We start from the raw sequence: 161,689 nt of genomic DNA, 5'->3' as shown, positions 1-161,689 counted from the left end.
CTGTCAAGTGATTATTTTCAGAAGTTTTCGAAGATTTCTTCAACAACTTCAACCACTTGCGCTTCCGATCTCTCGTTAGCGGGAGGCGAATTCTACAGCGTTACACGCTGCTGTCAACACCTCTTTTCCCCCGCTTTCGATCGAGAAGACCGAACCATTGAAAGCACCAGACAAACCGGCATTTCCAACGCCTTCCAGGCTTCGATGAACTGAAGCTATCCGCTATCGAAACTTACATAACTCATTGAATCTCAAAGAGTTTTCCGTTTCGACTGCGCCGGAAGTGGGGCGAATTATAGAGACTCAGAATCTGCCGTCAACCCTTAATTTCGCTTTTCTTGCAAAACCTGCCTTTTGCCCAGCAACCGCGGGATACGACGAGCCACCAAAGGTACACGCAGTATTAAAAGCGCTACACCTATAAAGGCATAGATCGCCCACTCCTTAAGGTCTGCCCGCACTATCCACAGCATATGCAGCAATCCAAGGCCAAGTATCACATACGCCAGGCGATGCAATTTCTTCCAGCGCGCACCCAAACGACGCTGACTATAACGATTGGACGTCACCGCTAGTGCCAGCAACCCCAGAAACCCGAGCGTGCCGACAATAATGTACGGACGTTTGCGCAGCTCTACACCCAGTTGCGACCAGTCGAAACCCAGGATGAATGCCATATAGCTGCATAAATGCAAAACCACATACGCAAAACACCAGAGCCCCAACTGCCGGCGCACGGCGATCCACCCCGCCCACCCCGTAAGCTTCTGCAGCGGCGTCATGCTCAAAGTAATCAACAGCAATACCAGTGTCCCAAGCCCAAGCCGATCGACCAGCACTTTTCCGGGATCCGGCCCGAGCAGATCCTCAAAGGCCTGATAGAACCACCACAACGGCCAGATAGCCGCCGCAATAAAAACGCCCACACGCCAGAACGGATATCGCATCAGTAATTCTTCCGCAGATCGAGCCCTGTATATAAAGAAGCGACTTCGTTCGAGTAGCCGTTGAACATCTGCGTATCACGCACATTCGGCTTGAACAGACTATTGGGAAGGCGTCGCTCCCGAGCCTGGGTCCAGCGAGGGTGATCAACCGTCGGGTTCACATTCGCATAGAAACCGTATTCATCCGCCGCAATGCTTTGCCATGTCGTTTTCGGCTGTTCACTGACAAGACTGATCCGCACGATGGATTTGACACTCTTGAAGCCGTACTTCCATGGCACCACCAGACGCAACGGCGCGCCGTTCTGATTTGGCAACTCTCGTCCGTACATACCCACAGCCAGAATCGCCAACGGGTTCATCGCCTCATCCAGACGCAGGCCTTCTACATAAGGCCAGTCGATCAGGGCAAATCCCGACCGCTGTCCCGGCATGCTCTTGGGATCCTGCAAGGTTTCAAAACGGATGTATTTGGCGTTGGACGTTGGCTCGACCTGCTTGAGCAGCGCCGAAATGGGGAAGCCGATCCAGGGAATCACCATTGACCAGGCCTCGACACAACGCAGGCGATAGATGCGCTCCTCCAACTGGTAAGGTTTCATGAAGTCTTCCAGCGCATAACGCCCCGGCTTCCCCACTTCCCCGTCTACCACCACACTCCACGGTTCGGTCTTCAGCGATCCGGCATTCGCCGCCGGGTCACCCTTGTCGGTGCCGAACTCATAGAAGTTGTTGTAGTGGGTCGCGTCCTTATAGGGCGTGATCGCCTCATCCTTGACGTTCACGGCCCCCCATTTAATAGAAGGCTGCTTCTCGGCAAACCAGACGGGTGCATGTCCGGGCTCGACATCGGCATAACGGGCCGCCTCTTCAGCACTGGCCCAACGCGGCAGACTGCTCACAGCCAGACCGGCCGCCGTAGCACCGAGCAATTGTCGGCGAGAGAGATAAATGGATTCAGGCGTGACGTCCGACTCGTGGCAGTCGGACGCTTTGGGGAATTTGATCAGCATGACAACTCCGCAGCTTTGGAGGACAGATGCACCCATAGACTGCGGAGTATGAGGGAAATTACATCACTCGACGTTTTTGTGGCGACGAAGATGCAACAGGTATTGCACTGGGCCCGAGGCTGCATAGGCAAGGAACACCAACAGCAGAATCCGCGGAGGATCACTGAACACCACGGCGAATACCAGCACCACCGCCAGAATCGCAACAAATGGCACGCGCCCTTTCAGATCCAGCTCCTTGAAGCTGTTGTACTTGATGTTGCTGACCATCAGCATGCCGGCAGCCGCTACCATCAATGCAACCAGGAACGACATCTTCGAACCCTGGATTCCGTAGTCGCTGAATGCCCAGACAATCCCCGCCACCACACCGGCAGCTGCCGGGCTGGCCAGGCCGATGAAGTAGCGCTTGTCGGCAGTGCCGACCTGAGTGTTGAAGCGAGCCAGACGCAACGCCGCACCCGCCACATAGATGAAGGCGACCATCCAGCCGACCTTGCCCATGTCACCCAGGGCCCAGCCGAATGCCAGCAATGCCGGCGCGACGCCAAAGGCAACCATGTCCGACAGCGAGTCGTACTCGGCACCGAATGCACTTTGTGTATTGGTCATGCGTGCCACGCGGCCGTCGAGACCATCGAGCACCATGGCGACGAAGATCGCGATGGCCGCGAAGGCGAAGTACTTGCTCGCATTCGCCGAATCCCCGGCGCTCAAGGCGGCCTGGGCACTCATCGAATTGATGATGGAATAAAACCCCGCGAACAGGTTCGCAGTGGTGAACAGGTTCGGCAGCAGATAGATACCACGATGCCGGACTTTACGACCTTCTGCGTCATGCCCTTCTTCGACATGTTCATCGATGGGCAGCAGGCTTTCGGCGTCTGAAGCCTGGTTCGGCTCTTCGGGACGTTCGCTCATGGACGTTACCTTGCAACGGATTGGACATTTTCGACAGGTGTCTGGGACGACGGTTCGGCCACAAACGATGCAGCTTTATACCAGAACCGCCCGCCCATACGAAAAAACGCGGCCGAGGCCGCGTTTTTTTCTTACAAGGGTCGAAGACTTAGTTTTTGGCTTTGTCGACGATCTTGTTGGCACCGATCCACGGCATCATGGAGCGCAGTTGCTCGCCGATGATTTCGATACCGTGAGCGGCGTTGTTACGACGCTTGGCGGTCATCGAAGGGTAGCCGGTTGCGCCTTCGCTGATGAACATTTTGGCGTATTCGCCATCCTGAATACGTTTCAGGGCGTTGCGCATGGCCTGACGGGATTCGGCGTTGATCACTTCCGGACCAGTCACGTACTCGCCGTATTCAGCATTGTTGGAGATCGAGTAGTTCATGTTGGCGATACCGCCTTCGTACATGAGGTCAACGATCAGTTTCAGTTCGTGCAGGCACTCGAAGTAGGCCATTTCCGGCGCGTAGCCAGCTTCAACCAGAGTTTCGAAACCGGCTTTTACCAGTTCAACGGTACCGCCGCACAGAACGGCTTGTTCGCCGAACAGGTCGGTTTCGGTCTCGTCCTTGAAGGTGGTTTCGATGATGCCGGTACGACCGCCACCCACGCCGGCGGCGTAGGACAGCGCAACGTTCTTGGCGTTGCCCGAAGCGTCCTGATAGATCGCGATCAGGTCAGGGATACCGCCGCCTTTCACGAATTCGGAACGTACGGTGTGGCCCGGGGCTTTCGGCGCGATCATGATAACGTCGAGGTCAGCACGCGGAACAACCTGGTTGTAGTGGATCGCGAAGCCGTGGGAGAAGGCCAGGGTGGCGCCTTTCTTGATGTTCGGCTCGATTTCGTTCTTGTACAGCTGGGACTGGAACTCGTCCGGGGTCAGGATCATGACCAGGTCGGCGCCGGCAACAGCGGCAGCCACGTCGGTCACTTTCAGGCCGTGGGCTTCTGCCTTGGCAACGGTGGCCGAACCTTTACGCAGACCGACGGTAACGTCGACACCGGAGTCTTTCAGGTTGCACGCTTGAGCGTGGCCCTGGGAGCCGTAACCGATGATGGCAACTTTCTTGCCCTGGATGATCGACAGGTCGCAGTCTTTATCGTAGAAAACTTTCATGAATTTCCCCTTTATATCCAGGCCGTTCAGGCCATTCGCTAATTTGGTTTAGATGCTGAGTACTTTGTCGCCGCGGGCAATACCGGTGACGCCACTACGGACGGTTTCCAGAATCGATGCGGTGCCGATGGACTGAATGAAGCTGTCGAGCTTGTCGCTGGTACCGGTCAGTTGAACGGTATACACGCTGGCGCTGACGTCGACGATCTGTCCACGGTAGATATCGGTGGTGCGTTTGATCTCGGCGCGCTGGGCGCCAGTGGCCTTGACCTTGACCAGCATCAGCTCGCGCTCGATGTGAGCACTTTCCGACAGGTCCACCAGCTTGACCACTTCGATCAGCTTGTTCAGGTTTTTGGTGATCTGCTCGATGATTTCATCGTGGCCGACAGTGGTCAGCGTCAGACGCGACAGGGTCGGGTCTTCGGTTGGCGCCACGGTCAGGCTTTCGATGTTGTAGTTGCGCTGCGAGAACAGGCCGACTACGCGAGACAAAGCACCGGGTTCGTTTTCCAGAAGCAAGGAAATAATGTGCCGCATGATTAGGTACGCTCCGTCTTGCTCAGCCACATATCGCGCATCGAGCCGTCTTTGATCTGCATCGGGTAGACGTGCTCGCTGGTGTCGACCGAAATGTCGATCACGACCAGGCGATCCTTCAGGGCGAACGCTTCTTCCATCTTCGACTTCAAATCTTTCGATTCGGTGATGCGCACGCCGACGTGACCATAGGCTTCGGCCAGCTTGACGAAATCAGGCAGCGACTCCATGTACGAATGCGAGTGACGGCTGCCGTAGCTCATGTCCTGCCACTGACGCACCATGCCCAGAACACCGTTGTTCAAGATCACGATCTTGACCGGCAAACCGTATTGCAGGCAGGTCGACAGCTCCTGGATGTTCATCTGGATGCTGCCTTCACCGGTGACGCAGGCAACGTCAGACTCAGGGAAGCTCAAGGCGATACCCATTGCGGCCGGCAGACCAAAGCCCATCGTGCCCAGGCCACCGGAGTTGATCCAGCGGTTCGGCTTGTTGAACTTGTAGTACTGCGCAGCAAACATCTGGTGCTGGCCCACGTCGGAGGTCACAAAGGCGTCGCCCTTGGTCACTTCGCACAGGGTTTCGATCACGGTCTGTGGCTTGATCTTGCTGCCGTCACCCTTGTCGTAAGGGAACAGGCCACGATCACCGCGCCATTCATCAACCTGCTTCCACCAGCTGGTCACCGCTTCCTTGTTCGGGGTTTCGCCGATTTCCTTGAGGATTGCGACCATTTCTGTCAGGACGCTCTCCACCGGGCCAACGATTGGCACGTCGGCCTTGATGGTCTTGGAAATCGAAGCCGGGTCGATGTCGATGTGAATGATCTTGGCGTTCGGGCAGAACTTCGGCGCGCCGTTGATCACGCGATCATCGAAACGCGCACCGACAGCCAGGATCACGTCGGCATGGTGCATCGCCAGGTTGGCGGTGTAGCTGCCGTGCATGCCGAGCATGCCGATGAACTGACGGTCAGTGCCAGGGTAGCCACCCAGGCCCATCAAGGTATTGGTAACCGGCAGATTGAGCATTTGCGCCAGTTCGGTCAGCGGCGCGGAGCCGTTGCCCAGAATCACGCCACCGCCGGAGTACAGCACGGGACGCTTGGCCGCCAGGAGCATTTCTGCCGCCTTGCGGATTTGCCCGGAGTGACCGCGAACGGCCGGGCTGTAGGAACGCAGCTTGGCTTTCTTCGGGAAGATGTATTCGAACTTCTCGGCCGGGTTGGTCATGTCTTTCGGGATATCGACCACGACCGGGCCCGGACGACCGGATTGCGCCAGGTAGAAGGCTTTCTTCATGACTTCCGGGATTTCGGACGCGTGCTTGATCATGAAGCTGTGCTTCACGATCGGCCGGGAGATACCGATCATGTCGGTTTCCTGGAACGCGTCGGTGCCGACCATGGTGCTTGGCACCTGACCGGAAATGATCACCATCGGAATCGAGTCCATGTAGGCCGTGGCAATACCGGTGATGGCGTTTGTGGCGCCTGGACCGGAAGTCACCAATACCACGCCGGCTTTACCGGTGGCACGGGCGTAGCCGTCAGCCATATGGGTAGCCGCTTGTTCGTGACGAACCAGGATGTGGGTCACTTCCGGTTCTTTGAACAGGGCATCGTAAACATGAAGGAGAGCACCACCCGGGTACCCGTAGATATATTTGACGCCTTCGTCACGCAAGAAGCGGACGAGCATCTCACCGCCAGATAAAAGCTCCACGTTGTTCACCTCTAAAACGCCAGAATACCGTCCACAAAAAGGCGAACGGGTCTTAATAGGTTTACTTCTCGGCAGAGCATGAGCGACGGTGGTCGCCGACTACGTCAGCACTGACTGAGCAAGTATTGGGATCGTCCCAAGTGTTGCGGGCCTTTCCCACCCAGCGCGAGGTAACGCGTTGCGGGTGTAACAGGTCGACGCGGATATGCGCCTCATGATCTGCCGAGAGGGTCTGCTTCTGGCAGTCCCTGTACAGCGGACTTTGGATTCTTCTGTTTCGCCCTCTCCAAGTCAAGCCGTCAATGTGCTTAATTGTGGGTAAGCACATGAGAACGCAAGAAAAAACCTGAAAAGCGCTACTCTGTTAGCGTCAATTGCGCAATTTTGCCAAGGAATCAGCATGCGAACGCTCCTCGTCATACTGCTGATCGGCCTCAGCCCCTGGTGCATGGCCGGTCAGATCTACAAATGGGTCGATGCCCAAGGTGTCACGCACTTCGATGCGCAGCCGCCGCAGGGGCAATCGGCGACCACTATGCAAACGCCGCCCTCGCCCGCTCCGCGCCCCGCCGCAATACCCGGCAGCGGCCCACTGGGCGATCAGAAAGCCATCGACGACAAGGTCAAGAAACAGGTCGCCGAGCAACAGGCTCAGCTCAAGTCCTTCTGTGAACAGGCGCGCACGAACCTGGCGCAGTTGCAGAACAATCCGCGCCTGAGGGAAGAAACCGAGGGAGAGTTCCGTCGGCTGAGCGATACACAACGTCAGGAGCGTATCGCAGAGACGCAAAAACAGATCGCCGAAAACTGCCAGTGATCACTGGCAGCCGGCCGTTCAGCGCGAAGCAGTGATCAGCAGGTCGAACTCTTTGAGCAACACCTGTAACTGACGGTCCTTGCCCTGCAGATTACGTTGGGCGAAGACCATTTCAGCCATTTCCTGAATGCCCGAGGCATTGGGCAATGGCAGGTTCTGTTCGAGGATCATCTTCATCCGCGGCAGGAAGATCCATTGCAGCCACTGCTCGAAATCGAGGGTGTCGACCGAGAACGGTTCGACACTGCTCAAGGCTTCGACCGAAGGCTGGACATCATCCCACCAGCCCTGGGCACGCAGTTCGCGCTCGATCAACAACAGTTGATCGGCGACTTTCGAAAAGCGAGCGTCCATCACAGCGAAACCTTGGCCTTCTGACGGGCCAGTGCGGCGCCGGCGGAATCACCTTGTTTCTCACGGGCCTGAGCGATCAGTTCCCACAGGCTGGCCTGCAAGTCCGGACGACCATTGGCCATGGTCAGCGCACGGCGAGCGGTTTGCTCGGCTTGCGGGGCATCGCCTTGCGCCATGCGCACTTGTGCCAGGCGGTAAAGCACTTGCGGCTCACGCGGAGCTACGCGTTGGGCGCGCTCAAGGCTGGAGGACGCGCCGTTGAGGTCGCCGCCGGCCTGCTGTTGCTGCGCCGTGCTCAGCAAGGCGAGCACAGGACCGTCCAGTTGCTCGTCGGCAGACAGACCGCCGCCGCTGCTGCTGGCCGAAGGAATGCCGCTCGGCGTCGAAGGCATGCTGTAGCTGCCGGAGCTGATCGGTGCCGATTCGACCGGCGAAGGGTTGTATGGCCCCGATGTGATACCGCCGGACGCCGGGCCGGGAACGATCGGCGAGCTGCTGATCGGTGCCGAAGCCGCAGCGCCACCAGGAACCATGACCACCACACCGGTATCGCCTTGCGGGATGGCCTGCGATTGCGCCTGACCCTGCACAGGTCGTTTCACCGTCGTCTTGCGGAAGCCGCCATTGGCCGAAAGACGCTCGCTGTTGGACACGGTAGTGCCGGAATCCACAACCGGAATCGAACCACGCTGTACGGTGGAGCAGCCGCTGAGCAACGCCACGGCGGTCACCGCTGGAATCAACCACTTGTTCACTTGAAACCCTCTTCGCTTAATTCATCCAGCCCTTGACCCAATCCATCACCGACTCACTCGAGGCCGGGCTTTCGCCCGCGCAGGAGGCGCCGGGTGGCGGTTCGCTGCCGCGAATATACGGCATCTGCACGGCGCCCGGACAGTTGGCATCGGAGCCCTGACCAGTGCGCGAATCAACCCACGCCTGCACCACGTTGTCCGGCTGCGGCATGTCCAGTGGCAGCGGATCGGCCTTGCGCATGAAACTGGTCCAGACCTGCAACGCACCGGTGGCACCGGTGAACGGCGTCTTGCCGTTATCGTCGCGGCCGAGCCAGACCACTGCCAGCAGATCCTGGCTGAAACCGGCGAACCAGCTATCCCGCGAATCGTTACTGGTACCGGTCTTGCCGGCCAGTGTCAGGGTCTTGGGCAATACGTTGTAAACCGAGCTGCCGGTACCTTCACGCATCACGCGTTGCATGGCGTTCTGGATCAGGTAGATCGACGCCGGATCGAAACGTTGCTCGATCTGGAACGGATAACGCTTGAGCGGCTCGCCCTCGGCAGTCAGCACACTGCGAATCCCGCGCATCGGCGTATTGAAGCCACCGTTGGCGAGGGTCTGGTACATCGTCGCCACTTCGATCGGCGTCATGCCACCGGCACCCAGCAACATCGACGGGAACGCCGGGAACTCACGGGTCACACCCAGGCGTCCGATGGTCTTGAGGACATTCGGAACACCCACCGCCAGCCCGAGACGCGAGGTCGACAGGTTGTAGGAGTGCGCCAGCCCTTGATAGAGGAACACCGTACCGTGGGAGCGACGATCATAGTTCTGCGGTTTCCAGACCTGGCCGTCTGCACCCTTGATGGAAAGCGGATCATCCGACAGCCAACTGGTCAGCGTGTACTGGCTCGGTTTTTCCAGTGCGGTCAGATAAACCGCAGGCTTGACCAGAGAACCAATCGGTCGCACCGCATCCAGTGCCCGGTTGAACCCGGCATAACTGGCCTGACGGCTGCCAATCATCGCCTGGACTTCACCGGTTTCCGGATTGGTCACGACCATCGCTGCTTCCACATCGTCGGCCCCCTTGCGCCCGGACAGTCGCTTGAAGGTGTCATTCACCGAAGCTTCGGCTTTCATCTGCAGGATCGGATCGAAACTGGTGAAGATCCGCAGACCTTCCTCGGTCAAGTCTTCGTCGCGATAGTCTTCGCGCAACTGGCGTTTGACCAGGTCGATGAAGCCCGGGAACGAGCTGTCGGCCAGCTTGCCGCGCGAGGTCACGCCCAGCGGCATTTTCTTCGCGGCTTCGACCTGCTCGGCGGTGGCGACACCCTGTTGCTCAAGCACGTCGAGCACCAGGTTACGTCGCTCCAGCGCCCGCTCCGGGTTGCGGCGCGGGTTGTAATAGGAAGGGCCCTTGACCATGCCGACCAGCAGCGCGACCTGATGCAGTTTCAGCTCGGACAATGGCTGGCCGAAGAAGAACTGGCTGGCCAGACCGAAACCGTGCACCGCACGCTGGCCATCCTGACCGACGAAGACTTCGTTGAGATAAGCCTCAAGAATTTCCTTCTTGTCGTAATGCAGCTCAAGCAGCATCGCCATCATCGCTTCGGTGAGCTTGCGGGTCAGGCTGCGTTCGTTGGTGAGGTAGAAGTTCTTGACCAGTTGCTGGGTCAGCGTACTGCCGCCCTGGGTCATCTTGCCGCCGGAGGTGTTGACCCAAATGGCCCGGGCAATCGACTTCGGCGACACGCCCCAGTGACTGTAGTAATCCCGGTCTTCCACAGCGACCAAGGTTTCCAGCAGGTACGGCGGCACCTGATCGAGCTTGATCAGAATCCGGTCTTCTAGGTTTTTCGGGTAGATCCCGCCGATCAGCAGCGGCTCCAGACGCACCACCGACAGCTTCGAACCGTTCGTCGCCGAGAGCTCGGCCACGTAGTCGCCGGAGAACCGCACGCGCACCGGCTGCGGTTTCTCCAGGCCTTCGTAGAACTGGAAACCACGGGTGTTCAGATCGACGGTATTACCGTTGACCGCCGCCGCGCCGGGGCCGTTGCTCACGGCTTCGCGGCGATAGCCCAGGGCATCGAGTTCAGTGAGGAAATCGTCCTTGCTCAGTTTCTGTCCGACGAACAGCTCGAGCGGCCGCGCGTATACCTTGGCCGGGATGGTCCAGCGCTTGCCGGAGAACTTCTCCTGCACCACGGCATCGAGGTAAACGGCGAAGCCGGCCAGCACCACAAGGCCGACCAGACTGAGTTTAAGGGCCCAGCCCAACCATGGGCGCAGGCCCCGGGAAGGTGGTTTTTTAGGAGTGCGGGGGGATCGAGTACGAGTCATGGCGGCGGATTATACGCACTTTATTCATACTCAACAGGAGCGCTCCGAGGTTTGCGTCGGGCTGGCGAGCAGCCATAATGGCGGCCTCGAATTCCCCCAGTCTCTGAAGGATCGCCTGTGAGCCAGTCCCTGATCGCCGCCCTGCAAAACCCTGCCCTGTTTGCGCACCCTGTCGAAGGGTTTCAGGTCATCGAAACCCATATCTCGTGGGTCCTGCTCACTGGTCCTTACGCTTATAAAGTGAAGAAACCGGTGAACTTCGGCTTTCTCGACTTCACCAGCCTCGAATCCCGCGAGCACTTCTGCGGCGAAGAGCTACGCCTCAACCAGCGCCTGACCGACGATTTGTATCTGGAAGTGATTCCAGTCACCGGCACTGCCGAAGCCCCGCAACTGGGCGGCGAAGGCCCGGCCATCGAATACGTGCTGAAAATGCGCCAGTTCCCGCAGACCGGCCTGCTGAGCACCCTGCAAGCCAATGGCGAGCTGACCACAACGCACATCGACGAAATGGCCGAGCAGATTGCTCGTTTCCACCTCAGCGCGCCGAAAGTCCCGGCCGAGCATGATGCCGGTACTCCGGAAAGCGTGATGGCGCCGGTTCGCCAGAACTTCGAACAAATCCTGCCATTCCTCAGCGACAAAGCCGATCTGCTGCAACTGGATGCCCTGCAAGCCTGGGCCGAAAGCAGCTTCGAACGCTTGAAGCCGCTGTTCGCCCAGCGCAAGGCACAAGGTTTCACCCGCGAATGCCACGGTGACATTCACCTGGGCAACGCCACGCTGATCGACGGCAAAGTGGTGATCTTCGACTGCATCGAATTCAACGAGCCGTTCCGCTTCACCGACGTCTGGGCCGACACCGGTTTCCTGGCGATGGACCTGGAAGACCGCGGCCTGAAATCCCTGGCCCGTCGCTTCATCAGCCAATACCTGGAACTGACCGGCGACTACCAGGGCCTGGAAGTGTTGAACTTCTACAAGGCTTACCGTGCATTGGTGCGTGCGAAAGTTGCGCTGTTCAGCATGCCTGCCGACGCGACGCCGGTGCAGCGCGCCACCACCCTGCGCCAGTACCGCAACTACGCCAACCTGGCGGAAAGCTACAGCACCATTCCTTCGCGCTTCATGGCGATCACCCACGGCGTATCGGCTGTAGGCAAAAGCCACGTGGCCATGCGTCTGGTCGAGGCGCTGGGCGCAATTCGCCTGCGTTCCGATGTAGAGCGCAAGCGTCTGTTCGGTGAGCAAACCGTCACCAATGATGTTCAGGCCGGTATTTACAGCGCCGATGCCAGCACCGCGACCTATGCTCGTCTGCATGAAATCGCCGAAGTGATCCTGCACGCCGGCTTCCCGGTGGTGATCGATGCCACTTACCTCAAGCGCGAACAACGTGACAGCGCAGCCAAGGTTGCAGAAGCCACCGGCACGCCGTTCCTGATCCTCGACTGCAATGCACCACAAGCGGTGATCGAGAGCTGGTTGGCGATTCGTCAGGCAGACAAGAAGGATCCGTCCGACGCCACACTGGCCGTGATCGAAGCCCAGCAGGCCAATCGTGAAGCCCTGACCCCGGATGAAATCCTGCGCAGCAAACGCGTGCAGACCAACGAATCCGGTACCCTGGATACCGTCGTGGCGCAAATCCGCCAGCGCCTGCCAGGTCTGTAAGAAACTATTTCGGCCGTGAAGCCCTCGCTCGCTTCACGGCCGTCAAATAGTGGCACTATACTGGCGTCATAAAACCAACAGGTGATCTGACATGAGCCAGCCGAAACTTCTCGACACCCCGCTTTATGCCTTGCTGCACAAAGACGACATAACCGGTTTCAACAAAGAACGTCCGAAAGACGGCCCGATCGACATGGTCGGCGGTGATTTTCGTGGCCTCGACCTGCGTGAACTGAACGCTGATGGCGTGGATTTCCGGGACGCCTACTTCCGTTCCGCTGATCTGCGCGGCATCGACTTTCGCAACGCCTCCCTGGAAGGCGCAAGCCTGGCCCACGCGCAGATTTCCGGTGCTTACTTCCCGCCGGAGCTGAGTGCAGACGAAATTCTGATGTCGATGAATTTCGGCACCCGCCTGCGCTATCGCACCCGCTAATCCTGCGAAAGGCTAACCCGTCCAGTGCCCCCGCTTTGCACTGGACTGCGTGCTATTTGTGCTTTCCCGCGTCCTCCATATCCTGATCCTTCAGTGAAAACCTGACGTTTCTTAGAAGCTTTTGCGTCGAATCCGACCAAACAACCACGCTTTTCCTACTGATGGCTACACTCCTGAGATGATCGCCCACGCACCATTCGGCCGTCGCAAGGAGGCTTGATGAATGATGAACTGCAACACCTGAAGAATCTTGGCAAGACGTCGGCGCAATGGCTGCATGCCGTGGGCATCCACAGCGCCTCGGATCTGCGTCGCCTGGGCGCCGTGGATGCCTATCGGGCCGTGCGCACGCGCGGGTTCCGGGCGTCGAAGGTGTTGTTATATGCGATCGAAGGGGCGCTGATGGATGTGCACTGGAACGACATCCCCGCCGAACGCAAGGACGCTCTGAACAAACAGCTCGAAGCCATTTCCTCTCGCCACAAGAACTGACGGGCACCCACCTTCATGTATCTGCTCGGGGAACAATCGGCGCCGGCCGAAGCAATGATCAACCGTTTGCAGAACCTGCCCGGTCAATTTCTACGGGACCTTGCACCGTGCGGGCCCGTGCTGGAGCTGGAAGCCACGGATGATCTGATGGCACGGTTGCCGGGCGATCAACTGTTCCTGCTGATGGATGGCGTCATCAATGGCCGCTTCCGAGGCCGAGCGCTGTTCTATTGGCAAGAAGGTGATCTGGTTGGCCTGCAGCAAGGTCCTGACTGGGCGGATTGCATGCTTTGCTCCGACGGCCCGTTGAGTTTACTGCCCTTCCGTCGACGTGATTTGTTCCAGCATGTGTATTCAGAACCTGCGCGCTCGGAGCAGTTTCTGCACTATCTGTTGGGCCAGATGGCGCTGCTGGCCCATGCGATTGGCGAGCTGAAGCCACGGGAGTTTCGCAGCACCAATGGCTTTAAACGGGTCGAGGCCGGAGAAGTGTTGATCCGCGAAGGCGATCCCGCCGATCACGTGTTCGTGATCATCGAGGGTCACGCGCAAGCGTTCGTCGACGGGCACAAGGTTGGCGAAGTGCCCAGGGACGAGATTTTCGGCGCCATGGCGATATTCACCGGTGAGCCCCGCAACGCAACCGTCGTTACCTGCGAACCGAGCACCGTGATGCTGATTCCAGGCGATCAGTTTCTGAGCATGACCCGCAGCAATCCGAAAATCGCCCACAGCCTGATCGAAAGCATGGCGCGGCGCATCGACCAGCTCAACAAGCAGCTCACGGCAATTGTCCGTCCAAGCTGAAGCCCAGTGTTTTCAGGGCTTTTCAGCCATTCCCCAAACAAAACCGAAGAAATGGAAAAACACTCGTTGACTTGTTAATGAGAATCGCTATGATTATCACAACTGGTCGCGAGATCAGTCGATATTCTGAAAAGCCCTTGGTTCGGACTCTCAGATTATCTCCTCATCAGGCTAATCACGGTTATTTGACCCGGTTTTTCCGGGTCTTTTTTTGCCCGCAAGAAAGTCATTGGCCGAACTGTTTGCGCATCTCGGCACAGTAATCCGGTTTCGGCGTAGCCGGTGTGAACCAGACATAATCGGCCATGGCCGCCGTGACCTCGCTGCCCTGCTCCGCCAGCATCAATACCACCGGTGCTTCGGGCGCGCCCAGATCCGCCACATGCAGCGGCACACCCACATCCTTGCGCGCATGGAACGCACCAGCGAACAACAACGCCGGCGCAGGCGCTGCCAACAATCTTGTCGCCATCCGCCGATCCCGTTGCTGCTGTACCGCCAGCATCGCCGGCATCTGCGACTGAGGTAGCAAGCCACAGTGAGAATCGCTGATCTGCCCGGCCAATTCGTCTTTCACCGACTCGGCGTTACTGCGTTCCCCTTGCAGGACCGGAGGCTGACGATAGAACGCACGAATTTCACTGTTATCGAGATTCGCCGCCAGCAGCGGATACGGTTGCGTGAAAGCAAACCGGACAATTGGCCCATACAGATTCCAGTCCCAACCGTCCTGCCACGCCAGCTCGACCGGAAGATCAACGGGAGGCTTTGGCGCACGCCGCACACCATCAACCCGCGATTGTTGATCGGGGGTCAGCATTTCCAGCAAGAGGCTACCCTGTGGGCGCTTTTCGCCCAGACTCTGCAGCAGCCACAATTGCACGGCATGGTGATCGGCATTGTCGTGCTGCTCACCGACGATCACCCGCGCCGGCTCGGCCAGACGCGTCAGCAACTCTCGCGGGGTAATCAGTGCTCCGCTACGCAGGTCGCGAATCTCGCCAGTGACCGGTGGCGGCGCCACATGCTGGCAGCCGCCAAGCAACAACACCGCAAACAGCAAAATCCCACGCATGCTTTCACCTCGATGACGAAATCAGCGGGCGATGATCAGCGGATGCCCGCGCTCCGGGTGTGGCTGCACCAACACCTCCAGTCCGAATACTGCCTTGAGCGACTCCGGACGCAATACCTGCTGCGGCGTGTCCAGCGCCACCGGGCGCCCACCTTCAAGCAGCAAGATGCGATCACAATAGCGCGCCGCCAGGTTCAGATCATGCAGGATCACCATCACCGCCGCGCCGCGATCGGCAAACTCGCGCACGGCTTGCAGCGTAGTGTGTTGATGCAGCGGATCAAGCATCGAAGTCGGCTCGTCCAACAACAAGGTCTGCCCGGCCTGCCCCGGCCACAACTGAGCCAGCACGCGTGCCAGGTGTACGCGCTGACGCTCGCCACCGGACAAGGCAAGATAACTGCGCCCGCTCAAATGCTCGGCATCAGCGGCCGCCAATGCGTCAGCGACGATCTCGTCATCGCGCACTCTGCCGGTCTGATAAGGTAAACGCCCCATCCCGACCACCTCTTCGACGCGAAAGGCGAAATCCAGCGTCGACACCTGGGGCAATACCGCCAGCCGCTGAGCGCGCTGACTGCCACTCCAATGACTCAAGGCTTCGCCGTCGAGAGAAACGCTGCCTTCACTGGGCGTCAGTTCCCCACACAACGCCCCGAGCAACGTGCTCTTGCCGGCACCGTTGGGGCCGAGCACGCCGAGCACCTCACCCGGCTCCAGTTGCAGGCTGACATTAGCCAATACCGTCTTGCGGCCACGACGGATGTGCAGATTGTGCGCACGCAACATCAGGCACGTCCTCGCAACAACAGATAAAGGAAGAACGGTGCGCCGATGAATGCGGTGACGATACCGATCGGCAACTCTGCCGGCGCCAGTGCCAGCCGCGCCACCAGATCCGCCAGCAACAGCAGACTGGCCCCAGCCAGCACCGACGCGGGCAACAACACCCGATGATCCGGCCCGGCGAGCAAACGCACCAGATGCGGCACCACCAGCCCGACAAAGCCGATCATCCCCGCCGCCGCCACCGCAGCACCGACACCCAGCGCCGTGCAGAACACCAATTCACGCTTGAGCCGCTCGACATCGATCCCCAGATGCCCGGCTTCCGATTCCCCAAGCAACAACGCATTCAAAGCCTTCGCCCTGCGCGGTAGCCACAACGCGACGCCGGTACTGATGATCAGCAACGGCCACAACCGCGCATAACTCGCACCGTTGAGGCTGCCAAGGTTCCAGAAAGTCAGGGTTCGCAGGGTGGCATCGTCTGCCAGATAGGTAAAAAGTCCCACTGCCGAACTGGCGAGCGCAGTAAGAGCGATGCCTGCCAGCAACATGGTCGCGACATTGGTCTGCCCGTTGCGACGACCAAGGCGATAGACCAGCGCCGTCACCCCAAGACCGCCGAGAAACGCACACACAGACAGCAGATACGGACCGAACCATTCCGGCAAGCCACCGAAAAACGAACCGCCGACAATCGCCACCGCCGCGCCTAAAGCAGCGCCACTGGATACGCCAACCAACCCGGGATCGGCCAACGGGTTGCGAAACAGGCCCTGCATCGCCACACCGGATAACGCCAGCACGCCGCCAACGGCCAGCCCGAGCAAGGTCCGCGGCAGGCGAATCTGCCCGAGAATCAGCTCAGCCTGCTCCAGCCCGTCCGGAGCAAGCGGCACGCCGATCAGGCGCAATGCCGCGCGCAAGGTATCGAACAGCGGCAGGCTGACCGGCCCCAAAGCCAGCGACAGCCAAATCGCCAACAGACACAGCAGAATCAGGCCGATAAACAAGCCACGGGGTTTGACCAGCTTGGTCATTGGCCGCTCTGGGTCGGGTAGAAACCGTCAGACAGGGTTTTCAAAGCAGCAGGCAAACGCGGCCCGAGCCCGCCGACCAGCAGTGTCGGGTCCAGCTCCAGTACCCGTCCGGATTTGGCCGCACGACTGGAATTGAGGATCGGGTTTTCCTTGAACAATGCCGCTTTCGCCGCTTCGCCGGTCAGTGCGCGGTCAGCGAACACCAGCACTTCCGGGTCGAGCCCGGCCAGGGATTCCACGGAAAATGGCTTGTAGCCGGTGTGAGTGGCCAGGTTGTGTCCGCCCGCCTGTTGCAGCATCCAGTCGGCAGCAGTGTCCTTGCCGGCAATCAATGGTTTGCCGCCGGCATGTCCGAGCAGCAACAACACACCCGGCGCTTTCTGTTTCGACTGCACCGCCACTACGCGCGCCTTCTGTGCGTCGAGTTGTTGTTGATAACTTTGCAGCAGCTGAGTCGCCTGAGTCTCGGCGCCCAGCAACCGGCCCAGATGGGTGACGTTTTTCTCTAGCGTCGGCAGGTCCGGCTGAGCGGAGAACAACTCCACCTGAACCTTGGCACCGCGAACCTGCGAGATCACCGGCGGTGGGCCCATTTCTTCGGTGCCGATCAGGATGTCCGGGCGCAGGCTGAGGATACCTTCCGCCGACAGACTGCGCTGATAACCGATGCTCGGCAGCGACTTGAGGGCCTCGGGATGTTGGCTGGTGGTGTCGACACCCACCAGTTTCGCCTCACCGCCCAACGCACTCACCCATTCCGACAACGCACCGCCGGCACTGACCCAGCGTTGCGGCAATTGGGCCGCTGCAGCCTGGTGGCTGACCAAAAGTCCGACACACAGCACGGCAACGCGGGTACTCAGGCGCATAGACAGCTTCCTTTATAGGATTTTCCCGGACATCGGGGCGGCAGGCCAAGTATCCTCGGCAGCGGCCACCGCGCGGCGGACGAAGGCGGCCATTTGATAATTGTTTGCATTTAAACGTCAAGCTCGGACATATCCGGACACGAGCTGACACTTGAGGATAGCCATGAAGTTTCTGTGCACGAGCGTCGATCTGGTCGAAGCCACCAGCCGCGGGTTCGAGATCGACGGCAACAAACTGTTCGCCGTGCGCCGGGCCGGCAAGGCGTACGTCTATTTCAACCGTTGCCCGCATCGGGGCGTCGGGCTGGAATGGCAACCCGACCAGTTTCTCGACCCGAGCAACAGCCTGATCCAGTGCGCCACACACGGCGCACTTTTCCTGATCGAGGGCGGTGAATGCGTGGCTGGCCCTTGCGCAGGGCAATCGCTGACAGCCATCGATTGCCGTGAAGATGCCCAAGGGCTGTGGGTCGACGTTTAACTGTCGAGCAACACATCCAGCCGACGATCGATCAACATTTCCTCATGGCTTAACCGCACACCATAAGCCAGCACCTCGACGCCGGACGCCACCGCCTCGCGCAAGGCATCGGCGTAGGCAGCGTCGATTTCCACGGCCGGGCGTACCGCTTCGATACCCGTCAGATTCACACAGTACAGCTGCACTGCCCGGATCCCGTCGCGCGCCAGATGCGCCAGTTCACGCAAGTGCTTGGCGCCCCGCTCGGTCACCGCATCGGGAAAGGCCGCCACCGCCGTACTGTCGAAACCCAGCGTGACACTTTTCACTTCCACGTACGCCGGCCCGGTCGGGTATTCGAGGCGGAAGTCGATGCGGCTTTTTTCCTGTCCGTAGGCCACTTCGCGTTTCAGCGCGGTAAAACCGTTCAACTCGCTGATGACACCGGCCTGCAAAGCCTCTTCGACCAGCGCATTGGCGCGCCCGGTGTTCACGCAGAAAAACCGCCCCTGCGGGGTTTCGCCGATTTCCCAGGTGCCGGGCAGCTTGCGCTTGGGGTCATTGGAGCGACTGAACCAGACCTGCCCGCCTTCGACCTGACAATTGAGCATCGAGCCAGTGTTCGGGCAATGAATAGTCAGTAACTCGCCGCCAACGGTTTCGATGTCAGCGAGAAAGCGCTTGTAACGGCGGATCAACCGGCCTTCTTCAAGAGGGGGATGAAAGCGCATCAGCCTTGCCAGCTCTTCAAGCCGCGACCAATGCGTTCCACTGCTTCCTGTAGGCGAGGGAGGTTTTGCGTGTAGGCGAAGCGCACATGATGACTGGCCTGATAGCGACCGAAATCCAGCCCCGGGGTAAACGCCACGTGCTCGGTTTCAAGGAAATGCCGGCAGAACGCGAAGGCATCACCGCCGAACTTGCTGATATCGGCATACAAGTAGAACGCACCTTCCGGTTCCACGGCGATATTGAATCCCAACTCCCGCAATGCTGGCAGCAGGAAATCGCGGCGACGGCCGAATTCGGCACGGCGCTCCTCGAGAATCGCAATGGTGTCCGGCTCGAAACAGGCCAGCGCCGCATGCTGGGCCATGCTCGGGGCGCTGATGTAAAGGTTCTGCGCGAGCTTTTCCAGCTCGCTGACCGCCGCATCCGGCGCCACCAGCCAGCCGAGACGCCAACCGGTCATGCCGAAATATTTGGAGAAACTGTTGAGGACAAACGCGCTGTCGTCGACTTCCAGCACACTGGCGGCATCGGTGCCGTAAGTCAGGCCGTGGTAGATCTCGTCCACCACCAGATGCCCGTGTCGCGCCTTGATGGCTGTGGATAACTCCGCCAGCTCATCGCGGGTCAGAATCGTGCCGGTCGGGTTGGCCGGTGAAGCGACCAGTGCGCCGACACTGTCGTGATCCCAGTGGCGCTCCACCAGATCAGGCGTCAGTTGATAGCGAACGTCCGGCCCGACAGGAACGAGCTGCGCCGCGCCTTCGACCAGTCGTAAAAAGTGCCGGTTGCAAGGATAGCCGGGGTCGGCCAGCAGCCAGTGCTTGCCCGGGTCCACCAGCAGCGCGCTGGCCAGCAGCAGCGCCCCGGAGCCACCCGGCGTGATCAGTATCCGCCGCGGATCGATATTCAGACCATAACGGGTCTGGTAGAAGCCGGAAATCGCTTCGCGCAGCTCGGGAATGCCCCGGGCGGCGGTGTAGCGGGTCTTGCCCGCCGTCAGCGCAGCCTGGCCGGCGCGGATGATCGGCTCGGCGGTCGTGAAGTCCGGTTCGCCGATTTCCAGGTGGATCACGTCATGGCCGGCGGCCTGCAATTCATTGGCCCGCGCCAGCAACGCCATCACATGGAACGGTTCGATCGCACGACTGCGCGCACTGTAGGGCTGAGCCATTGGCCTTCCTTCAACGAGTGAAAAGAAACGATTCTACCCATCTGCCGGAACGAGCGAGAACCCGCAGCGGTCACAGCCTCAAGAACGCTGGACTGTAACAAGGCAAACGTACGCTCCAGGATTGACTAAAATCAGTGATTGTCAGGTCTCCAGCACCACCAGACATGGCTTGGCAAACATTTGCAGGCACCACCGGCCGCGGGCTCGACATCCGGGAGTAGCGCGGGCCGAATTGATCTGGTAAGTTCGCCCGCTTGCAGCCGCAGGGCCGGCAGGTGTCGGTGATGGAGCAATCCTGCGCAATGGATTACAAGAGTAGAGGCGGTCCATTTCATGCCCACCCAAGCAAAGCAACAGCAGCAACAGGCGATCAGCGGTTTCGAACCTTACGTTCCGGCCGAAGGCGAAGAGTACATGGGCAAGCCCATGCGCGCGCACTTCACCAAGATCCTGACCAAGTGGAAACTGGACTTGATGCAGGAAGTCGACCGCACTGTTGATCACATGAAAGACGAAGCAGCCAACTTCCCTGATCCGGCCGACCGTGCCAGCCAGGAAGAAGAATTCGCCCTTGAGCTGCGTGCCCGCGACCGCGAGCGCAAACTGATCAAGAAGATCGACAAGACGCTGCAGTTGATCGAAGACGAAGAGTACGGCTGGTGTGATTCCTGCGGCATCGAGATCGGCGTCAAGCGCCTCGAAGCCCGTCCGACCGCCGACATGTGCGTCGACTGCAAGAACCTTGCGGAAATCAAGGAAAAGCAGGTCGGCAAGTAATCCCGACCTGAACGAGAAACGGAGCGTGCGAACGCTCCGTTTTTGTTTCTGCCGTTTTTTACTCTTCAAGTAACATCGCCCTCATGACTGCCAACACCTCCCCCGCCTACATCGGCCGCTTCGCCCCGACGCCCAGTGGACACCTGCACTTCGGCTCACTGGTGGCTGCGCTGGCTTCTTACCTGGATGCCCGCTCGGTGAATGGCCGCTGGCTGATGCGCATGGAAGATCTCGATCCGCCCCGGGAAGAGCCGGGGGCGCAGGCAGCGATTCTCAAGGCCCTGGAAAGCTACGGTTTCGAATGGGACGGCGAAATGGTCCGTCAGAGCGAGCGGCATGAGGCCTACGCCCAAGTGCTCGACAGCCTGTTCAATCACGGCCTGGCCTACGCCTGCACCTGCTCGCGCAAACAACTGGAGCCGTACCACGGCATTTATCCGGGACTGTGTCGCAATGCCGGTCATGGCCAGGAAGGCGCCGCGATCCGCCTGCGTGTGCCGGAACTGGAATATCACTTCATCGACCGGGTGCAGGGCGAGTACCGCCAGCACCTGGGCCGCGACGTGGGTGATTTCGTGATCCGCCGCCGCGATGGCCTCTACGCCTATCAACTGGCGGTGGTGCTGGACGATGCGTGGCAGGGCATCACCGACATCGTGCGCGGCGCCGATCTGCTCGACTCGACGCCGCGCCAGCTCTACCTGCAAGAACTGCTGGGCCTGCGCCAGCCGCGTTATCTGCACCTGCCGCTGATTACCCAACCGGACGGCAACAAGCTCGGCAAGTCCTACCGCTCGCCACCGCTGGAAGCCGATCAGGCCACGCCATTGTTGCTGAGAGCCTTACGTGCGCTGGGGCAAGAGCCGGGACCTGAGCTGGCCCACGCCTCGCCGCAGGAGCTGCTGAAATGGGGCAGCGCCCACTGGGATGCTTCGAAAATCCCGCGCACACTGACCCTGCCCGAAGCGCAACTGCTGTGACGACACTTGCAGTGGCGCGCCCATCCGTTACCATCGCCGCACGTTTTCGGGCACGCGCATAAAAAAGAGAGGCCGGGATGTACATCTATCGCTTGGTCCTGCTTCTGGTCGTGGGGATCTACCTGTTTTCTCCCGCCATCATGGATTGGTGGATCGACGCCACGGGCGCCTGGTATCGCCCTTATCTGCTCTGGCTGATCCTGATCGTCGTGACCTTCATCCTGCAGAGCCAAAAAGATGCCGATGAGCTTTAGCCTGACCCAGATGCTGCTGATCAGCGCCGCCTACCTGGCCGCGCTGTTCGGAGTGGCGTGGATCAGTGAACGGGGCATGATCCCGCGGGCGATCATTCGCCATCCGCTGACCTATACCCTGTCGCTGGGGGTCTACGCCAGTGCGTGGGCGTTCTACGGCACGGTCGGGCTGGCCTATCAGTACGGTTACGGTTTTCTGTCCAGTTATCTCGGGGTGTCCGGCGCGTTTCTGCTGGCGCCGGTGCTGCTGTATCCGATCCTAAAGATCACCCGCACCTATCAACTGTCGTCGCTGGCGGACTTGTTCGCCTTCCGTTTCCGCAGCACCTGGGCTGGCGCGCTGACCACGATTTTCATGCTGATCGGCGTACTGCCATTGCTGGCCCTGCAGATTCAGGCCGTGGCCGATTCCATCGGCATCCTCACCGGCGAGCCGGTGCAGAATCGCGTGGCCCTGGCGTTCTGCGCACTGATCATCCTGTTCACGATCTTCTTCGGCTCGCGCCATATCGCCACCCGTGAAAAACACGAAGGACTGGTGTTCGCGATTGCCTTCGAATCGGTCATCAAACTGGCCGCTCTCGGCGGCGTCGGCCTCTATGCCCTGTACGGTGTATTCGACGGCCCGCAACAGCTAGAACTTTGGCTATTGCAGAACCAGACCGCCCTCGCCGCCCTGCACACGCCCCTGCAGGAAGGCCCGTGGCGCACGTTGCTGCTGGTGTTCTTCGCCTCGGCGATCGTGATGCCGCACATGTATCACATGACCTTCACCGAAAACCTCAACCCGCGCTCGCTGGTCAGCGCGAGCTGGGGCCTGCCGCTGTTCCTGCTGCTGATGAGCCTGGCAGTGCCGCTGATTCTGTGGGCCGGCCTGAAACTCGGGGCCACCACCAATCCGGAATACTTCACCCTCGGCATCGGCATCGCCGCCAACAGCAAGTCGCTGGCGTTGCTGGCGTATGTCGGCGGCCTGTCGGCGGCCAGCGGTCTGATCATCGTCTCCACGCTGGCGTTGTCGGGCATGGCCCTGAATCACCTGGTGCTGCCGCTCTACCAGCCACCGGCCGAAGGCAATATCTATCGCTGGCTGAAATGGACCCGCCGCGCGTTGATCGTCGCGATCATCATGGCCGGTTTCTGCTTCTACCTGATGCTCGGCGCGGAACAGGATCTGGCCAACCTCGGCATCGTCGCCTTCGTCGCGACCCTGCAATTCCTGCCCGGCGTGCTGTCGGTACTGTACTGGCCGACCGCCAACCGTCGGGGTTTCATCGCCGGGCTGCTGGCGGGGATCCTGGTGTGGGTGGTGACCATGCTGCTGCCGCTGGTCGGCAATCTGCAGGGTTTCTACATTCCGTTGCTGAACATGATCTACGTGCTGGACGACACCAGTTGGCACATGGCGGCTATTGCGTCGCTGGCGGCCAACGTCCTGATGTTCACTTTGATTTCGCTGTTCACCAATGCCAGCCCTGAAGAGGTCAGCGCCGCCGAAGCCTGCGCGGTGGATAACGTGCGGCGCCCGCAACGCCGGGAACTGCATGCCGCCTCGCCGCAGGAATTCGCCACGCAACTGGCCAAGCCCCTCGGCGCCAAGGCTGCGCAAAAGGAAGTCGAACAGGCCCTGCGCGACCTCTATCTGCCTTTCGATGAACGCCGCCCTTACGCCTTGCGTCGCTTGCGTGACCGGATCGAAGCCAACCTGTCCGGCCTGATGGGCCCGAGCGTCGCCCAGGACATGGTGGAAACCTTCCTGCCGTACAAGGCCGGCGGCGAAAACTACGTCACCGAAGACATCCACTTCATTGAAAGCCGCCTCGAGGACTACCACTCGCGCCTCACCGGTCTGGCCGCCGAACTTGACGCCCTGCGTCGCTACCACCGCCAGACCCTGCAGGAACTGCCGATGGGCGTCTGCTCGCTGGCCAAAGATCAGGAGATCCTGATGTGGAACAAGGCCATGGAAGAGCTGACCGGGATCGCCGCGCAACGAGTCGTCGGCTCGCGCCTGAGCACCATCGCCAATCCGTGGAAAGAATTGCTGCAAGGCTTCATCAACCTGCCCGACGAACACTTGCACAAGCAGCATCTGGCACTCGACGGCCAGACCCGTTGGCTGAACCTGCACAAAGCGGCGATCGACGAGCCACTGGCACCGGGTAACAGCGGCCTCGTGCTGTTGGTGGAAGACCTGACCGAAACCCAGATGCTCGAAGACAAACTGGTGCATTCCGAGCGTCTGGCCAGCATCGGTCGACTCGCGGCCGGCGTGGCCCATGAAATCGGCAACCCGATCACCGGCATTGCCTGTCTTGCGCAAAACCTGCGCGAAGAACGCGAAGAAGATGGCGAACTGACGGAAATCAGCGGCCAGATCCTTGAGCAGACCAAACGCGTGTCACGCATCGTCCAGTCGCTGATGAGCTTCGCCCACGCCGGCAGCCATCAGCACAGCGACGAGCCCGTCTGTCTGGCGGAGGTGGCGCAGGATGCCATTGGTCTGCTGGCCCTGAACCGGCGCAATTTCGAAGTCCAGTTCTACAACCTGTGCGACCCCGATCACTGGGTCGAAGGTGACCCGCAGCGGCTCGCCCAGGTGCTGATCAATCTGCTCTCCAACGCCCGTGATGCCTCGCCTGCCGGCAGTGCGGTGCGGGTCAAGAGCGAAGCCGGCGAACACACAGTCGATCTGATCGTCGAGGACGAAGGCAGCGGCATTCCATCGAGCATCATGGACCGATTGTTCGAACCTTTCTTTACCACCAAGGATCCTGGCGAAGGCACCGGTCTGGGCCTTGCACTGGTCTATTCCATCGTTGAAGAGCATTATGGACAAATCACCATCGACAGCCCGGCTGATGTTCAGAGCCAGCGCGGCACCCGTATCCGGGTGACATTGCCGCGTCATGTCGAAGCGACGTCCGCTGTGAACTGAGACCGTCGAGAGTATCGAATCAATGCCGCACATTTTGATCGTCGAAGACGAAACCATTATCCGCTCCGCCTTGCGCCGCCTGCTGGAACGCAACCAGTACCAGGTCAGCGAAGCCGGTTCAGTGCAGGAAGCACAAGAACGCTTCAGTATTCCCACATTCGATCTGATCGTCAGCGACCTGCGTCTGCCGGGTGCTCCGGGCACCGAGCTGATCAAGCTCGGCCAGGGCACGCCGGTGCTGATCATGACCAGCTACGCCAGCCTGCGTTCGGCGGTCGACTCGATGAAGATGGGCGCGGTGGATTACATCGCCAAGCCTTTCGACCACGATGAAATGCTTCAGGCCGTCGCCCGGATCCTGCGTGATCGCCAGTCGGCGCCGGCTGCCGGCGAAGTCGTTACCGGCAAAACTGCCAACGGCAACGGCAAATCCGCCACAGACAACAGCAACGGCGAGATCGGCATCATCGGCTCCTGCCCACCGATGCAGGACCTTTACGGCAAGATCCGCAAAGTCGCCCCGACTGATTCCAATGTCCTGATCCAGGGCGAGTCCGGCACCGGTAAAGAGCTGGTGGCCCGCGCCCTGCACAATCTGTCGAAACGCGCCAAGGCACCGATGATTTCGGTGAACTGCGCCGCCATTCCGGAAAGCCTGATCGAGTCCGAGCTGTTCGGTCACGAGAAAGGTGCGTTCACCGGTGCCAGCGCAGGGCGCGCCGGTCTGGTGGAAGCGGCGGACGGCGGCACGCTGTTCCTCGACGAGATCGGCGAATTGCCACTGGAAGCACAGGCCCGTCTGTTGCGCGTACTGCAGGAAGGCGAGATTCGCCGGGTCGGTTCGGTGCAGTCGCAGAAGGTCGATGTACGGTTGATCGCCGCGACCCACCGTGACCTCAAGAGCCTGGCAAAAATCGGCCAGTTCCGTGAAGACTTGTATTACCGCCTCCATGTGATCGCGTTGAAGCTGCCGGCCCTGCGCGAGCGTGGCGCCGATGTCAACGAAATCGCCAATGCGTTCCTCGCCCGCCAGAGCGCACGCATCAACCGCACCGACCTGAAATTTGCCGCCGATGCCGAACAGGCGATCCGGCACTATTCCTGGCCGGGTAACGTGCGGGAGCTGGAAAACGCCGTCGAGCGCGCCGTCATCCTGAGCGAAAGCCCGGAAATCTCTGCCGACCTGCTGGGCATCGACATCGAGCTGGGGGATCTGGAGGACGACGAATTCGTCGGCCTGCCGGCGCAACCGGCCGGTAACGCCAGCAACAGCAGCCACGAACCGACCGAAGACCTGTCGCTGGAAGACTACTTCCAGCATTTCGTACTTGAGCACCAGGACCACATGACCGAGACCGAACTGGCGCGCAAACTGGGCGTCAGCCGCAAATGCCTGTGGGAACGCCGCCAGCGCCTGGGCATTCCACGGCGCAAGACCGGGGTCGCCAGCGAGAGCTGAACGTTACCTGTCGAGTGTGCGGGTAACCGTTGAATGTGTGAAAAAACTGTTACCTCAGTCTTTTCACGTAACAGAAGCCGGGGTTATCGGTAACGAAACCCCGGCTTTTTTTCGCCCTGCGAAAACGGTTATATCGACCTAACCCCTTGTTTTATTGGGGTTCGCAAAAGTTGGCACGCCCCCTGCTATATGTTTGGTACAAGAACAATAACAAGCAATGCACAAGACAATAAAAATAAGACGAATCGACTCACGCACAATAAAAACAAGACGGCGAGAGGCGCAGCTAACTGATTCTTTTGGAGAGGCGTTGTATTTGGGGCTTGCCCCACGACCAGGCCGAGAACAACAAAAACTGTCCTAAGACAGAGCCTGTACTGGTTGGATCGAGAGATCACTGCAATTCAGCGACCAAAGCAATCCGTTTGCTCTTGGCTCCCGATTGGGAGGGTCATGAAGGAAAAGCTTCATGGCGAGGGCACTCAACAAAAACAAGAAGCCCGAATCAATAATAAAAAGAGCACGCAACTACTTCTTGGGGAGCTTCGGCTCCCCTTGTAGTTTCTCCCTCCCGGAAAAACCTCCCCTTCTGACGCATCTTCACCCCTCTAGCCTGCGGCCTGCAGCGCAAATCGGCAGCGTCCTACACCATCCCTCGACTAAATGCTAGAATCCCCGCCCATCATGCGGTCATTCTCTGGTATGGCCGAACATTCCTTCAAACAGTGCATCCCATGCTGAAGAAGCTGTTCCAGTCATTCCGAACTCCCCTGCGTCGTACGCAACACATCCGTAGCACGCCTGAAGTCCTCAACAGCGGCCAACATTCGCTGCAGAAGGCGCAATTCAGCCGATACGCGGTCAACATCGTCGAACGTCTGCAGGGCGCCGGCTACCAGGCCTACCTGGTTGGCGGCTGCGTGCGAGACATGCTGCTGGGCATCACGCCCAAAGACTTCGACGTCGCCACCAGCGCCACCCCCGAGCAGGTTCGCGCCGAATTCCGCAATGCGCGGATCATCGGCCGCCGCTTCAAGCTGGTGCACATCCATTTCGGTCGCGAAATCATCGAGGTCGCGACCTTCCGCGCCAACCACCCGCAAAACGAAGACGACGAAGACAGCAACCAGTCCTCGCGCAACGAGAGCGGGCGCATTCTGCGCGATAACGTCTACGGCACGCTGGAAGAAGACGCGCAACGCCGCGACTTCACCATCAACGCCCTGTATTACGATCCGGTCAGTGAGCGCATCCTCGATTACGCCAACGGCGTGCACGACATCCGCAATCATTTGATCCGCCTGATCGGCGACCCGAAGCAGCGCTACCAGGAAGACCCGGTACGGATGCTGCGGGCCGTGCGCTTCGCCGCCAAGCTCAACTTCGGCATCGAGAAACACACCGTCCAGCCGATCCGCGACCTGGCACCGATGCTGCGCGAAATACCGTCGGCCCGCCTGTTCGAGGAGGTGCTCAAGCTGTTCCTCTCGGGCCATGGCGCCATCACCTTCGAGATGCTGGTCGACCTGCAACTGTTCGCGCCGTTGTTCCCGGCCAGCGCCGATGCGCTGGAATACAACCCGGAATACACCCACACACTGATCAGCGAAGCACTGACCAACACCGACCTGCGGATCAAGCAGAACAAACCGGTGACCCCGGCGTTTCTGTTTGCCGCCCTGTTGTGGCCAGCCCTGCCGGCTCGCGTGTTGCGCTTGCAGGAACGTGGCATGCCGCCGATTCCGGCGATGCAGGAAGCCGCCCACGAGCTGATCGCCGAGCAGTGCCAGCGCATTGCAATTCCAAAACGCTTCACCATGCCGATCCGCGAGATCTGGGACATGCAGGAACGCCTGCCCCGCCGCAGCGGCAAACGCGCCGACCTGTTGCTGGACAATCCGCGCTTCCGCGCCGGCTACGACTTCCTGCTGCTGCGTGAAAGCGCCGGCGAGCAGACCGATGGCCTGGGCGAATGGTGGACCGACTATCAGGACGCCAACGACAGCGAGCGTCGCGACATGATCCGCGACCTCAGCGGCAAGAAAGACGGCGCCAGCGGTGCTCCGCGCAAGCGTCGCCGCAGCAGCGGTTCCAAGCGCAAACGCGCCGGTGCACCGAGCGCTACGGGCGAATAAGGCATGGAACGCATCTACATCGGGATGGGCAGCAATCTGGCTGACCCGGCCGAACAACTGCGCAGTGCGGTCGACTCATTGTCACAGCTGCCGAGTACAGCACTGGTCGGTGTCTCTGCCTTTTTCCAGAGCGACTCGCTGCTGCCGGGTCAGCCGCGTTACACCAACGCGGTTGCGGCACTCGACAGCACACTCGCCCCGCTGGAACTGCTCGATGCCCTGCAAGCCATCGAAAACGGCCAGGGTCGCGAACGCCTGGAACGCTGGGGCCCGCGCACGCTGGACCTGGACATCCTGCTGTTCGGTGACCGTCTGATCGATGAGCCGCGCCTGAAAGTCCCGCATTACCACATGCAGGAACGCGCGTTCGTTCTGTATCCCCTGGCCGAACTGGCCCCCGAAGATCTGCGCCTGGCCGATGGCCGCACCCTTGCCGATCTTCTCGCAGCCTGCCCGTTCGTCGGCCTCGAACGCCTTCCCCACCCCTGACATCTATCCCCTGTGGGAGCGGGCTTGCTCGCGAATGCGGTGTATCAGCTCAATAAGATGCTGACTGGCACGACGCATTCGCGAGCAAGCCCGCTCCCACATCGACCTATCCAAATCCCGGTCTTTGTAGGACAAAAACTCCGCAGATCAGGCCCGCCGGCCCGCTGAATCGCATCAGTAACGCCGGTAACACTCCCGTCGTAACAATGCGGTAACACATGCAATTGACTTCCTGAGGCCTCATCACGACTATAGGCGTCCCGCTGCCGCCAACCCGGCATACAAGGGCGCAATCCAGGCCTTATAAGCACGACAAAAGAGCGTGCGCCTGAGTAGATGACGAATCACGCGCGTTACTCGCAGTAGTTTCCAGAGCGCCTGAACGAGGATTTCTTACATGCCAGCCATCACCCTGACCACGCTCCAGAGCCTCAAGCAGAAAGGTGAAAAGATCACCATGCTGACCTGCTATGACGCGACCTTCGCCCACGCCTGCAACGAGGCCGGTGTCGAAGTGCTGCTGGTGGGCGACTCCCTCGGCATGGTCCTGCAAGGTCACGACAGCACCCTGCCGGTGACCATTGCGGAAATGGCCTACCACACCGCCTGCGTCAAGCGCGGCAACACCGACGCCCTCATCCTGGCCGACCTGCCATTCATGGCCAACGCCACCCTTGAACAAACCATGACCAACAGCGCCATGCTGATGCAGGCCGGCGCGCACATGGTCAAGGTCGAAGGTGCGCTGTGGCTGGCGGAGTCGATCCGCCTGCTGGCCGAACGCGGTGTACCGGTCTGCGCCCACATGGGCCTGACCCCGCAAGCCGTGAATATTCTTGGCGGCTATAAAGTGCAGGGCCGCAACGAAAACCAGGCACGCCAGATGCGCGCCGACGCGATCTCCCTGGAGCAGGCCGGCGCGGCCATGCTGCTGCTGGAATGCGTGCCGAGCGAACTGGCGGCCGAAATCACCCAGGCGGTGAAAATCCCGGTGATCGGCATCGGCGCCGGCACCGACACCGACGGTCAGGTCCTGGTCCTGCACGACATGCTCGGCCTGTCGATCAGCGGCCGCGTACCGAAATTCGTGAAGAACTTCATGCAGGGCCAGGACAGCATTCAGTCCGCATTGAAGGCATACGTCAACGAAGTCAAAGCCGCCACTTTTCCTGGGATCGAACACGGATTCTCTGCATGAACACCGTCAAAACCGTACGTGAACTGCGCGCTGCCATGGCGCGCGCCCGCAGTGAAGGCAAGCGCATCGGCTTCGTGCCGACCATGGGCAACCTGCACAGCGGCCACATCGCGCTGATCACTAAAGCCAAGCAGCGAGTGGACTTCGTGGTCGCGAGCATTTTCGTCAACCCGCTGCAGTTCGGCGCCGGCGAAGACCTCGACAAATACCCGCGCACCCTGGCGGCAGATCAGGAAAAACTGCTGGAAGCCGGTTGCTCCCTGCTGTTCGCCCCGACCGTCGAAGAAATGTACCCCGACGGCATGGCCGGGCAGACCCGGGTCAGCGTGCCACAGCTTTCCGAAGGACTGTGCGGCGCCAGCCGTCCGGGGCATTTCGAAGGCGTGGCGACCGTGGTCAGCAAGCTGTTCAACATGGTCCAGCCGGATCTGGCGATCTTCGGTCAGAAGGACTACCAGCAACTGGCCGTGATCCGTGCGCTGGTGCACGACCTGAACATGCCGATCCAGATCATCGGCGAGCCGACCGTCCGTGCCGCCGACGGCCTGGCGCTGTCCTCGCGCAACGGTTTCCTCAGCGAGGAACAACGCGCCGTGGCGCCCGTCGTTTACCGCGCCCTGAGCAGCATTGCCGAGTCGATCAAACAGGGCGAGCGCGACTTCCCGGCCTTGATCCAGGCACAGCGGCAACAGCTGGAAGCCGCCGGCCTGCGCCCGGATTACCTGGAAATCCGCCACGCCCTGACCCTGCGTCCGGCCACGGCGGAAGATCGTGACCTGGTGATTCTGGTTGCAGCGTTCCTCGGCACCACCCGGTTGATCGACAACCTGCACCTGAACCTCGATACCCCCGCCTGAACACCGCAACAGCAGAATGAGGGAGCGAGCCTGTTCGCTCCCGCATTCGTGCCACATCCCCTTCCAGATCGTATTGCCGGGCACCTGACCATCGGGCAAACTGCCCGCCGATCCGCTGCGCGCGAAAAGCAGGGACTTGCTTGCATTACCCGCCGTCTGTCGGCGTCTGCTGTTATCGATGTTAAAAAAGTACAGGTAACAGGTCAGAAGAAGCCAAGACAGATCGCAGCGCTGGGTTTACTGTATTCGCCCTGCGCCAAAGTAATCGTGTCGACGCAGTTGCCCCCTCGCCCAAACATGGCGGGGAGGGCTTTTCAGTGTTCAAAAGGCCGTTCAAGTAAAAAGGAAAACCGCAGCGATGGCGTACTACCGCACCCCTCATGACGTTACCGCTCTGCCTGCCTGGCAGGCGTTGAAAGACCACCGCCAAGCCATGCAGGATTTCAGCATGCGCGAAGCCTTCAACGCCGATCCGCAGCGCTTCACTCAGTTCACCCTCAGCAGCTGCGGACTGTTTCTCGATTATTCGAAGAATCTGATCAACGCCGAGACCCGCAACCTGCTGGTGGGCCTGGCCAACGAAGTCGATCTCAAGGGCGCGATCAAGGCGCTGTTCGACGGCGAAATCGTCAACTCCTCCGAAGGCCGCCCGGCGCTGCATACCGCCCTGCGTCGCCCGGTGGGCGACAAGCTGTCGGTCAATGGCGTCAACGTGATGCCTGAAGTACACAAGGTGTTGAACCAGATCACCGATCTGGTCGGCAAGATCCATGACGGCCTGTGGCGCGGTTACACCGAAAAGCCGATCACTGACGTGGTCAACATCGGCATCGGTGGTTCGTTCCTCGGCCCGGAGCTGGTCTCCGAAGCCCTGCTGTCCTACGCCCAGAAAGGCGTGCGTTGCCATTACCTGGCGAACATCGACGGCAGCGAATTCCACGAACTGACGCAAAAACTGCGCGCCGAGACCACGCTGTTCATCGTATCGTCGAAATCGTTCAACACCCTCGAAACCCTGAAAAACGCCCAGGCCGCCCGCGCCTGGTATCTGGCCCAGGGCGGTTCGGAAGCCGAGCTGTATCGTCACTTCATCGCCGTATCGAGCAACAACGCGGCGGCCGTGGCGTTCGGTATCCGCGAAGAGAACATCTTCCCGATGTGGGACTGGGTCGGCGGTCGTTATTCGCTGTGGTCGGCCATCGGTCTGCCGATTGCCCTGGCCATCGGCATGTCCAACTTCAAGGAATTGCTGTCCGGTGCCTACACCATGGACCAGCATTTCCAGAGCGCGCCGTTCGAACAGAACATGCCGGTGCTGCTGGCCCTGCTCGGCGTGTGGTACGGCAACTTCTGGGGCGCGCAAAGCCACGCTATCCTGCCGTACGACCACTACCTGCGTAACATCACCAAGCACTTGCAGCAGCTGGACATGGAATCCAACGGCAAGAGCGTGCGTCAGGACGGCACCCCGGTTTCGACCGATACCGGCCCGGTAATCTGGGGCGGCGTCGGCTGCAACGGCCAGCACGCTTACCACCAGTTGCTGCACCAAGGGACCCAACTGATTCCGGCCGACTTTATTGTGCCGATCGTCAGCTTCAACCCGGTGTCCGACCACCATCAGTGGCTGTACGCCAACTGCCTGTCCCAGAGCCAGGCGCTGATGCTCGGCAAGACCCTGCCGGAAGCCGAAGCGGAACTGCGCGACAAAGGCATGAGCGAAGATCAGGTGCAGAAACTGGCACCGCACAAGGTGATCCCGGGCAACCGTCCGAGCAACACCCTGGTGGTCGAGCGCATCAGCCCGCGTCGTCTCGGCGCGCTGGTGGCGATGTACGAACACAAAGTCTTCGTGCAGAGCGTGGTCTGGGGCATCAACGCCTTCGACCAGTGGGGCGTGGAACTGGGCAAGGAACTGGGCAAGGGCGTCTACAACCGCCTGGTCGGCAGCGAAGAAACCGCCGCCGAAGATGCGTCCACTCAAGGCCTGATCAACTACTTCCGCGGCCGTCACCGCGGCTGATTTGATCGCGCTGTAGTAACCCTGTGGGAGCGAGCCTGCTCGCGATAGCAATCTGTCAGTCAGCCCAAGGGCTGACTGACATGACGCCATCGCCAACAAGCTCGCTCCCACAGTCGTTTGTGGATGACTTGAACCTCTTGGACTCTCGGCGCATCTTTATCCTTGTCGCACAACAAGAATAAGGAACCGTCATGTTCGATATCAGCACGTTCCCCAAAGCCGATGCCGTCCGCCGGGCAGCCCAGTTGAGTCAGGACGACTACCATCGCCTGTACCGCGAATCCATTGAACACCCCAGCACCTTCTGGGCCGAACAGGCCACGCGCTTCCTCGACTGGAGCACGCCGTGGCAGACCGTCCAGCGCTATGACCTGAAGACCGGCGAGGCTTCCTGGTTCGCCGGGGCGAAACTGAACGTCAGTTACAACTGCATCGATCGCCACCTGGAGAAACGCGGCGACCAGACCGCCATTGTCTGGGAAGGCGACGATCCCGCCGAATCCACGCAAATCACCTACAACAAACTCCATCACCACGTCTGCCGCCTGGCCAACGTGCTGAAAAAACGCGGCGTGAAGAAAGGCGACCGGGTGTGCATCTACATGCCGATGATCCCCGAGGCGGCTTACGCCATGCTCGCCTGCGCACGGATCGGTGCGATTCACTCGGTGGTGTTTGGCGGTTTTTCACCAGACTCGTTGCGCGACCGCATTCTCGACGCCGACTGCCGCACCGTGATCACCGCCGACGAAGGCGTGCGCGGTGGCAAGTTCGTGCCGTTGAAACAGAACGTCGACAAGGCCCTGCAAAGCTGTCCCAAGGTCAGCACTGTCGTGGTGGTTGAACACACCCAGAACAAGGTCGACTGGGTCGAAGGCCGCGACCTCTGGTATCACCAGGCCGTGCGCGACGTCAGCGACGACTGCCCGCCGGAACCGATGGACGCCGAAGACCCGCTGTTCATCCTCTACACCTCCGGCAGCACCGGCAAACCCAAGGGCGTGCTGCACACCACCGGCGGTTACCTGCTGCAAGCGGCGATGACCTTCAAGTACGTGCTCGATTACCGCGACGGCGAAGTATTCTGGTGCACCGCCGACGTCGGCTGGGTCACCGGCCACAGCTACATCGTCTACGGCCCGCTGGCCAACGGCGCAACCACGCTGATCTTCGAAGGCGTACCGAGCTACCCGAGCACTTCGCGGTTCTGGCAGGTGATCGACAAACACAAGGTCAACATCTTCTACACCGCCCCCACTGCCCTGCGCGCACTGATGCGCGAAGGTGCAGGTCCCTTGCAGGAAACTTCGCGACAAAGCCTCAGATTGCTCGGCAGCGTCGGTGAGCCGATCAACCCCGAAGCGTGGGAATGGTATTTCAACGTCGTAGGCGAACAGCGCTGCCCGATTGTCGATACCTGGTGGCAGACCGAGACCGGCGGCATCATGCTCAGCCCGCTGGTCAGCGCCCAGCGGATCAAACCGGGCTGCGCCACCCAGCCGATGTTCGGTGTGCAACCGGTGCTGCTCGACGAACACGGCAAGGAAATCAAGGGCGCCGGCAGCGGCGTGCTGGCGATCAAGTCGAGCTGGCCGGCGCAGATCCGCAGCGTCTACGGCGATCCGCAGCGCATGGTCGACACCTACTTCAAGCCCTACCCCGGCTACTACTTCACCGGCGACGGCGCCCGCCGCGACGAAGATGGCGACTACTGGATCACCGGGCGCATCGATGACGTGATCAATGTCTCCGGCCATCGCATCGGCACCGCAGAAGTCGAAAGCGCGCTGGTGCTGCACGACAGCATCGCCGAAGCCGCCGTGGTCGGTTATCCCCACGACGTCAAAGGCCAGGGCATCTATGCCTTTGTTACGCCCATGAACGGCACCGAACCCAACGACGAACTGAAGAAGGAATTGCTGGCCCACGTCAGCAAGGAGATCGGCAGCTTCGCCAAACCGGACCTGATCCAGTGGGCCCCGGCCCTGCCGAAAACCCGCTCGGGCAAGATCATGCGGCGGATCCTGCGCAAGATCGCCTGCAACGAGCTCGACAGCCTTGGCGATACCTCGACCCTGGCCGACCCGAGCGTGGTGCAGGGCTTGGTCGATAAACGCCTGAACCAGTAAGGCCGCAAATGCATCGCGAGCAGGCTCGCTCCCACAGGGACTTATGATCGTCTGTGGGAGCGAGCCTGCTCGCGATGGGAACCCCTCGTTTGCCTGCCAAACTGCTAAACTCCCGCGCCCCGATTCCCTCTAGCAAGGCGCAAGCATGTCTTCCCTGAATCAGGCGCTGCGCGCCGCCCTCGATCAACGCCAGGATCTGCTCGCCGAGCTGCACCGCCAGGGCACCGATTGCTATCGCCTGTTCCACGGCAGCCAGGAAGGCGCCGGCGGCCTGACCGTCGACCGCTACGGCCCACAACTGATGGTGCAGAGCTTCCACCACACGCTGGAACTCGCCGACCTGCTGCAACTGCACGCCACGGTGAACGAAACGCTGGGCTTGCAAACCTTGCTGGTCTACAACGACCGCTCCCGTGGCAACTCGCGCATCGATCGTGAAGACAGCGTGTACCGCGCCGAAGATGCAGCACTGGTTGATCTGGTCGGCCACGAGTGGGGCCTGAACTACCGCGTGCGCGGACGCCACGCCGGGCAGGATCCGCTGCTGTTCCTCGACCTGCGCAACACCCGCGGCTGGGTCAAGGATCACGCCAAAGGCAAAAGCGTGCTCAACCTGTTCGCCTACACCTGCGGCGTCGGTCTCAGCGCGGTCGCCGGTGGTGCGCGTGAGGTGTGTAACCTGGACTTCGCCGAAGGCAACCTGGCAGTCGGCCGTGAAAACGGTTTGCTCAATCCGCAACTGCCAACCATGGAATTCATCCAGTCCGACTACTTCCCGGCGATTCGCCAGCTGGCCGGCCTGCCGATCAGTCAGCGCCGCGGGCAGAAACTGCCGAGCTATCAACGTCTCGAACAGCGTCAGTACGATCTGGTGCTGCTCGACCCACCTGCGTGGGCCAAAAGTGCATTCGGCACCGTCGACCTGCTGCGCGATTATCAGAGCCTGCTCAAGCCCGCCCTGCTGACCACCGCCGAAAACGGCGTGCTGATTTGCTGCAACAACCTGGCAAAAGTCAGCATGGACGACTGGCGCGAACAGGTGCTGCGTTGCGCCGAGAAAGCCGGGCGCCCGGTGCGTGAATGGAGCGTGATGACCCCGGGCCGGGATTTCCCTTCACTGGACGGGCAACCGCCGCTCAAGACCCTGATTCTCCAGCTCTGAAATTTACCCCGGCAGGAGCCAACTTCGGCAGCTCCTACAGACATTGCAGACAAATCTGAACAATCCTGTCTCGCGCGATGTACTTCGGAACCGGAATCGCGTGCCATACTCCAAGGCACTCCGATTCAGACAGATGAAGCCGCACATGCCCAAAGGATTGATTCGCGCGATTGGCGCCCTGTTGACTGCTCTGGCCCTCTACAGCCTGCTGGGGTTTCTGATTTTGCCGGGCATCGCGCTCCGCGTGGCCAACCAGCAACTGGCCAACTACGCCACGGTGCCTGCGCACATCCAGCGTATCGAACTCAATCCGTTCAGCCTTGAAGTCACGCTGTGGGGCCTGGTCATCGGCGAGCCGGGCAAGGAACAGGTCGGTTTCGAACGCCTGTACGCCAACCTGCAACTCGACAGCCTGTGGACAAAAGCCCTGCACCTGTCCGACATCGAACTGGACAAACCGAAGACCGAAATCCTGTTCGCCAAGGACGGCAAACTCAATCTGCTCGGTCTGTTCAAACTGCCGGCCAGCGAACCGACACCGGCCGATCCGAATGCCAAGCCGTTTCCGCTGCGTATCGACCGGATCAAACTGGCCGGTGGCAACGTGCATTTCGAGGATGCACGCCCGAGCGAGCCGATCGAATTCCTCTACGACAAACTCGATTTCGAACTGAATAACCTCAGCACCCTGCCTGAAGACAACGCCGACATGACCCTGGTCGCCATCGGCCCGGCTGGCGGGCAGATCGACTGGAAAGGCAACTTCAGCCTGATCCCGATTGCCTCCGAAGGCACGCTCAAGGTCACCGATGGCCAGATGAAAGCGTTCTGGCCCTACGTGCGCGACGCGGTGCCACTGGTGCTGGAAAACGGCGTGGTCAGCCTCAGTACCGACTACAAGCTCAACCTGTCCAAGGAAACCGAACTGCTGCTGAGCAACGTGTCAGTCAGCGTCGCGCCGTTTGCGATCAAGGCACCGGACGGACGTCCGCTGGCAAAACTCGACCGCCTCGACGTCAGCGAAACCACCGTGGACCTGGCCAAGCAGCAGGTGGTGGTCGGCAAGATCCGCAGCCAGAAGCTCGAAACCTGGGCCGCCCTCGAAGCGGACGGGCAACTGGACTGGCAGAAACTGTTCGCCAGCCAGCCGTCCAAACCTGCCGCCAAGGCAGCGGCTGAACCGAAAAGCACTCCGGCCGCCGCCGACTCGCCGAAAACGGAACCGACCGCGCCGGGCAAGCCATGGCAAGTGCTGCTCAAGGACGTGCAACTGCGTGACTACAAAGTGCACCTGGCTGACCGCTCGGCGAAGCCCGAGGTCACGCTGGATGTCACGCCGCTGAACGTCGATCTGCAGAATTTCGACAGCCTCAACGGCTCGCCCTTCAACGTCAAACTCGACGCTGGCCTGGGCAAACAAGGCAAGATCAACGCCGACGGCGTGGTCAATCTGGCGCCGGTCACCGCCCAGCTCAACGTAAAAACCCAGGACATCGACCTGCGCGTCGCCCAGTCCTACATCAACCCGTTCATTCGTCTGGAACTGCGCAGCGGCATGCTCGGCAGCGACCTGAAAGTGAACCTGAAAAGCACCGAGCCGCTGGCACTCAGCGTCACCGGTCGCGCTCAGGTCGATCAGTTGCACACCCTCGATACCCTGAAGACCCGCGACTTCCTCAAGTGGCAGCAGGTGGTGGTCGAAGGCCTGAATTATCAGCACGGTGACAGCCTGTCGATCGACAGGATCAACCTGTTCCAGCCGTATGCGCGCTTCATGATCAATGATGACCGCACCACCAACATCGATGATTTGCTGATCCCGCAACCCGCCGATTCCGGGACGAAAAGCGCAGCGGCCAAACCCGCCGGCAACTCGAAACCGTTGGGCATTCACATCGGCGGCATCGTGATCAATGACGGCTCGGCCAACTTCGCCGACTTCAGCCTGACGCCGAACTTCGCCACCGCGATCCAGCAGCTCAACGGCCAGATCGGCACCATCGACAGTCGTCAGGCGAAACCCGCCAGCGTCGACGTCAAGGGCAAGGTCGATCGATATGCGCCGGTGACCATCAAAGGCGCGGTCAACCCGTTCGACCCGATGGCCAGCCTCGACATCGCCACCAGTTTCAAGCGGGTCGAACTGACCACCCTGACCCCCTACTCCGGCAAGTTCGCCGGTTACCGGATCCGCAAGGGCCGGCTCAATCTCGACCTGCACTACCTGATCACCAAGGGCCAGCTCAAGGCCGAGAACAAAGTGGTGGTCGAGCAACTGCAACTGGGCGAGAAGGTCGACAGCCCGGATGCCGTGAGCCTGCCGCTGAAACTGGCGATTGCGCTGCTCAAGGATGTGGACGGCAAGATTTCCATCGAGCTGCCGGTCACCGGCGACCTGAACAACCCGCAATTCAGCGTGATGCCGATTGTCTGGCAGACCCTGCGCAACCTGATCGTCAAAGCCGCCGCCGCACCGTTCAAGCTGATTGGCGGTCTGGTCAGCGGTGGCGGATCGGAAGATCTGGGCACTGTGTCCTTCGCGCCGGGCTCCAGCGAACTGAACAAGGATGCCGAAGCGGCGCTGGTCAAATTGTCCCAGGCCTTGAAGGAGCGTCCGGCCCTGCGGCTGGAAATCGAAGGCACCGCCGCACAAAGCAGCGACGGCCCGTTGCTTGCCGAACAGCGTCTGGAACGCGAATACCAGTACAACTACTACAAGATGCTCCAGCGTCGTGGCGACAAGGTGCCGGCCCAGGCCTCGCTGATCCAGGTACCGGACAATGAAAAAGGTCCGCTGCTTGAAGGCATCTACCGCACCCGTCTGAAAACCCAGCCACCGGCTGAATGGAAAGACCTGGGCAAGGAAGAACGCACGGCGAAAATGCGCGCCGAGGTGATCAAGTTCTGGAGTACCAGCGATGTGCTGCTGCGCCAGCTCGGTCAGGACCGTGCCAGCAGCATCAAGGATTACCTGGTGGACAAGGGCCAGTTGGCCGACGACCGTGTGTACTTCATCGACGCCAATCTTGGCGAAGCCGAAAGCGACGGTCGCGTGGTGACACAAATGCATCTGGACGCCGAGTGATGAACAGTCAATGGCTGGCCGCAGTGGCGCTGGCGCTCTTCGCCAGCCAGGCTTCGGCATCCGATACCCTGCGCTGTGGCAGCCAGTTGGTCAGCCTCGGTGACCGCGCCAGCGAAGTGCTACAGAAATGCGGTGAACCCGTCAGCCGCGACGTACTGGGTTACAAACGCAGTGCCAATCGCCGTGAAGAGTTTCAGGTCGAGGAATGGACCTACGGCCCGAGCAACGGCATGTATCAATACCTGCGCTTCGAAGGCAATCGCCTGCGGCAGATCAACAGCAAGCGCGGCGACTGACTTCTCTGCACTTTTCCAGCCCCTGAAATAGAACAGGCCCCGACATGAATGCCGGGGCCTGTAATGGCCACATTCCGTGTGGCCGTTCGCATGAACTCTAAAGGGCGGCAGACGTATTGCTCGGCCCGCCTGTCGCGTCTTCTCCCGGTCCAGGCGAGAAGTCTTGCCTTACTCGGCTTTCAGGCCGTCAGCGGAGACCGCTTTGACGCCTTTGATTTTCTTGGTGATGTCTACGGCCATTTTTTTCTGTGCTTCTGTCACTGCAACAGTGGAGGACAGAGACACGACGCCTTTGTTGGTTTCTACTTTGATGTCAGTGCCTGGAATGCCTTTTTCGGTCACCAGGTCGCTTTTGACTTTGGTGGTGATCCAGGTGTCGGAAGTGGCTTCTTTCGCCTTGGTCATTTCACCGGCAGCAAGAGTCATTGGAGCCTGGGTCGCCTGGGTGGATTGTGCGAATGCGCCGGTGGCCATGGTCAGGGTCAGCGCGGTAGCAGCAGCGGCAGTGATAGCGAACTTCTTCATACGAGTAACTCCTGTTTTTCTGGAAAGTCTGCTGCGTGTCTTGTCAGCAGGGTTACCGGAGATATTGCGAACGCTGTGCCAACTTTTAAAAATACAATAAATCTTTATAAATCAATAAGTTAATAATTTGGAAAATTCTTGGAATCATGCAAATTGCATGACCTCCGAATTATCTACATGCAAGTTGCGGCTTTTGGGAAAGTTCCTAACACGCTGAAAAGACTGAAGCTTTTTGTGAAGTGCCGCGCAAAAGAAAATGCCCCGCGAGGCGGGGCATTTCAGTGGGCTGCAGAGCCGATCAAGTACCGCTGCCAGGGCAACCTTTAGGGGCGTAGTCAGGGTTGACTGTCGAGGCGCAGCTCCAGACGCCCGCGGTGTTACCCGTCGCACCGCCAGAACGGGTCAGCGTGATGGTCTTGCCCAGTACCGGAGCCGGTGCGTTGGCCAGAGTGCAGACGATGGTGCCAGCTCCAGAGGACGCAGTACCCGAGGCAGTGACTGTGCCGCAGTTGGTTGTCGAATAGGATGCGTTACCGGTCACGAGCGTCAGCGTCGGGTCGGTACCTTGATTGATGGTGTCCTCGAACGGCACTTTCAGCGCGCTGATTTCCGCCAGCCCCGCCGTCACCTTGGACCGTGCCTGATACTTCGTGTATTGCGGCAGCGCAATGGTGGCCAGGATACCGATGATCGCCACGACGATCAGCAGCTCGATCAGAGTGAAACCTTGTTGTTTTTTCATAGACACGCTCCATGCATGAGTCGGAATCTCATGATCTGAACAGGTCTCAGCACAGCCCGTGCCAAGGCGCCCGTACCCGCGCAGGCTGGGCGCGATCACGCTATCGCGGTATTTCCTACAACCTGTAACCGCACTATCTGACATTTTTTGTCACCTACACCGAGGCGGTTTGGCGCTGTCACTTGACTAGGCTATAAGTCATGAACTGTCTGCATCCGGGATTCCCATGAATGACATCGCTCTGAGCGGTCTGGCCAAGCAATTGGTACAGGCCGAACTGCTCACGGAAAAAAGCGCCCAGCAAGCCTGGCAGCAAGCCCAGCGCAATCGTCTGTCGCTGGTCAGCTATCTGGTACAGAACAAACTGGTGAAGAGTTCGCAGGTTGCCGAAATCGCCTCGGAGCACTTCGGCATGGCGTTCCTCGACCTCAACTGCCTGGACAAGGAAACCCAGCCCAAGGGCCTGGTCAGCGAAAAACTGGTTCGCCAGCACCATGCCCTGCCCCTGTGGCGACGCGGCAACAAACTGTTCGTGGGGATCTCCGACCCGAGCAATCACCAGGCGATCAACGACATTCAGTTCAGCACCGGGCTGACCACCGAAGCCATCCTGGTGGAGGACGACAAGCTCACCGACGCCATCGAGAAATTCTTCGACACCCACGCCTCCGGCCTGGAAGACATGGCCGATGTCGACCTCGACGGGCTGGACGTCGAATCCGTCGATGACAGCAAGCAGGACGCCATCGGTGTGCTGGACGCCGACGATGCGCCGGTGGTGCGCTTCGTCCACAAGATGCTGCTGGATGCGATCAAGAGCGGCTCTTCCGACCTGCACTTCGAGCCTTACGAAAAAAACTACCGGGTGCGGGTGCGTACCGACGGCATCCTGCGCGAAGTGGCCAAACCGCCGATTCAACTGGCCGGACGCATCGCCGCCCGGCTGAAGGTCATGGCCAGCCTCGACATCTCGGAACGGCGCAAACCCCAGGACGGACGTCTGAAAATGCGCCTGTCGAAAACCAAGTCGATCGACTTCCGGGTCAACACCTTGCCGACCCTGTGGGGCGAGAAAGTGGTGATCCGGATCCTCGATCCGTCCAGCGCGCAGATCGGCATCGACGCCCTCGGCTACGAGCCGGAGCAGAAAGAGCTGTACCTGGCCGCCCTGAAGCAGCCGCAAGGCATGATTCTGGTCACCGGCCCCACCGGTTCCGGCAAGACCGTTTCGCTGTACACCGGGCTGAACATCCTCAATACCGTCGACATCAATATTTCCACCGCCGAAGATCCGGTGGAGATCAACATGGAAGGCATCAACCAGGTCAACGTCAATCCGAAGCAGGGGCTGGACTTCGCCCAGGCCCTGCGCTCGTTCCTGCGTCAGGACCCGGACGTGATCATGGTCGGTGAGATCCGCGACCTCGAAACAGCGGAGATTGCGATCAAGGCGGCACAGACCGGTCACCTTGTACTGTCCACGCTGCACACCAACAGCGCAGCGGAAACGCTGACCCGCTTGCACAACATGGGCATTCCCGGCTTCAACATCGCCACCTCGGTCAGCCTGATCATCGCCCAGCGTCTGGCGCGAAAACTATGCAGCCATTGCAAGAAACCCATCGAGATTCCCCGCGAAACCCTGCTCAAGGAGGGCTTCCCCGAGGAACGCATCGGCAGTTTCACGATCTATGAGCCCGTCGGTTGCGATCACTGCAACGGCGGCTACAAGGGCCGCACCGGCATCTATGAAGTGGTCAGGAACACGCCCGAACTGCAGCGGCTGATCATGGCCGAGGGCAACTCACTGGAAATCGACAGCCAGATGCGCCTGGACGGCTTCAACGACCTGCGCACTTCGGGACTGATCAAGGCCATGCAAGGCATCACCAGCCTTGAAGAAATCAACCGGGTCACCAAGGACTGAACATGGCCGTCAAGGCAGCGAAAATCAGCGTCTACGCCTGGGAAGGCACCGACAAGAAAGGCAGCCGGATCAGCGGCGAACTGAGCGGGCAAAACCCCGCCCTGATCAAGGCCCAGTTGCGCAAGCAGGGCATCAACCCCGGCAAGGTGCGCAAGAAATCTGCGTCGTTGCTGAATTTCGGCAAACGCATCAAGCCGCTGGACATCGCCCTGTTCACCCGGCAGATGGCGACCATGATGAAGGCCGGGGTGCCGTTGCTGCAGTCATTCGACATCATCGGCGAAGGCTTTGAAAACCCGGCGATGCGCAAACTGGTGGACGAGGTGAAACAGGAAGTCGCCGCCGGTAACAGCTTCGCTGCGGCCCTGCGCAAGAAACCGCAATACTTCGACGAGTTGTATTGCAACCTGGTCGATGCCGGCGAGCAATCCGGCGCCCTCGATACCCTTTTGGAACGCGTAGCGACCTACAAGGAAAAAAGCGAAAGCCTCAAGGCCAAGATCAAGAAAGCCATGACCTACCCCACCGCCGTGATTCTGGTAGCAGCGGTCGTCACCGGCATTCTGCTGGTGAAGGTGGTGCCGCAGTTCCAGTCGGTGTTTTCCGGCTTTGGTGCCGAACTGCCGGCGTTCACCCTGATGGTCATCGGCCTGTCGGAGTTCATGCAGCAATGGTGGTGGGCGATTCTGGGTGTGCTGATCGTGGCGATTTTCGGCACTCGCCACGCGCTGAGGAAATCCCAGGCCCTGCGTGACCGACGAGATGCCTGGCTGCTGAAACTGCCACTCGTAGGCACCATGATGTACAAGTCCGCCGTCGCCCGTTTTGCCCGGACCCTGTCGACCACGTTTGCCGCCGGCGTGCCGCTGGTCGAAGCACTGGACTCGGTCGCCGGAGCCACCGGCAACGTGGTGTTCAAACGCGCGGTGCTACGCATTCGTCAGGACGTGGCCACCGGCATGCAGTTGAATTTCGCAATGCGCACCAGCGGAATCTTTCCGAACATGGCCGTGCAGATGACCGCCATCGGCGAAGAATCCGGCGCCCTGGACGACATGCTCGACAAGGTGGCCGGGTTCTACGAGGAAGAAGTGGATAACATGGTCGACAACCTCACCAGCCTGATGGAGCCTTTCGTCATGGTGGTACTCGGGGTGATCGTCGGCGGGCTGGTCGTGGCCATGTACCTGCCGATCTTCCAACTCGGCTCAGCGATCTGACATGCCCATCGACGAACTCTTCGCCCTCTATCCGCTGGCCTTTGTCTTCACCGCTCTGATACTCGGGCTGGTGGTCGGCAGCTTCCTCAATGTGGTGATCTGGCGTCTGCCGAAGATGCTCGAGCGCGAATGGCGCCAGCAGGCCCACGACGTGCTCGGGCTGCCCGTCGAAACGCCGCTGCCGGTCTACAACCTGATGCTGCCGCATTCGCAGTGCCCGCATTGCGCTCACCGCATTCGTGCGTGGGAAAACATCCCGCTGCTCAGCTACCTGTTTTTGCGCGGGCGCTGCTCGTCATGCGCGGCGCCGATCAGCAAGCGTTATCCGTTGACCGAACTGGCCTGTGGACTGCTCTCGGCATTCATCGCCTGGCACTTGGGCTTCGGCTGGCCGGCATGCCTGTTGATCGTGCTGACCTGGGGCTTGCTGGCGATGAGCCTGATCGACACCGAGCATCAGCTGTTGCCCGACGTGCTGGTGCTGCCGCTGCTGTGGCTGGGGTTGATCGTCAACAGCTTCGGCCTGTTCGTCTCGCTGCACGATGCGATGTGGGGCGCGGTGGCCGGTTACATGGCGCTGTGGTCGGTGTTCTGGCTGTTCAAGCTGCTCACCGGAAAGGACGGCATCGGTCACGGCGATTTCAAGCTGCTGGCGCTGCTCGGGGCCTGGGGCGGCTGGCAGATTCTGCCGCTGACCATTCTCCTGTCGTCGCTGGTGGGGGCCGTACTGGGGGTGATTCTGCTCAAGCTGCGCGACCGGAAAACCTCGACGCCGATCCCCTTCGGGCCCTATCTGGCAATTGCCGGCTGGATTGCCTTGCTCTGGGGTGGTCAAATAACCGGCTTCTATTGGCAGTTTGTCGGTTTGAAATGAATACCCCTGTGGAAAAACCCTGGATTCTCGGCCTGACCGGCGGCATCGGCAGCGGCAAAAGCGCTGCCGCCCAGCACTTCATCGATCTTGGTGTCCATGTGGTGGACGCCGATCATGCAGCGCGCTGGGTGGTTGAACCGGGTCGCCCGGCGCTGGCGAAAATTGCCGAGCACTTCGGCCCCGATGTCCTGCAGGCCGACGGCACGCTGGATCGCGCGGCGCTCCGCAAGCTGATCTTCGAAGTGCCGGAGCAACGCCGCTGGCTCGAAGCGCTGCTGCATCCGCTGATCGCCGAGGAAATCGCCCATCACCTGGCGCTGGCAAAATCACCTTACGCGATTCTGGTTTCGCCGCTGTTGATCGAGTCCGGACAGTACGCGATGACTCAGCGAATCCTGGTGATCGATGCGCCGCAGCAACTGCAGATCGAACGCACCCTGCAGCGTGACCAGACCAGCGAACAGCAGGTCCAGGCGATCCTCAAGGCCCAATCCAGCCGCGAAGACCGCGTGAGCCGTGCCGACGATGTGGTGGTCAACGACCGCGACCTCGCCTGGCTGCACAGCGAGGTCGAGCGCCTGCATCACTTTTACCTGACTTTATCCGGAGGCCAGTCATGAGCCAGACCCCAACCGTTAATTGCCCGACCTGCGGCGCCCCGGTGGAATTCACCCCCGCAAACAAATTCCGGCCGTTCTGCTCGGACCGCTGCAAACTGATCGACCTCGGCGCCTGGGCGTCGGAAGAACACAAGATTCCGGTGGCCCCGGACGCCGAGGACGAACTGTTTTCCGGCGACTTCGACCCGCGCCACTGATCCTCTGATCAGGGCCGCATGAAGCCGTAGTCCTGATTGTCGTCGAGGTTTTCCGCCAGAAAACGCAACTCGTCGGCCAGGTCTTCGGCGTTGCGCACGGCCTTGCTCTGTTGCACCACCGCACTCAGCAAGGCCCGCAGGCTCAGGCCCGGATCGAATCCCACCTCCTGCGCCATCTCCAGACTCTGCCGGGTTTCCTGCCTCGCCCACTCGTAAACGCTCATGCCGCTGCTCCTGAAGGGATTTGGCCGAGCATGAAATGCCGCGCGCGGTGTGGATTTGATGTGGATCAAGACTTGGGATCGTCGTCCTTCCAGGGCGCCGAAAGGTAGCGGGTGCGGTTGAAGGTCTCCAGCCATTCCGGGCAGAACACCACCAGCGCGCTGATTACCATGCCGTTGATGAACGCTTCCGGAAAAATCAGCAGCCACAGATAACCGATGAAATCTTCCAGCCATTCGGGCATCGCGAACAGGCCGTCGTACCAGAGCAAGGTCAGGCTCAGAATCAGACATGACAGCGCCGACAAGGCCGCCGCGAAGAAACCTGAACAGAAGATATACACAAACGGATTACGCGGTTGCGCCCGTTCGACCAGGATCGCCACGCCCTCGGTGATCAGCACCGGCAGCAGGATCAGCAACGCACCGTTGACCCCGACCGCCACCAGATCCTGGCGTCCCAGCAGAACCAGCCCGATCTGCGCCACCAGCCCGCCGACAATCGCCAGCGGCCAGTCGAGCAGCAAGGTCACGGCGGTCATGCCGATGAAGTGATACGACACGCCCGTGTCGAAATCCCTGCGCACCATCCACAACAGAAACAGCGCGAACACAGTGCCGAACAGTAAGTGCTGACGACGGCTGTCGCTGAACAATTCGACCCACGGCGCACGGCAGATCGCCCAGAACAGCGCCGGCAGGTAAATCAGCCAGCCGAGGGTCAGACTCGTCGATGACAGCAGTTCTGCACCGATCATGATCCCATCACCTTCATTCGCACCGCAGACTCCCTTGATTGGCGCTCCTGTGTCGAAGTCTACACCGCCACCCGGGTGAATCTGCCGATGCAAAGCTTTCTGCTTGTCGCAATTGAACGCTAAGCTTGGGCCTATGGATGACTCGGATTATTTACGCCTGCTGACCATCGCGGCCGAGCAGGCCAACGCGTTCCTGTCCAATGCCCGCAAATGGGAGCGTGAGCGTTGGGTCTGCCAGCGCCTGCTGCAAGGCTTGAATATCCCCTATCGCGCCGACGAATTCGCCCCCGCAGGTGAACCGCCGGACGTGTTGTTTCGCGATGCCAACTTCGAGGTATTTTTCGTCCTCGACGAAGGCCGCCGCCTCAACGATGAATGGCGCGACGAGCTGCAACGTCGGCGCAGTGCGTTTTCCCTGAGCCAACTGGTACGCCGCGAAGCCAAGCCACGACGGATTCCGGCCAATGAATTCCTGCTGAGGCTGGCGCCGACCCTGCGCAAAAAAGCGCACAACTACAAGGAACGCGGCATGGACCTGGGCGAACTGGACATCATCGCCTTCGCCAGCCTCAAGCGCGAAGTGCTCGACCTCAACAGCCACTTTCCACCGCCCACCGAATATCTGCGTCAAGGCTGGCGCTCGCTGTCACTGGTCGGGCCGACGTTCGCCCGCGTGTTGTTCGCTCACCCCGATGCACCGGATTTCCTGCGCAGCAATCTGGGCCGCAGCATTCTGTTCGATGTCGGGATCAGCCTGTAAGCCCTAAGCAGGATGGCGCAAACACTGGCCGGATGTTACAAAAGCGCAATCATTCGCCCGGATGACATGCGCCGTTCAACGCTCGCAGACAAACCGCTGTAACGTCTGCGCATTCAGCAACGTCTATCCCTGACGAGGCCACATATGACCAGCCGCCTGAACCCCGAAGACCAGAAGCATGTCGAAGAGTACCTGCAGTTGTCCCAGCACCGTGTCGAGCGCCGGCCATTCCGGCCGTGGATGCTCCTGGTGGTGGTACTGGCAGCAACCATCGGTCTGGGCCTGTTGAGCCGATTTATCAGTTACCTGACGCTATGAGCTGCATCGCGCTCGCTTGGGTTACGACGACAACGATTTCCTTTAAAAACCTTGCGAGCTATCACCATGTCCCATCGTATTGTCATTGTCGGCGGCGGCGCCGGCGGTCTGGAGCTGGCTACCCGTCTGGGTAAGACTCTGGGCAAGCGCGGCACCGCCAGCATCATGCTGGTCGACGCGAACCTGACGCACATCTGGAAACCGCTGTTGCACGAAGTGGCCGCCGGATCGCTGAACTCTTCCGAAGACGAACTCAACTATGTCGCCCAGGCCAAATGGAACCACTTCGAGTTCCAGCTGGGGCGCATGAGCGGGCTCGATCGTGAGCAGAAGAAGATCCAGCTCGCCGCCACCTACGACGAAAACGGCGTGGAACTGGTCCCCGCGCGGGAAGTACCCTACGACTCGCTGGTGATCGCGGTCGGCAGCACCACCAACGATTTCGGCACCCAGGGCGCAGCGCAGCACTGCCTGTTCCTCGACACCCGCAAACAGGCCGAGCGTTTCCATCAGCAATTGCTCAATCACTACCTGCGTGCTCACGCCGGGCAGACCGACGTAGTTCAGCAGATCAGCGTGGCCATCGTCGGCGCCGGCGCCACGGGCGTCGAACTGGCAGCCGAGCTGCACAACGCCGCCCATGAACTGGCGGCGTATGGTCTTGACCGGATCAAACCGGAAAACATGCACATCACCCTGATCGAAGCCGGGCCACGGGTGCTGCCGGCACTGCCGGAACGCATCAGCGGGCCGGTACACAAGACCCTGGAGAAACTCGGGGTCAACGTGATGACCAACGCGTCGGTCAGCCAGGTCACCGCCGACAGCCTGATCACTGCCGATGGCAACGAGATCAAGGCCAGCCTGAAAGTCTGGGCCGCCGGGATCCGTGCGCCGGGTTTCCTCAAGGACATCGATGGCCTGGAAACCAACCGCATCAACCAGCTGCAAGTGCTGCCGACGCTGCAGACCACCCGCGACGAAAACATTTTCGCCTTCGGTGACTGCGCCGCCTGCCCGCAACCGGGCTCGGATCGCAACGTGCCGCCACGGGCCCAGGCTGCGCACCAGCAGGCGTCGCTGCTGGCCAAGTCGCTGAAACTGCGGATCGAGGGCAAGAGCCTGCCGGAGTACAAATACACCGACTACGGCTCGCTGATTTCGCTGTCGCGTTTTTCGGCTGTGGGTAACTTGATGGGCAACCTGACCGGCACCGTGATGCTCGAAGGCTGGCTGGCGCGGATGTTCTACGTTTCGTTGTACCGCATGCACCAGATGGCGCTGTACGGCCCGTTCCGCACCGCCATGCTGATGCTGGGCAGCAAGATCGGACGCGGCACCGAGCCACGCCTGAAGCTGCACTGATGTAAAAACCGTGGGGGCGGGCTGGCTCGCCCCCACGGCGTTTTGTCTTCTACTGTATCTGACCCCGCTTTCCCCACCTTCGCTTACAAACGCCCCCGCTCCTCGACACAGACGCGATACACCGCCACCGCTTAATGGCCACACCCGAGCGCACCTGCTCCGGATTGATCGCCCTTAACGTGTGGTTGCGCAGTGCAACCGAAGGAGAATGAAATGACCCGCACTTCGAAAATCGGCAAAAACTCCCTTGGCCTGGTCGGTGCCGTACTGGCTGGCGGCCTGATGCTGTCCGGCTCGGTGTTCGCCGCACAACCGCTGGCCCAGGGCTACATGGTCGCCTCGGCCGAAACCTCGGTGAAGACCCCGGAAGGCAAATGCGGTGAAGGCAAATGCGGCGATGCGTCGATGGCCAAAACCGACACCGATGGTGATGGCAAAGTCTCCCGCGCCGAATTCCTGAAGGTCGCGCCGCACTCAGACTTCGACAAGATCGACACCAACCACGATGGCTTCATCGACGAGCAAGAGGCTTACGACAACGTCAAAGCCAACTACGAAGCCAACGGCAAGAAAATGCCCAAAGGCCTGTTCGAACACCTGAAAGAGCGTGACGGTGCCTGATATTCAGTCCGTCCCGGCAAAACAGCCCCGACAAAAAAGCCGCGCTGTCTCTCACGGGAAGCGCGGCTTTTTTATGTCTGCCGGGATTACAGCTGGAAGCGCCGCACCATGCCCTGCAATGCGTTGGCGAGTTTCGACAGCTCATGGCTGGACGCGCTGGTCTGGTCGGCACCGGCCGCCGAACGTACCGACAGGTCGCGGATGTTCACCAGATTGCGATCCACTTCCCGCGCCACTTGCGCCTGCTCTTCGGCGGCGCTGGCGATGACCAGATTGCGTTCATGGATCTCATGCACCGACGCGGTGATGGTTTGCAGGGCCTCGCCGGCCCGCTCGGCCAGTACCAGCGTGGTGGACGCCCGTGAGGCACTGGCCTGCATCGACTCCAGCGCCAGGCTCGAACCGTTGCGCATGCCCTGCACCATCTGTTCGATCTCCTGAGTCGATTGCTGCGTGCGATAAGCCAGCGCCCGGACTTCGTCGGCGACCACGGCAAACCCGCGACCACTCTCCCCGGCCCGTGCAGCCTCGATGGCGGCGTTGAGCGCCAGCAGGTTGGTCTGTTCGGCAATCGCGCGGATCACGTCCAGCACCTTGCCGATGTCTTGAGATTGATTGGCCAGTGATTGCACCAGTTCGCCAGTGTGCTGCACGTCGCTGGCCAGGGCGTTGATGGCGCTGGCGGTTTCACTGACCCGCTCTTGCCCCAGATGCGCCGATTCGCTGGACTGGCGTGTCGCGTCGGAGGTCGACACCGCATTGCGTGCGACTTCCTCGACCGCCGTGGTCATCTCGTTGACGGCGGTGGCGGCCTGTTCGATTTCGTTGTTCTGTTGTTGCAAGCCCTGGGTGCTGTCGAGCGTGACCGCGTTGAGTTCGTCGGCGGCAGTCGCCAGTTGCGTGGCAGAACCGTTGATGCCTTGCAGGGTTTCGCGCAGGTTCTGTTGCATGGTCGCCAGCGCCTTGAGCAATCGGCTGACTTCGTCGTTGCCCTCTGTCTCGATCGGTCGGGTCAAATCCCCTTTCGCAACACTTTCTGCTGCGCTGACGGCGGTGCTCAATGGGCGAACGATGCTGCGGGTAAGCAACATCGCCAGAGCAACAGTCGCCAACGCCGCCAGTGCGATGAACAGGCTGACGATGGTGCGCGAGGTTTCGTAGTGGGCGGCGGAGTTACTGCTCTCTGCCGCGACCTGTTTGGCGAACAGATCCGCCAGGTCATTGAGTTGCTTGCCGGAGCCGTCGACCACGGTTTTCATGTCGACCAGCAGCAGTTTGGTCAGCTCGTCGCGTTTGCCTTGCTGGGCAAGGACGAACGATTGCGCGATGCCGGCGCGGTAAGCCGCGAAGGTTTTCTTGAACTGATCGTACAACTGCTGGCCTTCCGGAGTAGTCACCAGTCGGTCGTAGGCGGCAATCTTCTCGCTCAGCTCTTTGTCGCGGGTGTCCATCTGGCTGCGGTAAACAGCAACGTTGTTCGGATCAGGATCCAGCGCCATGCGCAGAGAAATGGTGCGGATGCGCAGCATGATCTCGCGAATCTCGTCGCCGCCACGAATGCTCGGCAGCCATTGGTTCTCCACCGCGACCTCGCTCTCGCGGATGCTCGACATCTGCCCCAGGGCAAACACGCCAAGCAACGCCACCAGCACCGCGATCAGGGCGAAGCCCAGGGCCGCACGGGGAGCAATATTCAACTGACGAAGCAACATGACGAACGCCCTTTTTCTTGTATTGGCCGGATTCAAGGGGCGATCAATGGCAGGCCCCTTTCGTTAGCGGGCTATCGGCAAGTTGTACGATGACTTGAGCAAAGGGCAAAAAAAATCCCCGTATCTTTCGATACGAGGATTTTTAATATGGTCGGGGTAAGGGGATTCGAACTCCTGACATCCTGCTCCCAAAGCAGGCGCGCTACCGGACTGCGCTATACCCCGGTAAAAAAAAGGCGACCTTTCAAAGATCGCCTTCTTCGATCAGCGCTTTTGGCCTCTGATCTTAAGATTCGATCCCAGTGTTAACTGGTTTCAAAAATGGTGGGTCGTGTGGGATTCGAACCTACGACCAATTGGTTAAAAGCCAACTGCTCTACCAACTGAGCTAACGACCCAAAAATGGTCGGGGTAAGGGGATTCGAACTCCTGACATCCTGCTCCCAAAGCAGGCGCGCTACCGGACTGCGCTATACCCCGGTTTGAAATTGGCTCCGTGACCAGGACTCGAACCTGGGACCCAATGATTAACAGTCATTTGCTCTACCGACTGAGCTATCACGGAACTACACATTTCAATTTACTACGGTGAAACTTGCAGCTTCTCGACATCGTTTTCGCATCGCTGCGTTCGTGTGTCTGAGGCGCGCTATTCTACAACCTAGAACACCTCTGTCAACCCCCTAAATTGCTTTCAAGTTAATGATTTGCAACTTATTTCAGATTTCTGCCCAGTGAGCTGAAACCGTATTGGTGACTGACTGCGGGGCGCACTTTACAAGCCTTTTCCTTTGAGTTCAACAGCCTAACGAAAAAAAAGGCCTCGCATTGCGAGGCCTTCCTTACTTCACCACCCAAAGCTGTCAGTTGAACGTGATCTCGTCGTTCTCCACGACGCCGGTCGCGGTCTCGCCCGGCAGGAAGCGTCCCGACAGGATCAACTGCGCCAACGGGTTCTCGATCCAGCGCTGGATCGCCCGTTTCAGCGGCCGTGCACCGTAGACCGGGTCGTAACCGACGGCAATCAGCTTGTCCATCGCCTCCGGACTCAGTTCCAGCTTCAGCTCGCGCTCGGCCAGACGACTGCGCAGACGGCCCAGCTGGATCTCGGTAATGCCCGCGATCTGATCCCGCGCCAGAGGCTCGAAGATCACCACTTCGTCGACCCGGTTGATGAACTCCGGACGGAAGTGGGTGGAAATCGCATCCATCACCGCCGCACGTTGTGCTTCACGGTCACCCACCAGTTCCTGGATCTGCATCGAACCGAGGTTGGAGGTCATGACGATCACGGTATTGCGGAAATCCACCGTACGACCGTGGCTGTCAGTCAGGCGACCATCCTCCAGCACTTGCAGCAGGATGTTGAACACATCCGGGTGCGCCTTCTCGACTTCGTCCAGCAGGATCACCGAGTAAGGCTTGCGCCGTACCGCTTCGGTCAGGTAACCGCCCTCTTCGTAACCGACGTAGCCTGGTGGTGCACCGATCAGCCGTGCCACGGAATGTTTCTCCATGAACTCGGACATGTCGATCCGCACCATCGCCTCTTCGGTATCAAAGAGGAATTCGGCCAGCGCCTTGCACAGCTCTGTTTTACCGACACCGGTCGGGCCGAGGAACATGAACGAGCCGCTCGGGCGATTCGGGTCGGACAACCCGGCACGGGAACGCCGCACCGCGTTGGCCACTGCGACCACTGCCTCGTCCTGGCCGATCACACGTTGGTGCAGCAGGCTTTCCATCTTCATCAGTTTGTCGCGCTCGCCTTCGAGCATTTTCGACACGGGAATGCCGGTCCACTTCGAAACGACTTCGGCGATTTCCTCTTCGGTCACCTTGCTGCGCAGCAACTGGTTCTCGCTCTTGCCGTGCTGGTCGACCATTTGCAGGCTGCGTTCCAGATCCGGGATCACCCCGTACTGCAACTCGGCCATGCGGTTCAGGTCGCCTTTGCGGCGCGCGGCTTCCAGTTCCTGACGGGACTGTTCGATCTTCTGCTGAATCTGCGCAGAACCCTGCACCTCGGCTTTTTCCGAGTTCCAGATTTCTTCCAGATCCGAATACTCACGCTCGTGGCGGTCGATTTCTTCCTGGAGTTTCTCCAGTCGCTTCTTCGCCGCGTCGTCGCTTTCTTTCTTCAGTGCCTGGGATTCCACCTTCAGCTGAATCAGGCGCCGCTCCAGACGATCCAGCACTTCCGGCTTGGAGTCGATCTCCATGCGGATGCGGCTGGCCGCTTCGTCGATCAGGTCGATCGCCTTGTCCGGCAACTGCCGGTCAGTGATGTAGCGATGGCTGAGCTTGGCTGCCGCGATGATCGCACCGTCGGTGATCGCCACTTTGTGGTGAACCTCGTAACGCTCCTTGAGGCCACGCAGGATCGCGATGGTGTCTTCTTCGCTCGGCTCGTCCACCAGCACTTTCTGGAAGCGCCGCTCGAGGGCCGCGTCCTTCTCTATATATTGGCGGTACTCATTGAGCGTGGTCGCACCGACGCAATGCAGCTCGCCACGGGCCAGGGCCGGTTTGAGCATGTTGCCGGCGTCCATCGAGCCCTCACCCTTGCCGGCGCCGACCATGGTGTGCAGTTCGTCGATGAACAGAATGATCTGCCCTTCCTGCTTCGACAGCTCGTTGAGCAGCGCTTTCAGGCGTTCTTCGAACTCGCCGCGATATTTGGCGCCGGCAATCAGCGCACCCATATCGAGGGACAGCAGGCGTTTGCCGCGCAGGCCATCCGGCACTTCACCGTTGATGATGCGCTGGGCCAGACCTTCGGCAATCGCGGTTTTACCCACACCAGGCTCACCGATCAGCACCGGATTGTTCTTGGTCCGGCGTTGCAGGACCTGAATGGTGCGACGGATTTCATCGTCACGGCCGATCACCGGATCGAGCTTGCCGTCTTCGGCACGCTTGGTCAGGTCGACGGTGTATTTATCCAGCGCCTGACGCGACTCTTCGTGGTTGGCATCGTTGACCGCCTCGCCACCGCGCAGGTTGTTGATGGCATTTTCCAGCGCCTTCTTGCTCACGCCCTGGCCGAGCAGCAACTTGCCGAGCTTGCTGTTTTCGTCCATCGCCGCGAGCAATACCAGTTCGCTGGAAATGAACTGGTCGCCCTTCTGCTGGGCCAGACGGTCGGCCTGGTTGAGCAGGCGCGCCAGATCCTGCGACATGTTCACGTCGCCGGTCGGGTTCTGGATTTTCGGTAATTGATCGAGCTCTTTGGTCAGCTCTTTGCGCAGGCTGTTGACGTCAAAGCCCACCTGCATCAACAGGGGTTTGATCGAACCACCCTGCTGTTCAAGCATGGCTTGCATCAAATGCGCCGGCTCGATGGCCGGATGATCGTGGCCGACAGCCAGGGATTGGGCATCGGACAACGCCAACTGTAATTTGCTGGTTAAACGGTCTATACGCATGGGTCACCTTCCTTTTGAGCAGGCCGGACCTAAAAAACCATCCTGAATAAAGAAACCTGCCAGATACCGCTATAGATGCGGTCGATTCTGGAAGATTCAAGCGTCAGGGAGTTGATGCAGATCAGACAAGCTTAGCGGGCGTCGGGCGACTCGAGCCAAACGAGGGAGGCGAAGCGACCGGTGCGCGATGCACGGCGATAGGAGAAGAAGCGCGGATCGGTCACGGTACAGAAACCGCCACCATAAACAGCCGTGACACCCCGGACCGCCAGACGCAGTCGCGCCAGCTTATAGATGTCAGCCATGAACTTGCCGGCATTGTGGCTCGGGACAAAGGCTGTCGCGGCTTCGGGTAATTGATTGATGAAGACTTCCCGGACTTCCGGGCCGACTTCGAAAGCTTGCGGACCGATGGCCGGGCCGAGCCAGACCAGAATGTCTTCGGCAGGCACATCCAGGCTGTCGAGGGTGGCTTCCAGCACCCCGGCCGCCAGCCCACGCCAACCGGCATGCGCCGCTGCAACGCGCGTACCGGCACGGTCGCAGAACAGCGCCGGCAGGCAATCGGCGGTCATTGCCGCACAAGCGATACCCGGTGTTACCGTCCAGCTGGCATCCGCCGTAGCTACAACCGACGGATCAGCATGCGCCACGGCAATCCCGTGCACTTGCTGCAACCAGGCAGGTTTAATAGAGAAGTGATCGGTCAGTCGCCGACGGTTTTCGGCGACGGCCTCAGGACGATCATCGACGTGATCGCCCAGATTGAGGCTGTCGAACGGCGCCTCGCTGACGCCGCCCTCACGGGTGGTGACACAGGCCTTGACGCTGGCCGGCGCGGGCCAGTCCGGCGTCAGCCAGTTCATCCGACGAATGCCTCGCGATCCTGCTTGAGCAGGGTCAGCAGCCAGACCAGATCTTCCGGCAATGGCGATTCCCAGCTCATGCGCTCACCGGTGGTCGGGTGATCCAGTTCGAGGAACCGCGCGTGCAGAGCCTGACGCGGGAAGTGTTTCAGCGACTCGACCATGGTCTGGCTCGCCGCCGGCGGGATGCGGAAACGACCGCCGTAAGCAGGGTCGCCGACCAACGGGAAGTTGATGTGCGCCATGTGTACGCGGATCTGGTGGGTACGACCGGTTTCCAGCTTCACCCGCACGTGGGTGTGGGAACGGAAACGCTCCAGCACACGATAGTGGCTGACGGCAGGCTTGCCGCCTTCCATCACCGCCATGCGCTGGCGCTGCTGGCCGTGACGACCGATCGGGGCGTTGATCTTGCCACCGGCGGTCACCACGCCGATCACGATGCATTCGTAGATCCGGCTGACACTGCGGCTTTGCAGCTGCGCGACCAGTTTGGTCTGCGCCTGAATAGTCTTGGCCACCACCATCAGACCGGTGGTGTCCTTGTCCAGACGATGCACGATGCCGGCACGCGGGACATTGATGATGTCCGGCACGTGGTGCAGCAAGGCGTTGAGCAAGGTGCCATCGGCGTGGCCGGCAGCCGGGTGCACCACCAGGCCCGCAGGCTTGTTGATCACCAGGATGTCGTCGTCTTCATAGACGATATCGAGCTCGATGTCCTGGGCGACCCATTCACCCTGGGCCTCCTGCTCGGCGGTCAGTTCAAGGACGGCACCGCCATGAACGATGTCGCGCGGGCGGATGACCGCCCCGTCCACAGTCAGGCGACCTTCTTTGATCCAGGCGGAAAGGCGCGAGCGGGAGTGCTCTGCGAAGAGTTGGGCGGCGACTTGATCGAGGCGTTGGCCGCCCAATTCGGACGGCACCTCTGCGCGAAGTTCAATTTTATCGGACATGCTCGGACTGGGCGTCGGCTACAGCCTTTGGTTTCGGCTGCGCGCTTGTGGTTAAATACGGCGTCTTTTGCCCCGGGGCTTTTCAACGGGGCGCTCATCATAACAGGACGGCCCCGCCCAAGACAGCGGCCGTCATAGGGACGCAAGCCGCCATGCAAGTGAAACACCTGCTGCTGATCGCCATCCTCGCATTGACCGCTGCTTGCTCATCGAAGGAAGTCGTAGACGAAAACCTGAGCGAAACCGAGCTGTACCAGCAGGCTCAAAAGGACCTGGACAACAACAGTTACACCAGTGCCACCGCCAAGCTGAAGGCTCTGGAGTCGCGCTATCCGTTCGGTCGCTACGCAGATCAGGCACAGCTCGAGCTGATTTATGCGAACTACAAGAACTCGGAGCCGGAAGCTGCAAAGTCCGCCGCCGAGCGCTTCATTCGTCTGCACCCACAGCACCCGAACGTCGATTACGCCTACTACCTGAAGGGCCTGACCTCGTTCGACCAGGACGTCGGCCTGCTGGCGCGCTTCCTGCCGCTGGACATGACCAAGCGTGACCCGGGCGCTGCCCGCGACTCCTACAACGAGTTCGCCCAGCTGACCAGCCGCTACCCGAACAGTCGCTACGCGCCGGACGCCAAGCAGCGCATGATTTACCTGCGCAACCTGCTGGCAGCCTACGAAATCCACGTGGCCGACTACTACCTGACCCGTCAGGCCTATGTCGCCGCCGCCAACCGTGGTCGTTATGTAGTGGAAAACTTCCAGGAAACCCCATCGGTCGGCGACGGCCTGGCGGTGATGACCGAAGCCTACCAGCGTCTGCACCTGGACGAACTGGCGGCTACCAGCCTGGAAACCCTGAAGCTCAACTACCCGAATCACCCGAGCCTGAAAGACGGTCAGTTCGTACCGTCGGTCGCCGAAGCCGACAACCGTTCGTGGCTGAGCAAGGCCACTCTGGGCCTGATCGAATCGCGTCCACCACTGCCGCCGGGAGAGACCCGCGCCAACCAGGACGTGCAGAAGCAGTTCCAGGACGCGAAAGACGCGATCCCGAACGAGCTCAAGCCTAAAGACGAAAACGGCGACGTGATCGAAGCGCCGGAACCGGAGTCCAGCAACAGCGACCGCTCCATTTTCAGCTACCTGACCTTCGGTTTGTTCGACTGATCACTTCGGTGATGCCAAAAAGGGAGATCTTCGGATCTCCCTTTTTTATTGCCGCGTTTTATTGCGCTGTGCGCCTGCCAAGACCTTGGCTAAACTGCCGGATCATCAGTCAAAAAGCCGCCCATCATGCTTCGTCTACTCTTCTGGATCGCCCTGATCGCCGCCGCCGTCTGGCTCTGGCGCAAATTCAAGGCGCCTGTCGCACCCACGCAATCCCCTCGCGAACAGGATGCCGCACCCATGGTGCGTTGCGCCCATTGCGGCGTACACCTGCCGCGCGACCGGGCGCTGAGCCTTCGTCAACAGTGGTATTGCAGCCAGGCTCACCTCGAGCAAGGCCCCGGTTCCAGTGATCGCTGAGGCGACCGACGCCACTCGCAAACAGGCCCAGCGACTGCTGCGCCTCTATCATCTCTACCGCTTAAGCGTCGGCATCACCTTGGTGCTGCTGATCTCCAGCAACATGGACAACCGCCTGCTGACGTCGGCCGACGACGAACTGCTGCGCAACGGCAGCTGGTTGTACCTGGTACTGAACATACTGCTGGTGGTGTTCCTGGAGAACATCCGCCGTCCAGCCCAGCTGTTCGGCCTGGCCCTGGTCGACATCCTGCTGCTGTGCGGCTTGTTCTACGCCGCCGGTGGCGTGGCCAGCCCGGTCGGCAATCTGCTGATCGTCTCGATAGCCATCAGCAACACGCTGCTGAGACGCCGTATCGGCCTGCTGATCGCGGCCATCGGCGCACTCGGCATTGTCGGTCTCAGCTTCCTGCTGAGCTTCAGTCATCCCCTGAGCGCCAACGAATACCTGCAGGCGGGCACCCTCGGCGCGCTGTGTTTTGCCGGAGCGTTGTTGGTGCAAGGCCTGATCCGCCGCCTCGAAGTCAGCGAGACCCTCGCCGAACAACGGGCCAGCGAGGTGGTCAGCCTCGAAGCACTCAACGCCTTGATCCTGCAACGCATGCGCACCGGCATTCTGGTCCTCGACGAACAACGCCGGGTGCAACTGGCCAACCAGAGCGCCCGGACGCTGCTGGCGCAGTCGCCCCTTGAAGGTCATTTGATCGATGAATATTCGATCGCACTGGTCGAGCGCCTGAACCTGTGGCTGAACAACCCGACCCTGCGCCCGCAGAGCCTGAAGATCGCCACCAACGGCCTGGAACTGCAACCGAGCTTCATCGCCCTGGAGCAGAGCCCGAACCGCCAGACCCTGGTGTTTCTCGAAGACCTCGCGCAAATCGCCCAGCAAGCCCAGCAACTGAAGCTCGCCGCGCTCGGGCGCCTGACCGCCGGCATCGCCCACGAGATCCGCAATCCGCTGGGCGCCATCAGTCATGCCGCACAGCTGTTGCGGGAATCCGAGGAACTCGACGATGCGGATCGGCGTCTGACGCAGATCATCCAGGATCACTCCCAGCGCATGAACCGAGTCATTGAAAACGTCCTGCAACTGTCCCGCCGCCAGCAGAGCGCGCCGCAACGGCTGGATCTCGAGCCATGGCTAAAGCACTTCGTCGAGGAAAGCCGCGAACAGGCCAGGGAGCACCAACGGATTCATCTGAACATCGAATCCGGGGATTTCCGCACCCTGATGGATCCGGGGCAACTGACGCAAATTCTCGACAATCTGTTGCGCAACGGCTGGCGGCACAGCGCCCTGCTGCACGATCCGGCGCAGGTCTGGCTGCGGCTGTTCATCGACCCCGAGAGCCAGCTGGCCGTGCTCGAAGTCCAGGACAACGGCCCCGGCGTGGCACTGGATCAGCAGGCGCATCTGTTCGAACCCTTCTTCACCACCAGCAGCCAGGGCACCGGCCTTGGGCTTTATCTGTCCCGTGAGCTGTGCGAAAGCAACCAGGCCCGCCTAGACTTCAAACCACGCCAAGGCGGCGGCTGCTTTCGCATCACCTTTGCTCACGGACGGAAACAAAGTTGAACACGAGCCCACGGCAAAAAATCCTCATCGTCGACGACGAACCGGATATCCGCGAACTCCTGGAAATCACCCTGGGACGGATGAAACTCGATACGTTCAGTGCACGCAACCTCGGCGAAGCCCAGGCGTTGCTGAACCGCGACACCTTCGACCTGTGCCTGACCGACATGCGCCTGCCGGACGGCACCGGGCTGGACCTGGTGCAGCACATTCAACAACGCTACCCGCAATTGCCGGTGGCGATGATCACCGCCTATGGCAGCCTGGAAACAGCGATCAACGCCCTGAAAGCAGGGGCTTTCGATTTCCTGACCAAACCGGTGGACCTCACCCGACTGCGCGAGCTGGTCGCCACCGCATTGCGCATGCCGGCGACGGGTGGCGTCTGCACCTCGATTGACCGACGCCTGCTCGGAGACTCGTTGCCCATGCGCAACCTGCGCAAGCAGATCGACAAACTGGCCCGCAGCCAGGCGCCGGTCTACATCAGCGGCGAGTCCGGCAGCGGCAAGGAACTGGTTGCCCGCCTGATTCACGAGCAGGGCCCGCGCGCCAGCCAACCATTCGTGCCGGTGAATTGCGGGGCGATTCCTTCGGAATTGATGGAGAGCGAGTTCTTCGGGCACCGCAAAGGCAGCTTCACTGGCGCGGTGGACGATAAGCCGGGCCTGTTCCAGGCCGCCCATGGCGGGACACTGTTTCTCGATGAAGTGGCGGACTTGCCGCTGTCGATGCAGGTCAAGCTGCTGCGGGCGATTCAGGAAAAAGCCGTGCGCAGCGTCGGCGGCCAGCAGGAGACCGTGGTCGATGTGCGTATTCTCTGCGCCACTCACAAGGACCTGGACGCGGAAGTCGTCGCCGAGCGCTTTCGGCAGGATCTGTATTACCGGCTGAACGTGATCGAACTGCGGGTGCCTTCTCTGCGCGAACGTCGTGACGATATCGAGGCATTGGCCAGCCATGTGCTCAAGCGTCTGGCCCACGGCACTGGCCAGCCGGCGGCGCGCCTGCATCCACAAGCACTGGAGGCCCTGAAGAACTACCGCTTTCCGGGGAATGTCCGGGAGTTGGAGAACGTCCTTGAGCGCGCGCACACCCTGTGCGAAAACCGCATGATCGAGGCCGACGACCTGCGCCTGAGCGAAGGTAATTGCGCGGCCGAGGGCGGTATTGCCGATCTCACACAAATCGACAACCTCGAAGACTATCTGGAGAACGTCGAGCGCAAGTTGATCCTGCAGGCGCTGGAGGAAACCCGCTGGAACCGTACGGCTGCGGCCCAGCGGTTGAATCTGTCATTCCGTTCGATGCGCTACAGGCTCAAGAAGCTCGGTCTGGATTAAATGCGCCCGCTCGGGGCATACGGCGCCGGATCTATGATTGGCGCCCGCCCCAGCATCACATCGGCAAACAGCTGACAGGAGGCAGGTGCCAGCACCAGTCCGTTGCGGTAATGCCCGCAGTTGAGCCACAAACCATCAATCCCGGGCACCCGCCCGATATAGGGAATGCCCTCCGGCGAGCCGGGACGCAACCCGGCCCAGTGCCCCACCACTTCGGCATCCGCCAGCGCCGGCAGCAGCTCCACGGCCGAGGCCTTGAGGCTTTCCAGAGCGTTGTCGGTCGGGGTCTTGTCGAAACCTTCATGCTCCAGCGTGCTGCCGATCAGGATGTGCCCGTCGCGACGCGGAATCGCATAACGCCCCTTGGCCAGCACCATGCTCGGCAGGAAGTCCGCCGCGCACTTGTAGAGAATCATCTGGCCTTTGACCGGTTCCACCGGCAGCGACAGATTCAGCGTCTTGAGCAGCTCGCCGCTCCACGCACCCGCCGTCAGCACCACCTGATCGCCGTTGATCACGCCTTTCGGCGTTTGCACACCGACAACCTTCTCGCCCTCACGGACAAACCCGCTGACCTCGCACTGCTCGTGAATCGTCACGTTGGGCAGCGCCTGCAACGCGGCTTTCAGCGACTTCACCAGCCGTGGGTTGCGTACGTTGGCCACGTCGGCCATGTAGATCGCCCGGGAAAATCCACTGCCAAGTACCGGCACCCCATCATGGGCCGCCGAGATATCCACAGCCCGCAGCGGACGGTTTTCCCGCTCGGCCCAGGCCAGGGCTTCGGCTTCGTCGTCCAGATCCAGCCAGTACAGGCCGGTGGTATGGACTTCAGGATCGACGCCGGTGTCGGCGAACAGGCGCTCGCCCAGCTGTGGATAAAAGTCCTGCGACCAGTGCGCCAGCGCCGTGACGGCCGGGCTATAGCGCCATGGATACAGCGGAGAAACGATGCCGCCGCCGGCCCAGGACGATTCCTGGCCGACGTTCGAGCGATCCAGCAGCACCACGCTGCGTACTTCGGAGGCGAGGTTGTACGCGGTCAGCAGGCCAATCACCCCGCCACCGACAATCACCACTTGCTGTTGCCTGGTCATGTTTGTTCCAACCGTAAAAAAGACAGTGGGCGCAAAAGACACCCGAATGAAAGCGGCTCAGCGGCCCCAGCAATCCTTGGTGGCAAGCCCGGCAGTCGCGTTGATCATGCTGCGCACACCGGTGTTGGTGAGGGTGAAGTCCCCGCACTTGTCGCCGGCCATGGTCGTGCCGGCCTTGCGGGTCGCGGTCAGCAGGTAGGTCTGGTCAGCGATGGTCGGGGTGATGGTGTAGAAATCATTGCCCGTGCTGAGCCCGGTGACACCGGTGTAAACATTGTTGCGGGTGTAGAAGCGTTCGAGGGTCTGCGCCTGCTCGTTCAGCAGCGAGGCCACTTCGGCGCGGCGGCCCTTCTTCAGGTATTCGGCATAGCTCGGTGCGGCAATGGTGATGATGATCCCGATGATCGCAATCACGATCATGATTTCGATCAGGGTGAACCCGCGGATGGATCTGCGCATGCCTCAACTCTCGCTTACTGTATTTGTCGCCACATGATACGACGGCTGCCGCCGCCGGATTTTTCCACCAGGGTGGTGATCCCGCCACTGGAATCGTTCACGATCTTGCGCGATGCGCCGTTGACGATGGCGTTCAGGGTAGGAATGCCGCCACTGAACACCACACCGCTGGAAATCGTGTCATTGGTGTCGACCACGCCGTCGGCGTTGGTGTCGAGCACCGCATAGTTGAGCATCTTACCGCTGAACGCATCGAGTTCGACCAGTTTGCCGGTACCGAAGCTGGAGCACGGGTCAGTGGTATCGACACTGGCCGTAGTAAATACGATGCGCCCCAGCACCAGACTGGCCTGATTGATCACCCGCTCGCCGGTCAATACGTTGTTGTACACCAGCGGCAGGTACCAGCCCTTCTCCGCCGGATAGGTGGTGTCGTTCTGGGTCGTGGTAATGAACTGACCTGAACTGCCCGAGAAAACACCGGTTATGGCCTGGGCCTGCAGGCTGCTGACCGTCAGTTGCCCCGAGCCGCCATCGGCATCCCACACCGAATAGAACGCCTGTAGATCCTTGTTGGTCTTGTCGGCGGTTTCGTTGAATTTGCCGGTGCCGACAAAAATCTGTTTGCCCCCCAATGAGTTGTCCGCCAGCAACGGCTGCGCCGTGATCGGTTGCGTCGTGCCACCCGCCGTGGTGAACAGCGGCTTGCCGGAAAACGCCACGCCCCAGCTGTCGGTGGTGGTCGCGCTCAGGTCGAACTTCCACAGGCGCCCCTTCAGATCCCCACCGTACGCGGCCTGCACCACGTTCTGCGAATTGACCTTGAGCTTCACCGACGACAGTCCATTGGTGGTTTCGGTACTGTCGATGACGATTTTCTTGATCAGCGAACCGTCGCGCACATCCAGCACATACAGCGCCGCCACCCCCGAGTTGCTGCCGTAGCCATTGGCGATGAAAGCCGCCCAGCGACCATCGGCCAAGCGTGCCACTTCCGGACGGGCGTAGGCATAACCCAGATCATTGAAAGCGTTCGCGGTGCTGGCAGTGGCCGGTGCACTCACTTCCCACAACGCATTGAGAATGTTCCCCGCCGAGGCGTCGAACAACTGCAAGGCATAGAACGTCTTGCCACCGGCCCCGGTGCCGCCAATGGCCAGGGTTTTCCAGGCCGTGCCGAACTGCGCGTCATAGACACCGACCTGCCCGTCCACCAGAAACTTGTGGCTGACGCCGTTGATGTAGTTGGGGTCGGCAATCAATCGCAACGACGGCAGCACGCTCGACGGCATATAGGCGTAACGCCGGGTGCCGTTGGCCGGGTTGATGACGCTGACGAAACCGTCGTTGCCGTTCACCACCAGATTCGCATTCATGTTCGCAGCCTTGGTGGTCAGGTAACTGGTGTAGGTGGTGTCGCCCGACAGGTCGGAGGCGGTCTTGTCCGTGGGTGAGGCCAGCACCAGCGGCGAGTTGATGATGTCGCCCAGCAATACGCTGCGAACCTTGAGCCCGGTCTTGTTGGTGCCCTTGCTCCACTCCACCAGGTCGCTGCCACTGATGCCGGAGGGCAGGCTCTGGCCGAGCGTTGTCTGCTGTGCTGCAGAGAAGTTGCCGAAAGCCAGTGTCACTGCCGCGTTGCTCAAGGTATTCCACGATTGATAGGTAGGTGCCGTGGCGCCGGGGACGATGGCGGTGTCGGTCGTCCACAGCACCGTCGAAGTGTTGACCGTCCCGCTCGAGGTGAAGCCGAAGGACTTGATGGTACCGCGCCAGTCCCGGGGGTCGTAACTGGTCTGGAAATAGCTGCTGCCGCTCACCAGTGTCGTAGCGCTGGTTACCCCGCTGCCGCCGGAGCCGGCCTTGGAGGTGATGTCGCTCAATGCCGAAGACAACGCCGTGTTCAGTCCGGCACTGTCGGTGGCCTGGTAATACTTGCCCTGACCGTAGTTCGCCGCGTCCGACAACATATCGTTGTCGGCGGTAAAGCCAACGGTGTAAGTGTTCATGTTCTGTTTGGGAAAGTCGGCCGAGCCCCAGCTCTTGCCGGCCGCATCGACACCGGTCGAACGCATGTCGATGTCGAAGGCGAACTTGGCGATGTCGTCCAGGTACAGCGTGTCGCCCTCGTTATCGCCGTTGAGGTTGTTGCCGTCATTATTGATGCCGTCCCAGTTCGGCAATCGGCTGCCGCCCAGCGGGTCGTTGGTGGGGAACGTGCGGTCGTAGGTCGGCAGGCCGTCGGTAATCACCACCCCGTAGTTTTTCTGGCAGCGGTACTGGATCGGACTGGTGTAGGTGCTCGGCGTGGTGTTGTAGTACGGCGTCATGCCGCGCATGTAGCGGGTGATTTCATAATAGGTTTCCGCCAATGGCGTATTGGCCACGGCGCTCAGGCCGCTGATCGCCGAGATAAGTGCGTTGTAGTTGCTATCGGCCTGGGCCTGGGTCACGCTGCCGCTGACCGGCGCCAGGTCGCTGACGGACCGGGCGATGTAACCGCCGTTGCCCGGGTTGTTGCTGGTGGCCGGATTGAATGTCGACAGGCCGAAACGCAGGTTACGGTTGCTGGTCACCAGTGCGGTGGAAACGTTGCGGGCGACGTTGATCCGGTAGTCGTTGGGAATCGCCCCGGTGGTGAAATCACGGGTGCCGTTGCTGATGGCGAGGCCGACCACGTAAGCGATGTAATCCCCGTAATACCGGGTATTGCCGCCGCCGACCGGGTCCGGCAGTTTAAGGCACAGCGGTGCCAGGCTGTTGTTGTAGAACGCATAGGCACCGCCGGAGCAGCCGGAAGTCGGCAGGCTCGACAGAAACACCGGATCGCCGGTGATGGCCGTCGAAGACAGGCACAACCCGAGCACCGCGTTGCACTGCCGGGCCGGAGTGCGAGTGACCGTGGGATCGAAACCCGCAGCGTAAATGATGCTGTTCATGCTGCCCGAGTCGTCGATCAGCAAGATGACATTCGGCGGCACGGCGGCGGCACTGAGCAATGGCGAATCAGACGGCGTGAACGCATACGCCGGCGCGGCCAGATACAAACCCGCAAGAAACCCCGCCAGCCACGGCCGCCAGCCAGAGCGTCGTTCAGTACTTCGCATAGACACTCTCCACCACACTGCGTGAACTGCCGACGATCCCGACAGCCGTGACCCGGTACAGCGTCGCCGAGGTATTGCTCGGAACGTTCACCGCCGTGAGCGTGGTGCCGATGTTCTGCACCCCATAGAAGCCGCTGCCCGCAGCGATCCAGGTCACCCCGGATGTCGAATTGAACCCCGCTGCACTGACTACCGACGACTCCGCCGGCGGCGCACACTGGGTAGCATTGGCACACACCGCCAACGAATACGTGCTCAGTTGCACCGCACTCTCACCGATGCGCAGTGCCGCCTCGGCGGTCTGGAACGACTGATTACGCAGGCTCACGCTGCCGGCCATCTTTTCCTGCAGGTTGGCGCTCTGCATCGATGACAGGCCGATCACCGTCAGGAGCAACAGAAACACCAGGCTGACCAGCAGCACCATGCCACGCTGGGCTCTTCGTTGATGGAGAGAAACATTCATTGGCCGGCCCTCACTGCAAGCGGTTGCGCAGAGCGGCAACCACGTTGAAGGTCTGGTTGGCGACCCGGTTGTTCGGGTCGGTGAGGGTCAGGGTCAGGCGTACGCTGCGGATGCGCGCCGGATCGCCGGGGTTGCTGCTGTAGGTCGAGGCAGAGACATCCGTTGCCGACGTGGCGAGCCCGAACATCACCGTGAATGCACTGACGTTGTTCACCAATACCTGCTGGGTCGGCGTACCGCCACCTGTACCCATCAGAATCTGGTTGTTGCTGAAGCTGTAGACCAGACGCCGGATCGGGAAGGCGATTTGCCCGGCCGCCGGAGTCTGCAGGTTGCTGTAGGCCGTTGCGCTGTTGCGGCAATCGGAAACCACCGTCCAGGTCGGTGTTCCGCCGCCGCTGCCGACATCGGCAGTGACCAGTGTCAGTTTGAGATTGGTGTTGTCCCAACTGATCGGCGTGATCTGTGCGGCATTGAAATCGCCGCTGGTGCTGGCGTCGGTAATGGTCCCGAGGCAGCCGAACATCCCGACCATGCGAATTTCCTGGATCATCTTGCTCAACACGAACCGTGCATCTTCCTGCATGGCCGCCGAGGTGTTCTGGCTGACGTAAGTATTCTTCGCCGCGAGAAAAGTCTGCACGACGCCCAGTACGATGATCAGCCCCAGCGCCAGGGCGATGAGCATTTCGATGAGACCGAAACCCTGGTTATGCCGCTTCATGGCGTGGCCACCGGGTCGACCGTGGCGCGACTGGTCAGGACAAAACTGCGCGGGGCGCTCGCGGTGTTGGCGGCCCGTGAGTCGCTCCAGTTGATGGTGATGGTGTACACCCGCTGGTTGAGGGTGATGCTGCCGGTGGCGGTCGGCCCGCCGAAATTGACGATATTGGTGGTGAAGTCGTAGAGGTCCTGATCCCGCGTAACGCTCAGGTTGCCCGAGGTCGGCGGCGTGACGGTGTAGTCAGCGCCGGAGTTGGCGCGAATGCGGTCCATCATGTCGTAGGCGATGAAACTCGCCTGACTGGTCATCCGCGAGCTGTCGGTGTATTTCAGCGCATTGAGCTGAACCGCCGCCGCCCCCAGCAACCCGACCGTCAGCACCAGCAACGCCACGAGGATTTCGATCAGCGACATGCCTTCCTGTGCACCTTTGCTCCCTGCCCTCATCCGCAGCTTCCACCCGATTGAATTCGTCCGTTCAGACACACGTTCAGCGTCCGGCTTTGCGTTCCCAGCGTGTAACTGAACACCACCGCCGTGGACGGTGCCGCCAGGCCACCCAGATTATTGAAATCCAGCGTGGTCACTCCTGAGGTTAGCGTCAGAGTCGCGCCACTGCTCATCGCTGGAACAACCCGCAATACATTGGCCGAAGTGCCAGTACTGTCGTAGACCGACAACTCGCCGGTCCAGACGCTGCCCCCGGCGGTTGGCCGCAAGCGGATGGTGGTCCCGCGATCGATGGCTTCCAGTCGCGCATAGTTGAGCGCCCGCTGCAGGTCGCCGACTTCAGTGTCGGCCTTGCTGCCCTGGATCGATCGGGTAAACGCCGGGACGGCCATCGTGATCAGGATCACAACCAATGCGACCGCCACCAGCACCTCGATCAGCGTGAAACCTTTTGTACGATGATCCATCGATGCCCTCCGTTGCCGTCGGCTATACCTGCCCTGTAAACCTAGAACATTCGGCCGGCTTACGTCGGTTGATTTGCCCTGCCCGGCGCACGGATCGCGTCGAGCACCCTGCCTCAAGGAGGAAATGCTCATGCCGCAACAGGGTTTCAGTCTGGTCGAACTGCTTATGGGACTGGCGATCGGCGCAATTGTTCTGTCGCTGGTCAGTCCGGCGCTCGCCACGCTGAAAGAGTCGAACCAGCGGCAACAGGCCGCGGAATCGCTGATCAGCGGAATCCGCAATGCCCGCAGCCAGGCGATCACGCGCAATCAGAGCGTAGTGATTCACGGCATCGACGGGGATTGGAGCCAGGGCTGGCGGATCATTCTGGATGTCAGTGGCAAGGGCGCGGAGGACAGCAGCAATCCGCTGCTGGTCGAGCACGCCAGTGATGGGCAAGTGCCTATTGTCGGCAACTGGTTTGTCAGTCGGTACATACGGTTCAGCAGTCTGGGACAACCGCTGATGCCCGGGCGGGCGTTTCAGGCAGGAAAACTACACATCTGTTCGACCCGCGAACCGGTCAGCCAGCTTCAACTGGTGCTGGCGGCGACCGGTCGCGTGCGCCTGACCAGCGAAAAGGCTGAACAGGCGCTGTGTCGAAAGGATAAAGCGGTCAGATCGAGCGTACGCGCAGCTCTTTAGGCATCGAGAAGGTGATGTTCTCTTCACGCCCGGCCAGCTCGTCGGCACCAGTGGCGCCCCAGGCCTGCAGCTGCTGGATCACGCCGCGCACCAGCACTTCCGGCGCAGAAGCACCGGCGGTGATGCCGATACGCTCGACGCCATCGAACCAGCTCTTTTGCAGGTCTTCGGCACCGTCGATCAGGTACGCCGGCGTGGCCATGCGCTCGGCCAGCTCGCGCAGGCGGTTGGAGTTGGAGCTGTTCGGGCTGCCGACCACCAGAACCACGTCGCATTCATCGGCCAGTTGCTTGACCGCGTCCTGACGGTTTTGCGTGGCGTAGCAGATGTCGTCCTTGCGCGGCCCACCGATAGCAGGGAAACGTTCACGCAAGGCATCGATGACGCGACTGGTGTCGTCCATCGACAAGGTGGTCTGGGTGACGAAGGCCAGTTTTTCAGGGTTGTGCACCTGTAGCTCGGCAACATCCTTCTCGTCTTCGACGAGGTAGATCGCACCGCCGTTGCTGGCGTCGTACTGGCCCATGGTGCCTTCGACTTCCGGGTGACCGGCGTGGCCGATCAGGATGCATTCACGGCCGTCGCGGCTGTATTTGGCGACTTCGATGTGCACCTTGGTCACCAGCGGGCAAGTGGCGTCGAACACTTTCAGGCCACGACCGGCGGCTTCGGTACGCACGGCTTGCGAGACGCCATGGGCACTGAAGATCACGATGACGTCGTCCGGCACCTGATCCAGCTCTTCGACAAAGATCGCGCCACGACTGCGCAGGTCCTCGACGACGAACTTGTTGTGCACCACTTCATGACGCACGTAGATCGGCGGCCCGAAGACTTCCAGGGCGCGGTTGACGATTTCGATCGCCCGGTCCACGCCGGCGCAGAAGCCACGGGGGTTGGCGAGTTTGATTTGCATGCTGTGCCTCGTGTCTTGCGCGCGAAAATTCAGATCAATGCAGGGGCCGGGCCGGCCCCTGCAGAACAGCGTTTACAACGCTTTGACGGAAAAGATTTCCACGTCAAAGGTCAGCGTCTTGCCGGCCAGCGGGTGGTTGAAGTCGACGGTCACTTGCTCATCATCGAACTCTTTCACCACACCTGGCAGCTCAGTATTGGCCGCATCGTTGAAGATCACCAGCAGACCCGGCGACAGTTCCATGTCCGCAAACTGCGAACGTGGAATGACCTGCACGTTCTGTGGGTTCGGCTGGCCGAATGCGTTTTCCGGCTCGATGGTCAGGGTGCGCTTGTCACCCGCCTTGAAGCCGAACAGCGCCGCTTCGAAACCCGGCAGCAGGTTGCCATCGCCGACCTTGAAGGTCGCCGGAGCCTTGTCGAAGGTGCTGTCGACCGTGTCGCCGTTCTCCAGGCGCAATGCAAAATGCAAGGTGACTTCCGTGTTCTGGCCGATGCGTTGCTCAGCCAATACCTGTTCAGTCATGAACGGCTTCTCCGGTTTTTTTACTTTTGAACATGTCCAGTGCCAGCATCACCGCGCCAACGGTGATGGCGCTGTCGGCGAAGTTGAACGCCGGGAAGTACCAGCGGTTCTGCCAGTGCACCAGAATGAAGTCGATCACATGGCCCAGGGCAATGCGGTCATACAGATTGCCCAGCGCGCCGCCCAGCACCAGCGCCAGCGCGATGGCCAGCCAGGTTTCGTTGCGACCCAGGCGCTTGAGCCAGACCACCAGCACCGCACTGACCACCACCGCGATCAGGGCGAACAGCCAGCGCTGCCAGCCGGAGCTGTCAGCCAGGAAGCTGAATGCCGCGCCGGTGTTGTAGGCCAGGGTCCAGCTGAAGTAATCGGGAATGATCACGATCTGCTGGTACATCTCGAGCTTGCCTTCGAAGTAAAACTTGCTGGCCTGGTCGATGACCAGAACCAGCAAGCTCAACCAGAGCCAGCTCAGCCGTCCGAAACGGCCAACTGCATTAGGCATAGTGACGAACCTCGCCGGCGCCATCGATGTTGTCCACGCAACGGCCGCAGATTTCCGGATGCTCCGGGTTCACGCCGACGTCTTCACGGCAGTGCCAGCAACGGGCGCATTTCGGGAAGGCGGATTTGACGATCTTCAGCTTCAGACCGCTGACTTCGGTGGCCACAGCTTCGGCCGGGGCCTGCACGAACGGCGCAACGCTGGCGGTCGAGGTGATCAGTACAAAGCGCAGCTCGTTGCTCAGCCTGGCCAGATCGGCGCTCAGGGCGTCTTCGGCGTACAGCGTCACTTCGGCTTGCAGGTTGCCACCGACGGCCTTGGCCGCGCGCTGGATTTCCATCTCTTTGTTGACCGCCACCTTCACTTCCATGATGCGATCCCAGTACTCGCGACCCAGTTCGAAGCCTTCCGGCAACTCGGTCAGGCCTTCGTACCAGGTGTTGAGCATCACCGATTCGTTGCGCTCGCCCGGCAGGTACTGCCACAGCTCGTCGGCGGTGAAGGCCAGGATCGGTGCGATCCAGCGCACCAGCGCTTCGGAGATGTGAAACAGCGCGGTCTGGCACGAACGACGGGCCTTGCTGTCGGCGCCGGTGGTGTATTGGCGATCCTTGATGATGTCGAGGTAGAAACCACCCAGCTCCTGTACGCAGAAGTTGTGGATCTTCGAGTAGACGTTCCAGAAACGGTATTCGCCGTAGTGTTCTTGCAGCTCGCGTTGCAGCAGCAGGGTACGGTCAACCGCCCAGCGATCCAGTGCCAGCATGTCTTCGGCCGGCAGCAGGTCGGTGGCCGGGTTGAAACCGGTCAGGTTGGAAAGCAGGAAGCGCGCGGTGTTACGGATACGGCGATAGGCATCCGCGCTGCGCTGCAGGATCTGCTCGGACACGGCCATTTCGCCGGAGTAGTCGGTCGACGCGACCCACAGACGCATGATGTCGGCGCCCAGGGTGTCGTTGACTTTCTGCGGCGCGATCACGTTGCCCAGGGACTTGGACATCTTGCGACCGGACTCGTCCACGGTGAAGCCGTGGGTCAGCAGTTCGCGGTACGGCGCGTGGTTGTCAATGGCGCAACCGGTCAGCAGGGACGAGTGGAACCAGCCACGGTGCTGGTCGGAACCTTCCAGGTACAGATCGGCACGCGGGCCGGTCTCGTGGCCCATCGGGTGCGAACCGCGCAGGACGTGCCAGTGCGTGGTGCCCGAGTCGAACCAGACGTCGAGGGTGTCGCTGATCTTGTCGTACTGCGGCGCTTCATCGCCCAGCAGTTCGGCAGCGTCGAGCTTGAACCAGGCTTCGATGCCTTCGACTTCAACGCGTTTGGCGACTTCTTCCATCAGTTCGACGGTACGTGGGTGCAGTTCGCCGCTTTCCTTGTTCAGGAAGAACGGGATCGGCACGCCCCAGTTACGCTGACGGGAGATGCACCAGTCCGGACGGTTGGCGATCATCGAGTGCAGTCGCGCCTGGCCCCAGGCCGGAACGAACTTGGTGTCTTCGATGGCTTTGAGCGAGCGCTGACGCAGGGTGTCGCCGGATACCGGCTCCTTGTCCATGCCGATGAACCACTGCGCGGTGGCGCGGTAGATCAGCGGGGTCTTGTGACGCCAGCAGTGCATGTAGCTGTGTTCGATGACGGTGGTGTGCATCAGCGCACCGACTTCGGTCAGTTTGTCGACGATGGCCGGGTTGGCCTTCCAGATGAACTGGCCGCCGAAGAACTCCAGCGACGGCACGTAAACGCCGTTGCTCTGAACCGGGTTGAGGATGTCGTCGTTGACCATGCCGTATTTCTTGCAGGTCACGAAGTCGTCCACACCGTAGGCCGGAGCGGAGTGAACCACACCGGTGCCGGCGCCCAGTTCCACGTAGTCGGCCAGGTACACTGGCGACAGACGGTCGTAGAACGGGTGACGGAAATTGATCAGTTCCAGCGCCGACCCCGGCGCGGTGGCCAGAACGGTGCCTTCAACGCCGTAACGGGTCAGGCAGGATTCGACCAGCTCTTCAGCGAGAACCAGCAGTTTGTCGCCGATATCGACCAGCGCGTAGTTGAATTCCGGGTGAACGTTCAGCGCCTGGTTGGCCGGGATGGTCCACGGGGTGGTGGTCCAGATCACGATCGAGGCAGGCTTGTTCAGGGACGGCAGACCGAACGCGGCAGCCAGTTTGGCTTCGTCAGCGATCGGGAACGCCACGTCGATGGTCGAGGACTTCTTGTTCTCGTACTCGACTTCCGCTTCGGCCAGGGCCGAACCGCAGTCGAAGCACCAGTTCACAGGCTTCAGGCCCTTGAACACGAAACCGCCCTTGACGATTTCGGCGAGGGCACGGATTTCACCGGCCTCGTTCTTGAAGTCCATGGTCTTGTACGAGTTGGCGAAGTCGCCCAGCACGCCGAGACGGATGAATTCGGTCTTCTGCCCTTCGATCTGCTCGGTGGCGTAGGCACGGCACAGTTCGCGGGTCTTGTCCGCGCCCAGGTTCTTGCCGTGTGTCACTTCAACCTTGTGCTCGATCGGCAGGCCGTGGCAGTCCCAACCCGGAACATACGGCGCGTCGAAGCCCGACAGGGTCTTCGAGCGGATGATCATGTCCTTGAGAATCTTGTTCAGTGCGTGACCGATGTGGATCGTACCGTTGGCGTACGGAGGGCCGTCGTGCAGGACGAACTTCGGACGATCCTTGCCAATCTCGCGCAACTTTCCGTACAGGCCAATACTGTCCCAGCGCTGCAGGATCTGCGGTTCGCGCTGTGGCAGGCCGGCCTTCATTGGGAAGGCGGTGTCCGGAAGGTTTAGCGTGGCTTTATAGTCGGTCATTTAAGGCTCTTCATTAGCGATGGGCGCTAGGTGCGGCTAGTGCACGGGCGGCGGCGACATCCGCGCTGATCGCCGTTTTCAATGCCTCCAGGGAGGCGAAACGCTGCTCTTCACGCAGCTTCTGGTGGAAAACCACCGTCAAACGCCGGTCATACAGATCGCCGGCAAAATCCAAAAGATGTACTTCAAGGTGGGCCTTGCCATCACCTTGCACCGTGGGCCGCACGCCGATATTGGCGACGCCGGGCCAGGTCTTGCCGTCGATGTCGACGTCGACCAGGTAAACCCCGGTGAACGGCACGCGACGGCGCTTGAGTTGAATGTTCGCCGTGGGCGTACCCAACTGGCGGGCCAGTTTCTGGCCATGCAACACGCGACCGGCAATCCGGTACGGGCGGCCAAGCAAGCGTTCAGCCAGGGCAAAATCGGCGGCGGCCAACGCATTGCGCACCTGGGTGCTACTGACACGAATGCCGTCCAGCTCGACGGTTTGCGCGGCTTCCACGGTAAAACCGTGAACCTGCCCGGCCTGCAGCAGAAAATCGAAATCGCCGAGGCGGTCGCAACCGAAGCGGAAATCGTCGCCGACTTCCAGATGCTGCACACCCAGGCCATCCACCAGAATCGTATCGACGAATTCACTGGCGCTGAGTTTGCTCAAGCGCTGGTTGAAGGCCAGGCACAAGACCCGGTCGACGCCTTCGGCGGCCAGCAGTTGCAGCTTGTCGCGCAACCGGGCCAGACGTGCCGGCGCGGTCTCCGGAGCAAAGAACTCCCGTGGCTGCGGCTCGAAAATCACCACGCAGCTGGGTACGCCCAACTCGAGCGCACGCTCACGCAGTCGGGCCAGGATGGCCTGGTGACCACGGTGAACACCGTCAAAGTTGCCAATAGTGGCGACGCAGCCCCGATGCTGGGGGCGCAAGTTGTGAAGGCCTCGAACCAGCTGCATAACGCGCTTCTTGCTCATAAAGTGGCCGATTATAACCACACCCGACGGCCGACGACAGGCAACACCGTAACCCAAAGTGAACGAGCCGACAAAACTGCCGGCCCGCGCCCGTCTTTCAAGGGTGAAACCTCAGCTCAACGCCTTGCGATTGAAGTCACGCAGGCGGAAACCGAGCAACAGCAACATGCCGAAATAAGCCACCACGCCAGCAATCACCAGCACGCCCAGACGCAGAAAGCGCTCCAGCATGTGGCCCTGATCCCACGAAGGCATGAAATGCATGCCGATCAACAGGACAGCCGACATCACCGCCACCGCGAACAACAGCTTCAAACCGAATTTCAGCCAGCCCGGCTGTGGTTGGTACATCTGCTGCTTGCGCAGTTGATAGAACAGCAGCCCGGCATTCAGGCAGGCACCGGCGCTGATCGCCAACGCCAGCCCGGCATGGGCCAGTGGCCCGATCAACACCAGATTGAACAACTGCGTGACCACCAGAGTGAAGATTGCGATTTTTACCGGCGTACGGATGTTCTGTTGCGCATAGAAGCCCGGTGCCAACACCTTGATCACGATAATCCCGAGCAGACCGACAGAATAGGCGATCAACGCGCGCTGGGTCATGGCCGCATCAAACCCGCTGAACTGGCCGTACTGGAACAGCGAAACCGTCAGCGGCTCGGCCAGAATCCCCAGCGCCAGCGCACACGGCAGCACCAGCACGAAGCACAGGCGCAGGCCCCAGTCGAGAATCCGCGAATATTCGTGACGATCCTTGCTGGCGTAGGTCTTGGCCAGTGTCGGCAGCAGGATCGTGCCCAGTGCCACACCCAGCACGCCGGACGGCAACTCCATCAGACGGTCGGCGTAGTACATCCACGACACCGAGCCCGCCACCAGAAACGAGGCGAAGATGGTGTTGATGATCAGGGAAATCTGGCTGACCGAGACACCGATGATCGCCGGCAGCATCTGCTTCATCACTCGCCAGACGCCGGTGTCGCGCAGATTCAGGCGTGGCAGCACCAGCATGCCGATCTTTTTCAGGTGCGGCAGTTGATAGAGCAACTGCGCCAGACCGCCGACCAGTACCGCCCAGCCGAGGGCCATGACCGGTGGATCGAAGTACGGCGTCAGGAACAGCGCGAACACGATCATGCTGACGTTCAGCAGGGTCGGCACGAACGCCGGCACCGAAAAGCGGTTCCAGGTATTGAGGATCGCCCCCGCCAGGGAAGACAGAGAGATCAGTAATATATAGGGGAAGGTCACTCGCAGCAGGTCGGAGGTCAGCTGGAATTTTTCCGGCGTATCGGTAAAACCGGGAGCCGTGGCCCAGATCACCCAGGGTGCGGCGATCATGCCCAACGCAGTGACCAGCGCCAGAACCAGCGTCAGCAGCCCTGTCACATAGGCAATAAAGGTACGGGTCGCCTCCTCGCCCTTCTGACTTTTATATTCGGCAAGAATCGGCACGAATGCCTGTGAAAACGCGCCCTCGGCAAAGATTCGCCGCAGCAGATTGGGCAGTTTGAAGGCGATGAAGAAGGCGTCGGTCGCCATTCCGGCGCCGAATGTGCGCGCAATGAGCGTGTCGCGGACAAACCCGAGAATCCGGGAAAGCATCGTGATAGAGCTGACGGCGGCCAACGATTTGAGCAGATTCATTGAAGGAATTTGTGCCTGTCGATAAACAGCAGGCGAACAATGCGCCTACTTGTGCGATACTCCGCGCCGCAACAGCACAGAGCCAAAGCTCGCGAGTTTACAGGTCAAGCGCCGGAAATAAATATCCCGCCTCTTTATACCTACCACTTAGCGGAACGTCTCAAGCGCCCTTGACAAGACATCTCTTCATCGGCATGATTCGCGGCCTATTTTGTTTGCTATTTCCTAAAAAGTCTTTCGAGGAGCTCGACGGTGGCCAACTCACCTTCCGCCAAAAAACGTGCAAAACAGGCTGAGAAGCGTCGCAGCCACAACGCCAGCCTGCGTTCCATGGTTCGTACCTACATCAAGAATGTAGTTAAAGCCATCGACGCAAAAGACGCTGAAAAAGCTCAAGCTGCATACGTTCTGGCTGTGCCAGTTATCGACCGCATGGCCGATAAAGGCATCATCCACAAGAACAAGGCTGCTCGCCATAAGAGCCGCCTGAATGGTCACGTCAAGGCACTGAAAGCTGCCGCCTAAGCGACGTAATCATTAAAAAACCGACCTCAGGGTCGGTTTTTTATTGCCTGCGATTTGCTGAAACAAGCGCAAAAAAAGAGGAGCCAACCGCTCCTCTTTTTATTTACGTCCAGATTAATGGACTGGCGCCCAAGGCAGAATCGGAATCGCCGTCACCGCATTTTGCGGACTGCCCTCGATCAGGCGATCGCTGTAGACCAGATACACCAGCGTATTGCGCTTCTTGTCGAGGAAACGCACCACCTGCATGGTCTTGAACACCAGCGAAGTGCGCTCCTTGAACACCTCTTCGCCATCCTTCAACTCACCCTTGAAGTTGATAGGACCGACCTGACGACAAGCAATGGATGCCTCGGCACGATCCTCGGCCAGACCCAACCCACCCTTCACGCCACCCGTTTTGGCGCGCGACAGATAGCAGGTCACACCCTCAACCTTTGGATCGTCGAAGGCCTCGACCACGATCCGGTCATTCGGCCCGACAAATTTGAACACCGTCGACACCTGGCCGATTTCCTCGGCCGAAGCCAGCAATGGCAACGCCATCAGCAAGCCCAACAATCCTTTTGCCATGCGCATTGCGCTTTTCCTCAGACCAGAATCAGATTGTCACGGTGAACCAGCTCCGGCTCAGCCATGTAACCCAGCAAACCGACAATCGCATCCGACGACTGACCGATGATTTTTTGTGCTTCCAGCGCGCTGTAGTTGGCCAGGCCACGGGCAATCTCGCGACCATCCGGCGCCACGCAAACCACCATTTCACCGCGACGAAAGCTGCCCTGAACCAGTTTGACGCCGACCGGCAGCAGACTTTTGTGACCTTCCGACAACGCAGCAACCGCACCATCATCCAGCACCAGCGTGCCACGGGTCTGCAAATGGCCAGCCAACCATTGCTTGCGCGCCGCCAGCATGCCGCGCTCAGGCGACAGCAGCGTACCGATGCGTTCGCCAGCCTTCAGACGATCGAGCACCCGCTCCAGACGCCCACCGACAATGATGGTATGCGCACCGGAACGCGCCGCCAGACGCGCCGCGCGCAGCTTGGTCTGCATGCCGCCACGACCCAGCGCACCGCCAGTGCCACCCGCCACCGCATCCAGAGTCGGATCATCGGCACGCGCTTCGTAAATCAGCTGCGCGTCGGGGTTGTTGCGCGGATCAGCGTCGAACATGCCGTCGCGATCCGTCAGGATCACCAGCAGATCAGCCTCGACCAGGTTGGCCACCAGCGCAGCGAGCGTGTCGTTGTCGCCGAAACGGATCTCGTCGGTAACCACAGTGTCGTTTTCGTTGATCACCGGGATGACTTTCAGCTCGACCAGCGCACGCAAGGTGCTGCGGGCGTTCAGGTAGCGCTTGCGATCGGACAGGTCGTCGTGAGTCAGAAGAATCTGCGCCGTGTGCCGGCCATGTTCGGCAAAACTCGATTCCCAGGCCTGCACCAAGCCCATCTGACCGATTGCAGCAGCGGCCTGGAGCTCGTGCATCGCACTGGGTCGTGCGGTCCAGCCCAAACGGCTCATGCCGGCCGCCACTGCCCCGGAGGACACCAGCACCAACTCGACGCCAGCCTCATGCAAAGCCACCATCTGCTCGACCCAGACGCCCATCGCCTTGCGATCAAGACCCTTGCCATCCGCTGTCAGCAAAGCGCTGCCGATCTTCACGACCCAACGCTGCGCACCTGTCACCTTGCTCCGCATCATCTTCAACCTTAGCTTGAGGACAGCGCGACCCAGCGCTGCCCGTGACGTTATTCGTGGTTACTCGTGACCAACAATCGATTTCCAGATACCAAAACGCCGCTCGATTGAGCGGCGCTTAAGTTTACTTCAACGAATCAGTCACGCACGTAAATGATTTCCGGACCGTCTTCGTCATCCACATCTTCTTCGTCCCAGTCATCGTCGCCGATGTCGTGGACCGATTTCACGCCGCTGCGACGCAGGGCACGCTTGTCGTCCAGAGCCTGCAACTGAGCACGGGCTTCATCCTCGATGCGCTGATCGAGATCGGCCAGCTCTTCCTTGTAGGCCGGATCATTGGCCAGGCGATCGGCACGATCTTCCAGGTAACGCATGATGTCGCGCGTCAGGCGCTCAGTGCCTTCTTTGGCGATGGCCGAGATCACGTAGACCGGACCTTCCCACTGCAGACGCTCAACGATTTCCTTGACGCGCTCTTCGTGCTCTTCCTCAAGGATCTGGTCGCACTTGTTCAGCACCAGCCAGCGATCACGCTCCGCCAGGGACGGGCTGAACTTGATCAGCTCGTTGACGATCACTTCAGCGGCATCCGGCGCACTGCTTTCGTCCAGCGGCGCCATGTCCACGAGGTGCAGCAGCAGACGGGTACGCGCCAGGTGCTTGAGGAAACGGATACCGAGGCCGGCGCCGTCGGAAGCACCTTCGATCAGACCCGGAATGTCGGCAATGACGAAGCTTTTCCAGCGGTCGACGCTGACCACACCCAGGTTTGGCACCAGAGTAGTGAACGGATAATCGGCGACTTTCGGCTTGGCGGCCGAAACGGAACGGATAAAGGTACTTTTACCGGCGTTCGGCAGACCCAGCAGACCGACGTCAGCCAGAACCTTCATTTCCAGTTTCAGGTCACGCTGCTCGCCCGGCTTGCCCGGCGTCGTCTGACGCGGCGCACGGTTGGTACTGGATTTGAAACGGGTGTTGCCCAGACCGTGCCAGCCGCCCTGCACCACCATCAGCTTCTGACCGGACTTGGTCAGGTCGCCGATGACTTCCTGGGTAGCAGAGTCAATGATCGTGGTGCCGACCGGCACGCGCAGGATCAGGTCTTCACCCTTCTTGCCGGTGCAGTCGGTGCTGCCGCCATTGGAGCCACGCTCGGCATCGAAGTGCCGGGTGTAGCGGTAGTCCACCAGGGTGTTGAGGTTTTCGTCGGCCATCATGAAGATGGAACCGCCGTCACCGCCGTCACCACCGTTCGGGCCGCCGTTTTCAATGAATTTTTCCCGACGGAAACTCATGCAGCCATTGCCGCCGTCGCCAGCCTTTACGCGGATCGATACTTCATCAACAAACTTCATAACCAACGCCTCTCGCCGTACGGACGAGCCGAAAAACAATCAAGACATAAGACTCTTGCAAAAATGAGCGCAGCGACCCCAATCCACGACCTGCATCGCACGCCGGCAGCCCATACAAACAGCTTTGCAAGAGACTCACCCCACAAACGAAAAAGCCCCGTCGCAAGACAGGGCTTCTCCAGCACTCTCGCAGTTAGGCTGCGACAACGCTCACGTAACGACGACCGAAGGCGCCTTTTACTTCAAACTTGATCACGCCTTCGATTTTCGCGAAGAGGGTGTGATCCTTACCCATGCCAACGCCGTAGCCAGCGTGGAATTGGGTGCCGCGCTGACGCACGATGATGTTGCCGGCCTTGATGACCTGGCCGCCATACATCTTCACGCCAAGGCGTTTGGCTTCTGAGTCGCGACCGTTGCGGGTACTACCACCAGCTTTTTTGTGTGCCATGAGTTCAATTCTCCTAGTGAGGAATTAGGCTGTAATTAAGCCTGAATACCGGTGATTTTGATCTCGGTGAACCACTGGCGGTGGCCCATACGCTTCATGTGGTGCTTACGGCGACGGAACTTGATGATGCGGACTTTATCGTGACGACCTTGGGAGATCACTTCAGCCTTGACGGTTGCGCCAGCAACAACAGGTGCGCCGATGTTCACGTCGTCGCCGTTGGCGACCAACAGAACGCGGTCAAAAGTCACGGATTCGCCAGTAGCGACTTCCAGTTTTTCGATCTTCAGGTATTCACCTTCAGCGACCTTGTATTGCTTACCGCCGGTAACGATTACTGCGTACATGGTATTTCTCCGATAATCCTGCTCACCCAGCTCTTTATAAGAAGAGGTATTGGCTGGCATGGCTGCATGGGGCTGGAACGGCCCAAGTGCAATTGCGTAAGGCAGGTGCTGCCCAGGAAGTTCAGGGTGCGCGATTGTACGCAAGCTACAAGAGTCATGCAAGGGGCCGTCCATCGCGCCTTGACAGGCCCGGACGTGGGTCCTAGCATGCCGCGCAACCCTTCTGGAGCACCTGTCGCTGATGCAACCCCAAGCTTTCTACCGCGCGGTGGCGGACGATTTTAGCGCCGTCGACGGCATCATCAAGAAGCAGCTGACTTCCCGAGTGCCGCTGGTATCGAAAATCGGCGATTACATCACGTCGGCCGGCGGTAAACGCCTGCGTCCTTTATTAGTGCTGCTGTGCGGCAAGGCCCTCGGTCGCGAAGGCGACGACTTGCGTCTGCTGGCCGCCACCATCGAATTCCTGCACACCGCCACCCTGCTGCATGACGACGTGGTCGACATGTCCGGCATGCGCCGTGGCCGCTCGACCGCCAACGCCATGTGGGGCAACGCCCCGAGCGTGCTGGTCGGCGACTTCCTGTACTCGCGCTCGTTCGAAATGATGGTCGAACTGGGTTCGATGCCGGTGATGAAGATCCTGTCCCAGGCCACGCGCATCATCGCCGAAGGCGAAGTGCTGCAGCTGTCCAAGGTCCGTGACGCCAGCACCACCGAAGAAACCTACATGGAAGTCATCCGCGGCAAGACCGCGATGCTTTTCGAGGCCTCGACCCATAGCGCTGCAGCTCTGGCCGGTGCTACCGCCGAGCAGAGCGAAGCCCTGCGTACCTTCGGCGATCACCTCGGCGTGGCATTCCAGCTGGTCGACGACCTGCTCGACTACAAGGGCGACGCCGAAACCCTGGGCAAGAACGTCGGTGACGATCTGGCCGAAGGCAAGCCGACCCTGCCGCTGATCTACACCATGCGCGAAGGCACGCCAGAGCAGGCCGCACTGGTACGCCAGGCGATCCAGAAAGGCGGGATCGAAGACCTGGAAAGCATCCGCATTGCCGTGGAAGCGTCCGGCTCGCTGGAATACACCGCACAACTGGCTCGCGACTACGTGGCCCGTGCGATCAAGTGCCTGGAAGCGCTGCCTGCCAGCGAATACCGCGATGCGCTGGTTGAACTGAGCGAGTTCGCGGTCGCCCGCACGCACTGATCAACATCGCGCAATCAAGAAACCGCAGCCTCCCTCGGAGCCTGCGGTTTTTTGTTGCCTGCCATCCGCGGCTAAAACCCTATACAATGTGCGACTTTTAGCGATCCCCTCTCCAAGGAGCCTTAGTGAGCACGTTGCCACCCTGCCCGAAATGCAATTCCGAATACACCTACGAAGACGGCACCCAACTGGTGTGCCCGGAGTGCGCCCACGAGTGGTCTGCCGGCGGCGAAGCCGAAGTGGCGTCCGATGATGCCGTGAAGAAAGATTCGGTCGGCAACGTCCTGCAGGACGGCGACACCATCACCGTGATCAAGGACCTGAAGGTCAAGGGCACCTCGCTGGTGGTCAAGGTCGGCACCAAGGTGAAGAACATCCGCCTGTGCGACGGCGACCACGACATCGACTGCAAGATCGACGGCATCGGCCCGATGAAACTCAAATCCGAGTTCGTCAGAAAAGTCTGAGTCTGCTGTCCTCCATCCCGCGCCCGCCGTGGGATGGAGCTTCACCCTCCCCTGCTATTCCCAGCAAAACCACGCAATAGCCAAACGCCAGCCGTTTTGACCTTACGCAATCTTTACCCATAAAAAATCACGAACCGCCAATAGGCGCTTGCTATTTGACGAATAAGAATTATTCTCATTGAAACCCTTTCAATGGAGATGAGAACCATGACTTATTTGATCGACGCCTGGCTGGATCGCCCGCACCCGTACCTCAGGATCCTGCATCGGGAAACCGGTGAAGTCTGCGCGGTACTGGAAGAAGAAGCCCTGCATGAATTGCAGGATCAAGGGGATCTGGACGTCAGCGGCCTGAGTTCCAGCGAACCGATGGTGCTCAAGGAGCTGGTGCGCAATCTGTTCCTGTTCTGCTATGCCCGGGCATTGCGCCCGACCAGTGAGCTGCATCACAAGATCGAAGTATGAGAACGGCGGAGAAACCCTGCACAAGCCAGGCTTGTGCAGGGTAACGGGATTACAGAACGTCGAGCAGCTCGACGTCGAACACCAGAACGCTGTGCGGCGGGATGCTGCCAACGCCTTGAGCGCCGTAAGCCAGTTCGCTTGGCACGTACAGACGCCATTTGCTGCCGGCATTCATCAGTTGCAGGGCTTCGGTCCAGCCGGCGATCACGCCGCCAACCGGGAATTCTGCAGGCTGGCCACGCTCGTAGGAGCTGTCGAACACAGTGCCGTCGATCAGTGTGCCGTGGTAGTGAGTACGCACGTTGTCTTCACGGGATGGCTTGGCGCCTTCGCCCTGAGTCAGCACTTCGAATTGCAGACCGGAAGCCAGGGTGGTGATGCCGTCTTTCTTGGCGTTTTCAGCCAGGAAAGCACGACCTTCGCCAGCAGCGGCTTCAGCCTTGGCAGCGGCTTCGGCTTGCATGATCTCGCGGATCACTTTGAAGCTGGCGGACAGCTCTTCCTGACCCACACGGCTTGGCTTGCCGGCGAATGCGTCGGTCAAACCGGCCAGGATGGCGTCCAGGCTGACACCCGGTGGCGGGTTGTCGCGCAGCTGGTCACCCAACTGACGGCCGATACCGTAGCTGACGCGGGTTTCGTCGGTGGACAGATTTACTTCGGACATGACACTGCTCCGCTGTGCGGACGGCCTCAGGACATGCCGTGCGTGCACAGCGCGTCCCGGCGCGCCCGGAACCAAAAGGGCGAGCAGACTAGCACAGATGTTCCGCCATTGATCAGGCCCTCGGGCCTACAGTGCCGAGCGCCAGGCCAGCGGTACTTTCAGGCTTTCTTCCGCACTGGCACCAAGTCCGCACATTTCATCGTGTACCGAGGTGTGAACCAGGTTGAATGGCAGCACCGGAAAGTTGTGCAGGACATCCCGGGCATGCTCCACCGAACGCAGCATCAGCATCTTGCCCTGGGGATCGCTCAACGGGTACGCCGCGCCGTGCATCCGCGCCTCGAGCAGGTAGATTCCACCCTCCATGGAGATCAGGTTCAGCTCATCGACCTTCCTGGCGATGGCAAACGCATTCAACTCTTGCAGGTTCATGAACGCACCTCACGCTGTGGCGAGCCAGGACGCCTACAGGGATATGCCTCGGCGCACCAAAGTACAAGCCACAAACGACACCGCCCGTCTGTTTCGCAACAGGCGGGCGGTTTTGTTACAGCTTTCGACAACTCATCAGTGCTTAGTGAGCTTGTCCAGATAACCCATGGCAAACGCCGAGACCACGAAGGTCATGTGGATGATCACGTACCACATCAGATGCTGGGGATCGACGTTCTTGGCGTCCATGAAGATCCGCAGCAGGTGGATCGAGGAAATCGCCACGATCGACGCCGCCACTTTCATCTTCAGCGACGAGGAGTCCATGGTGCCCAGCCAGCTGAGCTTCTCTTTGCCTTCGTCGATGTTCAGCTCGGACACGAAGTTCTCGTAGCCGGAAATCATCACCATCACCAGCAAGCCGCCGACCAGCGCCATGTCGATCAGCGACAGCAGCACCAGAATCAGCTCGGACTCGGCCATGGAGAACACGTTGGGAATGACATGAAACACTTCCTGGAAGAATTTCAATGCCAGCGCCAGCAGCCCGAGGGACAGCCCGATGTAGATCGGCGCCAGCAGCCAGCGCGTGGCGTACATTGCATTTTCGATAAAGCGTTCCATTGACTCTCACACAAGGGGGGTTGTAATCGGCGGCGAGTATACCAGCCCCCCATGACAGCCAGAAACCGCCCGAAAATCCGCCACCTGCGTGTGTGTGTCAAAGTTTTTCTGCTAGTGTCCAAACCATTGACAGCCCAGCGACAGTGGACAGGACGACTGGAAATGGATGTGCGATTGCCGTTAATGACTGCCGGAATCTGCTTCGCCTTATCGGTCGGAGGCTGCTCACCCGGTGAAGAAAAAAAACACCCGCTCAGCCTCGAACAGAAGACTGCGCAGTTCGAACAGTCGCTGGACGCCATCACCGACCCGAAACTCAAGGATGCCGTGACCGAACTTGGCGGCTCGCTACTGCTGCTGGAGCGCGCGCAGCAACGTCTCGACAACAAACCGCCCAGAACCGAATACGGCGAAGACGCCCTCGGCGTCCTCAAGCACTACCCGACGCCTCAAGCGCTGGTCGACACCTTCATCAACGGTCTGTTCGTGCTGCACAAGGACGCCAGCTCCGATTACCTCACCGACCTGCAACCGGTGTTCCCTTTCAACCTCAACATTCCGGGCGGGTTCCTGTTCCCCCATGGCGTTGAATGGCAATCGGTGACCCTGAGCAACAAACGGGTGATCGCCTACCAGCCGGAATGGTCGGAAACCGATCCGGGCATCCAGTTGAGCCCGTCCAGTTCCAACGTCACCAACCCCGACGACCTGACCGTGACCTACCCGTTCATCGAGGGTCTGGATGTCGACAAGAAAACCCGGCCGCGTCCTGTGAGCCTGCAAGGTCAGGTGGAAGTCATCGCCCCGAAACGCCTGCACAGTTTCGATCTGGGCAAAAAGGATATCGGCCAGACAAGAACCGACGCCAACCTCAGCGTGAAACTGCTGAAGCTGGAAAAGAACTACGCCGAAGTCGAATTCAGCAACAACCTGCCGCTTGCCCCGGAAGTCGCCAACACGCCGCTCAATCCGCTGATCGTCCAGGCCCGCGATACGACCGGGCAATACCTTGTACGCGCCGGCGCCATCAACGAGAGCCCCGAGCAGGTCGGCTTTTACCAGAAGCAACTGGCGCACCTGCAACAGCAAAAGGCCTGGAGCGAGGACCTCGAGAAACAGCTGAACGACGAGCAGCGCACCTTCGAACAGCAGCATACGCGCCGCTACAACAAGGTTTACTTCAACGGGCCGATCGATACCCTTGAAGTCAGCGTGCTGGATTTCTCCGAGGCGACCGTCACCCGCAAGCCACTGGACCTGCCGATCCGCGAATTCGACTCGCACACCACGGCGAAAACCGTGCAGCCGCTGGATCTGGCGATCACCGTCTACGACGATCAGGCCCCCAACTGGCTCAAGGGTGCATCACTGACCGAGGACGATCTGAAAAAAAGCATCCATATCCGCCAGTCAGTGGAAGAACCCAGCGCCGCGCGCATCGAGTTCGATCACCGCAAGACCTTCAATGACGAACTGCTGGGCGACGACCTGGCTCCCGGCGAAAGCCCGGTGACGTTCTTCACCGAAAAACACAACGGCAAACTCGACGAGCCGATCGAACTGCCGGCCGAGGCGTATCAGGTGGATCCGCTGCAAGCGACCATCACGTATGACTTGAACCTGTTTCCGGAAACCCCGGCAGTGGCCGTCGGTTCGATGCCGTTGTTCCTCGCCACGGTGGCGAAACAGTCCTACGAAGCCAAGGCATTGCCCAAAGGCCTGGAAATCAGGAACAACGAATTGGTGGTCGACCTGAAACTGTTTCCGGCCAACGAATGGCGTTTCTTCGTCAAGGACGACAGCGGCAACTACCTGAAGCAGATCCTGTCGGTCAGCCACGACACGAGCGCAGAAGGCCCGGCGTTGTTCGGCGTGCATTATTTCTACGGCCGCCCGACGCAGGTGGAAACCTACCAGCGAACCGACCTCGCCACCGTGCAGTACGGCTTTGAGGTCAAGCTCGAGAAGGCGCAGACCCAGGGCGCCGCACCTTGACCGGTGCTAATGATCGAAAACGCCGAGATTGCGCCCGCGCCCGCCGTTGATCTGCCGCAACTGGGCTTGCAGGTGCAAGGACCAGATCTGCGGATCATTGGCCAGTTCGTAGCCGTGCATCGTCAGGCTTTCGACGATGGTATCGAGGATCGATTCGGCGGCGACCGGCCCGTGGAACGGGCCCTGAGCCTTGATGGCGGAAGGTTGTTCACCGGCCATGCCGGCGGCGAAGAGTAAAGTCCACATGCCGGTATCGCCGGCCAACGGCTTGATGGCGCATTCGATTCGGGTCACGAGACCCAGGCACTGACGGGTGAGGCAGAGGTTGCGCGACATGGCGGCGACCCTCGGTAAAGCCGGTGTTCAGCCCTTGCTGAAGGACTGTTTCGATCCCGTGATACTGTCGATGTCCTTGAGCTGAGAATAGAAGAAAAGTCCGCCGCGCCAACCGCGCAGAACCAGAAGGCGCCGAATGGTCATTGTGTGAATATTGACGCCAGAGTGATGGCACATTTGCAGGAGATCGACACAAAACAAATGTGGGAGCCAGCCTGCTGGCGATTGGGTACATCAGCCAACAAAAAAGTTGAATGATGCACTGCAATCGCCAGCAGGCTGGCTCCCACAATGTTTGATCGCGCTGAGGATTAAGCCGGTTTGGCCTCGGCCAGCGCCTCCTGCGCCAGTTCCTTCTCGGCTTCTTTCAGGTCTTCTTCGCTGATCATCTCGGCAATCACTCGCAGACGTTCCACTACGCGCGCGTTGACGCTGCCTTCCGGGAACTCGCCCTCCTCGTTCGGCTCACCGGCAGGCTCACCCACCAGTAGGCTCAGCGCTTCATCCGCCTGACGCACCGCGTAAACGTGGAACTGCCCGGCCCGGACTGCGGCCAGCACTTTCTCGTCGAGCATCAGCGTGGCGACGTTGGCGTGCGGAATGATCGCGCCCTGCTCGCCGGTCAGCCCGCGCGCTTCACAGAGACGGAAGAAACCTTCGATCTTCTCGTTGACCCCGCCCACCGCCTGCACTTCACCGAACTGGTTGATGGAACCGGTGATCGCAAAGCACTGCTTGAGCGGGGTTTTGGACAAGGCCGAAATCAGCGTGCAGGCCTCGCCCAGCGACGCACTGTCACCATCGACGTAGCCGTAGGATTGCTCCAGGGCGATGCTCGCGGAAATCGCCAACGGGAATTCCTGGGCGTAACGGCTGCCCAGATACCCGGTGAGAATCATCACGCCCTTGGAGTGAATCGGCTGGCCGAGGTTGACCTCGCGCTCGATGTCGACGATACCGCTGCCGCCCGGATACACCGTGGCGGAAATCCGCGCCGGTACACCGAACGCCGAGTCGCCGACTTCCAGCACCGTCAGGCCGTTGCACTTGCCGACCGCCGCGCCGTCGGTGTCGATCAGGATGATCCCCGCCAGCATGTCGTCGAGAATCCGCGCCGACACTCGGCCGGTACGGGTAGCCTTGGCTTTCAGGGCGCGCTCGATGTGGCCGGCGTCGGTCATTTCATCGTTGGCCAGGTGACGGATGAAATCCGCCTCGCTGACCAGCTGGAACAGATCACCGATCCGCGCCGACAAACGCCCCTGATGCTCGGCCAGACGTGCGCTGTAAGTCGCCAGACGCGCCACCGCGTCGGCGGTCAACGGCGCCATGCCTTCTTCCGAAGTGCGGGTTTTCAGCAACTGGGCGAACTGCTCCAGGCTTTCGTCGACCATCGGGATGTCTTCGTCGAAATCCACCAGGACGCGGAACATCTCCTGGAAGTCCGGATCGAGGTCCTGCAGCGTGTAGTACAGCTGCCGCGCACCGATGATGATGACTTTGACATTCAACGGAATGAACTGCGGGTTGAGCGTCACGGTCGCGAAACGGCCCATCTCGCCCAGTGGCGATTCCATTTTCAGCTTGCGCGATTGAAGGGCGCGTTTGAGCGCATCCCACACAAAGGGCTCGCCGAGCATCTTTTCCGCTTCGAGGATCAGGAAACCACCGTTGGCGCGGTGCAACGCACCCGGACGCAACTGGCGATACGTGGTGTAGAGCGCGCCCTGATCGGTGGTGTATTCAATGCGGCCGAACAGGTTTTCGTAGGTCGGATGCGGCTCGAACACCACCGGCGCACCGCCGCTGGCCGGATGGCCGACCACCAGGCTCGGCGCGTATTGCTCTTCCAGCAGCTTGCGTGCAACGGCGTCGGTCTTGCTGTCGTCGACCAGTTGCTCGACCACGGTTTTCAGCAGATAGACCTGCACCGCTTGCAGGTAACCGCAGACCGCGGCGTTTTCCGCGTACTTCTCCGACAGCGGTGCGAGCAAAGGCTGCAACGCCAAAGTAATGGTTTCTTCGTTGAGCTGACGCAACTGGTTGCTCGACTCGCGCTTCCACTGCGGCAGGCTGGCGAGTTCTTCGTTCAGGCGCTCTTCGAGGCCGGAAATGTCCTCATGGAAACGTTCGCGCTCGGACTCCGGCAACTGCGCGAATTCAGCCTCGTCCAGCGCCTTGCCTTCGAGCATCGGGGTGAACGCGATGTTGCTGCTGTCGCGGTACAGGGCGACGTCTTTTTCCAGGGCCAGACGCTCGATGACGTCCAGCGCCTTGTCGTAGCGCTGGTTGAAGGCGCGGTCGATGGCGCTCTTCTTCTGCTGGTAGGACGGGTGTTCGAACACCGCGGGAAAAGTCGACAGCAGGTTGTCGATCAAGCCGTTGATGTCGCCGATGAACGCTGCGGCGCTGCCCGATGGCAGTTCCAGGGCGCGTGGCTCGCGCGGCTCGTCGAAATTGTTGACGTAGACCCAGTCCGCCGGGGTCTGCAGGCGCTTGCCTTCGGCCTTCAGGTAGCGTTTGACGAACGAGAAACGGCCGGTGCCGGGCTCGCCCATGACGAATACGTTGTAACCGGGGCGTGGCATGGCCACACCGAACTGCAAGGCTTCGACCGCACGTTCCTGGCCAAGCACACCGCGAAAGGGCTCCAGATCATTGGTGGTAGTGAAGCTGAACTGTTCAGCGGAAAACGGACGGGTCAGCGCTTCGGGCGCTAGACGCAAGCTGGCAGCAACAGGATCAGGCATCGGGCTTCCTTAACAATCAGGCGGGGCAGATAGCGGCATTCTGGCGCTGCCCGTGCCCCACTGGCAAGGCGCGCCACACGACAAAGCATAGACAACCGGCCAACCCCACGGCCGGCCCCGCAAAACCGGGCTGGATCACGAATATGCTGCAAAAAATCACGGAACCACAGGAACCTGCCTAAACTCCAAACTGCGCGGCTGGAACTAATACCGGCCCACTGGCGCCAGAAGGTCTGTACGAAAACTCGCCAAGTGGCGTTTTGATGTAGAGAGCGGGGCCAGAACCCTGTCCATTGGTACGCACATAAAAGAGAACAAAGCTATGAAACGGATTCTTCTCGGTACTCTCTTCACCGCTGTATCCATCAACGCCATGGCTCAGGCGCCGGGCGGTCCGGATTGCGGCTGGGGCAACATGCTGTTTGAAGGTCAGCGTGGCACCCCGGCTCACTTCCTGGCATCCACCACTAACGGAACCTCGGGCAACGCCACGTTCGGCATGACGTCCGGCACCAACGGTTGCTCCACCAACGCCTCGTTGACCTACGGCGGCAAATCCTGGTTTGCCATGAATGGCATGATGAACGAGCTGTCCGAAGACATGGCAAAAGGCAATGGCGAAGCGCTGACGACCTATGCCGTGGTACTGGGCGTGGCACCGGAAGACCGTGCGCACTTCGCCGCCGTCACTCACGAGCACTTCCAGCAGATCTTCAGCAAGGCTGACGTGACCGCCGAAGACGTGCATACCAACACCCTGGCCGTGCTGAAAGCAGACCCTCGTCTGGCCAAGTACGCGACTCAGGCTTAAGCTCGACCCCACCCGCTTCTTTCGGGAAGCGGGTTTTGTTTTTTCGGCCCGCCCTCCCTGGGTCTTTTGTTTCTTTCGACTTAAGTTGCCACCTATGCTCAAACGCCTTGCCTGGCTGGCGCTGTGTGTCTGCGCCCCGCTGTCCGCCGCGCCCCACATCGACCCTCAACGTTTGCAGCAACTGGCCAACGACCGCTTCTGGATTTCCCTCGGCCATTACGAAACCGCCAAGCTCGGCGGCTGGCGCAGCTACGTCAGCGACAAGAAGTTCTTCCTCGCCGCCGACGGCAACGAGCATCCCGACCACGAACTGGCCGCCACGGTCCAGGCGCTGTACGCCCCGGCCAGTCTCGGTGAGCAACACGCCCAGTGCGTCTACCCGGCCCGCACGCGCTGGCTGAAAGACCAGCTCAGCCTGACCGACCTGCCGGCGCCGGACTGCGCCGAATTCAAGAAATGGTTCAAGGATGTCTCGCCCCACAGTGCGGTGATGATTTTCCCGGCGGCCTACCTCAACAGCCCGTCGTCGATGTTCGGCCACACCCTGCTGCGCATTGATCAGGCCGATGTGCAGAGCGACAAGACCTCGCTGCTCAGCTACGCGATCAACTTCGGCGCCTACATCGAAGGTTCCGACAACAGCATTCTCTACGCCTGGAAAGGCCTGATGGGCGGCTATCCGGGACTGTTCGCGCTGGTGCCCTATCAGGAAAAACTCTCGGAATACCGCAGCCTGGAAAACCGCGACCTGTGGGAGTACCGGCTCAACCTGACACAAGCCGAAACCGCACGCATGGTCGAGCATGTGTGGGAGCTGAAGCAGATTCAGTTCGACTATTTTTTCTTCGATGAAAACTGCTCCTATCGCCTGCTCGAACTGTTGCAGGTCGCTCGTCCGAGCCTGCGCCTGACCGAACAATTCCCGCTGACCGCGATTCCCACCGACACCGTCAAAGCGGTGAAAGAAGCCGGACTGGTCGAGCACATCGAATACCGCCCGTCCCGCGAGCGTGAACTGCTCAGCCGCGCCGAGCCCTTGACCGGCGAAGAACAGGACTGGGTGCTGAAAGTCAGCGCCGACCAGCAGCAATTGCAGGACCCGGCCTTCAAGGCCCTGCCCCGTGACCGACAAGCCCTCATCGTCGACGCGGCGTATCGGCTGGAACGCTACCGCGCCAACGGCCAGGAACGTGATCCGCAACGGGCACAGCGCAGTTTTGAATTGCTGCGGGCGATCAACAAGAACCCGGCGCCGGAGCTGCAAATTCCACAACCGGGCCTGCCCGAAGATGGCCATGAATCGCGTACCTGGCAGGCCGGTCTCGGCACCCGTGGCGACCGCGCATTCGGCGAGTACGGCTTGCGCATGGCCTATCACGATCTCAACGACAATGCGGAGAGTTTCCCCCTCGGCGCGCAGATCGAAATCCTGCAGATGAAGCTGCGCCAGTACGAAGGCAATCACTGGCAGTTCCAGCAACTGGATCTGGCAACCATCCGCTCACTGACGCCGCGCAATGCGCTGTTGCAGCCGTTGTCGTGGCAGGTCACCGGAGGTCTGGAGCGGGTGCCGGGCAAGCATGACGACGAGACGCTGGTCAGCCATGTCAACGGTGGCGGTGGCGGCACCTGGCAACTGGGTGACGATGTACTGGGTTTTGCCCTCGGCACCGTGCGCGTTGAACACAACAATGATTTCGCCGAATTCGTTTCCCCCGCAGGCGGATTCAATACCGGCGTGTTGTGGAAAAACCCGTTGGGCAATCTCAGTGTGGAGGCCAAGGGCGATTACTTCTTCAACGGCGAAGTGCGCCGCAGCCTGAGCCTGAATCAACAATGGGAGTTGTCCCGCAACCTGGGTTTGCGCCTGAGTGCGCAGCGTGAATTCAGCCATGTGGCAACGCCGGAGACCGAAGTGATGCTTGAGGTGAAGTGGTATCACTACTGAGGTTTTGATCTTCCTTTCACACCCCGTCGACGAATCCGCTTCTAGACTTTCCCTGTCAGCCGGAGAACGGCGCGGGAGAGTCTGATGTGGCGGTGTGCGGGGTTTGTGGGTGTGTTGCTGTTGCTGGGTGGCTGTCAAAGCACCCACGAAGATCTGATCGCCAAGGGTTATCCACCGGCGTTCGCCGACGGTTTCGATGACGGTTGCATCAGCGGTCGTCAGGCGGCGGGTTCGATCAGCGGCGAGTTTCGCAAGAACGTGCCGCGCTATCTCAAGGATCCGCAATACGCCGAGGGCTGGAGCGACGGTTTCCGCCAGTGTCAGGCGATGCTGGAAAACAAGGATCGCGAGGAGTATCGCAACGAACACTGGGACGAGCGCGAGCGGGCCTGGCAGCAACAGAAAGATCAGGGCGCCGCGCGGGCTTATCGTTCGCAGTAGGTCGTTTCCAGACATCCGGCGAAACCTTTAGCCTGCGACCATGGCCCAACGGTTGTCACAGGAGGTCACCATGAGCCGTGCTTTCGTCAACGAAGACAACGCCGCTGCGCAAGCCGATCAGCCGGTCGAACGGCAGGTCAGCACGCAGCCCAATTACGTCACGCCACAGGGGCTTGCCCAGTTGCAGGCGAAAGTCGCCGAGCTGCAGACACTACACGCCGAACAAACCGCCATGGGCGAACAGGCCGATAAACAGCGGCTGGCCGATCTCGAACGGGATTTGCGTTATTTCAATCAGCGGGTCGGCAGTGCTCAGGTTGCGCCAGCCCCGACTTCCAACGAAAAGGTGCAGATCGGCAGTTGGGTGACCTACGCCGACGAACACAACACCGAACGCCGGGTGCAACTGGTCGGCGAAGATCAGGCCGATGCCGCCAACGGCCTGATCAACTGGGCCTCACCGTTGGGCCGCGCGCTGCTTGGCGCGCGACTCAATGACGAAGTGCTGTGGCAGCGTCCGGCCGGCAATCAACTGATCGAAGTGATCCGCATCGATCGTTCTTGAAGCACAGTGCTTAAACCACGCCCTGCGCCAGCATCGCGTCGGCGACCTTGACGAAGCCGGCGATGTTCGCGCCTTTGACGTAGTTGATCCGGCCGTTTTCCTCACCGTAATGCACACAGGCGTGGTGGATCGACTGCATGATCGCGTGCAGCTTGCTGTCCACCTCGCCCGCCGTCCACAGCAGACGCATGGCGTTCTGCGACATTTCCAGACCGCTGACCGCCACGCCGCCGGCATTCGATGCCTTGCCCGGCGCGAACAGAATGCCCGCCTCGATAAAGATATCCACAGCCTCAAGGGTGGTCGGCATGTTCGCGCCCTCGGCCACACAGATGCAGCCGTTACGCAGCAAGGTGCGGGCAGCTTCGGCGTCTAGCTCGTTCTGGGTGGCGCATGGCAGCGCAATATCGCACGGCAACGACCATGGCAGCTGACCGGCGCGGAACTCCAGGCCGAACGCGGCCGCCAATTCACTGATCCGCCCGCGCTTGACGTTCTTCAGTTCCAGCAGCGCCAGCCACTGTTCTTCGCTCAGGCCGGCCTCGCAATACAGCGTGCCTTCGGAGTCGGACAGGGAAATCACCTTGCCGCCCAGATCCATCACTTTGCGGGCCGCGTATTGCGCAACGTTGCCGGAACCGGAGATTGCCACGCGCTTGCCTTCGACGGTCTGCTCGCGGCGCTTGAGCATTTCCTCGGCGAAATACACGCAACCGAAACCGGTGGCTTCCGGGCGGATCAGGCTGCCGCCGTAGGTCATGCCCTTGCCCGTCAGCACGCTGGTGAACTGGTTGCTCAGGCGCTTGTACTGACCGAACAGGAAACCGATCTCCCGTGCGCCGACACCGATATCGCCTGCCGGCACGTCCACGTCGGCGCCGATGTGGCGGTACAGTTCGCTCATGAACGCCTGGCAGAAACGCATGACTTCGGCGTCGCTCTTGCCCTTCGGATCGAAGTCCGAACCGCCCTTGCCGCCGCCCATGGGCAGCGAAGTCAGGGAGTTCTTGAAGGTCTGCTCGAAGGCGAGGAATTTCAGCACGCCCAGATTCACCGAAGGATGGAAACGCAAACCGCCCTTGTACGGGCCGATGGCGCTGTTCATCTGGATGCGGAAGCCGCGATTGACCTGAACCTTGCCCTGATCGTCAACCCACGACACCCGGAACACCACCGCCCGCTCAGGTTCGCAGATGCGCTCCAGAATCCCCGAGGTCAGATAGTGCGGATGGGCTTCGAGAAACGGCCACAGGCTGCGCAGGACTTCTTCGACGGCCTGGTGGAATTCGGGTTGATCCGGATCGCGTTTTTTCAGACGGGCGAGGAAGGATTCGACGGATTCGATCATGGGAAAAGTCTCGGCAAATTTGTTGTCGTTGGAAGAGATTGAGCCGGACTGTAACAAACGATATGTACACAGCAACAGACAAAAATGTCGCATTTATGAAAACAAATAGTACACACGCTATAAATCACGGCGGATTGCAGGCAAAAAAAAGCGGAGCCCGAAGGCTCCGCTCTTTCATGCAACCAACCTGAAATCAGGCCAGTTTTTTGTGGCGTACCCGGTGTGGCTGGGCCGCTGCTTCGCCGAGGCGTTTTTTGCGATCGGCTTCGTACTCGGTGTAGTTGCCTTCGAAGAACACCGCCTGCGAGTCGTCTTCGTACGCCAGGATGTGAGTCGCGACGCGGTCAAGGAACCACCGGTCGTGAGAGATCACAATGGCGGCGCCCGGGAAGTCCAGCAGGGCTTCTTCCAGGGAACGCAGGGTTTCGACGTCGAGGTCGTTGGACGGTTCGTCGAGCAGCAGGACGTTGCCGCCCTCCTTCAGGGTCAGCGCCAGGTGCAGACGACCGCGCTCACCACCGGACAGGTCCTTGACGAACTTCTGCTGATCGCCGCCCTTGAAGTTGAAGCGACCGACGTAGGTACGCGACGGGATCTCGTAGTTGCCGATGCGGATCTGGTCGGAACCGTCGGAGATCTGCTGGAACACGGTCTTGCTGCCGTCCAGGTCTTCGCGGCTCTGGTCCACACAGGCCAGTTGCACGGTTTCGCCGATCTCGATGCTGCCGGAGTCCGGGGTTTCCTTGCCCATCAGCATGCGGAACAGGGTCGACTTACCGGCACCGTTACCGCCGATCACGCCGACGATGGCGCCTTTCGGCATGGAGAACGAAAGGTTGTCGATCAACACGCGATCGCCGTAGCCCTTGGTGACGTTCTTGAATTCGATGACCTTGTCGCCCAGGCGCGGACCAGCCGGGATGTAGATCTCGTTAGTTTCCGAACGCTTCTGGAATTCCTGCGACTGCATTTCTTCGAAGCGCTGCAGACGTGCCTTGGATTTCGACTGGCGGGCCTTGGCGCCTTTGCGCACCCACTCCAGTTCTTCCTTCATGGCTTTTTCGTGGGCCGATTGCTGCTTGGATTCCTGGGCCAGACGATCGGACTTGGCTTCCAGCCAACCCGAGTAGTTGCCCTCGTAAGGAATGCCCGCACCGCGGTCGAGTTCCAGAATCCAGCCGGCAACGTTGTCCAGGAAGTAACGGTCGTGCGTGATCGCTACCACAGTGCCCGGGAAGTCGTGCAGGAAGTGTTCGAGCCACGCAACGGAGTCGGCGTCCAGGTGGTTGGTCGGTTCGTCGAGCAGCAGCATGTCCGGGGCGGACAGCAGCAGACGGCACAGGGCCACACGACGTTTTTCACCACCGGACAGGTGTTCCACTTTCGCGTCCCAGGCCGGCAGACGCAGCGCATCGGCGGCGACTTCCAGCTGGCGCTCCAGGTTGTGACCGTCGCTGGCCTGCAGGATCGCTTCGAGCTTGGCCTGTTCGGCGGCCAGTTTGTCGAAGTCGGCGTCCGGGTCGGCGTAGGCGGCGTAGACCTCGTCCAGACGCGCTTGCGCGTCCTTGATCACGCTGACCGCTTCCTCGACCACTTCACGCACGGTCTTGGTCGGATCAAGTTGCGGCTCTTGCGGCAGGTAACCGATGTTCAGTTCCGGCATCGGGCGCGCTTCGCCTTCGAATTCGGTGTCGACGCCGGCCATGATTTTCAGCAGCGTGGACTTACCCGAACCGTTGAGGCCGAGTACACCGATCTTGGCGCCCGGGAAGAAGGACAGAGAAATGTTTTTCAGGATTTCCCGCTTCGGCGGAACAACTTTGCCCAGCCGATGCATGGTGAAGACGTATTGAGCCATGGAGAACCTTGGGTCAGTGACTGATGAATGATTGGGACACAGGCAATGCCCGGCCAGACCGTGCGCGTCGTTCACTGGAAGATATCAATGCGTGCGCGCGGAAAGTCTAGGAGCTGGAACGCTCCCGCGTAACCGGCAAAGCTACCTTAATGACAGAAGGCAGTCCAGCCGAGCGGGGCTGGCACTTCGCCACAACTCAAGGCATGCTAGCCGCCCTTTGGGCGTCCGGCTTATAGTGCACGTCGCGCCAGTCCAGCCAAACCGCAGGATTACAGCTTGTCCAATGTCACTCCGCCAGCCTCTGTGAGCAGCACCCAACCGGCGCCCGGCTCGTCCCTGCGCGGAACATTGAAAGGCGCGCTGGCGACGCTGGTGCTGATGCTGCTGGCGTTGCTGTTCTGGCAACTGCTCGATCAACTGCGCGAAACCCAGAAAAACCAGCGTCAGTACACCATCGATTACACCGCCGATCTCGCCTCGCAAGTCAGCCTCAACATGTCGCTGAATGCGCAGATCGCGCTCAATCTGCTACCGATCGTCGAACAGCCGCAGTCTGCCGACGAACAGCAGGCGCTGCTGCGCAAGCTGCAGAAATCCCTGCCTGACCTGCAGAGCATGGCCTTGCTCAGCCCGTCGGGAAAAATCCTCAGTGACAGCGCCACCGACAGCAAGGACGCTGACTACCTCAGCGATCTGGTGCGCCGCAGCCACGCCCAGGCACATTATTTCAGCAACGCCGATGACGGCTCGGTGGTGCATCTGTTGCTGCATCAGGCCAGCGGCAGCACGCGCGGCTACTGGGCGCTGCGCCTGACCCCGACCTTCTTTGCCTCGCTGACCAAACAGGGTGACAGCGGCATCCGCCCGCTGTGGCTGGTGGAAAACCGCATCAACCATCAGATCATCAGTCGCGACGAAGCCCTGCCGACCACCAAGACCAGCACCCTGACGCCCGACGATCTGGCCAACAGCGTGCTGACCGTGCCCCTGAGCAGCAGCGACTGGCAACTACGCGGCTTATTCGATCGGCAACATGTGCTCGAAGAGCTGCTGCCGGCGTTCATCGGCAAATGCCTGCTGGGCCTGGCGCTATCCCTGCTGCCGTTCATTGCCTTGCTGAACATGCGCCGCCGTCAGCGCCAGGTGCATGAAGGACGCCGCCGTTATCAGGACATTTTCGAAGGCACCGGTGTGGCCCTGTGCGTGCTGGATCTTTCGGGACTGAAACAGGTTTTCGAAAAGGCCCAGATCCAGACCAGCGACCAGCTCAAGGCCTGGCTCGACCAGCCACAGCAACGCCAGCAATTGCTTCAGGAACTGCGAGTCACCGAGGTCAATCAGGTGGCGCTGCAACTGCTCAACGTCAATTCCTGCGACCAGGCCTGGCAGTTGCTGATCGACGGTCACCCGCAAAGCCAGTGTGCGATCGGCAATCAAGTGCTCGACGCCGTACTCCAGCAACAAAAGCAGCTGGAACTGGAAATCAAACTGCCGGACATCAACGGCCGCGACCAGCACCTGTGGCTGGTGCTGCGTCTGCCTCATGAGCAGCACGACTACAAGGCCGTGATCCTGAGCATCAACGACATCACCAGTCGCAAGCTGATTGAATTGTCGTTGCTGGAGCGCGAGGGCTTCTGGTCGGACGTGGTGCGCACCGTGCCGGATCACCTGTACGTGCAGGATGTGATCAGCCAGCGGATGATTTTCAGCAACCACCACCTGGGCCAGACCCTCGGCTACAACCGCACCGAACTGCACCAGATGGGCGAGTACTTCTGGGAAATCCTCCTGCACCCGGAAGACGCTGACTATTACCACCGCTCGCGGCAGATGCAGCGTCATGCCGGCTACAGCCAGTTACTGCAATGCCAGTTGCGCTTCCGTCATCGCGACGGCAAGTGGCGGCGTTTCGATATCCGCGAACAGGCGCTGGCCCGGGACAAGCATGATCAGGTGACGCGGATCATCGGCGTGGCCAAGGACATCACCGAGCAGATCGAGGCCAGCGAATCGTTGCGCGACAGCGAACAGCGTTACCGGATGCTCGCCGAAAGCATCAGTGACGTGATCTTCTCCACCGACAGCAAGCTGTCGCTCAACTACGTCAGCCCGTCGGTGCAAGCGGTGCTGGGCTACGACGCCGAGTGGATTTTCCAGAACGGCTGGCAGTCGACCATCGCCAACCCGCAGCAACTGAACGGCATCTATCACCTGATGGACCGTGTCAGCAAAGCCTTGGACAAACCCGAGCAACTGGCAATCCTGCGCAGTCAGGTGCAGACCCAGATGTTTCTGTTCGACTGCCTGCGCGCCGATGGTCGCAAGATCCCGATCGAACTGCGCCTGGTACTGGTGTGGGACGAACACGGCGCCTTCGAAGGCGTGCTCGGGGTCGGTCGCGACATCAGCCAGCAGCGCCGTGCCGAGAAAGACCTGCGCATGGCGGCCACGGTATTCGAGCACTCGACTTCGGCGATCCTGATCACCGACCCGGCCGGTTACATCGTTCAGGCCAACGAAGCGTTCAGTCGCGTCAGCGGTTACGCGGTGAGCGAAGTGCTCGACCAGTTGCCGAACATGCTCACCGTCGACGAACAGCAGGACGCGCATCTGCGATACGTGCTCAAGCAATTGCATCAGCACAGCACCTGGGAAGGCGAAGTCTGGCTCAAACGCCGAAATGGCGAGCACTATCCGGCGTGGGTCGGCATCACTGCGGTACTCGATGACGAAGGCGACCTGGCGAGTTATGTGTGCTTCTTCAGCGACATCAGCGAGCGCAAGGCCAGTGAGCAACGAATTCACCGCCTCGCCTACTACGACGCCCTGACCCACCTGCCGAACCGCACGCTGTTCCAGGATCGCCTGCACACCGCGCTGCAATCGGCCGACCGGCAGAAGTCGTGGGTGGTGCTGATGTTCCTCGACCTCGATCGTTTCAAACCGATCAACGACTCCCTCGGCCATGCCGCCGGCGACCGCATGCTCAAGGACATGGCCACCCGGCTGCTGGCCTGCGTCGACGATGACGACACCGTGGCGCGGATGGGCGGCGATGAATTCACGTTGCTCCTGCAGCACCGCTCCAGCCGCGAGATGGCGCTGAACCGTGCGATCCATGTGGCCGAGCAGATTCTTGGCAGCCTGGTGCGACCGTTCGTGCTGGAGGGGCGCGAGTTCTTCGTCACCGCCAGTATCGGCATCGCCCTGAGCCCGCAGGACGGCAACGAACTCAGTCAGCTGATGAAGAACGCCGACACCGCGATGTACCACGCCAAGGAGCGCGGCAAGAACAACTTCCAGTTCTATCAGGCCGACATGAACGCCAGTGCGCTGGAACGTCTGGAGCTGGAAAGCGACCTGCGTCATGCCCTGGAACAGAACGAATTCGTGCTGTATTACCAGCCGCAGTTCAGCGGCGACGGCAAACGCCTGACCGGCGCCGAAGCCCTGTTGCGCTGGCGTCATCCGCGTCGCGGGCTGGTGCCGCCGGGGGATTTCATCCCGGTGCTCGAAGAGCTCGGGCTGGTGGTGGACGTCGGCGACTGGGTGATCAGCGAGGCCTGCCGTCAGCTCAAGACCTGGCACCAGAGCCGTGTGCGCGTGCCGAAGGTCTCGGTGAACATTTCCGCCCGACAGTTCTCCGACGGCCAGCTCGGCACGCGGATCGCCACCATCCTCAAGGAAACCGGCCTGCCGCCGGCGTGCCTGGAGCTGGAACTGACCGAAAGTATCCTGATGCGCGAAGTCAGCGAGGCGATGCAGATCCTTGCCGGCCTGAAGAACCTCGGTCTGAGCATCGCGGTCGACGACTTCGGCACCGGTTACTCGTCGCTGAACTACCTCAAGCAATTCCCGATCGACGTGCTGAAGATCGACCGCACCTTCGTCGACGGCCTGCCATCCGGCGAGCAGGACGCGCAGATTGCCCGGGCGATCATCGCCATGGCCCACAGCCTCAACCTGGCGGTAATCGCCGAAGGCGTGGAAACCCATGAACAGCTGGACTTCCTGCGCGAGCACGGTTGCGACGAGGTTCAGGGTTATCTGTTCGGGCGACCGATGCCGGCCACCCGCTTCGAAGCGCAGTTCAGCAATGACGCGCTGTTCATGTTCGACTGAAAATCGGCGGCGCGGCCTTCGCGAGCAGGCTCGCTCCCACAGGGATTGATGTCGATCACGGAATCCTGCCGCCAACCCGGCTATTGTGCGAACCGGCTGGCCAGGAAAAGGCCGGCACGGACGCCACATATCTGGTCATGAACGCCACTTGTCTGCGACATGATGTCGTTTCATATGCCATCCAAAACCCGTTGGGTTAGAATGCCCCCCTTTTCTGCCCCCGATCCTTGAGGACCGCCATGTTCAGCCGTGATTTGACTATTGCCAAGTACGACGCCGATCTTTTTGCCGCCATGGAGCAAGAAGCCCAGCGCCAGGAAGAACACATCGAGCTGATCGCTTCGGAGAACTACACCAGCCCAGCGGTGATGGAAGCTCAAGGCTCGGTACTGACCAACAAGTACGCCGAAGGCTACCCGGGCAAGCGCTACTACGGTGGTTGCGAGTACGTCGACGTTGTCGAGCAACTGGCCATCGACCGCGCCAAGGAGCTGTTCGGCGCCGACTACGCCAACGTTCAGCCGCACGCCGGTTCCCAGGCCAACGCCGCTGTCTACCTGGCCCTGCTGTCGGCCGGTGACACCATCCTGGGCATGAGCCTGGCTCACGGTGGTCACCTGACCCACGGCGCCAGCGTTTCCTCCTCCGGCAAGCTGTACAACGCCATCCAGTACGGCATCGACGCCAACGGCCTGATCGACTACGACGAAGTCGAGCGCCTGGCTGTTGAACACAAGCCGAAAATGATCGTGGCCGGTTTCTCTGCCTACTCGCAGATCCTCGACTTCCCACGCTTCCGCGCCATCGCCGACAAGGTTGGCGCGTACCTGTTCGTCGACATGGCTCACGTGGCCGGTCTGGTCGCCGCTGGCGTCTACCCGAACCCGGTTCCATTCGCTGACGTCGTGACCACCACCACGCACAAGACCCTGCGCGGTCCACGTGGTGGCCTGATCCTGGCCAAGGCCAACGCCGACATCGAGAAGAAGCTGAACTCCGCGGTATTCCCGGGCGCCCAGGGTGGCCCGCTGGAGCACGTGATCGCCGCCAAAGCGATCTGCTTCAAGGAAGCCCTGCAGCCTGAGTTCAAGGCTTACCAGCAACAAGTGGTGAAAAACGCCCAGGCCATGGCCGGCGTGTTCATCGAGCGCGGTTTCGACGTGGTTTCGGGCGGTACTGAAAACCACCTGTTCCTGCTGTCACTGATCAAGCAGGAAATCTCCGGTAAAGACGCCGATGCCGCTCTGGGCAAAGCGTTCATCACCGTGAACAAGAACTCCGTGCCAAACGACCCACGCTCCCCGTTCGTCACCTCCGGCCTGCGCTTCGGTACTCCGGCTGTGACCACTCGCGGCTTCAAGGAAGCAGAGTGCAAAGAGCTGGCCGGCTGGATCTGCGACATCCTGGCTGACCTGAACAACGAAGCGGTGATCGACGCCGTTCGTGAGAAAGTCAAAGCCATCTGCAAGAAACTGCCGGTATACGGCGCTTAATTGCGACGCTGAAACGCAGCATGAAAAACCGGTCAGTGATGGCCGGTTTTTTTTCGTCCGTAAAAAAGTTTCGAACGGCAAATGGCTCAAGGTCGGGGCATTGCGCCCAACTGGTCAGACCGGTCATGCCAATTCGTCATTTTTCACTTGCGATCCGTAAAAAACAGCGCCTAGACTGCACCCGCACTGGACATACCGGTAAGACCACAATAATTAAGTCCTGAATCTGATGCGCCCCGCGCACGGCAGCCAGGACACCGACCAGGATTCCTCCCATGCTCAGATGGTGCTCGCGTTCAATCTTCCTCCAAGTGGTTCTCGGACTGGTGCTCGGCATCGTCTGCGGGCTGACCCTTCCTGAATACTCGGCCCAGCTCAAACCGCTCGGCGACGGTTTCATCAAACTGATCAAGATGCTCATCGGCCTGATCGTGTTCTGCGTGGTGGTCAGCGGCATCAGCGGCGCCGGTGACCTGAAGAAGGTCGGGCGCATCGGTCTCAAGTCGGTGATCTACTTCGAAGTGCTGACCACCATCGCCCTGGTGATCGGTCTGGTGTTCGCGTTCAGCACCGGGATCGGCAGCGGTGCCAACATCCATCTGGAGCAACTGTCCGCCGCCGACATGGGCGACATCGCCGAACGCGGCCAGCACATGCACACCACCACCCAGTTCCTGATGGACCTGATCCCGACCTCGGTACTCGGCGCCTTTGCCGACAACAACATCCTCCAGGTGCTGTTGTTCTCGGTACTGTTCGGCAGCGCGCTGAATCTGGTGGGCGAAGCGGCTTCCGGGATCTCGCGGCTGATCAACGAACTGAGTCATGTGATCTTCCGGATCATGGGCATGATCGTGCGCCTGGCACCGATCGGTGTGTTCGGTGCCATCGCCTTCACCACCAGCAAATATGGCCTCGACTCCCTGCAACATCTGGGCAGTCTGGTCGGCCTGTTTTATCTGACGTGCATCGCGTTCGTCAGCGTGATTCTCGGTCTGGTGATGCGTGCCTCCGGCCTGCGCATGTGGCCGCTGCTCAAGTACCTGCGCGAAGAACTGCTGATCGTCATGGGCACCGCCTCCTCCGACGCCGTGCTGCCGCAGATCATGCGCAAGCTGGAACACCTGGGCATCGGCAGCTCGACCGTCGGGCTGGTGATTCCCACCGGTTACTCGTTCAACCTCGACGGTTTCTCGATCTACTTGACCCTGGCCATCGTGTTCATCGCCAACGCCACCGGCACGCCGCTGGCCATGACCGATCTGCTGACGATTCTGCTGGTGTCGCTCATCACCTCGAAAGGCGCCCACGGCATTCCGGGCTCGGCGCTGGTGATTCTCGCCGCGACGCTGACTGCGATTCCGGCGATTCCGGTGGTCGGTCTGGTGCTGGTGCTGGCGGTGGACTGGTTCATGGGCATCGGCCGGGCGCTGACCAACCTGATCGGCAACTGCGTCGCCACCGTGGCCATCGCCCGCTGGGAAAAGGACATCGACGTGCAGCGGGCGAACAAGGTGCTCAACGGCGAGCAGGGCTATAACTTTCAGCCGAGAAAAACGGCCGCTCAAGCGGCGGCCAAAGAATTCTGAATGACCGCCGTGCCTGCGCACATGCAGGCACGGCTCATGGAGCGAACACGTGATTACTACTTCAACCGTCGTCAACTCAGTGGTAGAAAAACTCCGGGCCGCCCTCGCCCGTGGCCAGTGGCGCTCCGGCGAGATGCTGCCGGGCCAGCGCGAACTGGCCGAACAACTGGGCATCAGCCGTCCGAGCCTGCGTGAAGCGGTGATCGTGCTGGAGACCCTCGGCCTGGTGCGTTCGATGCCGGGCAAGGGCGTGGTGGTGCTCGATGCCCAGGCCAGTGACAGTCAAAGCCACGACAGCGCCGTGGCCGGTGCCAGCCTCGAAGACGTGCTGCAACTGCGCTACACCCTCGAACCGTTCATCGTCGGTCTGGTGGCGCAGTCGATCAGCAGCAAGGAAGTCGGGCAACTGCGATTGACCCTGATGGATATGCGCGAAGCCCTCGAGGCGGGTGACAGCGAGGCCGGGGTCAGCGCCTACATCGCCTTCCACGAAGAACTGTTCACCCTGACTTCGAACCCGATTTTCCAGAGCGTGGTGCAACAGACCAGCAACGCCCTCAAGCAGAGCGCCGAAGTGCTGCGCAACTCACCGGAGCATCTGGCCGAACGCCTTGAGGAAAACGAAGCCGTGGTGCGCGCGATCCGCAGCAAGAACAGCGCTCAGGCCAGCGCCGAAATGCGCCGGCATATCCTGCGTGAAGGCCAGCGCATGGGCATCGAACTGAATATTCCGGATGACAACCTGAACACCTGAAACGCCTCACACTGGAGACCGGCCATGAACAGTCTTGCCACGCCGTCGCACCCTCGCCAGACATCGGCGGCCCTGCCCTTCTCCCGCCTGCACGCGCCGGTGGAGGATCTGTATCCACGACTGTTCGACGCGATCCTCGAACAGCGCCTCGATGCCGCCAGCCGTTTCACCGAAGAAAGTCTGAAGCAGATGTTCGGTGTCAGCCGCGCCGATGTGCGTCGGGTGCTGACCCAGTTGTCCCACGAACAGATCATCGTGCTGCGGGCCAACCATCGACCGCGCATAGCCGCGCCGGACGCCGAGCAGACCCGTCAGGCCTTGCACGCCCGGCGCCTGGCCGAGAACACGCTGGTGCGACTGGCTTGCCAGCATGCGCAGGCTGAAGACCTGAAGCGCCTGCGCGCGTTGATCGAACGCGAACGTCAGGCTGTGGATAAAGACCGACGCGGTGCGGCGATTCGCCTGTCCGGGGAGTTTCATTTGCAGTTGGCGAAAATGGCCGGGAATGCACCGTTGGCGCATTTTCTCGGCACATTGGTGCCGCTGACCTCACTGGCGATTGCGCGATGCACTGAAACCACGCACAGCTGTTGCGGCTGGCAGGACCACGCCCGAATCGTCGAGGCAATCGAGCGTGACGCCGCCGCCGAGGCCGTGTCGCTGATGAACCGTCATCTGGATCATCTGGAACAGACGATTCTCAGCGGCGCCACACACTGAAACAGCGGCGGACTCAGTTCGCCGCCACCCGGGCAAACCCCGCCCGGATCTTCTCTTCCGGCAAATCGTCGGCGATAAACACGATCACGCTTTCCCGCGCCTCGCCTTCGGCCCACTCGGTGTCCCAGTCGAAGCCGTAGAGTTTCAGCACGCCCTGAAACACCAGGCGCCGATCCTCACCCGCGATGTTCAACACGCCTTTGTAGCGCAGCAGTTGCTTGCCGTGCTCTTCCAGCAGTTCATTCATGAATTCGCTGAGCTGATCGATATCCAGCGGCTGATCGGTACGCAGCACCAGGCTGGAAATCCGGTCGATGGACGGCGCCTTGCTGACCGGCCGCAGACTCACCCCTCCGCCGAGATCGGCATTCAGGTTGAAGCCACGCACATCGAGCAATTCGGCCAGATCGATGTTGCCGTGTTCGACCACGCGAATCGGCGCGCGGCGGTTGATGCGAGTCAGACGTTCGCTGAGCGCGGTGAATGCGGCCTCGTCCACCAGATCGGTCTTGCTCACCAGCAAGCGGTCGGCAAAACCGATCTGCGCCTGGGCGATGGTCTGGGTCAGATGCAGCTCGGCGTGAGCGGCATCCACCAGGGTAATGATGCCGTCGAGCAGGTAACGCTCGCGCAGTTCTTCGTCGATGAAAAACGTCTGCGCCACCGGGGCCGGGTCGGCCAGGCCCGTACATTCGATGACCAGCCGATCGAAGGCGATTTCACCACTGTCCAGCCGTTCGAGCAGCAGGTACAGGGCTTTGGTCAGGTCAGTGTGGATGGTGCAGCAGACGCAGCCGTTGGCCAGGGTCATGACTTGCACCGGCTCGTCGCCCAGCAGTTGGGTGTCGATGCCGGCGTCGCTGAATTCATTTTCGATCACGGCGATTTTCAGGCCGTGCTCGGCTTTCAACAGATGGCGCAGCAAGGTGGTCTTGCCGGCGCCGAGGAAACCGCTGAGCACCGTTACGGGTATTGGAGAAGACAACATCGATCCCCTTCACAAAATTGATGAACAACACAAAACAAATGTGGGAGCGGGCTTGCTCGCGAAGGGGTCGTGTCAGTCGACATCATTGCTCAATGACACACCGCTTTCGCGAGCAAGCCCGCTCCCACAGTTGGGGATTGCATCAACCGAAGGCTGTCAGATCAACAGCACTTCGGCCCACCCTTGCCACCGTAACGGGCTTCCTGACGTTCGCGAAAGAACATCTCGTAGCTCATCACCGGTTTGTCCGGGTGTTTGGTTTGCATATGCTCGACGTAGGTGTCGTAGTCGGGCATGCCGACCATCAGGCGCGCGGCCTGACCGAGGTATTTACCGAGGCGACTCAGGTCATTGAACATGGTGCAATCCTCTGGTTACGCGTCCGGCAGGGCCTGGAACGGCGATTCTTTATCCGTACGCTCTTTTTTGCCCCAGGCGGCGATACCGACCTTGAGCGCATAGAACAGGATGCTGAATACCACGAACAGGAACAGCGCGGTCAGCGTTGCGTTGGTGTAAGCGTTGAAGATCACGTGCTGCATCTGCTCGACGCTCTTGGCCGGTGCGATCACTTGGCCTGCGGCCAGCGCATCGCTGTACTTCTTGGCCAGCGACAGGAAGCCCACGGCCGGGTTGGCGTCGAACAGCTTGATGAAGCCCGCAGTCGTAGTACAGATCAGCAACCACGCAGCCGGCAGCAGGGTGACCCAGATGTAGCGCTGGCGCTTCATCTTGATCAGGACCACGGTGCCGAGCATCAGCGCGATACCGGCCAGCATCTGGTTGGAGATACCGAACAGCGGCCACAAGGTATTGATGCCACCCAGCGGATCGATCACGCCCTGATACAGCAACCAGCCCCACATCGCCACACAACCGGCAGTGGCGATCAGGTTGGCGGTCCAGGATTCGGTACGTTTCAGCGCCGGGACGAAGGAGCCAAGCAGATCCTGCAGCATGAAGCGCCCGGCACGGGTGCCGGCGTCCACAGCGGTCAGGATGAACAGCGCTTCGAACAGGATCGCGAAGTGGTACCAGAACGCCATGGTGTTTTCACCAGGCAGGACACTGTGCAGGATCTGCGCGATACCGACCGCCAGGGTCGGAGCACCACCGGCACGGGCCAGAATGGTGGTTTCGCCGATGTCATGGGCCACGGCCTGCAGCGCATCCGGGGTAATGGCAAAGCCCCAGTTGCTGACCGCAGTCGCCACCGCCACCACATCACCGCCGACCACAGCAGCCGGGCTGTTCATGGCGAAATAAACGCCTGGCTCGATCACCGAAGCGGCAACCATGGCCATGATCGCCACGAACGATTCCATCAGCATGCCGCCGTAACCGATGTAGCGGGCGTTGGTTTCGTTATCCAGCAGTTTCGGCGTGGTGCCGGACGAGATCAGTGCGTGGAAGCCCGATACCGCACCGCACGCGATGGTGATGAACAGGAACGGGAACAGACCGCCCTTCCACACAGGGCCAGTGCCGTCGACGAACTGGGTCAGCGCCGGCATTTTCAGCTCGGGCATGGTAACCAGGATGCCGATCGCCAGGGCGATGATGGTGCCGATCTTGAGGAACGTGGACAGATAGTCGCGCGGGGCGAGAATCAGCCAGACCGGCAACACAGCGGCAACGAAGCCGTAACCGATCAGCATCCAGGTGATTTGCACGCCAGTGAAGCTGAAAGCCTTGGCCCACACCGGGTCAGCGGCAATCTGCCCGCCCAGCCAGATCGAACCGAGCAGCAGAATCACGCCGATCACCGAGATCTCGCCGATGCGGCCCGGGCGGATGTAGCGCATGTAAATGCCCATGAACATCGCAATCGGGATGGTCGCCATCACGGTGAAGATGCCCCACGGGCTCTCGGCCAGTGCCTTGACGACGATCAGCGCCAGCACCGCAAGGATGATGATCATGATCAGGAAGCAGCCGAACAGCGCGATGGTGCCGGGGATGCGGCCCATTTCTTCACGCACCATGTCGCCCAGGGATCGGCCGTTGCGACGGGTGGACATGAACAGGACCATGAAGTCCTGCACCGCGCCCGCCAGCACCACGCCGGCGATCAGCCACAGCGTGCCGGGCAGGTAACCCATCTGCGCCGCCAGTACCGGGCCGACCAGTGGTCCCGCGCCGGCGATGGCCGCGAAGTGGTGTCCGAAGAGAATGTGTTTGTTGGTCGGAACGTAGTCCAGACCGTCATTGTTGAGCACGGCGGGGGTGGCCCGGCGTGGATCGAGTTGCATCACATTGTTTGCGATGAACAGGCTGTAGTAACGGTACGCAACCAGATAAATGGCCACGGCGGCGACCACGATCCACAAGGCGTTGATCGCCTCGCCTCGGCGCAATGCCACTACGCCCAGGGCGCACGCTCCTACGATTGCCAGCACTAGCCAGGGTAAGTGGCGCAGCGGGCTATTATTATTTTTCATTTTATTATTCCAGCCAGGGTGGACAAGAAAGACAGCCACCTCGAGTTTAGCGCTGTTGGCGGCAAAGACCATACCCGACATTGGTCTGACGCCCTGCCCGACTGGCAGCGTTTGACGTGGCGGGTCTATAGTCAGCGTACCGTCAAGAGGATCGCGCCATGAGCGAGCACCCGTCCGAGCGTCGCCGCTTCAAACGTATCGCGTTCGATGCCAGAACCGAATTGAGCCAGGGCGAGTACATCTGGCCGGTGAAGCTGATCGACCTGTCGCTCAAGGGATTGTTGATCGAACGGCCGGAACCCTGGTTGGGCGATGACACGCAGGACTTCAACGTCGACATTCACCTGAGCGACGACACCGACATCCAGATGGATGTGCAACTGGCACACGACGATCACGGGCAGTTGGGCTTCCAGTGCCGGCACATCAGCCTGGAATCGATCCAGCGCCTGCGCCGCCTGATCGAACTCAACCTCGGGGATGAGGCCGAGCTCGAACGGGAGCTTGGGGCATTGATGGAACTCTGATTACTCGAAGAGTGAATCCAGCGCCTGCTCCAGACGCGTCACCGCAATGATCTGCAACCCTGCCGGCGCTTCCTTCGGCGCGTTGCCCTTGGGCACGATCGCGCGCCTGAAGCCGTGCTTCGCGGCTTCCTTCAATCGCTCCTGACCACTCGGCACCGGGCGCACCTCGCCGGACAGGCCAACTTCACCGAACACCAGTAAGTCATGAGGCAGCGGACGGTTGCGCAGACTCGACATGACGGCAGCCATCAGCGCCAGGTCGGACGCGGTCTCCAGCACTTTCACCCCGCCGACCACGTTGAGGAACACGTCCTGATCGTGGGTCGGAATGCCGCCATGGCGATGCAGCACCGCCAGCAACATCGCCAGACGGTTCTGATCCAGCCCCAGCGTGACCCGACGCGGGTTGGCCAGGTGACTGTCGTCCACCAACGCCTGGACCTCAACCAGCATCGGCCGGGTGCCTTCCCAAGTTGCCATCACCACACTGCCCGGGACTTCTTCCTGAGCGCGTGTGAGAAAAATCGCCGACGGGTTGGAGACTTCTTTCAGGCCCTTGTCGGTCATGCCGAACACGCCGAGTTCGTTGACCGCGCCGAAACGGTTTTTCACCGCCCGCAGCAGTCGCAAGCGACCATCGGACTCGCCTTCGAAATACAGCACGGTGTCGACCATGTGTTCCAGAACACGCGGACCGGCCAGTGCGCCTTCCTTGGTTACGTGGCCAACGAGGAAAATCGCCGTGCCGCTTTGCTTGGCGTAGCGCACCAGCAACGCCGCACTTTCGCGTACCTGAGACACGCCGCCCGGTGCCGATTGCAGTTGTTCGGTGAAGATCGTCTGGATCGAGTCGATCACCATCACCTTGGGTTTTTCCTGGCGGGCGGTGGCGATGATGGTTTCGATGCAGGTTTCGGTCATGACCCGCAGTCGATCCTGCGGCAGACCAAGTCGACGTGCGCGCATGGCGACTTGCTGCTGGGATTCCTCACCGGTGACGTACAGCGCCGGCATGTTCTTGGCGAGGTTGCACAGGGTCTGCAGCAGAATCGTCGATTTGCCGATACCCGGATCACCGCCGATCAGCACCACCGAGCCGTCCACCAGACCACCGCCAAGTACTCGGTCCAGTTCGCCGGAAGCTGTGGAAAAACGCGGAATCTCTTCGATGCTGACTTCGGCCAGGGTCTTGATCTGTGCCTGTTGCCCGGCCCAGCCGGTGCGCCCGCTCGGGGCGGCGGCACCGCCGCTCTCGACCATGGTTTCGGTCAGGGTGTTCCAGGCGCCGCATTCGCCGCACTGCCCGGCCCACTTGGGAAAGGTTGCGCCGCACTCGGTGCAGCCGTACATGCGCTTGGCCTTGGCCATCTGAACCCCCGGCAAAAACCGCGATGATAACGCAGCCGTCACCAATCAGCGCGGCGCGCCGGTGCGGATTTCCCCGCTGGCCAGACGCGCGGCGCTGTTGTCGATCAAACCCCGGCGATTGCCGGAGATTGAAAGGACCGCTGTCAATCGACCAGTTTGGCCGCCAGGGCCTTGACCCGATCCAGGTCACCTTTGGCCACTTTGGTCACACCGGCTCCGTACTCCGGATCGGCCTTGTAGAGGAAGGACAGCATGATGTGCTTGCTCTCGTCATCGGTGCTCGCCAGCGAACCACCGAAACTCTCGATCAGATCCTGGCGTTCCTTCTTGCTGAACGAGCGATACAGATCACCAGCCTGCTTGAAGTTCTGTTCGCGCTGGATCTTCGCCTGTTGCGTGCTGCCCTGCAGGGCGGTCTGGCTATAACGTGCACTTTGCGTCTCTTCACGCGGTTGCAGACGGCTTGGCTGATAGTTGACACCCGAATGGCTTGCGCCGGCATTCATCGCGCCGTCCTGATTGCCATTGTTGACCGCCACTTTCGCAGCATTGATCGGCAATTGCAGGGCATTGGCGCCAAGGCGATACATCTGGGTGTCGGCATAGGCAAATATCCGGCCTTGCAGCAGACGATCTTCAGATGGCTCGATTCCCGGCACGACATTCGAGGGTGCCATGGCCACTTGTTCGGTTTCCTGGAAGACGTTCGAAGGATTACGGTTCAAGACCATTTGTCCAACTTTTCGCTCCGGAATACCGGGCCAGATCTTGGTTGCATCAAGAGGATCGAAATCAAACTTGGACAAGTCTTGCGATTTCAGAACCTGAATGTACAAGTCCCACTTCGGGAAGTTACCCTTTTCGATATTCGCCACCAAGTCATTTGTCATATGACTGTAGTCACGCCCCTGAACCTTCACGACTTGCTCAGGATCGAGATTCTTGGTCCCCTGCAAACTTTTCCAGTGAAACTTGACGTAATGCACTTCCCCCTTTTCGTTGATCAACTTGTAGGCATGCACACTGTTGCCGTCCATTTCACGATAACTGGCCGGTGTCCCTGAGTTGGAATACAACTCGGTCAATGTACGAGTGGCTTCAGGTACATGTGAGAAGAAGTCGAAGCGACGGGAATCATCATCCAGATTGGTGCGCGGGTCTGGTTTGAAGGCATGCACCATGTCCGGAAACTTGATCGCATCGCGAATGAAGAATGTCGGGAAGTTGTTACCGACCAGGTCCCAGTTGCCATCGGCGGTGTAGAACTTGGTCGCGAAACCCCGTGGGTCCCGCAAGGTTTCCGGAGAGTGATTGCCGTGCACCACCGCCGAAAAACGCACGAACACAGGTGTGACCTGGCCGGCGGTAAACACCTTGGCCTTGCTCAGGTCGCTCAAGTCGTTGGTCGCAGTGAACGTGCCATGAGCACCGGTGCCCCGGGCATGCACCACGCGCTCGGGAATACGCTCGCGGTCAAAGCGCTGCAGCTTCTGGATCAGTTGCACGTCCTGCAACAGCACCGGGCCGTTGGCACCGGCGGTTTGTGAGTTCTGGTTATCGCCGACCACCGCTCCATTATCCCGGGTCAGGGGGGCGGCGTTCACGGAAAGGCTCAACAGGCTGGCGGCCAATACACCAACGGTGAGACGGGGAATAATCCCTGAACCAAGTGTGGAGTTCATTTCAGGTTCCTCTGTTTTTTTGAGGCGCATCCAGGTGCGCCAGACAGAGGCTAAGAGCTCAGCCAGACAAACATAAATAGAAAGATCGTAACGCCATGATTGATTAATTTTCCTTCAAGATCAGTGGATTGCAGCGTATTTCGCGCGCGATTAGTGGCAATTTGCAAACTAATTGCGAATTGATGTGTCGATAAAAACGGGCTTTGTAAGAAGGTGTTACGCGCAGGACGCGTTTTGCTGATTTACACTGCGTACACCAAACTCATCTGTAACAAGGAAATAACTATGGGCGTGCTCAGCGAGTTCAAGGCCTTCGCGGTCAAAGGCAATGTGGTCGACATGGCCGTCGGTATCATCATCGGTGCGGCCTTCGGCAAAATCGTTTCGTCGTTTGTCGGTGATGTGATCATGCCGCCAATCGGTCTGCTGATCGGCGGGGTGGACTTCAGTGACCTAGCCATCACCCTCAAGGCAGCCGAAGGCACGGCCCCCGCGGTAGTGCTGGCATATGGCAAGTTCATCCAGAGCATCCTGGACTTCATCATCGTCGCCTTCGCGATTTTCATGGGCGTCAAAGCCATCAACCGCCTGAAACGCGAAGAAGCCGTCGCTCCGACCTTGCCGCCGGTGCCAACCAAGGAAGAAGAACTGCTGGGTGAGATCCGCGATCTGCTCAAGGCCCAGAACAACCGGCCTTGAAGACTGAAACGGCGCCTGAGGGCGCCGTTTCCTTACCAGTAGTTTTCCACCGCCACCTGCCCTGGCCGCCGCGTCAGGCTGAGGCTCATGCCCCGCTGCTTGAGCAGGGCCCGGGTATCATCGATCATCTGCGGATTGCCGCAGAGCATGACCCGCGAATGGGCCGGATCTAGCGCCACACCTGCTGCCAGCTCCAGCTCCCCGTTTTCGATAAGAGTGGTAATGCGCCCGTTCAGGGCACCGGCATGTGGCTCGCGCGTCACCACGGGGATGAACTGGAACTTGTGAGCGTACTCGGCCAGGTAATCGCGTTGCATCAGCTCGGCAATCAGCTGTTGATAAGCCAGTTCCCGCGCCTCCCGCACGCTATAGACGAGGATGATGCGTTCGAATTTCTCCCACACTTCAAAGTCCTGCAGGATCGACAGAAACGGCGCCACCCCGGTGCCTGTGGATAACAGCCAGAGATCCCGGCCATCAACGAACCGGTCCAGCGTCAGATAACCGAAGGCCTGGCGGTCCACCAGCAATGTATCGCCCGCCTTGAGCCGGCTCAGTTCACTGGTGAACTCCCCGCCGGGCACCACGATGGAAAAGAACTCGAGGAACTCATCGAACGGCGAAGACACCATGGAATAGGCCCGCCATACCGCAGTGCCGTCATCCTTGGTCACTCCCAGCCTGGCAAACTGCCCGGCGCGAAAACGGAAACCTGCGTCTCGGGTCGTTCGCAATGTGAACAGGCTCGAAGTCAGCGGCTGTACATCAAGCAAGGTCTGACGGCTGAATTTTTCTGCGCTGGCGGTCATCGGTAACTCCCTAGGCTTTAGCCATAGTGTCACGCACAGGCGCTCAATAAAAAACCTACGGTTTGTAGTGGATTAAATTATATTTCATGTCCTGATGAGAAAGTTATGCAAATAGGTACTAGCGAATTGACACTTCGCAAATATCAAATGACGGAGTCAATCCAATAAACATTTGCGGCTAATCACAAACGACTAATTTCCTCCTATCTAAGAGCAAAAAATTCCAAACACTCGTATAGGAAACATCCTACACTCTTTTCCGTGCACGACTCTTGGATCCAAGATCGCCCCCCCTGCGAAAAAATCTCGGAGAAACTTCGAATGGAAATTTGGAAGGAGTCGCAGATAAAGCAGCTGACTTTCGCCACGAGAGTCGACACTGCTTACCCGATTCTGCTGACATTTGCCAATAACATAGGCTTCCAGTTTTGTGGAGTTTCAGTCAGCTCGCCTGATCGAAACACACTGCCAAAGCCCTTGCGTATCAATAACTACCCGGCCGCCTGGAATAAACAATATGAAGAGGAAAATCACTGGGAGCTTGACCCGGTAGTAGCACACTGCAATCGTTCAATGCTGCCCATCACATGGAACAAAGAACTATTCTCAAAAACACCAAAGTTGTGGGAATCGTTAAAAGAACAGGGACTGGAACACGGTTGGTCGCAATCCTTTCATCATGAAGAAAGCGGTCTGTGCAGCATTCTCAGCCTGGCCCGGCCTCACTGTCCGATCACATCGATCGAATTGTACGAACATTTTGGCTATATGTTTTACGTCACCAGTCATCTGAGCGAACTGTTCGCCCGTACGCTGCCTTCACGACCCGAGAAGGCCCGGCCGCCTCGGCTGTCTACGCGGGAGGTGGAAGTGCTCAAGCTCTGTGCTTCCGGCAAGACGGCCTATGAAACCGCGAGAATCCTCAGTCTGAGCGAACGTACCGTGAACTATCACGTGCAAAACGTGATCGTGAAAATGAATGTCTGCAACAAGATCTCCGCCGTCATCGCCGCCGCGAAGGCAGGCATCATCTAGTCGACAGCACCGAAAACAAACAAGTAAAGCAGCCGAAAAAAAAGTACCATTTGCGACCTTCCTGAGTGATGACGCGTATCTTCGCGCCGCTGTCCACTCGGACGGTTCCGCCGCACGACACCCTGGGCCGCGGGACACCCGTCGATTACCCAGAGTCCCGCCCCATGCCTTTGCTCGATACGCCCTTCGCCCAACTTGATCTGATCCGCCAGCCCGAACAGCAGAACGAACCGCTGCAAGCCTTCGATGCAGCCGACGAATACCTGCTCAGTCATCTGGCCGAACAGAATCTGCCAGCGGATACCCGAGTATTGGTGCTCAACGACAGTTTCGGCGCACTGGCCGTCAGCCTCTTGGGCAAAGTGCAGGTCAGCACCAGCGGCGACTCTTTCCTGGCGTTTCAGGGACTGGAAAAGAACCTGTTGCGCAATGGTCAGGCATTCGACGCGCTGCGCGGTATTCCCGCCAGTGAGCCGTTGATCGGGCCATTCGACCGGGTGCTGATCCGCGTCCCGAAAACCCTGGCGCTTCTGGAAGAACAACTGATTCGCCTGCAAGGTCAACTGGCACCCGGTGCACAAGTCGTGGCGGCGGCAATGGTCAAGCACCTGCCCCGTGCTGCCGGTGATCTGCTGGAGCGCTATATCGGCCCGGTCCAGGCTTCGCTGGCGGTGAAGAAGGCACGCTTGCTGATCGCAACGCCTGAGGCAAAGGCTCCGGCCGCCTCGCCTTATCCGACCCGCTATCGCCTCGACGAACCTGCCATCGAACTGCTCAATCACGCCAACGTGTTCTGCCGTGAAGGTCTGGACATCGGCACCCGCGCTTTCCTCCCGTACCTGCCGAAAAACCTTGGCTCGGCACGAGTCGCCGACCTTGGCTGCGGTAACGGTGTATTGGCCATCGCCAGCGCCCTGCAAAACCCCGATGCGCATTACACGCTGGTGGACGAATCATTCATGGCCGTGCAATCGGCGGTCGAGAACTGGCGCGCGGCATTGGGCGAACGTGAAGCCATCGTGCGCGCCGGCGACGGTCTGGCCGGACAGGAAGCGCAATCTCTGGACGTCGTGCTGTGCAACCCGCCGTTCCATCAACAACAGGTAGTCGGCGACTTCCTCGCCTGGCGCATGTTCCAGCAGGCCCGCGAAGCGCTGGTGGTTGGCGGTGCGCTGTACATCGTCGGCAACCGTCACCTGGGTTATCACAGCAAACTGGCGCGGCTGTTCCGGGGTGTCGAGCAAGTCGCGGCCACGCCGAAGTTCGTGATTCTCAAGGCGCGCAAATAATCCGGGCAAAAAAAACCCTCCAGCCGGAGGGTCAAAAATCCGTGCCGCAAGGCGACGGGATGGGAAATTTCAGTGCGTGGTCAGGCCCGCGGCGTTCATGAACATGCGCATCAGGCTGGCGACGATGAACAGTGCACCGACGCTGCCGACCCAGATCATGGCCAACCAGCCGAGCCGCTGCCACAGCGGCTTTTTTTCGGCTTCTTCAATGTCGTGCAGGGAATGTTTGCCGGTCATGCTTGCATCCTCCGGTTGAGGGAGATGGCGCCGCGGTCGGCGCCATCGTGATCAGCCCTAGTGATAACCGTCTTCATGGGTGACCTTGCCGCGGAACACGTAGTAGCTCCAAAAGGTGTAACCCAGGATGAACGGAATGATGAACAGCGTACCCACCAGCATGAAGCCCTGGCTTTGCGGCGGAGCGGCGGCGTCCCAGATCGAGATCGACGGCGGCACGATGTTCGGCCACAGGCTGATGCCCAGACCGCTGTAGCCGAGGAAGATCAGCACCAGGGTCAGCAGGAACGGCATGTAGTTGGCATTGCGTGCTACCGCACGGATCAAACCGTACATCGTAACCAGCACCAGGATCGGCACCGGCATGAACCAGAACAGGTTCGGCATGCTGAACCAGCGCGTCGCGATTTCCGGGTGGGCCAGTGGCGTCCAGAGGCTGACGATGCCGATCACTGCCAACAGCACGAAGGCCAGCGGGCGTGCCAGGTCATGCATCTGCTCCTGAAGCTTGCCTTCGGTCTTCATGATCAGCCAGGTGCAGCCGAGCAAGGCATACGCCACCACCAACGCGGCACCGCAGAACAGCGTGAATGGCGTCAGCCAGTCCAGTGAACCACCGGCATATTGCCGATTGACCACCGGCAGCCCATCGATGAACGCACCCAGCGCCACCCCCTGGAAGAACGTCGCCGCCACCGAACCACCGATGAACGCCTTGTCCCACAGGTGACGCTTGGCGTCCTTGGCCTTGAAGCGGAACTCGAACGCCACGCCACGGAAAATCAGCCCGATCAGCATGAAGATCAACGGCAGGTACAACGCCGACAGCACCACCGAGTAGGCCAGCGGGAAGGCACCAAACAACGCCGCACCGCCCAGTACCAGCCAGGTTTCATTGCCGTCCCATACCGGGGCGACGGTGTTCATCATCACGTCGCGGTCGGTCTTGCCGGGAATGAACGGGAAGAGAATCCCGATCCCCAGGTCGAAGCCGTCCATGACCACGTACATCATGATCCCGAAGATGATGATCACGGCCCAGATCAGCGGAAGATCAATACCCATGATTCAAATCTCCTTGGTCAGGCTGCGGTCGTGTTCGGCGCCATCGTCGTCGGCAGCGGACAACGGACGGGCTGGCGTGCGTTTCTGGCCAGGACCACCGTCGTTGGTTTCCTTGCCTTCGTCAGTCTTCGGCCCTTTGCGCACCAGGCGCATCATGTAGCCCAGACCCGCACCGAACAGCGCGAAATACACCACCACGAACATGATCAGCGTGATGCTCATCTGCATGAAGCTGTGATTGGAGGACGCATCCGCCGTGCGCATCAAGCCGTAGACCACCCACGGCTGACGACCGATTTCCGTGGTGAACCAGCCCGCCAGGATCGCGATCAGGCCGGACGGCCCCATCCACAACGCCAGGTACAGGAACGGCCGCGAGGTGTAGAGCGTGTCGCGCTTGCGCAGCCACAGGCTCCAGAGTCCGGTGAAGATCATCAGGAAACCGAGGCCGACCATGATCCGGAACGACCAGAACACGATGGTCGAGTTCGGCCGGTCTTCTGGCGGGAACTCCTTGAGCGCCGGGACTTGCTTGTCCAGCGAGTGGGTCAGGATCAGGCTGCCGAGGTACGGGATCTCGACGGCGTATTTGGTTTTCTCTTCTTTCATGTCCGGCCAGCCGAACAGGATCAGCGGCGTCGCTTCGTTGCCGACGTTTTCCCAGTGACCTTCGATCGCGGCGATTTTCGCAGGCTGATGCTTGAGGGTGTTGAGCCCGTGGAAGTCGCCGATGACCGCCTGGATCGGCGCAACGATCAATGCCATCCACATCGCCATCGACAGCATGGTGCGGATCGCCGGGTTGTCCTTGCCGCGCAGCAGGTGCCACGCCGCCGAAGAGCCGACGAAGAACGCCGTTGCGACGAACGCGGCAGTCGCCATGTGCATCAGGCGATACGGGAACGAAGGGTTGAACACGATTGCCAGCCAGTCGGTCGGGATTACCTGACCGTTGACGATCTCGAAGCCCTGCGGCGTCTGCATCCAGCTGTTGGACGCGAGAATCCAGAAGGTCGAAATCAGCGTGCCGATGGCAACCATCACCGTGGCGAAGAAGTGCAGCTTGCGTCCTACCTTGTTCCAGCCGAACAGCATCACGCCAAGGAAACCGGCCTCGAGGAAGAACGCCGTGAGCACTTCATACGTCAGCAACGGCCCGGTAACGGAACCGGCGAAGTCCGAGAAGCGGCTCCAGTTGGTGCCGAACTGGTAGGCCATGACCAGGCCCGAGACCACGCCCATGCCGAAGTTGACGGCAAAGATCTTCGACCAGAAGTGGTAGAGATCGCGATAGGTGTCGTTGCCGGTTTTCAGCCACAAGCCTTCCAGCACCGCGAGGTAGCTCGCAAGACCGATGGTGATCGCCGGGAACAGGATGTGGAACGAGATGGTGAACGCGAACTGAATTCGGGCGAGATCCAGGGCCTCTAAACCGAACATAAGCTTTCCTCTATCAGATAACGGTTCCAGGACTGGCGGCCTTGAACCACTGCCCCCACGGGTATGGAGTGCGGCGAACTCGAATTCGTTCTTCTTTTTACAGGCATCGCGACGCAGGGAGTCTGCCGACGGGTCCGGGATCGGTTCCGCGAAGGGTCTTGATCTGGATCAATCAACGTAGAAAGAGTAGTCCCATTTCCGACGGGGAACCGCGTGGTCTTTTGCCGCGTGACAAGTTGCCTCACAGATCTGGCAACGCTCTGAAATACATCCCTGGCCGTGAACGCTGTACGGGCGCGGAAAATCGATGTCTGGCTAACTAAATTTTTCGTCATGGCAACTTCCTGTTACAGAGTGGTGATAATCTCGCGATTCCCCTCGATCAAGACCGGCCCGCAGATGCCCAGCCAAGAGCCCTTGCTGTTACGCCACCACCGTCCCTTTCTTGCGTTCTGGTTTGCCCGGATCTTCACCGCCAGCGGCTTCCAGATGCTCACCGTGGCCATCGGCTGGAACCTCTATCAACTGACCGGCAACGTGCTCGATCTGGGACTGGTCGGATTGGTGGAGTTCGCTCCACGGGTGCTGTTCATGTTGCACACCGGCCACGTTGCCGATCGTTACGACCGGCGCAAGGTCGCAGCCATCTGTCAGTCGTTGCAGGCGTTGATCGCTCTGGCACTGGCGATTGGCAGCGCTACCGACCATGTCACCCGGGAAATGATCTTTATCCTGGCGTTCCTGCTCGGCGCCGCGCGCTCCTTCGAGATGCCAACGACTCAGGCCCTGTTGCCAAGTATCGTGCCCAGCGCATTGTTCCCACGGGCAGTTGCCGCCGCGCAGTCGGCGCAGCAATCGGCAACCATCGTCGCCCCCGCGCTTGGCGGTCTGCTTTATGCCTTCGGCAGCGTCTGGGTGTATGGCCCGACCGTCGTTCTGTACGTGATTGCCTGCACGTTGATGCTCAACCTGCCCGCGCGCCAGACCCCGTTGAACAAGGGCAAGGCGACGTTGGACTCATTGCTGGCGGGGATTCGCTTTATCCGCAGCCGCCCGGACATTCTCGGGGCGATCTCGCTGGATCTGTTCGCCGTGCTGCTCGGCGGCGCCACGGCATTATTGCCGGTGTTCGCCAAGGACATCCTGCTGACCGGGCCGTGGGGGCTGGGTTTGCTGCGTTCGGCGCCGGCGGTGGGGGCGTTGATGATGTCGCTGTTCCTGGCGCGCTTCGCCGTCGAACGCAACGTCGGCCGGGTGATGTTCACCGCTGTCGGTGTATTTGGCGTAGCCACCATCGCCTTCGGTCTGTCGACCTCGTTCTGGTTCTCGCTGGCGGTGCTGGTGGTGCTGGGCGCGGCGGACATGATCAGCATGGTGATCCGCGCCTCGTTCGTGCAACTGGAAACCCCGGACGAAATGCGCGGCCGGGTCAGCGCGGTGAACGGCCTGTTCATCGGCGCCTCGAACCAGCTGGGCGAATTCGAATCCGGCCTCACCGCCCACTGGTTCGGCACCGTGCCAGCGGTGGTGATGGGCGGCATCGGTACGCTGGTGGTGACCGGGACGTGGATCAAACTGTTCCCGACCCTGGCCAACCGCGACCGGATGCATGTGCCGGTGGAAGAGGTGAAGGCTTAGCTGCACCGCTGCCACCTGCGGAATAAGCCCGCCAAGCACAATCAGCTCGAAAAGATGCGGTACATAGATACCGCATTGAGTGTAATGTATCGCCTTACACTCGCCACATGATCAAATCCTATGCCCATGCACAACCCGCCACACCCCGGTGAAACGCTGCTGATGGATGTATTGCCGGAGCTCGGGATCAGCGTTACTGAATTGGCTCGGCATCTTGGATTTGCTCGCCCTCACCTTTCTCGCGTCTTGCACGGACATGCGCCGATCAGCCCGGATCTGGCCGTCCGTCTGGAACGCGCGGGGATTGGCAAGGCTCGCATGTGGCTAGGCGTTCAAACCGATTACGACCTTTGGCAAGCCGAGCACCGTGAGCAGCCAGCCATTCAACCAATCGCTGCTCACGCCTGACGCTCTCAGGCCAGCAACTCCCCCGCCACCTTCGCTCTGACGGCCTTTCCCGCCAGTTGCTCGACCAGTGTCAGGGCAAATGCCAGCGCGGCGCCGGAACCCTGGGCGGTAATGCAATTGCCGTCGACAACCACCGGTTGATCGACAAAGGTACAACCAGAAAGGTTATGGCTGGTGGCGGGCAAACAGGTCATGCGTCTTTGGCGCAACACACCAAAACTTTGCAGCGCGAGCGCCGGGGCTTCGGCGATAGCGGCGAACAGGCGTCCGGCGCTGGCCTGGTCCTTGAGCAATTGTTGCAGAGGTTGATGGGCCGCCAGATGTTGTGCGCCGACCGCGCCGCCGGGCAGGACGATCAGGTCGAAGGTCTGGGCCAGCACATCAATGAGCATGCCGTCGGCGGTCAGTCGTGTGCCTCGGGCGCAGGTCAGCATGCGCCGTCCCTCGATGCTGGCCGCCATCACTTCGATGCCGGCCCGGCGCAGCACGTCGATCAAGGTCACGCTTTGCAGATCATCGATGCCCTCGGCGAGGGTAATCAGGGCTCTAAAGGTCATGGGCGCCATCCGCTGGGTGATCTTCAAAGCTTAGTCAGATTTGCCCTGCCCTGTTCGCGGCAGCCGTTACTTGATGTAAAGCTGGGTCGACATCGTGTTGCGTGGAGCATTGATCGAGGTGTTGCTGAACGTGAAAGTGCCCTCCTGCCGGCCGGCCAGATCGAAGGTATAGAGAGAGCCGACGGTTTTGCTACCAGGTGTGCACTCGGTCAGATTGCCGTTATCGAAGGCACAGACCGGGCTACGCGTGCCGTTCACTTCAAAACCGTCCACTGCCGCCTGGGGCTGGCTCTGGCCGTAGCCGATTTCCAGCACATAGACCTTGATGCCCGGACCGCTGTGATCGCAACGGGTCTGCACCTGGCCGTCGGTAATGTCTTCGAGCCCGCAAGACGACGACTGCACCTTGATGACTTTCAATTCGCTCAGTGGCGCCGCCGACGCCGCGAGCGCTGCGGGAGCCCCGGCCAGCATCAGTGCGATCAACCCGCAGGCCTTCATCCAAAGCTTGTTCATGCGATCCATTCCCCAAAAATCAGCGCGCAGTATGGCCGGTTTGGCCGCGACACAAAACTTCGCCGACGATCGATGCCAACATCCGCCATATTCCTCACGCTGCTGGTATGATGCGCGGCTTTTTCCGGCCCACCACAATTTTCCAGGCGCTTGCGACGGTCTGTGCTTTGCTGTTGAGGTCGATACATTCACGGCGCCACGCGCGCCACGGGGAGCAGACATGCTGGAAAGGCTGTTTCAACTCAAGGCACACAACACCAACGTGCGGACCGAGATTCTGGCGGGCGTCACGACCTTCCTGGCCATGGCCTACATTCTGTTCGTCAACCCGAGCATCCTCGGCGAGACCGGCATGGACAAGGGCGCGGTGTTCGTCGCCACGTGTCTGGCCGCCGCCATCGGCTCCACCGTCATGGGCCTGATCGCCAACTACCCGATCGCCCTCGCACCGGGCATGGGCCTGAACGCCTTCTTCACCTACACCGTCGTGCTGCACATGGGCCACACCTGGCAAGTGGCACTGGGTGCGGTATTCATCTCGGCCGTGTGCTTCTTCCTGCTGTCGATCTTTCGCATCCGTGAATGGATCATCAATAGCATCCCGCTGCCGCTGCGTTCGGCGATTGCCGCCGGTATCGGCCTGTTCCTGGCGCTGATCGCCCTGCACAACGCCGGCATCGTGGTCACCAACCCGGCAACCATGGTCGGCCTCGGTGACCTGAAACAACCGGCACCGATCCTCGCCACCCTCGGATTCGCCCTGATCGTTGCCCTTGAAGCCCTGAAAGTGCGCGGTGCGGTGCTGATCGGCATTCTCGCGGTGACAATCGTCTCGATCGTGATGGGTTTCACCCCGTTTGGCGGCGTGACATCGATGCCACCTTCGCTGGCCCCGACCTTCCTGCAACTGGACATCAAGGGCGCACTGGACATCGGTCTGGTCAGCGTCATCTTCGCCTTCCTCTTCGTCGACCTCTTCGACAACTCCGGCACCTTGATCGGCGTCGCCAAGCGCGCCGGCCTGATGGGCAAGGACGGCCACATGCCGAAAATGGGCCGTGCGCTGATCGCCGACAGCACCGCGGCGATGGCCGGCTCGCTGCTGGGCACCTCGACCACCACCAGTTACATTGAATCCGCTGCGGGCGTGAGCGCCGGCGGCCGCACCGGCCTGACCGCCATCGTCGTCGCGATCCTGTTCCTGCTGGCGCTGTTCTTCTCGCCACTGGCCGCCAGCGTACCGGCGTTCGCCACCGCGCCGGCGCTGCTGTTCGTCGCCGTGCTGATGACTTCGGGCCTGGCGGAAATAGACTGGGAAGACATCACCGTCGCCGCACCGGTCGTGGTCACCGCCCTGGCGATGCCTTTCACCTACTCCATCGCCAACGGCATCGCCTTCGGCTTCATCGCCTGGACCGCGATCAAACTGCTGTCCGGCCGCGCCCGTGAGCTGAACCCGGCGCTGGTGATCCTGTCGATTCTGTTCGTGATCAAGCTGGGTTGGTTCAACGCATGACTTTTGATTCCCAGGCCTACGCCGCACAACTCGAAGACAAGGTCACGCGCCTGCGTGACCTGTTGGCCCCGTTCGATGCGCCGGAACCAACGGTGTTCGACTCGCCTTTGCAGAACTTCCGCCTGCGTGCCGAATTCCGCCTGTGGCGCGAGGGCGGTGAGCGGCATTACGCGATGTTTTCCCAGGACGACAAACGCACGCCGATCCTGATCGAAGAGTTTCCGATCGCCAGCCTGCGCATCAACCAGTTGATGCCGCAATTGAAGGCGGCCTGGCAGGCCAGCGCGGCGTTGAGCCACAAGCTGTTTCAGGTGGAGTTTCTGACCACCCTGGCCGGCGACGCCATGATCACCCTGTGCTATCACCGTCCGCTGGACGAGCACTGGCACGCGGCGGCCACCAAGCTGTCGGCGGATCTGGGCGTCAGCATCATCGGTCGCTCCAAGGGCAAGCGCGAAGTGCTCGGCCTCGATTACGTGGTCGAGAAACTCGAAGTCGGCGGTCGCACGTTCAGCTATCGCCAACCCGAAGGTGCGTTCACCCAGCCCAACGGCACCGTGAACCAGAAGATGCTCAACTGGGCATACGAAGCACTGGGCGATCGCAGCGACGATCTGCTGGAGCTCTACTGCGGCAACGGCAACTTCACCCTGCCGCTGGCGACCCGTGTGCGCAAAGTGCTGGCTACCGAAATCAGCAAGACATCGGTCAACGCCGCGTTGAGCAACCTGGCCGAAAACGCTGTGGATAACGTCACCCTGGTGCGTCTGTCCGCCGAAGAGCTGACCGAAGCCCTGAACGAAGTTCGCCCGTTCCGCCGCCTGCACGGCATCGACCTGAAGAGCTACGAGTTCGGCAGCGTTTTCGTCGACCCGCCACGGGCCGGCATGGACCCGGACACCTGCGAACTGACCCGTCGCTTCGACAACATCCTGTACATCTCCTGCAACCCGGAGACCCTGGCGGCCAACATCGCCCAACTGCACGACACGCACCGCATCACCCGCTGCGCGTTGTTCGACCAGTTCCCGTGGACCCACCACATGGAATCCGGCGTGCTGTTGACCCGGCGTTGATCGCAGGCCCCAGAAACAAGAAAGCCGTCCTGACCGACGGCTTTTTTGTGCCCGTTCATGACACAGGATCGACTTTGCGCGGGCGTCCGCCCTTCCTGCCGTTGGCCCGTGCAGCTTCAGCTTTCGCGGTGCTGCTCTGGCGGCCATTGCGGGAAGCGATCACCGAGGCCGCCATCGCCATCAATGGCTGGCTGGCCGAGATCATGCCGGCGATGGAAACCTGCAGGTCCTTGCCGTCGTGGCATAGCGCGGTGCCGGCAAATCCGACGTTCAACCCGTTGAAGTCTTCCGGTTCGAAATCATCGAATTCGCGGTAAAGATTCACCGGCAGCAGCACGCCGCTGTCGTCCTCGAAGTGAATCACCAGACACGGTTTCTGAAAGGCTACTGACACGGCTTGCAGGCTGCTGCGACGACGAACACCGCCACGGTCGACGGCCTCGTCCAGACGTTTTTCCGTGACGGGGCGATCCGCGTGCAGCGTGGCTTTGACTGTTTTCATAATTCTATTTCCACTCCTTCGTGGGCGCCGACCAGGGCCAACAGGGTTTTGTTGACCTCAGATTCGTAATACGCCGATCCAATCCTGAAGCTTGTGCTGGCGACCTCCCGCAGTACCGCCACCTGGTTCGACTGCCCGTCCCACCATTGATTGTCGAGACAGGCCGTTCGCAACCGGGTCCACCAGATCCAGCGGGCCCTCCGCAGATGATCCGTTTCACGCAGCGACTGGCGCAGCCCTTCAAGCAGGCTGACCGGCGGTCGATGCGACAGCGGCACCACATCCCACAGTTCAACGCCGTTGTGCCAGAAACTGAATTTGAAGCGGGCGCTCCAGGCGCCTGCATCCACATGTGCGTGGGGCGGACAATGTTCGTCACGCAACATGATCACCAATGACAGTCCTTTGTAACTGCATACCTTCATGCTAACCCATCCGTTAGGTTTAAAAGTTTCAACATTTGCCATTCCCTGGCAAATCCGACCATCGGCACCTACGCCCACTGTGGCCGTTACCTTTCGAGCCTAGTGCGGGAGCCGCAAAAGCCCCGCGCAAAATGGTAAGCAGTTCTTTCGTAGCGGCCGCGCATTTGCTACATACGAAGACTCATTCCCCGGTGTAATCAATCATGCAGCGACACTTCGACGACCTTCAGCTGGGCAGCATCGAGTTGTTTTGTCTGGCGGCCGAGTGCGGCAGTTTCACCGGTGCGGCACAGGCGGCTTCGGTGACGCCGGCGGCGGTGAGCCGCTCGGTTTCGCGCATGGAGGAACGCCTGGGTGTGCGGTTGTTCGCGCGCACGACTCGCAGTGTGAAACTGACCGACAGCGGCCGACGCTATTACGAAGAATGTCGTCAGGCACTGGCGCAACTGGTGGAGGCGCAACGGGAAGTCATGGGTCAGCAGCAGGAACCGTCCGGCACCTTGCGCATCAGTATTCCTACAACTTACGCACATCATCGGATCCTGCCGCTGCTGCCGGCCTTTCGTGCGCGCTTTCCGCAAGTGAAGGTCGAGATGCACATCAGCAATCGCAACATCGACTTCGTCGGCGAGGGTTACGACATGGCGATCCGCGTGCGGGCGATTCCCGATTCGGGCCTGATCGCCCGACACCTGGAAGATGCGGCGCTGGTGATGGTCGCGAGCCCCGATTACCTCAAGCGCGCCGGCACGCCACAGACTCTCGAAGACCTCGAACAGCACGAATGCATTCAGTACGAGTTGCCCAGCAGTGGGCGGCGGATTACCTGGCTGTTTTACGAAGAGGACGCGCCACGGGAAGTCCTCGCCGAGGGCAATTTCTGTTGCTCTGATGACGTGCTCGGTGGCGTGACCCTGGCCAGACACGGCGCCGGGTTGTTCCAGACTTACCGCTTCATCGTCGAAAAAGAACTGGCCGACGGCTCGCTGGTGGAAGTACTCAAACCCTACAGCGGGCGCTCGCGTCCGTTCACGCTGCTGTACCCGCAGAATCGCCACATGCCGCTGCGCGTCAGGGCTTTCATCGATTTTCTGGTCGAGCAATTGCCGCATTAATGTCCGATTACCGAACACAAAACGGTGCAGCGAACGTAGATCAATTGATTAAAGTAACCAGCTAGTACAATTTAACTCCACAGGTCGAAACCCTCGGCCCAAGCCAAAAACAATAAGTGGAGTTTGCCCCCATGCCCCCGATCGTTCTGGTGCTCAACGGCCCGAACCTGAACCTGCTCGGCACCCGTGAACCGGCGACCTACGGTCACGAAACCCTGGCCGACATTTCTGCCCTGTGCGGGCGTGCCGCCGAAGAATTCGGCCTGGCCGTGGAGTTTCGCCAGACCAACCACGAAGGCGAATTGCTCGACTGGATTCACGGCGCCCGCCAGCGCTGCGCCGGCATCGTCATCAACCCGGCTGCCTGGACACACACCTCGGTGGCGATCCGCGATGCCTTGGTCGCCAGTGAATTGCCCGTGATTGAAGTCCACCTGTCCAACGTCCACGCCCGCGAACCGTTCCGTCATCACTCGTTCGTTTCGGCCATCGCCACCGCCGTGATGTGCGGCTTCGGCAGCCACGGTTATCGCCTGGCCCTGGAGCATTTCAGCCAGCGGTTGAAGGGGTGAACCGCATGAACCGCAACAACGTGATACTCGCCGGGCTGATCGGTGCCGGCATTCAGGCCTCCCGCACTCCGGCGCTGCATGAACATGAAGGTGATGAACAGGGCCTGCGTTACCTGTATCGACTGATCGATCTCGATCAACTGCAACTGGACAGCAACGCCCTGCCCGACCTGCTGCTCGCCGCCGAGCGAATGAACTACACCGGACTGAACATCACGTTCCCGTGCAAGCAGGCAATCATCCCGTTGCTCGATGAGTTGTCTCCCGAAGCACGGGGCATCGGCGCCGTGAACACCGTTGTGCTGAAGGACGGCAAACGCGTCGGCCACAACACCGATTGCCTGGGTTTCGCCGAAGGTTTTCGTCGTGGCCTGCCCGATGTTGCCCGCGAGTGTGTGGTCCAGATGGGAGCCGGTGGCGCAGGCGCGGCAGTGGCCCACGCCTTGCTGAGCGAAGGCGTACGTCAGTTGAGCATTTTTGATGTGGACGTGGAGCGGGCCGAAAGCCTGGCCAACAACCTCAACCAGCATTTCGGCGCTGGCCGCGCCACGGCCGGGCACGATCTGTCGAGCGCGTTGAGTCAGGCCGATGGTCTGGTAAACACCACGCCGATGGGCATGGCCAAACTGCCGGGCATGCCCGTGCCGGCAGCATTGCTGCGGCCAGAGTTGTGGGTGGCGGAGATCGTGTATTTCCCGCTGGAAACCGAACTGCTGCGCAACGCCCGCGCCCTGGGTTGCCGAACCCTGGATGGTGGCAACATGGCGGTGTTTCAGGCAGTGAAGGCGTTTGAACTGTTCAGCGGCGTGGCGCCGGATGCGCAGCGAATGCTGGCGCACTTTCAAAGCATGAAAGGATGAAACCGTGAGGGGGCAACGCCCCCTCGATACCGGTCAGGCCTGCAGGTAACGCAGCACCGACTCGCAAATCATCTCGCGATGACGCTGTTTGATGGTTTCGTCCGGCAGGTCGATCTGAAAGATCTCACCAAAGGTGTGGCGGTTCGACACGCGATAGAAGCAGAACGAACTGATCAGCAGATGCACATCCAGCGCATCGAGCCCGGCCCGGAACAGGCCTTCAGCGGCACCGCGCGCCAGGATCTCGCCCAGCGAATCAAGAATCGTATTGTTCATTGCCTTGATCGCATCCGAACGCTTCACGTACTCGGCGTTGTGGATGTTTTCGATGCAGACGATGCGCACGAAATCGACGTTGCGGTCATGGTGATCAAAGGTGAACTCCACCAGACGGCGGATCGCCTCTACCGGTGGCAACTCGGCCAGGTGCAGACGGTTTTCGGTGCTGCGGATATCGCCGTAGAGCTTCTCCAGCACCTCGACGTACAACTGCTCCTTGCTGCCGAAGTAGTAATAGATCATGCGCTTGGAGGTGTGGATACGCTCGGCGATCGCATCGACGCGGGCGCCGGACAGGCCCTGCTGGACGAACTCGACGATCGCTTCCTGCAGGATGTTCTCGCGGGTTTTTTCCGGGTTGTTCTTGCGACTCTTGCGCGGCTCTACCGCTGAAGAAACGGGGGCTGCGGAAAGTTCTGAAGTCATTGTCATTGCGGGCTCACGGCCATCACTGCACAGGCTGGCGATTATGGGCCGCGCGGCACAGTGAAGGAAGCCGCGCGGCCCGTGTTTAATCCCGCGTTTACGAATTTCCTACAACTTCGCCTGGCGAACAGCGCCACTGCGTGCTTTGGCCATCGCCGCCAGTCGTACCGCGACGTTGGCCGCGCCGTAGCCCGCATAACCATTCTTGCGCTGAATGATCTCGAAGAAGAACCGCCCTTCGAACGGCTCGGTGTAAACGTGGAACAACTCGCCGCCCTGGGCATCGCGGTCGTAGAGCACGTTGTAGTAGGCCAGCTCACTGAGAAACTCGTCATCGAAATCAAAACGCGCCGCGAGGTCATCGTAATAGTTGAGCGGAATATCCAGCAGCGGCACGCCCGCTTCTTTCGCACGACTGACCTGAGCAAAGATGTCGTCGCAATCGAAGGCGATGTGATGCACCCCGGAGCCGCGATAACTCGACAGCGCGTGTGAGATCGCGGTGTTGCGGTTCTCGGAAATGTTCAGCGGTAGACGGATCGAACTGTCGCGACTGCGCAGCGCGCGACTCTTCACCAGACCATACGGATCCGGCAGCACCACTTCGTCGTCGGCCTCGAAGTCCAGCAGGCTCTTGTAGAACAGCACCCAACTGTCGAGGCTGTCCGCCGGCAACGCCATGGCCATGTGATCGATGCGCTTGAGGCCGCCACTTGTCAGCGCGCCTGGCAGCAGATTGAAGTCGGTGCCGTAGACATCCGCCTCTTCATCCACCAGATAAATCAGGCTGCCATCCGGCGCCCGCACCGCTGCCAGCTCCAGCTCATTGGGGCCGACCAGTCCGCGATACGGCTGACCTTTATAGGCGACGGCGCGGGCCAGCGCACTGGCGCTGTCCTTGACCCGCACGGCAGTGGCGCACAGCGACGGGCCGTGGGCCTCGAAAAAGCTGTGGCCGAACGAATAAGGCTCGGAGTTGAGGATCAGGTTGATATCGCCCTGCCGCAGCAGGCTGACGCTCTTGGAGCGATGCTGCCCGGCCTTGACGAACCCCAGCCGCTCCAGCCAGTTCGACAGCTTGGCACCGAGGGCTTCGTCGACGGCAAACTCAAGAAACTCGATGCCGTTGTATTCGCTGGCCTTCGGCGTCTCGAAGAGAATTTCGCGGTTATCCACAGAGCGGATTTCCTGCTCCAGACGCTGGCGGGTTTTCTCCTCCAGATACAGCAGCGAACGCAAACCGTCGGCCGCATTGGCCCGAGGCGGCGCGGCACGGAAGCCGTCGTTGAAGATTTCCAGCGACAGCGGCCCGGTGTAGCCGCTCTGGATGATTGGCGCGAGAAAGCCCGGCAGATCGAATTCGCCCTGCCCCGGGAAGCAGCGGAAATGCCGGCTCCACTCCAGCACATCCATGGCCAGGATCGGCGCGTCGGCCATCTGTACAAAGAAGATCTTGTCGCCGGGAATCTCGGCAATCGCCCGTGGATCGCCCTTGAGCGACAGGGTGTGAAAGCTGTCGAGCAACACGCCGAGGCTTGGGTGATCGGCCTGGCGCACGATGTCCCAGACCTGTTGATAAGTATTGACGTGACGGCCCCAGGCCAGCGCTTCATAACCGATGCGCAAGCCTCGGGCACCGGCGTGCTCGGCCAGCAGACGCAGGTCGTCGATCAGAATTTGCTGATCACCAACGCTGTCGGGAGAAGCATTGCTGCAGACCAGCACCAGGTCGGTGCCCAGTTCCTGCATCAGATCAAACTTGCGTTCGGCCCGCTCCAGGTTGCGGTCCAGGCGGTCGCGGCGGCAGCCTTCAAAATCGCGGAACGGCTGGAACAGGGTGATGGCAATTCCGAGGTCGGCACACATCTGCCTGATTTCCCGGGGACTGCCGTCGTAATACAGAAGGTCGTTCTCGAAAATCTCCACCCCGTCGAATCCGGCGGCGGCAATGGCTTCGAGTTTTTCCGGCAGGGTTCCGCTCAAGGAAACGGTGGCAATGGATCGCTGCATGTTTCAACTCCCGGTGGAGATGTCGGCTACGGGGATTGCGCCGCTTTTATAAGGTGAGCGAATTATTGGTCCCGGTTTTTCATTGAGCAATTTAAACTGTACTACCCGGTTAGTTTTGCGTGCGATTATCGAACACAATGCCGGTTTGGCGAATTGACGATTTTTCGCCCACTGCCCAACATCCCTTTCACCTTGAGTCCGGATCTGAACCACCGGTCGCAGCGTGCACAAGAAAGCACACCAAATAACAAATCCAAAAACGGGTGGAACACATGATTCCTTCACAGACTTCCCGCATGGCCCCGGCCATGAGCACTGCCACGGGTGGCATCGGCGACAAGATCCGCGGCGCCATGGCCGTCGGCAAGACCCGTTGGGGCATGCTGGCGCTGGTGTTTTTCGCCACCACCCTGAACTACATCGACCGCGCCGCCCTCGGCGTCATGCAGCCGATCCTCGCCAAGGAAATGAGCTGGACGGCGATGGACTACGCCAACATCAACTTCTGGTTTCAGGTCGGCTACGCCATCGGCTTCGTGCTGCAAGGACGGCTGATCGACCGGGTGGGCGTGAAACGCGTGTTCTTCTGCGCGGTGCTGCTCTGGAGCCTGGCCACCGGCGCCCATGGTCTGGCGACCTCGGCGGTGGGCTTCATGGTCTGCCGGTTCATCCTCGGCCTGACCGAAGCGGCCAACTATCCGGCCTGTGTGAAAACCACGCGCCTGTGGTTCCCGGCCGGCGAACGTGCTGTCGCCACTGGCATCTTCAACGCCGGCACCAACGTCGGTGCGATGTTCACCCCGATGCTGCTGCCGTTAATTCTGCATGTGTGGGGCTGGCAGGCTGCGTTCCTGTGCATGTCGGCACTGGGTGGGATCTGGTTGCTGTTCTGGGGCCTGAAGTACTTCAACCCGGAAGATCACCCGAGCGTGAAACAGTCGGAGCTGGACTACATCCAGAAAGAAGTCGAACCGGAACAGGCCCGCGTGCCGTTCTCGCGAATCCTGCGCATGCGCGGCACCTGGGCCTTCGCCCTCGCCTACTCGCTGACCGCGCCGGTGTTCTGGTTCTACCTGTACTGGCTGCCGCCGTTTCTCAATCAACAATACAACCTGGGCATCAACGTCACCCAGATGGGCATTCCGCTGATCATCATCTACGTCACCGCCGACTTCGGCAGCGTGGGCGGCGGGATTCTGTCTTCGTTCCTGATCGGTCGCGGCATGAACTCGATCAAGGCGCGGCTGCTGTCAATGTTCCTGTTCGCCTGCTGCATCATCGGCGTGGTCATGGCCGCCGGTTCCGCCAACCTGTGGATCGCAGTGGCCGCCATCTCCCTCGCCATCGGCGCGCACCAGGCCTGGACCGCCAACATCTGGAGCCTGGTGATGGACTACACGCCCAAGCACATGATGAGTACGGTGTTCGGTTTCGGCGGCATGTGCGCGGCGATCGGCGGGATGTTCATGACCCAGATCGTCGGCCACATCCTCACCGTCACCAACAACAACTACACCGTGCTGTTCACCCTGATCCCGGCGATGTACTTCATTGCGCTGACCTGGATGTACTTCATGGCCCCGCACAAGATTCCTACCGTCACTGAGTAATCTCTCTGCAAGACCCACCGTGGGAGCCAGCCTGCTGGCGATAGCGCACTGACATCCAACATTGATGTCGACTGAAACACCGCCATCGCGAGCAGGCTCGCTCCCACAGTATTTTTTACCTGTCCCTCATCTACGGCTCTGCTGCCACGCTGCCGCCAGCCCGCTGCAACAGATCACCGCGATTCCGATCACCGTCATCAGGGTCGGCGTGTGCGCGAACAGCAACCACCCCAACAGCCCCGCAAACACGATCTGGCAATAGCCGAACGGCGCCAGCAATGCCGGCGCGGCATGCCGGAATGCCTGGGTCAGAAACAGGTGCGCGGTCATCCCGCATGTGCCCAGCGCCAGCATCAAGAAAGCGTGGCCAAGACTCGGCACCTGCCAGAAGAACGGCACTAGCGCACTCATCACCAGCGTGTTGCACAACCCGGCGAAAAAGTTGCTGGTGGTCGGGCTGTCCACCTCGCTGAGCTTGCGGGTCAACAACTGATAGAAGCAGAAAAACAGCGCCGAGCAGAACGGCAACAGAATCGCCGGGGTAAACAATTCGCCACCGGGATGGACGATGATCAGCACGCCGATGAAGCCGCAGATCACCGCGATCCACTGCCCTCCCGTCACCCGTTCCTTGAGCAACGGCACCGACAGCGCCGTCACCAGCACCGGCGCAAGAAAGTTGACCGACGTGGCTTCGGCCAGCGGGATGTACAAAAGCGCCGTGGTGAAAAACAGGCTGGTGCCCAGCAGGCACAACGCCCGCGCCAACTGCCACAACGGGCGCTTGGTGCGCAGCACGCGCAACCCGGACTGCGGCAGGAAAATCCCCGCCATCAACAGCGTGTGCACCAGATACCGCGCCCACACCACCATGACAATCGGATAAAAACCCGAAAGGTATTTTGACAGCGCATCGTGGCTGGAGAACAGGAACGTCGCCACGACAATCAGCAAGATCCCCTTGAAGGGTTGGTTGACGCCGGAAAGCGGTGTGCTGACGGTCATTGGTGATCTCTGGAATTCAAAATGAGGAAAGAGCCTCCAGCGATAATTTAGAACCCGGTTCCAAATTCTCACACCCTTGAAGCAGAATACTGTGCGATCAACGCACGGCTTTACAGACAACCCGATCACGCCTGCCGTTTCGCGGCTAGACGAACAACTCCGAAGCCAGGCTTGCCGCCGACAATTCCTCGGTAAACTTCAACAACAGCGGCGCCAGCTCATGCAACCTCGCCCCCGGCAGCCGCGCACTCGGCCCGGCAATGCTCAACACGCCGATAACCCGGCCATCGGCCGGATGCCGCACCACGGCAGCAATGGCCGATGTACCTAGCGCAGAACTCTCTTCGACACAGGCGTAACCCTGTTCCCGCGCCACCCGCAGATGTTCGAGCAATTCAATGTTGGTTCGTGGTGCATTCGGCCCGATATCCGCCGGTATTTCGGCAGCCTGACGCTCAACCAGCGACAGGGCCTCGGCATCACTCATGCTCGCCAGCCACGCATGGCCAGAGGCCGTATAGAACAGTGGCGCATCGCGGCCCATGTCCGGGTCGTAACGCAAACCGCTGCGCGCGCCCTGTGACTTGGCAATCCAGGTCTGGCGCTCGCCATCGGTGACGCCCAGCCGCACCAGTTCGCCGGTTTCCTGCGCCAGTCGATCAAGCACCGGCTGCACGATATCGGCACCGCTGCTCGACAAATAACGAAAACCCATCGCCACCAATTTGGTCGACAAGTGATAACGCAGGGTTTCCGGGTTCTGCCGCACATAACCCAGCCGGGACAATTCGGCGAGCAAGCGGTGGGTCGCACTTTTCGGAATGTCGATTTGTTCCGCGAGGGTTTGCAGCGGCAGTCCGCGCGGCTCGTGGGTAAGACTTTCGAGCACGCTGAAAACCCGTTCGATCTGACTGCCGGCCATGGTGCGATCCCAGTGAAATATTGCCGATTCTAAAATATATGAACGAGATATAAAAATCTGGAACCAATCGTTGAACAGAACTATTCGAAGATGACTAGGCAGGGCAAAAGAAATCCACCGCCAAATTGAATTCCTGGCACCTGTGCTCGTCAATAACAGGCGCGACCTCACGGGCCTGTTTGCCTGTGTACGAATGGACGGACGACCGGACTGGCGCCACACTCACACACCAGCAACACTCATCACCACGATCAGACAGAGGATTCCCACATGCTATGGAGAAAAGGTCGACGCAGTGACAACGTCGTCGATGCCCGTGGCGATGACATGGGCGGTGGTGGCGGCATGCGTTTCGGTGGCGGCAAGGGCCTGAGCCTCGGCGCGATTCTGCTGATCGTCGGCATTGGCTGGATCACCGGGCAGGACCCGTTGCAGATCCTTGGTCAGCTCACCGGGCAGATGACCGAACAATCGGCACCCTCTTCGCAAACCCGTCAGGCGCCGCCGGCCAACGATGAACAGGCCGAGTTCGTACGCTCGATCCTCGGCGACACCGAAGACACCTGGGGCGCGATCTTCCAGCAGGCCGGCCGCCAATATAAGGACCCGACCCTGGTGCTGTTCAGCAACCGGGTCAATTCGGCCTGCGGCATGGCCACCTCGGCCACCGGCCCGTTCTATTGCCCGGCAGACCAGAAGGTCTATCTGGACATGGCGTTCTTCCAGGAAATGGCCCAACGCTTCAAGGCCGCCGGCGACTTCGCCCAGGCCTACGTGATCGCTCACGAAGTCGGACACCATGTGCAGACGCTTCTCGGCGTCTCGGCGAAAATTCAGGCCGCCCGCCAGCAAGGTCGGCAGATGCAAGGTGATGGCGGTCTGCTGGTGCGTCAGGAACTGCAGGCCGACTGCCTGGCCGGCGTCTGGGCCTACCACGCGCAGAAACGCCTGAACTGGCTGGAGCCGGGCGATATCGAAGAAGCCTTGAACGCGGCGAACGCCATCGGTGATGATCGCCTGCAACAACAGGGTCAGGGCCGCGTGGTGCCGGACTCGTTCACCCACGGTACGTCGGCGCAAAGGGTGCGCTGGTTCAAAACCGGATTCGCCCAGGGCCAGGTCGGCCAGTGCGATACCTTTGCGGCGAAAAATCTGTAAATGCATAAATGGCTGTTGGCTTTACTGTTCATCGGTGGCACCGCGCAAGCGGCCGGCGTCGACGCGATCAGTCCCGGACGCCTGCAATTGCAGGCCGGCGAAATGGCGGTGGGCATCGGCCCGGCGCCGGCGAAAATCGAGCGGGTGCTGATCGTCATTCATGGCAAGCTGCGCAACGCCGAGACCTATCGCAAGAGTGGCGAGAGCGCCGTCGAACTGGCCGGGCAAACCGCCAACACCCTGGTGATCGCCCCACAGTTTCTCAACGAAAGCGATGTCGCCCTCTATTCGTTGCCCGCCAGCGTTTTGCGCTGGAAAGGTAATGAATGGATGGGCGGCGGTTTATCCACAGGGCCGAACGCGCTCAGTTCCTATGCCGCCCTCGACGAAATCATTGGCCGACTGAGCGACCGCAAGCAGTTTCCGGACGTGAAGCAGATTGTGATCTTCGGCCACTCCGGCGGCGGTCAGGTGGTGCAGCGCTACGCCCTGCTCGCCCGCGAACAACCGGCGCTCAAGGCTGAAGGCATTCGCTTGCGGTATGTGGTGGCCAACCCGTCGTCCTACGCCTACTTCAATGAACAACGGCCGGTGGCGTTCGATCATGCGCAGTGCCCGGGTTTCAATCGCTGGAAGTACGGTCTGGTGGATCCGCCGATCTACTCCGGTGGGCAAACGCCCGCGCAGCTTGAAGGCAGTTACGTCAAACGCGAGGTGATTTATCTGCTGGGGCAGCAGGACACTGACCCGCAGCACCCGGCGCTGGACAAGAGCTGCGCCGCCGAAGCGCAAGGCGCCTATCGCCTGATGCGTGGGAAGATGTTCTTCAGCTATCTGCTGCGCCGGCATCCGGAAGGGGTGAATCAACGGCTGGTGGAGGTACCCGGCGTCGGGCACAACGGCGACGGCATGCTGACCTCGCCGGAAGGTCAGAAAGCAATCTTCGGCCAATAAAAAACGGGGGCCAAAGCCCCCGTTTTTTTTCAAGCGAACAACATTCGCCGCAACTCCACACAATCCTTCGCATGCCAGTCGGTCAGCTCCGGCCACGGATTATCCGGCAGATTCACCAGCACCGTGTGCGCCCCGGCGGCCCGGCCACAATCGAGGTCGAAGCGGTAATCGCCGACCATCACCATCTCGCTCGCCGGCACTTGCCAGGCATCCGCCAGTTTCAGCAGGCCACCCGGATGCGGTTTCGGCGGCGCTTCATCGCGGCCCAGCACATCCTCCACCGCAAAGCAGTCCGCCAGACCGATGGCCTCCAGCGTGACATGGGCCAGCTCTCGCGCATTGCGGGTCAGGATGCCGAGCCGATAACCCCGCGCGTGCAGCTCGCGCACCAGCTCCACCGCGCCGACTGCCGGGGTCGAACCGAGCGCCAGATCGCGCTCATGCTCCAGCAGCCACGCATGTTTCACCGCCGCTTCCTCGGCAGGCAACGCCGCGAGGTGGGTGAGGATGTCGTCCTCCGGCGGGATCGCCAGCGCCACGCGGATCGCCGCGAAGTCGTGCACGGCGACGGTCAGGGTGCCGTCCATGTCGAACACCCAGTGCCGCACCTCCGCCAGACTCATGCCCAGTCCTTGCGATGACGGATAAGGCCTTCCTGAGTCACCGACGCGACCAGTTGCCCGGCGCGGTTGAACACGCTGCCACGGGAGAAGCCGCGGGAATTGCCGGCCCATGGACTGTCCATGGCGTAGAGCAACCAGTCATCGGCGCGCAGATCGTTGTGGAACCACAGCGCGTGGTCGAGGCTGGCGACCTGCATGTCTTTCTGCCAGACCGATTTGCCGTGAGGCAGCATCGATGTGGTCAGCAGACCGAAGTCCGAGGCGTAGGCCAGCAGGTATTTGTGCAGCGCCGGGATGTCGGCCAGCGCGCCGTCGGCACGGAACCACACGTACTTGATCGGATCCGCCGGTTGCGGGTTGTACGGGTCTTTTTCAGTGACCGGGCGCACTTCGATCGGCTTCGGGCACAACAGCTTTTCGCGCATGTGTTCCGGGATCAGGTGTGCGCGTTGCTGGGTCAGTTCCAGCTCCGACGGCAGGTTTTCCGGGCCGACCACTTGCGGCATCTGGCTCTGGTGTTCGAAGCCTTCTTCGTCGTACTGGAACGAAGCGCTGCAGGTGAAAATCGGGTGGCCTTTCTGGATCGCCGTCACGCGGCGGGTGCTGAAGCTGCCGCCGTCACGCACGCGGTCAACCGAGTAGACCACCGGCAACTTGGCATCGCCCGGGCGCAGGAAATAACCGTGCATCGAATGCACATGACGTGTTTCTTCAACGGTCTGACTGGCCGCCGACAGCGACTGGCCAAGCACCTGGCCGCCGAACAACTGGCGAAAGCCCAGATCCTGACTGCGACCACGGAACAGGTTTTCCTCGATCGGTTCGAGGGTCAGCAGATCCACCAGATCTTCCAACACTTGGCTCATTCAGACTCTCCTCACACAACGCTATGCCGCGCAGTCTTGGCTGCGGCGGCCAATTCAGGTTCTGGCGCGAGCCATGATCGCGCCATTGTAAACGTCCGTGTCGGCTTAGCCATGCAGGGTCTGCAGCCATTGCTCCCAGGTGATTCGGTACAACAGATGTCGACGCAACGGGTGATCGACAGCCAGTTTCGGGTGATCGAAATCATGGGCCGGGTCGTGATGCATGCCGATGGCCTGCATGACTTTTTCCGACGGCAGATTGCTCTGCGCGGTGAAGGACACGATCTCCTTCAGGGCCAACCGGTCAAAGCCGCAACGCAGCGCGGTCCACGCCGCCTCGCTGGCATATCCCAGGCCCCAGTGTTCCTTCGCCAGACGCCAGCCGATTTCCACCGCCGGGGTGAACGGCGCCTCGAAACCGACCACGCCGAGCCCGGTAAAACCGATGAATTCGCCGGTGTCCTTGCGCTCCAGCGCCCACAGGCCAAAGCCGTGTTCGGCGAAATGGCCGCGCACACGGCCGATCATTGCGGCACTTTCCAGCCGGCTCAACAGCCCGGGAAAATAGCGCATCACCTGCGGATCGGCGCACATCGCCGCAAATGCCGGCAAATCCGCGTCCTGCCACTGACGCATCAGCAGTCGCGCGCTTTCCAGCTGCAGTATCGGCTCCATCGTGCCCCTCCGTTTCCATGCCGCCAGTCTACATCGCTGGTAGGCTTTGCACTCTTTCCTACAGCCTTTATGAATAGTCCGCCATGCCATTGCCGTTGATCTACCACGAAGACTACAGCCCCGAGTTTCCGGCGGATCACCGCTTTCCCATGGACAAGTTCCGCCTGCTGCGCGATCACCTGGTGGACAGCGGCCTGACCCGCGATGAAGACCTGCTGCGCCCTGAACTGTGCCCTGCCGACATCCTCGCCCTGGCCCATGACCGCAACTACATCGAACGCTACATGAGTGGCGAGCTGTCCCGCGAAGACCAGCGGCGTCTGGGCCTGCCGTGGAACGAAGCGCTGGCACGACGCACGGTGCGGGCGGTCGGCGGTTCGATTCTGGCAGCGGAGAAAGCGCTGGAACATGGTCTGGCCTGCCACTTGGCCGGTGGCACTCATCACGCCCATTACGACTACCCTGCCGGGTTCTGCATCTTCAATGACCTGGCGATCATCAGCCACTACCTGCTGCAAAGCGGCCGGGTGAACCGGGTGCTGATCTTCGATTGCGACGTGCATCAGGGCGACGGCACTGCACGGATTCTGCACAACACCCCGGAAGCCATCACCGTTTCCCTGCACTGCGAAAAGAACTTTCCTGCACGCAAGGCCGAAAGCGACTGGGACATTCCGCTGCCCAACGGCATGGGCGACGCCGATTACCTGAAAGTCGTCGACGATGCGCTCAACTACCTGCTGCCGCTGTATCAGCCGGATCTGGTGCTGTACGACGCCGGCGTCGACGTGCACAAGGACGACGCCCTCGGTTATCTGCAACTGACTGACGAAGGCGTTGCGGCCCGCGACGAAAGCGTCATGCGCCACTGCCTGGGCCGCGATATTCCGGTAGTCGGCGTGATCGGCGGTGGCTACAGCAAGGATCGCCAGGCCCTCGCCCGCCGCCACGGCATCCTGCATCACAGTGCGCAGCGCGTCTGGCAGTCATCCGGTTGTCATTGAGTTGTGCTGCGTTACCCACAATGGCTGTGGAACGGCCTGTGGATAACCTGAGCGAAAGGGACTACAGCCCACGCTGAACATGGCCTGCAGCACGCTGGTTGTTTTTTGATCAGACTTTCAGGTCATCACAAATCCCTGTGGGAGCGAGCCTGCTCGCGATGAGGCCCTCTCATCCGGAATCGATAGTGACTGATCCGCCGCATCGCGAGCAGGCTCGCTCCCACAATGGATCTCCACTGTTAGAATGCGCGCCATATTTCGCCAGACCGCAGCGCACGCCATGACCCAGACTTCCACCGCCCTCCCCGCTCACGTCGCCATCATCGGCGGTGGCCCCGCCGGCCTGATGGCCGCCGAAGTGCTGAGCCAGGCCGGAGTCCGCGTCGATCTGTACGACGGCATGCCCTCGGTGGGTCGCAAGTTCCTGCTGGCCGGGGTCGGCGGCATGAACATCACTCACTCCGAAGCCTGGCCGGCCTTCCTCTCGCGCTACGCCGAACGCGCCCCGAATATCGCCCCGCTGCTGCGAGCGTTCGACGCCGATGCTCTGTGCCGCTGGATTCACGAGCTGGGCATCGAAACCTTCATCGGCAGCTCCGGCCGGGTATTCCCCACCGACATGAAAGCCGCGCCGTTGCTGCGCGCCTGGCTCAAGCGCCTGCGCGACAGCGGCGTGGTTATCCACACCCGCCACCGCTGGCTCGGCTGGGATGAAAACGGCGCGTTGCGCATCGACAGCCCGGAAGGCGAGAAAACCCTGAGCCCCGACGCCACCCTGCTCGCCCTTGGCGGCGGCAGTTGGTCACGACTGGGCTCCGACGGCGCGTGGATGCTGGCGCTGGAGCAGCGCGGCGTAGGACTGGCGCCGTTGCAGCCAAGCAATTGCGGCTTCGAGGTGCAGGCCTGGAGCGAATTGATGGTCAGCAAATTCGCCGGCACGCCGCTGAAAAATATCGCCATCGGTTTGAACGACGATGTTCCGCGTCTGGGTGAATGCGTGATTACCGCGACCGGCATCGAGGGCAGTCTGATCTACGCCCTGTCGGCGCCGATTCGCGAAGCGATCAATGTGCACGGTGCAGCGACTGTTCACATCGACCTCCTGCCTGGCCGGCCTGTGGATAAATTGCAGGCGGCATTGAGCAAACCACGGGGTTCGCGCTCGATGGCCAAACATCTGCACAGTCAGGTCGGGATTGATGGAGTAAAAGCAGCGCTGTTGCGAGAACTCACTGACGCCGAAACGTTTGCCGATCCGGCATTGCTGGCCCGGGCAATCAAGGCCTTGCCGCTGACGCTGGTGAAAACCCGTCCTTTGGATGAAGCGATCAGCAGTGCGGGCGGTGTGACGTTCGAGGCGATGGATGAGCGATTGATGCTCAAGGCGTTGCCGGGGGTGTTCTGTGCGGGGGAGATGCTGGATTGGGAAGCGCCGACCGGGGGGTATCTGCTGACAGCGTGTTTTGCCAGTGGCCGGGCGGCCGGAATTGGCATGCTGGACTGGTTGAAACAGCGCAACTGATCGTTCCCGCATTGCGCGGGAACGATCCGATCTGACGCTTAAGGCTTACGCTTACGCGGCCCGGTATTGAACACCGGCACCTTGCGCACAGGCTTGATCGCCACCTCCGGCGCCGGGGTATCCCCGCTGTCCACCCACTTGCCCAGATTGCGCTTGCCACCGCCGCCACCGGAAACCTTCGGCTTCTTAGGTTTCTTCGGCTTCTTGATCACCTGACCACTGGCATCGGTATCCGGCACGCGGTGCTCCGGTACGAAATCCGGCTCAACCTCACGCTTCAAGGTGCTGCGAGTCAGCATTTCAATCGCCGACAACATGTTCACTTCATCAGCGCACACCAGCGAGATCGCTTCACCGGTCGAACCGGCGCGGCCAGTCCGGCCGATGCGGTGAATGTAATCCTCGGCCACGATCGGCAGATCGAAGTTGACCACCAGCGGCAGGTCTTCGATATCCAGACCACGGGCCGCCACGTCGGTGGCCACCAGAATCTGCACTTCGCTCAGTTTGAAACGGTCCAGCGCGCGCTGACGGGTCGCTTGCGGCTTGTCGCCGTGGATGCCGTCGGCGTTCACGCCCAGGCCTTGAAGCTTCTCGACCAGCGCGTCCACACCATTACGGGTCTTGGCGAACACCAGCACCTGCTTCCACTTGTTCTTGCGCATCAGGTGCACGAACAGTTCCGGCTTGCGCTTCTTGTCTACCGTCACCACCCACTGTTTGACGGTGTTGGCCGCCACGTTGCGCGGGCTGACTTCGATGCTCTGCGGATCGTTGAGCATCTGCCCGGCCAGCAGGCGGATGTCATCGGAGAAGGTCGCGGAGAACAGCAGCGTCTGACGTTTCTTCGGCAACGCGCGGTAAATGTTCGCCAGCTCCTCGGAAAAGCCCAGGTCGAGCATGCGGTCGGCTTCGTCCAGCACCAGAGTTTGCAGCTGATTGAACTTCAGCGCGTTCTGACGGAACAGGTCGAGCAGACGGCCCGGCGTGGCGACCAGCAGATCGACACCGCCGCGCAGCTTCATCATCTGCGGATTGATGCTGACGCCGCCGTACACCGCGTAAGTGCGCAGCGGCAGGTTTTCAGCATACTGGCGCACGGCTTCGTGGACTTGTTCAGCCAGCTCGCGGGTCGGCACCAGAATCAGCGCGCGCACCGAGTTGGCGGTGACTTTCGGCCCTTCCATCGCCAGCAGTTGCAGCAGCGGCAAGGCGAAACCGGCGGTCTTGCCGGTGCCGGTCTGGGCCGCAGCCATCAGGTCACGACCGGCCAGCACGGCCGGAATGGCCTGCGCCTGCACCGGCGTCGGGGTCTGGTAGCCGAGCTTCTCGAGGGAGCGCAGCAAGGGTTCGATCAGGCCAAGGGTGGCGAAAGTCATGGGAGTACCGTAGGAAAAATCAGAGCAAAGTGTGCGATGGCGCGCAGTTTACCCTAATTCGCACGCTGCTCCGTCGCTATGGCAGCCGGCTCGCTGACCACTGGTGGCTGCGCCGGGCGCCGCCATTGCGGCAGACCGATCAGCACCACCGCGCCAATAATCACCAGCATCGCCAGCGCCTCCTCGATGCCGATGGTTTCGCCGACAAACACGATCCCCAGCAACACCGCCACCGCCGGGTTCACATAGGCATAACTGGTGGCCGCCGCCGGGCGAACGTTTTTCAACAGATACATGTAGGCATTGAAGGCGATGATCGAGCCGAAGAAGATCAGATACGCCAGCGCCAGCCAGCCTTCCAGCGGCGGCATGGCTTGCAGGTGTTCACCGTTCGCCGCGCTGCCGATCAACAGCACCACGCCGCCCACCAGCATTTCCACGGCACTGGCCATCGCGCCCTGAGGCAACGGCAGATGCTTGCTCCACACCGAGCCAAACGCCCAGCTCGCCGCCGCGAAAATCAGCAACGCCGCGCCCAGCGGACTCGATTGCAGGTTGGAGCCCATGTTGAGCATCGCGATACCGATAATCCCCATCGCCACCCCGGCCCATTCCAGACGGGTGTTGCGCGCGCCCCAGAAATAACCGCAGAGCAAGGTAAACAACGGCACCGTCGCCACCGCCAGCGCCGCAACACCCGAGGCTACGCCACTGTGCTCGGCCAGGGTCACCGCGCCGTTGCCGAAACTGAGCAACAGAATCCCGATGATCCCCGCCGCTTTCCACTGCGACCAGGTCGGCGCCGGTGCCCCACGCCAGCGCAGAAACGCATACATCAGGCTGCCGGCAATCACGAAGCGCACGCCGCCGAGCATCAGCGGCGGCCAGTATTCGACGCCGATGCGGATCACCAGATAGGTCGATCCCCAAATCACGTACAGCGCAAAAAACGCAGCGATCAAGGGCAGGGAAAAACGGCGCAAGGCAGACATGGGCAACTCGAAAGTCAGACTCAGGGGATGGGTTATTCTAGAAAGGCCAACCGCTAAAAATAAGTTACAAAACCTGTTTATAGCGCCGGTACACTTTTGAAAACACGGAGATCGACGGCTAAAACCGCGATTTCGAAAGTCTGGCATTTTCAGGAGTCCGACCTTGGACAAATACGACCGCATGCTGCTCAGCGCCCTGCTCGAAAACGGTCGCGCGTCCTACGCCGACCTCGCCCGCAAAGTGAACCTCTCCGCCCCCGCCGTCGCCGAGCGCGTGGCCAAACTTGAGGCGGCCGGAGTCATCACCGGGTATCAGGCGAACATCGACCTGTCGAAAATCGGCTTGCCGATCCAGTGCGTGATCGAATTGCGCCTCCACCAGAACGGCAGTCAAAAGGTCTACGACGAACTGGTGAAAATTCCGCAACTGACCGAGTGCTTTCGAGTGACGGGCGATCCGTGCGTGATCATGAAGGCCGCGGTGGGCTCGATGACCGAGCTGGAAGAGCTGATCAACCGGGTGGCGAAATTCGGGTTCAGCAAGACGTCGATCGTGTTGTCGAGTGCGATAGAGAAGCGGGTGCCGTTGGGGCATATCGAGGGCAACGGCAAACCCTGAGGCGATAGTGATCCCTGTGGGAGCGGGCTTGCCTGAGAATCAGCGATAGCGCTGCAAGTGCTCGCCGACTTTAGCGGCCGGGACTTTCTGCAGTTTGCACAGCAAGTCGTGCGATAGCTCCCGCACGCCGTGCTTCTGCCGCAACTCATCCGCCAGATGCACCAACAAATTCGCCGCCATCTCCGCATCCGCCATCGCCCTGTGCGCCTGACCGGTATGCGGCAACCGGGCGAACGTCGTGAGCGTGCCGAGCTTGTGGTTCGGCGCCGCCGGCATCAGGCGCCGGGCCAGCAGTAGGGAGCAGGCGAAGTTCTGCAAACGGGTGCGTTTGATCCGGCCCAGTTCGAAGTCCCAGAACTTCTGGTCGAAGGCGGCGTTGTGCGCCAGCAGCGGCGTGCAGCCGACGAATTCGTTGACTTCGTTCATCACCTGCTCGGCCGACGGCGCGGTGCGCAGCATGGCGTTGCTGATTCCTGTGAGTTGTTCGATGAAGGCCGGGACGCGGACGCCGGCGTTCATCAGGCTCTGGTAACGCTCGACGATGCGGCCGTTTTCCAGCATGACCACGGCGATTTCCGTGGCCCGGCAGCTGCTGCTTGGCGAGATGCCGGTGGTTTCAAAGTCGATGACTGCAATGCGTTCCAAACCGGGTTCAACTCCGTTCAAATCAATTCTTGAGCAACGCTCAGTTTTTCAACAGCAACGCACCTTCGATCGGCACGTAACGGCTGGCGGCGCGGATCAGCGAGTTGGCGGTCAGGCCGGGAACGCCGTAGGCCACCGCTTGCACGCCGTGTTTGTTGATGATGCGTTCGAGCAGCATGTCGAAGTCGCCATCACCGGAGGCCAGGACGATTTCGTCGACGTGGTCGGCGGCGTCCATGATGTCGAGGGTGATGCCCACGTCCCAGTCGCCCTTGGCCGAGCCGTCGCTGCGCTGGATGTAGGGTTTGAGTTTCACGGTGAAACCGAGGTTGCGCAGGATCTGCTGGAACTGCTGCTGTTTGCTGTCGCCCCGGTCGATGGCGTAGGCGTAGGCCTCGACGATCTGCCCGTGCTGGCTGACATCCGCCCACAGCGCCGCGTAGTTGAAGTGGCAACCATAGGCCTGACGCACGGTGTAGTAGAGGTTCTGCACATCGGCGAACACTGCGATTTTTTTCACCGGAGTTCCTGTGAGCGCTGACGCGCATGAGCCGGATCAGGCACCAGGCCCGAAAAAGGCGCTCAGTATGCCAGCCCGAAGGAAGGTTCCGCGAATAATCGGCCGGTAGCGCCAGGTTATGCCTGACGAATGGTGAAAGACATTATCAATGTGGGAGCGAGCCTGCTCGCGATAGCGTTCGCCCAGACAACATCTGCGGCGATTGATGCACCGCCATCGCGAGCAGGCTCGCTCCCACAGGTCAATGTCACGGCCTGGAAGACGGATCAGACGAAGGAATCGTCGTCATCGAAGAACGATGAGTTGTCATCGCTGTAGTCGGTGTCGCTGAAGCCACCCTGGTTGTTGCCCCAGGAATCGTTGTTGGCCATGCGCTGGTCATCGCCCCAACCGTTGTTGCCCTGATCGTTGACCTGGGCCGGCTCTTCCTTGATCACTTCAACGATTTCCTGCGGCTGCTGGTTTTGGTGGAACAGGCTGCTGATGCCTTGTGCCAGCATCACGCCACCCGCCACACCGGCGGCGGTTTTCAGTGCGCCGCCGAGGAAGCTGCTGCCGGCCGCCGGGGCTGCTGGTTGCTGGCCATAACCGGGAGGTGGTGCGCCGAAGTTCTGTTGTGGCGCGGGTGCACCGAAGTTCTGCTGCGGAGCCGGTTCACGCCAGCCGCCGGTGGACGCCGGGGCGCTCTGGGTCGGGGCCGGGCGCGGGCTGCTGCCACCGAAGATGCTCGACAGGAAGCCGCCGCTCGACGCCGGGGCGGCGCTTTGAGCCTTGGCCGATTGCAGTTCGGCCTGCAGTTGCTGAACCTGTTGAGTCAGTTGTTTGTTCTGTTCGTCGAGGCTCTTGATCGCGGCCTCCTGCACCAGAATCGCCTGGGTCATGAAATAGCCTGCGGCCGGCTGGCGCGTCAGGTGTTCCTTGATCCGCGCTTCAGCCAGGGCGTCACGCGGGGCTGCCTCCGTTTCGGCCTGTTGCAGCCGGGAAAACAGTCCATCGATCAGGGTTTGCTCTTCGCTGTTCATGGCGACCTCGTAGATTGCCGGGGATAACGTTGCCCTCGTCCACAGTGGAAGAGGCGCACTTACGTAATGGAGGCAGCGACAGAATGTTTCAATGGTCTTTACCGAACGTTTACGTTTGCGCCCCGCAGCACATCATCGGTTAAAGTGAGCCACTGTTTTTGACCTGCGATACCGACTGATGAATGCCTTCGATGTGCTGCGTGACTCGCTGTATTTCTTTAAACGCAATCTGGCGCAGATCGTCCAGCTGTGCCTGCCGCTGGTGATCTTCGAAGCCGCGTTGCAACAGGTGGTGGATCACACAAGCGACCCGGACGGTTATTCGGCCATCAGCGTGATCGTCGGCCTGCTGGTCTATCCGCTGTACACCGCCGCGCTGATCCTGTTTCTCGACGCCCGCACCCGTGGCGAATCCCCGCAAACCCTCGACTTGCTGGCGATGGCGGCGCGCCTGTGGCCGCGTTTCGCCGTGCTCACCGCATTGAACACGTTGTTGATTCTGCTCGGTCTGTCCCTGTATTTCCTGCCAGGCCTGTGGCTGATGGTCACCCTGGCCTTCGGTGAATACCTGCTGGTGCTGCGCGGCTACGGCCCGTTACAGGCGATGAAGGAAAGCCTGCGCCTGAGCCGTGGGCATTTCCTGCGGATTCTGGTGTGCATCCTCTGTGTGATGGGGCCGTTGTGGCTGCTCAAGGGTCTGACCCTGCAGGTCTACCCCGATCCGCAGAATCCGTTGATCGCCATATTGATCGACAGTGGCCACAGCTTCCTGCAGCTGTTCACCAGCGTGGTGCTGTTCCGCCTGTTCATGTTGATCAGCGAATTGCCCGACAAACGTGACGGAATAGTCTGACCGCTCTGCGCTTGGGTGATGCGGGGGTCTCGTATATGCTCGGGACCACTTCCGTATCGCTATAAGCCGAGCCATGACCCGTCTACTGCGCTACATCCTGCTCTGCGTGCTGCTGGCCGTCGCCCTGATCGGCGTGATGATTTTCAGCCTGACCTGGCGCCCCGACGCCCGGGAAACCCTGCCGGTCAGTTGCACCGGACAACCGCCGACGCTGGTGCCCGGCCAGGCGCTGAAGGTCATGACCTGGAACGTGCAATACCTGGCCGGCAAGCGTTACGTGTTCTGGAACGACCTGGCCCGCGGCGACGATGAGGCCCCGACCCCGGAAGACATGGCCTTCAGCCTCGACGAAGTGGCCCGGGTGATCCGCGACGAGCAGCCCGATGTGGTGCTGATCCAGGAACTGGATGACGGCGCCAAGGCCAGCGACTATCAGAACCAGCTCAAGCTGTTGCAGGAACGCCTCACCGACCTCTACCCGTGCAACGCCCATGCCTTCGACTGGAAGGCCGATTTCGTGCCTGATCCGCATATCTTCGGCAGCGTTGGCCGGCAACTCGCGACCCTCAGCCGCTTCCGCATCGAACACGCCGAACGCCTGCAATTGCCGGTGCAACCGCTGAATATCATCAGCCGTCAGTTCCAGCCGAAAAACGCCCTGCTCACCACCACCCTGCCGTTCAGCGATGGTGGGCAACTGGTGGTGTTCAACACCCATCTGGATCGTGCCATGCAACCGGACGAAACCTTGCATGCGCAGGTGACGGCGGTGGCCAAGGTGCTCGACAAACACGAAAGCCACGGCACGCCGTGGCTGATCGGGGGCGACTTCAACCTGTTGCCGCTCGGCCAGTACCGGCGCCTGCCGGTCGAACAGCGCACGCCCTACTCCGTGGACAGCGCGCTGCACCTGTTGTGGGACAAGTACCCGATGATCCCGACCAACAACGAAGCCAGCGGCATCGACCGCGCCAAGTGGCTGACCCACTACCCCAACGACCCCGGCCTCAACGGCCCGGACCGCACGGTCGATTACCTGTTCTACAGCCCGAAAATCAAACGGGTCGAAGCCACGGTGCGGCAGGACGATACGTTGCGCATTTCCGATCATCTGCCGGTGATTGCGAAGTTCCTCCTGCCACCCAACTGACTGCCGTTCCTGTGGGAGCGAGCCTGCTCGCGATGAGGGAGTGTCAGGCGAAGGCTTTCTGACTGATATTCCGCCATCGCGAGCAGGCTCGCTCCCACATGATGGACGGTGGTTTCAGTGAGCTTCTTCAAGACCGTCGTGCAACAGCCCGAAGATCTGCCGTTTCATGTCGATGAACGAGCGCTCCATGACCATGTCCAGGGTGCGTGGGCGTTCGATCGGCACATCGAGAATCTGCTTGATCCGCCCCGGCCTGGCGCCCATCACGTACACCCGGTCGCCGAGCAGAATCGCTTCGTCGATGTCGTGAGTGACGAACAGCACGGTCTTCTTGCTGTTACCCCACACCCGCAGCAACAGCTGCTGCATTTGCAGGCGCGTCTGGCTGTCGAGGGCGCCGAAGGGTTCGTCCATCAGCAGGATCTGCGGGTCGTTGGCCAGTGCCCGGGCAATCGCCACCCGTTGCATCATGCCGCCGGACAACTGCTTGGCGTAGTTGTCGGCAAATCCTGACAAACCAACTTCATGGACGTAGTGATCGACGATTTCCTTGCGCTTGGCCGCCGGCATGCCCCGGCGCTTGAGGCCGAACTCGACGTTCTGCCGCACCGTCAGCCACGGGAACAGTGTGTAGCTCTGGAACACCATCCCGCGATCAGCGCCGGGGCCCTGCACCTGCTGGCCGCCGACGTAGATCTCGCCGGACGTCGGCTCGGCCAGGCCGGCGGTGAGGTACAGCAGGCTCGACTTGCCGCAGCCCGACGGCCCGACCAGCACCGCGAATTGCTGATCCGGCACTTCGAACGACACTTCCTCCAGCGCGGTGAACGTACCGCCGCCGGGCTTGGTGTAACGCAGGCTGACCTTGTCCACCTGCAACCTTGGCGCGGCGTGTGCCGGTGCGGCGACCGGCTCGATGAAACGACGGTTGGCAGCGGTTACTGAGCCCATGCGGCAATCCTCAAACGCAAGAAGCGGAACAGTTGATCGGTGACCAGGCCCAGCAGGCCGATGATCGCGATGGCGAGAAAAATCACGTCGACCTGAAAGCCGCGCATGGCCTTGAGGCTCAAGTAACCGAGGCCACTGGATGCGGCGACCAGTTCGGCGACCACCAGATAGGTCCAGGCCCAGCCCATGGTCACCCGCAAGGTGTCGAGCACACCAGGCAACGACGCCGGGGCGATCACATGCAGCACCGCGTCACGCCGGTTGGAACCGAGGGTGTAGGAAGCGTTGATCAAGTCCTTGGAAATGCCTTTGGACACGTCCGCGACCATTACCAGTTGCTGGAAGAACACGCCGAAAATGATCACCGAGACCCGCTGCTCCAGACCGATGCCGATCCACAGGATGAACAGCGGTACGAACGAGGTCACCGGCAGGTAGCGGATGAAGTTGACCATCGGCTCGAGGAACGCCTGGACGATGCGGAAGCTGCCCATCAGCAAACCCAGCGGCACCGCCACCAGCGACGACACGATAAAGCCGACCATTACCACTTCGACACTGGCCCAGACATGCTGGCCGAGGGTGCCGTCGCGGCTCAGGCGCACGGCGGCTTCGACCACCGCACCGGGCGTCGGCAGGAACATCCCCGGCACGATGCCGCCGTAGGACAACCCGGCCCACAGGCCGACCAGCAACACCCAGGCCAGGCCGCTGGCGCTCCACACCACCGGCACCGGCAATCCGGTTTTCGGCGTGATGCAGCGGCTCAGCCATGAATTGCGCTTGAACATGACCAGTCTCCTAGAGCGGGCTGACGAAACGGTTGTCGACCAGATCGTCGTTGCTGACGTTGTAGGGCTTGCCCTGCAGTTCGCTGGCGGTTTCGTTGGCCAGTTTGATCAGCGGCTCGCTGTCACCCGGCGCGCCCGGTTTGCCGAGCAACTTCTCGCTCATGGCCTGATCGTAGAAGCGCACGCCTTGCGCGGCGGCGGCCAGTTCCTTCGGATCGGACAGGTAACCGCCGACGCCCTTGGCCATGATTTCGTAGGCTTTCTGTGGATGGTCCTTGGTGTACTGCACGGCTTTGTAGAGGCCGGCGACCAGCGCCTTGACGTCTTCCGGCTGCTTCTCGATCACCGTGCAGTTGAGCGCCACCACATCGACGATCACGCCGGGGGTACTGCTGCTGTCGATCAGCACCTTGCCCTGCTGCTTGTCGCGCACCATCGACAGATGCGGCTCCCAGGTCACGGCGGCCGGCACACGACCGGCGATGAACGCGGTGGCGGCATCGTCGGCGGTCATGTTCTGCACGGTGATGTCGCTCATGCGCATGCCGTTCTTTTTCAGCAGGTACGACAGCCAGAACTGCGAGGTCGACCCTTCGTTGACGGCCACGGCCTGGCCCTTGAGTTCTTGCAGGCTCTTCACGTTTTTACCGACCAGCACGCCGTCGCCGCCATGGCTGTCATCCAGCGCAGCCACAGCCTTGAAGCAGAACTGCGGGCGGTACTTGAGGACTTCGTCGATGGTCGAGGCCGAGCCGGACAATTGCCCGGACGCCTGGGCGGCCATGTACATCGAGGCTTCTTCGACCACCGGCAATTCGACGGTCAGGCCGTTTTCCTTGAAGTAGCCCAGATCCTGGGCCAGATACAGGGTGCCGTAACCGACCCACGTGGTGTGGCCGATCGACAAGGTGCCAGCCTGGGCGGCGGTGACGGAAAGGGCGGAAATCGCCAGAGGACAAGCAAGACGGGTAAACAAGGACTTGTTCATGGAGCACTCCCAACGCTGTTGATTTAGTTGTCATGGGCAGTACGGCCAGCCGGGGTCTCGCGATTGCACGCTGCGGTCTCTGTCGGACTCTGGCGGGCAATGCCTTGGCTGGCGAAATCGATGTTGACCCAGGCCCGGCGTCAGGAAAACGAGGAAATAGTTAGACGCGAACGATGAAAAAACTGGGTAGTGCGCACCGCGAAAGGGCGCGTCGGGCGGGGGTGCACGGAGGGGGTGCAAGACAGCAAAAACGATGTTGAATCGGCTGACGCAATCGCGAGCAGGCTCGCTCCCACGGAGGCGGTATCGCCCACAAATTTTGTGTACGACGCCAGTCCATTGTGGGAGCGAGCCTGCTCGCGATGAGGCCCTTGAGCTTTACGAATATCTCAGAGCCGGCCGTATTCCTGCGCCGTACGATCAACCGCTTTCAGGGTCTTGCCCACCAGCTCGTCAATCTCTTCACGGCTGGCAGTCAACGCCGGCGCCATGATCATCCGCCCCAGGGTCGAGCGAATGATCACCCCCTCCTCAAAACCAATCGTGCGGCAGCGCCAGGCGATGTCGTTCTCATTGGCGAAGCGCTTGCGTGTGGCCTTGTCTTCCGCCAGTTGAAGCGCCGCGACCATGCCCGTGCCCTGGATATCGCCCACCAGCGGGTGACTGCCGAACACCTCGCGCAGGCACTGTTGCAGGTACGGCCCGATGTCATCCTTGACACGCGTCACCACGCCTTCATCGCGCAGGGCCTTGAGGTTGGCAATCGCCACCGCTGCCGCCACCGGGTGTCCGGAATAGGTCAGGCCGTGAGCGAACACACCGCCCTGCTCCACCAGCACGTCGGCCATTTTCTTCGACAGGATCAGGCCACCCATCGGGATGTAGCCAGAGGTCAAACCCTTGGCGATGGACAAGGTGTCCGGCTCGAAACCGAAGTATTCGTGGGCGAACCATTCGCCGGTGCGACCGAAGCCGCCGATCACTTCATCGGCGCACAACAGCACGTCGTACTTGCGGCAGATGCGCTGGATTTCCGGCCAGTAGCTTTCCGGCGGGAAGATCATTCCGCCCGCGCCCTGGAACGGTTCGGCGATGAAGCCGGCGACCTTGTCCGCGCCCAGTTCGAGGATCTTCGCTTCCAGCTGCTGCGCCGCCCGCAGGCCGAATTCCGCAGGGGTCAGATTGCCTTCGTGGGCGAAGAAGTACGGCTCGTCGATGTGCGCGATGTCGGGAATCATCCCGCCCATTTCGTGCATGAACTTCATGCCACCGAGGGCCGTCGCTGCCAGGGTCGAACCGTGGTAGCCGTTCCAGCGGCCGATCATGATCTTCTTCTCGGGCTTGCCCAGCACCTGCCAGTAACGGCGCACGGTACGGATCAGCACCTCGTTGGCCTCGGAGCCGGAGTTGGTGTAGATCGCGTGGCTGTAGTGCCCCGGCAGCAGGCTGAACAGCAGTTCGGAGAGCTCGATCACCTGCGGGTGGGTGGTGTGGAAAAACATGTTGTAGTACGGCAACTGCTCCAGTTGCCGGCTCGCGGCGGTGTTCAGATCCTTGCGCCCGTAGCCAAGGTTGGTGCACCACAGCCCGGACATGCCGTCGAGGTAGCGCCGACCGTCGTTGTCCCACAAGTGCAGGCGTTCGCCGCGCACCATCACCCGTGGGCCTTCGTCGTTGAGGGCCTTCTGGTCGACGAACGCATGAATGTGGTGCGCTGCATCGGCGGCCTGGTAGTCGCGGGTTTCACGTGAGGTGGTCATCGCCGGATCTCCTTTTTTGTTGTGAGCGGCTGTCATGAGCGCAGTTGAAACCAGGTGGTTTTCAACTGGGTGTATTTGTCGAACGAGTGCAGCGACAGATCGCGGCCGAAACCGGATTGCTTGCCGCCGCCGAACGGTACGGTCACGTCCAGCGCATCGACGCTGTTGACCGACACCGTACCGGCTCGCAATTGCCGCGCCACCCGATGGGCGCGGTGCAGATCGTCAGTCCACAGCGACGCCGCCAGACCGTAGACGCTGTCGTTGGCCAGTTGCAAGGCGTGGGCCTCGTCATCGAACGGAATCACCGCCAGCACCGGGCCGAACACTTCTTCGCGAAACAGGGTCATGTGCGGCTGCACGTCGGTGAAAATCGTCGGCTGAATGAAGTTGTCCGAACCGTTGAAACTCAGTGGCCGCCCGCCGCAGACGCGGGTCGCACCTTCGCGTTCGGCCTGATGGATGAAGCGCAGAATGCTTTCGGTCTGACGGGTGTCGACAATCGCCCCGGCCGCGCTCGCCGGGTCCAGCGGATCGCCCGGCTGCCAGCGTTCGGCCTGAGCCTTCAGTCGCTCGACGAACTCGTCATGAATCGAGCGTTCCACCAGCAATCGCGAGTTGGCCGAGCAGACTTCGCCCTGATTGAAGAAGATCCCGAACGCGGCTTTCTGCGCCGCCAGATCCAGATCCTTGCAGTCGGCAAACACCAGATTGGCGCTCTTGCCGCCGCACTCCAGCCACACCTGCTTGAGGTTCGATTGCGCGGAGTACTGCATGAAATATTTGCCGACCTGGGTCGAGCCGGTGAACACCAGACAATCGACATCCGGGTGCAGGCCCAGGGCTTTGCCGGTCTGTTCGCCGAGACCCGGCAACACGTTCAAGACGCCGGCCGGCAACCCCGCCTCCAGCGCCAGTTCGGCCAGACGCAATGCGGAAAACGGTGATTGCTCGGCGGGTTTGAGAATGACCGAATTGCCCGCCGCCAGCGCCGGTGCGAGTTTCCACGCGGCCATGTCCAGCGGGAAATTCCACGGCACCACGGCCGCGACCACGCCCAGCGCTTCGCGAGTGATGGTCGCCAGCACGTTCGAGGCGCTCGGCGCGACCTGATCGTAGAGCTTGTCGAGGCTTTCGGCGTACCAGCGGAACACCCCGGCGGCGCCCGGCACGTCGATGTTGTAAGCGTCCATCACCGGCTTGCCCATGTTCAGCGAATCGAGCAGCGCCAGCTCTTCGCGATGGGCCAGAATCAGATCCGCCAGACGCAACAGCACTTGCTTGCGCTCGGTGGGTGAACACCCGGCCCAGGTGCCGGCCTCGAATACTTGCCGTGCATTTTTCACCGCCGCATCGACGTCTTCTTCACCGCACGCGGCGACGTTTGCCAGCAACTGGCCGGTGGCCGGGTTGATCGCAGCAAAGGTCTGCCCCGACTGCGCGTCACACAGCTTGCCGTCGATCACGGCCTGGTACGGATAGCTCAATTCAGCGGCCTTGCGCTGCCAGTCTGCAAGTTCGAACACGGTGGATGCTCCTTGGACTTTTATTCTTTTATAAACAGCTTCTGTCGATAGTCGCTCAGGCCGGCGCGAGCCAAAACCAGTAAAAATGTCTTCGCAGACAATAAAAAAGGTAACCAGCCGATGGCCCCCTCGCGCGCGTATGGGGCTATTGTTCAGGGACAAAAAAACCGCCGACAGAACGGAGGCCGGCGGCGTACAAATTGCTTGGATGTGAAATCCGTTCGCTTTGAGGTTCACCGTGGCCGCTTACAACCTGCGTCAGTTGAAGTACTTCATCACCACCGTCGAATGCGGCAGCGTCGCCGAAGCGTCGCGCAAGCTGTACATCGCGCAACCGGCGATTTCCACGGCGATCAAGGGGCTGGAAGACAGCTTCGGCGTGCAACTGCTGATCCGCCATCACGCTCAGGGCGTGTCCCTGACACCCAGCGGTGCGCGGTTCTTCCGCAAGGCCCAGGAACTGCTGCGCATGGCCAAGGAGTTCGAGCAGAACGCCCTCGCCGACAACGACGTGGTGGCCGGGCAGATCGATATCGGCTGTTTCGAAACCGTCGCGCCGCTGTATTTGCCGCAACTGATTGCAGGCTTCTCGGCGCTGTATCCCGGAGTGAAGATCCGCATCCGCGACGGCGAACAACAGGAACTGGTGCAAGGCCTGACCTCGGGCACCTTCGACCTTGCGATCCTGTACAAGCACGACCTCGATGCCACCATCGAAACCGAACCGCTGATGCCGGCCCAACGGCCTTACGCCTTGCTGCCGGCGGATCACCGCTTCGCCCAACTCAAGCAAGTGTCGCTGCGGGACTTGTGCCTGGAACCGATGATCCTGCTCGACGTGCAGCCGAGCCGCACCTACTTCGTCAGCCTGTTCGAAGAACTCGGGCTGTCGCCGCGCATCGAGTTCAGCTCGCCGTCGATCGAAATGGTGCGCGGCATGGTCGGCCAGGGCTTCGGTTTCTCGATCCTGGTCACCCGCCCCCATTCGGAATGCACCTACGACGGCAAAAAAGTCGTGTGCGTCGACATCGTCGAAGACGTTACCGGCTCGGGACTGGTAGCCGCGTGGCTCAAACGCGGGCAACTGACCAAACCGGCGCAGTTGTTTGCTGATTACTGTCGGGAGCAGCTGACGGCGAAGGCCAGCCGCTGAGCCTCACGTACCGCGCGGTTTGGCTCGTGCGGTAGCTTCTGCCACCAGCGGATCATCCGGCCAGTAATCGTCGATATCACCTAGCATCTTTTGCATTGACAGAGTTGTAGGCTCTGACTTACTGGGCCTGTGGAGGTTTCGTTAGCAACAACGTTGACTGTCAATCGCGCGAGGACGGATTGACATTTTGAGGGGGCATTTTCGAGAGGATTGACACCGTGCAAGTGGCAAACCGAGTTTAGATGGAAAAACATTGACGCTCCAAACGCTAAACACACCTTTATTAGGTCAAGCGCCGTTTTCCAGCTGTGATTGACGGATGAGCTGCGCCTAAGTGCTCCGCCAACCGCAGCATCTGTCCAATTACCGTATCCGAGTCTGAATTACCTGATGGGTTCCGGCGGCTGCGACGAGACGCCTGTCGAACACCATTGCCCATTATCTGCATTCCGATTGTCAAAAAACGTCTTGATCATTGCCTAATATGTTCAAAATACATTTTTTGAGGATTCTATGGCCCGCTTGCTGCTTAATAAAGGCGTACTTCAGCCGCACTCCTTGGCAAAGTACGCGGCGGCCCTTTTTAAAATGTCTTGCTCCTCCGTTACCCGTATCAGCTCGGCAAGTAGACGAACCTGAGCGCTCTGATCATCCTCCTCAACGCGCTTTTCTTCCGTAGGTGCATGAAGTTGACCGCCATTTGCACTGGACTTGACGAGATGTTTGCATCGAATTCGGCCAACGCACAGGGACGCCTCGAGCGGCAAAAATAGGCCACTAGCGGATGTACGCGAAGGACCGCTAACGGCCAAAAGCGGACATCGTTAGCGCAGTAGTGCAGGTCGGTTGAGACTTGAGCCTAACCCCCAGGGTCGAAAGCCCCCCACGCTCCCGACCCTAGTTATTTATCTTGTTTCTCAGCTTGCTTCTACAAGTTCAATTAGACGCAAATAGCGCGTATCCGATTGAAGGCTAGGAGCGCTCTCAACTACCAACGCAAGTATGCTTGGTAGTTCGTGAGGAGCTCTGGTGAGCACCTGTGGAGTAACTGCGTGCATAAGATCGAGCGTAACTTCAGGATAAAGAGCGGCTATAGGTTTTTCTTCACCGACATCCAGGGTAAACCGATAAAACGGATGGTCACTTATCTCCACCGGCACCAAGAATTTCTTCACCGCCTCATACACCTTTGGAAAATATTCGCCCGTATCATCAAGTAGGCCGATCCATGCTTTTATCGAAGCAGATGTCCTATATCGGCGCTCCCTTGGCCAATCCATATTAATAAATGGGATCACGTGCTCTACCCAACCGTTTTCATTCTGCCGCCCAACTAGCCCCAACCAGAAAATGAACTGATTTCGCTCATCGTCGGACATGTCCCGGAGCACCGAGCGCATTTCGCTTCGGGTGAGCCCGCTTGGGCTATCCGGATGAAAAATCCTCATCAACCCCAACCATTGAGAGGCTACCTGAGATAGATCGCGTTCCCAAGACAGACCGTTAATCCACGGAATTAAATTAAGCAATAGTGGCTTAATGACCTCTACCAATTCAGTTGCGGGCATATTTACATGAAGAAATCCATTCCAAGCAGGCTCTGAGACTGGATGATCGAACGACAACATTGGGATAAGTTTATGCTGAGTCCAAATTGGATCGACAAACATAAGCCAGTTCAATTCACGAAACACGATAGAAACAGCGTGATCCGCGCCCTCTCCCTGGGCAGAAAAAAGCCGCTCAACACGATACTTTATGTAAGCTGGGATTAACGAATTCGCGCCCTGCTGATTACTTGAAAGTGCATGTAGAAGAGCTTCGGCGCACATACCAATGGGACCATTGATTGCATAGTTGTAAGTGCGACGTGATCGCTCGACAGCCTTCCCACCACGGAGAACCTCACCCACTCCGCTCTCAGTAGCATCAGCATCACCACTAAAAATTCCGTCGACAACATTGTCATAGACAGCCCAAGCGAGGGCGCTATCAAGATCCAAGGCAGACCTAATATTTTGCTCCAGCCATCTTGTCAATACGTATCGCAGCTCTACTACAACTACGTTCGGAAGGCGCGCCAGTCTATTTATAAATAATCGTTTCAGTCTGGGAGAAATATCCGCTGGAAGATCGTTGATCATGGAGTTCCAAAACGCACTTGGGTATTCACCCCTCTTACCTTCAAGTGTTAGCGCAGAAAGCGCCTTCCTAGGATTGGCTTTCACCAATCCTGCAAAAGGTCGCTTATCAGTGAAGCTGCCGAAGTCGCGCTGATGGTCTTCTTTAGCCTTGGGAATCACTTCGTTAACGGGTACATTCATAAGTTTGTCGGGAGCTTCGTCAGTACCCACCCAACCTACCCTCGAACCATGTATGGTTACTGTAGAGGTTGCCCACCCGTCGCTCCACTCAGAAATCCCGCTAATAATTTCCTTAAGCCGCTGACTGAGGTCGTCAGCCAAATTGCAGCCCTGAATTTCGAGATATCGAGCATATTTGGCCGCAATCCTATCTCTGACTTCATGAAACTCTTCATCAGACCAGTGAGATTGCTGATCGGGACCAGCGATGATCCGCTCCGCAATTCTTCTCTGGTATTCAGTTGAAAACTCTGCCCACCGATCACTAAGCAAAAAAAGCAGCTCACGAACCACGTCAGTGTCCCACAATGCATCTTGGCTCAAGCCCAAAACCGCCTGCGCTACATGATCCGCATCAAAGATATCAACCTTACTAAACGCGTATAACTTTAACTTCCTAAAGAAAAATTGCTCATCCATAGACCAGATAGTTGCATGCGCTCTTGCAATCTCTGGCCAGGTGGAAGCCATTCTGTCAAAAAGCTGAACGAACCAAATCATAGGCTCAGCTGTACTTGTGACCCGCTCCCGCCCACCTATATCACGCTCTGGATAACAGGTAGGTGTATCGAAGAATTTAACGTCGACATCTTCCAGCAAGCTGGAAACAACAGTCAACTGGTGTTCCAAAATCCCAAAAACCTGACTTAACTGACTATCTGGAACCTGTAATTCTTCATTGCTCCGATCAAGGAACGCGACCTCAAACCGCCCTAAGTCGTCAAAATCTATTTCCTCCCAAGATGCTGATGGAGGCATTGACTTCCCTAAGCCGGACGGGAGGCTAATCTGCAGTTTTGGCGTCGCGAATCTCCGAAACTCTCGTAGAGCATTAGGGGTCCAACCTTCTGCATCAATCAATTTTTTAAAGTCAAACCACTCACCATTCCATCGACGATTGCGAGGGTCTTGATGATGCTCAACAAGTAGCCGCCATAAATGGCGAGCACGTTCGGAGAGGAGTTTGGAATGCCTCAAATGCCACTGAATTTGGTGAAGCAACCTAGGATGCAGTCCATTCTGGCGAACTGCCCACCAGGCCAAAACAGGACTATTGATAGACTTGCAAATCCAAGATATAAGGTGGCCAAGCCTTTTTGGCGTACTCTCTAAGCCCTCCACCTGTCGTCCACCCAAACGATGAGAGTCGTGCGGATTATCATCTTCCTCACGCCACACAAGAAGATTGTCATTAGTGACCCCTTGCCTGCGCTCATTTTCAGAGATATCTATCAGATCATCATCAAGCCCATAATGGGAAACAGGATCGAATGTTTCTCTTTCACTCCCATAACCGCTACTCTTCTCGCCTGATCGGACATTAGCATCCATCACGCATATCCACTCTGGATGTGGTACAGGCTCAGCCTCTGAAAACGCTCTCGCACCCCGCACAGTGCGAAGCACATGGGCAACTTGACCTCGCTCATGGGGCATTAATTCCTTTGGATCCCTCTGACTCTTAGCAATCGTGGATAAACGCCACTTGCGCGGATCATCGGACCGCTCAGCCCAAGCCTCCATGCTTTTCCACAAGTCTGAGTAATCGGAATAAGCAATACCAGTAACACCTCGATCACGCCATTTGACTTCGACATCTTCAACTGTCCCCCGGTCAAAGGCGTAGAGCTTAGATCGATCATATTGGCCATCATGATTTAGCCCCTGAAGCAGATACTTTACCGGCGGATCTTCGGCCTTATAACCAACCAGAACAACCGTATAGCGCTCAAGGAGATGCCTAATGAAATTTGTCGCCCAGCCCTCGGAAAGATAGGCTCGCCCGAAATCGGCGCTACTTAAGACATAAGGATGACTTTCTGCGGTTGTATCTACTAGTCTTCCGTGCAGATAGGTAATACCTTCTATATTCAAGCCAAAATTAAGATTTGGGAAAGCAGGAGGAACATGCAACTTCAGTTGACCAGCGTCACCTGGCAACTCAAACAACCTATCAAAGTTTGTCGTTACGATCTGTGGCATTCCACCCTGACTAGAAGAAATGCGTTTTATGAGGTTGTGTTGCCGCCCAAAATCATGACCTTCCAAAGAAACACTTAACCTTTCTGTGACCAGGGCATTAACCTCATCCTTGCCATACTCTAAATGAAGAAGGTTAAAAATCTGGTCCAGCGGCACGTTCGAATCCGACTCACGAATCAACCACGGCAGAAACGAGGTCATAATTTCCGAATCGTCAGGCGGGCCGAAGAACTCGATGACGTATTGAGTCAACCCGATAAATGTGGGCATTCCAGACGGAATTGAGACTCCTGCACCACATAGAAACACCACGCGACCGGCATCGCAACGCTCTAGTAAAACATCTGGTATCGAGGGACCACTGGCGTAAAATTTCATAAGTTCAACTCACCACTAGAATGGATAGCGTGCCTAAGCGAAGAGCTGCTAGGGTCGAAGGCCGCCGCTTGGGTACAACCGCTTTTGGCCGCTAGCTGCGGCTCCTGACCGTCCGCTTCCGGCCAGAAGCGGGCGCTAATCGGCTCAATCCCCCAGAGTAAAGCAATAGCACTCATTGAAAAGTGGTAATTCCAAAGATCTGGGGGTCGGCACAAAAAATATGAGAATGGGCTTGATACGCGGCAAGCACGTTAAACCTCTCAAGTAGTTTCATAACATTATGATGATACTGCGCCGAGAACTTCATATTGAATAACTTTACTTTTCCCCTCATCTGCGCCGGCACTTCCACAAGGGTCTGCCTTGACAAGTTAACGACATTGAACGAAGCAAACGCACTGCGACTCAAGTTAAAAAGAAACATATTGTGATTGGGGTCATTTGTTCCTTGAAGATAACCTGTATCAGGTATAGCAACTCGGGAACCAGCAATGTCATCAAAAGTCGCTACTATGACATGCCCCATGTGCCCTTCTGACTCAATAATCTTCTCGACGGACGATTCCAAAATACTTTTTGTGCCGCCAGGAGGGATCATTAATGCCAGAAAAATAATCTCTAACCACTGGAAATACTGATCGCTCGTCACCCCAAACTCTGCGCAAACAGCAGGTAGGTGAGGCTTTATTCCCGTGCGAATGTCACAGAAATCGGCTAGCAGAATAGGATCGGTTGGGTACAATCCCGCAAGCCCCTTAAACATATCAATTGTTCGAGCAATAGAATATGGGTTTCTTATCCACCCCATAAACTTCGATTTGAAGACGCTTTCAGCGGCGCCCCTCAAAACATCACCTCCGGAATTGACTTTTGACTCTGAAATAAGAAGGTCAGCGGCTGGAGCTAGATCCGCTTCAAATCTCTGAAAGAAATCCTCTAGATTTTTTCTTACCGATGAGCTCTTGACGTCAAAACTAAAAAGATCATCAAAAGAGAGATTTTTCTTAATTCTAACGCCCTCTGCATTAGTCAGGCGGACAATGCTATTCTCTCGATCTACAATTTCAAATTTGTAGATTCGTTGCTTATCCTTTGGTCTGCTCTCGTCGATGCAATTACTACGTTGCTCGGACTGAGAGATAAAATGCTGATTCCTTGTTAGATTCTCCATAACCTCTCCTTGTGCCAGCAATCTACCGGGAGCGCAAACAATATCTCTTAGCCCACTATCACGCCAGATCATTAACAAAGTAGATACTTTTATTTGAGGGAACGACCGGCTGCTTTTGGCCGAAAGCAGTCCCCTACCAAGATCCGCGATTGGTCAAAAAGTGATAATGGGCGTGGAGTTCGTGATAGATTCTGCCGCCCAAGAGAGCTTTTGACAGGACGTCACCATGGCCAAGCCGGCTGCGCGTAAGAGCGACCCATCTAACTGCCCTTTACCAGGGCATGGCACCAACTCCATCGCCACAGGTTCTTCTGATGTTTTTT

At 60.1% G+C, this 161,689-nt stretch carries 148 protein-coding genes, 4 tRNA genes and 3 pseudogenes; 69 read left to right on the top strand and 86 right to left on the bottom strand.

Going from position 1 to position 161,689, the window contains the following annotated elements; genetic code table 11:
- A pseudogene (locus DXT77_RS30005) lies at positions 1-213 on the top strand (hypothetical protein); the annotation flags it as partial.
- A gap of 110 nt (positions 214-323) precedes the next feature.
- Here DXT77_RS30005 and msrQ read toward each other — a convergent pair.
- From msrQ to DXT77_RS29630, 6 genes are all read right to left on the bottom strand, one after another.
- On the bottom strand, positions 324-947 hold the full coding sequence (gene msrQ, locus DXT77_RS29655) for a protein-methionine-sulfoxide reductase heme-binding subunit MsrQ (protein ID WP_119430182.1): 624 nt from the start codon (positions 945-947) through the stop codon (positions 324-326).
- Positions 947-1,960 carry a protein-methionine-sulfoxide reductase catalytic subunit MsrP gene (gene msrP / locus DXT77_RS29650; RefSeq protein ID WP_119430181.1) on the bottom strand — a complete coding sequence of 338 codons (1,014 nt, stop codon included), beginning with the start codon at positions 1,958-1,960 and terminating at the stop codon, positions 947-949. Before msrP ends, msrQ begins: the two co-directional genes overlap by 1 nt.
- A gap of 63 nt (positions 1,961-2,023) precedes the next feature.
- Positions 2,024-2,881, bottom strand: a complete 858-nt coding sequence (gene pssA / locus DXT77_RS29645) for a CDP-diacylglycerol--serine O-phosphatidyltransferase (protein WP_085712132.1) — start codon at positions 2,879-2,881, stop codon at positions 2,024-2,026.
- 148 nt (positions 2,882-3,029) lie between these two features.
- Positions 3,030-4,046, bottom strand: a complete 1,017-nt coding sequence (ilvC, locus tag DXT77_RS29640; protein ID WP_007959661.1) for a ketol-acid reductoisomerase — start codon at positions 4,044-4,046, stop codon at positions 3,030-3,032.
- A 48-nt stretch (positions 4,047-4,094) separates the two neighbouring features.
- The gene (gene ilvN / locus DXT77_RS29635) at positions 4,095-4,586 is read right to left on the bottom strand and encodes an acetolactate synthase small subunit (RefSeq protein WP_003205610.1); all 492 of its coding nucleotides are present in this window, start codon (positions 4,584-4,586) and stop codon (positions 4,095-4,097) included.
- A 2-nt stretch (positions 4,587-4,588) separates the two neighbouring features.
- Positions 4,589-6,313 (bottom strand): acetolactate synthase 3 large subunit, encoded by a 1,725-nt coding sequence (locus tag DXT77_RS29630; protein ID WP_085712358.1) that lies wholly within the window; start codon positions 6,311-6,313, stop codon positions 4,589-4,591.
- A gap of 400 nt (positions 6,314-6,713) precedes the next feature.
- Between DXT77_RS29630 and DXT77_RS29625 the strand changes: the two genes are divergently transcribed.
- Positions 6,714-7,130: a DUF4124 domain-containing protein gene (locus DXT77_RS29625; RefSeq protein ID WP_119430180.1), complete on the top strand. Its 417-nt coding sequence runs from the start codon at positions 6,714-6,716 to the stop codon at positions 7,128-7,130.
- Positions 7,131-7,148: 18 nt separating this feature from the next.
- Here the strand turns inward: DXT77_RS29625 and DXT77_RS29620 are convergent, their stop codons facing one another.
- Genes DXT77_RS29620 through mrcB form a run of 3 tightly spaced genes read right to left on the bottom strand, consistent with a single transcriptional unit; the run spans position 7,149 to position 10,580 of the window.
- Positions 7,149-7,484 carry a YqcC family protein gene (locus DXT77_RS29620; protein WP_114885549.1) on the bottom strand — a complete coding sequence of 112 codons (336 nt, stop codon included), beginning with the start codon at positions 7,482-7,484 and terminating at the stop codon, positions 7,149-7,151.
- Complete coding sequence (locus DXT77_RS29615; RefSeq protein WP_119430179.1) at positions 7,484-8,239, bottom strand: tetratricopeptide repeat protein; 756 nt, start codon at positions 8,237-8,239, stop codon at positions 7,484-7,486. The genes DXT77_RS29620 and DXT77_RS29615 overlap by 1 nt, the downstream gene beginning before the upstream one ends.
- Before the next feature lie 16 nt (positions 8,240-8,255).
- Entirely contained in the window at positions 8,256-10,580 is a 2,325-nt protein-coding gene (gene mrcB, locus DXT77_RS29610) for a penicillin-binding protein 1B (RefSeq protein ID WP_085712136.1), read from the bottom strand.
- A 117-nt stretch (positions 10,581-10,697) separates the two neighbouring features.
- On the opposite strand from mrcB, the gene DXT77_RS29605 reads away from it, so the two are divergent.
- The 4 genes from DXT77_RS29605 to DXT77_RS29590 all read left to right on the top strand — a co-directional run bounded on the left by DXT77_RS29605 (position 10,698) and on the right by DXT77_RS29590 (position 13,989).
- Positions 10,698-12,254, top strand: coding sequence for a bifunctional aminoglycoside phosphotransferase/ATP-binding protein (locus DXT77_RS29605; RefSeq protein WP_119430178.1), 1,557 nt, complete (start codon positions 10,698-10,700; stop codon positions 12,252-12,254).
- A 91-nt stretch (positions 12,255-12,345) separates the two neighbouring features.
- On the top strand, positions 12,346-12,690 hold the full coding sequence (locus DXT77_RS29600) for a pentapeptide repeat-containing protein (protein ID WP_085712138.1): 345 nt from the start codon (positions 12,346-12,348) through the stop codon (positions 12,688-12,690).
- 219 nt (positions 12,691-12,909) lie between these two features.
- Positions 12,910-13,182, top strand: a complete 273-nt coding sequence (locus DXT77_RS29595) for a TfoX/Sxy family protein (protein ID WP_003228231.1) — start codon at positions 12,910-12,912, stop codon at positions 13,180-13,182.
- Between the two features lie 15 nt (positions 13,183-13,197).
- Positions 13,198-13,989 carry a Crp/Fnr family transcriptional regulator gene (locus DXT77_RS29590; protein WP_119430177.1) on the top strand — a complete coding sequence of 264 codons (792 nt, stop codon included), beginning with the start codon at positions 13,198-13,200 and terminating at the stop codon, positions 13,987-13,989.
- A 226-nt stretch (positions 13,990-14,215) separates the two neighbouring features.
- Here the strand turns inward: DXT77_RS29590 and DXT77_RS29585 are convergent, their stop codons facing one another.
- From DXT77_RS29585 to DXT77_RS29570, 4 genes are read right to left on the bottom strand one after another with little or no spacing between them, the layout of a single operon-like run.
- Positions 14,216-15,064, bottom strand: coding sequence for a ChaN family lipoprotein (locus DXT77_RS29585; protein ID WP_119430176.1), 849 nt, complete (start codon positions 15,062-15,064; stop codon positions 14,216-14,218).
- Between the two features lie 21 nt (positions 15,065-15,085).
- Positions 15,086-15,853, bottom strand: coding sequence for a heme ABC transporter ATP-binding protein (locus DXT77_RS29580; RefSeq protein ID WP_119430175.1), 768 nt, complete (start codon positions 15,851-15,853; stop codon positions 15,086-15,088).
- Positions 15,853-16,836 (bottom strand): iron ABC transporter permease, encoded by a 984-nt coding sequence (locus tag DXT77_RS29575; RefSeq protein WP_178083513.1) that lies wholly within the window; start codon positions 16,834-16,836, stop codon positions 15,853-15,855. Before DXT77_RS29575 ends, DXT77_RS29580 begins: the two co-directional genes overlap by 1 nt.
- Before the next feature lie 50 nt (positions 16,837-16,886).
- Positions 16,887-17,759, bottom strand: coding sequence for a hemin ABC transporter substrate-binding protein (locus tag DXT77_RS29570; RefSeq protein ID WP_119430173.1), 873 nt, complete (start codon positions 17,757-17,759; stop codon positions 16,887-16,889).
- A 163-nt stretch (positions 17,760-17,922) separates the two neighbouring features.
- On the opposite strand from DXT77_RS29570, the gene DXT77_RS29565 reads away from it, so the two are divergent.
- Positions 17,923-18,240: a Rieske 2Fe-2S domain-containing protein gene (locus tag DXT77_RS29565; RefSeq protein ID WP_119430172.1), complete on the top strand. Its 318-nt coding sequence runs from the start codon at positions 17,923-17,925 to the stop codon at positions 18,238-18,240.
- On the opposite strand, the gene sfsA is transcribed toward DXT77_RS29565, so the two are convergent.
- Together sfsA and DXT77_RS29555 are read right to left on the bottom strand one after the other, a co-directional pair.
- A complete protein-coding gene (sfsA, locus tag DXT77_RS29560) occupies positions 18,237-18,950 on the bottom strand; it encodes a DNA/RNA nuclease SfsA (RefSeq protein WP_119430171.1) in 714 nt (237 codons plus the stop codon). The two genes, DXT77_RS29565 and sfsA, sit on opposite strands and share 4 nt — an antisense overlap.
- Positions 18,950-20,122: a pyridoxal phosphate-dependent aminotransferase gene (locus tag DXT77_RS29555; RefSeq protein WP_119430170.1), complete on the bottom strand. Its 1,173-nt coding sequence runs from the start codon at positions 20,120-20,122 to the stop codon at positions 18,950-18,952. The genes sfsA and DXT77_RS29555 overlap by 1 nt, the downstream gene beginning before the upstream one ends.
- A gap of 333 nt (positions 20,123-20,455) precedes the next feature.
- Here DXT77_RS29555 and dksA point away from each other — a divergent pair, with 333 nt between their 5' ends.
- The 14 genes from dksA (at position 20,456) to DXT77_RS29480 (ending at position 39,904) form a co-directional block, all read left to right on the top strand.
- Positions 20,456-20,899 (top strand): RNA polymerase-binding protein DksA, encoded by a 444-nt coding sequence (gene dksA, locus DXT77_RS29550; RefSeq protein ID WP_085712147.1) that lies wholly within the window; start codon positions 20,456-20,458, stop codon positions 20,897-20,899.
- Between the two features lie 83 nt (positions 20,900-20,982).
- Positions 20,983-21,879 (top strand): tRNA glutamyl-Q(34) synthetase GluQRS, encoded by an 897-nt coding sequence (gluQRS, locus tag DXT77_RS29545; RefSeq protein ID WP_119430169.1) that lies wholly within the window; start codon positions 20,983-20,985, stop codon positions 21,877-21,879.
- 77 nt (positions 21,880-21,956) lie between these two features.
- Positions 21,957-22,133: a hypothetical protein gene (locus tag DXT77_RS29540; RefSeq protein ID WP_003176118.1), complete on the top strand. Its 177-nt coding sequence runs from the start codon at positions 21,957-21,959 to the stop codon at positions 22,131-22,133.
- Entirely contained in the window at positions 22,117-25,071 is a 2,955-nt protein-coding gene (locus DXT77_RS29535; protein WP_178083511.1) for a sensor histidine kinase, read from the top strand. Before DXT77_RS29540 ends, DXT77_RS29535 begins: the two co-directional genes overlap by 17 nt.
- 22 nt (positions 25,072-25,093) lie before the next feature.
- Complete coding sequence (locus tag DXT77_RS29530) at positions 25,094-26,530, top strand: sigma-54 dependent transcriptional regulator (RefSeq protein ID WP_119430167.1); 1,437 nt, start codon at positions 25,094-25,096, stop codon at positions 26,528-26,530.
- Between the two features lie 734 nt (positions 26,531-27,264).
- Positions 27,265-28,665: a polynucleotide adenylyltransferase PcnB gene (locus tag DXT77_RS29520; RefSeq protein WP_119430166.1), complete on the top strand. Its 1,401-nt coding sequence runs from the start codon at positions 27,265-27,267 to the stop codon at positions 28,663-28,665.
- Between the two features lie 3 nt (positions 28,666-28,668).
- Positions 28,669-29,154, top strand: coding sequence for a 2-amino-4-hydroxy-6-hydroxymethyldihydropteridine diphosphokinase (folK, locus tag DXT77_RS29515; protein ID WP_119430165.1), 486 nt, complete (start codon positions 28,669-28,671; stop codon positions 29,152-29,154).
- 397 nt (positions 29,155-29,551) lie between these two features.
- Complete coding sequence (gene panB / locus DXT77_RS29510; RefSeq protein ID WP_085712154.1) at positions 29,552-30,352, top strand: 3-methyl-2-oxobutanoate hydroxymethyltransferase; 801 nt, start codon at positions 29,552-29,554, stop codon at positions 30,350-30,352.
- Complete coding sequence (panC, locus tag DXT77_RS29505; RefSeq protein ID WP_119430164.1) at positions 30,349-31,209, top strand: pantoate--beta-alanine ligase; 861 nt, start codon at positions 30,349-30,351, stop codon at positions 31,207-31,209. Before panB ends, panC begins: the two co-directional genes overlap by 4 nt.
- 358 nt (positions 31,210-31,567) lie before the next feature.
- Positions 31,568-33,232 (top strand): glucose-6-phosphate isomerase, encoded by a 1,665-nt coding sequence (gene pgi, locus DXT77_RS29500; protein ID WP_065261586.1) that lies wholly within the window; start codon positions 31,568-31,570, stop codon positions 33,230-33,232.
- A 191-nt stretch (positions 33,233-33,423) separates the two neighbouring features.
- On the top strand, positions 33,424-35,361 hold the full coding sequence (acs, locus tag DXT77_RS29495; RefSeq protein WP_119430163.1) for an acetate--CoA ligase: 1,938 nt from the start codon (positions 33,424-33,426) through the stop codon (positions 35,359-35,361).
- Between the two features lie 145 nt (positions 35,362-35,506).
- A complete protein-coding gene (locus DXT77_RS29490; RefSeq protein WP_119430162.1) occupies positions 35,507-36,523 on the top strand; it encodes a class I SAM-dependent rRNA methyltransferase in 1,017 nt (338 codons plus the stop codon).
- 133 nt (positions 36,524-36,656) lie between these two features.
- On the top strand, positions 36,657-39,608 hold the full coding sequence (locus DXT77_RS29485) for a DUF748 domain-containing protein (protein WP_119430161.1): 2,952 nt from the start codon (positions 36,657-36,659) through the stop codon (positions 39,606-39,608).
- Complete coding sequence (locus tag DXT77_RS29480) at positions 39,608-39,904, top strand: DUF2845 domain-containing protein (protein WP_119430160.1); 297 nt, start codon at positions 39,608-39,610, stop codon at positions 39,902-39,904. Before DXT77_RS29485 ends, DXT77_RS29480 begins: the two co-directional genes overlap by 1 nt.
- A 168-nt stretch (positions 39,905-40,072) precedes the next feature.
- On the opposite strand, the gene DXT77_RS29475 is transcribed toward DXT77_RS29480, so the two are convergent.
- Positions 40,073-40,429, bottom strand: a complete 357-nt coding sequence (locus tag DXT77_RS29475) for a BON domain-containing protein (RefSeq protein WP_065261581.1) — start codon at positions 40,427-40,429, stop codon at positions 40,073-40,075.
- A 298-nt stretch (positions 40,430-40,727) separates the two neighbouring features.
- Positions 40,728-41,171, bottom strand: coding sequence for a pilin (locus tag DXT77_RS29470; protein ID WP_085732829.1), 444 nt, complete (start codon positions 41,169-41,171; stop codon positions 40,728-40,730).
- A gap of 226 nt (positions 41,172-41,397) precedes the next feature.
- Here DXT77_RS29470 and pilB point away from each other — a divergent pair, with 226 nt between their 5' ends.
- The 5 genes from pilB to yacG are packed head-to-tail and all read left to right on the top strand — an operon-like array spanning position 41,398 to position 46,009.
- Complete coding sequence (gene pilB, locus DXT77_RS29465; RefSeq protein WP_119430159.1) at positions 41,398-43,098, top strand: type IV-A pilus assembly ATPase PilB; 1,701 nt, start codon at positions 41,398-41,400, stop codon at positions 43,096-43,098.
- A 2-nt stretch (positions 43,099-43,100) separates the two neighbouring features.
- Positions 43,101-44,318, top strand: coding sequence for a type II secretion system F family protein (locus DXT77_RS29460; RefSeq protein WP_119430158.1), 1,218 nt, complete (start codon positions 43,101-43,103; stop codon positions 44,316-44,318).
- Between the two features lies 1 nt (position 44,319).
- Positions 44,320-45,192 (top strand): A24 family peptidase, encoded by an 873-nt coding sequence (locus tag DXT77_RS29455; protein WP_119430157.1) that lies wholly within the window; start codon positions 44,320-44,322, stop codon positions 45,190-45,192.
- The gene (gene coaE / locus DXT77_RS29450) at positions 45,189-45,812 is read left to right on the top strand and encodes a dephospho-CoA kinase (RefSeq protein ID WP_119430156.1); all 624 of its coding nucleotides are present in this window, start codon (positions 45,189-45,191) and stop codon (positions 45,810-45,812) included. The genes DXT77_RS29455 and coaE overlap by 4 nt, the downstream gene beginning before the upstream one ends.
- Positions 45,809-46,009 (top strand): DNA gyrase inhibitor YacG, encoded by a 201-nt coding sequence (gene yacG / locus DXT77_RS29445; RefSeq protein WP_085712167.1) that lies wholly within the window; start codon positions 45,809-45,811, stop codon positions 46,007-46,009. Before coaE ends, yacG begins: the two co-directional genes overlap by 4 nt.
- 8 nt (positions 46,010-46,017) lie before the next feature.
- Here yacG and DXT77_RS29440 read toward each other — a convergent pair whose 3' ends face one another.
- A complete protein-coding gene (locus tag DXT77_RS29440; RefSeq protein WP_096820888.1) occupies positions 46,018-46,233 on the bottom strand; it encodes a hypothetical protein in 216 nt (71 codons plus the stop codon).
- Positions 46,234-46,298: 65 nt separating this feature from the next.
- Positions 46,299-46,988, bottom strand: a complete 690-nt coding sequence (locus DXT77_RS29435) for an energy-coupling factor ABC transporter permease (protein ID WP_119430155.1) — start codon at positions 46,986-46,988, stop codon at positions 46,299-46,301.
- Positions 46,989-47,121: 133 nt separating this feature from the next.
- On the opposite strand from DXT77_RS29435, the gene DXT77_RS29430 reads away from it, so the two are divergent.
- The 4 genes from DXT77_RS29430 to DXT77_RS29415 all read left to right on the top strand — a co-directional run bounded on the left by DXT77_RS29430 (position 47,122) and on the right by DXT77_RS29415 (position 50,052).
- Positions 47,122-47,748 (top strand): DUF1780 domain-containing protein, encoded by a 627-nt coding sequence (locus tag DXT77_RS29430; protein ID WP_065261573.1) that lies wholly within the window; start codon positions 47,122-47,124, stop codon positions 47,746-47,748.
- 144 nt (positions 47,749-47,892) lie between these two features.
- The gene (locus DXT77_RS29425) at positions 47,893-48,066 is read left to right on the top strand and encodes a DUF3094 domain-containing protein (RefSeq protein ID WP_065261571.1); all 174 of its coding nucleotides are present in this window, start codon (positions 47,893-47,895) and stop codon (positions 48,064-48,066) included.
- 66 nt (positions 48,067-48,132) lie between these two features.
- Positions 48,133-49,431, top strand: coding sequence for an NAD(P)/FAD-dependent oxidoreductase (locus DXT77_RS29420; RefSeq protein WP_119430154.1), 1,299 nt, complete (start codon positions 48,133-48,135; stop codon positions 49,429-49,431).
- A 213-nt stretch (positions 49,432-49,644) separates the two neighbouring features.
- Positions 49,645-50,052: an EF-hand domain-containing protein gene (locus tag DXT77_RS29415; protein WP_119430153.1), complete on the top strand. Its 408-nt coding sequence runs from the start codon at positions 49,645-49,647 to the stop codon at positions 50,050-50,052.
- Between the two features lie 86 nt (positions 50,053-50,138).
- Here DXT77_RS29415 and DXT77_RS30505 read toward each other — a convergent pair whose 3' ends face one another.
- From DXT77_RS30505 to rluD, 9 genes and pseudogenes are all read right to left on the bottom strand, one after another.
- Entirely contained in the window at positions 50,139-51,002 is an 864-nt protein-coding gene (locus DXT77_RS30505; protein ID WP_372238706.1) for a methyl-accepting chemotaxis protein, read from the bottom strand.
- Positions 50,994-51,764: pseudogene (locus DXT77_RS30500) on the bottom strand (MCP four helix bundle domain-containing protein); the annotation flags it as partial. The pseudogene DXT77_RS30500 and the gene DXT77_RS30505, both read right to left, overlap by 9 nt.
- Before the next feature lie 148 nt (positions 51,765-51,912).
- Positions 51,913-51,989 (bottom strand) — tRNA-Pro (locus tag DXT77_RS29405).
- Positions 51,990-52,086: 97 nt separating this feature from the next.
- Positions 52,087-52,162 (bottom strand) — tRNA-Lys (locus DXT77_RS29400).
- 5 nt (positions 52,163-52,167) lie between these two features.
- Positions 52,168-52,244 (bottom strand) — tRNA-Pro (locus DXT77_RS29395).
- A gap of 9 nt (positions 52,245-52,253) precedes the next feature.
- Positions 52,254-52,329 (bottom strand) — tRNA-Asn (locus tag DXT77_RS29390).
- A gap of 298 nt (positions 52,330-52,627) precedes the next feature.
- Complete coding sequence (clpB, locus tag DXT77_RS29385; RefSeq protein ID WP_114885605.1) at positions 52,628-55,192, bottom strand: ATP-dependent chaperone ClpB; 2,565 nt, start codon at positions 55,190-55,192, stop codon at positions 52,628-52,630.
- A gap of 131 nt (positions 55,193-55,323) precedes the next feature.
- Entirely contained in the window at positions 55,324-56,058 is a 735-nt protein-coding gene (pgeF, locus tag DXT77_RS29380; RefSeq protein WP_119430151.1) for a peptidoglycan editing factor PgeF, read from the bottom strand.
- Entirely contained in the window at positions 56,055-57,017 is a 963-nt protein-coding gene (gene rluD, locus DXT77_RS29375; RefSeq protein ID WP_085712174.1) for a 23S rRNA pseudouridine(1911/1915/1917) synthase RluD, read from the bottom strand. Before rluD ends, pgeF begins: the two co-directional genes overlap by 4 nt.
- A gap of 152 nt (positions 57,018-57,169) precedes the next feature.
- Between rluD and DXT77_RS29370 the strand changes: the two genes are divergently transcribed.
- From DXT77_RS29370 to DXT77_RS29355, 4 genes are all read left to right on the top strand, one after another.
- Positions 57,170-58,186, top strand: a complete 1,017-nt coding sequence (locus DXT77_RS29370) for an outer membrane protein assembly factor BamD (protein ID WP_119430150.1) — start codon at positions 57,170-57,172, stop codon at positions 58,184-58,186.
- Positions 58,187-58,312: 126 nt separating this feature from the next.
- Positions 58,313-58,546: a PP0621 family protein gene (locus DXT77_RS29365; protein WP_085712176.1), complete on the top strand. Its 234-nt coding sequence runs from the start codon at positions 58,313-58,315 to the stop codon at positions 58,544-58,546.
- Positions 58,536-60,125 (top strand): PAS domain-containing sensor histidine kinase, encoded by a 1,590-nt coding sequence (locus DXT77_RS29360; RefSeq protein WP_119430149.1) that lies wholly within the window; start codon positions 58,536-58,538, stop codon positions 60,123-60,125. Before DXT77_RS29365 ends, DXT77_RS29360 begins: the two co-directional genes overlap by 11 nt.
- Entirely contained in the window at positions 60,122-61,468 is a 1,347-nt protein-coding gene (locus tag DXT77_RS29355) for a sigma-54 dependent transcriptional regulator (RefSeq protein WP_119430148.1), read from the top strand. The genes DXT77_RS29360 and DXT77_RS29355 overlap by 4 nt, the downstream gene beginning before the upstream one ends.
- On the opposite strand, the gene thiO is transcribed toward DXT77_RS29355, so the two are convergent.
- The 7 genes from thiO to DXT77_RS29320 are packed head-to-tail and all read right to left on the bottom strand — an operon-like array spanning position 61,465 to position 68,237.
- Positions 61,465-62,565 (bottom strand): glycine oxidase ThiO, encoded by a 1,101-nt coding sequence (thiO, locus tag DXT77_RS29350; protein ID WP_119430147.1) that lies wholly within the window; start codon positions 62,563-62,565, stop codon positions 61,465-61,467. The two genes, DXT77_RS29355 and thiO, sit on opposite strands and share 4 nt — an antisense overlap.
- A 57-nt stretch (positions 62,566-62,622) precedes the next feature.
- The gene (locus DXT77_RS29345) at positions 62,623-63,024 is read right to left on the bottom strand and encodes a type IV pilin protein (RefSeq protein ID WP_119430146.1); all 402 of its coding nucleotides are present in this window, start codon (positions 63,022-63,024) and stop codon (positions 62,623-62,625) included.
- A 14-nt stretch (positions 63,025-63,038) separates the two neighbouring features.
- Positions 63,039-66,131 (bottom strand): pilus assembly protein, encoded by a 3,093-nt coding sequence (locus DXT77_RS29340; protein ID WP_119430145.1) that lies wholly within the window; start codon positions 66,129-66,131, stop codon positions 63,039-63,041.
- Complete coding sequence (locus DXT77_RS29335; protein ID WP_119430144.1) at positions 66,118-66,597, bottom strand: PilX N-terminal domain-containing pilus assembly protein; 480 nt, start codon at positions 66,595-66,597, stop codon at positions 66,118-66,120. Before DXT77_RS29335 ends, DXT77_RS29340 begins: the two co-directional genes overlap by 14 nt.
- Positions 66,598-66,607: 10 nt before the next feature.
- Positions 66,608-67,321: a PilW family protein gene (locus tag DXT77_RS29330; protein ID WP_119430143.1), complete on the bottom strand. Its 714-nt coding sequence runs from the start codon at positions 67,319-67,321 to the stop codon at positions 66,608-66,610.
- Entirely contained in the window at positions 67,318-67,767 is a 450-nt protein-coding gene (gene pilV / locus DXT77_RS29325; RefSeq protein ID WP_119430142.1) for a type IV pilus modification protein PilV, read from the bottom strand. Before pilV ends, DXT77_RS29330 begins: the two co-directional genes overlap by 4 nt.
- Positions 67,764-68,237 (bottom strand): GspH/FimT family protein, encoded by a 474-nt coding sequence (locus DXT77_RS29320; protein ID WP_114885624.1) that lies wholly within the window; start codon positions 68,235-68,237, stop codon positions 67,764-67,766. Before DXT77_RS29320 ends, pilV begins: the two co-directional genes overlap by 4 nt.
- A 130-nt stretch (positions 68,238-68,367) precedes the next feature.
- Here DXT77_RS29320 and DXT77_RS29315 point away from each other — a divergent pair, with 130 nt between their 5' ends.
- Positions 68,368-68,922: a GspH/FimT family protein gene (locus tag DXT77_RS29315; protein WP_119430141.1), complete on the top strand. Its 555-nt coding sequence runs from the start codon at positions 68,368-68,370 to the stop codon at positions 68,920-68,922.
- On the opposite strand, the gene ispH is transcribed toward DXT77_RS29315, so the two are convergent.
- From ispH to murJ, 6 genes are all read right to left on the bottom strand, one after another.
- Positions 68,894-69,838 (bottom strand): 4-hydroxy-3-methylbut-2-enyl diphosphate reductase, encoded by a 945-nt coding sequence (ispH, locus tag DXT77_RS29310; protein WP_085712187.1) that lies wholly within the window; start codon positions 69,836-69,838, stop codon positions 68,894-68,896. The genes DXT77_RS29315 and ispH overlap by 29 nt on opposite strands.
- Before the next feature lie 72 nt (positions 69,839-69,910).
- Complete coding sequence (gene fkpB, locus DXT77_RS29305; RefSeq protein ID WP_178083512.1) at positions 69,911-70,348, bottom strand: FKBP-type peptidyl-prolyl cis-trans isomerase; 438 nt, start codon at positions 70,346-70,348, stop codon at positions 69,911-69,913.
- Positions 70,349-70,355: 7 nt separating this feature from the next.
- Positions 70,356-70,868: a signal peptidase II gene (gene lspA / locus DXT77_RS29300; RefSeq protein WP_085712189.1), complete on the bottom strand. Its 513-nt coding sequence runs from the start codon at positions 70,866-70,868 to the stop codon at positions 70,356-70,358.
- A complete protein-coding gene (ileS, locus tag DXT77_RS29295) occupies positions 70,861-73,692 on the bottom strand; it encodes an isoleucine--tRNA ligase (RefSeq protein ID WP_119430139.1) in 2,832 nt (943 codons plus the stop codon). Before ileS ends, lspA begins: the two co-directional genes overlap by 8 nt.
- Positions 73,693-73,705: 13 nt before the next feature.
- Positions 73,706-74,644 carry a bifunctional riboflavin kinase/FAD synthetase gene (gene ribF, locus DXT77_RS29290; protein ID WP_007959537.1) on the bottom strand — a complete coding sequence of 313 codons (939 nt, stop codon included), beginning with the start codon at positions 74,642-74,644 and terminating at the stop codon, positions 73,706-73,708.
- A 129-nt stretch (positions 74,645-74,773) separates the two neighbouring features.
- Positions 74,774-76,312 carry a murein biosynthesis integral membrane protein MurJ gene (gene murJ, locus DXT77_RS29285; protein ID WP_119430138.1) on the bottom strand — a complete coding sequence of 513 codons (1,539 nt, stop codon included), beginning with the start codon at positions 76,310-76,312 and terminating at the stop codon, positions 74,774-74,776.
- Positions 76,313-76,564: 252 nt separating this feature from the next.
- Between murJ and rpsT the strand changes: the two genes are divergently transcribed.
- Positions 76,565-76,837 (top strand): 30S ribosomal protein S20, encoded by a 273-nt coding sequence (gene rpsT, locus DXT77_RS29275; RefSeq protein WP_011336008.1) that lies wholly within the window; start codon positions 76,565-76,567, stop codon positions 76,835-76,837.
- Between the two features lie 114 nt (positions 76,838-76,951).
- Here the strand turns inward: rpsT and DXT77_RS29270 are convergent, their stop codons facing one another.
- From DXT77_RS29270 to rplU, 5 genes are all read right to left on the bottom strand, one after another.
- Positions 76,952-77,416: a CreA family protein gene (locus tag DXT77_RS29270; protein ID WP_085712193.1), complete on the bottom strand. Its 465-nt coding sequence runs from the start codon at positions 77,414-77,416 to the stop codon at positions 76,952-76,954.
- Between the two features lie 11 nt (positions 77,417-77,427).
- A complete protein-coding gene (gene proB / locus DXT77_RS29265) occupies positions 77,428-78,546 on the bottom strand; it encodes a glutamate 5-kinase (RefSeq protein ID WP_119430137.1) in 1,119 nt (372 codons plus the stop codon).
- Between the two features lie 137 nt (positions 78,547-78,683).
- Positions 78,684-79,907 carry an Obg family GTPase CgtA gene (cgtA, locus tag DXT77_RS29260; protein WP_115079266.1) on the bottom strand — a complete coding sequence of 408 codons (1,224 nt, stop codon included), beginning with the start codon at positions 79,905-79,907 and terminating at the stop codon, positions 78,684-78,686.
- A 193-nt stretch (positions 79,908-80,100) separates the two neighbouring features.
- Positions 80,101-80,358 (bottom strand): 50S ribosomal protein L27, encoded by a 258-nt coding sequence (gene rpmA, locus DXT77_RS29255; protein WP_003228360.1) that lies wholly within the window; start codon positions 80,356-80,358, stop codon positions 80,101-80,103.
- Positions 80,359-80,393: 35 nt separating this feature from the next.
- Positions 80,394-80,705 (bottom strand): 50S ribosomal protein L21, encoded by a 312-nt coding sequence (gene rplU, locus DXT77_RS29250; RefSeq protein WP_003228361.1) that lies wholly within the window; start codon positions 80,703-80,705, stop codon positions 80,394-80,396.
- Between the two features lie 241 nt (positions 80,706-80,946).
- On the opposite strand from rplU, the gene DXT77_RS29245 reads away from it, so the two are divergent.
- From DXT77_RS29245 to DXT77_RS29235, 3 genes are all read left to right on the top strand, one after another.
- Positions 80,947-81,915, top strand: coding sequence for a polyprenyl synthetase family protein (locus tag DXT77_RS29245; protein WP_085712196.1), 969 nt, complete (start codon positions 80,947-80,949; stop codon positions 81,913-81,915).
- Between the two features lie 125 nt (positions 81,916-82,040).
- Complete coding sequence (locus DXT77_RS29240) at positions 82,041-82,382, top strand: zinc ribbon domain-containing protein YjdM (protein WP_007950963.1); 342 nt, start codon at positions 82,041-82,043, stop codon at positions 82,380-82,382.
- A 207-nt stretch (positions 82,383-82,589) separates the two neighbouring features.
- Positions 82,590-82,847, top strand: a complete 258-nt coding sequence (locus DXT77_RS29235; RefSeq protein WP_085712197.1) for a hypothetical protein — start codon at positions 82,590-82,592, stop codon at positions 82,845-82,847.
- Between the two features lie 49 nt (positions 82,848-82,896).
- Here the strand turns inward: DXT77_RS29235 and DXT77_RS29230 are convergent, their stop codons facing one another.
- The 3 genes from DXT77_RS29230 to DXT77_RS29220 all read right to left on the bottom strand — a co-directional run bounded on the left by DXT77_RS29230 (position 82,897) and on the right by DXT77_RS29220 (position 84,570).
- The gene (locus tag DXT77_RS29230) at positions 82,897-83,514 is read right to left on the bottom strand and encodes an FKBP-type peptidyl-prolyl cis-trans isomerase (RefSeq protein ID WP_085712198.1); all 618 of its coding nucleotides are present in this window, start codon (positions 83,512-83,514) and stop codon (positions 82,897-82,899) included.
- Positions 83,515-83,640: 126 nt separating this feature from the next.
- Positions 83,641-83,946, bottom strand: a complete 306-nt coding sequence (locus DXT77_RS29225; protein WP_114885633.1) for a DUF6482 family protein — start codon at positions 83,944-83,946, stop codon at positions 83,641-83,643.
- 135 nt (positions 83,947-84,081) lie between these two features.
- On the bottom strand, positions 84,082-84,570 hold the full coding sequence (locus tag DXT77_RS29220; protein WP_065257512.1) for a TIGR00645 family protein: 489 nt from the start codon (positions 84,568-84,570) through the stop codon (positions 84,082-84,084).
- Between the two features lie 162 nt (positions 84,571-84,732).
- On the opposite strand from DXT77_RS29220, the gene DXT77_RS29215 reads away from it, so the two are divergent.
- On the top strand, positions 84,733-86,565 hold the full coding sequence (locus DXT77_RS29215; protein ID WP_119430136.1) for a hypothetical protein: 1,833 nt from the start codon (positions 84,733-84,735) through the stop codon (positions 86,563-86,565).
- 6 nt (positions 86,566-86,571) lie between these two features.
- On the opposite strand, the gene DXT77_RS29210 is transcribed toward DXT77_RS29215, so the two are convergent.
- A complete protein-coding gene (locus DXT77_RS29210) occupies positions 86,572-86,901 on the bottom strand; it encodes a hypothetical protein (protein ID WP_085712201.1) in 330 nt (109 codons plus the stop codon).
- A gap of 311 nt (positions 86,902-87,212) precedes the next feature.
- A complete protein-coding gene (locus DXT77_RS29205; protein WP_119430135.1) occupies positions 87,213-89,651 on the bottom strand; it encodes a Lon protease family protein in 2,439 nt (812 codons plus the stop codon).
- A gap of 322 nt (positions 89,652-89,973) precedes the next feature.
- On the opposite strand from DXT77_RS29205, the gene DXT77_RS29200 reads away from it, so the two are divergent.
- The 4 genes from DXT77_RS29200 to DXT77_RS29185 all read left to right on the top strand — a co-directional run bounded on the left by DXT77_RS29200 (position 89,974) and on the right by DXT77_RS29185 (position 93,416).
- Positions 89,974-90,462 carry a DUF3015 domain-containing protein gene (locus DXT77_RS29200; RefSeq protein WP_007950971.1) on the top strand — a complete coding sequence of 163 codons (489 nt, stop codon included), beginning with the start codon at positions 89,974-89,976 and terminating at the stop codon, positions 90,460-90,462.
- A 94-nt stretch (positions 90,463-90,556) separates the two neighbouring features.
- A complete protein-coding gene (locus tag DXT77_RS29195) occupies positions 90,557-92,410 on the top strand; it encodes a DUF4105 domain-containing protein (protein ID WP_119430134.1) in 1,854 nt (617 codons plus the stop codon).
- 84 nt (positions 92,411-92,494) lie between these two features.
- Positions 92,495-92,851, top strand: coding sequence for a hypothetical protein (locus DXT77_RS29190; protein WP_114885642.1), 357 nt, complete (start codon positions 92,495-92,497; stop codon positions 92,849-92,851).
- Between the two features lie 70 nt (positions 92,852-92,921).
- Positions 92,922-93,416, top strand: a complete 495-nt coding sequence (locus DXT77_RS29185) for a GreA/GreB family elongation factor (RefSeq protein ID WP_119430133.1) — start codon at positions 92,922-92,924, stop codon at positions 93,414-93,416.
- Between the two features lie 10 nt (positions 93,417-93,426).
- Here DXT77_RS29185 and gdhA read toward each other — a convergent pair whose 3' ends face one another.
- Both gdhA and ettA read right to left on the bottom strand, forming a co-directional pair.
- Complete coding sequence (gene gdhA, locus DXT77_RS29180; protein WP_119430132.1) at positions 93,427-94,764, bottom strand: NADP-specific glutamate dehydrogenase; 1,338 nt, start codon at positions 94,762-94,764, stop codon at positions 93,427-93,429.
- 193 nt (positions 94,765-94,957) lie between these two features.
- Positions 94,958-96,622 carry an energy-dependent translational throttle protein EttA gene (gene ettA / locus DXT77_RS29175; RefSeq protein ID WP_007950976.1) on the bottom strand — a complete coding sequence of 555 codons (1,665 nt, stop codon included), beginning with the start codon at positions 96,620-96,622 and terminating at the stop codon, positions 94,958-94,960.
- A 276-nt stretch (positions 96,623-96,898) separates the two neighbouring features.
- Here ettA and DXT77_RS29170 point away from each other — a divergent pair, with 276 nt between their 5' ends.
- The 5 genes from DXT77_RS29170 to DXT77_RS29150 all read left to right on the top strand — a co-directional run bounded on the left by DXT77_RS29170 (position 96,899) and on the right by DXT77_RS29150 (position 105,303).
- Entirely contained in the window at positions 96,899-100,747 is a 3,849-nt protein-coding gene (locus DXT77_RS29170) for an EAL domain-containing protein (RefSeq protein ID WP_119430131.1), read from the top strand.
- A 239-nt stretch (positions 100,748-100,986) separates the two neighbouring features.
- Positions 100,987-102,240 carry a serine hydroxymethyltransferase gene (gene glyA, locus DXT77_RS29165; RefSeq protein ID WP_007950978.1) on the top strand — a complete coding sequence of 418 codons (1,254 nt, stop codon included), beginning with the start codon at positions 100,987-100,989 and terminating at the stop codon, positions 102,238-102,240.
- A gap of 275 nt (positions 102,241-102,515) precedes the next feature.
- Positions 102,516-103,829 carry a C4-dicarboxylate transporter DctA gene (locus tag DXT77_RS29160; protein ID WP_085732867.1) on the top strand — a complete coding sequence of 438 codons (1,314 nt, stop codon included), beginning with the start codon at positions 102,516-102,518 and terminating at the stop codon, positions 103,827-103,829.
- A 49-nt stretch (positions 103,830-103,878) separates the two neighbouring features.
- A complete protein-coding gene (locus DXT77_RS29155; RefSeq protein ID WP_085712210.1) occupies positions 103,879-104,583 on the top strand; it encodes a FadR/GntR family transcriptional regulator in 705 nt (234 codons plus the stop codon).
- A 24-nt stretch (positions 104,584-104,607) separates the two neighbouring features.
- The gene (locus tag DXT77_RS29150) at positions 104,608-105,303 is read left to right on the top strand and encodes a GntR family transcriptional regulator (protein WP_119430130.1); all 696 of its coding nucleotides are present in this window, start codon (positions 104,608-104,610) and stop codon (positions 105,301-105,303) included.
- 13 nt (positions 105,304-105,316) lie between these two features.
- Here DXT77_RS29150 and yjiA read toward each other — a convergent pair whose 3' ends face one another.
- The 3 genes from yjiA to DXT77_RS29130 form a co-directional block, all read right to left on the bottom strand.
- A complete protein-coding gene (yjiA, locus tag DXT77_RS29145; protein ID WP_178083510.1) occupies positions 105,317-106,291 on the bottom strand; it encodes a GTPase in 975 nt (324 codons plus the stop codon).
- A 161-nt stretch (positions 106,292-106,452) separates the two neighbouring features.
- A complete protein-coding gene (locus DXT77_RS29135) occupies positions 106,453-106,650 on the bottom strand; it encodes a YbdD/YjiX family protein (protein WP_003228401.1) in 198 nt (65 codons plus the stop codon).
- Positions 106,651-106,665: 15 nt separating this feature from the next.
- Positions 106,666-108,732 carry a carbon starvation CstA family protein gene (locus DXT77_RS29130; protein ID WP_119430129.1) on the bottom strand — a complete coding sequence of 689 codons (2,067 nt, stop codon included), beginning with the start codon at positions 108,730-108,732 and terminating at the stop codon, positions 106,666-106,668.
- 158 nt (positions 108,733-108,890) lie between these two features.
- On the opposite strand from DXT77_RS29130, the gene DXT77_RS29125 reads away from it, so the two are divergent.
- Complete coding sequence (locus tag DXT77_RS29125) at positions 108,891-109,259, top strand: PilZ domain-containing protein (protein ID WP_119430128.1); 369 nt, start codon at positions 108,891-108,893, stop codon at positions 109,257-109,259.
- Here DXT77_RS29125 and radA read toward each other — a convergent pair whose 3' ends face one another.
- Complete coding sequence (radA, locus tag DXT77_RS29120; RefSeq protein ID WP_119430127.1) at positions 109,260-110,627, bottom strand: DNA repair protein RadA; 1,368 nt, start codon at positions 110,625-110,627, stop codon at positions 109,260-109,262.
- Between the two features lie 143 nt (positions 110,628-110,770).
- Positions 110,771-112,309, bottom strand: a complete 1,539-nt coding sequence (katB, locus tag DXT77_RS29115; protein WP_119430126.1) for a catalase KatB — start codon at positions 112,307-112,309, stop codon at positions 110,771-110,773.
- A 285-nt stretch (positions 112,310-112,594) separates the two neighbouring features.
- Here katB and mscL point away from each other — a divergent pair, with 285 nt between their 5' ends.
- On the top strand, positions 112,595-113,008 hold the full coding sequence (gene mscL / locus DXT77_RS29110) for a large-conductance mechanosensitive channel protein MscL (protein ID WP_119430125.1): 414 nt from the start codon (positions 112,595-112,597) through the stop codon (positions 113,006-113,008).
- A 32-nt stretch (positions 113,009-113,040) separates the two neighbouring features.
- On the opposite strand, the gene DXT77_RS29105 is transcribed toward mscL, so the two are convergent.
- Positions 113,041-113,817 carry a ferredoxin--NADP reductase gene (locus tag DXT77_RS29105; RefSeq protein ID WP_119430124.1) on the bottom strand — a complete coding sequence of 259 codons (777 nt, stop codon included), beginning with the start codon at positions 113,815-113,817 and terminating at the stop codon, positions 113,041-113,043.
- 321 nt (positions 113,818-114,138) lie between these two features.
- On the opposite strand from DXT77_RS29105, the gene DXT77_RS29100 reads away from it, so the two are divergent.
- Together DXT77_RS29100 and DXT77_RS29090 are read left to right on the top strand one after the other, a co-directional pair.
- Positions 114,139-114,852 carry an autoinducer binding domain-containing protein gene (locus DXT77_RS29100; RefSeq protein WP_178083509.1) on the top strand — a complete coding sequence of 238 codons (714 nt, stop codon included), beginning with the start codon at positions 114,139-114,141 and terminating at the stop codon, positions 114,850-114,852.
- 164 nt (positions 114,853-115,016) lie between these two features.
- Positions 115,017-116,141, top strand: a complete 1,125-nt coding sequence (locus DXT77_RS29090) for a class I SAM-dependent methyltransferase (protein WP_119430122.1) — start codon at positions 115,017-115,019, stop codon at positions 116,139-116,141.
- A 69-nt stretch (positions 116,142-116,210) separates the two neighbouring features.
- On the opposite strand, the gene DXT77_RS29085 is transcribed toward DXT77_RS29090, so the two are convergent.
- Genes DXT77_RS29085 through DXT77_RS29075 form a run of 3 tightly spaced genes read right to left on the bottom strand, consistent with a single transcriptional unit; the run spans position 116,211 to position 118,883 of the window.
- A complete protein-coding gene (locus DXT77_RS29085; RefSeq protein ID WP_007950992.1) occupies positions 116,211-116,378 on the bottom strand; it encodes a DUF2474 domain-containing protein in 168 nt (55 codons plus the stop codon).
- A 57-nt stretch (positions 116,379-116,435) separates the two neighbouring features.
- The gene (gene cydB, locus DXT77_RS29080) at positions 116,436-117,443 is read right to left on the bottom strand and encodes a cytochrome d ubiquinol oxidase subunit II (RefSeq protein WP_085712221.1); all 1,008 of its coding nucleotides are present in this window, start codon (positions 117,441-117,443) and stop codon (positions 116,436-116,438) included.
- A gap of 3 nt (positions 117,444-117,446) precedes the next feature.
- Positions 117,447-118,883: a cytochrome ubiquinol oxidase subunit I gene (locus DXT77_RS29075; protein ID WP_085712222.1), complete on the bottom strand. Its 1,437-nt coding sequence runs from the start codon at positions 118,881-118,883 to the stop codon at positions 117,447-117,449.
- Positions 118,884-119,282: 399 nt separating this feature from the next.
- On the opposite strand from DXT77_RS29075, the gene DXT77_RS29070 reads away from it, so the two are divergent.
- Positions 119,283-120,521: an MFS transporter gene (locus tag DXT77_RS29070; protein ID WP_085712223.1), complete on the top strand. Its 1,239-nt coding sequence runs from the start codon at positions 119,283-119,285 to the stop codon at positions 120,519-120,521.
- Positions 120,522-120,641: 120 nt separating this feature from the next.
- Positions 120,642-120,929, top strand: a complete 288-nt coding sequence (locus DXT77_RS29065; protein WP_045121630.1) for a HigA family addiction module antitoxin — start codon at positions 120,642-120,644, stop codon at positions 120,927-120,929.
- Positions 120,930-120,934: 5 nt separating this feature from the next.
- On the opposite strand, the gene DXT77_RS29060 is transcribed toward DXT77_RS29065, so the two are convergent.
- Both DXT77_RS29060 and DXT77_RS29055 read right to left on the bottom strand, forming a co-directional pair.
- Entirely contained in the window at positions 120,935-121,486 is a 552-nt protein-coding gene (locus DXT77_RS29060; RefSeq protein ID WP_119430121.1) for a DJ-1 family glyoxalase III, read from the bottom strand.
- A gap of 66 nt (positions 121,487-121,552) precedes the next feature.
- Entirely contained in the window at positions 121,553-122,002 is a 450-nt protein-coding gene (locus tag DXT77_RS29055) for a DUF4879 domain-containing protein (protein WP_119430120.1), read from the bottom strand.
- 220 nt (positions 122,003-122,222) lie between these two features.
- Between DXT77_RS29055 and DXT77_RS29050 the strand changes: the two genes are divergently transcribed.
- The gene (locus tag DXT77_RS29050; RefSeq protein WP_119430119.1) at positions 122,223-123,518 is read left to right on the top strand and encodes an NCS2 family permease; all 1,296 of its coding nucleotides are present in this window, start codon (positions 122,223-122,225) and stop codon (positions 123,516-123,518) included.
- A complete protein-coding gene (gene trmA / locus DXT77_RS29045; RefSeq protein ID WP_085712227.1) occupies positions 123,515-124,594 on the top strand; it encodes a tRNA (uridine(54)-C5)-methyltransferase TrmA in 1,080 nt (359 codons plus the stop codon). The genes DXT77_RS29050 and trmA overlap by 4 nt, the downstream gene beginning before the upstream one ends.
- A 55-nt stretch (positions 124,595-124,649) precedes the next feature.
- Here trmA and DXT77_RS29040 read toward each other — a convergent pair whose 3' ends face one another.
- Both DXT77_RS29040 and DXT77_RS29035 read right to left on the bottom strand, forming a co-directional pair.
- Positions 124,650-125,096 (bottom strand): hypothetical protein, encoded by a 447-nt coding sequence (locus tag DXT77_RS29040; protein ID WP_119430118.1) that lies wholly within the window; start codon positions 125,094-125,096, stop codon positions 124,650-124,652.
- Positions 125,093-125,521: a DUF4160 domain-containing protein gene (locus DXT77_RS29035; RefSeq protein WP_119430117.1), complete on the bottom strand. Its 429-nt coding sequence runs from the start codon at positions 125,519-125,521 to the stop codon at positions 125,093-125,095. Before DXT77_RS29035 ends, DXT77_RS29040 begins: the two co-directional genes overlap by 4 nt.
- Positions 125,522-125,724: 203 nt before the next feature.
- On the opposite strand from DXT77_RS29035, the gene DXT77_RS29030 reads away from it, so the two are divergent.
- The 3 genes from DXT77_RS29030 (at position 125,725) to DXT77_RS29020 (ending at position 128,068) form a co-directional block, all read left to right on the top strand.
- The gene (locus DXT77_RS29030; RefSeq protein ID WP_119430116.1) at positions 125,725-126,636 is read left to right on the top strand and encodes a LysR family transcriptional regulator; all 912 of its coding nucleotides are present in this window, start codon (positions 125,725-125,727) and stop codon (positions 126,634-126,636) included.
- A 131-nt stretch (positions 126,637-126,767) separates the two neighbouring features.
- Positions 126,768-127,208: a type II 3-dehydroquinate dehydratase gene (gene aroQ, locus DXT77_RS29025; protein WP_011336043.1), complete on the top strand. Its 441-nt coding sequence runs from the start codon at positions 126,768-126,770 to the stop codon at positions 127,206-127,208.
- 5 nt (positions 127,209-127,213) lie between these two features.
- A complete protein-coding gene (locus tag DXT77_RS29020; RefSeq protein ID WP_119430115.1) occupies positions 127,214-128,068 on the top strand; it encodes a shikimate dehydrogenase in 855 nt (284 codons plus the stop codon).
- Positions 128,069-128,101: 33 nt separating this feature from the next.
- On the opposite strand, the gene DXT77_RS29015 is transcribed toward DXT77_RS29020, so the two are convergent.
- A complete protein-coding gene (locus DXT77_RS29015) occupies positions 128,102-128,779 on the bottom strand; it encodes a TetR family transcriptional regulator (protein ID WP_114885674.1) in 678 nt (225 codons plus the stop codon).
- A gap of 102 nt (positions 128,780-128,881) precedes the next feature.
- Entirely contained in the window at positions 128,882-130,783 is a 1,902-nt protein-coding gene (gene quiC, locus DXT77_RS29010; RefSeq protein ID WP_119430114.1) for a 3-dehydroshikimate dehydratase QuiC, read from the bottom strand.
- A gap of 272 nt (positions 130,784-131,055) precedes the next feature.
- Between quiC and DXT77_RS29005 the strand changes: the two genes are divergently transcribed.
- A complete protein-coding gene (locus DXT77_RS29005; RefSeq protein ID WP_119430113.1) occupies positions 131,056-132,393 on the top strand; it encodes an MFS transporter in 1,338 nt (445 codons plus the stop codon).
- A 126-nt stretch (positions 132,394-132,519) separates the two neighbouring features.
- Here DXT77_RS29005 and DXT77_RS29000 read toward each other — a convergent pair whose 3' ends face one another.
- Together DXT77_RS29000 and DXT77_RS28995 are read right to left on the bottom strand one after the other, a co-directional pair.
- Positions 132,520-133,398, bottom strand: a complete 879-nt coding sequence (locus tag DXT77_RS29000; RefSeq protein ID WP_119430112.1) for a DMT family transporter — start codon at positions 133,396-133,398, stop codon at positions 132,520-132,522.
- Positions 133,399-133,543: 145 nt separating this feature from the next.
- The gene (locus DXT77_RS28995) at positions 133,544-134,320 is read right to left on the bottom strand and encodes an IclR family transcriptional regulator (protein ID WP_114885682.1); all 777 of its coding nucleotides are present in this window, start codon (positions 134,318-134,320) and stop codon (positions 133,544-133,546) included.
- Positions 134,321-134,590: 270 nt separating this feature from the next.
- On the opposite strand from DXT77_RS28995, the gene DXT77_RS28990 reads away from it, so the two are divergent.
- Together DXT77_RS28990 and DXT77_RS28985 are read left to right on the top strand one after the other, a co-directional pair.
- Positions 134,591-135,478 carry a neutral zinc metallopeptidase gene (locus tag DXT77_RS28990; RefSeq protein WP_119430111.1) on the top strand — a complete coding sequence of 296 codons (888 nt, stop codon included), beginning with the start codon at positions 134,591-134,593 and terminating at the stop codon, positions 135,476-135,478.
- Entirely contained in the window at positions 135,479-136,432 is a 954-nt protein-coding gene (locus DXT77_RS28985) for an alpha/beta hydrolase (RefSeq protein ID WP_119430110.1), read from the top strand.
- Positions 136,433-136,461: 29 nt separating this feature from the next.
- Here the strand turns inward: DXT77_RS28985 and DXT77_RS28980 are convergent, their stop codons facing one another.
- From DXT77_RS28980 to DXT77_RS28970, 3 genes are all read right to left on the bottom strand, one after another.
- Positions 136,462-137,055, bottom strand: a complete 594-nt coding sequence (locus tag DXT77_RS28980; protein WP_119430109.1) for an HAD family hydrolase — start codon at positions 137,053-137,055, stop codon at positions 136,462-136,464.
- A complete protein-coding gene (tesB, locus tag DXT77_RS28975; RefSeq protein ID WP_085712241.1) occupies positions 137,052-137,921 on the bottom strand; it encodes an acyl-CoA thioesterase II in 870 nt (289 codons plus the stop codon). The genes DXT77_RS28980 and tesB overlap by 4 nt, the downstream gene beginning before the upstream one ends.
- A 105-nt stretch (positions 137,922-138,026) precedes the next feature.
- Positions 138,027-138,596, bottom strand: coding sequence for a GNAT family N-acetyltransferase (locus tag DXT77_RS28970; RefSeq protein WP_119430108.1), 570 nt, complete (start codon positions 138,594-138,596; stop codon positions 138,027-138,029).
- Between the two features lie 83 nt (positions 138,597-138,679).
- Here DXT77_RS28970 and DXT77_RS28965 point away from each other — a divergent pair, with 83 nt between their 5' ends.
- Both DXT77_RS28965 and DXT77_RS28960 read left to right on the top strand, forming a co-directional pair.
- Complete coding sequence (locus DXT77_RS28965; protein ID WP_085712243.1) at positions 138,680-139,600, top strand: histone deacetylase; 921 nt, start codon at positions 138,680-138,682, stop codon at positions 139,598-139,600.
- 280 nt (positions 139,601-139,880) lie between these two features.
- Entirely contained in the window at positions 139,881-141,122 is a 1,242-nt protein-coding gene (locus DXT77_RS28960) for a TIGR03862 family flavoprotein (RefSeq protein ID WP_119430183.1), read from the top strand.
- 38 nt (positions 141,123-141,160) lie between these two features.
- Here the strand turns inward: DXT77_RS28960 and DXT77_RS28955 are convergent, their stop codons facing one another.
- Together DXT77_RS28955 and yedA are read right to left on the bottom strand one after the other, a co-directional pair.
- A complete protein-coding gene (locus DXT77_RS28955) occupies positions 141,161-142,501 on the bottom strand; it encodes a DEAD/DEAH box helicase (protein ID WP_085712245.1) in 1,341 nt (446 codons plus the stop codon).
- 53 nt (positions 142,502-142,554) lie between these two features.
- A complete protein-coding gene (gene yedA / locus DXT77_RS28950) occupies positions 142,555-143,493 on the bottom strand; it encodes a drug/metabolite exporter YedA (RefSeq protein WP_119430107.1) in 939 nt (312 codons plus the stop codon).
- Between the two features lie 163 nt (positions 143,494-143,656).
- On the opposite strand from yedA, the gene DXT77_RS28945 reads away from it, so the two are divergent.
- Complete coding sequence (locus DXT77_RS28945) at positions 143,657-144,112, top strand: Lrp/AsnC family transcriptional regulator (RefSeq protein ID WP_119430106.1); 456 nt, start codon at positions 143,657-143,659, stop codon at positions 144,110-144,112.
- A 39-nt stretch (positions 144,113-144,151) separates the two neighbouring features.
- Here DXT77_RS28945 and DXT77_RS28940 read toward each other — a convergent pair whose 3' ends face one another.
- From DXT77_RS28940 to DXT77_RS28930, 3 genes are all read right to left on the bottom strand, one after another.
- Positions 144,152-144,757 (bottom strand): PolC-type DNA polymerase III, encoded by a 606-nt coding sequence (locus tag DXT77_RS28940; protein WP_119430105.1) that lies wholly within the window; start codon positions 144,755-144,757, stop codon positions 144,152-144,154.
- Positions 144,758-144,797: 40 nt separating this feature from the next.
- Positions 144,798-145,277, bottom strand: coding sequence for an NYN domain-containing protein (locus DXT77_RS28935; RefSeq protein WP_007958730.1), 480 nt, complete (start codon positions 145,275-145,277; stop codon positions 144,798-144,800).
- 266 nt (positions 145,278-145,543) lie between these two features.
- A complete protein-coding gene (locus DXT77_RS28930; RefSeq protein ID WP_119430104.1) occupies positions 145,544-146,299 on the bottom strand; it encodes a DUF2076 domain-containing protein in 756 nt (251 codons plus the stop codon).
- Between the two features lie 178 nt (positions 146,300-146,477).
- On the opposite strand from DXT77_RS28930, the gene DXT77_RS28925 reads away from it, so the two are divergent.
- Positions 146,478-147,152, top strand: a complete 675-nt coding sequence (locus tag DXT77_RS28925; protein ID WP_119430103.1) for a YciC family protein — start codon at positions 146,478-146,480, stop codon at positions 147,150-147,152.
- A gap of 73 nt (positions 147,153-147,225) precedes the next feature.
- On the top strand, positions 147,226-148,302 hold the full coding sequence (locus tag DXT77_RS28920) for an endonuclease/exonuclease/phosphatase family protein (protein WP_119430102.1): 1,077 nt from the start codon (positions 147,226-147,228) through the stop codon (positions 148,300-148,302).
- A 114-nt stretch (positions 148,303-148,416) separates the two neighbouring features.
- Here the strand turns inward: DXT77_RS28920 and DXT77_RS28915 are convergent, their stop codons facing one another.
- The 5 genes from DXT77_RS28915 to DXT77_RS28895 form a co-directional block, all read right to left on the bottom strand.
- Complete coding sequence (locus tag DXT77_RS28915) at positions 148,417-149,253, bottom strand: ABC transporter ATP-binding protein (RefSeq protein WP_119430101.1); 837 nt, start codon at positions 149,251-149,253, stop codon at positions 148,417-148,419.
- On the bottom strand, positions 149,241-150,044 hold the full coding sequence (locus DXT77_RS28910) for an ABC transporter permease (protein WP_119430100.1): 804 nt from the start codon (positions 150,042-150,044) through the stop codon (positions 149,241-149,243). The genes DXT77_RS28915 and DXT77_RS28910 overlap by 13 nt, the downstream gene beginning before the upstream one ends.
- A 10-nt stretch (positions 150,045-150,054) precedes the next feature.
- Positions 150,055-151,032: an ABC transporter substrate-binding protein gene (locus DXT77_RS28905; protein WP_085712255.1), complete on the bottom strand. Its 978-nt coding sequence runs from the start codon at positions 151,030-151,032 to the stop codon at positions 150,055-150,057.
- 389 nt (positions 151,033-151,421) lie between these two features.
- Positions 151,422-152,792 (bottom strand): aspartate aminotransferase family protein, encoded by a 1,371-nt coding sequence (locus DXT77_RS28900; RefSeq protein WP_119430099.1) that lies wholly within the window; start codon positions 152,790-152,792, stop codon positions 151,422-151,424.
- Between the two features lie 32 nt (positions 152,793-152,824).
- Complete coding sequence (locus DXT77_RS28895) at positions 152,825-154,318, bottom strand: aldehyde dehydrogenase (protein WP_119430098.1); 1,494 nt, start codon at positions 154,316-154,318, stop codon at positions 152,825-152,827.
- Between the two features lie 238 nt (positions 154,319-154,556).
- Between DXT77_RS28895 and DXT77_RS28890 the strand changes: the two genes are divergently transcribed.
- On the top strand, positions 154,557-155,471 hold the full coding sequence (locus DXT77_RS28890; protein ID WP_007958716.1) for a LysR family transcriptional regulator: 915 nt from the start codon (positions 154,557-154,559) through the stop codon (positions 155,469-155,471).
- 519 nt (positions 155,472-155,990) lie between these two features.
- Here DXT77_RS28890 and DXT77_RS30235 read toward each other — a convergent pair.
- From DXT77_RS30235 to DXT77_RS30230, 3 genes and pseudogenes are all read right to left on the bottom strand, one after another.
- A pseudogene (locus DXT77_RS30235) lies at positions 155,991-156,139 on the bottom strand (IS3 family transposase); the annotation flags it as partial.
- 249 nt (positions 156,140-156,388) lie between these two features.
- Complete coding sequence (locus tag DXT77_RS28880) at positions 156,389-160,195, bottom strand: SIR2 family protein (protein WP_119430097.1); 3,807 nt, start codon at positions 160,193-160,195, stop codon at positions 156,389-156,391.
- Between the two features lie 172 nt (positions 160,196-160,367).
- Positions 160,368-161,366, bottom strand: coding sequence for a hypothetical protein (locus DXT77_RS30230; protein ID WP_256663065.1), 999 nt, complete (start codon positions 161,364-161,366; stop codon positions 160,368-160,370).
- Positions 161,367-161,689: the final 323 nt, after the last annotated feature.

The sequence above is a fragment of the Pseudomonas sp. 91RF genome (assembly GCF_003576265.1).
In the GTDB taxonomy this organism is placed as follows: domain Bacteria; phylum Pseudomonadota; class Gammaproteobacteria; order Pseudomonadales; family Pseudomonadaceae; genus Aquipseudomonas; species Aquipseudomonas kribbensis.
Note: the sequence above shows the minus strand (reverse complement) of the source record. Positions and strands in the feature narration are given on the sequence as shown.

Coding starts and splice junctions, on each gene's coding strand:
- msrQ (WP_119430182.1), bottom strand. CDS start 947: ATGCGATATCCGTTCTGGCGTGTGGGCGTTTTTATTGCGGCGGCTATC.
- msrP (WP_119430181.1), bottom strand. CDS start 1,960: ATGCTGATCAAATTCCCCAAAGCGTCCGACTGCCACGAGTCGGACGTC.
- pssA (WP_085712132.1), bottom strand. CDS start 2,881: ATGAGCGAACGTCCCGAAGAGCCGAACCAGGCTTCAGACGCCGAAAGC.
- ilvC (WP_007959661.1), bottom strand. CDS start 4,046: ATGAAAGTTTTCTACGATAAAGACTGCGACCTGTCGATCATCCAGGGC.
- ilvN (WP_003205610.1), bottom strand. CDS start 4,586: ATGCGGCACATTATTTCCTTGCTTCTGGAAAACGAACCCGGTGCTTTG.
- DXT77_RS29625 (WP_119430180.1), top strand. CDS start 6,714: ATGCGAACGCTCCTCGTCATACTGCTGATCGGCCTCAGCCCCTGGTGC.
- DXT77_RS29620 (WP_114885549.1), bottom strand. CDS start 7,484: ATGGACGCTCGCTTTTCGAAAGTCGCCGATCAACTGTTGTTGATCGAG.
- mrcB (WP_085712136.1), bottom strand. CDS start 10,580: ATGACTCGTACTCGATCCCCCCGCACTCCTAAAAAACCACCTTCCCGG.
- DXT77_RS29600 (WP_085712138.1), top strand. CDS start 12,346: ATGAGCCAGCCGAAACTTCTCGACACCCCGCTTTATGCCTTGCTGCAC.
- DXT77_RS29595 (WP_003228231.1), top strand. CDS start 12,910: ATGAATGATGAACTGCAACACCTGAAGAATCTTGGCAAGACGTCGGCG.
- DXT77_RS29590 (WP_119430177.1), top strand. CDS start 13,198: ATGTATCTGCTCGGGGAACAATCGGCGCCGGCCGAAGCAATGATCAAC.
- DXT77_RS29585 (WP_119430176.1), bottom strand. CDS start 15,064: ATGCGTGGGATTTTGCTGTTTGCGGTGTTGTTGCTTGGCGGCTGCCAG.
- DXT77_RS29580 (WP_119430175.1), bottom strand. CDS start 15,853: ATGTTGCGTGCGCACAATCTGCACATCCGTCGTGGCCGCAAGACGGTA.
- DXT77_RS29570 (WP_119430173.1), bottom strand. CDS start 17,759: ATGCGCCTGAGTACCCGCGTTGCCGTGCTGTGTGTCGGACTTTTGGTC.
- DXT77_RS29565 (WP_119430172.1), top strand. CDS start 17,923: ATGAAGTTTCTGTGCACGAGCGTCGATCTGGTCGAAGCCACCAGCCGC.
- sfsA (WP_119430171.1), bottom strand. CDS start 18,950: ATGCGCTTTCATCCCCCTCTTGAAGAAGGCCGGTTGATCCGCCGTTAC.
- DXT77_RS29555 (WP_119430170.1), bottom strand. CDS start 20,122: ATGGCTCAGCCCTACAGTGCGCGCAGTCGTGCGATCGAACCGTTCCAT.
- dksA (WP_085712147.1), top strand. CDS start 20,456: ATGCCCACCCAAGCAAAGCAACAGCAGCAACAGGCGATCAGCGGTTTC.
- gluQRS (WP_119430169.1), top strand. CDS start 20,983: ATGACTGCCAACACCTCCCCCGCCTACATCGGCCGCTTCGCCCCGACG.
- DXT77_RS29540 (WP_003176118.1), top strand. CDS start 21,957: ATGTACATCTATCGCTTGGTCCTGCTTCTGGTCGTGGGGATCTACCTG.
- DXT77_RS29535 (WP_178083511.1), top strand. CDS start 22,117: ATGCCGATGAGCTTTAGCCTGACCCAGATGCTGCTGATCAGCGCCGCC.
- DXT77_RS29530 (WP_119430167.1), top strand. CDS start 25,094: ATGCCGCACATTTTGATCGTCGAAGACGAAACCATTATCCGCTCCGCC.
- DXT77_RS29520 (WP_119430166.1), top strand. CDS start 27,265: ATGCTGAAGAAGCTGTTCCAGTCATTCCGAACTCCCCTGCGTCGTACG.
- folK (WP_119430165.1), top strand. CDS start 28,669: ATGGAACGCATCTACATCGGGATGGGCAGCAATCTGGCTGACCCGGCC.
- panB (WP_085712154.1), top strand. CDS start 29,552: ATGCCAGCCATCACCCTGACCACGCTCCAGAGCCTCAAGCAGAAAGGT.
- panC (WP_119430164.1), top strand. CDS start 30,349: ATGAACACCGTCAAAACCGTACGTGAACTGCGCGCTGCCATGGCGCGC.
- pgi (WP_065261586.1), top strand. CDS start 31,568: ATGGCGTACTACCGCACCCCTCATGACGTTACCGCTCTGCCTGCCTGG.
- acs (WP_119430163.1), top strand. CDS start 33,424: ATGTTCGATATCAGCACGTTCCCCAAAGCCGATGCCGTCCGCCGGGCA.
- DXT77_RS29490 (WP_119430162.1), top strand. CDS start 35,507: ATGTCTTCCCTGAATCAGGCGCTGCGCGCCGCCCTCGATCAACGCCAG.
- DXT77_RS29485 (WP_119430161.1), top strand. CDS start 36,657: ATGAAGCCGCACATGCCCAAAGGATTGATTCGCGCGATTGGCGCCCTG.
- DXT77_RS29480 (WP_119430160.1), top strand. CDS start 39,608: ATGAACAGTCAATGGCTGGCCGCAGTGGCGCTGGCGCTCTTCGCCAGC.
- DXT77_RS29475 (WP_065261581.1), bottom strand. CDS start 40,429: ATGAAGAAGTTCGCTATCACTGCCGCTGCTGCTACCGCGCTGACCCTG.
- DXT77_RS29470 (WP_085732829.1), bottom strand. CDS start 41,171: ATGAAAAAACAACAAGGTTTCACTCTGATCGAGCTGCTGATCGTCGTG.
- pilB (WP_119430159.1), top strand. CDS start 41,398: ATGAATGACATCGCTCTGAGCGGTCTGGCCAAGCAATTGGTACAGGCC.
- DXT77_RS29460 (WP_119430158.1), top strand. CDS start 43,101: ATGGCCGTCAAGGCAGCGAAAATCAGCGTCTACGCCTGGGAAGGCACC.
- DXT77_RS29455 (WP_119430157.1), top strand. CDS start 44,320: ATGCCCATCGACGAACTCTTCGCCCTCTATCCGCTGGCCTTTGTCTTC.
- coaE (WP_119430156.1), top strand. CDS start 45,189: ATGAATACCCCTGTGGAAAAACCCTGGATTCTCGGCCTGACCGGCGGC.
- yacG (WP_085712167.1), top strand. CDS start 45,809: ATGAGCCAGACCCCAACCGTTAATTGCCCGACCTGCGGCGCCCCGGTG.
- DXT77_RS29440 (WP_096820888.1), bottom strand. CDS start 46,233: ATGAGCGTTTACGAGTGGGCGAGGCAGGAAACCCGGCAGAGTCTGGAG.
- DXT77_RS29435 (WP_119430155.1), bottom strand. CDS start 46,988: ATGATCGGTGCAGAACTGCTGTCATCGACGAGTCTGACCCTCGGCTGG.
- DXT77_RS29430 (WP_065261573.1), top strand. CDS start 47,122: ATGGATGACTCGGATTATTTACGCCTGCTGACCATCGCGGCCGAGCAG.
- DXT77_RS29425 (WP_065261571.1), top strand. CDS start 47,893: ATGACCAGCCGCCTGAACCCCGAAGACCAGAAGCATGTCGAAGAGTAC.
- DXT77_RS29420 (WP_119430154.1), top strand. CDS start 48,133: ATGTCCCATCGTATTGTCATTGTCGGCGGCGGCGCCGGCGGTCTGGAG.
- DXT77_RS29415 (WP_119430153.1), top strand. CDS start 49,645: ATGACCCGCACTTCGAAAATCGGCAAAAACTCCCTTGGCCTGGTCGGT.
- DXT77_RS30505 (WP_372238706.1), bottom strand. CDS start 51,002: ATGCAACAGAACCTGCGCGAAACCCTGCAAGGCATCAACGGTTCTGCC.
- clpB (WP_114885605.1), bottom strand. CDS start 55,192: ATGCGTATAGACCGTTTAACCAGCAAATTACAGTTGGCGTTGTCCGAT.
- pgeF (WP_119430151.1), bottom strand. CDS start 56,058: ATGAACTGGCTGACGCCGGACTGGCCCGCGCCGGCCAGCGTCAAGGCC.
- rluD (WP_085712174.1), bottom strand. CDS start 57,017: ATGTCCGATAAAATTGAACTTCGCGCAGAGGTGCCGTCCGAATTGGGC.
- DXT77_RS29370 (WP_119430150.1), top strand. CDS start 57,170: ATGCAAGTGAAACACCTGCTGCTGATCGCCATCCTCGCATTGACCGCT.
- DXT77_RS29365 (WP_085712176.1), top strand. CDS start 58,313: ATGCTTCGTCTACTCTTCTGGATCGCCCTGATCGCCGCCGCCGTCTGG.
- thiO (WP_119430147.1), bottom strand. CDS start 62,565: ATGACCAGGCAACAGCAAGTGGTGATTGTCGGTGGCGGGGTGATTGGC.
- DXT77_RS29345 (WP_119430146.1), bottom strand. CDS start 63,024: ATGCGCAGATCCATCCGCGGGTTCACCCTGATCGAAATCATGATCGTG.
- DXT77_RS29340 (WP_119430145.1), bottom strand. CDS start 66,131: ATGCGAAGTACTGAACGACGCTCTGGCTGGCGGCCGTGGCTGGCGGGG.
- DXT77_RS29335 (WP_119430144.1), bottom strand. CDS start 66,597: ATGAATGTTTCTCTCCATCAACGAAGAGCCCAGCGTGGCATGGTGCTG.
- DXT77_RS29330 (WP_119430143.1), bottom strand. CDS start 67,321: ATGAAGCGGCATAACCAGGGTTTCGGTCTCATCGAAATGCTCATCGCC.
- pilV (WP_119430142.1), bottom strand. CDS start 67,767: ATGAGGGCAGGGAGCAAAGGTGCACAGGAAGGCATGTCGCTGATCGAA.
- DXT77_RS29320 (WP_114885624.1), bottom strand. CDS start 68,237: ATGGATCATCGTACAAAAGGTTTCACGCTGATCGAGGTGCTGGTGGCG.
- DXT77_RS29315 (WP_119430141.1), top strand. CDS start 68,368: ATGCCGCAACAGGGTTTCAGTCTGGTCGAACTGCTTATGGGACTGGCG.
- ispH (WP_085712187.1), bottom strand. CDS start 69,838: ATGCAAATCAAACTCGCCAACCCCCGTGGCTTCTGCGCCGGCGTGGAC.
- lspA (WP_085712189.1), bottom strand. CDS start 70,868: ATGCCTAATGCAGTTGGCCGTTTCGGACGGCTGAGCTGGCTCTGGTTG.
- ileS (WP_119430139.1), bottom strand. CDS start 73,692: ATGACCGACTATAAAGCCACGCTAAACCTTCCGGACACCGCCTTCCCA.
- ribF (WP_007959537.1), bottom strand. CDS start 74,644: ATGCAGCTGGTTCGAGGCCTTCACAACTTGCGCCCCCAGCATCGGGGC.
- murJ (WP_119430138.1), bottom strand. CDS start 76,312: ATGAATCTGCTCAAATCGTTGGCCGCCGTCAGCTCTATCACGATGCTT.
- DXT77_RS29270 (WP_085712193.1), bottom strand. CDS start 77,416: ATGCGCATGGCAAAAGGATTGTTGGGCTTGCTGATGGCGTTGCCATTG.
- proB (WP_119430137.1), bottom strand. CDS start 78,546: ATGCGGAGCAAGGTGACAGGTGCGCAGCGTTGGGTCGTGAAGATCGGC.
- cgtA (WP_115079266.1), bottom strand. CDS start 79,907: ATGAAGTTTGTTGATGAAGTATCGATCCGCGTAAAGGCTGGCGACGGC.
- rpmA (WP_003228360.1), bottom strand. CDS start 80,358: ATGGCACACAAAAAAGCTGGTGGTAGTACCCGCAACGGTCGCGACTCA.
- rplU (WP_003228361.1), bottom strand. CDS start 80,705: ATGTACGCAGTAATCGTTACCGGCGGTAAGCAATACAAGGTCGCTGAA.
- DXT77_RS29245 (WP_085712196.1), top strand. CDS start 80,947: ATGCAACCCCAAGCTTTCTACCGCGCGGTGGCGGACGATTTTAGCGCC.
- DXT77_RS29235 (WP_085712197.1), top strand. CDS start 82,590: ATGACTTATTTGATCGACGCCTGGCTGGATCGCCCGCACCCGTACCTC.
- DXT77_RS29230 (WP_085712198.1), bottom strand. CDS start 83,514: ATGTCCGAAGTAAATCTGTCCACCGACGAAACCCGCGTCAGCTACGGT.
- DXT77_RS29225 (WP_114885633.1), bottom strand. CDS start 83,946: ATGAACCTGCAAGAGTTGAATGCGTTTGCCATCGCCAGGAAGGTCGAT.
- DXT77_RS29220 (WP_065257512.1), bottom strand. CDS start 84,570: ATGGAACGCTTTATCGAAAATGCAATGTACGCCACGCGCTGGCTGCTG.
- DXT77_RS29215 (WP_119430136.1), top strand. CDS start 84,733: ATGGATGTGCGATTGCCGTTAATGACTGCCGGAATCTGCTTCGCCTTA.
- DXT77_RS29210 (WP_085712201.1), bottom strand. CDS start 86,901: ATGTCGCGCAACCTCTGCCTCACCCGTCAGTGCCTGGGTCTCGTGACC.
- DXT77_RS29205 (WP_119430135.1), bottom strand. CDS start 89,651: ATGCCTGATCCTGTTGCTGCCAGCTTGCGTCTAGCGCCCGAAGCGCTG.
- DXT77_RS29200 (WP_007950971.1), top strand. CDS start 89,974: ATGAAACGGATTCTTCTCGGTACTCTCTTCACCGCTGTATCCATCAAC.
- DXT77_RS29195 (WP_119430134.1), top strand. CDS start 90,557: ATGCTCAAACGCCTTGCCTGGCTGGCGCTGTGTGTCTGCGCCCCGCTG.
- DXT77_RS29190 (WP_114885642.1), top strand. CDS start 92,495: ATGTGGCGGTGTGCGGGGTTTGTGGGTGTGTTGCTGTTGCTGGGTGGC.
- DXT77_RS29185 (WP_119430133.1), top strand. CDS start 92,922: ATGAGCCGTGCTTTCGTCAACGAAGACAACGCCGCTGCGCAAGCCGAT.
- gdhA (WP_119430132.1), bottom strand. CDS start 94,764: ATGATCGAATCCGTCGAATCCTTCCTCGCCCGTCTGAAAAAACGCGAT.
- ettA (WP_007950976.1), bottom strand. CDS start 96,622: ATGGCTCAATACGTCTTCACCATGCATCGGCTGGGCAAAGTTGTTCCG.
- glyA (WP_007950978.1), top strand. CDS start 100,987: ATGTTCAGCCGTGATTTGACTATTGCCAAGTACGACGCCGATCTTTTT.
- DXT77_RS29160 (WP_085732867.1), top strand. CDS start 102,516: ATGCTCAGATGGTGCTCGCGTTCAATCTTCCTCCAAGTGGTTCTCGGA.
- DXT77_RS29150 (WP_119430130.1), top strand. CDS start 104,608: ATGAACAGTCTTGCCACGCCGTCGCACCCTCGCCAGACATCGGCGGCC.
- yjiA (WP_178083510.1), bottom strand. CDS start 106,291: ATGTTGTCTTCTCCAATACCCGTAACGGTGCTCAGCGGTTTCCTCGGC.
- DXT77_RS29135 (WP_003228401.1), bottom strand. CDS start 106,650: ATGTTCAATGACCTGAGTCGCCTCGGTAAATACCTCGGTCAGGCCGCG.
- DXT77_RS29130 (WP_119430129.1), bottom strand. CDS start 108,732: ATGAAAAATAATAATAGCCCGCTGCGCCACTTACCCTGGCTAGTGCTG.
- DXT77_RS29125 (WP_119430128.1), top strand. CDS start 108,891: ATGAGCGAGCACCCGTCCGAGCGTCGCCGCTTCAAACGTATCGCGTTC.
- radA (WP_119430127.1), bottom strand. CDS start 110,627: ATGGCCAAGGCCAAGCGCATGTACGGCTGCACCGAGTGCGGCGCAACC.
- katB (WP_119430126.1), bottom strand. CDS start 112,309: ATGAACTCCACACTTGGTTCAGGGATTATTCCCCGTCTCACCGTTGGT.
- mscL (WP_119430125.1), top strand. CDS start 112,595: ATGGGCGTGCTCAGCGAGTTCAAGGCCTTCGCGGTCAAAGGCAATGTG.
- DXT77_RS29105 (WP_119430124.1), bottom strand. CDS start 113,817: ATGACCGCCAGCGCAGAAAAATTCAGCCGTCAGACCTTGCTTGATGTA.
- DXT77_RS29100 (WP_178083509.1), top strand. CDS start 114,139: ATGGAAATTTGGAAGGAGTCGCAGATAAAGCAGCTGACTTTCGCCACG.
- DXT77_RS29090 (WP_119430122.1), top strand. CDS start 115,017: ATGCCTTTGCTCGATACGCCCTTCGCCCAACTTGATCTGATCCGCCAG.
- DXT77_RS29085 (WP_007950992.1), bottom strand. CDS start 116,378: ATGACCGGCAAACATTCCCTGCACGACATTGAAGAAGCCGAAAAAAAG.
- cydB (WP_085712221.1), bottom strand. CDS start 117,443: ATGGGTATTGATCTTCCGCTGATCTGGGCCGTGATCATCATCTTCGGG.
- DXT77_RS29075 (WP_085712222.1), bottom strand. CDS start 118,883: ATGTTCGGTTTAGAGGCCCTGGATCTCGCCCGAATTCAGTTCGCGTTC.
- DXT77_RS29070 (WP_085712223.1), top strand. CDS start 119,283: ATGCCCAGCCAAGAGCCCTTGCTGTTACGCCACCACCGTCCCTTTCTT.
- DXT77_RS29065 (WP_045121630.1), top strand. CDS start 120,642: ATGCCCATGCACAACCCGCCACACCCCGGTGAAACGCTGCTGATGGAT.
- DXT77_RS29060 (WP_119430121.1), bottom strand. CDS start 121,486: ATGACCTTTAGAGCCCTGATTACCCTCGCCGAGGGCATCGATGATCTG.
- DXT77_RS29055 (WP_119430120.1), bottom strand. CDS start 122,002: ATGAACAAGCTTTGGATGAAGGCCTGCGGGTTGATCGCACTGATGCTG.
- DXT77_RS29050 (WP_119430119.1), top strand. CDS start 122,223: ATGCTGGAAAGGCTGTTTCAACTCAAGGCACACAACACCAACGTGCGG.
- trmA (WP_085712227.1), top strand. CDS start 123,515: ATGACTTTTGATTCCCAGGCCTACGCCGCACAACTCGAAGACAAGGTC.
- DXT77_RS29040 (WP_119430118.1), bottom strand. CDS start 125,096: ATGAAAACAGTCAAAGCCACGCTGCACGCGGATCGCCCCGTCACGGAA.
- DXT77_RS29035 (WP_119430117.1), bottom strand. CDS start 125,521: ATGAAGGTATGCAGTTACAAAGGACTGTCATTGGTGATCATGTTGCGT.
- DXT77_RS29030 (WP_119430116.1), top strand. CDS start 125,725: ATGCAGCGACACTTCGACGACCTTCAGCTGGGCAGCATCGAGTTGTTT.
- aroQ (WP_011336043.1), top strand. CDS start 126,768: ATGCCCCCGATCGTTCTGGTGCTCAACGGCCCGAACCTGAACCTGCTC.
- DXT77_RS29020 (WP_119430115.1), top strand. CDS start 127,214: ATGAACCGCAACAACGTGATACTCGCCGGGCTGATCGGTGCCGGCATT.
- DXT77_RS29015 (WP_114885674.1), bottom strand. CDS start 128,779: ATGACAATGACTTCAGAACTTTCCGCAGCCCCCGTTTCTTCAGCGGTA.
- quiC (WP_119430114.1), bottom strand. CDS start 130,783: ATGCAGCGATCCATTGCCACCGTTTCCTTGAGCGGAACCCTGCCGGAA.
- DXT77_RS29005 (WP_119430113.1), top strand. CDS start 131,056: ATGATTCCTTCACAGACTTCCCGCATGGCCCCGGCCATGAGCACTGCC.
- DXT77_RS29000 (WP_119430112.1), bottom strand. CDS start 133,398: ATGACCGTCAGCACACCGCTTTCCGGCGTCAACCAACCCTTCAAGGGG.
- DXT77_RS28995 (WP_114885682.1), bottom strand. CDS start 134,320: ATGGCCGGCAGTCAGATCGAACGGGTTTTCAGCGTGCTCGAAAGTCTT.
- DXT77_RS28990 (WP_119430111.1), top strand. CDS start 134,591: ATGCTATGGAGAAAAGGTCGACGCAGTGACAACGTCGTCGATGCCCGT.
- DXT77_RS28985 (WP_119430110.1), top strand. CDS start 135,479: ATGCATAAATGGCTGTTGGCTTTACTGTTCATCGGTGGCACCGCGCAA.
- DXT77_RS28980 (WP_119430109.1), bottom strand. CDS start 137,055: ATGAGTCTGGCGGAGGTGCGGCACTGGGTGTTCGACATGGACGGCACC.
- tesB (WP_085712241.1), bottom strand. CDS start 137,921: ATGAGCCAAGTGTTGGAAGATCTGGTGGATCTGCTGACCCTCGAACCG.
- DXT77_RS28970 (WP_119430108.1), bottom strand. CDS start 138,596: ATGGAGCCGATACTGCAGCTGGAAAGCGCGCGACTGCTGATGCGTCAG.
- DXT77_RS28965 (WP_085712243.1), top strand. CDS start 138,680: ATGCCATTGCCGTTGATCTACCACGAAGACTACAGCCCCGAGTTTCCG.
- DXT77_RS28960 (WP_119430183.1), top strand. CDS start 139,881: ATGACCCAGACTTCCACCGCCCTCCCCGCTCACGTCGCCATCATCGGC.
- DXT77_RS28955 (WP_085712245.1), bottom strand. CDS start 142,501: ATGACTTTCGCCACCCTTGGCCTGATCGAACCCTTGCTGCGCTCCCTC.
- yedA (WP_119430107.1), bottom strand. CDS start 143,493: ATGTCTGCCTTGCGCCGTTTTTCCCTGCCCTTGATCGCTGCGTTTTTT.
- DXT77_RS28930 (WP_119430104.1), bottom strand. CDS start 146,299: ATGAACAGCGAAGAGCAAACCCTGATCGATGGACTGTTTTCCCGGCTG.
- DXT77_RS28925 (WP_119430103.1), top strand. CDS start 146,478: ATGAATGCCTTCGATGTGCTGCGTGACTCGCTGTATTTCTTTAAACGC.
- DXT77_RS28920 (WP_119430102.1), top strand. CDS start 147,226: ATGACCCGTCTACTGCGCTACATCCTGCTCTGCGTGCTGCTGGCCGTC.
- DXT77_RS28915 (WP_119430101.1), bottom strand. CDS start 149,253: ATGGGCTCAGTAACCGCTGCCAACCGTCGTTTCATCGAGCCGGTCGCC.
- DXT77_RS28910 (WP_119430100.1), bottom strand. CDS start 150,044: ATGTTCAAGCGCAATTCATGGCTGAGCCGCTGCATCACGCCGAAAACC.
- DXT77_RS28905 (WP_085712255.1), bottom strand. CDS start 151,032: ATGAACAAGTCCTTGTTTACCCGTCTTGCTTGTCCTCTGGCGATTTCC.
- DXT77_RS28900 (WP_119430099.1), bottom strand. CDS start 152,792: ATGACCACCTCACGTGAAACCCGCGACTACCAGGCCGCCGATGCAGCG.
- DXT77_RS28880 (WP_119430097.1), bottom strand. CDS start 160,195: ATGAAATTTTACGCCAGTGGTCCCTCGATACCAGATGTTTTACTAGAG.
- DXT77_RS30230 (WP_256663065.1), bottom strand. CDS start 161,366: ATGGAGAATCTAACAAGGAATCAGCATTTTATCTCTCAGTCCGAGCAA.